General features: G+C 52.6%; 204 protein-coding genes, 4 tRNA genes and 2 pseudogenes (2 of these 210 running past the window's edge). 82 read left to right on the top strand and 128 right to left on the bottom strand.

All coding sequences use genetic code 11. From position 1 onward, the window contains the following. The 5 genes from rng to ACJJIK_RS20065 all read right to left on the bottom strand — a co-directional run. Nucleotides 1–159, bottom strand: the 5' portion of a protein-coding gene (gene rng, locus ACJJIK_RS20085; RefSeq protein ID WP_444929995.1) for a ribonuclease G. 1329 nt of this gene lie to the left of the window's left edge; 159 of the gene's 1488 nt are visible here — the first part of the coding sequence; the start codon lies at nucleotides 157–159; the stop codon falls past the left edge of the window. After that, nucleotides 156–767 (bottom strand): Maf family protein, encoded by a 612-nt coding sequence (locus tag ACJJIK_RS20080; protein ID WP_444929994.1) that lies wholly within the window; start codon nucleotides 765–767, stop codon nucleotides 156–158. The genes rng and ACJJIK_RS20080 overlap by 4 nt, the downstream gene beginning before the upstream one ends. A gap of 97 nt (nucleotides 768–864) precedes the next feature. Beyond that, on the bottom strand, nucleotides 865–1344 hold the full coding sequence (mreD, locus tag ACJJIK_RS20075) for a rod shape-determining protein MreD (protein ID WP_444929993.1): 480 nt from the start codon (nucleotides 1342–1344) through the stop codon (nucleotides 865–867). Then, entirely contained in the window at nucleotides 1331–2173 is an 843-nt protein-coding gene (gene mreC / locus ACJJIK_RS20070) for a rod shape-determining protein MreC (protein WP_444929992.1), read from the bottom strand. The genes mreD and mreC overlap by 14 nt, the downstream gene beginning before the upstream one ends. Nucleotides 2174–2310: 137 nt before the next feature. Further along, complete coding sequence (locus ACJJIK_RS20065; RefSeq protein WP_444929991.1) at nucleotides 2311–3345, bottom strand: rod shape-determining protein; 1035 nt, start codon at nucleotides 3343–3345, stop codon at nucleotides 2311–2313. Between the two features lie 356 nt (nucleotides 3346–3701). On the opposite strand from ACJJIK_RS20065, the gene gatC reads away from it, so the two are divergent. The 5 genes from gatC (at nucleotide 3702) to cysZ (ending at nucleotide 8206) form a co-directional block, all read left to right on the top strand. Continuing rightward, nucleotides 3702–3989 carry an Asp-tRNA(Asn)/Glu-tRNA(Gln) amidotransferase subunit GatC gene (gene gatC / locus ACJJIK_RS20060; protein ID WP_444932386.1) on the top strand — a complete coding sequence of 96 codons (288 nt, stop codon included), beginning with the start codon at nucleotides 3702–3704 and terminating at the stop codon, nucleotides 3987–3989. Between the two features lie 70 nt (nucleotides 3990–4059). After that, nucleotides 4060–5505 (top strand): Asp-tRNA(Asn)/Glu-tRNA(Gln) amidotransferase subunit GatA, encoded by a 1446-nt coding sequence (gatA, locus tag ACJJIK_RS20055; RefSeq protein WP_444929990.1) that lies wholly within the window; start codon nucleotides 4060–4062, stop codon nucleotides 5503–5505. 11 nt (nucleotides 5506–5516) lie between these two features. Further along, nucleotides 5517–6968, top strand: a complete 1452-nt coding sequence (gene gatB / locus ACJJIK_RS20050) for an Asp-tRNA(Asn)/Glu-tRNA(Gln) amidotransferase subunit GatB (protein WP_444943689.1) — start codon at nucleotides 5517–5519, stop codon at nucleotides 6966–6968. A gap of 66 nt (nucleotides 6969–7034) precedes the next feature. After that, on the top strand, nucleotides 7035–7331 hold the full coding sequence (locus tag ACJJIK_RS20045) for a PA4642 family protein (RefSeq protein WP_444929988.1): 297 nt from the start codon (nucleotides 7035–7037) through the stop codon (nucleotides 7329–7331). A 44-nt stretch (nucleotides 7332–7375) separates the two neighbouring features. Then, entirely contained in the window at nucleotides 7376–8206 is an 831-nt protein-coding gene (gene cysZ, locus ACJJIK_RS20040; protein WP_444943688.1) for a sulfate transporter CysZ, read from the top strand. A 51-nt stretch (nucleotides 8207–8257) separates the two neighbouring features. On the opposite strand, the gene ACJJIK_RS20035 is transcribed toward cysZ, so the two are convergent. From ACJJIK_RS20035 to ACJJIK_RS20000, 8 genes are all read right to left on the bottom strand, one after another. Further along, nucleotides 8258–9406, bottom strand: coding sequence for a hypothetical protein (locus ACJJIK_RS20035; RefSeq protein ID WP_444943687.1), 1149 nt, complete (start codon nucleotides 9404–9406; stop codon nucleotides 8258–8260). Nucleotides 9407–9614: 208 nt separating this feature from the next. Further along, the gene (gene rhlB, locus ACJJIK_RS20030; RefSeq protein WP_444929985.1) at nucleotides 9615–11120 is read right to left on the bottom strand and encodes an ATP-dependent RNA helicase RhlB; all 1506 of its coding nucleotides are present in this window, start codon (nucleotides 11118–11120) and stop codon (nucleotides 9615–9617) included. Between the two features lie 47 nt (nucleotides 11121–11167). Then, entirely contained in the window at nucleotides 11168–11797 is a 630-nt protein-coding gene (locus ACJJIK_RS20025; protein WP_444929984.1) for an HvfX family Cu-binding RiPP maturation protein, read from the bottom strand. Nucleotides 11798–11975: 178 nt separating this feature from the next. Continuing rightward, nucleotides 11976–14072, bottom strand: a complete 2097-nt coding sequence (locus tag ACJJIK_RS20020; RefSeq protein WP_444943686.1) for a CapA family protein — start codon at nucleotides 14070–14072, stop codon at nucleotides 11976–11978. A gap of 58 nt (nucleotides 14073–14130) precedes the next feature. After that, complete coding sequence (gene ggt, locus ACJJIK_RS20015) at nucleotides 14131–15882, bottom strand: gamma-glutamyltransferase (protein WP_444943685.1); 1752 nt, start codon at nucleotides 15880–15882, stop codon at nucleotides 14131–14133. A 26-nt stretch (nucleotides 15883–15908) separates the two neighbouring features. Continuing rightward, a complete protein-coding gene (locus tag ACJJIK_RS20010; protein WP_444929981.1) occupies nucleotides 15909–17231 on the bottom strand; it encodes a hypothetical protein in 1323 nt (440 codons plus the stop codon). Between the two features lie 97 nt (nucleotides 17232–17328). Next, nucleotides 17329–19080: a gamma-glutamyltransferase gene (ggt, locus tag ACJJIK_RS20005; protein WP_444943684.1), complete on the bottom strand. Its 1752-nt coding sequence runs from the start codon at nucleotides 19078–19080 to the stop codon at nucleotides 17329–17331. Nucleotides 19081–19243: 163 nt separating this feature from the next. Then, nucleotides 19244–22108 carry a TonB-dependent receptor domain-containing protein gene (locus ACJJIK_RS20000; protein ID WP_444943683.1) on the bottom strand — a complete coding sequence of 955 codons (2865 nt, stop codon included), beginning with the start codon at nucleotides 22106–22108 and terminating at the stop codon, nucleotides 19244–19246. Nucleotides 22109–22350: 242 nt separating this feature from the next. Here ACJJIK_RS20000 and ACJJIK_RS19995 point away from each other — a divergent pair, with 242 nt between their 5' ends. Further along, nucleotides 22351–23244: a LysR family transcriptional regulator gene (locus ACJJIK_RS19995; protein ID WP_444929978.1), complete on the top strand. Its 894-nt coding sequence runs from the start codon at nucleotides 22351–22353 to the stop codon at nucleotides 23242–23244. Nucleotides 23245–23310: 66 nt separating this feature from the next. On the opposite strand, the gene ACJJIK_RS19990 is transcribed toward ACJJIK_RS19995, so the two are convergent. Then, nucleotides 23311–23802: a hypothetical protein gene (locus tag ACJJIK_RS19990; RefSeq protein WP_444943682.1), complete on the bottom strand. Its 492-nt coding sequence runs from the start codon at nucleotides 23800–23802 to the stop codon at nucleotides 23311–23313. A gap of 11 nt (nucleotides 23803–23813) precedes the next feature. Next, nucleotides 23814–25019 carry a sodium/glutamate symporter gene (gltS, locus tag ACJJIK_RS19985; RefSeq protein WP_444943681.1) on the bottom strand — a complete coding sequence of 402 codons (1206 nt, stop codon included), beginning with the start codon at nucleotides 25017–25019 and terminating at the stop codon, nucleotides 23814–23816. Here gltS and ACJJIK_RS19980 point away from each other — a divergent pair. The 3 genes from ACJJIK_RS19980 (at nucleotide 25012) to ACJJIK_RS19970 (ending at nucleotide 28377) form a co-directional block, all read left to right on the top strand. Beyond that, complete coding sequence (locus tag ACJJIK_RS19980) at nucleotides 25012–25221, top strand: hypothetical protein (protein ID WP_444929975.1); 210 nt, start codon at nucleotides 25012–25014, stop codon at nucleotides 25219–25221. The two genes, gltS and ACJJIK_RS19980, sit on opposite strands and share 8 nt — an antisense overlap. 275 nt (nucleotides 25222–25496) lie before the next feature. Further along, nucleotides 25497–26792 (top strand): MATE family efflux transporter, encoded by a 1296-nt coding sequence (locus ACJJIK_RS19975; RefSeq protein WP_444943680.1) that lies wholly within the window; start codon nucleotides 25497–25499, stop codon nucleotides 26790–26792. A gap of 121 nt (nucleotides 26793–26913) precedes the next feature. Beyond that, a complete protein-coding gene (locus ACJJIK_RS19970; protein ID WP_444943679.1) occupies nucleotides 26914–28377 on the top strand; it encodes a succinylglutamate desuccinylase/aspartoacylase family protein in 1464 nt (487 codons plus the stop codon). A 109-nt stretch (nucleotides 28378–28486) separates the two neighbouring features. Here the strand turns inward: ACJJIK_RS19970 and prmC are convergent, their stop codons facing one another. From prmC to hemA, 3 genes are read right to left on the bottom strand one after another with little or no spacing between them, the layout of a single operon-like run. Beyond that, the gene (gene prmC, locus ACJJIK_RS19965) at nucleotides 28487–29314 is read right to left on the bottom strand and encodes a peptide chain release factor N(5)-glutamine methyltransferase (protein ID WP_444943678.1); all 828 of its coding nucleotides are present in this window, start codon (nucleotides 29312–29314) and stop codon (nucleotides 28487–28489) included. A 50-nt stretch (nucleotides 29315–29364) separates the two neighbouring features. Next, on the bottom strand, nucleotides 29365–30447 hold the full coding sequence (prfA, locus tag ACJJIK_RS19960) for a peptide chain release factor 1 (RefSeq protein WP_444943677.1): 1083 nt from the start codon (nucleotides 30445–30447) through the stop codon (nucleotides 29365–29367). Further along, nucleotides 30444–31721: a glutamyl-tRNA reductase gene (hemA, locus tag ACJJIK_RS19955; protein ID WP_444943676.1), complete on the bottom strand. Its 1278-nt coding sequence runs from the start codon at nucleotides 31719–31721 to the stop codon at nucleotides 30444–30446. The genes prfA and hemA overlap by 4 nt, the downstream gene beginning before the upstream one ends. Nucleotides 31722–31950: 229 nt before the next feature. Here hemA and ACJJIK_RS19950 point away from each other — a divergent pair, with 229 nt between their 5' ends. The 11 genes from ACJJIK_RS19950 (at nucleotide 31951) to ACJJIK_RS19900 (ending at nucleotide 40725) form a co-directional block, all read left to right on the top strand. Further along, nucleotides 31951–33765: a tetratricopeptide repeat protein gene (locus ACJJIK_RS19950; protein ID WP_444943675.1), complete on the top strand. Its 1815-nt coding sequence runs from the start codon at nucleotides 31951–31953 to the stop codon at nucleotides 33763–33765. Continuing rightward, the gene (gene lolB, locus ACJJIK_RS19945; RefSeq protein WP_444929968.1) at nucleotides 33749–34390 is read left to right on the top strand and encodes a lipoprotein insertase outer membrane protein LolB; all 642 of its coding nucleotides are present in this window, start codon (nucleotides 33749–33751) and stop codon (nucleotides 34388–34390) included. The genes ACJJIK_RS19950 and lolB overlap by 17 nt, the downstream gene beginning before the upstream one ends. Nucleotides 34391–34453: 63 nt before the next feature. Beyond that, nucleotides 34454–35359 (top strand): 4-(cytidine 5'-diphospho)-2-C-methyl-D-erythritol kinase, encoded by a 906-nt coding sequence (gene ispE / locus ACJJIK_RS19940; protein WP_444929967.1) that lies wholly within the window; start codon nucleotides 34454–34456, stop codon nucleotides 35357–35359. Nucleotides 35360–35370: 11 nt separating this feature from the next. Then, nucleotides 35371–35445, top strand: a tRNA-Gln gene (locus ACJJIK_RS19935). A 356-nt stretch (nucleotides 35446–35801) separates the two neighbouring features. Then, complete coding sequence (locus ACJJIK_RS19930) at nucleotides 35802–36731, top strand: ribose-phosphate pyrophosphokinase (RefSeq protein ID WP_108735320.1); 930 nt, start codon at nucleotides 35802–35804, stop codon at nucleotides 36729–36731. Between the two features lie 188 nt (nucleotides 36732–36919). After that, complete coding sequence (locus ACJJIK_RS19925) at nucleotides 36920–37534, top strand: 50S ribosomal protein L25/general stress protein Ctc (protein WP_444943674.1); 615 nt, start codon at nucleotides 36920–36922, stop codon at nucleotides 37532–37534. A 5-nt stretch (nucleotides 37535–37539) separates the two neighbouring features. After that, entirely contained in the window at nucleotides 37540–38136 is a 597-nt protein-coding gene (gene pth / locus ACJJIK_RS19920) for an aminoacyl-tRNA hydrolase (protein WP_444929965.1), read from the top strand. 202 nt (nucleotides 38137–38338) lie between these two features. Further along, the gene (gene ychF / locus ACJJIK_RS19915) at nucleotides 38339–39430 is read left to right on the top strand and encodes a redox-regulated ATPase YchF (RefSeq protein ID WP_413663075.1); all 1092 of its coding nucleotides are present in this window, start codon (nucleotides 38339–38341) and stop codon (nucleotides 39428–39430) included. Between the two features lie 37 nt (nucleotides 39431–39467). Further along, the gene (locus ACJJIK_RS19910; protein WP_444943673.1) at nucleotides 39468–40418 is read left to right on the top strand and encodes a DMT family transporter; all 951 of its coding nucleotides are present in this window, start codon (nucleotides 39468–39470) and stop codon (nucleotides 40416–40418) included. Nucleotides 40419–40534: 116 nt separating this feature from the next. Continuing rightward, nucleotides 40535–40611: transfer RNA gene (locus tag ACJJIK_RS19905), tRNA-Met, on the top strand. A 39-nt stretch (nucleotides 40612–40650) separates the two neighbouring features. Next, nucleotides 40651–40725: transfer RNA gene (locus ACJJIK_RS19900), tRNA-Gln, on the top strand. A gap of 109 nt (nucleotides 40726–40834) precedes the next feature. Here ACJJIK_RS19900 and ACJJIK_RS19895 read toward each other — a convergent pair. The 5 genes from ACJJIK_RS19895 to ACJJIK_RS19875 form a co-directional block, all read right to left on the bottom strand. Further along, nucleotides 40835–41902: a sulfite exporter TauE/SafE family protein gene (locus tag ACJJIK_RS19895; RefSeq protein WP_444943672.1), complete on the bottom strand. Its 1068-nt coding sequence runs from the start codon at nucleotides 41900–41902 to the stop codon at nucleotides 40835–40837. A gap of 151 nt (nucleotides 41903–42053) precedes the next feature. Continuing rightward, the gene (locus ACJJIK_RS19890) at nucleotides 42054–42761 is read right to left on the bottom strand and encodes a SapC family protein (protein WP_444929962.1); all 708 of its coding nucleotides are present in this window, start codon (nucleotides 42759–42761) and stop codon (nucleotides 42054–42056) included. A gap of 670 nt (nucleotides 42762–43431) precedes the next feature. After that, a tRNA-Cys gene (locus ACJJIK_RS19885) sits at nucleotides 43432–43506 on the bottom strand. 237 nt (nucleotides 43507–43743) lie between these two features. Further along, nucleotides 43744–44568, bottom strand: a complete 825-nt coding sequence (locus ACJJIK_RS19880) for an alpha/beta fold hydrolase (RefSeq protein WP_444945089.1) — start codon at nucleotides 44566–44568, stop codon at nucleotides 43744–43746. 49 nt (nucleotides 44569–44617) lie between these two features. Then, complete coding sequence (locus ACJJIK_RS19875) at nucleotides 44618–45799, bottom strand: MFS transporter (protein WP_444943671.1); 1182 nt, start codon at nucleotides 45797–45799, stop codon at nucleotides 44618–44620. Between the two features lie 463 nt (nucleotides 45800–46262). Between ACJJIK_RS19875 and ACJJIK_RS19870 the strand changes: the two genes are divergently transcribed. Together ACJJIK_RS19870 and ACJJIK_RS19865 are read left to right on the top strand one after the other, a co-directional pair. Further along, nucleotides 46263–47276, top strand: a complete 1014-nt coding sequence (locus ACJJIK_RS19870; protein WP_444943670.1) for a Vgb family protein — start codon at nucleotides 46263–46265, stop codon at nucleotides 47274–47276. Nucleotides 47277–47360: 84 nt separating this feature from the next. Next, nucleotides 47361–47960, top strand: coding sequence for a class I SAM-dependent DNA methyltransferase (locus tag ACJJIK_RS19865; RefSeq protein WP_444929958.1), 600 nt, complete (start codon nucleotides 47361–47363; stop codon nucleotides 47958–47960). Nucleotides 47961–48094: 134 nt separating this feature from the next. Here ACJJIK_RS19865 and ACJJIK_RS19860 read toward each other — a convergent pair whose 3' ends face one another. From ACJJIK_RS19860 to ACJJIK_RS19785, 16 genes and pseudogenes are all read right to left on the bottom strand, one after another. Continuing rightward, a complete protein-coding gene (locus ACJJIK_RS19860) occupies nucleotides 48095–48490 on the bottom strand; it encodes a hypothetical protein (protein ID WP_444943669.1) in 396 nt (131 codons plus the stop codon). A 48-nt stretch (nucleotides 48491–48538) separates the two neighbouring features. Beyond that, nucleotides 48539–49450 (bottom strand): zinc metalloprotease, encoded by a 912-nt coding sequence (locus ACJJIK_RS19855; RefSeq protein ID WP_444943668.1) that lies wholly within the window; start codon nucleotides 49448–49450, stop codon nucleotides 48539–48541. Nucleotides 49451–50312: 862 nt separating this feature from the next. Next, the gene (locus tag ACJJIK_RS19850) at nucleotides 50313–51134 is read right to left on the bottom strand and encodes a hypothetical protein (protein WP_444929955.1); all 822 of its coding nucleotides are present in this window, start codon (nucleotides 51132–51134) and stop codon (nucleotides 50313–50315) included. 519 nt (nucleotides 51135–51653) lie between these two features. Beyond that, nucleotides 51654–51893: a hypothetical protein gene (locus ACJJIK_RS19845; protein WP_444929954.1), complete on the bottom strand. Its 240-nt coding sequence runs from the start codon at nucleotides 51891–51893 to the stop codon at nucleotides 51654–51656. A 374-nt stretch (nucleotides 51894–52267) separates the two neighbouring features. Then, a complete protein-coding gene (locus ACJJIK_RS19840; RefSeq protein ID WP_444943667.1) occupies nucleotides 52268–52558 on the bottom strand; it encodes a hypothetical protein in 291 nt (96 codons plus the stop codon). Between the two features lie 649 nt (nucleotides 52559–53207). After that, entirely contained in the window at nucleotides 53208–54044 is an 837-nt protein-coding gene (locus ACJJIK_RS19835; protein WP_444943666.1) for an IS3 family transposase, read from the bottom strand. A 12-nt stretch (nucleotides 54045–54056) separates the two neighbouring features. Further along, the gene (locus tag ACJJIK_RS19830) at nucleotides 54057–54389 is read right to left on the bottom strand and encodes a hypothetical protein (RefSeq protein WP_444943665.1); all 333 of its coding nucleotides are present in this window, start codon (nucleotides 54387–54389) and stop codon (nucleotides 54057–54059) included. A 730-nt stretch (nucleotides 54390–55119) separates the two neighbouring features. After that, the gene (locus ACJJIK_RS19825) at nucleotides 55120–55356 is read right to left on the bottom strand and encodes a hypothetical protein (RefSeq protein WP_444929952.1); all 237 of its coding nucleotides are present in this window, start codon (nucleotides 55354–55356) and stop codon (nucleotides 55120–55122) included. 390 nt (nucleotides 55357–55746) lie between these two features. Beyond that, complete coding sequence (locus ACJJIK_RS19820) at nucleotides 55747–56052, bottom strand: hypothetical protein (RefSeq protein WP_444929951.1); 306 nt, start codon at nucleotides 56050–56052, stop codon at nucleotides 55747–55749. A 17-nt stretch (nucleotides 56053–56069) separates the two neighbouring features. After that, nucleotides 56070–56336, bottom strand: a pseudogene (locus tag ACJJIK_RS19815) (IS66 family transposase); the annotation flags it as partial. A 269-nt stretch (nucleotides 56337–56605) separates the two neighbouring features. Beyond that, nucleotides 56606–56908 (bottom strand): hypothetical protein, encoded by a 303-nt coding sequence (locus ACJJIK_RS19810; protein WP_444943664.1) that lies wholly within the window; start codon nucleotides 56906–56908, stop codon nucleotides 56606–56608. Nucleotides 56909–57310: 402 nt separating this feature from the next. Continuing rightward, nucleotides 57311–57637 carry a hypothetical protein gene (locus tag ACJJIK_RS19805; protein ID WP_444929949.1) on the bottom strand — a complete coding sequence of 109 codons (327 nt, stop codon included), beginning with the start codon at nucleotides 57635–57637 and terminating at the stop codon, nucleotides 57311–57313. A 696-nt stretch (nucleotides 57638–58333) separates the two neighbouring features. After that, the gene (locus ACJJIK_RS19800) at nucleotides 58334–58636 is read right to left on the bottom strand and encodes a hypothetical protein (protein ID WP_444929948.1); all 303 of its coding nucleotides are present in this window, start codon (nucleotides 58634–58636) and stop codon (nucleotides 58334–58336) included. 571 nt (nucleotides 58637–59207) lie between these two features. Further along, on the bottom strand, nucleotides 59208–59681 hold the full coding sequence (locus ACJJIK_RS19795) for a hypothetical protein (protein ID WP_444929947.1): 474 nt from the start codon (nucleotides 59679–59681) through the stop codon (nucleotides 59208–59210). 5 nt (nucleotides 59682–59686) lie between these two features. After that, nucleotides 59687–61291 (bottom strand): RHS repeat domain-containing protein, encoded by a 1605-nt coding sequence (locus tag ACJJIK_RS19790; RefSeq protein ID WP_444943663.1) that lies wholly within the window; start codon nucleotides 61289–61291, stop codon nucleotides 59687–59689. Nucleotides 61292–61696: 405 nt separating this feature from the next. Then, complete coding sequence (locus ACJJIK_RS19785) at nucleotides 61697–61996, bottom strand: DUF6966 domain-containing protein (protein WP_444943662.1); 300 nt, start codon at nucleotides 61994–61996, stop codon at nucleotides 61697–61699. Nucleotides 61997–62106: 110 nt separating this feature from the next. On the opposite strand from ACJJIK_RS19785, the gene ACJJIK_RS19780 reads away from it, so the two are divergent. Next, complete coding sequence (locus ACJJIK_RS19780) at nucleotides 62107–62448, top strand: hypothetical protein (protein WP_444943661.1); 342 nt, start codon at nucleotides 62107–62109, stop codon at nucleotides 62446–62448. Nucleotides 62449–62631: 183 nt separating this feature from the next. Further along, nucleotides 62632–63129, top strand: a complete 498-nt coding sequence (locus ACJJIK_RS19775) for a hypothetical protein (protein WP_444943660.1) — start codon at nucleotides 62632–62634, stop codon at nucleotides 63127–63129. A 204-nt stretch (nucleotides 63130–63333) separates the two neighbouring features. Here the strand turns inward: ACJJIK_RS19775 and ACJJIK_RS19770 are convergent, their stop codons facing one another. Both ACJJIK_RS19770 and ACJJIK_RS19765 read right to left on the bottom strand, forming a co-directional pair. Then, entirely contained in the window at nucleotides 63334–63726 is a 393-nt protein-coding gene (locus ACJJIK_RS19770) for a hypothetical protein (RefSeq protein WP_444943659.1), read from the bottom strand. Between the two features lie 76 nt (nucleotides 63727–63802). Continuing rightward, complete coding sequence (locus tag ACJJIK_RS19765) at nucleotides 63803–64786, bottom strand: RHS repeat-associated core domain-containing protein (protein WP_444943658.1); 984 nt, start codon at nucleotides 64784–64786, stop codon at nucleotides 63803–63805. 337 nt (nucleotides 64787–65123) lie between these two features. Here ACJJIK_RS19765 and ACJJIK_RS19760 point away from each other — a divergent pair, with 337 nt between their 5' ends. Then, nucleotides 65124–65960: a transposase gene (locus ACJJIK_RS19760; RefSeq protein ID WP_444943657.1), complete on the top strand. Its 837-nt coding sequence runs from the start codon at nucleotides 65124–65126 to the stop codon at nucleotides 65958–65960. 327 nt (nucleotides 65961–66287) lie between these two features. Here ACJJIK_RS19760 and ACJJIK_RS19755 read toward each other — a convergent pair whose 3' ends face one another. From ACJJIK_RS19755 to ACJJIK_RS19745, 3 genes are read right to left on the bottom strand one after another with little or no spacing between them, the layout of a single operon-like run. Further along, nucleotides 66288–66668, bottom strand: a complete 381-nt coding sequence (locus tag ACJJIK_RS19755) for a polymorphic toxin type 46 domain-containing protein (RefSeq protein WP_444943656.1) — start codon at nucleotides 66666–66668, stop codon at nucleotides 66288–66290. A 53-nt stretch (nucleotides 66669–66721) separates the two neighbouring features. Continuing rightward, nucleotides 66722–67012, bottom strand: a complete 291-nt coding sequence (locus tag ACJJIK_RS19750; protein ID WP_444943655.1) for a hypothetical protein — start codon at nucleotides 67010–67012, stop codon at nucleotides 66722–66724. 2 nt (nucleotides 67013–67014) lie between these two features. Beyond that, on the bottom strand, nucleotides 67015–71955 hold the full coding sequence (locus ACJJIK_RS19745) for an RHS repeat-associated core domain-containing protein (protein ID WP_444943654.1): 4941 nt from the start codon (nucleotides 71953–71955) through the stop codon (nucleotides 67015–67017). Nucleotides 71956–72296: 341 nt separating this feature from the next. Between ACJJIK_RS19745 and ACJJIK_RS19740 the strand changes: the two genes are divergently transcribed. Further along, complete coding sequence (locus tag ACJJIK_RS19740) at nucleotides 72297–72587, top strand: hypothetical protein (protein WP_444943653.1); 291 nt, start codon at nucleotides 72297–72299, stop codon at nucleotides 72585–72587. A gap of 208 nt (nucleotides 72588–72795) precedes the next feature. On the opposite strand, the gene pyk is transcribed toward ACJJIK_RS19740, so the two are convergent. The 6 genes from pyk to edd all read right to left on the bottom strand — a co-directional run bounded on the left by pyk (nucleotide 72796) and on the right by edd (nucleotide 80234). Continuing rightward, nucleotides 72796–74232 carry a pyruvate kinase gene (gene pyk / locus ACJJIK_RS19735; protein WP_444943652.1) on the bottom strand — a complete coding sequence of 479 codons (1437 nt, stop codon included), beginning with the start codon at nucleotides 74230–74232 and terminating at the stop codon, nucleotides 72796–72798. 117 nt (nucleotides 74233–74349) lie between these two features. Next, entirely contained in the window at nucleotides 74350–75384 is a 1035-nt protein-coding gene (gene gap / locus ACJJIK_RS19730; RefSeq protein WP_444929939.1) for a type I glyceraldehyde-3-phosphate dehydrogenase, read from the bottom strand. Between the two features lie 78 nt (nucleotides 75385–75462). Further along, complete coding sequence (locus ACJJIK_RS19725) at nucleotides 75463–76101, bottom strand: bifunctional 4-hydroxy-2-oxoglutarate aldolase/2-dehydro-3-deoxy-phosphogluconate aldolase (protein WP_444943651.1); 639 nt, start codon at nucleotides 76099–76101, stop codon at nucleotides 75463–75465. Nucleotides 76102–76122: 21 nt separating this feature from the next. After that, entirely contained in the window at nucleotides 76123–76833 is a 711-nt protein-coding gene (pgl, locus tag ACJJIK_RS19720) for a 6-phosphogluconolactonase (RefSeq protein ID WP_444943650.1), read from the bottom strand. A gap of 69 nt (nucleotides 76834–76902) precedes the next feature. Beyond that, nucleotides 76903–78363, bottom strand: a complete 1461-nt coding sequence (zwf, locus tag ACJJIK_RS19715; protein ID WP_444943649.1) for a glucose-6-phosphate dehydrogenase — start codon at nucleotides 78361–78363, stop codon at nucleotides 76903–76905. A 53-nt stretch (nucleotides 78364–78416) separates the two neighbouring features. Then, nucleotides 78417–80234 (bottom strand): phosphogluconate dehydratase, encoded by a 1818-nt coding sequence (edd, locus tag ACJJIK_RS19710; protein WP_444943648.1) that lies wholly within the window; start codon nucleotides 80232–80234, stop codon nucleotides 78417–78419. A gap of 817 nt (nucleotides 80235–81051) precedes the next feature. Here edd and ACJJIK_RS19705 point away from each other — a divergent pair. Next, entirely contained in the window at nucleotides 81052–82098 is a 1047-nt protein-coding gene (locus tag ACJJIK_RS19705; RefSeq protein WP_444929934.1) for a LacI family DNA-binding transcriptional regulator, read from the top strand. A 21-nt stretch (nucleotides 82099–82119) separates the two neighbouring features. Here ACJJIK_RS19705 and nagA read toward each other — a convergent pair whose 3' ends face one another. Both nagA and nagB-II read right to left on the bottom strand, forming a co-directional pair. After that, nucleotides 82120–83250 (bottom strand): N-acetylglucosamine-6-phosphate deacetylase, encoded by a 1131-nt coding sequence (gene nagA, locus ACJJIK_RS19700; protein ID WP_444943647.1) that lies wholly within the window; start codon nucleotides 83248–83250, stop codon nucleotides 82120–82122. Between the two features lie 81 nt (nucleotides 83251–83331). Then, a complete protein-coding gene (gene nagB-II / locus ACJJIK_RS19695; protein WP_444929932.1) occupies nucleotides 83332–84330 on the bottom strand; it encodes a glucosamine-6-phosphate deaminase NagB-II in 999 nt (332 codons plus the stop codon). Between the two features lie 259 nt (nucleotides 84331–84589). Between nagB-II and ACJJIK_RS19690 the strand changes: the two genes are divergently transcribed. Further along, entirely contained in the window at nucleotides 84590–85456 is an 867-nt protein-coding gene (locus ACJJIK_RS19690; protein ID WP_444943646.1) for a DUF6279 family lipoprotein, read from the top strand. Between the two features lie 165 nt (nucleotides 85457–85621). Further along, on the top strand, nucleotides 85622–86899 hold the full coding sequence (locus ACJJIK_RS19685; protein ID WP_444943645.1) for an aminotransferase class I/II-fold pyridoxal phosphate-dependent enzyme: 1278 nt from the start codon (nucleotides 85622–85624) through the stop codon (nucleotides 86897–86899). Nucleotides 86900–86982: 83 nt separating this feature from the next. Here ACJJIK_RS19685 and ACJJIK_RS19680 read toward each other — a convergent pair whose 3' ends face one another. From ACJJIK_RS19680 to ACJJIK_RS19670, 3 genes are all read right to left on the bottom strand, one after another. Continuing rightward, nucleotides 86983–88656, bottom strand: a complete 1674-nt coding sequence (locus ACJJIK_RS19680) for a lysophospholipid acyltransferase family protein (protein ID WP_444943644.1) — start codon at nucleotides 88654–88656, stop codon at nucleotides 86983–86985. Further along, complete coding sequence (locus ACJJIK_RS19675) at nucleotides 88653–89444, bottom strand: UDP-2,3-diacylglucosamine diphosphatase (RefSeq protein ID WP_444943643.1); 792 nt, start codon at nucleotides 89442–89444, stop codon at nucleotides 88653–88655. The genes ACJJIK_RS19680 and ACJJIK_RS19675 overlap by 4 nt, the downstream gene beginning before the upstream one ends. A gap of 303 nt (nucleotides 89445–89747) precedes the next feature. Continuing rightward, entirely contained in the window at nucleotides 89748–90080 is a 333-nt protein-coding gene (locus ACJJIK_RS19670; protein ID WP_172621124.1) for a DUF1820 family protein, read from the bottom strand. Between the two features lie 186 nt (nucleotides 90081–90266). Here ACJJIK_RS19670 and miaB point away from each other — a divergent pair, with 186 nt between their 5' ends. The 6 genes from miaB (at nucleotide 90267) to ACJJIK_RS19640 (ending at nucleotide 97011) form a co-directional block, all read left to right on the top strand. Then, nucleotides 90267–91634 (top strand): tRNA (N6-isopentenyl adenosine(37)-C2)-methylthiotransferase MiaB, encoded by a 1368-nt coding sequence (gene miaB, locus ACJJIK_RS19665; RefSeq protein ID WP_444943642.1) that lies wholly within the window; start codon nucleotides 90267–90269, stop codon nucleotides 91632–91634. A 205-nt stretch (nucleotides 91635–91839) separates the two neighbouring features. Further along, complete coding sequence (locus ACJJIK_RS19660; protein WP_444943641.1) at nucleotides 91840–92880, top strand: PhoH family protein; 1041 nt, start codon at nucleotides 91840–91842, stop codon at nucleotides 92878–92880. Between the two features lie 16 nt (nucleotides 92881–92896). Next, nucleotides 92897–93367: an rRNA maturation RNase YbeY gene (gene ybeY / locus ACJJIK_RS19655; RefSeq protein WP_444929925.1), complete on the top strand. Its 471-nt coding sequence runs from the start codon at nucleotides 92897–92899 to the stop codon at nucleotides 93365–93367. Nucleotides 93368–93437: 70 nt separating this feature from the next. Further along, nucleotides 93438–94334, top strand: coding sequence for an HlyC/CorC family transporter (locus ACJJIK_RS19650; RefSeq protein WP_444929924.1), 897 nt, complete (start codon nucleotides 93438–93440; stop codon nucleotides 94332–94334). A gap of 71 nt (nucleotides 94335–94405) precedes the next feature. Then, nucleotides 94406–95971: an apolipoprotein N-acyltransferase gene (gene lnt, locus ACJJIK_RS19645; protein ID WP_444943640.1), complete on the top strand. Its 1566-nt coding sequence runs from the start codon at nucleotides 94406–94408 to the stop codon at nucleotides 95969–95971. Between the two features lie 122 nt (nucleotides 95972–96093). Beyond that, nucleotides 96094–97011 carry a TIGR01777 family oxidoreductase gene (locus ACJJIK_RS19640; RefSeq protein ID WP_444943639.1) on the top strand — a complete coding sequence of 306 codons (918 nt, stop codon included), beginning with the start codon at nucleotides 96094–96096 and terminating at the stop codon, nucleotides 97009–97011. A gap of 11 nt (nucleotides 97012–97022) precedes the next feature. On the opposite strand, the gene ACJJIK_RS19635 is transcribed toward ACJJIK_RS19640, so the two are convergent. The 3 genes from ACJJIK_RS19635 to ACJJIK_RS19625 all read right to left on the bottom strand — a co-directional run bounded on the left by ACJJIK_RS19635 (nucleotide 97023) and on the right by ACJJIK_RS19625 (nucleotide 98918). Then, nucleotides 97023–97400, bottom strand: coding sequence for a hypothetical protein (locus ACJJIK_RS19635; protein WP_444929921.1), 378 nt, complete (start codon nucleotides 97398–97400; stop codon nucleotides 97023–97025). 292 nt (nucleotides 97401–97692) lie between these two features. Continuing rightward, a complete protein-coding gene (locus ACJJIK_RS19630) occupies nucleotides 97693–98436 on the bottom strand; it encodes a YdcF family protein (protein WP_444943638.1) in 744 nt (247 codons plus the stop codon). A 32-nt stretch (nucleotides 98437–98468) separates the two neighbouring features. After that, entirely contained in the window at nucleotides 98469–98918 is a 450-nt protein-coding gene (locus ACJJIK_RS19625) for a zinc ribbon-containing protein (protein WP_444929919.1), read from the bottom strand. 160 nt (nucleotides 98919–99078) lie between these two features. Between ACJJIK_RS19625 and leuS the strand changes: the two genes are divergently transcribed. From leuS to holA (ACJJIK_RS19610), 3 genes are all read left to right on the top strand, one after another. Next, entirely contained in the window at nucleotides 99079–101676 is a 2598-nt protein-coding gene (gene leuS / locus ACJJIK_RS19620; RefSeq protein ID WP_444929918.1) for a leucine--tRNA ligase, read from the top strand. An 85-nt stretch (nucleotides 101677–101761) separates the two neighbouring features. Continuing rightward, a complete protein-coding gene (locus ACJJIK_RS19615; protein ID WP_444929917.1) occupies nucleotides 101762–102286 on the top strand; it encodes an LPS-assembly lipoprotein LptE in 525 nt (174 codons plus the stop codon). Between the two features lie 13 nt (nucleotides 102287–102299). Further along, nucleotides 102300–103304: a DNA polymerase III subunit delta gene (holA, locus tag ACJJIK_RS19610; RefSeq protein WP_444929916.1), complete on the top strand. Its 1005-nt coding sequence runs from the start codon at nucleotides 102300–102302 to the stop codon at nucleotides 103302–103304. Nucleotides 103305–103422: 118 nt separating this feature from the next. On the opposite strand, the gene ACJJIK_RS19605 is transcribed toward holA (ACJJIK_RS19610), so the two are convergent. Next, nucleotides 103423–104631: a hypothetical protein gene (locus ACJJIK_RS19605; RefSeq protein WP_444943637.1), complete on the bottom strand. Its 1209-nt coding sequence runs from the start codon at nucleotides 104629–104631 to the stop codon at nucleotides 103423–103425. Between the two features lie 479 nt (nucleotides 104632–105110). Here ACJJIK_RS19605 and ACJJIK_RS19600 point away from each other — a divergent pair, with 479 nt between their 5' ends. Together ACJJIK_RS19600 and holA (ACJJIK_RS19595) are read left to right on the top strand one after the other, a co-directional pair. Then, a complete protein-coding gene (locus tag ACJJIK_RS19600) occupies nucleotides 105111–106208 on the top strand; it encodes an IS630 family transposase (protein ID WP_444943636.1) in 1098 nt (365 codons plus the stop codon). Between the two features lie 26 nt (nucleotides 106209–106234). Continuing rightward, nucleotides 106235–107239 carry a DNA polymerase III subunit delta gene (gene holA / locus ACJJIK_RS19595; RefSeq protein ID WP_444943635.1) on the top strand — a complete coding sequence of 335 codons (1005 nt, stop codon included), beginning with the start codon at nucleotides 106235–106237 and terminating at the stop codon, nucleotides 107237–107239. A gap of 123 nt (nucleotides 107240–107362) precedes the next feature. Here holA (ACJJIK_RS19595) and ACJJIK_RS19590 read toward each other — a convergent pair whose 3' ends face one another. Continuing rightward, the gene (locus ACJJIK_RS19590) at nucleotides 107363–108571 is read right to left on the bottom strand and encodes a hypothetical protein (RefSeq protein ID WP_444929915.1); all 1209 of its coding nucleotides are present in this window, start codon (nucleotides 108569–108571) and stop codon (nucleotides 107363–107365) included. A gap of 214 nt (nucleotides 108572–108785) precedes the next feature. Between ACJJIK_RS19590 and ACJJIK_RS19585 the strand changes: the two genes are divergently transcribed. Next, nucleotides 108786–109094: a hypothetical protein gene (locus tag ACJJIK_RS19585; protein ID WP_444929914.1), complete on the top strand. Its 309-nt coding sequence runs from the start codon at nucleotides 108786–108788 to the stop codon at nucleotides 109092–109094. A gap of 405 nt (nucleotides 109095–109499) precedes the next feature. Here the strand turns inward: ACJJIK_RS19585 and ACJJIK_RS19580 are convergent, their stop codons facing one another. From ACJJIK_RS19580 to ACJJIK_RS19535, 10 genes are all read right to left on the bottom strand, one after another. Next, entirely contained in the window at nucleotides 109500–112472 is a 2973-nt protein-coding gene (locus ACJJIK_RS19580) for a hypothetical protein (RefSeq protein WP_444943634.1), read from the bottom strand. A gap of 250 nt (nucleotides 112473–112722) precedes the next feature. After that, a complete protein-coding gene (locus ACJJIK_RS19575) occupies nucleotides 112723–114522 on the bottom strand; it encodes a hypothetical protein (protein ID WP_444943633.1) in 1800 nt (599 codons plus the stop codon). Beyond that, nucleotides 114509–114844: a hypothetical protein gene (locus ACJJIK_RS19570; protein WP_444943632.1), complete on the bottom strand. Its 336-nt coding sequence runs from the start codon at nucleotides 114842–114844 to the stop codon at nucleotides 114509–114511. Before ACJJIK_RS19570 ends, ACJJIK_RS19575 begins: the two co-directional genes overlap by 14 nt. Nucleotides 114845–115034: 190 nt before the next feature. Then, complete coding sequence (locus tag ACJJIK_RS19565) at nucleotides 115035–116237, bottom strand: hypothetical protein (protein WP_444943631.1); 1203 nt, start codon at nucleotides 116235–116237, stop codon at nucleotides 115035–115037. Between the two features lie 1458 nt (nucleotides 116238–117695). Next, nucleotides 117696–118877 (bottom strand): hypothetical protein, encoded by a 1182-nt coding sequence (locus tag ACJJIK_RS19560; protein ID WP_444943630.1) that lies wholly within the window; start codon nucleotides 118875–118877, stop codon nucleotides 117696–117698. 54 nt (nucleotides 118878–118931) lie between these two features. Beyond that, entirely contained in the window at nucleotides 118932–119417 is a 486-nt protein-coding gene (locus ACJJIK_RS19555; protein ID WP_444929908.1) for a hypothetical protein, read from the bottom strand. Between the two features lie 327 nt (nucleotides 119418–119744). Continuing rightward, nucleotides 119745–120614 carry a CsgG/HfaB family protein gene (locus tag ACJJIK_RS19550; protein ID WP_444943629.1) on the bottom strand — a complete coding sequence of 290 codons (870 nt, stop codon included), beginning with the start codon at nucleotides 120612–120614 and terminating at the stop codon, nucleotides 119745–119747. A 29-nt stretch (nucleotides 120615–120643) separates the two neighbouring features. Then, entirely contained in the window at nucleotides 120644–121051 is a 408-nt protein-coding gene (locus tag ACJJIK_RS19545) for a curli assembly protein CsgF (protein ID WP_444943628.1), read from the bottom strand. Beyond that, nucleotides 121051–121479, bottom strand: a complete 429-nt coding sequence (locus ACJJIK_RS19540) for a CsgE family curli-type amyloid fiber assembly protein (protein WP_444943627.1) — start codon at nucleotides 121477–121479, stop codon at nucleotides 121051–121053. The genes ACJJIK_RS19545 and ACJJIK_RS19540 overlap by 1 nt, the downstream gene beginning before the upstream one ends. A gap of 4 nt (nucleotides 121480–121483) precedes the next feature. After that, the gene (locus ACJJIK_RS19535) at nucleotides 121484–122167 is read right to left on the bottom strand and encodes a response regulator transcription factor (protein WP_444929904.1); all 684 of its coding nucleotides are present in this window, start codon (nucleotides 122165–122167) and stop codon (nucleotides 121484–121486) included. An 860-nt stretch (nucleotides 122168–123027) separates the two neighbouring features. Between ACJJIK_RS19535 and ACJJIK_RS19530 the strand changes: the two genes are divergently transcribed. Beyond that, nucleotides 123028–124686, top strand: a complete 1659-nt coding sequence (locus ACJJIK_RS19530) for an acyl-CoA dehydrogenase family protein (RefSeq protein WP_444929903.1) — start codon at nucleotides 123028–123030, stop codon at nucleotides 124684–124686. Between the two features lie 135 nt (nucleotides 124687–124821). Here the strand turns inward: ACJJIK_RS19530 and ACJJIK_RS19525 are convergent, their stop codons facing one another. The 9 genes from ACJJIK_RS19525 to ACJJIK_RS19485 all read right to left on the bottom strand — a co-directional run bounded on the left by ACJJIK_RS19525 (nucleotide 124822) and on the right by ACJJIK_RS19485 (nucleotide 137463). Beyond that, nucleotides 124822–125562 carry an SDR family NAD(P)-dependent oxidoreductase gene (locus ACJJIK_RS19525; RefSeq protein WP_444943626.1) on the bottom strand — a complete coding sequence of 247 codons (741 nt, stop codon included), beginning with the start codon at nucleotides 125560–125562 and terminating at the stop codon, nucleotides 124822–124824. A gap of 28 nt (nucleotides 125563–125590) precedes the next feature. After that, nucleotides 125591–127642: an aminotransferase class I/II-fold pyridoxal phosphate-dependent enzyme gene (locus tag ACJJIK_RS19520; protein ID WP_444929901.1), complete on the bottom strand. Its 2052-nt coding sequence runs from the start codon at nucleotides 127640–127642 to the stop codon at nucleotides 125591–125593. A 246-nt stretch (nucleotides 127643–127888) separates the two neighbouring features. Further along, nucleotides 127889–128293, bottom strand: coding sequence for an NUDIX hydrolase (locus tag ACJJIK_RS19515; protein WP_444929900.1), 405 nt, complete (start codon nucleotides 128291–128293; stop codon nucleotides 127889–127891). Between the two features lie 78 nt (nucleotides 128294–128371). Beyond that, complete coding sequence (locus tag ACJJIK_RS19510) at nucleotides 128372–129415, bottom strand: phospholipase A (RefSeq protein WP_444943625.1); 1044 nt, start codon at nucleotides 129413–129415, stop codon at nucleotides 128372–128374. Nucleotides 129416–129720: 305 nt separating this feature from the next. Further along, nucleotides 129721–130443: a hypothetical protein gene (locus ACJJIK_RS19505; RefSeq protein WP_444943624.1), complete on the bottom strand. Its 723-nt coding sequence runs from the start codon at nucleotides 130441–130443 to the stop codon at nucleotides 129721–129723. A 973-nt stretch (nucleotides 130444–131416) separates the two neighbouring features. Continuing rightward, complete coding sequence (locus ACJJIK_RS19500; protein WP_444943623.1) at nucleotides 131417–132733, bottom strand: lysine N(6)-hydroxylase/L-ornithine N(5)-oxygenase family protein; 1317 nt, start codon at nucleotides 132731–132733, stop codon at nucleotides 131417–131419. Nucleotides 132734–132735: 2 nt separating this feature from the next. Further along, nucleotides 132736–134556: an IucA/IucC family protein gene (locus tag ACJJIK_RS19495; RefSeq protein ID WP_444943622.1), complete on the bottom strand. Its 1821-nt coding sequence runs from the start codon at nucleotides 134554–134556 to the stop codon at nucleotides 132736–132738. Further along, the gene (locus ACJJIK_RS19490; protein WP_444929895.1) at nucleotides 134553–135536 is read right to left on the bottom strand and encodes a GNAT family N-acetyltransferase; all 984 of its coding nucleotides are present in this window, start codon (nucleotides 135534–135536) and stop codon (nucleotides 134553–134555) included. Before ACJJIK_RS19490 ends, ACJJIK_RS19495 begins: the two co-directional genes overlap by 4 nt. A 10-nt stretch (nucleotides 135537–135546) precedes the next feature. Further along, entirely contained in the window at nucleotides 135547–137463 is a 1917-nt protein-coding gene (locus ACJJIK_RS19485) for an IucA/IucC family protein (RefSeq protein ID WP_444943621.1), read from the bottom strand. A gap of 165 nt (nucleotides 137464–137628) precedes the next feature. On the opposite strand from ACJJIK_RS19485, the gene ACJJIK_RS19480 reads away from it, so the two are divergent. Beyond that, entirely contained in the window at nucleotides 137629–138843 is a 1215-nt protein-coding gene (locus tag ACJJIK_RS19480) for an MFS transporter (RefSeq protein WP_444943620.1), read from the top strand. Between the two features lie 100 nt (nucleotides 138844–138943). On the opposite strand, the gene ACJJIK_RS19475 is transcribed toward ACJJIK_RS19480, so the two are convergent. Beyond that, nucleotides 138944–139453 (bottom strand): GNAT family N-acetyltransferase, encoded by a 510-nt coding sequence (locus tag ACJJIK_RS19475; RefSeq protein ID WP_444943619.1) that lies wholly within the window; start codon nucleotides 139451–139453, stop codon nucleotides 138944–138946. Nucleotides 139454–139557: 104 nt separating this feature from the next. Then, nucleotides 139558–139761, bottom strand: a complete 204-nt coding sequence (locus ACJJIK_RS19470) for a hypothetical protein (protein ID WP_444943618.1) — start codon at nucleotides 139759–139761, stop codon at nucleotides 139558–139560. Nucleotides 139762–139897: 136 nt separating this feature from the next. Here ACJJIK_RS19470 and can point away from each other — a divergent pair, with 136 nt between their 5' ends. The 4 genes from can to ACJJIK_RS19450 all read left to right on the top strand — a co-directional run bounded on the left by can (nucleotide 139898) and on the right by ACJJIK_RS19450 (nucleotide 143734). Continuing rightward, on the top strand, nucleotides 139898–140554 hold the full coding sequence (gene can, locus ACJJIK_RS19465) for a carbonate dehydratase (protein ID WP_444929891.1): 657 nt from the start codon (nucleotides 139898–139900) through the stop codon (nucleotides 140552–140554). Between the two features lie 95 nt (nucleotides 140555–140649). Continuing rightward, nucleotides 140650–142215: an FAD-dependent oxidoreductase gene (locus ACJJIK_RS19460; RefSeq protein ID WP_444943617.1), complete on the top strand. Its 1566-nt coding sequence runs from the start codon at nucleotides 140650–140652 to the stop codon at nucleotides 142213–142215. A 120-nt stretch (nucleotides 142216–142335) separates the two neighbouring features. Then, complete coding sequence (locus tag ACJJIK_RS19455) at nucleotides 142336–142848, top strand: flavin reductase family protein (RefSeq protein ID WP_444929889.1); 513 nt, start codon at nucleotides 142336–142338, stop codon at nucleotides 142846–142848. 154 nt (nucleotides 142849–143002) lie between these two features. Further along, entirely contained in the window at nucleotides 143003–143734 is a 732-nt protein-coding gene (locus ACJJIK_RS19450) for a glycerophosphodiester phosphodiesterase (RefSeq protein WP_444943616.1), read from the top strand. Nucleotides 143735–143794: 60 nt separating this feature from the next. Here ACJJIK_RS19450 and ACJJIK_RS19445 read toward each other — a convergent pair whose 3' ends face one another. Beyond that, nucleotides 143795–146422 (bottom strand): TonB-dependent receptor plug domain-containing protein, encoded by a 2628-nt coding sequence (locus ACJJIK_RS19445; RefSeq protein ID WP_444943615.1) that lies wholly within the window; start codon nucleotides 146420–146422, stop codon nucleotides 143795–143797. Between the two features lie 92 nt (nucleotides 146423–146514). Between ACJJIK_RS19445 and ACJJIK_RS19440 the strand changes: the two genes are divergently transcribed. Then, nucleotides 146515–146709, top strand: coding sequence for a hypothetical protein (locus tag ACJJIK_RS19440; protein ID WP_444929886.1), 195 nt, complete (start codon nucleotides 146515–146517; stop codon nucleotides 146707–146709). Nucleotides 146710–146781: 72 nt separating this feature from the next. Here the strand turns inward: ACJJIK_RS19440 and ACJJIK_RS19435 are convergent, their stop codons facing one another. Beyond that, nucleotides 146782–148341, bottom strand: coding sequence for a M20/M25/M40 family metallo-hydrolase (locus tag ACJJIK_RS19435; RefSeq protein ID WP_444943614.1), 1560 nt, complete (start codon nucleotides 148339–148341; stop codon nucleotides 146782–146784). An 813-nt stretch (nucleotides 148342–149154) separates the two neighbouring features. Between ACJJIK_RS19435 and ACJJIK_RS19430 the strand changes: the two genes are divergently transcribed. Continuing rightward, nucleotides 149155–149781, top strand: coding sequence for a DUF2799 domain-containing protein (locus ACJJIK_RS19430; protein ID WP_444943613.1), 627 nt, complete (start codon nucleotides 149155–149157; stop codon nucleotides 149779–149781). A gap of 221 nt (nucleotides 149782–150002) precedes the next feature. On the opposite strand, the gene arfB is transcribed toward ACJJIK_RS19430, so the two are convergent. Then, complete coding sequence (gene arfB, locus ACJJIK_RS19425) at nucleotides 150003–150422, bottom strand: alternative ribosome rescue aminoacyl-tRNA hydrolase ArfB (protein WP_444943612.1); 420 nt, start codon at nucleotides 150420–150422, stop codon at nucleotides 150003–150005. A gap of 425 nt (nucleotides 150423–150847) precedes the next feature. Between arfB and ACJJIK_RS19420 the strand changes: the two genes are divergently transcribed. Further along, nucleotides 150848–153229, top strand: coding sequence for an autotransporter domain-containing protein (locus ACJJIK_RS19420; RefSeq protein WP_444943611.1), 2382 nt, complete (start codon nucleotides 150848–150850; stop codon nucleotides 153227–153229). 311 nt (nucleotides 153230–153540) lie between these two features. Then, the gene (locus ACJJIK_RS19415) at nucleotides 153541–153831 is read left to right on the top strand and encodes a DUF1540 domain-containing protein (protein ID WP_444929881.1); all 291 of its coding nucleotides are present in this window, start codon (nucleotides 153541–153543) and stop codon (nucleotides 153829–153831) included. A gap of 60 nt (nucleotides 153832–153891) precedes the next feature. Here the strand turns inward: ACJJIK_RS19415 and ACJJIK_RS19410 are convergent, their stop codons facing one another. The 14 genes from ACJJIK_RS19410 to ACJJIK_RS19345 all read right to left on the bottom strand — a co-directional run bounded on the left by ACJJIK_RS19410 (nucleotide 153892) and on the right by ACJJIK_RS19345 (nucleotide 168786). After that, complete coding sequence (locus ACJJIK_RS19410) at nucleotides 153892–155607, bottom strand: AMP-binding protein (protein ID WP_444943610.1); 1716 nt, start codon at nucleotides 155605–155607, stop codon at nucleotides 153892–153894. Between the two features lie 835 nt (nucleotides 155608–156442). After that, nucleotides 156443–157426, bottom strand: a complete 984-nt coding sequence (lipA, locus tag ACJJIK_RS19405) for a lipoyl synthase (RefSeq protein WP_444929879.1) — start codon at nucleotides 157424–157426, stop codon at nucleotides 156443–156445. A 4-nt stretch (nucleotides 157427–157430) separates the two neighbouring features. Then, a complete protein-coding gene (lipB, locus tag ACJJIK_RS19400) occupies nucleotides 157431–158120 on the bottom strand; it encodes a lipoyl(octanoyl) transferase LipB (RefSeq protein WP_444929878.1) in 690 nt (229 codons plus the stop codon). After that, complete coding sequence (locus ACJJIK_RS19395; RefSeq protein ID WP_444929877.1) at nucleotides 158120–158401, bottom strand: HP0495 family protein; 282 nt, start codon at nucleotides 158399–158401, stop codon at nucleotides 158120–158122. Before ACJJIK_RS19395 ends, lipB begins: the two co-directional genes overlap by 1 nt. 168 nt (nucleotides 158402–158569) lie before the next feature. Next, nucleotides 158570–159715, bottom strand: a complete 1146-nt coding sequence (locus ACJJIK_RS19390; protein WP_444932384.1) for a D-alanyl-D-alanine carboxypeptidase family protein — start codon at nucleotides 159713–159715, stop codon at nucleotides 158570–158572. Nucleotides 159716–159970: 255 nt separating this feature from the next. Further along, nucleotides 159971–160843 (bottom strand): septal ring lytic transglycosylase RlpA family protein, encoded by an 873-nt coding sequence (locus tag ACJJIK_RS19385; RefSeq protein ID WP_444943609.1) that lies wholly within the window; start codon nucleotides 160841–160843, stop codon nucleotides 159971–159973. A 141-nt stretch (nucleotides 160844–160984) separates the two neighbouring features. After that, nucleotides 160985–161995 carry a lytic murein transglycosylase B gene (mltB, locus tag ACJJIK_RS19380; RefSeq protein ID WP_444943608.1) on the bottom strand — a complete coding sequence of 337 codons (1011 nt, stop codon included), beginning with the start codon at nucleotides 161993–161995 and terminating at the stop codon, nucleotides 160985–160987. Between the two features lie 41 nt (nucleotides 161996–162036). After that, nucleotides 162037–163182, bottom strand: coding sequence for a rod shape-determining protein RodA (gene rodA / locus ACJJIK_RS19375; RefSeq protein ID WP_444943607.1), 1146 nt, complete (start codon nucleotides 163180–163182; stop codon nucleotides 162037–162039). Then, nucleotides 163175–165016, bottom strand: a complete 1842-nt coding sequence (gene mrdA, locus ACJJIK_RS19370) for a penicillin-binding protein 2 (RefSeq protein WP_444932383.1) — start codon at nucleotides 165014–165016, stop codon at nucleotides 163175–163177. Before mrdA ends, rodA begins: the two co-directional genes overlap by 8 nt. Before the next feature lie 227 nt (nucleotides 165017–165243). Continuing rightward, nucleotides 165244–165720: a 23S rRNA (pseudouridine(1915)-N(3))-methyltransferase RlmH gene (gene rlmH, locus ACJJIK_RS19365; RefSeq protein ID WP_444929873.1), complete on the bottom strand. Its 477-nt coding sequence runs from the start codon at nucleotides 165718–165720 to the stop codon at nucleotides 165244–165246. A gap of 5 nt (nucleotides 165721–165725) precedes the next feature. Then, nucleotides 165726–166103: a ribosome silencing factor gene (rsfS, locus tag ACJJIK_RS19360; RefSeq protein WP_444929872.1), complete on the bottom strand. Its 378-nt coding sequence runs from the start codon at nucleotides 166101–166103 to the stop codon at nucleotides 165726–165728. Then, entirely contained in the window at nucleotides 166100–166783 is a 684-nt protein-coding gene (gene nadD, locus ACJJIK_RS19355; RefSeq protein WP_444943606.1) for a nicotinate-nucleotide adenylyltransferase, read from the bottom strand. The genes rsfS and nadD overlap by 4 nt, the downstream gene beginning before the upstream one ends. Before the next feature lie 38 nt (nucleotides 166784–166821). Continuing rightward, a complete protein-coding gene (locus ACJJIK_RS19350; protein WP_444943605.1) occupies nucleotides 166822–168105 on the bottom strand; it encodes a glutamate-5-semialdehyde dehydrogenase in 1284 nt (427 codons plus the stop codon). A 96-nt stretch (nucleotides 168106–168201) separates the two neighbouring features. Beyond that, nucleotides 168202–168786: an LON peptidase substrate-binding domain-containing protein gene (locus ACJJIK_RS19345; protein ID WP_444929869.1), complete on the bottom strand. Its 585-nt coding sequence runs from the start codon at nucleotides 168784–168786 to the stop codon at nucleotides 168202–168204. A 183-nt stretch (nucleotides 168787–168969) separates the two neighbouring features. Here ACJJIK_RS19345 and ACJJIK_RS19340 point away from each other — a divergent pair, with 183 nt between their 5' ends. Next, nucleotides 168970–169251, top strand: coding sequence for a peptidylprolyl isomerase (locus ACJJIK_RS19340; RefSeq protein WP_108734321.1), 282 nt, complete (start codon nucleotides 168970–168972; stop codon nucleotides 169249–169251). Nucleotides 169252–169322: 71 nt separating this feature from the next. Here the strand turns inward: ACJJIK_RS19340 and ACJJIK_RS19335 are convergent. The 4 genes and pseudogenes from ACJJIK_RS19335 to mpl form a co-directional block, all read right to left on the bottom strand. After that, nucleotides 169323–171906: pseudogene (locus tag ACJJIK_RS19335) on the bottom strand (efflux RND transporter permease subunit). A 118-nt stretch (nucleotides 171907–172024) separates the two neighbouring features. Then, nucleotides 172025–172312 carry a SelT/SelW/SelH family protein gene (locus ACJJIK_RS19330; protein WP_444929867.1) on the bottom strand — a complete coding sequence of 96 codons (288 nt, stop codon included), beginning with the start codon at nucleotides 172310–172312 and terminating at the stop codon, nucleotides 172025–172027. Then, a complete protein-coding gene (locus tag ACJJIK_RS19325) occupies nucleotides 172305–172895 on the bottom strand; it encodes a flavin prenyltransferase UbiX (RefSeq protein ID WP_444945088.1) in 591 nt (196 codons plus the stop codon). The genes ACJJIK_RS19330 and ACJJIK_RS19325 overlap by 8 nt, the downstream gene beginning before the upstream one ends. A 99-nt stretch (nucleotides 172896–172994) precedes the next feature. Next, complete coding sequence (mpl, locus tag ACJJIK_RS19320; RefSeq protein ID WP_444929866.1) at nucleotides 172995–174350, bottom strand: UDP-N-acetylmuramate:L-alanyl-gamma-D-glutamyl-meso-diaminopimelate ligase; 1356 nt, start codon at nucleotides 174348–174350, stop codon at nucleotides 172995–172997. A 283-nt stretch (nucleotides 174351–174633) separates the two neighbouring features. On the opposite strand from mpl, the gene ACJJIK_RS19315 reads away from it, so the two are divergent. Continuing rightward, nucleotides 174634–175896: a 6-phosphofructokinase gene (locus ACJJIK_RS19315; RefSeq protein WP_444929865.1), complete on the top strand. Its 1263-nt coding sequence runs from the start codon at nucleotides 174634–174636 to the stop codon at nucleotides 175894–175896. Between the two features lie 55 nt (nucleotides 175897–175951). Here the strand turns inward: ACJJIK_RS19315 and ACJJIK_RS19310 are convergent, their stop codons facing one another. From ACJJIK_RS19310 to ACJJIK_RS19290, 5 genes are all read right to left on the bottom strand, one after another. Beyond that, complete coding sequence (locus tag ACJJIK_RS19310; RefSeq protein ID WP_444943604.1) at nucleotides 175952–176323, bottom strand: VOC family protein; 372 nt, start codon at nucleotides 176321–176323, stop codon at nucleotides 175952–175954. Nucleotides 176324–176353: 30 nt separating this feature from the next. Continuing rightward, on the bottom strand, nucleotides 176354–176542 hold the full coding sequence (locus ACJJIK_RS19305; protein WP_444943603.1) for a hypothetical protein: 189 nt from the start codon (nucleotides 176540–176542) through the stop codon (nucleotides 176354–176356). A 56-nt stretch (nucleotides 176543–176598) separates the two neighbouring features. Further along, nucleotides 176599–177159, bottom strand: coding sequence for a hypothetical protein (locus ACJJIK_RS19300; protein ID WP_444929862.1), 561 nt, complete (start codon nucleotides 177157–177159; stop codon nucleotides 176599–176601). 380 nt (nucleotides 177160–177539) lie between these two features. Continuing rightward, entirely contained in the window at nucleotides 177540–178031 is a 492-nt protein-coding gene (locus tag ACJJIK_RS19295; RefSeq protein WP_444943602.1) for a hypothetical protein, read from the bottom strand. 321 nt (nucleotides 178032–178352) lie between these two features. Then, a complete protein-coding gene (locus ACJJIK_RS19290) occupies nucleotides 178353–179366 on the bottom strand; it encodes a hypothetical protein (protein ID WP_444943601.1) in 1014 nt (337 codons plus the stop codon). Nucleotides 179367–179640: 274 nt separating this feature from the next. Here ACJJIK_RS19290 and ACJJIK_RS19285 point away from each other — a divergent pair, with 274 nt between their 5' ends. After that, nucleotides 179641–180627, top strand: coding sequence for a transposase (locus tag ACJJIK_RS19285; protein WP_444943600.1), 987 nt, complete (start codon nucleotides 179641–179643; stop codon nucleotides 180625–180627). A 230-nt stretch (nucleotides 180628–180857) separates the two neighbouring features. On the opposite strand, the gene ACJJIK_RS19280 is transcribed toward ACJJIK_RS19285, so the two are convergent. The 3 genes from ACJJIK_RS19280 to ACJJIK_RS19270 all read right to left on the bottom strand — a co-directional run bounded on the left by ACJJIK_RS19280 (nucleotide 180858) and on the right by ACJJIK_RS19270 (nucleotide 182211). Next, nucleotides 180858–181430 (bottom strand): NAD(P)H-dependent oxidoreductase, encoded by a 573-nt coding sequence (locus tag ACJJIK_RS19280; protein ID WP_444943599.1) that lies wholly within the window; start codon nucleotides 181428–181430, stop codon nucleotides 180858–180860. 61 nt (nucleotides 181431–181491) lie between these two features. Next, nucleotides 181492–181845 (bottom strand): MerR family transcriptional regulator, encoded by a 354-nt coding sequence (locus tag ACJJIK_RS19275; protein WP_444943598.1) that lies wholly within the window; start codon nucleotides 181843–181845, stop codon nucleotides 181492–181494. Between the two features lie 99 nt (nucleotides 181846–181944). After that, nucleotides 181945–182211 carry a VF530 family protein gene (locus tag ACJJIK_RS19270; RefSeq protein ID WP_444943597.1) on the bottom strand — a complete coding sequence of 89 codons (267 nt, stop codon included), beginning with the start codon at nucleotides 182209–182211 and terminating at the stop codon, nucleotides 181945–181947. A gap of 400 nt (nucleotides 182212–182611) precedes the next feature. Here ACJJIK_RS19270 and ACJJIK_RS19265 point away from each other — a divergent pair, with 400 nt between their 5' ends. Together ACJJIK_RS19265 and ACJJIK_RS19260 are read left to right on the top strand one after the other, a co-directional pair. Then, nucleotides 182612–183598 (top strand): transposase, encoded by a 987-nt coding sequence (locus tag ACJJIK_RS19265; protein WP_444943596.1) that lies wholly within the window; start codon nucleotides 182612–182614, stop codon nucleotides 183596–183598. Between the two features lie 291 nt (nucleotides 183599–183889). Beyond that, a complete protein-coding gene (locus ACJJIK_RS19260; RefSeq protein WP_444943595.1) occupies nucleotides 183890–184657 on the top strand; it encodes a transposase in 768 nt (255 codons plus the stop codon). Nucleotides 184658–185012: 355 nt separating this feature from the next. Here the strand turns inward: ACJJIK_RS19260 and ACJJIK_RS19255 are convergent, their stop codons facing one another. Both ACJJIK_RS19255 and ACJJIK_RS19250 read right to left on the bottom strand, forming a co-directional pair. Beyond that, the gene (locus ACJJIK_RS19255) at nucleotides 185013–185960 is read right to left on the bottom strand and encodes a hypothetical protein (RefSeq protein WP_444943594.1); all 948 of its coding nucleotides are present in this window, start codon (nucleotides 185958–185960) and stop codon (nucleotides 185013–185015) included. Between the two features lie 267 nt (nucleotides 185961–186227). Then, nucleotides 186228–189062 carry an ExeM/NucH family extracellular endonuclease gene (locus ACJJIK_RS19250; protein ID WP_444943593.1) on the bottom strand — a complete coding sequence of 945 codons (2835 nt, stop codon included), beginning with the start codon at nucleotides 189060–189062 and terminating at the stop codon, nucleotides 186228–186230. Between the two features lie 264 nt (nucleotides 189063–189326). On the opposite strand from ACJJIK_RS19250, the gene ACJJIK_RS19245 reads away from it, so the two are divergent. Continuing rightward, a complete protein-coding gene (locus tag ACJJIK_RS19245; RefSeq protein WP_444929855.1) occupies nucleotides 189327–189794 on the top strand; it encodes a MarR family winged helix-turn-helix transcriptional regulator in 468 nt (155 codons plus the stop codon). Between the two features lie 4 nt (nucleotides 189795–189798). Next, nucleotides 189799–190770: a S41 family peptidase gene (locus ACJJIK_RS19240; RefSeq protein ID WP_444943592.1), complete on the top strand. Its 972-nt coding sequence runs from the start codon at nucleotides 189799–189801 to the stop codon at nucleotides 190768–190770. 22 nt (nucleotides 190771–190792) lie between these two features. Here ACJJIK_RS19240 and ACJJIK_RS19235 read toward each other — a convergent pair whose 3' ends face one another. Next, entirely contained in the window at nucleotides 190793–191392 is a 600-nt protein-coding gene (locus ACJJIK_RS19235; protein ID WP_444929853.1) for a pyridoxamine 5'-phosphate oxidase family protein, read from the bottom strand. Between the two features lie 103 nt (nucleotides 191393–191495). On the opposite strand from ACJJIK_RS19235, the gene pdxR reads away from it, so the two are divergent. From pdxR to ACJJIK_RS19205, 6 genes are all read left to right on the top strand, one after another. Beyond that, entirely contained in the window at nucleotides 191496–192953 is a 1458-nt protein-coding gene (gene pdxR, locus ACJJIK_RS19230) for a MocR-like pyridoxine biosynthesis transcription factor PdxR (RefSeq protein WP_444943591.1), read from the top strand. 593 nt (nucleotides 192954–193546) lie between these two features. After that, nucleotides 193547–194371: a right-handed parallel beta-helix repeat-containing protein gene (locus ACJJIK_RS19225; protein ID WP_444943590.1), complete on the top strand. Its 825-nt coding sequence runs from the start codon at nucleotides 193547–193549 to the stop codon at nucleotides 194369–194371. A 108-nt stretch (nucleotides 194372–194479) separates the two neighbouring features. After that, nucleotides 194480–195268 carry a right-handed parallel beta-helix repeat-containing protein gene (locus ACJJIK_RS19220; protein ID WP_444929850.1) on the top strand — a complete coding sequence of 263 codons (789 nt, stop codon included), beginning with the start codon at nucleotides 194480–194482 and terminating at the stop codon, nucleotides 195266–195268. Between the two features lie 581 nt (nucleotides 195269–195849). Next, nucleotides 195850–196701, top strand: a complete 852-nt coding sequence (locus tag ACJJIK_RS19215; RefSeq protein WP_444943589.1) for a hypothetical protein — start codon at nucleotides 195850–195852, stop codon at nucleotides 196699–196701. A gap of 421 nt (nucleotides 196702–197122) precedes the next feature. Then, nucleotides 197123–197932 carry a right-handed parallel beta-helix repeat-containing protein gene (locus ACJJIK_RS19210; protein WP_444929848.1) on the top strand — a complete coding sequence of 270 codons (810 nt, stop codon included), beginning with the start codon at nucleotides 197123–197125 and terminating at the stop codon, nucleotides 197930–197932. Nucleotides 197933–198281: 349 nt separating this feature from the next. Beyond that, the gene (locus ACJJIK_RS19205; protein ID WP_444929847.1) at nucleotides 198282–199214 is read left to right on the top strand and encodes an ADP-ribosylglycohydrolase family protein; all 933 of its coding nucleotides are present in this window, start codon (nucleotides 198282–198284) and stop codon (nucleotides 199212–199214) included. Nucleotides 199215–199248: 34 nt separating this feature from the next. Here the strand turns inward: ACJJIK_RS19205 and msrA are convergent, their stop codons facing one another. The 4 genes from msrA to ACJJIK_RS19185 all read right to left on the bottom strand — a co-directional run bounded on the left by msrA (nucleotide 199249) and on the right by ACJJIK_RS19185 (nucleotide 204023). Beyond that, entirely contained in the window at nucleotides 199249–199842 is a 594-nt protein-coding gene (gene msrA, locus ACJJIK_RS19200) for a peptide-methionine (S)-S-oxide reductase MsrA (RefSeq protein WP_444929846.1), read from the bottom strand. Nucleotides 199843–199931: 89 nt separating this feature from the next. Next, nucleotides 199932–201119, bottom strand: a complete 1188-nt coding sequence (locus tag ACJJIK_RS19195) for an iron-containing alcohol dehydrogenase (RefSeq protein ID WP_444929845.1) — start codon at nucleotides 201117–201119, stop codon at nucleotides 199932–199934. Nucleotides 201120–201224: 105 nt separating this feature from the next. After that, nucleotides 201225–202631: an aldehyde dehydrogenase family protein gene (locus ACJJIK_RS19190; protein WP_444929844.1), complete on the bottom strand. Its 1407-nt coding sequence runs from the start codon at nucleotides 202629–202631 to the stop codon at nucleotides 201225–201227. A gap of 18 nt (nucleotides 202632–202649) precedes the next feature. Beyond that, the gene (locus ACJJIK_RS19185) at nucleotides 202650–204023 is read right to left on the bottom strand and encodes a glutamine synthetase family protein (protein WP_444943588.1); all 1374 of its coding nucleotides are present in this window, start codon (nucleotides 204021–204023) and stop codon (nucleotides 202650–202652) included. A gap of 185 nt (nucleotides 204024–204208) precedes the next feature. Between ACJJIK_RS19185 and ppa the strand changes: the two genes are divergently transcribed. Beyond that, on the top strand, nucleotides 204209–204745 hold the full coding sequence (ppa, locus tag ACJJIK_RS19180; RefSeq protein WP_444929842.1) for an inorganic diphosphatase: 537 nt from the start codon (nucleotides 204209–204211) through the stop codon (nucleotides 204743–204745). A 72-nt stretch (nucleotides 204746–204817) separates the two neighbouring features. Here the strand turns inward: ppa and ACJJIK_RS19175 are convergent, their stop codons facing one another. The 3 genes from ACJJIK_RS19175 to ACJJIK_RS19165 all read right to left on the bottom strand — a co-directional run bounded on the left by ACJJIK_RS19175 (nucleotide 204818) and on the right by ACJJIK_RS19165 (nucleotide 206990). Continuing rightward, nucleotides 204818–205294, bottom strand: coding sequence for a hypothetical protein (locus ACJJIK_RS19175; protein ID WP_444943587.1), 477 nt, complete (start codon nucleotides 205292–205294; stop codon nucleotides 204818–204820). An 18-nt stretch (nucleotides 205295–205312) separates the two neighbouring features. Further along, nucleotides 205313–206119, bottom strand: coding sequence for a serine O-acetyltransferase (gene cysE, locus ACJJIK_RS19170; RefSeq protein WP_444929840.1), 807 nt, complete (start codon nucleotides 206117–206119; stop codon nucleotides 205313–205315). A 163-nt stretch (nucleotides 206120–206282) separates the two neighbouring features. Continuing rightward, nucleotides 206283–206990, bottom strand: coding sequence for a M15 family metallopeptidase (locus tag ACJJIK_RS19165; protein ID WP_444929839.1), 708 nt, complete (start codon nucleotides 206988–206990; stop codon nucleotides 206283–206285). A 232-nt stretch (nucleotides 206991–207222) separates the two neighbouring features. Here ACJJIK_RS19165 and ACJJIK_RS19160 point away from each other — a divergent pair, with 232 nt between their 5' ends. From ACJJIK_RS19160 to ACJJIK_RS19135, 6 genes are all read left to right on the top strand, one after another. Continuing rightward, complete coding sequence (locus ACJJIK_RS19160) at nucleotides 207223–207507, top strand: TfoX/Sxy family protein (protein WP_444929838.1); 285 nt, start codon at nucleotides 207223–207225, stop codon at nucleotides 207505–207507. A gap of 180 nt (nucleotides 207508–207687) precedes the next feature. Further along, nucleotides 207688–208572: a protease HtpX gene (htpX, locus tag ACJJIK_RS19155; protein WP_444929837.1), complete on the top strand. Its 885-nt coding sequence runs from the start codon at nucleotides 207688–207690 to the stop codon at nucleotides 208570–208572. Nucleotides 208573–208680: 108 nt separating this feature from the next. After that, nucleotides 208681–209037, top strand: coding sequence for a hypothetical protein (locus ACJJIK_RS19150; RefSeq protein WP_444943586.1), 357 nt, complete (start codon nucleotides 208681–208683; stop codon nucleotides 209035–209037). Nucleotides 209038–209046: 9 nt separating this feature from the next. Beyond that, on the top strand, nucleotides 209047–209577 hold the full coding sequence (locus ACJJIK_RS19145; RefSeq protein ID WP_444943585.1) for a hypothetical protein: 531 nt from the start codon (nucleotides 209047–209049) through the stop codon (nucleotides 209575–209577). 189 nt (nucleotides 209578–209766) lie between these two features. Next, on the top strand, nucleotides 209767–210822 hold the full coding sequence (locus tag ACJJIK_RS19140; RefSeq protein ID WP_444929835.1) for a S1C family serine protease: 1056 nt from the start codon (nucleotides 209767–209769) through the stop codon (nucleotides 210820–210822). A 48-nt stretch (nucleotides 210823–210870) separates the two neighbouring features. Then, a complete protein-coding gene (locus ACJJIK_RS19135; RefSeq protein ID WP_108734344.1) occupies nucleotides 210871–211215 on the top strand; it encodes a Rieske (2Fe-2S) protein in 345 nt (114 codons plus the stop codon). A 21-nt stretch (nucleotides 211216–211236) separates the two neighbouring features. Here ACJJIK_RS19135 and sfsA read toward each other — a convergent pair whose 3' ends face one another. Then, a complete protein-coding gene (gene sfsA / locus ACJJIK_RS19130; protein WP_444943584.1) occupies nucleotides 211237–211938 on the bottom strand; it encodes a DNA/RNA nuclease SfsA in 702 nt (233 codons plus the stop codon). A 261-nt stretch (nucleotides 211939–212199) separates the two neighbouring features. On the opposite strand from sfsA, the gene dksA reads away from it, so the two are divergent. The 11 genes from dksA (at nucleotide 212200) to ACJJIK_RS19075 (ending at nucleotide 225101) form a co-directional block, all read left to right on the top strand. Beyond that, entirely contained in the window at nucleotides 212200–212637 is a 438-nt protein-coding gene (dksA, locus tag ACJJIK_RS19125; RefSeq protein WP_444929833.1) for an RNA polymerase-binding protein DksA, read from the top strand. Nucleotides 212638–212732: 95 nt separating this feature from the next. Next, entirely contained in the window at nucleotides 212733–213605 is an 873-nt protein-coding gene (gluQRS, locus tag ACJJIK_RS19120) for a tRNA glutamyl-Q(34) synthetase GluQRS (RefSeq protein WP_444943583.1), read from the top strand. Nucleotides 213606–213748: 143 nt separating this feature from the next. After that, nucleotides 213749–213925 (top strand): hypothetical protein, encoded by a 177-nt coding sequence (locus ACJJIK_RS19115; protein WP_169337099.1) that lies wholly within the window; start codon nucleotides 213749–213751, stop codon nucleotides 213923–213925. Next, the gene (locus ACJJIK_RS19110) at nucleotides 213915–216878 is read left to right on the top strand and encodes an ATP-binding protein (RefSeq protein WP_444943582.1); all 2964 of its coding nucleotides are present in this window, start codon (nucleotides 213915–213917) and stop codon (nucleotides 216876–216878) included. Before ACJJIK_RS19115 ends, ACJJIK_RS19110 begins: the two co-directional genes overlap by 11 nt. A gap of 129 nt (nucleotides 216879–217007) precedes the next feature. Continuing rightward, entirely contained in the window at nucleotides 217008–218399 is a 1392-nt protein-coding gene (locus ACJJIK_RS19105; RefSeq protein ID WP_444929830.1) for a sigma-54-dependent transcriptional regulator, read from the top strand. 813 nt (nucleotides 218400–219212) lie between these two features. Continuing rightward, entirely contained in the window at nucleotides 219213–220595 is a 1383-nt protein-coding gene (gene pcnB / locus ACJJIK_RS19100; protein WP_444929829.1) for a polynucleotide adenylyltransferase PcnB, read from the top strand. Further along, nucleotides 220595–221086 carry a 2-amino-4-hydroxy-6-hydroxymethyldihydropteridine diphosphokinase gene (gene folK, locus ACJJIK_RS19095; protein ID WP_444943581.1) on the top strand — a complete coding sequence of 164 codons (492 nt, stop codon included), beginning with the start codon at nucleotides 220595–220597 and terminating at the stop codon, nucleotides 221084–221086. The genes pcnB and folK overlap by 1 nt, the downstream gene beginning before the upstream one ends. Nucleotides 221087–221307: 221 nt before the next feature. After that, complete coding sequence (locus ACJJIK_RS19090) at nucleotides 221308–221994, top strand: deoxynucleoside kinase (RefSeq protein ID WP_444929827.1); 687 nt, start codon at nucleotides 221308–221310, stop codon at nucleotides 221992–221994. Between the two features lie 5 nt (nucleotides 221995–221999). Next, complete coding sequence (gene panB, locus ACJJIK_RS19085) at nucleotides 222000–222812, top strand: 3-methyl-2-oxobutanoate hydroxymethyltransferase (RefSeq protein ID WP_444929826.1); 813 nt, start codon at nucleotides 222000–222002, stop codon at nucleotides 222810–222812. 63 nt (nucleotides 222813–222875) lie between these two features. Further along, entirely contained in the window at nucleotides 222876–223667 is a 792-nt protein-coding gene (locus ACJJIK_RS19080) for an acyl-CoA thioesterase (protein ID WP_444929825.1), read from the top strand. 396 nt (nucleotides 223668–224063) lie between these two features. Continuing rightward, complete coding sequence (locus ACJJIK_RS19075) at nucleotides 224064–225101, top strand: endonuclease/exonuclease/phosphatase family protein (protein ID WP_444943580.1); 1038 nt, start codon at nucleotides 224064–224066, stop codon at nucleotides 225099–225101. Nucleotides 225102–225171: 70 nt separating this feature from the next. On the opposite strand, the gene ACJJIK_RS19070 is transcribed toward ACJJIK_RS19075, so the two are convergent. The 7 genes from ACJJIK_RS19070 to infB form a co-directional block, all read right to left on the bottom strand. Beyond that, nucleotides 225172–225576, bottom strand: coding sequence for a GFA family protein (locus tag ACJJIK_RS19070; RefSeq protein ID WP_444943579.1), 405 nt, complete (start codon nucleotides 225574–225576; stop codon nucleotides 225172–225174). Beyond that, nucleotides 225569–226219, bottom strand: a complete 651-nt coding sequence (locus tag ACJJIK_RS19065) for a hypothetical protein (protein ID WP_444943578.1) — start codon at nucleotides 226217–226219, stop codon at nucleotides 225569–225571. Before ACJJIK_RS19065 ends, ACJJIK_RS19070 begins: the two co-directional genes overlap by 8 nt. A 117-nt stretch (nucleotides 226220–226336) precedes the next feature. Beyond that, nucleotides 226337–228460 (bottom strand): polyribonucleotide nucleotidyltransferase, encoded by a 2124-nt coding sequence (pnp, locus tag ACJJIK_RS19060; RefSeq protein WP_444929821.1) that lies wholly within the window; start codon nucleotides 228458–228460, stop codon nucleotides 226337–226339. Nucleotides 228461–228720: 260 nt separating this feature from the next. Beyond that, on the bottom strand, nucleotides 228721–228990 hold the full coding sequence (gene rpsO / locus ACJJIK_RS19055; protein ID WP_252083174.1) for a 30S ribosomal protein S15: 270 nt from the start codon (nucleotides 228988–228990) through the stop codon (nucleotides 228721–228723). A gap of 130 nt (nucleotides 228991–229120) precedes the next feature. After that, nucleotides 229121–230062: a tRNA pseudouridine(55) synthase TruB gene (gene truB, locus ACJJIK_RS19050; RefSeq protein WP_444929820.1), complete on the bottom strand. Its 942-nt coding sequence runs from the start codon at nucleotides 230060–230062 to the stop codon at nucleotides 229121–229123. Nucleotides 230063–230065: 3 nt separating this feature from the next. After that, nucleotides 230066–230464 carry a 30S ribosome-binding factor RbfA gene (gene rbfA, locus ACJJIK_RS19045; protein WP_444929819.1) on the bottom strand — a complete coding sequence of 133 codons (399 nt, stop codon included), beginning with the start codon at nucleotides 230462–230464 and terminating at the stop codon, nucleotides 230066–230068. A gap of 91 nt (nucleotides 230465–230555) precedes the next feature. Beyond that, nucleotides 230556–230686 carry the 3' end of a translation initiation factor IF-2 gene (infB, locus tag ACJJIK_RS19040; protein ID WP_444929818.1) on the bottom strand. The gene runs 2764 nt beyond the window's last position, so 131 of the gene's 2895 nt are visible here — the last part of the coding sequence; the start codon falls outside the window, past its right edge — the gene reads right to left on this strand; the stop codon is at nucleotides 230556–230558.

The raw sequence follows: 230686 nt of genomic DNA, 5'->3' as shown, positions 1-230686 counted from the left end.
CATGCCGGGCAGTACACGAATCACTTTTCCCTTATAGATATTACCTACAATCCCGCGCCGCGCGCTGCGCTCCAGGTAGACCTCCTGAAGTACGCCATTTTCTACCAGGGCCACCCGGGTTTCGGTCGGCGCGACATTAATTAACAGCTCTTCGCTCAAGATTGGCCCTCCTGCCAATAGGGAATTCCCGCATGATCCAACATGGGGACCAGAGCTTCCAGCGGGAGCCCTACAACATTGCTATAACTACCACTCACAGCCTCAACCAAAGCGGCACCAAAACCCTGAATACCGTAACCACCAGCTTTGTCGGTGGGCTCTCCGGTATTCCAGTAGGCCTCTATTTGGGATTTGGATAAATGGCGAAATTTGACCCGGGTTTCTACCACCCGGCTAAACTGGCGCTCCTGCGAATGCAGGCATACTGCGGTGAACACCGAGTGCTCCACTCCCGACAGAGTCCGCATCATCGACTCAAAGTCAGGAAAATCTACCGGCTTTTCCAGCAGCGTCTCCCCCGCCACAACCACAGTATCCGCCCCCAGAGACCAGAGACCCTCAGGGCCACCGACAGCCCGAAAGCCCGCTGTGGCCTTGTCGTGGGCCAGGCGTTCTATGTACTCAATAGGGCCTTCTGCGGGCTGCTGCTGTTCTATAACAGCGGGGGATAACCGGGAGAAAGACACCCCAATTTGAGCTAATAGCTCGGCGCGGCGCGGCGAACCCGAAGCCAAAAGAAGCCGATTGTCAGAAGCACTTTTTGTCACTCTAATACATATTCCCTGTGGACCAGCGGCTGATTATAGCGGCACTGTTCGAAAATTAATCAATTTTTTACACTGATTTACAGTGCCGACGAGACGGTCAACGAACGTGTAAACGCCTGGAAAGGCTTCCCAGCCACGGGGTTACCCAGGGCCAGAGCAGGGCTGTGGTCAGGGCTGGCCACAGGAAAGTCAGCCCGGGCACCGATTTGCCTTCGAGGCCGTGTACCCAATTGCCCACGACTTGGTGGATGCCCACCAACACAAATACCCACAGCAGTTGCTGGGCCGGGTTAAAAGCTCGGGTGCGCTGATAGGTGAGCAAGCTGAAATAGGCGAGAACCGATAGAGCCAATGCGTGGGTTCCGAGACTCGCCCCGGTGACTAAATCCTGCAAGATACCGATCATCCAGGCAAATCCCACCCCCAGGCTCTGGGGCATACGCGTAATCCAGAATATCACCAGTAGAGCCGGAAACGCCGGGCGAAACCAGAGCCACTCCTGTGGCAGGGGCATAATGGCGAGCAGCAGTGACAGCAGAATAGTGACCGCAATGAACCAGCGGTTATTCGCTTGCAACAGAGCGCCCTCCATCACCGATAACCGCCAGTACAAAGCGACTGCGATTCATCCGGCCTCTGGGCAGTACCTCCGCCTCGACAAAAGGCTTACCCGGATCTCTCTGCACCGAGACAACCTCACCGACCGGATAACCTGCGGGAAAGCGGCCGCCCAAACCAGAGCTGAGTAATAAATCGCCCTCGCGGATATCGCTGGTATTGGCCAGGTGGCGCAGTTTCAGGCGATAGAGGTCACCGGTGCCCTCGGCGACGGTGCGCATACTGTTGCGCAGGACCTGTACGGGAATGGCGTGGCTCGAGTCCGTAATCAGCAGGATGCGGCTATAGGAATCGCCCGCCTCAATTACCTGGCCCAGCAAACCGCTGGCATCCATTACCGGAGTGCCGATATCAACGCCGTCATCGCGGCCCTTGTCGATCAGCAGCACATGCTCCTGGGGGTCCGGGGTGACGCCGATCACCTGGGCCACCAGTACTCGATCATCGACCATTTCTGCCGAATTCATCAGCTCTTTCAGGCGGGTATTCTCCGCTTTAACTGCGGCCAGCAACTGGCTGCGCTGCTCCAGCAACAGAACCTGGCGCTTGAGGCGGCTGTTCTCTTCTTGCAGCTCCTCGCGCGAGCGAAACTGCTCATCCGCCCAATCACCCACGCGCTCGGGAGTTCCTGTTACCCAGTAAAGTGGAGCAACAACCCCGGATAAGCGCTCGCGCACCGGCTGGAACCAGTTGGTGTAATGGTCGGAGACGATCAGTGCGATGGCGAGTATGACGAGAAAGCCCAGGCGGTATTCGGCAGAGGGACCGCGGGTAAATAGCGGCTTCACAGGCAACCCCCTCTTAGCAGGTCAAATCAAACATGGTGAGAACAGTACAAGCCCCGAAGACGGCTCGCACTGTTTTTATTACAGGGAACTTGCGGACACAGCCACAAGCTCCCCAGCAGGTTACGCAGTACTGTCTACTAGTTAGACATCAGGTAGAGGCGGTTGCTATCCAGCATATCCAGTGCCTTGCCGCCGCCGCGGGCCACACAGGTCAGCGGATCGTCGGCAACGATCACCGGCAGGCCCGACTCCTCCATCAACAGGCGATCGAGGTCGCGCAACAGGGCGCCACCGCCGGTCAGTACCATGCCGCGCTCAGCGATATCGGAGGCCAATTCGGGGGGAGATTGCTCCAACGCGCTTTTGACCGCCTGTACAATCCCGGTCAGCGGCTCTTGCAGGGCCTCGAGGATTTCATCGGAATTCAGGGTGAAACTGCGGGGGACACCTTCGGCCAGGTTGCGGCCGCGCACGTCGATTTCGCGAACCTCACTGCCCGCATAGGCGCAGCCAATTTCTTCTTTAATTCGCTCGGCGGTCGCATCACCGATCACACTGCCGTAGTTGCGACGCACATAGTTGACGATAGCCTCGTCAAAGCGGTCACCGCCGATGCGCACAGAGTCGGAATAAACCACACCATTCAAGGAGATAATGGCGATCTCAGTGGTGCCCCCACCGATATCCACCACCATGGAGCCGCTCGCCTCCTCGACATTCAGGCCGGCACCAATTGCAGCGGACATCGGCTCTACGATCAGTGACACTTCGCGGGCGCCGGCGCCCAGGGCCGACTCGCGAATTGCGCGGCGTTCCACCTCTGTGGATTGACAGGGAACACACACCAGCACTCTCGGGCTCGGGCGCATCCAGCTGTTTTCATGCACCTTCTTGATAAAGTGCTGCAACATTTTTTCAGTCACCTGGAAGTCGGCGATAACACCGTCCTTCAGGGGCCGAATAGCCGTAATATTGCCTGGGGTCCGGCCGAGCATGCGCTTAGCTTCGACTCCGACAGCCTCAACAATTTTCTGACCATTGTAGTGACGTATAGCAACGACAGAGGGCTCGTCGAGTACTACGCCGCGATCGCGAACGTAAATCAGCGTGTTGGCAGTTCCCAGGTCGATGGAGAGATCACTGGAAAACATACCCCGCAAACGTTTAAACATGGAATTCGATTACCTTGTACTAATTGTCAGCCCCCAGGTCGGGCACTGCGGGCGCGGCTTCTTTTATGGATATAAATCCTACTTAGTCCGCATAAATAATTCTGAGTTCCGAGCCGCATTTCGAATCGGATTCTACGCAAAATACCGGAGTCTCTCATCACTCGGCAGGATTCGGCAAACTCTAACAACCGCTAGGCATCAGAGCAAGGCTGAAGGGCGGTCATTTGAGGCCCGCGATTCATTACTGCCCGGGCCGGTGAGAATATTACCCCATTGTGCTAAATTTGCCGGTTCTGCCCGCTGAACTAATCCGGGCAGCTTTCGACTCGCAACTCAAGCTGGAGGAGTCCATCACCATGGCAGTGGATACGCAAACTGTAGAAAAACTCGCGGAGCTGGCCCGTATCGCCATATCCAAAGAAACCATCGAAGAAGTCAGCAGTCGCCTCGGAGAGGTTTTGCAACTGGTCGACCAGTTACAATCCACCAATACCGATGGCATAGCCCCGATGGCGCACCCGCTCGACGAAGTGCAGGAACTGCGCACCGACACAACAACAGAAGCGAATAAGCGCGAAGACTTCCTCGAGCTGGCTCCCCAGACTGAAGAAGGCCTCTACCTGGTTCCCAAAGTAATTGACTAACAGCCCAACACTGACAAAGTCCGCTTTAATACCCAGCCCTCAGCCCGCCTAGAGCCTTTAAGGGAATAACATGCATCAGCTTACTATCGCCGAGATCATCCGTGGATTGCGGAGTAAAGAGTTCTCAAGTACAGAGCTAACCCGCCATTTACTCGGCCGCATCCAGCAACTGGACAGTAACTACAACAGTTTTATTAGCGTCACCGAAGAGAGCGCCCTGGCGCAAGCCGCAGCCGCCGACCAGCGCCTGGCCAGCGGTGAGGCAGCGGCACTGTGCGGCGTGCCCATCGCCCACAAAGATATTATTTGCACCAGGGGCATACGCACCAGCTGCGCCTCCAAGATGCTGGATAATTTTATTCCCCCCTACGATGCCACCGTTGCTGAGAATCTCAACACCGCCGGCGCCGTTACCCTGGGCAAAACCAATATGGATGAGTTCGCCATGGGCTCCTCCAACGAAAGCAGTTTTTACGGCCCGGTAAAAAATCCCTGGAATACCCGCTGTGTTCCCGGCGGCTCCTCCGGCGGCTCGGCTGCGGCAGTTGCTGCACAACTGATACCCGGCGCCACGGCCACCGATACCGGCGGCTCTATTCGCCAACCGGCAGCGCTCACCAACACCACCGGCTTGAAGCCCACCTATGGGCGCATCTCCCGCTATGGCATCGTGGCCTACGCCTCCAGCCTCGATCAGGCCGGCCCCATCGCCCGCAGCGCCGAAGATGTGGCTTACCTGCTGTCCGCCATGGCCAGCCACGACCCGAAAGATTCCACCAGCCTGAAACAGCAGCCCACTGATTTTACCGCCGGGCTGAATAACCCGATTGCCGGACTCCGCATCGGAGTGCCCCGGGAATACTTTGGTGAGGGCCTAAACGCTGAAACCGCAAGCCGGGTTCAGGAGGCTTTGCAAGAGTTCGAGAAACTGGGTGCGCAACTGGTCGATATCAGCCTGCCACATACCCAGTTGGCGATACCCGCTTACTACGTGATTGCCCCCGCCGAAGCCTCTGCCAACCTGTCTCGGTTCGACGGGGTGCGCTATGGCCACCGCTGCGAGGAGCCCAAAGACCTGCGCGATCTCTATATGCGCTCCCGTGGCGAAGGCTTCGGCGAAGAGGTACAGCGCCGCATCCTGGTGGGCACCTACGCACTGTCCGCCGGTTATTACGATGCCTACTACAACAAAGCCCAGCAGGCCCGGCGCCTGATCAAGCAGGACTTTGTCGAGGCATTCGAAAAGGTGGATGTGATTATGGGCCCCACCACCCCCTCCCCCGCTTTCGAACTGGGCGCCAAGAGCGCAGACCCGGTGGCGATGTACCTGGAGGATATCTACACCATCGCCACCAACCTCGCCGGACTACCTGGCATGTCTGTACCCTGTGGCCTGGTAAACAATATGCCGGTGGGCCTACAAATTACCGGCAATTACCTGGATGAGGCGCGCATGCTCAATATCGCCCACCAATACCAACAGGTAACCGACTGGCACAAAGCCAGCGCCGTATAAGGAGATAAATTGTGGAATGGGAAATCGTTATCGGGCTGGAAATACACGTCCAGCTCTCCACCCAGTCAAAACTCTTTTCCGGCGCCAGCACCCGCTTTGGTGCCGAGCCGAACACCCAGGCTTGCGCCGTAGACCTGGCCATGCCGGGCACACTGCCGGTACCCAATGAGGAAGCATTTCGCTATGCGGTAATGTTTGGCCTGGCGATGAACGCGGAAATCGGCAAGCGCTCGGTTTTCGAACGCAAAAACTATTTCTACCCAGACTTGCCCAAGGGCTACCAGACCACCCAATTGGAGCAACCGATAGTCGGCCCCGGCGAAGTGGAAATTCACCTGGAAGATGGCAGCAGTAAAAAAGTGCGCTTGCACCACGCCCACCTGGAGGAAGATGCCGGCAAATCCCTGCATGAGGATTTCCACGGCATGTCCGGTATCGATCTCAATCGCGCCGGTACGCCGCTGATTGAGATTGTCTCTGAACCGGATATGCGCAGCGCTGCCGAAGCGGTGGCCTACCTGAAAAAAATTCACAGTATCGTAACCTACCTGGGCATTTCCGATGGTGATATGTCCCAGGGCTCACTGCGCTGTGATGCCAATGTATCCGTGCGTTTAAAAGGCGAAGAAAAACTCGGCACCCGCACAGAATTAAAAAACATCAATTCTTTCCGTTTTGTCGAGCGCGCAATTAAAGTCGAAGCCGAGCGTCAGATCGACATCCTGGAAGACGGCGGTACCATTACCCAGGAAACCCGCCTCTACGACGCAGACAAAAATGAAACCCGCTCTATGCGCAGCAAAGAAGTGGCCAATGATTACCGCTACTTCCCCTGCCCTGACCTGCTGCCAGTTGTACTCACCGATGAATATGTCGAGCAACTGCGCAGCATTCTGCCAGAACTGCCTGATGCAAAAGCAGCCCGCTTCCAAACGGAATACCAGCTATCCGCTTATGATGCAGATCAGCTGACACAGGAGCGTGCCAGTGCAGACTATTTTGAAACTGTGAGTAAATCCTGTGGCGAATCCAAGCTTGCCGCCAACTGGATTAACGGTGAACTGGCAGCGCTGCTCAACCGTCGTGAACTTACTATTTCACAATCTCCGGTTTCTGCCGACCAGCTAGCTGGACTAATCGCACGGATCAAAGACAACACCATTTCCAGCAAGATCGCCAAACAGGTGTTCGAGGCTATTGCCGACGGCGAGGGCAGTGCCGATGAGGTGATCGAAAAACGCGGTCTGAAACAGGTTTCCGACAGCGGCGCTATCGAACAAATGGTGGATGAGGTGATCGCTGTAAGCGATGCTCAGGTAGAAAACTACCGCAAGGCCGATGAATCAAAGCGCCCCAAAATGATGGGGTATTTCGTCGGGCAAATTATGAAAGCGTCCAAGGGGCAGGCAAACCCGCAGATGATCAATAAAATCCTTAAACAAAAATTAGATGCACTGCTTTAACTCACAATATTTTAACACCTGGGGCGGGCCCTGCCCGCGCCTTATTTATCTAGCAAGGATATCGTTTTGAGCCAGAAAAAAGACAAACAGAAGGTCCTCGGAGAAGTGTTTGATGAGGAGCGCATTGCCGGCTTCCTGGTTGGCGAAGCCCCCACAGGCGTCAATCGGGATTACCACCTGCTCGAACGCGCCTACCGCAGTATGAAAGTAGAGAGCTTTGCCACTTTTGTAACACTGTTTCTCGCTGAGGGCCTCGACCTGAACAGCCCCGGCCCCGACGGCAAAACCCTACTGGCACGCATTGGCGAACACCGCCAGGGCGCTGAGTATCGCGAAATATTAAAAGCCGCTGGCGCCAACTAACAACCCCTGAAAATTCGGGCATTGCACCAGCGAGAGGTGAGTGTATGACTTCAAACCCCGTTCACGGTATCGACGCACTGGTGCGCGGTATCCACTTAATTAGCCGGCGCGAGTTGCGCCCCTTTATCCTGGTGCCACTGCTGATAAATCTGGTACTGTTTATTCTTATCAGCGGCATTATGATTTCACAGCTGGGCGGACTCAGCGATTATATCGGCAGCCTGCTCTCCCACACTCCGGTCAATACAGAAAATATGTCCTGGTGGGAGGCGATGATGGCCAAGGGTGCTGCCTGGGCTGCCAGTGCTTTTCGCTGGCTGGCCTGGATTATTGCACTACTGGTGCTTTTCCTGTTCTTTCTTGCCTACGGCTATTTATTCAGCGTTATCACCAATATCATCGCCGCCCCTTTTAACGGGCTGCTCGCCGAGAAGGTCGAGGAACTGCTCACCGGCAAAGCTCCCCCTGCCGAGCCGATAATGCAAATGGTGTCGCGCACCCTGGGCCGAGAGTTGCGTAAGCTCGGTTACTTCGTGTTTTGGGGGCTAATCGTATTTATTATTGCCATGCTCACTAGCTGGACCATTATTATCCCCATAGTGCTCACCGCCGCCTGGGGCGCCTGGTGTATGGCAATTCAATACGTCGACTATCCACTGGATAATAACCAGCGTCCCTTTGCTGAATTAACCTCAGTACTGCGCCGTCGCAAACTCACCACCCTGGCCTTTGGCGGCAGCGTAATGCTGGCCAAAATGGTGCCCATTTTAAATATCTTTATTATGCCTGCGGCCGTTGCCGGTGGTACCGCTCTGTGGATTGAGAGGCTGCGTATTGAAGGCAACCCAGATTCTCAAACTCCAGTGCTTCAGTAACCCCGCCTAAAAATACACAGTCCTCTCATGCAGAGGGCTGTGTATTTGACATCACCGACCTGAGGTTTTCTTTTTTTTCAGAGCCCGATACCAAGGCTGCTGTCCCCTGGCAATATAAGCCGTTGCCGACAAGCACTTGGCCAAATATTCAAGCTCCCGCGTCAACGCCTCCCCAGAAAGCCCCCTGCCGATCATCTGCTGGAGCTTGTCTGCCAACAGTGCATCGCGCAACCCCTCAGGCCTCTGAATACCCGCAGACAGAATTTCTGGAATCCACTCAGATAGCTCGCGCACGCTAATCCAGTCATTTCCCTGTTCGGGATAGCCAGAAAAATCCGTATCAAATGCCAGGCCTGAATCGTTACTCAAAAAGGTATCGTTCAGCTGTTGATTGGAATCTTTGAAGTGCATAAAGAATTGCCGGGCATCACTCCGCGATGGTATCAGCTGAGTGTCATCCTCTTGCATCATTGGCTTCAGCTTAATCAGCTCGGACTCCGCCACCCCCAATGCCAATAATTTATGGGTGAGTAAAAACTCCTTTCTTGCCACACCCTCATTCACCTGCCGAGCCGACAGTTCTACATCGCCCTCAAGCAAACTGAGGAAGTCGCTCACAATATCGCCACCGTGCAAGGCTTCCCGACTAAAAAGTCCAACCTTGAGGGCATCGGCTCCAAATACCGACGCCCACACCTTTAATTTGGCAAAATAGTCGTAGTAGATCTCAATATCCTTACTGAGGGAGGGAAATGCCCCTTCGTCGTGGCCAAGTAATTTACTTGAGGAGCTCCGCTTGGACGCGGCCCCTCTCGCCCCTTGTTTTTTAAAGGATATCGCCTGTAGATCTTGCCTACGCAGGTAAACAATCACCACAACCTTATCGAAATGCTTGGCACATACTCGCTGAACGCGCTCAATATCATCACGCTGATACAAGTAGCAAAGGTGCTCTGCCGACACTATAGTTCGGTCGCTGCGCCTAGTAGCAAGCAATTTATCGAAGCGTGAATTAACTTGAAAATGGAGCTGCTCTCTCTCCTCGACAACGTCAACACAGCTAGAGGAATTGCCCTTTTTTCCCAGGGAGAGGAATTCGAAGCCGGCCCTATTCAGGGCCTGTTCTTGCTCTTTCATCGCCAACTGAAGGGAGCTGGAGCCGGTTTTATGGAAGCCGATATGTAGATAGAGGGTGCGCATCGGAGTATTAACTGTAATTTTTATTGAGTGGGGGAGTCAGCATGCGAGCCACTCCAGAATTGCAGGAGCAACGCTAAACAGTGGGGCTTGGCCTTATTGCAACAGGCTAAAATACCTAACTTTAGGGCAGGATTGAGAACTCAAAATCCACCAAGGCCATTAATACCGATGCTGCAAGGGTAACAAGCCCTTGCAGCAACAGGGAAAGTCAGTGCCGGCGTGGGCGGCGATGCCCACCAGAGCCTCCGCGACGTCCATCGCGGTCACCGTGACTGCGTTGAACTTTTACTTTGGGAGGTTCCACCAAAAGCTCTTCCGGCGGTACTTCACACTTGAGCTTGCCACCGAGCAGCTGCTCAATGGGCTCCAAACGCATAGCGTCATCTTCACAGGCAAAACTGATAGACGTGCCGGTTTTACCCGCTCGGCCAGTTCGACCGATGCGGTGTACGTAATCTTCAGGTTCTTCGGGCAGGGTAAAATTCACCACATGGCTAATGCCGTCGATATGGATACCGCGCCCGGCGACATCTGTAGCCACCAGCACCTTGGTTTTGCCGGACTTAAAGTCATCGAGGGTGCGAACCCGCTTGTTTTGCGCCACTTCACCGGAGAGCAGACCGGCGGAAATACCGTGGGCGAGAAGCTGCTCGTGCAAGCGGCGACACTGGTCGCGGCGGTTGGCAAACACGATCAGGCTATCCACCTCTTCCCGCTGCACAATGTTATAGAGCAAGGTGTACTTTTCTTCGCTGGCAGACAGATAGACATGCTGCTCCACCGAATCCGTGGCCACGCGCTCCGGCTCAATCTCCACAACTACCGGGTCATCGGTCCACTGCTCCACCAGATCATCAACCTCAGGGGTAAATGTGGCAGAGAAGAACATGGTTTGGCGGTGGGTTTTGCGTGGGGTCTGGCGCACAATGCGGCGCACCTGGGGGATAAAGCCCATATCCAGCATGCGATCCGCTTCATCGATCACCAAAACTTCCACCTGATCCAGGTAGCAATCCCGGTTGCCGACAAAGTCCAGCAGACGACCCGGCGTAGCCACCAGGATATCCACCAGGCGCTCATTCAGGTTTCTCTGCTGCTTGTCGTAATCCATACCGCCAACCAGAGTGTGAATCTCCAGGTCGGTATGTTTACACAGCGCCTTGGCGTCATCGGCAATCTGCATCACCAGCTCGCGGGTCGGAGCGATAATCAGGGAGCGGGCTTCACCGGCATAACGCTCCCCATCAAAGGGATGCTTGAGCAGATCGTCAATTACAGTGATCAGGAAGGCGGCGGTCTTACCGGTACCGGTTTGCGCCTTGCCCACCAAATCGTGGCCATTGAGAGTGTGGGGAAGGGAGCGGCCCTGGATAGGTGAGCAATACTGGAAACCCAGATCGTAAATAGCGTGCATCAACTCATCGGGCAGTCCCAGGTCGTGGAAGCGTACCTTGTCCTCCTGCTCCGCCACCTGGAATTCATCCAGGGACCAGGGTGCCGAAGCCTTCGGCGCCCTGCTGCGCTGGCGCCCTTTTTGAGCACCTCTGCTACTGCCCCTGCGCGACTTCCCCTCCGCCTGTGCGGATTTTGTACGCCCCTTGGCAGCCTTATCAGACGGCTTTTGCCCTTCTTTTCGGCGCTCGGAGCTGTCTTCTCCCCGGCGGGAGCCCTTATCCTCTTTGGAGGAGGAACGGCGGAACAACTTTCCTATCAAGTGAAATACTCGCTCAAATGTTCAAATAATCGGCGAGTATAACATCTCTAGGCACCTCCCTGCCCGCTATAGTGACGGCACAGCCAGTAATCCACACTGAAAAAGCGCCCAGCCCCACTACAAAATAGCGCCAACAGCATAATGAAATAGGTCGCTGCAAACTCAATACCGTTCTTTAGAATAGTTACGCCGCCAGTTTCCATTAGCCATTCGTAGTTACCGTGCTCTTTCAGTAGACCCACAATCTTCTCTTTGCGCACCGAGGCCCCTTCAATCAAATCCTTGCGCCACTCCCAGGGCACACTCAGGGTTTTATCCGGCAGCGCCGACCAGCCGTACTCCCAGTGGACCGTGGCCGCCGCCACCGCCATCACAAACATCAGCGGAATCACCGCCAGCCGGGTCGCGCCTCCCACCAGGATAGCGACACCGCCAACAAGCTCCACCAGTGCAGTCATCCAGGCCATCAACATGGGCGCCGGAAGGCCCAGGCCCCAGTCGGGGTTGCCAAACCAGGCGGCAATATCTTCGATATGGCTCACCTTATTCATACCCGCGAGGATAAAAATCGGCGCCAGATAAATCCGCAACAACAGCGGCCCCAGCCAGTCGATCTTGCGCGCATAGCGCACAAAGCCTGTGTACCCGCAGCTCAGGCGATTCATAACACCACCCATTTAGCTCACTCCATCATCAGCGTCTCTGTTCACTTTAGTCGAGTGATAGCGCCAATTCTTACACGGCACCCAGTTCAATCCGACGAAAAAGACCTATCGCTGCTCGCAGACCTCGAGTCGGACAGCAGCCACAGCGCGAAGTAGAGACCTCAAGAGAGTAAGCCCGAGCACAAGAGACTCAGTGGCGCGGGACCTCCGGCTGCAAATCCACTGCTGCCTCACCCTGGGGCTCCAAGGCCAACGCATCGATATTGGTAACCCCATCGCCCAGTTGTGCACAGGGGGCGGTTTTATCCCAGGCCACCCAGGCCAGGTCATCGAGGGTAATAGCCTCGCCCTCGGCAACAGCTGCCTGCAAGCGCAGGCGATAGCCTTTAACCGCCTGTTTGTCCAGCGGCGGGAAGTCGACTCGAAACGCCTGCCAGTCGTCCCCGCCGATTGCAACAGTGCCGAAACATTCCCGCTCCGCAGACGCCAACGATTGTGAGAAGGCGCGCTTGCGAGGGGCGTATTCCAAACAGACTTGTAGCGACTGTGGCTGCGTCGAGCGGGCGTAGCCGAGCAGCGAGTGAGATGCCTGTGGCGCCGCCTCCACCAACCGGTGAAAGCCACGGGTAACCGCCCCGGCAAGGCCGCCGCTATCTCCGCGCAGTACCATCGAGTGATCTCCCGAACGGGCAGTTCCCGCATCGATACTACTGGCGGGGGACAGGCGCCAGGTGGAAGGCTGCCCAGGCAGCAATCGATCGGATTCAAAATCACCGGTCACCAACAGATCGCGGCCGCTGGTACAGCTCGCCTGTGGGTCAATCCCCTCGAGCGCCGGCAATTGCTGTTGCCAGGTCAGCGACAGCTTGCCCGCCCACAGGCCCGGTGTAGGCGCCAGCGGAGCAGTGCCAGCGCTCGGCGCCTTGCGGGCTCGTTTACCACTATCCGGCAAAATAACCCCGTGTCCGCCACTGGCCGACAGAGACAGTCCATTTAGAAAGGATTGATGCTGTAGGCGGCGGAGAATATGCTGCCGCACAGCCCCAACCGCAGGTGTGGGCTGATAGTGCTGAATATAGAGCGGCGCCACCTCAGCCCGCACAAACTGCTCGCCATCCATCCATACGTACAGCAGCGCAGATCGGTGGGTCTCCTGAAAGTACTGATCAAATAAAAAATTGCCCAGGGAGTAGGCGATAAGCTTGCCCCGATACAACTCAAAGCCGTGCAGCACATGAGGGTGATGGCCAATAACCAGATCGGCCCCCCGGTCAATGGCCAGCTTCATACGGCGCTGGCTGAGTTCAGTGGGCGCGTAACTGTACTCTTCACTGCCGTGATACTGCACCACCACCGGGCGCTGCTCGGCGGCTTCGCGGGCCACTGTGCGGGCTATATTCACTTCACTGCCGAGGGCGGCCCCGGCTTTTTCTCCCTCGGCCACCTGATTGGGGGAGAAGTTACCGCGCCAGCCCACAAAGCCCAATAGGCTGTATTGCTGTGAGCCCCCTTGCAGCAGAGCGCTCTCAAGCGCCTGGGGCTCATTCAGCCCGCCCCCTGAAAATTTCAAGCCGCTCTCCCGCAGGGCGTCGAGCGTGCTTGTTACCCCGGCATCGCCAAAGTCATACAGGTGATTATTGCCCAAAGTGACGTAATCGATGCCCGCCCATTTTAATGCCGCCAGGGTGAGCGGACGGGAATAGAAAGTGACACTTTTCGGCGTTTCCGTGCCGGGCTTATCACCGACCAGAACCGCTTCCAAATTGACTGAAGCGATATCCGCATCGACAAGATATGGTTTGATCGGGGCCAGCAGCTGCTTAAACTGTGCGGCATCACTGCTCTCACGCAGCAGGGGCTTGTCCCCCTTTAGCGGCTTGTAATAACGCCGCCCTGTCATTAAGTCACCCGCAAAAGCCAACATCACCCGGCCGGGTTTTCGGGCCACCAGGGTAACGTCGGGAATTTTTCCATCGCTGAGCGTTAATTCATGGGCGGAAAAAGTATGGGTTAGGGGGTAGTAGCCGGCCGCAGAAAATTTAAGCTGATAGATATTTTCGGCAGCCAGCGTCAGGCGGAAGTTGCCCTTGCGGGTAAAAACCACGCCATCATTATTATTGATCTCAACCCCGGTAATCGCTTTACCCTGCTCATCCACCACTCGCCCAGTAATAACCGTATTATGCGCTGCGGTTTTGGCAGACAGCCCGGTCGAGAAGATTATACCGGCCAGTAGCAGGCTAAAAACCTTGATTAATTGGTGGCCCTTTCGCCCTATCCCGTTCATCTTCCCCCCCCCCCACAGCCGATGGCTTTTTAGCGTTATAAATTTACCCGCGCTGCGCTTATTGCACAGCTACTGTTCCAGCATCGGGACGGCGGGGATCAGAGGCACCATAAAACAATCCCTCTTTCCACATAATGGACTGCACACTGCCCATGGCCCGACCCTGTTTCACCTGCTGCCCTTTTTGCAGCAACAGTTTGATGGTATCCGGACTAAAGCCAGGCTCCAGTTCCAATTGGTCCGGCAGCCATTGATGGTGAATTCTGGGCGCGTGGACCGCATCGGCAATATTCATTTGGTGGTCCATAACATTGACCAATACCTGCAACACCGTAGTGATAATACGACTGCCTCCCGGGCTGCCAGTTACCACGTAGGGTTTGCCCTCGCGAAATATCATGGTCGGTGTCATTGAACTCAAAGGGCGCTTGCGCGCGGCAATGGCATTGGCCTCCCCTCCCACCAGACCAAAGGCGTTGGGCACACCGGGCTTCGCGGAAAAATCATCCATCTCATTATTCATCAGAATACCGGTACCGGGGATCACGATTCCGGAACCGTAGGAAAAATTGAGGGTATAGGTATTGGACACCGCATTGCCCTGCGCATCCATAACAGAAAAATGGGTGGTGTCAGGGCTCTCATAGGGCGCGGGGTTGCCCGCGTGGATTTTTGCCGAGGGAGTCGCGCTTGTCAGCGAAATACCCTCGGCCAATTCCCGCGCATAGGCTTTACTGGTGATGCCGGCAATCGGCACGGCGAAGTGATCCGGATCGCCCAGGTGTTCACTGCGATCCGCGTACGCGCGCTTCATGGCCTCCGCCAGTAGGTGGGTGGCATCGGCACTGCCCGCACCCATTTTGCCGATCGGAAACTGCTCCAGGATGTTGAGCATCTGAATAATATGGACACCGCCGGAGCTGGTGGGCGGCATTGATATCACCTGATAGCCACGGTAATCGGTGGAGACCGGCTCGCGCTCTTGCACCCGGTAGTTGGCTAGGTCATCGCGGGTAATCAGACCACCCCCCGCTTGCATCGCCGCAACAATTTTATCGGCGATTGCGCCCTGGTAAAAAGCCTCCGGACCGTGTTTTGCCAGCTGTTTTAAGCTCCACGCCAGATCCTTTTGCACCAGTACCTCGCCGGGCTCGTAGGGAACACCGCCGCGCTTGTAATAGGCTTTGGCTGTGGCCGTATTGGCCGTGAGCCAGGCCTGGCGACTTTTCAGGTTCTCGGCCAAATCATAGGAGACCACAAAACCTTTTTCTGCCAGTTCTATCGAGGGAGCCACAACCTCTTGCCAACTCATGGTGCCGTATTTTTTCAAGGCATAGGCCAGCCCTGCCACAGTGCCAGGCACCCCCGATGAGAGATAACTGAAGCGGGCTTTTTGGGTATCTACATCGCCCTCGGGATTCAGATACATATCCCGGTGAGCCGCCGCCGGTGCCATCTCGCGATAATCGAGCGCCAGTACCTTGTCTTCTTTGGCCAGGTAGACCAGCATAAAGCCACCACCGCCAAGGTTTCCGGCCCTGGGTAAAGTTACCGCCAGGGCAATGCCCGTAGCCACGGCCGCATCTACCGCGTTGCCGCCCCGGCGAAGAATGTCCGCACCAATTTCACTGGCCAGCTGGCGTTGGCTTGACACCATGCCACCAGTGCCGATTACCGGGTGGTGAATACTGTCATAGCGGATAATCGCTGCGCTTTCATCCACATGACTTGCCGCCTCACTCGTCACAGATACGAGCAGCAGCGTTGTCAGCAGAAATGATGATATCAACTGTTTGCTTTTCTCAACCATCAACATAACTCTTCTCGCTCTTATTTTTAACCCACGACCTGCATCATCTCGCCAAGCGTTTGCGCTGCCCGATATTGTTCAAACTGTACCGAGCCTGCCGCGCTAATTCGATAACCGTAAACCGCCGGTGCCGGTAGGGAGTTATAATAAAATGGATTGGAAAAATAATACGCACCGGTATCGTGGAGCATGACATAATCGCCACTGTCGAGCTTTGGCATTACCCGCCGATTGGCGATGACATCTCCCGAGAAACAGCAGGGGCCGGCAATATCCTGCTCGATAAAATTCTGTGTCTTACTGGCACCGCGACTATCGAAAGAGGATAAGCGCAGAGGCCAGGCCTCCGGCATAAAAATAGTGCGCGCGGCAATCTGGGCACCGGCGTGAGTGGTGACAATATGCCGTCCACCACTGTTTTTGGCGTATTCCACCCGAGATAAAATACAGCCATTTTTCGCCATCACCGCGCGGCCAAACTCGGTTTTCACTTTAAACTCGCCCGTGAATAGCGCGGGAACTTGCTCTTTCAGGAAGTCGGCGTACTGACGGTAGGTGGGTGTCACTTTATCACTGTAAAAATTCACCCGCAGACCTCCGCCAATGTCAATTGAACGGATACGCTGCTCTCCGGCGCGTTTGTTAATCTCCTTGGCCAGCGCCACTACCTTGGCGATCCCCTCCGCCATCAGATTAAAGGGGCAGCCCTGGGAGCCAACATGGGTATGGATCGTATTGAGCCAGGGGTACTTCAAATAGTCATTGATAATACGCTCACGATTACCGTAATCATCAAGGGCCACACCAAACTTGGAGTGTAGCCCTGCGGTACTCATCGCTTTAATCTGACCACTGCCCACTTGAGGGTTAATTCGATAGCCCAACTCGCCGCAAGTTGGGTCATTGCCCAGGATCTCTTGCACCCGCGCCATTTCATCGAAATTATCGATATGTAAAGTGGCACCCAGGGATAATACCCGGCGAATCAACCCGAAGGTTTTTGCCGGCTCATCAAACACAATCTGATCGGCAGTAAAGCCCGCATTCAGTGCCTGCTCCAGCTCACCGGGACTTGCCGTTTCGGCACTCATGCCGAGTTTTTTCAGCAGCTTTAATACCGCCGACATACCATTGGCCTTCACCGCAAAATGATGCGTAAAGTGTTTTGGAAAAGCCTGATGTAAAGACTGTACCGTGTGCTCCACCCCGGCAATATCCACAAAACCGACCAGCGGTTCCTCTGCACTCAACAGCCCCTGCTGAATTGCTGCTTTTGTCAGCAGCTCATTGGCGGGGTTTACGGCAACAGCATCGGTTGCATATTTATCAACAAATTCATAATCATTCATTGCAATCCGCTCCCCCTAATTAACGCTTTATAAAAAAGCAAAAATTATTATTCACTTGATATATTCCCGGGGCTCCACCCCAACAAACTGCTTTTATTTAATCCAACCCAACGGTTTTGGCATTGGGCCGGCGGGGGTCTGAAGCCCCAAAATAATAGCCATCGTGCACCATAATCGATTGGCTGCTGCCCATAGTGCGCGTCTCCTCAACCCTGTGCCCTTTGGCCCGCAACAGCGCCATACTGTCGCGGTTAAAACCCGGTTCAACCTCGAGAATATCCGGCAACCACTGGTGATGAATACGCCGCTCATTGGTGGCCTCGGCTATATTCATTTCATGGTCAATGACATTGCTGATTACCTGTGTCACCACATTGATAATGCGGCTGCCACCAGGACTGCCCACCAACAAAAAGGGCTTGCCCTCTTTCAGCACGATTGTCGGTGACTGTGAACTGACCGGGCGCTTACCCGGCTCCAGCCGATTTGCCTTGCTTGCAGAAAAACCTGTCGCACCCTCAACATCCGCCTGCACAGAAAAGGTATACACCTGGTTATTCATCAATATCCCCGTTCCCTCGACCATATGGCCGGTACCAAACGAGTTAGCCAGGGTGTAGGTATTGGATACCGCATTACCTTCGGCATCGATCACCGAAAAGTGTGTGGTCGAGGGGCTTTCCTCTGGCAAGCTGTGTCCGCCGAGCTGCTCCGACGGCGTTGCGCGGTCGAGTTTGATCGTTGTGGCAAGCTGGCCTGCGCGCTTTTTATCGATCAACCATTGCTGTGGAACCGGGTAAAAATCCGGATCGGCCAAGTGCTGACCGCGATCGGCAAAGCTGCGCTTCATCGCCTCGGCCATTACGTGGAAGGTCTGTGCGGACCGCCCCCATTGCGTCAGAGGGAATTGCTCGAGAATATTCAGTGTCTCAATAATCGCCACACCACCGGAACTGGGCGGCGGCATAGAAACAACCTGGTAGCCACGGTAATCACCCACCACCGGGGTTCTGTACTTCGCGGTATAGCCTGCTAAATCTTCGCGGTCAATATGGCCACCCTGCCGCTGCATAGCAGCAACAATTTTGTCAGCAATGGCCCCCTGATAAAAAGCCTTTGGGCCATGTTTGGCAATTTGCTCTAACGACCAAGCCAGATCAGCCTGAAGCAGGGTTTCTCCAGCCCGATAGCTGCTGCCATCGGCCTTAAAATACGCTTTCGCGGTAGCGGTATCCTGTCGCAGCCACTCGCTTTTGGCCTGCAACAGCTGAGCCAGGTCGTAATTGACCACAAAGCCCTTGGCAGCCAGCGTAATCGCCGGCTGTAACAACTGCGACCAACTGAGCTTACCGCTACCGTGGTCCCGCCACGCCCGATGTAAACCGGCCACAGTGCCGGGAACACCTATAGCGTGCCAGCTGCGGCTGGTCGCTCTATTTTTGCTGCCATCACTGTTGAGAAAATCTGCGGCCGAAACACCACTTGGGGCCGTCTCGCGATAGTCGATTGCAACCGTTTTTTTACCGTCGGCGCGGTGGACCAACATAAAGCCACCGCCACCCAAATTACCCGCTCGCGGCAGTGTCACCGCTAGCGCAAATCCGATGGCAACCGCCGCGTCCACTGCGTTGCCACCGACCTCTAAAATCTGCACACCGACATCGCTGGCCAGTACATTTTGTGTGGCCACCATCGCGCTGCGCCCCACCACCGGATGAAAGACATCCTCATAGCGAACAATCCCATCCCGGCCCATATTGTAAGGACCACTGGCGGCAAAGTTGAGAGGAGACAACACGGCGAGCAGCATCGATATCAAGCTGGCAACTGTATGCTTACGAATGGTCAAAACTACAACCTCTTCTTATGTTGTCGTCGTCACTGATTGTATTTAAGGAGTAGAAGGCTCTATCGGATACACCGTCAAAATCTCGCTGATAATGCCGGCTCAGACAGAGCTTCAAGAAAAAAGGGGGAGTTACTCCCCCGTTAAAGTCCAACAACAAAGCGCATTAAAAGTTCTTTGCCACATCGAGATAAACATAGCGGCCGCGATTGGAATAGAGGCTGCCGAAATAGCCCATTTGCTCATCGGCAATATCTGGCTCTTCATCAAAGATATTATTCATACCCACACGAACCCTTAGGCCATCTCTCATTCCGCCGGTAAAGCGGTAGTCCACATTTGTGTTAACCGTTGTATAGCTATCGATAGGCAGTGCGGTATCAGGTGCCGCAGTATCGCTGTCAGCCAGGGTACTGGTATCTGTCACAGCACTGGTGTACTGGGCAAAAACACCCGCGCCCCACTGACCCTGACGCCAGTTCATCGACATGGTGGAACGCCAACGGGGGCGGCCATCCTCGCCGATCAGACTGCCGGCATTGCTGGCCACCTCTCCGGCATCAATCAGGATTTGCATTTCCTCACTGGGGTCCTGATCAAATTTAATGAGATAAGCACCGTTCCATTTCAGATCAAAATTGCCGATGTCGGTATCGAAGGAATACATCGCACTAACGTCTACACCGCTGATATCGCGCGGGTCCAGATTGAGGTATTCATCCAGGAATAAAATGGGTTCACCCACGGAACCATCGCTGGTTTCTGCGCGAATAACATTGGGGTTGTAAGAACCCTGCTCACGCAGCACCGCATCCAGCGCCAGGCCATTGCTCGCACCGAGAATACCCACCACACCCTCTTGTCTGATATCCCAATAGTCAGCGGTAAAGGTGAAACCATCAAATGGTGTTAAGACAAAACCGTAAGTGTGACTCCAGTTTTCCTCCGGCTGTAGATCGGCATTGCCCAGACGCTGCTCTTCCAAGCCCACCGATTCTCCGGTCACCGGGTCGGTACGGGTATTCACCACCGATACGGCGCCCTGGTGCAACTGCATCAGGTTGGGGGCACGGAAGCCCTCGGAGTAGGCACCGCGAATTTGAAACCAGTCGTTGACGTACCACGATAGGGCCAACTTAGGCTTGGTCACACTGCCCACATCCGAGAAGTTTTCATGGCGTAGCGCCAGCTGCATATCCAGGCTGTCTACCAGAGGTAGGTCGCGCAAGAGTGGCACCAACATTTCGGCATACAGCGACATCACCCGACGCGAGCCGCTGGCATCCGGCGATGCACTGCTGCCCATAATGTCACTGACATTCACCAGCTCACCGGTCACCTCATCGGTAAATTGGATAGTGCCATCGGAACGGTCATCACGATTCTCATCAAAGCTCTCCTCGCGCCATTCAATACCGGCAGCCAGGCCCACATCCCCAGCCTGGAGACTGAACAGATTAGCATTGGAGACTTTGAAATCTGCCAGAGCCAGGGTGGTTTTACTCTGTCTTTTTACATTGATACGGAAGGTATCCAGTACCTCCTCGGAGTTGGGCGTGGGGTCGGTGAGACTGGTTGGGTCATCCACATCGAGACCGCTAAACAGGTTGTAGGCATCTTCGGTATCGAGCATCAGCGACTGCTGAAATAGGCTGTGACTGACGCGGTTATCGGTGCTGTCTATGGTCTCGGCCTCACTGTAAACCAAGCCGGTATCCCAATCCCAATCACCCCAGTTACCGCGCAAGCCACTCACAAAACGATAGCTGGTGTCGACCACATTAATCTTGCGCAACCCAACGTCGTAAGGGGTGAAGGTTGTCAGCGTAAAGCCGAGGCCCTCATCCGGTACATTCTCATCACCGGCAGGCACAATTCGATTGGGGTTGAGGGTACCATCATCAAAATACACGGGACCAAAGGGGTTCCAGTAGTAATCTGCCGGCACTTCAAAGCGGCTGTTGGAGAGCAGACCGGCCGCTTCACGCACCCGATCGACCTCCGCTCGGTAATAGCCCAGCTCGTTATAAAATTCCGAGCCATTCGCCAGCTCATGGGTCAGGAAACTAAATAAATTGATCCGCTCAGAATCTGGTGACAGCATCCGCACAGAGTTTCGGTTGCCGCGCAGTGCGCGGTCGCCACTGCCATCATCCAGACAAATATCAGAATCACTCAGCGAGTAGGAGCAATCACTCGCGTCGACACTCGATCCGTCGTCCTGCACCAAATCGGTTGGGCGCACATGCAGCAGACCCAGGTCATCAAAGTCAAAAGCGCCCCAACCGTGGATGCTTGAGCGGTTATCAAGGCTGGTATCCCCCTCAAACAGAGAGTCGCCAGTAAAAAAGCCGCGCAGGTCGGAATTGGCCGAATAATCGCGCTCGCTCGCATAAAAACCGTTCTTGTTATAGTAGGTTCCAGTCAAGTTCAGCTTGGTGGCACCGTCATTAAACTCAAAACCGTTAGCGCCATTCACTGTGACTTCATCGAGTTCAGTGCCCACTGAAGAACCGTAGCGCACATTGAGCACAGCGCCGTCGTAGTCCTTCTTCATCACATAATTAACCACCCCGGCAACCGCATCCGCCCCGTACAGTGCGGCAGCGCCATCGCGCAATACCTCTACCCGTTCCAGGCCATTGACTGGCAGGGTATTGGAATTCACAGTCACCACTGGAATATAGTTTTCGGTCTGCGTGCCCGGGTGCAATACCATGCGACGGCCGTTTAACAGCACCAGAGTATTGCCGGTGCCGAGGCTGCGCAGGTTAATAGAATTAACATCGCCACGCGCCGCATTTACCCCGGTCGTCACCGACTCGTTAAAACCAACTTGTCCCATCTGCGGAATAGAGCGCAACAACTCATCCCCAGAAGCCGCCCCCATGAGTGCAATATCCTCCTCGCCAATAACCGATACCGGCAGAGTACCTTCGACATCGGCCCCCTTGATTTGGCTACCGACGACAGTAACCTCCTCAAGCGCACTAGACTCAGTATTTTCCTGCGCCACGGCCAAAGGTGCCATTAGCAGAAGTGAGCAACTGGATACTAAATTTTGCCTGAAAAGTGAGCTGAGTTTAGATCGTTTTAAAAATGCCATTTCAATCCCCTCTTATTTTGTCGCTGTTGTGGGAAAGTGTTTTATTCGGCCCTGAACCCGAACCGTAATTATGCTGAAAATATTTTTATCATCTATTGACTTTAATTAACCCACGTATAACCTGTGTCTATTACCCAAAGCTTTTATAACGATAATATGGGTCTGAAATGCGCCTCCGTCATATTGAAGTCTTCCATGCCGTATACAACACAGGCTCCATCTCCGATGCAGCCAAATTACTGAACGTATCTCAGCCATCGGTCAGTAAAGTATTGAGTCATGCAGAGATGCAGCTCGGGTTCAAATTATTCCTGCGGGTAAAGGGGAAACTGGTCTCCACTTCCGAAGCTCACTCGCTTATCGAAGAAGTTCGCAAGATTTACCAGCAAATCAACGCGATCAAGAAAACGGCGGAGAATTTAAAAGAACACACTCACGGCCATATTCGCGTGGTTTGCATGCCTGCATTGGGCCTGAATCTTCTGCCGGATGCGATTAAGCACTACCACAAAAAATTTCCCAATGTGACCTTTGACGTTAAAACAAAACACTACGATCAAGCGATAGAGTCAATCTACGAATACGAAAATGACTTGGCCTTGGTATTTACTGACCGCAACCATCCCAGCATTGAAGCCATAGAAATTGGAACCGGGCAACTGGTGCATATTGCTCCGGCAGACTCGGCCAGCAGCGAGCGAGAGCAGATTAAACTCAGCGATATCGATAAAGAAGGGTTTATCTCAATCTCCAACACCGGACCCCTGGGCGATCTATTGAGCCAGCGCTTTTCTGCTGAAAATATTATGCCTAAAACCTCCATTCAGGCACAGACTTACTACCTGGCCAAAAATTTGGTGGCGCGGGGACTCGGTTTTTCTATTTTTGATGAGTTTACCGCTGCGGCAGATAATCGTGGCGAGGTGGTCAGCACGCCTTTTAGTCCGCCGATAGAATTTAAACTGAAGTGCTTCCATCACGCCAACCAACCCCTGTCAAAAACGGCCGCAGACTTTGTTGAACATATCAAAGAGGCCTTTATCGCTTTGCGCGCCAAGTAACCCCACAATCAAAAAATCACAATAGCTCCCGTATCATGTAACCCGCGAGGGGTCACCGTCCAGGCATCAGTCAGCTGCCGGTACTGGGGCGGTGCTCAGGACCACGGCCGATTCCTCCGCTGGAACCGCAGACCAGCCGTTGTCACCCTGCCGATAGAGCGCAAAACCGTGCACCGAAATACTATCCCCCGGCCGGTTGCCACTGGCCTCCAGCCCCTCAATTCCCCTCTCCGCCGCGTTTAACAACTGGTGCAGGGGGCTGCGCCCCTGGCCATTCCAAGCCGCAAAACGCCACTCGCGGCGCAAGCGCAATTCCGCGTGATAATAAACCACCCATTGATCGCGCTCGCCGGCAGTATTGCCCATCCACGGCTGGGTGCCGTAACGCTTAAAGTGCTGCACCTGCCACAGGCCATCGCCAAAGGCGCTGTCGAGCTGTACCTGCAAATTGTGCTGCAACTCTGACAGAGCCGGCCCTCTGGAGCAGCCGGACAGTAGCACTGGCAACAACAGGATAAATATCCGTGCGCTACAGCGTTTTTTCAAAAGACAAATCACTCGCAACCCCTCTAAAACATCCACGACAAGCCCATAAAGAGCTGAATAACCAGGGCGTTGGTAATATCGATAAAAAATGCTCCCACCAACGGCACGACCAAAAAGGCCTGTGGCGATGGCCCGTGGCGCGACACCAGAGCCTCCATATTGGCAACAGCGGTGGGAGTTGCCCCCATCGCAAAACCACAGTGTCCCCCGGCAATGATGGCGGCATCATAGGTTTTGCCCATCACCCGAAATGTCACAAAATAGCAAAACATCATCACCGCAATCACCTGAACACCGATAATCAGCAACATAGGCCCAGCCAGGCTAAACAGCTCCCACACCCGCAAAGACATCATCGCCATCGCTAGAAAAATCGACAGCGACATAGTGCCCCACAGATCAACACAGGCAGTGCTGACCCGATAGCGACCGCTAAAATCCAGCAAATTGGTAACCAGCACCGCCAGTAGCAGCGGTATTAGAAAAGCCGGAATGACCAGTCCGGCCGCTACCAGCAAACCGTGCAAGCCACTCCCGGCCAACATGCACCCGACGAGTAAAAACAGGGTCTCCATCATTCGCCGTGGAGTGACCGTATCTTTGTCGTCAACATCGTAGGTCACCATATTATCGCTATGGTCTTTGCCTTGACTGGGCTTAAGGTTGTGCTTGCGAATAAGCCGCTCGGTTACCGGTCCGCCAATCAAACCACCCAGCACCAGCCCAAAGGTCGCCGTTGCCATGGCGATTTCCAGCACCCCCTGTAGGTTGTAGATATTGCTGAATAAATCCGCATAGGTAGCGCCATTGCCATGGCCGCCCGACAGGGTGACCGAGCCCATCACCAGACCAAACAGCGGATGCATATCCGCCGACTTGACCATCAACACCCCAATAAGGTTCTGCACTATCAGCATCACTGTGGCCACAGCCAGAAACAGCACGACTTTGGGGCCTCCCTTAATCAATAGTTTGACACTTGCCGCCAGACCAACGGTGGTAAAGAACATCACCATCAGCGGGTTTTTCAGGCTCATATCAAAAGAGAAAGAAATATCAAACAGCGTGTAACCGAGGGCCGCGAGCAGTGAAAAGATCAGCCCGCCCACCACCGGTTCGGGAATACTGTTGCAGTTCAAAAATGGGATAGCGTGCGACAGGTAGTAGCCGACGATCAGGATCAGCATTGCGATCAGCAGGGTGCCGAGAAGAGATACCTCAATGACCATATTTTCATTATCTTTCTTTAATACGACCGAAGTAGTCGAAGTGGCAACAATGACACCATCTTACACAACCTCAATGCCCGGCGATCTTTCCAATTTCGCCCGCCCCATAGCGCCAGGTTATGCCTGCCCCAACCCCGCTTCACGACTCACCGGCCAGCCTCTCAACCCCATCCGCTTTTACCCCAGAGCCGCCAAGTCATAAAAAATTCCGCTATAAACACTGGGCGCCAGTGGGCTTTAGTCTTAGAATGCCCCTCCACCTGAAGTGACTGACCGTTTTGCGGTCACCCCAACAAACCGAAGGTGATCGGATCGGGCCAACCCGTGGCGCAACAACCACACAAACCTCCAGCGGCCCCGGCTGATGCAGCACAATCACATACACAACACCTGTAATTTGGCTTTAATTTGTTCAAACTGTATAAACGTGCCATTTCCACCGAGTTATCCCATCTGACCACCTTGGGAGGCCCCCTGGTGATCAGCAACCTGGCCGTCGTAAGTATGGGGGTTGTCGATACTCTGGTAGCTGGACGCGCCAGTGATGTGAGCCTTGCCGGACTCGCTTTAGGAGCCAGCATTTGGGCGGTTTGCGCAGTGACGTTGATTGGCCTGCTCGCCGCTATCTCCCCTGTCGTGGCACACCTGCGGGGAGGCCGCGACGAAGAGGGTTGCGCCAGGCAATTGCAGCAAGGGATGTGGATCGCACTGATTGGCGGCATCCTGGTTATATCTACCCTGCTCACTGTCCCCATTTGGAGCCACTGGATAGACATAGAAGAACCGGTGCGCCAGGTGCTGGAGGGCTATGTACTGGCGCTGACGGTTGGCACCCTGCCCTTTGCTGTGGGCACCGCCTTGCGCGGCTATTGTGAGGGCATGGGGCAGGTACGCCCAGTCATGCGTATCTATATGGCCGCTGCCATCTTGAATATTCCCCTGGATATTATCCTGGTGTTTGGCGCCGGCCCCATACCGGCAATGGGGGGCGTGGGCTGCGGCTGGGCCACCGCTGCCGTCTGCTGCCTGATCGCTATTGCTCTTTACTGGCACGCCAATACCGACCCTGCTTACCGCACCCTCAAGTTGAAACTACTGCCGCCGCGCCCTCACGGCCCAACACTGCGCCACCTGTTCGCGATCGGCCTGCCCATCTGCATCGGGGCTACCAGCGAGGTGACTTTCTTTGCCAGCCTCACCTTTCTACTGGCCTCCTACGGCAAGGAAATTGTCTCGGCACATCAAATCAGTATGAATGTGGGCTCAATTTTTTACCTGGTAGCTCTGGCCCTGGCCCAGGCCCTGAGTATCCGCATTGCGCAACTGCTCGGACAGGGGCGGCCAAAGCGGGCGCGCTTCTGCGGCAATGTAGGTATCAGCGCGGGACTGATCTATGCACTGGGTACCGGCGTGCTTCTGATCAGTCTGCGCATCCTGTTTGTTAAGGCCTATACCAGCAACGAGGAAATTATTGCGGTAGCCGCCAACCTGCTTTTGTTCTGCGCCGCATTCCAGTTGGTGGATGCCGGCCAGGCAATGACCTGGGGCGCCCTGCGCGGCTACAAAGACACCAGGGCCCCGATGATGATGCAACTCTTCTCCTACTGGCTGGTGGGGCTTGTTAGTGCCTATTGGCTCGGCGAGCTCTTCTGGGGTGTCTACGGCTACTGGGTCGGGATCTGTATTGGTTTGGGAACGGCTGCCATTCTCCTGGGGATTCGCTTCTGGCGAACCAGTCGCAGAGCGGTCGAACAAACCTACGGACACGCGTAATTTGGCGCATATCACATCCCTCGGGAACGTATTGACTATACTGGCGCTCCAAAGTCCCAATCAGTGCCGGACCTAAGGCTCTCCGGCACCCCCAGATATATGAAGTTGACCGGAGTGCCGAATGACCTCGCGCCTAACCCCCAGAATGGCCCGCCAGCTGTTAAGCCTGGCCCTTCTGCTGTCCTCCTCCCAGACCCTAAGTGCCAGTGACGGCAGCGGAACACAAGCCGAAGAGATACCCCAGGCCGCCAATTTACAACTGGATCAGCCGGTTATTACCGAACTGGGACCACCCAGCGAGGCCGATACCACAGCGGCAGATTCCGAACCTGCAGGCGATAACAGCGAAGAGACCTCTCTGCCAAAGGCGGAAAACCTGCAACTGGATCAACCGATACACGAACTGGAGCCCCAGCCCACGGCAGAAACAGCCGCAGATAACCAAACCGCAGAGCAAACTGCGGCGAGCGACACTGAGCTGCCGGAGCCCGGCACGATTTCCCTGGAGCCGGGAGAAGTTGCCAAGCCCCTGCGCCTGCTGGGCTCTGAAGTCCCCCCGGCAACCTCCACGCGCCTGGCCTGGTCCCCCAGCCAACACTTCGAAGGGGTCTATAGTCCCACAGCGGTACTGGTGGTTAATGGCGCCAAACCGGGGCCGGTACTCTGCCTGACCGCAGCGGTGCATGGCGATGAATTGAACGGTGTGGAGACAGTGCGGCGGGTGATGTACGACCTGGATGCCGAGCACTTAAGCGGTGCGGTAATCGGTGTACCTATCGTCAACTTGCAGGGCTTTCACCGCAGCTCCCGCTACCTGACCGACCGGCGCGACCTGAACCGGCACTTCCCCGGCGATCCGGACGGCTCCTCAGCCTCGCGAATTGCCCATTCATTTTTCCACGAGGTGATCAGCCACTGTAACGCCGTGGTGGATTTGCACACGGGTTCTTTTTATCGCACCAACTTGCCACAGTTGCGCGGCGATTTGACCAACCCCAAAGTGGTGAAAATGACCCAGGGCTTTGGCTCCACGGTGGTACTGCACAGCGCCGGAGCCAAGGGCACCCTGCGCCGCGCCGCCGTAGAGGCCGGCATCCCCACCGTCACCCTGGAGGCCGGGGCGCCGATGGTGCTCGATGAACTCTCGGTAAGCCACAGTGTGAAAGGCATCCGCACACTGCTCAATCAATTGGACATGGTGAGCAAATTCCGCCTCTGGGGCGATCCCGAGCCGGTTTACTACACCTCCACCTGGCAGCGGACTTCCACCGGCGGGGTTATCTTCAGTGAGGTGCAGCTGGGGGAGTTTGTGCGCGAAGGGGACCTGCTGGGAACGGTGACCAACCCAATTACCAATGTGCGCACGGAAATTCGCTCCGAGCACAACGGCCGCATTCTCGGTATGGCATTGAACCAAGTCGTGCAGCCGGGATTTGCCGCCTACCATATCGGCCTCCAGGCGCCCCAGGAGCAAATCAGTCCACCCCAGGAAGTGGTCGCGGAAGAGTCGGTCGCTGAAAAATCGGAGAGTAAAGTGCCGGCCACACCAGAGAAACAGCAGTCGCCGACGGAAGGTGAGGAATAACCCCTCTGCGGTCAATCGCAAGGCGCTTGCCCCGGCTTATGGCAAGCGCTGCGCTACACCCGCGAGCCGGCCACCCGCTGCGCATTCAGTGGCCAACTTGCGCGCCCCACTATTTTTGTCCCAGAGTAATTCGCTCCCAACCGGCGTAATCCCTGCGGCTTGAAACCCGCTGCAATCCCACCGCAGAAAAAATTTCCCGCACGCTATCGGCCTGTTGCCAGCCGTGCTCCACCATTAGCCAGCCGCCGTTTTCGAGATAAGCACTCGCTGTTGCAGCGATATGCTCAATATCTGCCAGGCCCTGCCGCTCCGCCACCAGCGCAGAGCGCGGCTCAAAGCGTACATCGCCCTGTACCAAGTGCGGGTCAGCGGCATCGATATAGGGGGGATTGCTGACGATCAGGGAAAACGGCTGTGGCGCCACATTGGAAAACCAATCACTCTGGATAATTTCTACATTGTGCAGCTTGAGGGAGCGCCGGTTCTCCTCTGCCAAACCGACCGCAGCGGGGGATTTTTCCGCTGCAATAATTTCCCAGCCCGGTCGCTCCGACGCCAGAGCCAGGGCAATCGCCCCCGTGCCCGTGCCCAAATCCAGCGCCCGCAACCTGCCCTGGGGGAAAAACTCCAGGGCGGTCTCTACCAGTAATTCAGTGTCCGGGCGGGGGATCAGGGTGGAGGCATCCACCTTCAGAGGCAGAGACCAAAATTCGCGCTCGCCGATAAGGTGCGCCACCGGCTCCCCCGCCTGTCGGCGCTGGAGCAACTGGTCAAAGCGCGCCTGCTCAGCTTCATTTAATTCGTATTCCGGCCAGGTATAGAGCCAGGTGCGCTCGCGCCCCAACACACTGCCGAGCAGAAGTTCTGCATCCAGGCGCGCGCTGTCGCTATCGGTTAACTGGGCGCAGCGCGCAATATTTTCCTTGACGCTGGTCATGGAGAAAAACCTATAAAAACGCCGCTCGAGGCGGCGTAAAAAATCGGGAATTATTGGGCTAAAGCCGCCAGCTGGTCGGCCTGGTACTCCGTGCGCAATGGCCCGATCACCTCCTCCAGAGCCCCCTGCATAATCTCATCGAGCTTGTAAAGGGTGAGACCGATACGGTGATCGGTAACGCGGCCCTGGGGGTAGTTATAGGTGCGGATGCGCTCCGAGCGATCGCCGCTGCCCACCAGGCTGCGGCGGGCATCGGAAATTTCCTGGGCCGCCGCCGTCTCCTGCGCAGTATTGAGCTTGGCTTGCAAGAGTGCCATCGCCTTGGCTTTGTTTTTGTGCTGGGAGCGCTCGTCCTGACACTCCACCACAATCCCGGTGGGAATATGGGTTAAGCGCACAGCGGAATCGGTTTTGTTAACGTGCTGACCACCGGCACCGGAAGCGCGGTAGGTATCCACACGCAAATCCGCTTTATTAATTTCAATCGCGTCGCGCTCATCCGGCTCCGGCATTACCGCCACCGTACAAGCCGAAGTGTGGATGCGCCCCTGGGATTCTGTTTCCGGCACTCGCTGCACCCGGTGCGCACCGGACTCGAATTTTAATTTTGCGTAGACATCTTCACCGGCTACGCGGGTGATAACTTCCTTGTAGCCACCGTGCTCGCCGAAATTTTCACTGACAATCTCTATGCGCCATCCCTGCTTCTCCGCGTAGCGGGAGTACATGCGGAACAGGTCACCGGAGAAAATAGCCGCTTCATCACCACCGGTGCCCGCACGAATTTCCAGGAAGACATTTTTTCTATCGTTGGGGTCCCGGGGCAGCAGCAGAGTCTGCAACTCGCGCTCCAGCGGTTCCACCTGGCCCTCGGCCTCGCGCAGCTCCTCCTGAGCCATTTCGCGCATTTCCGGGTCGTCCTCCCCCAGCATCTCCCGAGCCGCGAGCATATCTTCCTGCAACTGCTTGTAGGCGCCGTAGCATTTCACCACTTCTTCCAGCTCAGAATACTCCCGGGACAGGTCGCGGAATTGATCCTGATCGGCAATGACCTCGGCATCGCCCAGCAGCGCAGACACTTCCTCGTGACGCTCAAGCAGGGTGTCCAATTTATTCAGTAACGATTCTTTCATTGATGCTTTTTCTCTAAATCGATATCGGTGAGATCATCCAACCCAACGACCTCGCGAGCGATACGCAAACGCTCAATATCCCCCTCCGCCGTGGCTTTTTTCAGACTGACGGTGGGCGCATGAATTAGTTTATTGGTGAGGGAGCGGGCGAGCTGCTCCATCAGTCGACGGGGCTCCTCGCCTTTGTCCAGCTGCAACAGCACCCGCTCAAGTTCGGAAGCACTCACTTCCAGGGCCCGCTGCCGGTAGCTGCGAATACTGTCCACAGCCTCCAGGGAGCGGCTCTCCTTGGTAAACTCTGCCGCAGCCGCATCGACAATTTCCTGAGCCGCCTCCGCCGCCTTCTCGCGGGAGCGCTTGCCCTCGTCAATCACCCCGCGCAGATCGTCCACCGTATACAGATAGACATCATCCAGCTCGCCAACTTCTGACTCGATATCCCGGGGGACTGCAATATCCACCATAAACATGGGCCTGTGACGGCGCTTGCGCAGCGCCGATTCAACCGCGCCTTTACCCAGGATCGGCAGCTGACTGGCGGTGGAACTGATAACGATATCCGCGCGTGCCAGATGCTCCGGAATATCCGCCAGCAGGATTGCCTCGGCCCCGAAACTCTCGGCGAGCAGCTGGGCCCGGCTCAGGGTGCGGTTGGCAACGATAACCTGCTTGATGCCCTGATCGAGCAAATGGCGGGCAACCAGTTCCACGGTCTCTCCCGCACCGATCAGCAGTGCGGTCTGCTTTTTCAGGTCGGTAAAAATACGCGAGGCCAAAGAGACAGCGGCATAGGCGACAGAGACCGGGTTTTCGCCAATCGCCGTTTCCGTGCGCACCTTCTTGGCGACGGTAAACACCCGCTGGAAAACCCGGTGCAGCTCGCTGCCAACGCTGCCGGATTCCCGCGCCACGGCATAGGCGGATTTGATCTGGCCGAGGATTTGCGGCTCGCCCAATACCAGGGAGTCGAGACCACAGGCGACGCGCATCATATGGCGAATCGCCTCCTCGCCGCTGTACACATAGGCACAGCTCCTGAGCTGCTCCAGGGGTACCTGGTGGTATTCAGACAGCCACTGCAATAGGGCTTCCGCATCCAGGTTTCCATATATTTCGGTACGATTGCAGGTAGACAGGATGGCCAGCTCGCGGCACCCCAGTGCTTTTCGCGCATCTCCCAGTGCGCCGGGCATCACCTCGGGGGCAAAGGCCACCCGCTCGCGCACTTCGACCGACGCGCTGTCGTGGTTGATACCCAGGGTAAGAATTGGCATAGACTTCCGTTAGCATTAAATCTTAAAAGGCGGAAACCGCACTGGGAGCGCATTTTCATAGGCTGTCGCCTCCCTTGCAAGCACATGAGCCAGTAAAATTGCCCGCCGATTTGGCAAGAGCCCCAGCCCACGACCGTTCTAACCCCGATTCACGACTAGAATTATATGGCGATAATCGCTTAAAACACGCCAATTGCCAGTCTTTAGCGACAACGTATGGACACGATCTATGCTCCCTCCTCGCGCACTACAACGCCCCACCCATATTGACAACCACCTGCTCAAGCTCGCCGCCGTGTTTTTGTCCCTGGCGCTGACCGCCTGCACGCAGAGCCAGACCTCAGCGGCCCCCACCGAAGAGCCGGCGACAACAACGCAGGAACCGCAGAGTCTGAAAGAAAAGACAGCCCCGCAGCCAGCCGCAGCGGAGGTCAAAAGCTTTCCTATCGATACCTTCTACACGCTCTTGGTCGCCGAAGTTGCCGGCATCCGCGAGCACTACGATATCGCACTGGCCAACTACTACCGCCAGGCGGAGATCACTAAAGATGCCGGGGTTGCCGCCCGCGCAACGCGTATCGCCCGCTTCTTAAACGCCCGCCAGGCCGCTTTGGACTCCGCCCAGTTGTGGGTGGAGCTGGAACCGCAAAGTGCCGATGCACAACTGGCCCTCACCGTCGAGCTGGCCCTGGCAGGCAACTTACACCGAGCCCTAATTCACGCCGCCAAGACCCTGCAACTGGGCGGCGATCCGCCCATGCAATCCCTCGCCGCCACGGCCATTGGCCACGAACAGCTGACCGCGCAGGCCAAGCGGGAGTTTGCCCGACTGGCCGAGGACTACCCCCTCAATGACGAGGCCGTACTCGCCTACGCCATGGTGCTGCGCACCGAGCAAAAATTTACCCGCGCCCTCTCCCTGGTACACCGCGTGCAGGAGCGGCACCCGAACCAATTGGATGCCCCGCTGCTGGAGAGCCACCTGCTGGTTGATCTGGGCCGGCGCCAGGAAGCCATTGCCCTGCTCGAACGACTTGTCGGTATTCACCCCTCCGAGAGCCCGCTGCGCCTTCAGTATGCCCGTCTGCTTATTCGCGAGGACCTGGCCCTGGCTCGCCAGCAGTTTGCCGAGCTGGTGCGACAGAGCCCCGAGGATGGCAACCTGATTTTTTCGCTGGCCCTGATTCAATATGAAACCGATCAGGCCGACGAAGCCAAAATGCTCTTTACCCAACTGATCGAGCTACAACAGCACGAATCCGCTGCACATTTTTACCTGGGTGGCATCGCAGAAAAATCTGGAGACTTTTCCAGCGCAGTGAAACATTTCCGCCAAGTGGGCCCCGGCAGCGATTACGTGGAGGCCATTACCCGGGGGACAGAATTACTGGCGAGCCTGGGGCGGCACAACAGCAACCGGGAGTGGTTTGCCACACTGAGGAAAAAGCACCCCAGCCAAGAAGAACATTTTTATCTGATGGAGGTCGAATTACTGCGCAAAAGCGGTGAGGCCGACGCGGCGCTGCAGCGAATAGAAGAAGCGTTAAAAATTAACGGCGGCAGCGGTCGCTTGATCTACACCCGCGCGCTGCTGCACGATGAACTCGGCAATACACAACAATTCGAAGAGGACCTGAGAATCCTGCTGGAAAGGGACCCCAATAACGCCACGGCCCTCAACGCTCTCGGCTATAAACTGATTGATGACAAATCGCGCCACGCGGAAGCCTATCGATTGATCAGCCGCGCCCTGGAACTCGAACCGGAAGACCCGGCAATTATCGACAGCATGGGGTGGATAGAGTACCGTCTGGGTAATTACGCCGCTGCGGAAAAGTACCTGCGGCAGGCGATGGATAAACATCCCGATCACGAAATTGCCGCACACCTCGGCGAAGTACTTTGGGTTCAGGGAGACAGGGAAGCGGCACTGAGAATATGGAGACGAGGCCTTCTGCTCAATCCCCACAGCAAGCTTATTCCGGCCGCCATGCAGCGCCTACAAATCAAAGAGTCACTGGAACAACATGCATCAGATCACTGACCAAATAACCGCGCGAAAATTCTATTTATTCCTGCTGGCCTGCCTGGCAATAATAGTTTCTGCCTGTAGTGGACAAAAACCTCAGCCGGAACCCCAGCCAAACGAGCGCAGTGAAAAGCCAACACCAAAAACGGTAGTGGAATTTACCCAGTGGAATCTCAAAGGCAAACTGGGCGTGCGCTCCCCCAAAGAAAACGGCAGTGCCAACCTGGCCTGGCTCCAGGGCGGCGCTGAGAATTTTCGCCTGCACTTAAGCGGCCCTCTCGGTGCCGGCACCACGGTAATTACCGGCTCCGCCGGTGGCGTCAGTTTGGTGCGCGGCAGTGAAGCACCGGTTTATGCGCGTAACCCCGCGCAGTTGACCCAAGAAGCACTGGGCTGGCCCCTACCCGCCCGGGAAATGTTTTACTGGGTGCGAGGACTGCCCGCCCCCGGCGCCAAAAGTGGTGAAAAACGCAATGCCGAGGGCCAGCTGCAAAGCCTGCAACAATCCGGCTGGGCGCTCAGTTTTAGCGACTACCGCAAGGAGGGCACCTTTGTCCTGCCCACCCGGATAAAAGCGCAAACCAACAGCCCCGCAGGCCCGGTATCTGTCACCCTGGTGATTAAAGACTGGGGGTTATAAATGCCGAAAGCGCAGCATACGGGTATGATGGCGAGCCTGTAATTTACCGATCCACTGTGCCCCATGCTGCTAACCCTGCCCGCCCCTGCAAAACTCAACCTGATTCTGCGTATTCTCGGCCGTCGCCCAGACGGCTATCACGAGTTACAAACTTTATTCCAGCTTCTCGATTACGGCGATTCACTGGAATTCAGTGAGCGCAGCGACGGGATAATCAGCGTGGATGCCGGCACACTGGATGTGGCGGAAAAAGACAACCTGGTATTTCGCGCTGCGCAGCTATTGCGCCAGCACGCGGAGCCTGCGCGACAACATTCACTCGGTGCGCATATTCGCCTGATAAAAAAATTGCCACACGGCGGCGGCATCGGTGGCGGCAGCAGTGATGCGGCAACGGCGCTGCTCGGGCTCAACCATTTGTGGCAGTGCCAATTATCCATCGCTGCACTGGCAGAACTCGGGCGGCAGCTGGGTGCCGATGTCCCGGTTTTTGTGCGCGGGCACACCGCTTGGGCCGAGGGGGTTGGCGAAAAATTAACCCCAGTGGCTACCGAGCAACGCCACTATTTAGTGGTCTCAACTGGTTGCGAAGTGAGCACCGCGAAAATTTTTTGCAATTCAGGTTTGACAAGAGATTCAGTCGCAATTACATTAGCGGCCCTTCGCGAGGAGCAGGCCAACGAGATGCAACTCGACAGCGAAAAACTGGAACAACTTTCCGGTAACGACTGTCAGCAACTAGTTGAAAAGCTCTACCCTGAAATACGCGATGCCAGAGAGTGGCTCGAGCAATTTGCTCCGGCACAACTCACCGGCACCGGGGGTTGCATTTTTGCAGCATTCCCCACGGCAGAGGCAGCCCTTGCGGCACAGGCCAAACTGCCAAAAGCGTGGCAGGGTTTTACAGCGACAGGTGTATTGGTCTCACCGACACACCGAGCGCTAGCGAAAATCTCCTCAACCTACTGAGGAAACATTACTGGGGCGTAGCCAAGCGGTAAGGCAGCGGGTTTTGATCCCGTCATGCGAAGGTTCGAATCCTTCCGCCCCAGCCACTTTCTTTATATGCAATGGCACATTCAAAAAACCGGTTCCGACATGATTCAGTCTACACTGATCCAACCGGCCCAGGCCATTCGCACAGGGCTTCAGCAAGCCACCCCCCAATTTTTACCGAATCCTGAAGGCCGACTTGAGCGCAAGCGCCCGATGGTTGTGCGAGCACGCACCCAGAGCAACCCGTTGAGCGAAGGAAAAAACCGTGGCCAAAACCCTGTTTTTATCCGCGCAGCAGTGCGCCGCCCAACACAAAAGTGTTGCCGCAAAAACTCTGTCTGCTAGCAAATATGCAGACATCTACACTTCAATTCACTTCAAGACAGAATTAAAGGAACTCGCAGTGGCTGACTTAATGGTCTTTACCGGCAACGCAAACCCGGAACTGGCGCAGAAGGTTGTCGACCATATGGCGATCCCCCTGGGTGAAGCCACGGTTAAGCGCTTCTCCGACGGCGAGATTGCAGTAGAAATTACCGATAACGTGCGCGGCCGCGACGTTTTCGTGGTGCAATCCACCTGCCAACCCACCAACCGCAACCTGATGGAGCTGATCCTGCTGGTAGACGCCCTGCGCCGCGCCTCCGCCGGCCGCGTGACCGCAGTAGTTCCCTACTTTGGCTACGCCCGCCAGGATCGCCGCGTAAGATCCCAGCGCGTGCCGATCTCCGCAAAAGTGGTAGCCGATATGATGGTGAGTGTGGGCATCGACCGCGTACTGACCGTCGACCTGCACGCCGAACAGATCCAGGGCTTCTTCGACGTTCCCGTGGATAACGTTTACGGCTCCTCTGTCCTGCTCGACGATATCGAGCGCCAGAAGTACCAGAACCTGGTGGTGGTATCCCCAGACATCGGCGGTGTTGTACGCGCCCGCGCCGTGGCCAAGAGCCTCGACTGCGACCTGGCCATCATCGACAAGCGCCGCCCGGCCGCCAACGTTGCCGAAGTGATGAACATTATCGGTGAAGTCAGCGGCCGCACCTGCCTGCTGGTAGACGATATGGTCGACACCGCCGGCACCCTGTGCAACGCCGCCAACGCCCTGAAAGAGCACGGCGCCGAGAAAGTTGTTGCCTACTGTACCCACCCGGTACTATCCGGCAACGCCATCACCAACCTGAACAACTCCGTTCTGGATGAGCTGGTGGTTACCGACTCCATCCCCCTGGGTGACAAAATGGAGAAGGCACCGAAAATTCGCCAGCTGACCCTGTCCGCCATGCTGGCCGAATCCATGCGCCGTATCAGCAATGAGGAATCCCTGTCCGCCATGTTCCGCTAGGAGCTGGTCGAGCCAGGTATCCCTCGCCCCGCACAGCGGGGCACTTTGCCTTTAGCGCTGATTCCCGTAGAATACGCGCCCGCCCGGCACCGCCGGGCAATTACTTTTGGGCCCAGTGCCCATTTAACATCCATGCCAGAGCGCTCCGGTCGCAGGTCACTCTGGACAGACAACCCGAGGTTTATCCCATGTCTGATATTAAATTGAACGCCATTGCCCGCAGCGATGAAGGGAAAGGTGCGAGCCGCCGCCTGCGTCGCCTGGAAGGCCGTGTACCCGGCATCATCTACGGCGGTGAAGCAGAGCCTGCTTCTATCTCCCTGCTGCACAAAGACCTGACCAAAGCTCTGGAAAACGAAGCTTTCTTCTCCTCCATGCTGACTGTTGACGTAGACGGTAAAGAAGAGAAAGTTATCCTGCGCGACCTGCAGCGTCACCCGGCCAAGGCCCTGCTGCTGCACATCGACTTCCAGCGCGTATCTGCCAACACCAAAGTACACGTTAAAGTACCCCTGCACTTCCTGAACGAAGACAGCAGCAAAGGTGTTAAAGCTGGCGGTATCGTTTCCCACACCCTGACCGAGCTGGAAGTTAACGCTCCTGCCGGCAAGCTGCCCGAGTTCATCGAAGTGGACCTGGCTGACCTGGAAATGGACGGCGTACTGCACATCTCCGACCTGAAACTGCCAGAAGGTGTTGAGTCTGTGGACCTGAGCCACGGCGAAGACCACAACCTGGTTGTAGCTTCTATCCACAAGCCTCGCGGCGCTGTAGAAGCTGAAGCCGAAGCTGGCGAAGAGTAATCGCTTTGGCTGCGGCACCGGATACCCCGATTCAGTTAATTGTCGGCCTGGGAAACCCCGGGGCGGAATACGATCGGACGCGACACAACGCCGGTGCCGACTTTGTTGTCGAGCTGGCCCGCCAACACGGCGCCCAGCTCAGCCTCGACAGCAAGTATCACGGCCTCAGTGGCCGTGTGCGGGTCGGCAGCCAGGATATCCGGCTGCTGATTCCCACCACCTATATGAATCGCAGTGGCCAATCTGTCGGCCCACTGGCGAACTTCTTCAAGATTCCCCCGGAAGCCATTCTGGTCGCTCACGATGAGCTGGACCTGACCCCCGGTATCGCGCGCCTGAAAGCCGGCGGCGGTCACGGTGGACACAACGGCCTGCGGGATATCATCGCCGCACTGGGCAACAACCGAAACTTTATGCGCCTGCGACTCGGCATCGGCCACCCCGGCAGTTCGAGCGAAGTGGCCCGGTTTGTACTCCAGCGAGCCCCCAGGGCGGAACAGGAAACACTGGCTGACGCCATCGATCGTGCGATCGACGTACTGCCCACCGCCGCCTCTGGCGACTGGGGCGCAGCCATGAAAACGCTGCACACCAATAAGTAGATCCCACCCGGCTTGCCTTTTGTCGCGGAGATCTCGGTAGTGTGCTGCGCTAAATTGCCGGTATTCTCCCGGCTGGCCCGGACCCTTTGGTGGCCGAGACACCCCGCCCACCCAAAATCCCGCCAGCACAACCACTACCGGACTTCAAACGCAATAAGCAGAGTGCGCGCTGTGCGCCTCGGGCAAACGGAAAAATATCACCATGGGTTTTACTTGCGGTATTGTCGGCCTGCCTAATGTGGGCAAATCCACCCTATTCAACGCATTGACCAAAGCGGGCATCGATGCGGAAAACTTCCCCTTCTGCACCATCGAGCCCAATGCCGGTGTGGTGCCGGTACCAGACCCCCGCATCGACAAGCTGGCTGAGATCGTCAAGCCGGAAAAGGTCATTCCCACCACCATGGAATTTACCGATATCGCCGGTCTGGTTGCGGGCGCCTCCAAAGGTGAAGGTCTGGGTAACAAGTTTCTCGCCAATATCCGCGAGACCGACGCTATCGCCCACGTTGTGCGCTGCTTCGAAGACGACAACGTTATCCACGTCGCCAACCAGGTACACCCGGTAGCGGATATCGAGGTGATCAACACCGAGCTGGCCCTGGCCGATCTGGACACCGTGGAAAAGGCCCTACAGCGCTTTACCCGCGCCGCCAAGGGACAGGACAAGCACGCGATCAAGATGAAAGCGCTGCTGGAAAAAATCCAGCCACACCTGGATGAAGCCAAGCCGCTGCGCTCTTTCGAGCTTTCAGAAGACGAACTGGCAGACCTGCGCGAGCTGAGCCTGCTCACTATCAAGCCCACCATGTATATCGCCAACGTGGACGAAGATGGCTTCGAGAACAATCCGCATCTGGATGCTGTCGCTGCCATCGCCGCTGAAGAGAACGCGGTACTGGTACCTATCTGCAACAAGCTCGAAGCGGAAATTGCCGAGCTGGACGACGAGGAAAAGCAGGAGTTCCTGGAAGAGCTGGGCATGGAAGAGCCGGGCCTGAACCGCGTGATCCGCGCCGGCTACCAGCTGCTGGGCCTACACACCTACTTCACCGCTGGCGTGAAGGAAGTGCGCGCCTGGACCATCCCCCTGGGTGCCACCGCTCCCAACGCCGCAGGCAAGATTCACACCGACTTTGAGAAAGGCTTTATCCGCGCCGAAGTGATCAGCTACAGCGATTACATCGACAATAACGGTGAAGCCGGCGCCAAAGACGCCGGCAAATGGCGCCTGGAAGGCAAGGACTATATTGTTGCCGACGGCGACGTAATTCACTTCCGCTTCAACGTCTAAGCGCCTCGCCTTTTTTGCCTCCCCACCTCGGGGAGGCATGCCCACCAGTGTAAACACCATGGCTCAATCTAACTGGAAAGTCGGCCTGCCCCTGACGCTGATTACCGTATTTATGTGGGCCGCCCTGCCCATCGCCTTCAAAGGGCTGCTCGAATATATCAGCCCCGGCACCGCCACCTGGTATCGCTTTGCCGGTGCGGCACTGCTGGCGGGCCTCTACTACGGCCAGGCACGCAAGTTACAGCTCAGGCCGCTATTCAGTCGCGATCTGCTGCCTTTTACCGCCCTCGCCATTATCGGCCTTCTGGTGAACTACCTCACCTACGCCAGCGGACTCAAATACATCACCCCCGGCGCCGCCCAGGTTGTCATCCAATTGGCCCCGCTGCTCCTGCTGATCTCCAGCGTGCTGTGGCTAGGGGAGCGCTTCTCCCCGCGACGCTGGGGCGGCGTAGCACTGGTAGTCACGGGCCTATTGCTATTCTTTAACCAGCGCCTGGATGAACTGACCAGCGGTGCCGGCGGCGACTACCTACTGGGACTCGGCTATATCCTTGTCGCTGCCGCCGCCTGGGCGGTATACGGCTTTTTCCAAAAGAAAATATTGAGCCACGCCACACCTCAAGACCTGCTGGTAGTAATCTATATCGCCGGCACCCTGTGCTTCCTGCCGATGGCTGAACCACTGAAGGTTTCCCACCTCGGCTGGCTCGAATGGCTTCTCCTGGCATTTCTCACCGCCAACACGCTGATCGCTTACGGCAGCTTCAGCAAAGCGCTGGCGCACTGGGAGGCATCCAGCGTCAGTGCGACCCTGTCTCTGGTGCCAGTGGTCACCCTTTTGTTCAGCACCCTGATCAGCCGCATCTGGCCCGACTATATTGCAGTGGAGCCGCTCAACTGGATCAGCTGGACTGGCGCCGGCGCCGTTGTGCTCGGTTCCGCCCTCGCCGCAATCCGCTCCCGGCGCCGTTCTGAGCCCCTTTAGACACCAGATGATAAAAAACGCTAACTATCTGAAAAGAATACAAAAAAAGTGTTGACACCCCCGGCCCATCGTTTAATAATGCGCGCCCTCGGGACAGCCGAGACAACAAAAGAAATGGCAAGGTAGCTCAGCCGGTTAGAGCGCAGCACTCATAATGCTGAGGTCGGGAGTTCGAGTCTCCCCCTTGCTACCATTTCAAATCGCAGAGACTATTCTTTGTGAACCTTGAAACTGGGGCGTAGCCAAGCGGTAAGGCAGCGGGTTTTGATCCCGTCATGCGAAGGTTCGAATCCTTCCGCCCCAGCCATCTTCCCGAATTATTCAGCCGGCCCGATTCAGGGCAGCAATCAAAAGCCAAATAGTTTATCTGCACAGCACCCGCCAGAAAACCTCTAGCGAACGCCACTATTGGCCAATTACTCCGGCAGCGCCACCCTATTCGCAACAACCTCAACGCCATCCGCTTTTAGGTCGGAAGTCGCAAGGCTGCGCCCTCGCTCTCGCTCCCTGCGCAACCCCAGGGCTCGCAGCCACTCGAATCCCGCCAGGCAGAGCAGCAGTGCCAGCAGCACCAGTGGGCCGCCATAGCCCCTCAGGGCCTCCCTCTCTGACACACAGGTCCACAGAAGCTGCACAACGCACAGAAAGGCCACTATAAGCAGTGTCGGCTTGCGACCCAGCAGGCTGACCGCAAAGACGCCCAGAGGCGCTCCCAGGGCCACTACCGGTGCCGCCGCCAACCAGTTCCCAAACACCCCCGGCTGCCAATCCCCGGCCAGCGACTTCACCAGCACCCCGAGCACCGAGCAAAACGCCATAATGACCACCGAGGTGGGGATTGCCACCTTGAGGTCGACGCGACTCAGCAACACCAGCGCCGCATACACCATCATATCTACACCCACACCGGTCACCGCCACCACACAAAAGCCGGCAAAAGCTCCCAGCAGCAGGCCGACGCGAAAATCTGTCGGACACTGGGGATCACCGCCGTGCTCGCAGTCGGTAATTTCACTGAGTCGGTACAAATGGAATATCCCAAAGCTGCCCCACAGGACGGCAAAGGAAAGCTTTACCCAGAGCTCGGGGATTAGCGGGGCAAACAGCAGGATACCGGCGGGAGTGGCCAGCAGGGAACCCAGCAGTGCCCCTCGCAACATCGACCAAGCCAACTGCTGGCGCCGACAGAGGATAAACAGGCTGGCGCTCACCATCCCTATCGACTGCACCGCAAAACTAAAATCCCGGCCGAGGCTCGCCGGCATATCAAATAGCAGCACCAGTACGGGAAAGCCAACGGTACCTCCCCCCATAGGCGTAGATCCCGCCGCATAGCTGCCGAGCGCCATCGCCAGGGCCATAGAGCCGTGCTCAAACGCCAGGGCCAGGTTATCCCCCTGCGAGATCAGAAACAGCCACACAGCGTAAAACAGAGCCAGCCAGGCGAACCAATAGCGGAGGGAGAGTCGCACCACGTTTTTCATCTTGTTATTTGTGAGCTTAAGCGTCAGAGGAGGCTAATAGTGGTACGAGTGTAAGATGGGATCAAGACAAGATTTTACAGGCCGCCTCCCCGCTGGCTATTGCCCGCAGGGAGGGATTGCCCGACAGCTGCAACTATCGGGCGAAACGCGATTAGTTCAGGCGCTTCTTGCGAATCAGGTTTTGAACCTGCATGGACGACATCATGGAGGCGTAGATAGCAGGCAGAGCGCCGCGCTTGCGCAGCTCCAGGAAGTCCTCATCGGACAGCTTGTTCAGTTTCTCCTCATCGATCACAAAGAAACCGGTCAGATCGTAAGGCTTGTCGTCTTCGTTCACCCGCAGGGTCAACTTCTTCTGGGTCAGCAAGTCCTTGGATACCAGGAACTCGATAAAGGAATCTGTTACCGCAACACGCTGAGCAGTTTCAACCACCGCCTGGGCGCGATTCTTCAGGAAGTCAGTTTGCTCGCCCTTATCATCGAACAGCGCCTCGCCCTCAGAGTCACCCAACATTTTGGAATCCTCATCAATGCACAGCACCGCCTGATCCGTATTGTCTGGGTTCTTAACCAGGACGAAGGGATAGGTGCGAACCTGCAAAGGAATATAGCTGCCGTTCCAGCCGTCAGCGCCGGAGAACAGGTTTTCGCCGGGGCGCAGGCCGGTGAGCGCCACCACTTTAAACTGCTCAGTATTCTGGTCTTTAACGAACAGGATCGGGTAGCTCTGAGCCGCCTGTACGATTTCCTGAACCACCAGCGGCAGGATGTGGTTGCCGCTTACATGGTCAAACGTAATGTCCTGGGTGAGTTTCAGGTTGGCATGTGCCTTTTTATCTAAAGCTTTGATCTGTGCCATAAGTACAACTCCTAGCTACTTTTATAGTTACTAAATTTTCAGAGATACCCTAACGTACCACTTTTTTACGCATCTACGATGACGAATGCCTCCCGGCAGTCACCGGAAACCAAAGCCCGCATTAAACAGGGAAGAAGCCCAACAGGCAAACAAAGTCCACCGCAACTAGCCTAAAGACAAATTTATTTGATAAAAATCACACTACTTGAGACCATCAAGCCAAGTAGAGTCACCGCCTGCGCCCCTCTCAGCCCCCCTCAAAATCTACAATTGAACACAATTCAACCAGCTTCAACAGGCAGTTCACCGATGCATCCCCGCTGCGCATCAGAAAATTGCTATCGCCATAAGGAGTGAATGTTTAAACGACCAGGAAAGGCTGGCTGCGGGACGGCGCGAACACCACAAAAATCGATGCTGCCGCTGTATTGCCCAGAACCTGGCTACCTGCATCGCAGCTATCGACACACCCCGTCGGGCCACACTGAAGCACGCAAGTTCGCAAGAAAAGAAAAGGGCTTCAGAGCACTATAGCGGAAGAAAATTCGAACGAAATACCACCAGCCGCCCACCGGGGACGCGACATAAAAGCAGTACACAAAGGGGAATTGAAACTATGCGCAGCGCGGAGTTGTTGAAGGCTAACCACACAGCGCCTAGGCAAAAAAAGTGGAGGCCAGGACCGGATTCGAACCGGTGAAAAACGGTGTTGCAGACCGTCGCATTTCCTCTCTGCCACCTGGCCATAAAAAAACCCGGGGTCTTCGCTCCGGGTTTCTTATACATTGCGGAAGCGAAAGCGCCTCCGGACAAATTTACATAAGCGCGCAAGTTGCTTGGCAGCAACTGAAACAAAGGCGTTTTAGCAAATTGTCTCGTCAAGTTGCGGCAAAGGATAATAGAACAAAGGTACTATTTCAACTGTTTCTATGCACTCGTGGTGTACTGCGCAACTCCAAGCTTATGGCCCAATAGGGTTTGGCTAGCGCCTTTCACGAGCCCCCTGATAAGTTCTTGCGTTAAGAGCTAATATCTCTTGGACAACTCTCTCGGGTTCATCATTTTGCGGGAAGTGATAACTTTTATCGGTCAAAACAATCCTCCCTTGAGGGAATTTGTTCGCCCAATTTGCATGCAACTCCCCCCACATCTCGCGCGCCTCGTCAACAAAGAAAAGAAGAGAGGGGTTCTCATACTTCTTAATCGAAGCGATCACAGTGACAGGGATATCTGGAATTTGCGGGTAATCCGGCAGAGGGCGTTTAGACCAGAAATCCAGATATTGATTTGACATGCCGTTTTTCAAGTCGTCCAGCTGTACCTCGGCAATTTGCTCATTCGCCAGTTTCAAATCCAGAGCCCGCATAATATCTACATCGTGCTCCGAAGATGGTTCAATTAGCATCAGTGCAGCCACTTTATTGGGATATTGTGCCGCAAAGGTACGCGCGACATGAGCACCGTAGGAGTGCGCAATATAGGTAACCCTACCCTCAACCCCCAACACATCTAATAAAGCGCTCGCTCCCTGCGCGTAATCCTCAGAGCTAAAATGTCTTTTTATTGGCGTAGAGTTGCCATTGCCAACTCGGGAGTAGCGTATTACCCGCGCATATTTTACCAGCTCCGCATAGATCGGCTCCCAATCATCCATTCCCGCAGAGCCTCCTGCCTCAAGGAATAAGGTGACATCACCGGAACCCATCATCTCGTATTCAATGCGGTACTCACCAACATCAACCATTTCCGGCTTGGCGGCAGCACTGGAGGAAAGAGCAAAAATTATTAGCAGGAAAAATATGCGCATCACAAACCTCAGCTATAAATTGAAATTCTTATCGTACCCCAGAGGGCCGCTAAGTAGCGGCAAGCCTCGGCGTCAAGCGAGCTTCATTACCCGGCCCTGGCCGCTTCGGAACCAGCTGAGCCAACCCCAGTGAAATTAAAGCCATTAATGCCCCAGCAAAAAATACCATGGCTGGAGAGCTCAGCCAGAGCAGACCAAACAGTACGGGAATAACAACTGCGGCAATATGATTAATAGTAAAACTCACCCCGGCAGAAGCGGCGATATCCCGCTCATCAACAATTTTCTGGAAATACGTTTTGAGCGCAATAGCCATAGAGAAAAACAAGTGGTCAATAATGTAAAGTGCCGCCGCAATGGCAGCGCTCTCCGCCAAAGCATAGCCGGAAAAAACCAGTATTAACCCAATATATTCCAACGTGAGAATACGACGCTCACCAAATCGAACAATAAGTTGGCCAACTTTAGGTGCAACATATAAATTAAGAAGATGGTTCACCGTATAGAGTGCAGCTATCTCCCCCACGCTATAGCCAAACTTTTCCACCATCAGGAAGCTGGCAAATACTATAAAGATCTGCCTGCGCGCCCCACTCATCATAGTCAGTGCATAGTAGAGCCAGTAGCGTTTACGCAGGATCAGCTTTTTATGCTGACTGTGAGACTGGGGAAACTGCGGAAAGACAGCCCAGGCGCCCAAAGCAATAACAACTGTTACACCACCGCCGATTAGATAAACCCACGAATAATCGAGCCCTGCAACATTCATCAGCCCCCACACTAAAGCATACGCCAGCAGTGCAGCAAAGGAGCCGGCCGCCGCCATACGCCCCATCCAAATCGCGGAAGTTTGCTTGGGAAACCATTGAAGAGCCAGTGAGGTCTGCAAGGTCTCATAAAAGTGAAATCCCACAGACATTAATAAAGTTGTGAGCAATAGTCCGGTAAGTGATGGGTAAAACCCTGTTAGCATCACCCCAAGCCCTGTCACTACCAGAGAGAGTACCGCCAGGCGCTGCTCCCTAAGCAGCAATAGTACAAAGACTACCAGAAAGGCTAAAAATCCGGGGATTTCCCGCACACTCTGCAACAGACCAATATCCGCCCCAGTAAATGCGGCTTTTTCAATAACAAAGTTATTGAGCAATGTGTTCCAAACAGAGAACGAAATCGGTATCGAAGCAGCTAAAATTAATAGAAGCACTTCAGGCCGGCGAAGACGTTGTAGCATGAGTGAACCCCCGCAAAAGGAGATCGCAATATACGCCCTTATTACATAACTGTAAAACTGTGAAAACAATAACCTGAAAAGATTCAGGTCTGGAATATAGCAGGATAACCGATAGGGACTGTCAAAGTAATAATCAACAATACGCACCGGCTTCCACAATTAAGCGTCACAAAATAGGCGCGCTATTGATATCCCAAGGGAGCGGTTAACCGTCAAAACCAAAATTTAAACCGACTAAACCATAAGAACGCCCCGCCCAGGGCAAAGCATCAGAGACCGATAAAGTTGGCCCCAAGAGCCCTCAGCGCCTTCAGTAGCCTCGCCAAGTGATACGGCACTGAAAAGATGGTACGCCTGCTTTGGACTACAGCGATAGTAAATCCAGTCGACACCTTCCCAACTTGACCTATGCTTTACCTACCACAAGCCCTGACGCCCAATAACATGAAAGCTAAGGAGAGAAATGCATATCGATACCAGGCGGCTTTACTATCTCACTTTCACCCTGCTCTTTATTTCCTGGCACCCCTTATTGGCAAACGCAACTGCACAGGAGGATCACCTTCCCGATCAACTTAACCTCAACGAATGGAGAGTACCCTGGCAGGGACTTCCCAGGGACCCGCATGTAGATAGTAAAGGGGACGTTTGGTTTTGTGGCCAGGCAGGTAACTATATCGGCCAATTTATACCGATCTCAGAAAAATTTAAGCGATATGATATACCTGAAGGCACTTACCCACACAACCTGATTGTCGATGCCAATAATGTTGTCTGGTATGCCGGCAATCGCAACGCTTATATCGGTCGCCTCAACCCCAAAACTGGAGCCGTCAAGCGGTATCCAATGCCCGAGGGGATCGAGGACCCCCACACCCTAATCTTTAATCAAAATGGCAATATCTGGTTCACCGCCCAGCACAGCAACCGCATAGGTCTCTTAAATGTGGATAGCGGCAAAGTGCAAGCTGCCACACCGCCAACGGCCAATGCACGCCCCTACGGGATAAAAATTGATCCTCAAGGGTACCCCTGGGTAGCCTTATTTGGAACCAATAAACTGGCCCGGGTAGACCCGGAAACGATGGCCATTCGCGAGATTAGCCTGCCCCGCCCAGATGCCCGCCCCCGCAGGCTGGAAATAGATCCAAGCGGTAATATTTGGTACCTAGACTACCCCCAAGGCTACCTGGGCCGCTACACCCCAACGGAGAAAGTATTTAAGGAGTGGAAGCTACCAGGCGAAAGTCCCCGCCCCTACGGAACAGCACTGGACAATAGCAAGCAACTCTGGATCGCCGACACAGGCACCATACCAAACACCATCTTGGCATTTAATATAGAGACAGAAAAATTTACAAGTAGGACCCCTGTACCAAGCGGGGGCAGCATAAGATATATGTATTTTAACGATAGGGATGGCAGTTTTTGGTTTGGCGTTGATTCAGGATTTCTGGATCAGGCAATACCAAAATAAAGACCCGTATTCAACACTGAATTGCAGCAGCCTAAAGAGTGATACACTTCAAAGTTAAATTCAGACCCTAAAAAGTAAATCTTAATGGATACTAAGCAGACAGGGGAAGCGTATGACACAATCACTCACCTATGGGAACACAAAGAGTTCAACAGAGAAAACGGCATTATCCAACATAAACGAGCATTTAATTTCAGCAAGAATAGAGAGCTAGCACTGGATGTGGGTTGCGGCTGCACAGGAAGATTTATCAGTCTTTTACAAAATGAAGGCTTCACCCCGGAAGGGGTCGACATTTCAGAAAACATGATAAAAATTGCCAAAAACAAACACCCTAATATAAAGTTCTACCACCAAGATATATGCAAGTGGAAAGCCACAAAAAAATATGATTTTATCAGTGCCTGGGACAGTATTTGGCATATCCCAATTGAAAAACAACAGAAAGTTCTAATAAAATTAGTTTCTCTCCTTAACAAGGACGGCATTCTAATTTTCTCTTTTGGCGGAACCGACAAGGAAGATTGCCATACAAATAGTGCAATGGGTCCAGAGTTATACTACGCCACCCTGGGCACCAATAGATTGGTAGAGCTTATGATTGAACTGGGGTGTATTTGCAGGCACCTTGAATACGATCAACCCCCAGAGCTTCATGCCTACTTGATCGTACAGAAAATATAATCGCCCCTACAACATAAGCCTCCTCCGCTTACTACCGGGGGCAGAAGGAAAGAATACACTGCACTCACGACGCACCCTGTTGATAACGGTGTTAACTGAACGGGTAGCAGGGGCCGTCATAACTCCCATAAAGACTATTCTAGTGGTGGCTGCCAATCAATTACTGGTTTCACCCCTTCTGTATTACACAACCAAATAATAGCCTTAACCCCAGGCTTGATCTTTCCCGCAGTATCAAAGAGGCTCCCCCAATCAGCATCCCGAAAAGTGTTGCCCCGAAGACGGAACTGCCCAAGAGTCCCCTGCCAATCCGGCATGGCAAACTTAAGAAACTCCCTTGTCCCATAGTCAGTAGAAATCCATACTTTAACTTCATCACCGGCTCTTTCAAGCCTCTCCACCGTCCCCTGCCAGGAAGTCAGTTGATTGCGATTACAAGTCACATATTCCGGAACAGCAAGTCTTTGAGCGAGCAGATCAGGACTACTGAGAAATATTAAGACAAACAATAAATATCGAGTGTTATTCATAAGTCGCTATAGAGAATAGGGGGGAGATAGCCTCCCCCCAAGAAATGATTAGAGCCCCCGATAAGTTATGCTTTGCTCGTCTGCACGGGTAGCCTGTCCCTCAGTGAACTCATACATACAGCTATCATCCGTGTAATCCATAAAGTTTGTTACCGGATCTTCCCCAGCAGCATTTCGCCCTCTGGTGCAGGTATCGCGCCCGACCGGACAGCCATATGCGGCCGATCGCTCAGCAGGCGTATCTGAAACATAATCTCCCTGACCCGAACATCCCCCCTGGAAGGTGTGATATAGGCCCAACCAGTGGCCAACCTCATGGGTTAGGGTGTCGCCCTCATTGTAGGGCGATGCGTCTCCACCAGGCACCGAACCCGTTAAAATAATAACGCCATCATCCAGAGGATCGGAGGAATAGCTGCTTGGGAAGGTGGCCCAACCGAGTAAGCCACCTTCGAGCTCAGCGACATAAATATTAAGATCAGAAGCATCACCTTCGCGCAAAGAAGACTTCATCGAACGCTCAGCTGAAGAGTTATAACCAACATTGTACCAAGAGTTATTAGCCGTAACCGAAGTAGAAACCAGGTTGAATGTAAATGGCGTATTTGCATAAGCATCATTTAGCACGGCCATTTGAGCATTGATTTCTCTATTGGAAAGGGCGCCATTATTAGCGGTATCAGTAATCACGTGAAAGTATACATCAACAGTTACTGACCCATTAGGACGCAATGTGTGAGCCACACTGCTGTCACTCGAGATTCCACGCAGTGTAGTAAAGTGCTGCTCTTTCAATACAGCCTCCTGAATGGAAGGGTGATCTGTTCCACAGCGTTTTAGCCCACTATTATTAGCAGCCTCAACAGTGGAAACACTTTGAGCAAAACCAACAGCGGATGACGCAAACACACATAGGGACAAAGCAGCCTTTGCCGAGATACTGGAAATAGCCTTTCTCATAACTTGGACCTTAATTTTATTATTAAATTACACTCCCCATAAGAGCCCGCCAACTTTCCACGCTCAGACAGATATTTGTCAATAGAACTAATTCTTAAACTGATAATAATGTCACCAAACCCTTTAACTCGGCGGAACATTCAACAAAACAATTAAAAAAAACAATCCGCTCAGCAAAAACCTGAAAAACAAAATCATGGTCACAAAAAAAATAGTTACAAATGAAATTTATTTTCAGGACAAGTATAAGCGAACACTCACGCACACCAAAAGCAAAACACCAACCAAAAAAACATCTAAAAAAATCAACCGAGAAAACTTAAAACCTTAACTCAAATCAATATCAATTATTATTTCAACAAGAGAAGTGCCTTACCCAGGGCTACCCCATATAAATCGGTGCAAAAACAAACAAAACAGACCTAAAATAGCTATCCCCTTTGATGGGCAGAATGTTTTTTAACAAAATTTAAAACACCAAAAAAAGTCGGCCATTTCTAGGCTATTTAATCTGTCACTGGGATAGCTCCCCGAAATCCATTAAGAGCCAAGTAATTTAAGGGTAATTTCTAGTCACGGGAAGCAGTATCTGGTTTTTTTTAAAATGTTCGCATAATAAAAGATACCGCATTGAAATATTACCCCCCTATAGTGTACTAACTTAATGCATGCATATAGCAGGCGGACCTTGATTTAAGGAACAGCCACCAGCGCAGTATTTAATGGCTGCCGCCTTATCGAAACAACAGGAACCTTCAAGTATTTTCTAAAACCTCTGCGGTCATTTATCCTGCCGTATTTCTGCTTTGCAAGCTGGTTCACCGTGGAGGTAAGACGACCTTGACAGATCTGTAAATAGCCTTCACTCAAGGGTGTATTCGTAGAACCCCTGGGCACGTAATCGCGCAATATTAAGCGCATACCCTCTACTATTTATCCATGTGTCGATCCATTCTGCACGCCGGTGCGCATCGGTAATATATTTAGAAAATTCTTCTAGCTTCTCCTGTATACAGTCGTCATCTGCATTAAAGTTATTGCTAGTCACTTCAGCAGCGGCAGTATTAATAAATGCACCGATCAGTTCCGGGCTCTGCGCAAATGCCTCCACCAATTCAGAATGATAGCCCTCCACCAGATCCTCGCCGCACTGGCCATTGGCGGTGGTTGCTCGACAGGCCAATATCTTGAGGGTGTCTTTTGTAAAACCGTGCTGCTGAATAATTCTCTCTATCTGATAGGCTTGGTGCACCTCATGATCCAGGTCCGAAAGAAGTAGCAAGTCGGTATATAGAGGGATGTATCTGGCGTTGTGTAGGCATAGGATTGCAGCCCCAGCCTGGGCCAGATGATTTTCATAATCTTGCCATATAACAATGCCGTTATTTCTTGAATAACGAATGATATTCTCAATAAAGACAATGGCTTTTGCAGTCAAGCTCTCGTCCCTACAAAAGTGCTCAAATAGCTCTTCTTCGTCAATGATTTTTTCTGGTATACGAGTTTCCACCGCATAATATAGTTGATTATAACGAGTCAACTTATAATCAACGTTACTATCTATCGAATAGGAGTAATCAACCATTTTGTCGGCGATAAAGTGTAAGTTATCTAAAACATTAATATTGCAGACTTCGATTGTGAGACAGAGCCCATCATTCTTAGCAGATAAATCAGTACGCATAAGCTATTCTTAAGGCCTTTTAGGGGGGGGAACTTCAGAGTATTACATATTACAAGACTTCGGACAGTTTTGGGGAGAAAATTTGGGGTGCCGTGGTGGAGCCCATGGGCTGACACTGAGAGAATAAAATTTTCCAAAGCTAATTAATGCAGTAACCGCCGATGAAAGATACAATTAAAACAGTTTTTGCCCAAATCTCCAATGTTGGTCTTACCCAGCAGAAATTTATACTGACTCTATTGACCTCATCAATGATCTTTCGGGGCAAGGCGACATATCTAAATATGGGCAGATTCAGATCCTCAAGTGAAGGGCGCTATCGACTCTGGTCGCACAGAGACTTTGACTTCACCCAGTTTAACACAAAACTATTATTAGTGAATTCCAGGCTGATCATGAGTGTATTACTGCTATCGATGCCAGTTTCATCAACAAATCTGGCAAAAAAGCTGATGGATTAGAATCGTTTTTACACCAACTTATATGGGACAGACCTGACTACTCATACCATTCGTTTTTTCACCCAGGAAAAACTGACGGGATAACCCTTCTGCCTTTATAAAATTCTTTATTTTGCTGAAATTCCAGCGCTAACTTAGCAGCTTCTTCTTGACCAATTGATACTCTAGTAATTTCTTCTTCCGTTAGCTTCACACAAATATCAACTTCAAATGCCCCTCCAGAAAAAAAAGTTAGGTACCAATCAGTATCATCCTGAACCAATAAGTATGAATAAGGCTCTTTAAAAACTATTTTCATCTTTTCTCTTCGCACTATCAGTTGCATCAGAAACACTCATTTTCTTACAGGCTCCCATCTATGGGTGTCTAGAACTTGCCTGCATTCATTTGTCTAAAAAATACTCTGCAAATCAAAAAAGATGTCTATTTTACTCGTTTTTACATATGGGGCAGCCCTGGAGGGAATCGGAACTTAGCGACACGTGTTGCCTGCTCTTTCATTGCGTGAGCAACTACTAAATCATTTCTTACCTTAAGCCAAAACCTTTAAAGCTTGATCAGTAAGAGATACTCTATGACTATTTACATAGCTTAAAATTTCGGTTCTTTCATTATCAGAATATGAAGCAAATGTACTTTTAGGCCATATGTTAAATTTATTGAGACAGCTCTCTAAATATCTCTTTTTTTCCCATCAGATAATTTCTCTGAAAGCACTCTCGGCAACAGTTCATACAATTTGATATTGTATGAAGAGCTAAGCCAGAAAAAACCAGGCAATAATCTTTCATCAATAACCTTATAGACTTCATAAAATGCCTCTAGAACATCTTTAGTGCTTGAGACAATTACAAACCTCTCTTTAAAGTCATCGTACCCCTTAAATTCTTCAAGTTTTGTATTTTTGACATATTTATAATTCCCCTCTAAAAGGTCCTTTAGGTTTCTTGCAAAATTATCCATAACCACTCCAGAATTGGTCTTATGGGTAGATTAAGTCGAGTGACTCCTTGTACCTTACCCCCTATAGTCACCCAATCTTTCATTGTACGCTGCCGTGCGCCCCCGACAGCCCCAGGATCACTAATATCATTCAAATAAGAAGGGCCTTTCCCAGAAATCTGTAACATACCCTTACTATTAGAAATAGTCTATATCAATTCAATAGCTAGCCACTTTATACACCCTATAATCGTCTCAACCTAGTACAGAATATATTCCTGTAACTTTTCTATCCTCAACTATATTTACACCCTCAACATTTTCGTGGAATACCATATATTTACCAACTAATAGTGATCAATTCTTACTATTAATCCAGCGGGCATATAGTGATGATATAATACAGACATAAAAAAAGAAGATGCACGGTATCTGTCAACGTAGTTGTCGCGTTTAAGGTATCAGCTCTTTAACAATTTTCCGGATTCAGAGTTACCAATTCCGACAAGCTGATGTTTCTGGTTTCTCCTGACCAGCGGCGGGGGTTCTTGGCCTTCGCAGCCTCAAGCACCGCTTTGCGCTGGATCAGTATCTCGTGAGCTTCGCCATTATGGCGCTGCTCAGGTGTCACGTAGTTCAAGCCACTGTGGCGATGTTCGGTGTTGTACCACTAAACAAACGTCAGTACCCAGTTCCGAGCTTCATCGATTGTTTTGAAGCCAGTTACCGGGAAGCCCAGCCGGAACTTCAGCGTCTTGAACAATGACTCAGAGTAAGCATTCTCGTTACTCACCCGGGGACGGCTGTTCGAGGGCGTTATGCCAAGGTCGTACAGTTTCTCCAAGAAGGTCGCCGCCTTCATGGGGCTGCCATTATCGGAGTGCAGTACAAGAGGCTTCTTCTTGGCTGCCAGGTGCTCCCGCCAGTAGGCTTTCTCGATAAACTCACAAGCCAACTCTCCTGTCTCACGCTCATACACTTCATGGCCGACGATTTTCCGGCTGTAAACATCCATGACCAGATACAGGTAGCACCAGGTTCCGCATGCTGGCCCCGGCAGCCACGAGATATCCAAAGACCACAGGTAATTTGGCTCTGAGGCTTTGTGTGTGGTCACTGCTCGCTTTTTCTCTGGTGCCTTCTGCCGGCCTCGGCAGTGAACCTGATCATGCTCTCGTAAAACTCGATAAAGTGTCGATTCAGAAGCGAGGTAATGGCCCTGATCCAGCTGGTCGGCAACAATAAATGCTGGCGGGCAGCTTCGGTATTCAGGTTGGTTACACAGGGCTACCACGGCTTGACGCTCCTTGGCGGTCAGCTTGTTCGATGGCTCCGGCCTGGGCACCACGGGCCTCTGATCTTCTCTGACAACCGCATCAGTGGTCCAGCGTTGATAGGTGCGTAAGCTCACGTTCAGCAAGGCACAAGCCTTAGCCAGCCGGGCTCCGCTGCGATTGGCTTCGGCAATCAGGGCAATGGTTTGCTGGCGATCTGGAAGGCTGGTCATTCGTCCTCATCTTTATGGCCCCAGATCGCCTCGGCTTTTTTTTGACAGTGTGAGCAGCGCAGCGGTTTCTGCGAGCGCCTTCTCCTTGCGTTGCAGCTCTGCCTCAAGCTTTTTAATACGCTTTTTCTCGGCCTTACTGGCTTCCTGGTTGCACTTCGACTGCTCGTCAGATACAGCATTAGCTGACATGCAGGTCGCTTTCCAGGCCTCAATCTGCTCGGCAAAAAGGCCGTTTTTGCAGCAGTATTCACTGAGTTCCGCCTCAGTCATCGGGGCGGTCTCAAGGACGATTCTGAATTTTTCTTCGCTACTCCAGTTTTCGGGAGTGGCAGAGTTGGACGGCAAAACAGCACCTCGTTGTCTAGCGGCTTTGCGCCAATTGTACAGGGTGGCGGTACAGAAAAATTCTGGACCCCCATCAAGTAGAAAATATAAACCGCCAATTCTATTGGCATGATCCCATGCAAGTACTCGACAGCACGATTACCGCCCTTTTATCCAAAAGCAGCGACTTCCAAAATCTAACCAGAAATTCCCAGTATTTCATTTCCTTTACCTGTAAACCAAAGAGAAAGAGCCGCCAGATGGTCAGCTAGCCCTATTGCCGGCACCACCCTTCAGTCTTTGGCTGTCCTAGATCTTCCTAGATCTTCATTTTTGGCTGTCCTAGATATTAAGATCTTGCTTGTCCTAGATCTTGTTGCCTAACTGGCTTCGCCGGACCTAACCCGTGCGGGACACGCACGAATCGCCTACAGGATCTACCGAGTTCCGCGCAAAAGACATCAATACATGCATCAGGTCAACAGACTCCGGAGACCGATGTAGATACTCACAAGAAACGTATCCACCTCTGTTGCCTTCCCCATCACCCAACAAGGTCAGCGATCTCAAATCTTGTTTTCGGAGCTCAATACTGAGCCTGTATCTTCCCCTGTCAACGCTTAACACTGGCCGTTACCGAACAGCGCCCATGACTCGGGGCCCCAGCGGTTTGCTAAACCTTACCGGGTAGAGGGCTTTCACCTCCAATCTTTTGCCGATTTATCTCGGCGCACTGGGTGTCCAGAACTGTTTATTTTAAATCCTTTTTAGACACAAAAATTTTCGTGATACATTCCTTTCCATCAATAATATTTGTTTCAACTTGAATATTCTTAAGGTTGGCTATCTGGTCGTAAACAAAAGGGTTCATACCATCAACTGAATGCTTTGCCTCACATAACAAATAGCGATTCCCATCATCATCGCAAAACACAAATGAAAAAATCTCACCACCTTGAGAGCCAGAAAAACTTACGCGCTTTCTCATAATTATTTAACCTTCTTCGGGTTTGAATAGGAAACTTTACCCGTATTTTCTGGCAACCAGAATTGCGTTAGAATCTGGGTTCCTCCTCCTTTATATAACTTTCCTGAACGCGATGATTGTGGACCAACTTCACCCAAGAGCACTTTGGAACCCTTGCCAATCTGAACATCAACTATATTGTCCATAGTGTTATAAACCGACTTACCATGCTCATCATAAAATGGACTTAACGGATCAGAGACTGGGCCACTGGCTTTGTTTAGACGTAACTTTTGCAGCCGCCCCTGAGGGTCGTAGTCCCGCTGACTCTCCAGGCCATTACCGTGCTGACGCTGACTCTCCCGACCCAGTTCATCGTGACTGATGCTGGTAATCAGCTGATCGGCATCACTACCCGCCGGGCGGCGGAGTTGAAGGCCTCAATCTATGGGTGTCCAGAAATGTTCCTCTCAATCTACCAGGTTTTTGAATCAGCAGATCATCAACTTGTCGACTCCGACACTTATCAACAAATTCCAAAGCATTATTCAAATCCATTTTATATAATTCATATGCATCTTTTGTAATTTCATAGTACTCCTCATAGTCTGCATACTCATTTCTCACCGGTATTGACACATAAAACCTCCTCGAGTCTTCCTCAATACCGATAGAAAATCGTTCTGCCCTATTAACCGCTACATCAGTAAATTTCATTGCTATTCCTAAAGTAACTATCCAGCACTAATTTCAAAAGCTTTGAATTTTTCCAGTAAAAATCCAGGCCACTCTCCATTAAATAGTTGTGTTAATGCTTCTCCAGGGGCAATGTCATTTTTCTGGCAAGTCAAAAGGTAAGAGCGGATAAGACAGAAGGCTCTTGCGCCTTCTTCAGAGCGAAAGCAACCCGAAATCTTTTGCTGTACCTTAGTCATTCGAAGATCTCGCTCCCCCTGATTATTAGTGAACGGTACTTCAGCACGCTCCATAAAACGAAGGACCCTTCAGTCTTCGGCTGTCCTAGATCTTCCTTTACCTACTTCTGCTTAATGTAGCGGCCCCTAAAGAACCTATTTATTTCTTTATTATTTGGAATCAGATTAAGTAGATTAATCATAAAAATCTTCGGATACACTTAGAAGTTGGAATGCGACCACCTGATTCACTTGTGTTATTATTGTGTGCAAACATTCTCTGCGCCCACAAACCAGTTTCACCTTTTGCTTTTCCTCCTGGGCTCCCGTCCCCCTTATATAGTCGGATTTTCAGTCTACGCCCCCAAATCGAACGAACCACAAGCGTTTTTCACCATAACTTCTGATACATGCATTTCATTAAGAAAATTTTGATTGTAATTTGAAGAACACTCTAGATAACTTCGTGCACAGTTAAGCAACGCCAACAGTTTCCGCCTCTGACCCGAAGAACTACCATTTTTGACAACCGACTCCAGTGCTTCCTCATATTTCTGAAGATACTCTCGAACAGTATCTTCATCTGACTCAACAAGTTTAGCGCTAATAGCCTTGATTGTTTTTTCAAGCTGCTCAATAAGTTTTTTATCTTTAGCCAAAGAAACACCTTTGATAGCCACCTCCAAATAGAAAGCCCCCTAATACCTATATGCCATTTCTCCGACCAACCTTCTAGCATTAAGATTTGATCGCCCCACTGCAACATCGCAAAGCCAATTAGCCCTCCATAGAGGGTTTAGCACAGCTATATTTTTATTCGCTCTGATTTTATTTCTTAGCATTACTATTATTAGATACCTTAGACTGCTTATTTAAAGTCAAAAGCCCCCACTTTTTCAGAAACTATTAACATAGTGATCCCCACCGGAGTGCTTGCACATTAAATTTGGCACAAGAGTTCGACAACGGCACTCAAACTTAAATTGGATTTGGTTATTTTTTCTATATAGCGAAAAAATGACACAAAACTCTGGATACTACAGCCTGGGGAGCCTTAACTTTTACAACTTGGACTTTACAGACAAAACTATCCACTCAAAAAACTCTAAAGAATCTTTATAATCCCCCAGATAAGGAGCTATAGCACAGCTATAATTAATACATAGCAGCAATTCTTCAATGCTAGAGCTAGATGCCTTACCTTCTTTAAACTCTGAGTTGATAAACTTCCACAAGCTTCTAGCCTTGCCAGCATATTCATCCCCCCATAGCTCTTGGAAAAGGCTAGTAGGATCAAAAGATCTGGCAAAGCAGTCATAATCAGCCACACCCGCATTCATCAAAGGTAACTCTTCAAGGGTTGGCCGCATTTTTAACTCATTATTCATAATAATTAAACCAAGTGTGTTAAAAAAAGAATAGACGCACCTCTAGCCTGATCTCTGCCAACTATCGGGACAACCATCAAAATCAGCTAAAATATCGCTTTCAGCAATCAAGCCATAAAGGTACTCGGCAGAAAAACTATCAATCCTGATGATATATTTTTCCTTTAAAATAGACTTCGTAGGAACACTCTGAATCTACAACTTTACCCCAAGCCATAAGATTATCAAACATATTCAATCTTCACCTCATATTTCCTATTTCAGCTTACATAAACCTGTCTTGATGACCCTATAATTTACCCGCATGTTCCCGCACCATCCAAATCGATGCTTTACCTTAGACACACTAACAAGCTGGCAACACTCAATACCACCGAATACACTTTAGATAAGCCGAAAGCGAATTGAGGTAAAAACTATTCAACAACCTGCATTCAAATATGTGCGGCCGCCTACATGGGGGCCGACAGGGCCTTCTCAATAAACGCTGGGTACACGGGCCTACACTTCCTCTCAGCCACTCCGAAGCACTCGATAGCACGATTGACGCTCTTTTACTTTTACAATAAAGAGGAAGAAAGGCCAGAAAGGAGATAACGCTACCCTCCCGCCTCTGGATGTCCCAGCTCCCAAACCTATGGACACCCAAAACAAGCGTTTACTATGAGTGTTTAGAACTGCTTACTTATATATTTCTTAGGTCAACGGGGCGCCAGGGAGTTGCTTCGACACTTCCCGAAAAACACCCAAAATTTTTTTCAAAAAAAATATAATATCTTCATCCTTTTGCCTAAGATTCGGCAGAATCTCTTCAAAATTTAAATTTGGCTCATTAAGAAGCCAAACCGCTGCCTTTTTGCAGCGCTCCATCTCACTGAAGTTATAGTTTTTGCAAATATACTTATTTAACGCTTCATATTTTTTCTCATCATGAACATCTGGTATATAATATAAGAAATATAGTACAGCACCGATGCCTTCTGGCTTCCTATTTTTCATTAAAAATCCACCCAATCTTCGGGTATGTCATCGCCCAGTTTCCACTCATCTGCATCTCTAAACCTTTTATGTGGTGTTGGCTCCAGAGCCGAGCCATCATCTTTCCAACCAGATCTCATGACCTGGTTCAAGTGATTATGATCAACACTCCTATCTTCTAGCTATTTGCCAGAGAGGGGATAGCGCTATCCTCCCATTTCTGGATGCCCTAGGCTCCCCAATCTATGGACGTCCAGAACCAGGGGTATGATCTATGGGTGTCCAGAAATGTTCTTTCCTGGGTACACGGCATAAGCGACTGCCGACGTCTCCTCTCAGCTACGCCCTGCTAATCTACTCCTGCCTCAAGTACTAAACAGCACGATTACCGCCCTTTTATCCAAAAGCAGCGACTTCCAAAACCTAACCAGAAATTCCCAGAATTTAATTTCCTTTACCTGTAAACCAAAGAGAAAGAGCCGCCAGATGGTCAGCTAGCCCTATTACCGGCACCACCCTTCAGTCTTTGGCTGTCCTAGATCTTCACTGGTGGACAGGATTAAATACATAGGTAGATATTGTACCCAACGTGCTACCCCTTCTCAGCTCCTTCTAGAATTTTTTTTAAAATTTTGTTTCCTTTGCGATAGGCAAAATCAGCATGTGTGTTTAATTTATCCTTATACTGGCTTAAATCACCCGCTTTCTTAACCCCTAACAAGTAATCTTTTACAAGAGTAGACTCCAAAGAATCTAGTTCTAAAAATAAATTTGACCCTGGCAATTTATTGGCATTTTTCTGAGCCACATATGATGAAAAATTTGCAAGAAAGTGAAACAAATCTGATTCTGTAGGAGATAAGCCCTTTATAAAATCAATAAAAGCATCGTCGAACTTCTTACCATTCTCTGGGGATGCTTTCAAAAATGTATTCACATGACCACTTATATTCGCCCCATGTAAATGCCCTTCGTAATCAGGACTTGGGACAAAGTAGACGCCACGCCCCCTAAAGAAGCAATTTGTTTCTTTGTTATTTAGAGCCACTTCAAATAGATTAACCATAAAACTCACCGAATACGCTTAGAATTTGAAAAATGATTCATTAGTTCATCTACACTATTATCGTGTACGATATTCTCAGCCCCTATTAAAGCAGCCTCACTAGTCCCACCTTTAGTTTTTCCTCCAGGTATCCACTCTCCCTCATATGCACCGTCTTCACGACCATCAGGAATGTCATAATCAAACCTTGTATCCCCAGGCTCTACTACCACATAAACTATCTTCTCATCACTCAAATCCACATTACCTAAGCTCAGCTCATCCCTTAAAACAGTCCAATCACGACCAGATGACTCGTATTTTTCAATGACAGCATCCATTTCAGATCGCAAACCTACAAATTTACGTGGAGGAAGATTTGTAAATTCTGGGTTTTCCATCCAACCTTGAACAGCAATAAATCCAGCCCCTTCATTCTGAAAACTATCTAAATGAGCATTAATGTAGGACTGCGGCAAGTAAGTTGATGGATCTGGTCGTTTAAGCTTTTCAGTGCGGCTACCCATCGCAGCGACTTCTTTCATTTTTTGATATGACTTAGCCGCTTCTGAACTATTTGCAAAGTACCCTTTAGTGTTTCTCTGAAACTCATTCCAAGAATTCACTGGAGGACAATCTTTACTAGTTAGTCCGTAGGGATCTATCCAAGTTACTGGATTCGGTACATACCTATAATTATTCGCCCCACCCAGCAACCCAATCGGGTCCTGCTGAGTAAACCCCCTAACTTCTGGATCATAATACCTAAACCGATTGTAGTGTAGCCCGGTCTCTTCATCGAAGTACCGTCCCTGGAAGCGAATCGGTTGCTCTATCCGATGTTCATGGGCTAAAGCAATATTGCCATAGCTCTTATAGGCAACACTCCAAACTACTTTACCTTCCTGATTGGTAAGGGTGTCAGGCGTTCCCAGATGATCCAGGTGGTAGTGGTAAACCTGCCCTTTCTCTTGCTTGCCTTCCTTTAACGCAACCGGCTTGAAAGTACCCGGTTCAAAGTAGTAGGTCCGAGTATTCAGGTCCTGCCGAGTTTGGATATCAGCTTTATTTTCATGAAGTAGGACATCCCCATCCCAGAGGAAGCTGGTTTGTTCACTGTTAGTTGCCTTGCCAATACGACGGCCGAGCGGGTCGTACTGATAGTGAGTCTCCTGCTGAAGCTGTTCTGCCCCTTCTTCCAGTTTGAGCTTTTCTACCCGCACCAACTGTTGACGAGTATTGTAGTGATAGCGGGTTTGCAGCTTCTGCCCTTTGCCACGCAGTTCGGCAATGCGGTTGCCATGAATATCGTAGCGGTAGTGGGTATCACCACGGAAAGCTAAGCGATTGCCTTTGATCTGAGTGGCATTGGCCTGTTGTTTCGCTTCATCTTTTGAGTTGGCGGCGGCGAGAATATTGTGTGTGGGATCGTGCACAAAATATTCGGGGTTAGGGCCATCAACTTGAGTAAGGCGGTCTAGGGCGTCGTAGTGGTAGCTGCGAGTGCCGCGCAGGCTGTCCTCGATCTTGGCAATCTGACCGGCTTTGTTGTATTGATAGCCGCGCTCCAATATGGAATTTGTATTTTGGGTTGGATCAGAGACTGGGCCACTGGCTTTGTTTAGACGCAACTTTTGCAGCCGCTCCTGAGGGTCGTAGTCCCGCTGACTCTCCAGGCCATTACCGTGCTAACGCTGACTCTCCCGACCCAGTTCATCGTGACTGATGCTGGTAATCAGCTGATCGGCATCACTACCCGCCGGGCGGCGGAATTGAAGGCCTCAATCTATGGGGGCCTCAATCTATGGGTGTCCAGAAATGTTAATGGGTGTCCAGAAATGTTAACACCCTACAATTGGGGGGGGGGCAGGGGCACGCGTTCCTAGTGGTCCATGCGGTAAGTAATATTACTTAAGGAATTGTATTTTCTTTCTTTATGCGTGATTTTTATGTTTAATTTTTTACAGCTAGAAAGTCATTAGTTACACAATTAACCGCATGGACCACTAACCCTCTAAAACTTGAGTAAAAAAACATCACGGGTGGAAAATACTCCAAACTTCATCTATCAAACCCTCAAAATACTGATTAGATTTTTTACGTTCTTGAAAATCATCTCGCCAAATCATAAAGTCTGAAAAACTCCCATTGCCAGCATACATAGACTCAAAAGTTTCACTTACTTTCTTTATTTTCTCGGCACAATCCCCATCCTGAGAGTCTATTTTCCTAATGATCAAGTCAATTCCGTTTATCCAGTTTGATTCGCCTTCAGCAACCAAAACATCTCTTATTTCTGAGAAGAGAGCTCTCAATCTCTGTAACTTTTTATTCAAGGTTATTTCCCTCCAATTGGAGATTCAGATACAACTTCAACTCCTTCAATATCCCAAGGAGTCTGCACAAAAATTTTTGATTTATTCTGGCCTCCTAAGTAAAATGTTCCATGGGTATCCAGAAATGTTCCCCACTGGTGGGCGGGGAGCGCCGGGATATGCCTAAAGGCTTGCCTTTTCAGCTGGATCACTATTTAGAGCTGGTAGACTGGAGTGGCCGGCAGCTTCATCCTAAAAAGCGCGGCGCTATTTCCGAGAACATCCCACCTATTTTAAATCGGCTGGGTATTTCGCCAAAACACTGGCTCTATCTAAACCGCAATTTTGAAAGCCGCTTTAAACGCTTGGTGGGCTCGGCGGAAGCGGTACGCCAGGTCTGTGCGCAGCAAAATAAACGCTGGGTACACGGGCTGCGCGATTGTCAACGCTTTCTTAGCCCCACCCCCTGCTAAATTACAAAAATCCGCTTCTCAGCTGCCCCTAGATTCCATCGCTCCCGACTCTACTCTCCCCTAATTCCTTACGAGCGCCCCAAAAGATCTTTTAACGCCAAACTACCATCTATTTTGAGAAAGATATACCAGCCACCAAGTAGTGGCGCAAAAATTTTTTCCTAGATTCCGATTCTCCATTCTTTGGATGTCCAGGAATGTTTTGTTCTGGATGAAAGTGCCCTCGCCGCCTGTATGGCTTATGTAGACCTCAATCCGATCCGTGCCAATATTGCCAAGACACCTGAAAAGTCTGATTACACTTCGATTCAACAGCGTATTCGTGCGGCAGTCTCAGGTAAGCAGCCCAAAAATCTACTTCCGTTTGTCGGCGGTGAGCGTTTGAATATGCCGAAAGGGCTACCTTTCCAGTTGGATCACTATTTGGAGCTAGTGGACTGGAGCGGCCGGCATTTAGACCCCAGAAAGCGAGGTTGTATTGCCGAAAACACGCCGCCTATTCTGGAGCGGCTCGGTATTTCACCCAAGCACTGGCTCTATCTCAGCCGGAACTTTGAAAGCCGCTTTAAAGGCTTGGTGGGATCGGTAGAGGTTGTACAAAAAGTTTGTGCTCAACTCGATAAACGCTGGGTACACGGTATAAGCGACTGTCGGCGCCTCCTCTCAGCTACGCCCTGCTAACCTACCCCGGCCTCAAGTACTCAACAGCACGATTACCGCCCTTTTATCCAAAAGCAGCGATTCCCAAATCCTAACTAGCAATTCCCAGCATTTCAGCTCCTTTACCTGTAAACCAAAGAGAAAGAGCCGCCAGAGAGGGGGCTAGCTCTATTGCCGGCACCACCCTTCAGTCTTTGGCTGTCCTAGATCTTGCTGTCATTCTCTTTAAGCTCCTTCAATCTCCTTAATCAAAGAATCAGCCATTTGGTGCCCAGAGTTTAAGGCTTTTTTAGCCCAAATTAAAGCTTCGACTTTTTCACCCCCCCCCATTAATTTTATAGCGTAATTATACTGAGAATTCACATCACCCAATTCGGCACACTTCTCTAGCCAATACGCTTCTTTATTTTCATCCCACCGTGAGAATGAATAATAATTTAACATCTTTAATGCAGCCTCTAAATTACCGCTTTCTGCGCGGTCAAGCGTCTCTTCCAGCTCACCTTTCTTAATTGAACATATTGAACCGGTAGAAACTGGCTGACCATTAGATTTGTCTGAATTCACCAAGAAATGTGGGACATCAATTGGTTTAGGATCTGGTGGATCTATAGGCATAATCACCCCCTTCAATTAGTAGGTTTATATAAATAAAACTGACCTGGCTGATTGTAATCAATATTATCGTCAGGAGTTATCCCCCAGGCTTCTGTCCGGCCATCAGGCCAATACCAAAGCAAAGCAAAGTATCGGGTGCAGCAACATCTGTATTGAGCTCATTCGCTAACTGCTGAGCATAGCAGTTCCTATTAGCCTTATAGTTACCAGTATTACAAGAATATAAATAAACCTGCATATTTGGCTTATACTTAGAGCTTGACTGAATAATTTTAGCCAATTGTGATGGGCTCAACCTATCCCCATCCTGATTCACAATCGTGTTAGGATTACCATGCCCACCAACAATAAAGACACTTTCATTGTTAGGCACATTTTTTGCCGAAAAATGTATTTGTTCATTCGTAGAAAATAAATTCAGATCAACACCTTTGAATGTATCTGTCAATGGATCATAGTTTTCAGGGGGACAATCCTTACTAGTTAGTCCAAATGGATCTACCCAACTTACTGGATTAGGGGCATACCGATAATTATTCGATCCCCCCAACAACCCAATCGGGTCCTGCTGAGTAAACTCCCCTACCTGCGGATCATAGTACCTAAACCGATTGTAGTGTAGCCCTGTCTCCTCATCGAAGTACTGCCCCTGAAAGCGAACTGGCTGCTCTATCTGGTTTTCATGGGCTAAGGCAATATTGCCATAGCTCTTATAGGCAACACTCCAAACTACTTTACCTTCCTGATTGGTAAGGGTGTCAGGCGTTCCCAGATGATCCAGATGGTAGTGGTAAACCTGCTCTTTCTCTTGTTTGCCTTCCTTTAGCGCAACCGGCTTGAAGGTACCCGGTTCAAAGTAGTAGGTCCGAGTATTCAGGTCCTGCCGAGTTTGGACATCGGCTTTCTTTTCGCGAAGCAGGACATCGCCATCCCAGAGAAAATTAGTGTATTCACTGTTGGTGCTCTTACCAATACGGCGGCCGAGCGGGTCGTACTGGTAGTGAATCTCCTGCTGAAACTGCTCTACCCCTTCTTCCAGTTTGAGCTTTTCTACCCGCACCAACTGCTGCCGACAGTTGTAGTGATAGCGGGTTTGCAGCTTCTGCCCTTTACCGCGCAATTCTGGTAATTCTGCGGTAATTCTGGACACCCACCAAACAGAAAGTATAAACCGCCAACCCTATTGACAAAAGATTGAAACCCCACAGAATACTGGATATTTATACACACAAATGCGCGTGTAACCGATGACTCTACCGCGAAGCACCCAGATATCTCTTGATGCAACACCGTACTATCACTGTGTCTCCCGCTGTGTACGGCGTGCATTTCTCTGTGGCAGAGATACTGAATCCGGAAAAGATTACGAGCATCGGCGCGAATGGATTGAAAGCCGTATGCATAAATTAGCCGAGGTGTTTGCGCTAGATATTGCCGCCTATGCAGTAATGAGTAATCACTACCATATTGTGCTCTATATCGACACAAAATCGGCTAACAAGTGGTCTCTTACAGAGGTAATTACTCGCTGGAAAAAACTCTTCAAAGCCTCTAGCTTGGCCCAACGCTATCTTCAGGGTGATACCCTCGATCACGCTGAGGAAGACAGGCTAAAAGAAGTCGTTTTCCTATGGCGGGAGCGTCTAATGGATATCAGCTGGTTTATGCGCTGTTTAAATGAATCTATCGCCCGTCGGGCCAATGCTGAAGACAACTGTACCGGCCGCTTTTGGGAAGGCCGGTTTAAGTCTCAGGCTTTACTGGATGAAAGTGCCCTCGCCGCCTGTATGGCTTATGTAGACCTCAATCCGATCCGTGCCAATATTGCCAAGACACCTGAAAAGTCTGATTACACTTCGATTCAACAACGTATTCGTACGGCTGTCTCAGGTAAGCAGCCCAAAAATCTACTTCCGTTTGTCGGCGGTGAGCGTTTGAATATGCCGAAAGGGCTACCTTTCCAGTTGGATCACTATTTGGAGCTAGTGGACTGGAGCGGCCGGCATTTAGACCCCAGAAAACGAGGTTGTATTGCCGAAAACACGCCGCCTATTCTGGAGCGGCTCGGTATTTCACCCAAGCACTGGCTCTATCTCAGCCGGAACTTTGAAAGCCGCTTTAAAGGCTTGGTGGGATCGGTAGAGGTTGTACAAAAAGTTTGTGCTCAACTCGATAAACGCTGGGTACACGGTATAAGCGACTGCCGACGTCTCCTCTCAGCTACGCCCTGCTAATCTACCCCTGCCTCAAGTACTAAACAGCACGATTACCGCCCTTTTATCCAAAAGCAGCGATTTCCAAAACCTAACCAGCAATTCCCAGCATTTCATCTCCTTTACCTGCAAACCAAAGAGAAAGAGCCGCCAGATGGTCAGCTAGCCCTATTGCCGGCACCACCCTTCAGTCTTTGGCTGCCCTAGATCTTCTCACTCCAGGCCATTACCGTGCTGACGCTGACTCTCCCGACCCAGTTCATCGTGACTGATGCTGGTAATCAGCTGATCGGCATCGCTACCCGCCGGGCGGCGGAATTGAAGGCCTCAATCTATGGGGGCCTCAATCTATGGGTGTCCAGAAATGTTAATCTTAAGTACATCAACTTTTTGAGTAGTTCGATATGGGGTCTGTATCTTTGGTTCAACAACCTGTAGAGCACGGTTAAATCCATCTGGATTTATCCCTAACTCTGTAGGCAAGGTATCTGCACTCAAGGAATAATAATTACCCTGAGGTGCACCTCTCGTCTGGAATTGGAACAGCTGCTTACCACTATTAATAGTTACGATATCCACTGGCTGTGTGAAATCGATCCCTGACAAGTGAGATGGAATATCTACTTCATCAAAGCCCTGTGACTTGTAGAAGTTGAAAGCAGTTTCCTGTCTTCCCCTAACATTAATACCGGTATGCAGATCGCCAGTCCGGCCGGCCATACTTCTCATTCAAATATGCACGACGAGCCGCCGTAGCATCAACACTGCTGTTTGGAACAACACTACTTGGCTTCTATGAACGCTTTTTCCGCTTTTACAATTTCCTCAGCTAGTTTTGAATCAAATGGCCAGCTATCTGCCACCGCACGCGAAAGACCTAAATTTCGCTGACTCTTTTCTGGTAAAGAATCCGAACTCAAAGTGTCATAAATTTTCTGAAGCTTTTGTCTAAAAGCTTCCTTCTGTACCTTGGGTACATTAACCAGTTTAGGATCTGGAGAGCTAGATAGCTCTCCGTCCAAGGCTTCAATGGCAGATTTGACTAGCTTTACTGCATGCTCCACTGAACTCATCTCTATGGCTCCAATAAATCGTTTAGGTCTAATATATATTTCTGAACTTGACTACCTTCAACACCTACACCCATTGAAGATGCACGCCCTTCAAGAATTGTTGTCTTAGGCTTAATTTGAAATTGCTTCATGTAAGTCATTTGATTCCATTCAGGTTTCAATGCCAGATTTTGTCTTGAAGCTGGAAAAGTCTCAAATAGATAACGGCCTTTTTCCCACGCATTCACATTGTCGAAATACCTGATACCGAATTCACTATCCGTAGCCTGCCTCACATTGAGAGTCTTAATATCAAAGCTCTCTAAAACTTGCTTTCTGAATTCTCGTGGAACTCCAGCATCTTTTAAGACCTGAGATGCCTCCCTAACCCCTGAATACCTTTGTCCTAAAACACTCTCTAATTCAGGCGTAGATATATTGTCAATCTTGTTTGGAACAAAACCCTTCTGTACTTGCGGCCCAGCAATAGCATTAATTTGCCTATACGAGTCTTCCTTCGCTGCCGTTAACCCCGACGGGTCTACCCATTCAACCGGATTAGGCACATACTGATAGCTATTCGATCCACCCAACAACCCAATCGGGTCCTGCTGAGTAAACTCCCCTACCTGCGGATCATAGTACCTAAACCGATTGTAGTGCAGGCCAGTTTCTTGATCGAAGTACTGCCCCTGAAAACGAATCGGCTGCTCTATCTGGTTTTTATGGGCTAAAGCGATATTGCCATAGCTCTTATAGGCGACACTCCATACTACTTCACCTTCCTGATTGGTAAGGGTATCCGGCGTTCCCAGATGATCCAGGTGGTAGTGGTAAACCTGTTCCTTCTCTTGCTTGCCTTCCTTTAGTGCAACCGGCTTGAAGGTACCCGGTTCAAAGTAGTAAGTCCGAGTATTCAGGTCTTGCTGGGTGTGGATATCAGCTTTATTTTCACGAAGCAGGACATCCCCATCCCAGAGGAAATTGGTGTATTCACTATTGCTGCTCTTACCAATACGGCGGCCGAGCGGGTCGTACTGGTAGTGAATTTCCTGCTGAAGCTGCTCAACGCCTTCTTCCAGCTTGAGCTTTTCTACCCGCACCAACTGTTGGCGACAGTTGTAGTGGTAGCGGGTTTGCAGCTTCTGCCCTTTGCCGCGCAATTCGGCGATGCGGTTGCCATGAATATCGTAGCGGTAGTGGGTATCACCACGGAAGGCTAAGCGATTGCCTTTGACTTGAGTGGCATTGGCCTGCTGTTTGGCTTCATCCTTTGAATTGGCGGCGGCGAGAATATTGTGTGCAGGATCGTGCACAAAATACTCGGGGTTGGGGCCATCTACCTGGGTGAGGCGATCTAGGGCGTCGTAGTGGTAGCTACGCGTGCCACGCAGACTGTCCTCAATTTTAGAAATCTGGCCAGCTTTGTTGTATTGATAGCCGCGCTCCAATATGGAGTTTGTAATGGAGTTTGTACTTTGGGTTGGATCAGAGACTGGGCCGCTGGCTTTGTTTAGACGTAACTTTTGCAGCCGTCCCTGAGGATCATAATCTCGCTGGCTTTCCAGCCCATTGCCGTGCTGGCGCTGGCTCTCCCGGCCCAGTTCATCGTGACTGATATGGGTAATCAGCTGATCAATATCAGTGCCTGCGGGGCGGCGGTGCAGGCTTTGGAATTGGCCGGCGGGGTTGAAGGCGAAGTTGAGGACTTCGCCATCGGGCAAGGTTGTGGCGATACGGTTACCAGTGGCATCGTATTGATGGGTAAGCTTCTCTTTGCCCTGCCAATCCGCAGTGACGCGGCCGTTGGCATCGTATTCCCAGCGCAGTTTGCGCTGGCTATTTTCCGCTTCGATTAGCTGACCGCTGCGGTTGTAACGGAAATTGGTAATCCCATCTGGAGTCACTTCTTCCAACATACGCCCGAAGGGGTCGCGTTCAAAGATGGTATCGATACCCTTGCCGGTATCAGGATCAGTTACCGCTCTTGAAGCGATCAGATGGCCGGCGCGGTTATAGGCATAGCGGGTTACGCGGCCGTCGAAGCCCACTTCTTCAATCAGACGTTCGTTGAGGTCATATTTAAGCTGGTAGCGCTCGCCATTTTCATTGGTGAGGCCAACCAAGTTGCGCTCGCCATCGTAGTGGTATTCCAGGCGGCTGCCATCTGGATTGGTGCGCACCTTAACCTGGCTGAGGCCGTCATAGGCGTAGCAGGTAGTGCGGCCTTCGGAGTCAGTAATTTCGGCAAGCAATCCTTGGGCGTTGTAGCTGTACTGGGTGCGGGCACCATCTGGGGTAATAACCGCATGGATACGATCCTGAGAGTCGTATTCGTAGCGGGTGACTTGGCCGGGGGCGTGTTGTACTTCTTGCAGGCGGCGAGCCATATCATAGCGATAGTGCTGGCTGCGGCCCATGGGGTCTTGGATTGCTGCCAGCCTGCCTTCCGGGTTCCACAGGTAGCGGGTGGCATTGCCGAGGGGATCGGTAACGCTGCCGATCAGACCGACCGGGTTATAGCTGTAGCGGGTGCTGTTGCCGAGGGCATCGGTGGTGGCAACGATCTGGCCGTTTTTGTTGTATTCGCGCTGCCAGGTATTGCCAGATGGGTCGGTGACTTTGCCTGGCAAACCTTCGCTGTTGTATTCAATGCGGTGGCTATTGCCGGCGGCATCGGTCTTTTGTACTAGGCGCCCCTGATCATCGTACTGATAGATCTCTTCGCGCAGGCTGCCATCATCGCTGGGCAGCTGGACCTTGGTTACCTGACCCAGCTCGTTGTAGCTGTAGAGCATCTCTGCACCTTCGGGGTCGCGGTGATAAATCGGTAGGGCGCGCTCATTAAAGCGGAATCGCTCCTCGCCACCACGGGTATCCGTCACCGTAACTCCGTGGCCATCCTCGTCCCAAGCAAATGCGTAGTTGTAGGTGGCCTGGCCATCGATGGGGTCGCCCCATTGGCGTATGCAGCGAGCGGAGGGGCCCTCTCTATCCCATTCAAAGTAAAAGCGGTAGCCGGTTTTTAAGGTGCGCTTAGAGATGACATGTTGCTGGTATTCATAGTGCTCACTGTAGCCATCCGCATCGGTGGCTTTTATCAGGTCGCCTTCGTCACTGTATTCGTACTGAGCCAGTATTTTAATATGGCCATCGCGAGTTTCTTTTTTTAGCTCACCCATGCGTAGGCTGTTGCGCTGCCCTTCCGGTGGGCTGATATGCAGGGCTTCGCCGAGACTGCTCTCAATACAAATCAGGCGTTTGCCAATATAGTGGAACAGGTAGTAGTTGCCGTAGCCATCGCGAATTTCAGAAAGCTTTAGAGTGCCACTCTCGCCTATTGCCTTGAAATGTTTTTGTACGCCATTTAAGGCGCCGTAGGGACTGATCACCCAGTGCTCATCGCTTACTTGGGTGAGGGAAAGCTTTTCCACCACATTGTGGCTGCGCCCGCTATTGCCCGGTGCCGGTAAACTAATTACCCGACCTTCGGCATCGTAAAACTTTACGGTTTTATTACCTGGAACCAGGCGCTCGTTTAAGGTGTGTGCCCAGCCGTGGCCCAGACCAAAATCCTCGCTATTACTACTGCGATAAGATCGAGTCAGAGTTAATGGTAGCGGGCCATCCAGCACCGCATCCACCAGGGATAAAAACTCCTCCCCGGTTTTCAAGTTGATTGGATCACCGCTGTGACAGGAGTCATCTGCACAGGGGACAACCTCACCTTCAGGTGTCTGCCCCACTGTAGCAGTTGCGTTGTCAGGCTCGTTGCTATCGTTCGCTTGACTATTCTGAGTACTATTTGAATTACTGCTGGCGCTACTGTCGGAATTGCTATTGCTTTGATTACTGCTGGAACCACTAGAGCTTCCAGAGCTGGAACTACTGGAAGAGGGGCCGCCAGAACTCTCGGGCACGGCAGCCTCAGTGGAGCTAAAGTCAGAAAAGCTGGCGCTGCCGCCCTTGGCCCCTTTTTCCTTGGAGTCCAGCAGTCGCTGTTTTTTCAGCTTGGCTAAATCCAACATTAGCTCGCCAACCTTTTCAAACGACTTCAGCAGGCGCGCATTTTTAACCATCGCCGCAGCGGCACCGACACCGCCGGCAAGAACAATCGTGAGAATAATCTCAAAGGCACCACCACCGGCCATTTCGGTCATTTCCAGGCTGTGCTGGGCTTTTACATAATCTTGGGCAAAGCGGAAAATAATATCGCGCAGGGCTGGGTCATCGTAAATAAGCTGGGTAACATCCAGAGCCAGTTCCAGCTGCTGCCGGGTGATCGAGGAGGGATCAAAGCCGAGAACATCGACGATTTCCCGTTGCAAGGCAGTGACATTCTCCCGGTGAGACTCTTCAAAGCTCTTGTCATGTAGGAAGTAGTCCGCTGTGGCAACTCCCAGCTTATGGGATTGGCGTATGGGATTGAGCATCAGCGCTACTTCAAGCACATCTTTGGTCCACACCGCCAGGCCCCAGGCGGCATTGCCCAAACCTGTGGCCCCGCTTTCAATATAGGCGCCCACTTTTTCCAGAGTGGAGCGCTGTTCGTGTTGCCGCTGGATCTGGGCCGCTTCGGCGCGCTCTTGGGCGATAATTTGCTGTAACCCCAGACGGATTTTAACGATTAAGTCCGTTTGCTGGTTTTCCTGTGCCGCAATAGCAGCGGGCGCCTGTTCGATAATTAGGCGATTCTGTACCAGAGCATGGTAAATTTCCCGCGCATGGATAGATAAATAGCTCGGGGGCTCGGATGCCGGCTCTGAAAACGGCGTGCCGAAGGTGCTGGCTTGGAGGCCGTTATTGAGAGGGAAGAAATGAGTGTAAATCTTCTCAATAACGGCATCGTCGAACATAGAAAGTAAATGGCTGGCATCCACCTGCATCGGGAGTGCAACTGAATCACCCCCCACTGTCCTGACTTCGTACTGGATACCCTGCTTATTTTCAACACGTAGCTGCATAATAATTCTTTAAATACTCACGTCTAGGAAAGAGTAAATTCAGTTCATAGTGACCTAAGGGCCAGCGAGGCACCCCTGGGCGATGGAACAATCGAATTTATTCATTAGACTCAACTCCAGGAATTGGAGCCCAGCGGTCACAAATAGGTGACTACTTCAAACAAAGCCGGTGTCGATTAAATTCGAAACGTTAAGACCTGCCAACAACACACCATTACAAGAGGAGCCCACTGAAGAAAATATTCTTAGGAAAATAAGCACTATTAAGTACTATCGCCCTATAAAAATATTAACTATTAGATTTTTCATTCTCCCCTATTGGGGGCAAATGAAAAACCTTTGTGGCGCCAAATAAAACACGGGGCGGAGATCTATTTTGCGAGATTACCGCAAATTATATGAAGGTGGTAGATAATAAAGCGGTAAGACAGGAGCAAGAATATCTTGGGGGAGGAGGGGTAAAACTCAACTATAAAATTAATCTAAGCTTATTTTCGATAATTTTTTACTATATAGAAACAAATAGCACCGCCGTATTAGAAAATCATCCTTTAAATCGACTTTGCAATGCAAGTATTATTCATTTACTGAATTGTTTTTTATTAGGAGAATTAACAGCCAAGGATCGATAAAAATATTTAATTGAAGAATATTGAAGGCACAGCAGTATTGGGCTTTAAAATTTGTGATGGCTATCACAGTGGATTTTCCACGGCAAGGTGAAGAACGGCGAGAAAAATAGCAGGCGACAGGTGATTAGTCGCAAATAATTGAGAGCCGGCTAACTGGAATAGGCCCATCGCACCCAACCAGCAGGTGCGTGGACCCTTAGTCGAAGCCCTATTCGATCTCTTTAATACGCATAGAGTTGGTATGTCCACCCATATTCAGGCGTTCACCCTGGGTAATCAGTACCCGCTGGCCTTTCTGCAAATCGATACGTGAATTTAAGACCTCGATAACGGCTTCAGTCAGGTGTCCGAGGGGGACAGAAGCCGGGTCAAAGCTCACCGTCTCTACACCGCGTAGCAATACCAATTGACGGGCAATACGGGGATGCCGGGTCAGCGCGTAGATAGGCAAACGGGTATTGGCCCGGGACATCATCCTAGGGGTGCGGCCGGACTCGGTAAGCGCCGCAACAGCACACAGGTTTTCAACCCTGGTTGCAACATCGATTGCCGCCTGGGCAATAACCGTATCAATAAGCGCAGAAGAGCCGTGATCGTCAGCGGTATAAGGAACGCTGCCCAGGTACTGTTCAGCACCAATAATTACGTCGCTCATGGATTCCACAGCAGCGACTGGATATTCACCCGCTGCGGTTTCCGCAGACAACATCACTGCGTCGGTACCATCCAGTACCGCATTGGCCACATCCATTACCTCGGCGCGAGTGGGAGTCGGGCTGGTGATCATCGACTCCATCATCTGGGTCGCGGTAATCACGCCGCGATTAAGGGCATTGGCGCGGTTGATTAGCTTTTTCTGCACGCCCACCAGGGCCGGATCACCAATCTCTACTCCCAAGTCACCCCGGGCTACCATAATAGCGTCGGAGGCCAGGATCAGGCTGTTCATTTGCGCATCGTCGGCAACCGCTTCAGCCCGCTCCACCTTGGCGACAATGGCCGCTTGACTGCCGGCCTCTGCCATGGCTCTGCGCGCGGTTTCCAGGTCTTCTGCACAGCGGGGGAAGCTGACTGCGAGAAAGTCTACTTCGAGTTCTGCTGCCAGCTTAATATCCCGGTAGTCTTTTTCTGTCAGTGCCGGTGCGGACAAGCCGCCGCCCAACAGGTTGATGCCCTTATTGTTTGACAACTTACCGCCCTGTAGTACACGGCAGTAAAGCTTGCTCGGCGTAGTACCCGTCACTTCCAGGCGAATCTTGCCATCATCCAGCAGCAGGATATTGCCAGACTGGCAGTCACTGATCAGACTGGGATAGTCCACACCGACACGGTGCTCATCCCCCCCTTCAACTGGGCAGTCCAGATCGAGGGTAAACTCATCATTGTTTTCCAGCTGCACACTGCCCTTGGCAAAACGGGCAATCCGAATCTTCGGTCCCTGCAAATCCCCCAAAACCGCAACAATTTTTCCCTGCGCTTCGGCGGCATTGCGTACCTCTGTAACCCGGCGGCGGTGATCCTCTGCCGAGCCGTGGGAAAAATTCAGGCGCACAACGTTTACCCCCGCGCGAATCATTTCGTCGATTACGCGGGGTTTATCAGTACCGGGGCCCAGGGTTGCTACGATTTTTGTATGGCGAATCATAAGATCCCGTCATCTAGTCGATTTAAAAGAAGGTTTAGAGAGCTATCAAACAGAAATCTTATCTCCATCTAATAGCCCTCAGTAGTGAAATTACCGCTATGTAATGCACTGAGAGGATCAGGCAGACTCGGCAATCGGCTGGTTCAGTTGCAGTGTCTCGGCCATCGCCAGACTGGTGTCGAGCATGCGGTGAGAGAAGCCCCACTCGTTGTCATACCAGGCCATTACTTTCACCAGGTTACCATTCACGCGGGTATGGTTGGCATCAAAGTGACTGGACGCACTGGTATGGTTAAAGTCGACCGATACCAGGGGCTGATCGCAGTAGGTCAACACACCGCCACTGGCCTCGGCAGCTTCCTGCATAATTTGGTTTACTTCCTCAGCGGTAGTATCGCGGCTGGCGATAAACTGGCAGTCCACCAGGGAGACATTACTTACCGGCACTCGAACCGCCATACCATCGAGACGACCTTTCAATTCAGGCAATACCAAACCTACCGCCGCAGCCGCACCCGTTTTGGTGGGGATCATATTGTCCGCCGCCGCACGGGCCCGATAAATATCTGCGTGTACCGCATCCTGGGTGTTCTGATCGTTGGTATAAGCGTGCACGGTGGTCATAAAGCCCCGCTCAATACCCAATTCGCGGTGCAGTGCTTGAGCTACTGGCGCCAGACAGTTAGTGGTGCAGGACGCATTGGAAACCACGCGGTGCTCAGCGCTGAGGTTGCTGTCATTCACACCGTAAACAACCGTGAGGTCCGCATCTTTTGACGGCGCAGAAATCAGTACCGCAGCGGCACCGGCTTCAATATGAGCCGAGGCAGACGCGCGATCGGTAAAGCGGCCGGTACACTCGAGAACTAAATCTACACCCAATTGCTTCCAGGGCAGCTTGGATGGGTCGCGCTCCTGACAAACTTTAACTCGATCACCGCCAATAACCAGTGTTTCGCCATCGACTTTAACCTCTGTGGCAAAGCGACCGTGGATAGTATCGAAGCGGGTCAGGTGAGCATTAGATGCTACCGGAGCGAGATCATTAATTGCGACTAGCTGAATCTGATCACTGTAGCCGGATTCATAAATAGCCCGGGTGACATTCCTGCCGATACGACCGTAACCATTAATGGCAATTTTAATTTTCATCTCGCTTTACCCTCTTTATATACTTGTGCTTATTCAGATGCACCCACCCTGGGTGCAGCATACCGAGTGTGTCAGTTGTTATGGGGATTTAGGTTTCAGTGCCGCAGCCTGTTGTGCCAGTCGAGTAATCTCTGCCCAATTTTGTTCGCGAACCAGCGCGCTGCTGGCCATCCAGGAACCGCCCACACAAACCACATTGTCCAGCGCCAGAAAATCCGAGGCATTTTTTGGACCTATGCCACCGGTGGGGCAAAAGCGAACCTCCTGTAGCGGGCCGCCAATGGATTTCAGCATTGGCACTCCACCGGCTGCCTGCGCGGGGAAAAATTTTTGGTAGCGATAACCGCGCTCATACAGGCGCATAACCTCTGAAACACTGGCGGCACCGGGCAATAGCGGTACTTCGCTGCCTTCAGCGGCCTCCAGTAATTGGTCGGTTGCGCCGGGGCTCACCATAAAGCGAGCTCCGGCATCGATAGAGCGATGCAGATCATCACCATTGAGCACAGTGCCGGTGCCCACGTGGGCTTCTGGCAGGTGTTTTGCAATTTGCTCAACCACTTCCAGGGCAGCTTCAGTGCGCAGGGTTACCTCAAGTACTTTCAGGCCACCTTCAATTAAGGCGCCAGCGAGAGGGAGGGCATCCTCGGCTTTATCAACAACCAGTACTGGGACAACGCCAGCTACCTGCAAAATCTCGGCGATATTTTTCTGCATCAGTTAATTCCAAATCGTTCGTTAAGGCGCCCAGTAAACAGTGACGGGTTTTAGTCCCTGCTTGAGAATACTGCGCACCGGCATTTCCATCTCGTCGCTGCCGAGCAATGCCTCTCGATAAACTTTTAGTTTCTCTTCGCCAGTGATCAACAACTTGATATTGCGCGCCTGTAAAATTGCACTCAACGTTAAAGTCATACGCTCGGTATTGGAGCCGGTAACTTCACTTTGATTGGCAATAATGGCACTGCATAATTTTTCCGATTCAGGATTTAGTGCATCCTGTAATCCCTGCGCATGGGGGAACAGTGATGCGGTGTGGCCATCACTCCCCATACCCAACAGGCAGACGTCAAACGGTTTTTGCAACTCGCTGTAAGCCTGCTCACACTCGTTTTCGCCTTCAGCAGCCGTTGGCTGTGTATTTTTCATGCCCAAAAAATTGGCTTCAGCACCAAAGTTCTGTAACAGCGATTTTTCAATAAAGGCAGCGTTACTACCGCTTTCATGCTTTTCCACCCAGCGCTCGTCGACAAGAGCCGCTGTAATTTTCGACCAGGGCAGCGGGCGCCGGGATAATTCACGATAAACCGGTTCCGGCGTGCTGCCGCCAGACACTAGAAAGCTGGCGTGACCGCTTTCTTTGATACCTTTTTGCAGCTCGCTGGCGCAGTCGTGGGCTAGAGCCTGTACCAGGCGCTCGCGATCTTGAAAAAATTTTTCTTCAGCCATGGATTCTTCCATTTATCTTTGTAGAGGCGGGCACTACATCAAGAATATCGGCGCCCGCCTCCCAGGTTATTACTGCGCGTTAAACCAGTGGCGGTCACTGCGTGACAACAGGTCGTGCGCCCCTTCTGGGCCCCAGCTGCCTGCTGGATAGGCCTGCGGCTGGCTGTCAGTTTCGCGCCAGTGCTCAATAATCGGGTCCACCCATGCCCAAGCAGCGGCAACTTCATCGCGATGGATAAAAAGTGCGGGGTTATTTGCTGCGGCATCCAGCATCAGACGCTTATAGGCGTCGCTGCGGAAGCTGTCATAAGTATCCGAGAGGGTTAAATTCAATTCAGCCGGTTGCAGCTCAGTGGTGAGGCTGTCCATTTTTTTCGCCATCAATACCAGCTTGATACTCTCCTCAGGCTGTAGGCGAATAACCAGGCGATTGGGGACAATCTTTCCGGCAGACTCGTCGTAAACACGGTGAGAAACGCTTTTGTACTGCACCACAATTTCGGCACAACGCTTTTCCATACGCTTGCCGGTACGCAGGTAAAATGGCACTCCGGCCCAGCGCCAGCTATCGATATGTGCGCGAATAGCGACAAAGGTTTCGGTTGAGCTGGTTCCACCGTCGAGTTCATCGAGGTAACCGGGCACATCGCTGCCATTAATCTCACCGGCCACGTATTGACCGCGCACAACGTTTTCATCGACCAAATTGCCGGTGAGCGGGCGCAACGCCTCCAACACCTTAATTTTTTCCGCTCGGATATTCTTCGCCGACATACTGTTGGGCGATTCCATGGCGATAAGGCAGAGCAGTTGCAGCAGATGGTTTTGCACCATATCCCGCATAGCACCAGTTTCATCATAAAACCCGGCACGCCCTTCCAGGCCTACGGTTTCTGAAATACTGATCTGGATATGATCAATGCTTTTTGCATCCCAAAGATGCTCAAACAATACATTGCTAAAACGCAGGGCGAGAAGGTTTTGTACCGTTTCTTTACCGAGGTAATGATCGATACGGAAAATACTATCTTCCGCAAAGTAGCTGGCAATTTTACTGTTAATTTCATCCGAGGTTTGAGCGTTATAGCCCAGTGGCTTTTCCACCACAACTCTGGAATTTTCAGTAATCAGGCCTTTTAACGAGAGGTTTTCACAACAGGGACCAAATACTGCCGGCGGAATCGCCAGATAGAAGATGCGAACCCGCTCTGGGTCGGCACCGAGAATTTCTGTCAGGTGATCCCACTGAGCATCGGGTACGGCAATATCCAATGCAAGTGGAGACAGTAATTGGCTAAACTGGTCCCAACTCGAAGCACAGTATTCACCTTCGCGAAGGTACTTTTGCAGTGCTTGATGGGCTGTTTCGATATACTGATCAACATCTGATTGACGGCGGCACACCGGAAGGATGCGGCAACCCTCAGTCAAGCTGCCCTCTCTAAATGCTCGGTAAAGTGCCGGCAACAACTTGCGCAGTGCAAGGTCTCCGCCTCCACCAAATAACACCATATCAAAAGGGTTAATCATAAATTTTGCTCTGAGATCGTTCTTGTCCCGGAGCCTTTGGGGCTCCGCAATAGTCAATAAAGTATGCTTGCCCCGGTCTCTGCACCGCTGGCAAGGCCGCGCATATTAGCGAATAGTTCACGGCCGGTACCACGGGCATTTTCAGAGAGGTCGCACTGGGCCGGTTCGCGAGCATCGAATTCAGCCTGATCGACCAGCACGCGCAGAACACCGACCTCAGAGTCAAGTTCAATCATGTCGCCCTCTTGCACCTTGGCAATCGCACCGCCTTCCACGGCTTCCGGCGACATGTGAATAGCTGCCGGGACTTTTCCGGAGGCACCAGACATGCGCCCATCGGTAACCAGCGCCACTTTAAAACCGCGATCCTGTAGCACCCCCAGAGTTGGGGTCAGCTTGTGTAGCTCCGGCATACCATTGGCACGGGGGCCCTGGAACCTCACCACCGCCACAAAGTCGCGCTCCAGCTCGCCCGCTTTAAAGCGCTTCAACAGATCATCCTGGTTATCCAGAACAATAGCGGGCGCCTTCACTTTGAGGTGCTCGGATTTCACCGCAGAAACTTTGATCACACTGCGACCGAGATTGCCTTCGAGGAGCTGTAAACCACCGTGCTGGGAGAAGGGGTCAGTGGCCGAACGAATTACCGTCGTATCACCACTCTCCTCTGGGGTTGGCTTCCAAACCACGCCGCTAGCATCGCTGTTCAGGAAGGGATCTTCGCAGTAGGGCTCAAGGCCGGAATTGCCGAGCACCGTATGCACATCATCGTGTAACAGTCCGGCGGAGCGGAGTTCGCGAATCAGAAACTGCATCCCGCCGGCTGCGGCAAAATGGTTGATATCCGCAGTGCCGTTCGGGTACACATGGCACAGCAGCGGCACCACCTCAGAGAGGTCGGCCATATCCTGCCAGGTCAGCTGGATACCTGCCGCACGGGCCATCGCGATTAGATGCAGCGTGTGGTTGGTCGACCCACCGGTAGCCAGCAGCCCTACAACCCCATTGACGAACGCCTTTTCGCTGAGAATTTTAGCTACCGAGGTATGCTGGCTGGGCTCAGTAATTTTCACCAGCTGGGCCACTGCCGCCTCGTTTAATGCCGCACGCAAATCGGTACCGGGATTGACAAAGGAGCTGCCGGGCAGTTGCAGTCCCATAATTTCTACCAGCATCTGGTTGCTGTTGGCCGTGCCGTAAAAAGTGCAGGTGCCGGCACTGTGGTAGGAAGCGCTTTCCGCTTCCAATAGTTCGGCGCGCCCGACTTTGCCCTCGGCATACAGCTGGCGAACGCGAACTTTTTCCGCATTGGACAAGCCTGTGGGCATTGGCCCTGCGGGTACAAAAATTGAGGGCAGATGACCAAAGGATAGGGCGCCGATCACCAGACCGGGAACAATTTTGTCGCAGATCCCCAGGAATATGGCCCCTTCAAAAACATCGTGGGAGAGGGCGATGGCGGTAGACATGGCAATCACATCCCGCGAAAACAGGCTGAGCTCCATACCGGCGCGCCCCTGAGTCACCCCGTCACACATCGCCGGTACGCCACCGGCAACCTGGGCCGTAGCACCATTGCGCACAGCCGCCGCCTTCAAATGAGCGGGGTAGGCACCGTAGGGCTGGTGCGCGGACAACATGTCGTTGTAGGCGTTGACGATTCCCAGATTCGGCCCTCGACCGGAGGCTATCAACTGTTTTTCGCTTTCCGGGGACGCAGCTATCGCGTGGGCCAGGTTGCCACAGGACACATGAGCCGTTGCCCGATCTTCAATATGCGCTTTCTTTACCTGCGCCAGATACTCAGCACGAGTCTCTTCGCTGCGCTTAATGATGCGTTCGGTAACGGCCTGAACCTTGCTGTGAACCATGACTATCCCGTATTAACTCTGTTGAGGTGGTCTCGTGAACCAAAACCACCGAGGTCACCTATCAGTGGCTCGGGCCACCTGTGATTATCTTTCCGTGAAGGGCCTCGCGGCCGCAGAGCTCCCATTGCAACTCTTTGGTTGTAGTGCCACTGGTGGCCTATTACCCAATAGAAAATTTGAAACCTGGGGAACAAACTTGCTTTAACAAGCTATTGGCAGCCAGGAGCCTTTGAACCTGCGGCTACAGTGCCTCTGCTACCTGATAGAGAATTCTGGGGTCGAGCAAAATCCATATTCCGGACTTCCCCTCGCCATAGAGGCGCATGTTAGTGCCCCTCCAACACCGCAGCCTCCTCCCCTCTAAGGTGGTAGAGGCTTCCGACGCCCAACTTGGGTCCTCACCCAATTTGTAGTCCCCGATCTTATTGACGCGCATTATGTAGTAAAACTACAAAAACTTTCAAGGGCCCCTGGGCGAACAACACGGGCAGCCTGTAGGGCAAAACAAAATATTGGGGTTATTTGACGTGAAAATTGTCATATAGACCGATAAATAGAACTAAAAAGCAGCAAGCAGTCATCGCCTGGAGGTTTTAGCAACCCTTCAATGTAGAATTTTTACAGCTGGACGACAGGACCCGCGCTTGCGCAAGAGCATAAGATCAAAAACTACAAAACAGGCCCGAAAGAGGAATTGAAATACCCGCAATAGCGCCTATTACGAGTCCATAACTGTTAAAATCCCAGCGCCCGGCGATACTCTTTTGTGGACACCCTGTCGCCCCCGAGTCACGGCTCACGTAAAACTGATAGATATATGAAAGTCACAATTAACGATGTTGCGGAGCGCGCGGGCGTATCTATCAAAACCGTGTCCAGGGTGATCAATAATGAGCCCTCTGTGCGCGCAGCCACCCGGCAAAAAGTGCTCGACGCGGTAAAAGGCCTGAACTACACCCCCAACCTCGCCGCACGCAACCTGGCCGGGACACACGCCTACTCCATCGCATTTATTTATGACAACCCTAACGCCTATTACATTATCGATATGCAAAACGGCCTACTGGAGGCCTGTAGAGCGCAAGGGTATGAATTACTTATCCACCCCTGTCACGCACAGGCCCCCACCACTCCCAGCGATCTGCATAAATTGGTCGAACACGGCAAGGTCGCAGGGCTGGTCTTAACCCCGCCCTTTTCCGAGTCGCCCGCCTTTATTGCGGGGCTTCGATCCATGGATGTGGAGTTTGTGCGGATTGTTTCCTCTTCCTGCAAGGAAGATGGCGAAGAGCGCGCTATACAGATTGACGATCGCCAGGCCGCTTACAATATCACCCGGCACCTGCTCTCTCTCGGCCACAAGCGCATTGCTTATTTGAGCGGGGGGACAGAGCACCTCTCCACTCTGGGGCGCCAACAGGGGTACTGCCGGGCTATCGAAGAGGCCGGGTTAGCCGTAGAGCAACCATTGATTATTCAGGGCGAGTATTCATTTGAATCCGGAGAAATTAACGCGGCCAAAATTTTGGGGGGCGACAACCCGCCCACAGCAATATTTGCCGCAAACGATGAAATTGCAGCGGGGGCATTATTTGCTGCGCGCATGTTGGATATTGATGTGCCCGGGCAGGTCTCTATCGCCGGCTTTGAAGACAGCCCCTTTTCCCGGCAAACCTGGCCCAAATTGACCACCGCCTACCAACCCAACCGGGAAATCGCGCGCTCAGCGGCTGAGCTAATACTTGCGCAAATTCAAAATAAAGGGGCAAGAGAAGATAGCGACGCGGAGACAGAAGCGGAGCCCCCACGCCGCTTCACCCCCGAATTAATTGTTCGGCAATCCACCGGCCCCGCACCCGAGTAATCGCTTGAAGTGGGATTAAGGCTAAGCCCTTCGATAAGTCTCGCGGCCCCGGCACCAGGTCCTGCTCACCCGCAGGGTCTCATCCAGTAACACCATATCCGCCCGGGCGCCCTCGGTAATAACACCTCCTCCCAGGCCGAGAAATTGTGCGGGGTACAAGCTCGCCATACGCAATGCCTCCGGCAATTCAACCCCGCACCAATCGCGGATATTTCGCACCGCACCGATCATATTCAGGTGCGAGCCCGCCAGCTCCCCGGTGCTGGAAGTCAGCTTGTCCCCCTCTCGTGTAACCACCCGGTCAAACAAGGGGAAATGGGTTGCCTCGCTCCCCACCAGTGACATCGCATCGGTAACCAAAAGCAACTTGCCCTGTGGCTTCGCCTTCAAAGCCAGTGTGATAGCCCCGGGGCTAACGTGGTGGCCATCGGCAATTAATCCACACCAGGCGTCGTCCCGAATCAGTGCCGTGCCCACCATACCGGGCTCGCGGGAATGCAGTGGAGACATTGCGTTGTACAAATGGGTAAACCCCGTTGCCCCCGCATCCAGCGCCGCCTCAACCAGGTCGGCACTCGCATTGGAGTGACCGAGGCAGACATGGACCCCGAGAGCCACCAACTTGCGGATATCGGATACAGCAACACACTCCGGTGCCAAAGTCAGCAAGCGAATCCCCAGATCTTCCCTGGCGTAGAGAGAGAGCTCCTCATCACTCAAAGAGCGGATAAATCCCTGCTCGTGAGTCCCCTTTTTGGCCTCACTTAAATGCGGCCCCTCAAAGTGCACGCCGATCACCCCCGGAACACCCGCAGACAGCGCCTCGCTCACCGCATCGGCAGCTTGCTGCATCACCGGCAACTTATCGGTAATCAGCGTTGGCAGGAACGCACTGGTACCAAACTGGCTGTGGGCCTCGCCAATTCTCTCAAGCGCAGCAACCGTGGGGTCTTGATTAAACAGCACGCCGCCACCGCCATTGACCTGAATATCAATAAGGCCCGGCACCAATAAACCCGGCAGGCATTCCACGGTGGAACTCACACCACCGCCCACCGTAGAAATGGTGCCATCCTCCCCGATAGTGACAGCGACATCCGCCAGGATGCGCTCACCATCAAAAAGCTTTTCTGCAATTAGGGTAACCCCCACTGTCCCCTCCAAATCTTATTTTCTCTAGGCGGCCTCTGAATAATTCTGTGGTATCTCTTTAGCGAATTATTCAGCGGCTCCTTAGATTGTCTGAGTGATTTTTTTTAAGCCCGCCGGCTTGTCGGGATCAATTCCCCGGCTAACCGCTACATGGGCCACATCAATATAAAAGCGCTGTAACAGTGCCAGCGGTGCCACTCTGGGGTGTACGCCTTTACTGGGCACATGCAAATTAATCAGTGTCGCCCCACGCCGCCGGATTTCATCAATCTGTTGGCTGTGGGCGGGAAATGACTCATCCTCAATGGAAACATTCACCACTGTCAACTGCCCCTCCACCAGGGTGACAGGGCCGTGTAAAAATTCGGCACTGGAATAAGATTCCGCGTGGATATTGCACACCTCTTTTAACTTGAGGGCCAACTCCCGCGCAATGGCATAGCCCGGCCCCCGCCCCAGAACCACCAGGTTTTTCACCAGCGCCAGACTTTCCGGGCGCAGCTGAATCTCTGCCCGCACCGCAGCCCTGAGAGCCTGCGGCAAGTTTTGCAAGGCATTGTTCAGAGCGGCACCCTGAGTCCAGCTCGCCACCACCTGCAATATGGCAGACAGGGTGGCCAGGTAACTCTTGGTCGCCGCGACCGCTTTCTCCGGGTTTGCCTTTAAGGGAATAACCAAGTCGACCAAATCCGTGATCGGAGCCTGTTCATCGTTCAATAAAGCGATGGTATAGGCCCCCTCCTCCCGCGCCATGCGCGCCTGGGCCAGAATATCCGGGCTTCTGCCAGACTGGGAAATAACCATAACCAGGGCGCCGTCGAGCTTTAACCTACGCCCATAGACGCTGGAGACAGACAGCGCGGCAGCGCAGGTTGGCGTGCCGGTTTCAATTTCTATCAGGTACTTGGCAAAGACGCCTGCGTGATCGGAAGAACCCCGCCCGATCATCATGACAAAACGGGGGGGCACTTGACGCAAGCGCTCTCCCAGGCGAGACATTATTGTGGCATTGGAGCGCAGTTGCTCGGCAATCCTTTCCGGCGCCTCGCGAGCTTCAGCTTCCATAATCGTACTAATCATATAATACGCCCCGCTTGATTTACTCAAAAAGGGCCCACCCCCAATCAACACTGGGCTCCACTTTTCAGTCTACGCCTTAGCGCTATCGCACCTCCGCTTTTTGGGTCCCAATAACTGCCATTACCTGAGGATATTTTATGCGGCGCCAACGCTATCGACACCTCTATTTCTGCGGGAAATGGATATTCACTATTCCTTTTTCATCTATGCTTAAGGCATCCTTATCAGCCGCCGCCAGCGCAACCCACAGGACAAATCAATGCCCCAACCCCAGGGCAAGTACACAGTACAAAAACGTTATTTTGTTGTACTGCTTTTAGCCGCCTGTCTACTCAGCAGCTGCTCCAGCATTCAATTTGCCTATAACAATATCGACTACTGGATACGCTGGAAACTGCGTGACTATATCGACTTAAATTCCCAGCAGACACTGGAGTTTCAGGGGGCCCTCAATAGTTTTTTTCAGTGGCACCGACAAACACAATTGCCAAAATATGCCGATTTTCTACTTCAGCTGGCCGATAAAGTGGATCAAGGCCAGTTGGAAAACCCGCAATTGGCCCCCGTTGAACAGGAGGTCTACCACTTTATCAACAGCGCCAGTCGCAATGCCTACGACCTGATACTGCCTATTGCAGCACAGCTGACACCGCAGCAAGTTGACCAGCTGCAATACAACCTGACAAAGAAACAGCAAAAAGTACTAGAAAAATGGCAGCGCTCCCCGGAGAAAATCAAACGTCACCGCGACCGGCAAATTCGCCGGGAGAGCAAGCGCTGGCTCGGCAGTTTGACCGAGCAGCAAAAACAGCTAATTGCAGCTTGGGTAGAGCGAATAGGATACAACCCGGTTTTGCGCAATGAGCAGCAGCTGATTTGGCAAACTAATGCCATCGACTTACTCCGTCAGAAACCTGAAGGCTATCTGGAAAAATTGCGCGACCTACTGGAAAACCCAGAACAACTTTGGTCTGAGCAATATCGCGAGGCGCAGAAACAGCGCAAAACCCAGGCGCGTGAATTGGGAGAACAGATTTTATCCAGCACCAGCCCCGCCCAGCGCCGCCATTTGAGCAAAACTCTACGCGACTACGCCCAGGATTTTCGCGTACTGGCCAGTGAATAGTCACTCCAATCGACGCCCCACTGTGAACTGCCTCTCAAAGAGTACCCTATAACTCCGTTAAAAAAGATTCAACAGAAACCAATTATCATATGTGATTTCCTACTGACGAAACCGACCTTAGACTGATAAGCTCGCCCTCTCAATTTACCAGCTAGGGGAATTCAAGTGCATATCGAATCCGCCACACAAGAACAATTGATCGAGTGGGAAAAAGAATTGAGTGCCCACTACGACAAGATCTGTCGACACGAGCTAAGCCTGGATATCACTCGTGGCAAACCCTCGGCGGAACAATTGAAACTTTCCGATAAACTGGACGGCATCCTCTCTGCGGATTACCGCACAGCGGACGGCACTGACACCCGCAACTATGGCGGGCTGATCGGTCTGAGCTGTGCGAGAGAGCTTGGCGCCGAAATGCTCCAGGTGCCGGTCAATGAAGTGATTGCCGGGGGCAACAGCTCCCTCACCTTGATGTATCACGCAGTTGTCACCGGATACCTGTTTGGCTTTGCCGGCAACAAGCCCTGGCGTGAATTAACCGCGCCTAAATTTCTCTGCCCGGTTCCCGGTTATGATCGCCACTTTAGCATCTGCGAGCAGCTGGGCATCGAAATGATCAACGTGCCCATGGGCGAAGACGGCCCCGATATGGACCTTGTCGAAAAGCTGCTTGGCCAAGACCCGGAAATTGTCGGAATCTGGTGCGTCCCCAAATTCTCAAACCCCACAGGGGTAACCTACAGCCGGGAAACCGTAGAGAGATTGGCACAACTGGGGCAAATTGCCGGTGCGGGTTTCCGCATATTCTGGGACAACGCCTACTCTATTCACGACCTTGGCAACCGTGTAAGCCTGGCGAATATCCGCTCTGCAACCCTGGAAAATGGCACCGTAGACTCCGTTTTACAGTTTGCCTCAACCTCAAAAGTCACCCATGCGGGCGCAGGTGTCGCGTTTGTCAGCGCCAGCCAGGCAAACCTGGATTCCCTCAAGGCCCAAATGCAGGCAATGACTATTGGCCCGGACAAGGTCAACCAACTGCGGCACTCGCGTTTTTTCACTGAGCACACCAGCCTGGCAGAACACATGCACAAGCATGCCGATATTCTTCGCCCCAAGTTCGAGTGTGTTCTGGAGCATTTGCACAATGCCTTTTCCGATGCGGATATGGGCAGCTGGGAAAAACCCGAGGGCGGCTATTTTGTGTCTTTTAATACACTTCCCGGCTGCGCCAAAGCTGTGGTAAAAATGGCGGCGGATGCCGGGGTAAAATTAACCCCCGCCGGCGCTACCTTCCCCTATGGACAAGATCCCAAGGACTGCAATATTCGTATTGCACCGAGTTTCCCACCACTGGAAGAGCTGGATACGGCCATGTCTATTTTTGTCCTCTGTGTAAAACTGGTGAGCTTGCGTAAAAAACTTGCAACCATTTCGTAGAAAAATAAACCTCAAATAAACTTTTCTACACCACCGAAAAAGGCAGCTTAACGCTGCCTTTTTTATAATAAGCCTCTTCCCCCTCAGGCGTGCAAATAGCGTTTGGCAAACTTTTTATCCACTTTGGACAAATCGACCACTACCAAACCATCCACAGCATCACAAAAATCCGGGTCAATATTAAAGGCGTGGAAACTGGTCCCACCGGGCACGGTAACAGAGGCATACTTTTTAAATAGAGGGGGCAGCTTTACCCCCTCCTCGCCCAGAACTTGCTTTAATTGACGCATATCGGATAGCGTATCCCCGAGTAATTCAGGCAGTCCTGATTGCGCCTGCATAAATGGCAGGCGGGCATCGCCGAGGGGATTTTCAGGGGAAAAGTAGTGGGAAAAATAGCGCACAATGGCCGACTTGGCCCTCACCGAGAAGGTCCCGGGCATTGAGACTGGGCCAAATAGATAGCGCACCTGTCGCCGCAGAACCCACTGCCCAATAGCACACCAGAGCAAGTCCAGGCCGCGTCCTCCCCAATAGTCCGGCAAGAGAAAACTACGCCCCAATTCCGCAGAATCCGGCAGGCATTGGCGCGGCGGCTGCGGGTAGTTAAACAGAGTACTGCTGTATATCTCATCTGCCGCGAGAGCCCCGGTCGCCGCTATGCGATAGGCCCCGGCTATCTGGTGACTATCCGCATCCCACAACAGCAGATGGTCATAGTGTGCATCAAACGCATCCCAGTCCCGACTCTGCCCACTCCCCTCACCGACCGCGCGAAAAGCGATCTCCCGCACCCGGGCCAACTCCCGCATAACCGGACAATCTGCTTTCTGCCGATACAGGCGCACAGAGAGGGCGCCCGCCGCAGAGAGCGATGCACAGGACTCCACCACCTGCGCCACCTCAGTCTTCGGCTCGGCTTCGGCAATTAACTCCGGCCCCAGGGCGGCAGGCGCTCGATGTAAACGGTAGACATGCTCGCGCCACAACGCGGCTTTGGCCCGAGAAGTCAGGGGCCAGCGGCGAAAGTGCTCCGCCTCCAGAGGGCGGCCAATGCGAATATCGATACTGCGGCTGGCCTGTTTAAACATCTCCCGGATCAGCCATAAAGTAGAGAGGGGCTTATTCAGCATGGAGAGAGCATAAAACCAGCAGGAGTTCCGCCCAAGTACTTGCACCGGCAGAATGGGTGCAGCTTTTTTTTCCGCAAAACGGACAAAACCCGAATTCCAGCGCCCGTCCCGCACGCCCTTAGGGGTGAGCCTGGAGACCTCCCCGGCCGGAAAAATAATAGTGACTCCCCCCGCCCCCAGGTGATTGTAGATCCGCTCAATATCTCCCCTGCACGTGCGGCCATTAAAATTATCTACCGGCAATAAATACGAGCGCAGCGGGGTGATATTCCACAGCAACTGGCTGGCTAGCGCGCGCACATCTTTGCGCACACGGGCAACCATATCAATCAGCGCCAGGCCATCGAGGCTTCCCAGCGGGTGATTAGAGACAATGACCAGTGGCCCACGGCGGGGTATTCGCTCCAGTTCGGAGGGGTTGAGTTCATAGCGAAAATTTAGATCGGCAAAAACCTGGCGAATAAAATCCAGGCCACCGAGGTGGGGATAGCGGCGAGTAAACTGTTGCAACTGCTCTTCGCAACAAATTTTTTTTAGCGTAGCCGAGGCCAGTTTGCGCGTGGTTTTTTGCGGGGCTGCGCTGTACCAGGCATTTTTTTGCAAAAGACTCTCAAGCTGAATCATGCCGCAACCACCTCCTTCATAATGCTGGCGATCTTTGGGCTGCGATGCCAGTTTAAGAGTTTCAAACTGCCGTTTTGCTGCTCGACCACCGCACTCATAGAGTCGACCCAATCACCACAATTTGCATAGATCACCGCACTGCCAGACACGCTTTTATGCCTCAGTGCCGGCCGGTGAATATGGCCACAGATAACGCCGTCAAATCCCCGCAAGATCGCCTCGCGGGTGGCCACCGCCTCAAAGTCGCTCATCATCTGCCGGGCGGCGCTCACCCGATTTTTTATCTGGCTGGCCAGGGACCACCAGGGTTTATTAAAACGATTGCGCCAGTAATTAATCCAGCGATTAAAGCGCAGCATCAGGTAATAACTGCGGTCACCAATGTGATAGCTGATCGGGTTAATTTTGATGCGGTGTTCAAATTGATCGCCGTGGGTCACCCAGAGGCGGCGCCCCTCTGAGGTTGTGTGAATACAGTCTTTTTCGATGCGGATATTACCGAGACGCTTGCCCACCCAGCTGCGCATAGGGGCGTCGTGATTTCCGGGGATATAAATCACCTCGGGGGTCAAACTGCTCAATTCAGACAGCATTCCCAGCAGCAGTGAAGAGGCCTGGCACCACGCACCCCGCCCCTGAGCGAGCGCCTGCATATCAAAAATATCCCCCACCAGATAGACCGTATCCGCGCGATTCTGAACCAGAAAATCTGCGAGCCGGTGAGGTTCACTGTCCCTGCTGCCCAAATGGACATCGGAAATCCACAGTGCGCGATAGCGATTGCTCATAGCAAGGTTCCCGTCTATAGCGATTATCGGCCCACAGATACTGAGGCGGATACGCGGCAAAAATATCGGTCGTCGCTTGAGCTAAGGCGCCTCTGAATAATTCCGTATCTGTTCTGTTGTTAGCACATGGAGGTCAGCTCAACGGACCGCGCTGATCTTCAGCCCAACCACTTTGCAGCGATTTGATGACAGACGGGAGGATTTTTATAGAAGGTTCTATTACAGGGGGGAAGGGTATAGCGGGGGCTTGGGGACTAAAAACCGGGCCTAAAGCCCGGTCTCGCAGCGAGTAAAAGGGAAATCCTACTCGGTGTCTTGGGGATGGCGGATCGGCGGGGCAAAGGGGAATTTAGCCACCTTGTCACCCTTAACCTCAACGATCTTGCCGGTGCCCTCTTTTTCAACCTCATCGATGCGTACAATACTGTGCATCGGTATGTATGAACGGGTTACCGAGGCAAATTCATTTTTCAGCTTTTCTTCACTGGGATCGACCACCAACTGAGCCTTTTCCCCAAAAACAAACTCCTCCACCTCGATAAAGCCGTACATATCGCTCTGATAGATGGCCCGGGCGTAGAGTTCATACACTTGGTTTTGGTTGTGAAAAATCACTTTATAAATCGGGTTGGCCATAAGTCTCTCAGGATGGGGTAGACCCCGAATTTGATCAAAGGACGGGCAAAGGGAGCCTCTAAGCCCGAAAAAGCGCGCAAGAATAGCACAGGTTCGCAACAGCTAATATAGCCATCTATGCAGTGCCGGGTCGTATCGCTATAATGCCCAACCCCAATTGTTGACCAGTTTTTAACCAGGCGCGATATGTCCGAAACATCGGTGAAAAAGCTATACATTAAGACCCACGGCTGCCAAATGAATGAGTACGATTCCGCGAGGATGCGCGATCTACTCGGCGAGTCCCACGACATGGTACCTACCGACGACCCCAATGAGGCCGATGTCCTATTGGTCAACACCTGCTCTATCCGCGAGAAGGCCCAGGAAAAGCTGTTCCACCAGCTGGGCCGCTGGAAGAACCTCAAGGAGAAGAACCCCGAGCTGGTGATTGGTGTTGGCGGCTGCGTAGCCAGTCAGGAAGGCGAGGCGATTGCCAAACGCGCGCCCCATGTAGACCTGATCTTTGGCCCCCAAACCCTGCATCGCCTGCCGGAGATGATGGAGACCAAAGAGCAGAAAAGCGGCGCTGTCATCGTCGACGTGAGCTTCCCGGAAATCGAGAAGTTCGATCGCCTGCCACAGCCTGAGGCCGACGGTGCGACTGCATTTGTCTCCATTATGGAAGGCTGTTCCAAGTACTGCACTTTCTGCGTCGTCCCCTACACCCGTGGCGAGGAAGTCAGCCGCCCAGTGGCCGATGTACTCGAAGAGGTCGCCCACCTAGCCGACCAGGGCGTGCGCGAAGTCAATCTGCTGGGACAGAATGTGAACGCCTACCGAGCCACCGGCGAAGACGGCCACGAAGTGGATTTTGCCGAGCTGATCACCTACGTGGCGGCGATCGATGGTATCGACCGCATTCGCTACACCACCTCGCACCCGGTCGAGTTTTCCGATGCGCTGATCGATGTCTACGCCCAGGTGCCGGAACTGGTTAGCCACCTGCACCTGCCGGTACAGAGCGGCTCCGACCGCATACTGATGGCGATGAAGCGCGGCCACACCGCGTTAGAGTACAAGTCCAAAATCCGCCGCCTGAAGAAAATCCGCCCGGATATCTGCCTGTCTTCGGACTTTATTATCGGCTTCCCCGGCGAGACCGACAGGGACTTTGAGGCCACCATGAACCTGATTCAGGATGTGGGCTTCGACATCTCCTTCAGCTTTATCTACTCCCCTCGCCCGGGCACTCCCGCTGCCGACCTGGCAGATGACACCCCGGAAGAGGTGAAGAAACAGCGCCTGCAACTCCTGCAAGCCCGTATCAACCAGCAGGCCGCAGCGATTGCTCGCCGCATGGTGGGGAATACTGAGCGGGTTCTGGTGACCGGGGTATCGAAAAAAGACCCGGGGCAACTACAGGGCCGCACCGAGAATAACCGCGTAGTCAACTTCCGCGCTGACGACCTCGCCCTGATCGGCAAGTTTGCCGATGTTGTGATCGAGGAGGCGCTGCCAAACTCCCTGCGCGGCACCCTAATTACATCCGAGCTGGAAGAAGACCTATTCTAACGGCAATTACCCCAAATGCCGGCAGGATATACCGCTAAAGTACATCCTGCCGCCAAAATAAGCTCAATTGCCCCCTTAAATTACAAGCAGTAATTAGAATTAAGTAGAGTTAGAACCTATTTGTAGGAATCACCTCTTTCCTCCAAAGGGAAAATGGGTATACCCTAGGAATATAACCCCTGGACTAAAGGTGCCGGAAACCAATTTGGAAACACAAACCCTCGCTCACAGCATCACACTCGAGCCCAATGACGCACGCCGTCTTGCCAATCTCTGCGGTCAATTCGACCAACACCTACGCCAAATAGAACAGCGCCTGGATATCGAAATTCGAAATCGCGGCAACCAGTTTTCATTTTATGGTGACGCCAAATCCGCACGCGCCGCTGGCGAGCTACTCAGTCAGCTCTATCGGGAAACCGACGGCAAGGACTACCTCACACCGGATGAAATTCATTTGGCCCTGCAACAGGCGGGAGTTGAGGAACTGGCCAATAAAGCGGGTGACGGCGGCACCAGTGAAACCGACCAAGTGGTACTAATTCGTACCAAAAAATGCTCGGTGCGGCCTCGGGGACTCAACCAGCGCAAATACGTTCGCGCGGTGCAAACTAACGATATCAATTTTGGCATCGGCCCTGCGGGCACGGGCAAAACCTACCTGGCGGTAGCCTGTGCGGTCGAGGCACTGCTCAAAGATGAGGTTGAGCGAATTCTTCTGGTGCGCCCCGCCGTTGAGGCCGGCGAGAAGCTGGGGTTTCTCCCCGGTGACCTGAGCCAGAAAGTAGACCCCTATCTTCGCCCCCTCTACGACGCGCTCTACGAGATGCTCGGTTTTGAGACGGTCGGCAAGTTGATCGAGCGCAACGTTATCGAAGTCGCGCCACTGGCTTATATGCGCGGGCGCACACTGAACAACGCCTTCGTTATCCTCGATGAGAGCCAAAATACCACCCGCGAGCAGATGAAAATGTTCCTCACGCGGATTGGCTTTGGCTCCACCGCTGTTATTACCGGGGACCCCAGCCAGGTCGACCTGCCGCGCGGGCAAGCTTCCGGGCTGCGCCATGCCGTGGGTGTACTGGAGCGGGTCAATGGCATCAGCTTTACCCACTTTAGGGCCAAGGATGTGGTGCGCCACCCCTTGGTACAGCGTATTGTGGAGGCTTACGATATTCATGAGGACGAGCAGGAGAGAGGTACGCTCGATCGGGTTGCCAATAAAGCCGATGAGAATGCCGCATAGAGTCCACAGCTGAGTTATGACTGATTTAACACTCGATGTGCAGCGGGCCAGCCGCTGCGACCAACTCCCCACCGATGAGGCTATCAGCACCTGGGTGTCCAAAGCTTTGGCCGGTCACCGCAATGAAGCGGAACTGTCGGTACGAATCGTGGACGAAGATGAAAGCCAGGCACTCAATCACCAGTACCGGGGCAAGGATAAACCCACGAATGTTTTGTCCTTCCCCACGGATTTCCCCGCAGAGCTGGACCTCCCGATGCTGGGAGATCTTGTGATCTGTGCCCCGGTAGTGGAGCGGGAAGCGCAACAGCAGAACAAATCCCTATCGGCGCACTGGGCACATATGGTGGTCCATGGCACACTGCACCTTCTAGGTTACGACCATATCGAAGATGCAGATGCTCAAATTATGGAAAGTCTGGAAACCGGGTTGCTCGCCAACCTCGGTATTGCAGACCCCTATGCCCCGCTGGATGCAGCGGGATAATAGCTGCTGTACCAACGAGTAAATGGCAAGCCGCTACTGAATTTATTTACAAACGAGAGAGCCCCGGAGCATGGCCACTTCCATGACCACAGACGAACCCCCAAGTAGTCACTCAGCGAGTAAATCCCGCGCGAGTGAAAAAAGCTGGCTGGAAAAACTATTCAGTGCCTTTTCAGCCGAACCCAAGTCTCGCGACGAATTGTTGGACATCATTAAGGACGCTGCGGAAAACCAGCTGGTAGATGCTGAAGCCCTCTCTATTATCGAGGGTGCCCTGGACGTTTCCAGTCAGCAAGTCCGCGAAATTATGATTCCGCGCTCGCAAATGGTTGTGGTGGGTCTGCACGATAAACCGGAAGAGTTCCTACCCAAAATTATTGATTCGGGCCACTCCCGATTCCCTGTCGTCGGCGAAAGTGTCGATGATATTCGCGGGATATTGCTCGCCAAAGACCTGCTCCCACTCCTGTTGAAAGGTTTCGACGGCTTCCAGCTGGAAGACCTGATTCGCCCCGCCAATATTATCCCCGAGAGCAAGCGCCTGAATATTCTGCTGCGTGAGTTCCGCGAAAATCGCTACCATATGGCGGTGGTCATCGACGAGTACGGCGGTGTATCCGGCGTTGTGACGATCGAAGATATCCTCGAAGAAATTGTCGGCGAAATTGAAGACGAGACCGATGAGGAAGAGGCGGATAGCTATATCCGCAAAGTGGGGGAAAACGATTTTATCGTAAAAGCCCTCACCCCCATCGAGGAGTTCAACGAATTTTTCGAGAGCGCCTTTAGTGACGAGGAGTTCGACACTGTCGGCGGCCTGATTATGCAGTCATTTGGCCATTTGCCCGGCCGCGACGAAGCCACCCAGCTGGGCGACTTTATGTTCCGGGTGCTCTACGCAGACAGCCGCCAGATACACCTTTTGCGGGTTGCCCATATGCGCAAGCCGCCGGAGGAAGGCAGCTGAACCGCGCCCAACACTGCACGCTTTAACACACCGATACCCCGCCCCAGGCGGGGTATTCTGACAACGATTTTATGCGCAGATTTTTTTCTCCTCTCGCCAATGCTGCCGCTGGCGGGTTGATGACACTTTCTCTGGCCCCGTTTAACTACTGGGTTTGCGGCCTGCTGTCTCTGGCCATCTTTGCCTGGGTTATGCTCTCTGCGGGCAGAGGGCGCACACTGCCGGGGCGCAAAACCTTTGCCCTCGCCTTCTGCTACGGCCTGGGCCTCTTCGCCAGCGGCGCATCCTGGGTCTATGTTTCAATTACCAATTTTGGCAACTCGTCGGTTCCATTAGGGCTGGCCCTGACCGGGAGCTTTGTCGCCATTATGGCGCTGCTACTGGCCGCCCCCTTCTATTTTCTCGGCCGCTTTACCGATAACAAATTCAGCTTTGCCCTGGCCTTTGCCGCACTCTGGTTTATCAGCGAGTGGTTGCGCAGCTGGGCCTTCACCGGCTTCCCGTGGCTCTTCGCCGGCTATGGCCACACCGAGACCTGGCTGGCGGGCTGGGCGCCGGTACTGAGTGTCTACGGCATAGGCCTGCTCCTGGCATTCACCGGTGCCGTACTGGCCCTGGCCGTCAGCGGCCGCCTGTCACCGCTTAAACGGCGCGGCCCTATTGTTCTGCTCGCAGCGGCACTGGCCCCCTGGCCAATAGGCGCCGCGCTCTCCCAGGTAGAGTGGACCACAGCCCAGGGCCCACTGATCAGCGTTGGACTGGTTCAGGCCAATATTCCGCAGGAAAAAAAGTGGTTGCCGGAGTTTCGCGGAGAAACGATCAGCCGCTATCAGGAGGGCACTCGCGCCCTTAGCGATCGAGATGTCGACGTGATTATCTGGCCCGAGGCCGCCCTGCCAATGCTCTACAGACAGGCCCCCAACCTGATGCAGGCACTGCAACGCAATGCCGAGAGTACCGATATCGACCTGATCACCGGCATCCTCTATGACACGCGAGATCCAGCGCGGGGGAGCGTCAGCATTCACAACTCTGCAGCGGTGTTTGGCCAGAACCCCAGCGTTTACCACAAGCGCCACCTGGTGCCCTTCGGTGAGTATGTGCCGCTGGAGGATTTTATTCGCGGCACTATCGAATTTTTTAACCTCCCCACCTCTTTTATCCGCTCGGGCCCCGACGAACAATCCCCACTGCGCGCTGCCGGCGCCAGCTGGGCGCCGCTTATCTGCTATGAAATCGTCTACCCGCAACTGGTTGCCGACTCGGCGCAGTCATCGCAGATACTCCTGACCATTAGCAACGATGCCTGGTTCGGAGCCTCTATCGGCCCGCTGCAACATATGCAGATGGCGCAAATGCGCGCGCTGGAAACCGGCCGCTATCTGGTGAGAGGAACCAATACCGGGGTAACCGCTATCGTGGACCCCAAAGGACATATTGTTAAACAGCTGCCTCAATTTGAGCGCGCCACTATGAGCGGCGATATCAGAGCCATGCGCGGCGCAACGCCGTTTATGCTCGGTGGTATTTCCCTGGTATTTGCCCTGGCCCTGCCCATGTTGGCCCTGGCCCTGTTTTTACGCCGCAGGGTGGAACCCCAACCCAACGCCCCGATAAACGGCGAACTATCCGATTAAGACTCCCCAGCGGCCACCCTCCCATTTAATCCCGGCGGGTGGCCCGGACAAATCACCACCGCTTTATATCACTGCTATGCTGCATTCAATTTTGTAGCGAAGATAAGGCAGGGCAATTCCCCATGCATTGCTTGATTAGCGGTGGTACCGGGCTTATCGGCAGGCTCTTTTGCCAGCACTGGCTGGATCGGGGCAATACCATTACCGTATTGAGCCGACACCCGGAGCGGGTGCGAAGCCTGTGCGGAGAGTCCGCCAGTGCCTGTCGCGACCCCGCCGAGGTGAGCCAGCCCGTAGACATAGTGGTGAATCTTGCCGGAGCCCCCATCTCCCGTCGCTGGACAGAAAAATACCGCTCTACGATTCGCAGTTCACGCCTGGGGACAACAGAGCAGCTGGTGCGCTGGACTCTGCGGCAGAGACAGAAACCGAGTTACTTTTTATCCGGTTCCGCAATCGGCTATTACGGCAATCGCGGTGGGGAGCTATTAAAAGAGGGCAGCGCCCCGGGAGGCGGTTTTGCCGCGCAACTGTGCCGGGACTGGGAAGCGGCCACCGCCCCCCTACAGCAGTGCGGCGTCAAGGTGGGCATTATCCGCACCGCCATAGTACTGTCGATGCGCGGTGGCGCCCTGCCGCAAATGCTGCCCGCCTTTCGTCTCGGGCTTGGGGGGCCGATGGGTTCCGGCGAACACTGGATGAGCTGGATTCACGAGGAGGACCAAGTCGGCCTGATGTTACACGCCATCGACAACCACCTGTGCCAGCCCTTTAACGGAAGTGCACCGGAGCCTGTGACCAATAACAGCTTTGCCCGGATTCTGGCCAAAGAGTTACATCGACCGGCGATTTTTCGCACACCCGCCTGGGTGCTAAAAATGATTTTTGGAGAGATGGCCGATGAGTTGTTACTGACCAGCGATCGGGTTGAGCCCTGTACCGCAGTGGAAACCGGCTATAGCTTTCAATTTCCAACACTTGAGCAGGCACTTGCAGACCTGCTCAAAGGGGACGGCGCTATCACTAAGGCCAGCGCCTGACGGGGGATTTGTTAGGCGGCGACCATATCACTCGCGAGCGCCTGGGCCAGATAACGGCGGCTGGATTCACTGGTCACCAGATCGGCGTGGCAGTCCATTGGCGCCGAGCCCACCCACTGAGCGTGCCAGCGATACCAATTGGACTCCTCGGCTTTTACCCGGAGTTCTATAAACTCCACCTCCGCCGGTGACAAGTCGAACTCGCGGACTATCTGCCCGGCAAAGGTTTCAAAATTCTTGCTGAGTTGAGCGCCGCTATCATCGCCGGCACACAGGAACACCAGTGTGCGGCCATCTTGCTCAACCCGTTTGAAGCCGATCCAAACAGCCCGATTCAAGCGGTTGTGTAGCTGTATCGGAGAGAAAGAAAGTGGGATGCCCTTTATCATAAGGTTATCTCAATTATTGTTATGCTTCTTACCCACAAAAGCCAATTCCCACAAAAAGAGTATCACCAGGGAGGCCTTGTGGCGCCAGTCATCCTAATCCCGGTACAACTAGCAATCAAGGAAGTTTATAAAGAATTGTCAGCTCTTCCAGCGTGAAACCCCATCTCTCTACCCTTCCTCAAGCCTATGAGATTACATTTTTCAAAAAGTTCCTTGGGGAGTCTCTAAATCACTCCCCCCTATCGCTGCGGGCCTTGGGTGCCCACTTTTCGAGACGCTCGCTCTGAGAGCCTCAACAATCTCTAACCGGCGGCAGGGGTCTCCAGCGGTACCAAACCCGCGCCAGTATCTCCCGCCAATAGACCTGAGTTCTCAGCAGGGAAACCGCACTGGGCAACCAGCGCCCCAGACCGCTTTGTACGCGAGGCATCAGCTCAGCGGCACTCCCCACCGGCAGGGGCTGCACCCGCAGGCCCGCGCGGGTAAAAGTCTCCGCTGCGCGGGGCATATGCCACCAGTGCGTGGCCAGTAAAATCGACCTCACCTGAGCGCGATGCAAAATATCCGCGCTATTGACCGCATTCTCCGCTGTCGTACGGCTGCAATTATCCTGCCAGGTAACCGGCAGCGAGAATTCCGCCACTAGCCTCGCCATCAACTCGGACTCCGCCAGTTGCTCCCCCGCATGCACCCTACCACCGGATGCCAATATCGGTATTCCCGCCGGGGCTCCCTCCAGAGCCCCGATCACTCGCTCAAGGCTCGCCGCAGAGAGTCTTTCTCTCTGCGAAAAACGCTCCCGGTAGCGCCCAGCACCCAGTATCACGAGCGCCTCGGGGTGGAAGTTGGGTTGCTCTGGCACCTTGCCCAGCCGGTTTCCCAGCCAGGAGGTAAAGGCCGGAGTTGCACTCACCCAGAGTACACTAAAAGAAATAACAGCCAGTGGCAGGGAGGACTTCTCCAACAGCGAGCCGGAAGGGGAGAAGCGCAGCATAAAGGCCAGCAACAACCCCAGTAGTGGCAGCAGCGGCGGCATTAGAAGGCTCCCTACCACTGAATAGGCCCCCGTCAATCTTCCAAACCACCCTCAATCTGTCGGAAGCAGCCGTAGCCGCACCGGTGGCAGGGGGTAATCTGGGTATTGAGTGGGGGCATTGCCCGATAGCCACAACCGAGACACTGCAACTCCTCATCGGCGCCAACGAATTCACCCGCCAGGGCCCAGGGTTTGCCCTCTTTGATACAGCGCATTAAGTTTGGCCAAGCGGTTTCGGTCGGGTCCGCCGCATTCAACAGCCACTCTCCACTGCGCTCCTCCAAAGTTTTTAGCTCCCCGCCCAACCCGCGGATATAACCCGCCGCGCGGTGCAGATCATCTTTTAGCCAAGCGCGCAAAAATGTCATTTTATTGGCGGTAAGATTCTCGATAGCCAGCTCACCCTCGACCAAATCCTCAAAGTCTTCGCGAAACTCGTTGATCAGATCATCCTTCGGCGGCAACTTTGGTTCCTTCGTCACGGCATCCCTCCTATAATCTCGCGTTTAGGCATCGTAAAAGATGCACCGGGAGCGGAACTTGATCGCGATCAATCTCTAACTATTGTCACGCGCTCACCGCCCCAATAAACACTGAATAGTTTCCCGCAAATTTTGATCACAGAGTATAGGTCCCGAATCGATGGAAGAGCAGTACACCCCCTCCGCAGTCGAAGCTTCCGCCCAGGAGTTCTGGGAGGCCGAGAAGAGCTTTGAAGTAAAGGAAGACGCCGGCAGGGAAAAATTCTACTGCCTATCCATGTTCCCCTACCCCAGCGGCAAGCTGCATATGGGGCATGTGCGCAATTACACCATTACCGATGTAATTACTCGCTATCAGCGCATGCAAGGTAAAAACGTATTGCACCCCATGGGCTGGGACGCGTTCGGTCTGCCCGCAGAGAACGCCGCGATCCAAAATAAGACCGCGCCGGCCAAGTGGACCTATGCCAATATCGAGTACATGAAGGGCCAGTTGAAGGCCCTCGGCTTTGGTTTTGACTGGTCCCGCGAGCTGGCCACCTGCCAGCCCTCCTACTATCGCTGGGAGCAGTGGTTCTTCACCCGCCTCTACGAAAAAGGCCTGGTCTACAAGAAGAACTCTGCGGTGAACTGGTGCCCCCACGACCAGACCGTACTGGCCAATGAACAGGTAGAAGATGGCGCCTGCTGGCGCTGTGGCACCACCGTTGAGCGCCGCGAGCTGGCCCAGTGGTTTATCAAGATCACCGATTATGCCGAAGAGCTGCTCGAAGACCTGGACAAACTACCCGAGTGGCCCGAGCAAGTGCGCACCATGCAGCGCAACTGGATCGGCAAGAGCCGGGGAGTAGAGCTGAGCTTTGCCCTGCCCAAATCTATTGCGGGCATGGACCACTTCGATGTGTACACCACCCGCCCGGATACGCTGATGGGTGTCACCTATGTCTCCCTGGCTGCCGAGCATCCTATCGCCCTGGAGCTTGCCGAGTCCAACCCCGAACTCAAAGCCTTTATCGCCGAGTGCAAAAAGCAGTCCCTGTCCGAAGCCGATATGGCCACGATGGACAAGAAAGGCATGGATACCGGGCTCAAGGCAATTCACCCCATCAGCGGTGAAGAGGTCTCCGTATGGGTGGCCAACTATGTACTGATGGATTACGGCTCCGGCGCGGTGATGGCAGTACCGGCCCACGACCAGCGCGACTGGGAATTTGCGCAAAAATACCAGCTGCCGGTGATACAGGTTATCGCGGCTGCCGAAGGCGAGTCTGTCGACCTGGAGCAAGAGGCCTATACCGAGAAAGGCAAACTGGTAAATTCCGGCAATTTTGACGGCCTGGATTTTGATGGCGCCTTTACGGCGATCTCCGAAGCACTGATTGCCGCAGGTAAAGGCCGGGTTAAGACCAACTACCGCCTGCGCGACTGGGGTGTATCCCGCCAGCGCTACTGGGGTGCGCCCATCCCCATGTTCAACCTGGCCGACGGCGGCGAGATCCCAGTACCCGCAGACAAACTGCCGATCCTGTTGCCGGAAGATGTCGAACTCGACGGCGTTCAATCGCCCATCAAAGCCGATTCCGAATGGCGCAAGGACGAACTCAACGGTACACCCGTAGAGCGTGAAACCGATACCTTTGACACCTTTATGGAGTCGAGCTGGTACTACGCCCGCTACACCTGCCCCGATTTTGAGGAGGGCATGCTGGACCCGGACCGCGCCAACTACTGGCTGCCGGTCGACCAGTATGTCGGCGGTATTGAGCACGCCATTTTGCACCTTCTCTACGCGCGCTTCTTCCACAAGCTGATGCGCGACGAGGGCCTGGTCAATAGCGATGAACCCTTCAAGAAGCTGCTGTGCCAGGGCATGGTGTTAGCCGAATCCTTCTACAAAGAAGAGCACGGCCACAAGACCTGGATCAACCCCGCCGATGTGGATGTTGAGCGCGATGACAAGGGCAAGCCCACCAAAGCGATTGAGCGAGCCAGCGGCGAACAGATCACTGCCGGCGGCGTGGTGAAGATGTCCAAGTCCAAAAACAACGGCATAGACCCCCACGCTGCGGTTGAGGAGTACGGTGCCGATACCGTGCGCCTGTTCACCATGTTTGCCGCGCCCCCGGAGCAGACTCTGGAGTGGCACGATGCCGGTGTGGAAGGTGCCAGCCGCTTCCTGCGCAAACTCTGGAAAACCGTTCACGCGCATATCGCTGCGGGTTCCAGTGCAGCGCAGATCGACCAGCAGTCCCTCAATGACAAGCAACAGCAGCTGCGCCGCAAAACCCACGAGACCATCCAAAAAGTGGGCGACGACTACGGCCGCCGCCAAACCTTTAATACCGCTATCGCTGCGGTTATGGAACTGCTCAATGAGGTTGGCAAGCTGGCGGATCGCAGTAGCGAACAGGGGCTGGCCGTAGAGAGAGAAGCCCTGCAAGCAGCGGTCCTGCTGCTGGCTCCGGTAACGCCGCATATCTGCCACCAGCTGTGGCAGGTGCTCGGCAATAGCAACGCCCTGATCGATGCCCCCTGGCCGCTAGTCGACGAACAAGCTCTGGTGCGCACCTCGATCACCTTGATCGTTCAGGTCAATGGCAAGGTGCGTGCAAAACTGGACGCGCCGGCTGATGCGGACAAAGAGAGTCTGGAAAAGCTCGCCCTTGCCGATGAAAACGTCCAGAAATTTATCGGTGAAGCTACGGTGCGCAAAGTGATCGTGGTACCCGGCAAACTGGTAAATATTGTCGCCAAATAAAGATCCGCAACAAGATCGCCGGGAGTCTCACTCCCGGCCCGCTTTAGTCTGCTTCCTATAGCCGACAAGACCAAGGCAAGTCGTTATGAAAACCATCGCAAGTCGAGCCGCCACTCTCCTTCTCGCTATCACTATTGCCGGTTGCGGGTGGCATCTAAGAGGCGCACCTAAAAATTTCCCGCCCGGAAGCACACTCTATATCTCCACAGAAAATCCGCGCAGTGATACCGCAGAGCAATTAACCCGGCTGTTAAGAAATGCGGGAGTATCCATGGCAGAGTCTCCTGCGGACTCCGACTATTCACTGGTAATTCACCAGGAAACGGACAGGAAACTGACCGTCGCCGTAGACTCTGAAGGGCGAGCATCGGAATACGAACTGATCAGCAGTGCTATTTATAGCGTGCGCACCGGTACCGGCCAGGTTCTCCTCAGTAAAGCCAAGGCCGATGTTTACCGCACCTTAGAGTGGGATGTCGATGAAATTGTCAGTAAGAGTGAAGAGGAAAATACCCTGCGTGCAGAGATGCAGCGGGAGCTTATTGGACGAATTATTGACCGCTTGCGACGCATTGATGTCAACGCACCTCTAGAAGATAAAAGTTACTAGGTTAGTCCTGCCAATGCGCATCAATCCCCAGCAACTACAGCAAAACCTAAAAAAAGGTCTCGCGCCAATTTATATTATCTCTGGTGACGAGCCCTTAATAGTCCAGGAGTGCTGTGATTTAGTCCGCTCTACGGCCAGGAAACACAACGTCACCGAGCGCGAACTGATTCATGCAGAGCACAACTTCGACTGGGGCACGCTGCTTGCCTCAGCCGGCAATATGTCTCTATTCGCCGAAAAAAAGCTGATAGAAGTGCGTGTACCCGGGGGAAAACCCGGCGATAAGGGCAGTAAAGCCCTGCAGGAATTTGCCGCCCTGGCCAATCAGGATCTGCTCCTGTTACTGGTACTGCCCAAACTGGACAGGTCACAGCTCAACAGCAAGTGGGTAAAAGTCCTGGAGCAATCTGGAGTACTGGTCCAGGTATGGCCGGTAACCGCCCAGGAAATGCCCCGCTGGATAAACCAGCGCCTTGCGGCAGCCAAGCTTTCCGCAGAGCCCGAGGCAGTGCAAATACTGGCCGAGCGGGTCGAGGGAAATCTACTTGCTGCCAGTCAGGAAGTCGAAAAACTCAAGCTCGCAAACCCCGGCGAACAAATTACCGTAGAAATGATGGAGCACAGTGTTACCAGCTCCGCGCGATACAGTGTTTTTGATCTGATTGATACCATACTCTCGGGAAATGCTGCCAAGGCCGTTAAGACATTAGATGGACTGCGTGTTGAAGGTATTGAGCCCCCGATCGTCCTCTGGGCTATTACCCGGGAAATTCGCACACTGCTCGATATTATGGAAAAGCTCGACCAGGGCCAGCCCCTGGCCCGCTTAGTGAGACTGCAAAAAAGACAACCACTGGTGCAAGAGGCCTTACAGCGGCTCAAGCAGAAGCAACTTGAAAGCCTACTCGTTCGCGCACGCGCTATAGATACGGCAATTAAGGGCGGCAGCGGGCAACAATCCCCCTGGACCGGCCTATTGGCACTAACCCTTAATTTTTGCGGCCAGCGAATACTCTGAGTAACTTCCCAATAACTCAGCTTACCAGGCCTCTACCCGCTTAAAAAAGATAATGCCAGTCAGGTTAACTGACTGGCATTCTTCAACAAGCTAGCTTTTTTCACTTCTACTAACAGGATCAGTTCTGAGTGATACTGGCAAAGTTACCCGTGCCACCTGAGACGGTATGCCCCCCCTGAATAATATTGGCCGTATTCAGTGTGCTGGTCTGATTTATCATTGCAATATTCTCGTAGCCGTCCTGACTAACATAAGCAGAGAGCTCAAGGCCCGACTGAACGACAGTAACCAGGCTATCAAAAGTAACCACCTGCTCAATTTCCGCCAGGTTTAAGTCGCCAAACTGGTCGATATCAGCAATATCGGAAAAACCATAAGAGCGACCCAAAGCCTGATTACCGTTACCAATTTGGTCGACATCCAGCAGATTGGAAACTCCAACCTGTGCAAAGTCTATAGTATTGTTATTACCAGCCTGTACCAGATTCACGATACCAATTGCACCGCCTTGATTTACATTAGCCAGATTATTCGTTCCATTCTGGTTAATATTAGTAATAAGAGGACTGCCCCCCCTCTGATAACCAAGAGCAACATTTGAATAACCCAACTGCAAGACAGTAAACGTATTGCCAGAACCATATTGTTCAAGATCAAACGAGTTAAAATCACCACTCTGCAATAGATTTAGGGTGTGTTCATCCCCCTCCTGGTAAACCGTCGCCGAGTTAGAGTTGCCCACTTGACCACCGACAAAACCATCGGGCGAAGACGGCCAAGTACTGGCCCAAATAGCATTGCCATTACCCAACTGCGCGCTGGAAAAATAGTTACCATACACCTCCTGCCGCAGGCCCACGATATTGTCACTCCCCTCTTGGTACATTTCTGCGCTATTGTGGCTAGAATCGTTAATCGCAGTGCCCTGGGTTAAGTAGATCATATTCTCACTGCCAAACTGCTCAGTATAAGCCGCATTACTGGAACCGACCATTTGCTGAACCGTTGCGAAATGCCCTTCCCCCTCCTGATAAGTCTGCGCTGTACTATCTATTTGTAGCGTCTGCTCACCGGAGGTCAGGTTTCGATCACCAACCTGAGTTTGATCGGTATGATTACTGTCATCTGAATTCTGCTCGGCAAAAGCCCGGTTATTATTACCGTCCTGCCATTGAAGAATCACATTATTAGTTGCAGCAACCCCTTGAAAAGCTTCTGCATAGTTATCCTCACCAAACTGCACCTGTTCACTGTGATTACCATCGGCCTGAGCCTGACCTACACCAACGAGCAAAGCAATAGCCGCAACAAGTTTAATCCTCTTCATTTATCAATCTCCCCCAAGTTAAAATTTTAAATACGGGCAAAAAGTGTAATACCTTAACCACACCGACCAGATCACTTGGCCATCGCCGAATTGCGCGACAAACCAAAACTTCACCATCAAACTCGATAATTTTTTCGGGAAATATTTAGCCAACCCAGCCAATTGATATCACATACAACAGACGTTTATTTCATTTTTTTAGGAGAGATAAAGGATTGGCGCCATTACAGGCAGCATATCTTAAAAAGATTACCGCCCCAATAAATAAACCGACCAACAACCCCACAACATCCCCAAATTACAGAGAAATCACGCAGTTATTCGGAAACGCCTTAACTAAAGGTTATAAAAATATAGGCTTTGCGCCATATTACTATAAAGCCAATATCAGACCCCTTGTCTGCCTGGTACTAGTGCAGCGTATTAAATAGATTGCCGATATATAATGTGAGCTTCATTTGGCGATTAAGTGAAGACCAATGCCAGCTCAAGTTGAAATCAATTTATCACCGGAAGAAAAAAAGCAGTTAGAAAAGAATATAAAAAGTCGAAAAATATCGGTGAGATTGGCTGAGCGGTCAAAGATTATTTTGCTCGCTGCCAAGCAGGTTCCCAACTACCAAATTGCGAAAAAGTTAAGCGTTGATGTCAATACGGTGGGCCGATGGCGCAATCGTTTTGCAGAAAAGCGTCTGGCAGGTATAGAGAAGGATTTGCCCAGGGGGGCTAATCATGGCGGTAAGAATTCAGAAGAGCAGGCAAAAATCCGCTCGAAAATTATCAAGATGACGACAGGAAGTAAGCCAAAGGATGGGACACACCGGACAACGCGAGGCATGGCGAAAGTCTTAGGAATTAACCACTCTTTTGTCAGCAGGGTATGGCAGGAAGTGGGCCTTAAGCCTCATCTAACCGAAAAGTTCAAGGTGAGTAACGATCCTGCTTTTGAAGAAAAATTACGCGATGTTGTTGGCTTGTATATGTCACCGCCAGAAAATGCTATTGTCTTTTGTGTGGATGAAAAAAGCTCGATTCAGGCCCTGGATCGGACACAGCCTAGACTACCCATGAAACCGGGGCGGTGTGGCACCATGACCCATGATTATAAACGTCACGGGACAAGCACTCTTTTTGCCGCCCTTAATACGCTGACTGGTGAGGTCATAGGTGAGTGTAGAAAGCGCCATCGTCATCAGGAGTTCTTAGGCTTTTTAAAGACCGTAGAAAAGCAAACACCCAAAGAACAGGATCTTCATCTTATCGTCGATAATTACGCGACTCACAAGCATGAAAATGTAAAGCGCTGGCTCAAGAGAAACAAACGAGTTCATCTTCATTTTATTCCGACCAGTTCATCCTGGCTAAATCTGGTGGAAAGATTTTTTGGATTACTCACAGAGAAGCAGTTGCGCCGAGGGGTATTCACCTCAGTCAAGGAGTTGGAAACGGCTATCGTGAAATTTATTGAAACACATAATGAAGCCAAGAAAGCTTTTGTGTGGACGAAATCTGCTGAGGAAATTTTATTGAAAGTGGAGCGTGCACGCCAAGCACTCTCAAATCAGCAATCTATTTAATACAGTGCGCTAGGTTAGTCCTGCCAATGCGCATCAATCCCCAGCAACTACAGCAAAACCTAAAAAAAGGCCTCGCGCCAATTTATATTATCTCTGGTAACGAGCCCTTAATAGTCCAGGAGTGCTGTGATTTAGTCCGCTCTACGGCCAGGAAACACAACGTCACCGAGCGCGAACTGATTCATGCAGAGCACAACTTCGACTGGGGCACGCTGCTTGCCTCAGCCGGCAATATGTCTCTATTCGCCGAAAAAAAGCTGATAGAAGTGCGTGTACCCGGGGGAAAACCCGGCGATAAGGGCAGTAAAGCCCTGCAGGAATTTGCCGCCCTGGCCAATCAGGATCTGCTCTTGTTACTGGTACTGCCCAAACTGGACAGGTCACAGCTCAACAGCAAGTGGGTAAAAGTCCTGGAGCAATCTGGAGTACTGGTCCAGGTATGGCCGGTAACCGCCCAGGAAATGCCCCGCTGGATAAACCAGCGCCTTGCGGCAGCCAAGCTTTCCGCAGAGCCCGAGGCAGTGCAAATACTGGCCGAGCGGGTCGAGGGAAATCTACTTGCTGCCAGTCAGGAAGTCGAAAAACTCAAGCTCGCAAACCCCGGCGAACAAATTACCGTAGAAATGATGGAGCACAGTGTTACCAGCTCCGCGCGATACAGTGTTTTTGATCTGATTGATACCATACTCTCGGGAAATGCTGCCAAGGCCGTTAAGACATTAGATGGACTGCGTGTTGAAGGTATTGAGCCCCCGATCGTCCTCTGGGCTATTACCCGGGAAATTCGCACACTGCTCGATATTATGGAAAAGCTCGACCAGGGCCAGCCCCTGGCCCGCTTAGTGAGATTGCAAAAAAGACAACCACTGGTGCAAGAGGCCTTACAGCGGCTCAAGCAGAAGCAACTTGAAAGCCTACTCGTTCGCGCACGCGCTATAGATACGGCAATTAAGGGCGGCAGCGGGCAACAGTCCCCCTGGACCGGCCTATTGGCACTAACCCTTAATTTTTGCGGCCAGCGAATACTCTGAGTAACTTCCCAATAACTCAGCTTACCAGGCCTCTACCCGCTTAAAAAAGATAATGCCAGTCAGCTTAACTGACTGGCATTATTCAACAAGCTAGCTTTCTGCACCCCTACTAGCTTCTCAGAATCAGTTCTGAGTGATACTGGCAAAGTTACCCGTGCCACCTAAGAAGGTATGCCCCCCCTGAATAATATTGGCCGTGTTCAATGTGCTGGTCTGATTTATGGTTGCAATATTATCGCGGCCTTCCTGACTAACATAAGCAGAGAGCTCAAGGCCCGACTGAACGACAGTAACCAGGCTATCAAAAGTAACCCCCTGCTCAATTTCCGCCAGGTTTAAGTCGCCAAACTGATCAATATCAGTAATATCGGAACTACCAGCAGATTCACCAAAAGCCTGATTGCCGATACCAATTTGGTCGACATCCAGCAGATTGGAAGATCCAATCTGCGTAAAGCCTATAGTATTGTTATTGCCAGTCTGTACCAGATTCACGATACCGCTTGCACCGCCTTGACTTACATTAGCCAGATTATTCGCTCCATTCTGGTTAATATTAGTAATAAGAGGACTGCCCCCCCTCTGATAACCAAGAGCAACGTTTGAATAACCCAACTGCAAGACAGTAAACGTATTGCCAGAACCATATTGTGCAAGATCAAGCGAGTTAAAATCACCACTCTGCAATAGATTTAGGGTGTGTTCATCCCCCTCCTGATAAACCGTCGCCGAGTTAGAGTTGCCCACTTGGCCACCGACAAAACCATCGGGCGAAGACGGCCAAGTACTGGCCCAAATAGCATTACCATTACCCAACTGCGCGCTGGAAAAATAGTTACCATACACCTCCTGCCGCAGGCCCACGATATTGTCACTCCCCTCTTGGTACATTTCTGCGCTATTGTGGCTAGAATCGTTAATCGCAGTGCCCTGGGTTAAGTAGATCATATTCTCACTGCCAAACTGCGCAGTATAAGCCGCATTACTGGAACCGACCATTTGCTGAACCGTTGCGAAATGCCCTTCCCCCTCCTGATAAGTCTGCGCTGTACTATCTATTTGTAGCGTCTGCTCAACGGAGGTCAGGTTTCGATCACCAACCTGAGTTTGATCGGTATGATTACTGTCATCTGAATTCTGCTCGGCAAAAGCCCGGTTATTATTACCGTCCTGCCATTGAAGAATCACATTATTAGTTGCAGCAACCCCTTGAAAAGCTTCTGCATAGTTATCCTCACCAAACTGCACCTGTTCACTGTGATTACCATCGGCCTGAGCCTGACCTACACCAACGAGCAAAGCAATAGTCGCAACAAGTTTAATCCTCTTCATTTATCAATCTCCCCCAAGTTAAAATTTTAAATACGGGCAAAAAGTGTAATACCTTAACCACACCGACCAGATCACTTGGCCATCGCCGAATTGCGCGACAAACCAAAACTTCACCATCAAACTCGATAATTTTTCCAGGAAATATTTAGCCAACCCAGCCAATCAATATCATACACAGTAGACATTTATTTCATTTTTGAGGAGAGGCGAAGGATTGGCGTTATTACAGGCAGCATATCTTAAAAAGATTACCACCCCAATAAAAAACAAACTAAAAGGACGCCAACCTCTGCACTACTATTGTGATGATATCACAATAAAGAAACCGACCGACAACCCCATAACCCCCCTAGCTTACAGAGAAATCACGCAGTTATTCAGAAGTGCTTTAACTAAAAGTTATAAAAATGAAAGCCTTGCGCCATATTACTATAAAGCCAATATCAGACCGCTTGTCTGCCTGGTACTAGCCCAGCAAAAAACATCCCTGAAAGCACTGATCGCATTCAATATACTGGACTAACTTATAGTTACAATATTATTCCAACTCTATTGGACAATATAAACAGATTGCTCAACACCAAACTGGAGCACAGCAGCCAGGCTGAAGAATTCTTGCCCGGTTTAAATTTTCAATGCTCTGAACAGCTTTACACATAAAAACCAAGTCCCGTATAAGTCGGCGCTAATGGATAAGTTTAAATTCTCCTAATATCTACGGACATTCCCCAGGAAAGACTGAGAAGCAAAAGGCTTATAACAACTCTGCGGATAGATTGTGAGATAAACTAAAAAGCAGCGATAGAAGTCACAGACAGCGAGTAAGACAATAAGATTTGCGCTATTTTTAGTAAAGCGGGCTTTAAGTATCACCATTAAAAACCAGTGCCAGTTAGCTTAACTGCCTGGCACTGGTTAAGGAAACTACTTAGAAAGCTGCAGATGTCCCACTACCGCCTTGTGAGACGGTGGCGTAATTGCTGTTGCCAGTCTGCATGATACTGGCCGTGTTTAGTGCGCTAAACTGACTAACCATAGCAATATTATCGGAACCGGTCTGAGAAATATAAGCCGAGTGCTCAGAGCCATTCTGATACACGGTGATCATATTGCCAGTACCAACTTGATAGGCCTCTGCCAAATTTAACTCACCAACTTGATCAATATCTACATTATTGGCAGTACCATCACTGTAACCAAAGCTATAGTTACTATCGCCGTTTTGATCAATATTTACCAGATTAGCATCTCCATACTGAGCAAATTCAGTAGCATTATCCGCTCCAGATTGCTCCAAATAAGCGGTATGGTTAGTCTCATTCTGGCTAATATTGGCAATATTATTATTTCCTGACTGATACCCCCAAGAAGTGTTTGAAGAACCCAACTGTATGATGGTAGATATATTGTCGGCACCATACTGTGTGAGATTTAAAAAATTAGCATCACCTTCCTGCAATAGCTTAGCGCCATTCTCAAAACCATCCTGGTAACTATAGGCAGCATTATAATTACCTAATTGACCACCCGTAAAAGGGATAGGTTTGTACCAGGGGCTACTCCAAATGGTGTTGTTTTCACCATACTGAGTACTAACAAAGTCATTATTTTCGCCTTTTTGTTGATGCAGAAAAGCTCTGTTACCACTACCTTCTTGGTACCCCTCTACATGGTTGAAATCAGAACCATAGTGTTGAGCTAAACGGAGGATATTCTCACTGCCGAATTGCACAGCATAAGCGCTGTTGTAGGAGCCAAAACTGTTTTTAATCTCGCTTTCGTTGCCCTCCCCTTCCTGGTAACTCCCACCTTCACTATCTACCTGATAATGCTGATTAGCATAGGAAAAATTACGATCGCCGATCTGGGTTTGGTTAATATAACTATTATTTCCTGACTGCAGGATTGCATCAGCATAATTGTTATTACCTTCCTGCCACTGATGGACATCGTTATTAGCTGAACCCTCATTCTGAATAACCTCTGCGTAGTTAGTCTCTCCGAGCTGCGACACGGTGGCGTAATTACTGTTTCCAGTCTGCATAATACTGGCCGCATTTAGTGCGCCAACCTGGCTAGCGATAGCAATATTATCGGAACCATTCTGAGTAACATAAGCCGAGAGTTCAGAACCAGACTGATACACTGTGATCATATTGCCAATACCAACCTGATAAGCCTCGGCCAAATTTAACTCACCAACTTGATCAATATCTACAGTATTGCCAGTACCATCACTGTAACCAAGGCTATAGTTGCTATCACCTTCCTGGTTGATATCTACAAAGTTAGCATTTACAAGCTGAGAAAATTCCGCAGTATTAGCTTCACCCACTTGCACCAGGTTTGCAATGTTATCGACTTCAAATTGCTCCAAATAAGCAATATTCTCAGTCCCATTCTGGGTAACATTGGCAGTGTTATTATTACTTGTCGAATATTCCAACTGTGTGATGGTAGCTATATTACTAACACCATACTGTGCAAGTTCCACAGAATTATTATCACCTTCCTGCAATAGATTCGCGATACTCTCAAAACCCTCCTGGTAAATATAAGCAGCGTTAAAATCACCTCTTTGCCTACCGCTAAAACCATCGGAATCCCTGCTGGCCCTGATAGCATTACTATCACCATATTGAATTCCTACAAAGTAGTTACCCTTACTCGACTGTTCCAGACCTGCCACATTTTCATTACCCTCTTGGTAAATACTTGCGTAGTTGTAGGAGTTGTAACCAGATTTTTGGGTTAAAGAGAGTGAGTTATTATTACCAAGCTGTGTGGCATAAGCACTGACGTGGGAGGTGAACCACTGTTCGATAAAGATTATATTACCCTCCCCCTCCTGATAGCCTGTCAATTCACTATCTCCACCCTCTTGAATGACCTCGACTAAGTTTGATATGCCGACCTGATCGATAGTTCCCAGATTAAAATCTCCAGACTGCTCAAAGTCCACCGTATTAGAGTCACCCATTTGCGCTAGATTTACAATGTTATCATCGGAATAATGAGTTTGATAACTTCTAATATAATTATCAACCCCGCTCTGGGAAATATTAGCAATATGATTATTGGCATAATTAGATTGAGAACTTCTAATATAATTACCAATCCCGTTCTGGGAAATATTAGCAATATGATTATTGCCTGACTGATAAACCCATGAATAATGTTCAGAACCCAACTGCAAGATAGTCGATATACTGCCAACACCATCGTGCAGGCTGGCGGACAGATAATGATCATAACCGGTTTGCAATAGGTTTACGGTATCCTCAAAACCTCTCTGCGAGATATAAGCATAGTGGTCATCGCCGAATTGGCCACCCAAAAAACCATCCGGAGAAGGGTGCCAGGCGCTACCCCAAACAGCGCCGTTATCGCCATATTGATAGATCATAAACCCATTATTATCCCCCTGCTGGTACATGGCAGTCGTGTTACTTCTACCCACTTGCCACACATCCCCCGAGCTAAAGTCAGAATTAGAATCTTGAATTAAATGGGCTATATTGTTAGTGCCATACTGAGCGAGATAAGCATCGTTATAGGAGCCTGACTTCTGAAGGAGGATACCTGAATTACCTTCTATCCACTGATAGCTTCTCGCTGTACTGCCTATCTGCTCGTATTGCCAGATCTCAGCCTCATTACGATCGCCGAGCTGATCTTGCTCAATAGAGTTACCATCCGCATAACTCTGCTCTACATAAGCCTGATTGTTATTGCCTTCCTGCCACTGATAGGCGGTATTATTAATTGCCTCCGTTACCTGAGTAACCTCTGCGTAGTTAGCTTCTCCGATCTGAGTTTGATCGGAAACGTTATTGTCGGCCAAAGTCTGACTTGAACCAACAAGCAGAGCAATAGCAGCCGCGAGCTTAATTTTCTTCATCTATTAACTCCCCTAAAAATAAACTTTAAATAACAGCAGAGTAGTGCAATACGTTAATCATACTGCACCCGTTACATCTCATAATCGCCAAGTAAACTGCGCGACACAACTAAACACCCACAACCACTTTGAATAATATTTGCCGGACTTCCGGGACTAACTATACGTACTTTCTCGATAAAATCTGCGGGCTTGTTTTTAAATCAGCACCAATTAGCTTAACTAACCGACATTTATTTAAGGGAATTACTTAGAAAACTGTAGATGGCCCACTACCACCCTGCGAGACGGTGGCGTAATTACTGTTTCCAGTCTGCATAATATTGGCCGCATTTAGTGCGCCAGCCTGACTGACGAGCGCAATATTATCGAAACCGGTCTGAGAAATATAAGCCGAGTGCTCAGAGCCATTCTGATACACGGTGATCATATTGCCAGTACCAACTTGATAGGCCTCTGCCAAATTTAACTCACCAACTTGATCAATATCTACATTATTGGCAGTACCATCACTGTAACCAAGGCTGTAGTTACTATAGCCTTCCTGGTTGATATCTACCAAGTTAGCATTTAAAATCTGAGAAAATTCCGCAGTATTAGCTTCGCCCATTTGCACCAGGTTTGCAATGTTATCAACTTCAAACTGCTCCAAATAAGCAACATGCTCAGTCCCATTCTGGGTAACATTGGCAGTGTTATTATCACCTGACCATAAATCAAACTCCAACTGTAGGATGGTAGCTATATTACCAACACCGTACTGTGCAAGATCCACAGAATTATTATCACCGTCTTGCAATAGATTTGCGATATTCTCAAAACCCTCCTGGTAAATATAAGCAGTAGTAAAATCACCTTCTTGCCTACCGCTAAAACCATCGGAATCCCCACTGGCCCTGATAGCATTCCTGTCACCATATTGAGCACCTACAAAGTAGCTATTCTTATCCGACTGCTCCAGATCAGCCACGTTTTCATTACCCTCTTGGTAAATCTCTGCGTAGTTGTAGGAATAGTTGAAACCATATTCTTGGTTTAAATTGAGTAAGTTATTATTACCAAGCTGTGTAGCATAAGCACTGGCCTGAGAGGTGGCCGACTGTTCGCTAAAGATTATATTACCCTCCCCCATTTGCACTAGATTTACAATGTTGTCATCGGAATAATCATCAGGTTGGTAACTATGAATATAATTATCAATCCCGCTCTGGGAAAAATTAGCAATCATATTATCTCCTGCTTGATAACTTCTAATATAATTATCAATCCCGTTCTGGGAAGCATTAGCAATATGATTATTACCTGACTGCGAAACCCTTGAGTTATTTTCAGAACCCAACTGCAAGATAGTCGATATACTGCCAGCACCATAGTGCTGGTAGACGGTCAGAGAATGATCATAACCAGTTTGCAATAGGTTTACGGTAGCCTCAAAACCACTATGCGAGATATAAGCATAGTGGTCATCGCCGAATTGGCCACCCAAAAAACCATCTGGAGAAGGGTGCCAGGCGCTGCCCCAAACAGCGCCGTTATCGCCATCTTGATAGATCATAAACCCATTATTATCCCCCTGCTGGTACATAGCAATCGTGTTGCTTCTACCCGTTTGATGCATACTCCCCGAGCTAAAGTCAGAATTAGAATCTTGAACTAAATGGGCTATATTGTTACTGCCATACTGAGCGAGATAAGCATAGTTATAGGAGCCTGACTTCTGAAGGAGGATACCTGAATTGCCTTCTATCCACTGATTGCTTCTCGCCGTACTGCCTATCTGCTCGTATTGCCAGATCTCACTCTCATTACGATCGCCGGTCTGATCTTGCTCAATAGAGTTACCATCCGCGTAACTCTGCTCTACATAAGCCTGATTGTTATCGCCCTCCTGCGACTGATAGGCAGTGTTATTAATTGCCTCCGTTACCTGAGTAACCTCTGCGTAGTTAGTCTCTCCGGTCTGCACTTGATCAGAAAAATTGTTATCCGCCAAAGCCTGACTTGAACCAGCGAGCAAAGTAATAGCGGCAGCGAGCTTAATCTTCATCATCTATCGACCTCCCTAGAAATAAAATTTTTAAAACAGCAGAGTAGTGCAATACTTTAATCGTACTGCATTCGTTGTACCTTATGGTCGCCAAGCAAACTACGCGACATAATCCAACAACCCAACAACCCAATAACCCAATAACCCAATAACCCAATAACCCAATAACCCAATAACCCAATAATCCAACAATCCAATAATCCAATAATCCAATAATCCAATAACCCAATAACCCAATAACCCAATAATCCAATAATCCAATAATCCAATAATCCAATAATCCAATAATCCAATAATCCAATAATCCAATAATCCAATAATCCAATAATCCAATAATCCAATAGCACTTTGGATATTTACAAAATTTTCGCAACTGTATATCGCACAGTGTGACTGTAAGTCATGAAACTTCCGGGACTCTTAAACTATACACACCTTTCCAAAAAAGTTGGCGAGCTCCCTTTTGAATTAGAGTCAGTCAGCTTATCTGACTGACTCTGATTTAAGAGGACTGCTTAGAAAGCAGCAGATGACCCATCACCGCCGCCCTGAGAGACTGTGGCGTAATTACTGCTGCCAGCCTGCATAATATTGGCCGTATTCAGTGCGCTAGCCTGGCTGACAATAGCAATATTTTCGGAACCGTTCTGGGCAACATAAGCTGAATGCTCATAGCCAGACTGGTCCACGGTCATCATATTGCCAACACCAACTTGAGAGACCTCCGCTAAATTTAATTCTCCAACCTGATCAATATCTACATTATTGGCAGTGCCATCAGTGTAGCCAAGGCTATAGTTACTATCGCCATCCTGATTGATACCTACCAGATTAATATCTCCAAACTGAGCAAAGTCCGCAGTATTATTGTCACCCGTTTGCACTAGATTTGTAATATTGCCAGATCCAGATTGCGCTAGATATGCGAAATGATTAGTCTCATTCTGGGTAACATTAGTGACATTATTATCACCTGACTGATAACCAAAAGAATAACTGGAAGAACCCAACTGTAAGATGGTAGATATATTGCCAACACCATACTGCGAGAGTTCCAGAAAGTGAGTGTCACCGCTTTGCAAGAGATTGGCGGTATTCTCAAAACCATCTTGGTAAATAGAAGCAGTGTTATAATAGCCTACTTGGCCACCCACAAAGCCATCGGGAGAGGAGTACCAGGTGCTGTTCCAAATAGCATTGCTATCGCCATGTTGAGTACTGAAAAATTCGTTACCTTCCCCCTGCTGCTGTAGAACACCCATATTGTCACTACCATTTTGGTACATCTCTGCATAGTTGAGATCGGAATAATAGTATTGATCTAAATGCAGCATATTCTCACTGCCAGACTGCGCGGTATAAGCACTGTTGTAGAACCCTGCCCACTGATGGATAGTACTTAAATTACCCTCTCCCTCCTGATAGCTACTCGCCTCACTGCCTATCTGGTTGTCTTGCCAGGTGTAGGTCCAATTGCGGTCGCCGATCTGAGTTTGAGCAATATAATTGTTATCCGCATAACTCTGGTCTGCATAAGCCTGATTGTTATCACCCTCCTGCCACTGATAGGCAGCGTTATTAGTTGCATCTGTTACCTGAGTAACTTCTGCGTAATTGGCCTCTCCGATCTGCGTTTGATCGGCAGTGTTATTATCCGCCAAAGCCTGAGTTGAAACAGCGAGCAAAGCAATAGCGGCAGCGAGCTTAATCTTCGTCATCTATCGATCTCCCTAGAGATAAAATTTTAAATAACAGCAGAGTAGTGCAATACTTTAATGGTACTGCACCCGTTGCACCTCATGGTCGCCAAGCAAACTACGCGACACAACCAAACAATCCACCAGCACTTTGAATACTATTGACAGAATTTCCGCAACCAACCTGACTAATTAATGCCACATTATTTACGCCACTGCATATCGCTATATGCATGGTTATAGACCCAGCCTGAGATATCACCACACAATAGGAATCGATGAGCCACGGTATACAAATACTATTATTACTGCCCTCCTATATCAGGTTGAACTGATCGTAAAAGATCGAACTGGGAAGCTTTAGTAGACTGTAATTACCCAACGGTGAAATCCGAACCAAGCTACCCATAACTGAATCTTTCCTCAATAAAGGAAGATCCCGACCCCCTTACCCTGCAGACAATTAATCGATTTCACCTAAACCAGAAGCCCCACATGCCGAAAGCGGAAAACAGCGAAAAGAAATAAAATCACCGCCCTCTACTTAGCTGCATCGCCGTAAATAAAAATCAGCAACAACATAGAGAAAATATAGACAACTATAGATAACGATCAACAAACCTTAAATCAGAAGAAAGAATATATTTAGCAAAAAATAAACTAGAAAGCGTAGAACTTTTGCATGAAACACGAGAACCAAAATACAAAAACATAAAGCACGACAAATCAAACAACCCCACAAAGAAAAAACTTATACCACCCCCCACAACCCAACAAATAAAGATAAAATTCTAAACTACCATCAACACAGCCTTGCGTGGCATTACAGGCCAAACAAAACACCTCAAATAAAACTTAATTAAAATAAAAACTGAGACATTCACAACTTAAAAACCACTTCAAACAGCATCAATGGCGCAGCTATCATTGCCAACTTAGTCGACACTTATCGAACTGGTATTTTATGTTTAGCCAGCACAGGCATTATCGATCAGAATTTGTCATACCCACGCTACCAAAATGATAAAGCAGTGGATTTAGCTTTTCATGATCAAACATCCTAAACTTGTAAATAGTAGAAAAAGTGTGGGGAATCTCAATAAGTCTACACCAATAGAGCTTGGCAGAAAATTTTTAACTGAGGAGTTACAACCGGGTTAAAGACGCCTACCTTCTGCACTGAGGATTCTGACTCAGCTACAAAAGAATAGAAAACGCTCTACTATCAGCCTGCGTAAGGCCAATCGTATTCAATGGGCTGACGAGGTATTGAGCGGAGAAAAAACATCCTTCTATTAGCCACAACCCCCTAGAAAAGTCCCTATAAAGCAAAGGAGTCAACTGGGGTCAAAAGGATGATACACTTCAGAGTTGAATGCAGGAGGGAATATATAGAGGTGACTGTTACAATAGCAATTAAAGAACTAATGCCAGCCAGCTTAACTGACTGACATTAGCTAAGATAGAGCTAGCTAAAAATTAGTTTTGAGAGATAGTAGCAAGGTTATTGCTGCCAACCTGCTCAACACTCGCCATATTTAATGCGCTAGTCTGATTGATATAGGCAGCATTATCGTAACCACCCTGTCCAACGTGAGCAGAATGCTCAAAACCAGACTGGGCTATGGTGATCAGGTTTCCACTGCCATAATCTTGATGTACTTCGGCCAAGTTCAGTTCGCCAGACTGATCAATATCCACAGTGTTGGCAACACCATCACTATAGCCAAAGGTATAGTTACTGCTGCCAGTTTGGTCGATATTTACCAGATTAGCCTCTCCATACTGAGCAAAGTCAGTAGTATTGAAGTCACCAGTTTGCACTAGATTTGTGAGGTTATCAGTTCCAACTTGCGCTATAGAAGCGAAATTATTAGTCTCATTTTGGGTAACATTGGTAACGTTATTGTCACCTGACTGATAACCAAAAGAAGCATTGGAAGAACCTAGCTGTAGGACAGTAGTGGTATTGGCAATACCGTACTGTACGAGATCCAACAAGTTAGAATCACCGCTTTGCAATAGGTTAGCTGTATTTTCAGCGCCGTCCTGATAGGTATAAGCAACGTTAAAATCACCTACTTGGCCGCCCAGAAAACCATCAGGAGAGGGGTACCAGGTGCTGTTCCAGATACCATTGTTATCACCATACTGAGTGCTGTAGAAGTAGTTACCCTCACCCTCTTGCTGAAGGACACCCATGTTATCAGTACCATCCTGGTACATATCTGCATAATTAAAGTTGGAGCCAGAGTACTGATCTATATGGAGCATATTCTCACTGCCAAACTGTACGGCATAAGCACTGTTGTAGGAGCCATAATTCCACTGATGAATAGCGCTTGAGTTACCTTCCCCATCCTGGTAACTCATAGCTTCACTGCCCACCTGGGTACTTTGTGAGGTGTCAGAGAAATTGCGATCACCCAGCTGGGTTTGATCTATATAATTGCCATCGGCGTAACGCTGATCTGCATAAGCATAATTGTTATTGCCCTCCTGCCACTGGTAGGAAGCGTTATTAGTTGCCTCAGTTACCTGGGAAACCGTTGCATAGTTAGCCTCCCCGAGCTGTACTTGATCAGCGAAGTTATTATCGGCCAAAGCCTGACCGGAACCAGCGAGCAAAGCAATAGCAGCCGCAAGCTTAATTTTTTTCATTTACCAATCCCCTTAAAACTAAAATTTCAAATAACAGTAAAATAGTGCAATTCATTAATCGTACTGCACCAGTTGCACCGTATGGTCATCGCCAAACTGCGCGACAAAACCAAACAATCCATCGCCATTTTGAATAATGTTTGCAGAATTTCCGTAACCAATCTGACTAATTAATGCCACATTATTTATCCCACCCTGTATTGCTGTAGCTTGGTTGTAGGCTCCAGACTGGGATATCGCAGCATAATTAGAATCGCCAAGTTGTTGCACTAAAGCTGTATTGGCATTGCCCTCCTGCATCAGGATGGCCTGATTGTAAAGCCCGGACTGAGTAACTTCTGCCTGATTGAAATCACCCACCTGTGAGACCCGAGCCAAATTACCCAACACTGAATCCTCTCTCAACAAAAGAAGATCCAAGGCTCCCTGCCCCACAGACAACTCATCAAGACCGTCTAAATCAGAAGCTCCACACACCGAAAGCGGCAAAACCAGAAACAGAAATAAAATTACCGTTACTCGCTTAGCTGTATTTATCACTAACCACCTCGCTGTAAAGAACGATTAACAACTATAAGAAACAACATGAACAACTATAAATAAAAAATAATAAACCTTAAATCAGAAGAAAGGATACATTTAACAACAAATAACCAGAGGAACTTAAAACTTTTGTATGACGACAATAATTAAATATGGAAAACACAAAGCCTGCAAAAAATCTATCACAACAAATTACACAAAAATACAAAAAAATGGGGCCGCCTCACTCTGCAACTCCAGAACTCTAAGGCAACCCCAGCGTATTAAAGCAAGATTTTTAGACTTAAAAACTACAAGCGCAGCAAAGGCAAATATAAAAAATTATTATAATATTTTTACTGGCGCCGCCGCATATTCACTAAGCACGGACACAGGGTACTGACTATTATCTTTCAGGGCCCACAAATTAGAATTAACACCTTGAGAGATAAGGTGAATTACCGCCGATTCTATTGCCGACAGAACGCACAATTGTGCGGGATCATTAGTTGTTGAGCCCGCCTCAATCTCAAGTAGACGCTTATACTCAACAAAATTGTAAACATCCCCCTGAACCTGCTTGGATAAAATTTTCTTACTGGTTAAAACACTACTGAGCACTCGCCCACTACGCACATCTATAGCACGTAAATTAACGGTAACCTCATCGACACGATACTGTTCAGAAATACCAATACCAAAATAGCGAGCACCAGCTCCACCTGTTTCAATATTGGTATCATATCCAACAATACCACCTTCAAGCATAATATTGGCCGACATTAGCGAAGGTAATTCAAATACGGGGCTTGTAGAGTTATCCTGCTCCTTCAATGCTGCCCTGATGATCTTCCTCTCAGTTAGCAGATTTTGTAGCCCCTCCCGCTCAAGGGTTACAAACCAGCCTGATTCGTTCAGCACCTGAACCAGCATAGCGGCAGCGCCCTGAGTCACTGCGGTCGAAAATGAACTGGAGGGTGAGGGCTTATATTGGCCAGTTTGATCGCTAAAACCATACACTGCGGTTACGATTTTTCCTCTGGGAGCCGGCAAACTCACCAGGTCCGTATAGGTACTCATTCGATCGGTCAAGGTTGCTTTTTGTTGGCCGGAACCAAACAGTGACTCCTTAAGCGAATTAACCGAACTACAGCCACCAACAGCAAGAAAAAAAGTAAGAACAAATATTCTTGATAACATTTCACCCCTCCCCACGAAAATCTAAGATCACCAATGCTATTTAACTAGTTGCTCGGGTTTAGACCCACTACGACAATTTCAGATATCTCACCTGTTACAACATCAGTAATCGTGATTGTCAGTTCACCATCAATATCAAGAATGTTGACAATATAGTCATCAGTTACCAAGGTACCATCATTGCCATTCCCTACATCTGTCAGCAACTGTGAGAGCAGACGGGACTCCAGTGTGTCAGTAAAGCGATCCAGAGAGGAGGTCTCAGAATATGGAGAACTTGCAGAATCCGGGTCCTTTTTATCATTCTGCGCGCTGGCATTATTTAATAAATAGGTACCATTGAGAGGGTTACCCCCAAATGATGGGTTAACCGGTGTATACACCAACTCAGTTGCACTCACCACCCCAGAAAAAGACAACAAAAAAATAACTGTTGCAATCTGCTTTTTCATTATATTTCATCTCCCGCTAAATCAACATTTTGAGACAAAAGACTCTGTAATCTTTGCTGCCGAACATTATTATTTATCTGTGCCGCAGCTTGCCCAACGATTTCATCAAACTTCCTGCGCCCGGGATAAATCACTGTTTTGAAAACTTGTTTACTTTCAAAAGTCACCCAGACAACACTTCCCCACCTCGCCGACGGTCTCTCGTGTACAGTAAGGTTATAATCAAAACCCACCATATTAGTCGAAATATAAATAGAAAGAGATCTGGCAAACTCATGCCCAATACCACTTACGGTATTATCGATGATCAACCCTGTTAACAGGGACTCCTCGGCGCTTTGATCTTCTGTATCCTGGGCGAAGCTAGTGCAAACAATACATGAAAACACGATAGCAGATACAAGTGAACGTAAAAAAAGTAATTTCATAGTATTACAAATTTTGACTGGCCCAACTGCTGGCTTCCAGGCGATTCCTACAGCCTATTTTTCTATAAATTTTATACAGATGGCTCTTAACGGTATGTTCACTGACGCATAGAGCTTCAGCGATATTGGCATTGGTATTACAGTCACAGATTAACTGTAAGATTTGCCGCTCTCTCTGCGTCAAGTTAGAAGCTTTGTCACACCACTTTTTAGGCTTTCTATGCTGCCTGAGGAAGTTATGGAGTACATTTCTCGGGAACCAGTATTCCCCTGAGAATATCCTGCCTAACCTCTCCATGATGACTTTTGCATCGCACTCGGCGGGCATCAACCCCAGAACTTTCTCCCAGTGCAGGACAAAATCAATATCGGCATTTTCATCAACATTGATTAGTACAAGATTAGGGGGACTCGCTAAAGCGTGTATCTCCCTCAGCAGCAGTTCAAGATCAGACTGGGAAATATCAGCACAATCAAGCAGAAGATATTCAGCCTTAATATCACTTAGAGAGGAAAGTGTCGAACGCTGTAGGATAGCGCAACTGGTTTTAAACTCATCTTCAATCCGCCCAGCAAATATCGACGACTGGAGATTGACGCATGCGGTCAAGAAAGCAACCGCAACCCCCGTTTTTTCTGACTTAGGGCTAACGACCTTTAGTGGTGCATATTCCTTATGCAAATTCATCTGGGTTCCCCCAATGTGGAGTCCTTTTATATTTCAGCCTGTTTCCAACTTAACTATTTTTAATCAGCTTCCACGATCACCTTACGCTGTGAGCTAAATCTATTCGATCAACCCCCTCACTGCAACCAATAGTGATCTAGATAGCAAAAATTCAATCTTAAGTGTGCCAAGCGTACTCTTTTACGACGTTTGGTAATACAAAAGTATCATATAGAGGCAAATAAAAATGTAATTTAACATGCTTTGGTATAGATTTTTTGGCCAAATCAAAACCTGCGAAATATCATTTTTTTTGTACTGGTCCACACTATTATCAGATTAAAATCGACCAATAAACAGCTTTTTAAAACAACCCTCGGCAACAAGGCGACAAACATAAGGCATTCGAGCTTTAGTAGAGATATACCCGCAAATGGTATTCGATAGCAATAAAATATAAATTTCAGCAAATTACTTTTAAACCATATTTGATCGAATAATTATTGCGCTAGCTGCATAAAATCGGGCTTTGAGAATAAAAGCAGCAAAGTTCCTGCTCACAAGCCAGCAGATTAAATAGTGATCAAAAAGTGCCTGATTTGCGCTTATATACAGCGGTTTTCTGGAGGATTTCCCTGGATAAACCACTGGGATCGTACCAGTTAAAGAGCCATATGAAATATGCTTGTATAATTTCCTAATCTCTCTATAGATGCAGGGAATTTCTGCATAAGAGACTTTCAGAACGATACGAACGTTTTAAAAAATATAGACATTCCTGTAAGGCAGCGCCTTAATTATGAATTGTTCTACATGCCGGTATCAAAAAATGCTTGAGAAGTTCTCCCAATCAAATAGCCCCACACTCTTAGGGTAAATCTATGAACAGTAAAACTGCCGGATCGGATTACAAATCCATATACCCAGTTGTCAATCAAGTCCCTCCCCTATCTGGCCACAACCTTTATATGGGCGACTGCGCATTACAGGAGGCCATACATCTCAATGGGGCACATTGGGCCGAGGCCGAACTGGAGCGCTATGGGGAGGTCTGTGGCAGGCCAGAAATGATAGAGAGAGGGTATATTGCCAATGAATTTACCCCCATCTTTGAAAGTCACGATCGCTCAGGCCAGCGTATCGACCTAGTTCGATACCACCCCGCATACCATCAATTAATGCAACTGGCACTCTCCGAGGGTTTACACAGCGCCCCCTGGACCGATCCCGGTCCTGGCGCCAATGTAGCCAGGGCGGCGAAAAACTATCTGCACTCCCAACTCGAAGCCGGCCACGGTTGTCCGGTCACTATGACCTTCGCTTCAATCCCCTCTCTTGAGTTAAACCCTGAAATTGCCCGGGAGTGGATACCCAAGATCACCAACCGCACCTATGACGGCAGTAACCGCCCCTATTTTGAGAAAAGTTCACTGACGATTGGCATGGGCATGACAGAAAAACAAGGAGGGTCAGACGTCAGGGCAAATACGACCACCGCAATCCCTCTCGACGATGGCACCTACGAATTACTGGGGCATAAGTGGTTTATGTCTGCCCCCATGTGCGACGCTTTTCTAATTCTCGCCCAGACGCCCGCTGGCCTATCCTGCTTTCTGGTCCCTCGCTGGCGCCCAGATGGCACGAAAAACCCCTTAGAAATTCAACGCCTGAAAACAAAGTGTGGCAATGTCTCCAACGCTTCGTCAGAAGTTGAGATACGCGGCGCACTGGGCTGGTTGATTGGCGAGGAAGGACGCGGGGTCAGCGCCATCATCAAGATGGTGGCACTTACCCGATTTGACTGTATGGTGGGCTCATCTGCGGGGCAGCGGCAAGCCGTTATCCAGGCAATATACAACGCCAGTAAGCGCAAGGCTTTTGGAAAGAAGCTGATTGAGCAACCTCTGATGCAGAATGTGCTGGCCGATCTTCATTTGGAAGTTGAGGGCTCCCTTGCCCTTACCATGCGTATGGCCAGAGCTATGGACCAGGAGGACAAGGAGCACGAAAAAATGCTCCTCAGACTTGGCGCCGCAGTGGGAAAATACTGGATATGTAAACGCAGTCCCCACCACGCCTATGAGGCAATGGAGTGCCTGGGGGGCAATGGCGCCATCGAGAACTTTATAACCGCACGGCTGTACCGAGATGCGCCAATTAATGCCATTTGGGAGGGTTCAGGCAATATCCAGGCACTGGATGTTTTGCGCGCGATTACTAAAACACCGGCCGTTATTAGCCACTGGTTTGATGAGCTGGATATTAGCCGGGGGGTAAATACACTCTTTGATACTGCGGTTGATAAGTTGCGCAGAGAGCTTTTCGACCTAAACCAGTTTGAATATCGCGCCCGCCATATTGTTGATCAAATGGCCCTCACCATGCAGGCGCACCTGCTGCTACAGGGGAACAGTGCCTGTGTTACTGACGCCTTTATTAAATCCAGGCTTGGGGCCAGTGGTACACACAATACTGGGAGCCTGCCGACCGGTATCGATATCGCCACAATTCTGGAGCGCGGCAACCCTCTGGTGAGCTAACCCCTCCAATATAAAAGGAAAGAATACCCTGCACGGTGATATACCCCTGTAAGCTCACAAGCGACACCCATGCCTTATGCGGCCCGAGTGCAGGGTATTCTTTCCCGCCGTCTTTTAAATCTGTCAGCGCAAGCGCTACCAGGGTATCTCACTGCCATCCCAGGATAGGAATTTTCCGCTATCTGACGCGACCAACTGGCCAAGGATATTCACAATGCGGTTGGCGCTCACTGCCGGGCTAGAGAGTTTATCTGGCGGCACATTAGCCTGAAAAGGCTTGGACAGTGAGGTGTCTGTGGTGCCCGGATGAATCGCAACGACACAGCTCTCCTCCAGCTTGCGCGCCCACTCAATAGACAGATTCTTAATCAGCATATTTAATGCCGCCTTGCTGGCACGGTAGCTATACCAGCCACCGAGCTGGTTATCCGTAATACTTCCCACCTTTGCCGATAGCGAGGCCCACAGCAGAGGCGACCTGCGCGGTAAGATTCCGTCCACAGCTTGGGCCAAATGCAAATGCGAAAGCACATTGACCCGCATAGACTGCAATAACCAGCGATCCTCACACTGCGACAGAGACTTCTCCGGCCGCTGAAATTCATCGTGCAAAATACCGCAGCAACTGATAATCCAGTGCGGGGGGGATGGCTGCTCAGCCAAAAAGCTTCCAACGGCATCAACCGACTCAGGCCCATCCAGAGCAACGGATAGATGGTGGCGCTCGCCGGCGTGGCCGGGAATCCTGTCAACGCTCGTTCGGCTTAGAGTCAGCAGCCGGGTCTGGGGATAGCGCCGAATAATTTCGGCGCCAATAGCCTGTGCAATACCGCCGGAAGCACCGGCAATAAGTACAGAGTGTGGGCTTTCAAGCATACCGGCCTCCATGCCGGATTCCAGGGCTTTACGATTTCCCTGCCTTTTTCGCGACAGAGGATCGCGCTTTGCCGGACTTGGCTTGGGAAGATTCCTTAACGACCCTCAGCATCGGTTCATCAGAGCGGAAAATCAGGCCGTGGATTTCCGTTGTATTCTGCCCCTGAAGCAGTTGCTGTAAAAACTGTACTATTTGCGCCGAGATTTCCTGGCCAGGTACAAGAACGGGGATACCTGGAGGATAGGGAACAATTTCATCGGCACTGGTGCGGCCAACCAGATTCTCGATGGCCTCTGTGCCATTATCCATTAGCGGCAGTTCTTCCGCTGCCGAAAAGTAGGCATCCGCCGGCAAACAGGTGAAACGGGTAAATTCCGGCAGACGTCTCGGCGATCCAATATGAATACGCTTGTGAGTATTGCCAGCCAATTGCTTAAGCGCATGAATCAAGCGAAGCAGCTTGCTCTCAGTGCTGCCGAGGGTTACAAGCACAGTGATGGTATTGTAGGTGGTCTTTTCCACCTGGATACCATACTGGTCGAATAGTTTAATCTGCATTTCATTGCCAGAATAACCACTCTTGGAAATATCAATCGTCACCTTGGTGGGATCGAGGCGAATATTATCAGCGGCAAGGGGGGCAGCAATCAGATCATCGCGGGTGAGCGCGCGGAATACACCGGTCTCATTGACGGCGTTGCGCAAGGTTTCCACCATTTGTAGACACTGCTTCAAACGGCCGTATCCCTCCATGGCCATTTGCTTGCGGGCCACATCGAGACTGGCAATCATCGCGTACTGGGGGCTGGTGGAGGCGTGCATATTCAGGTTTTCGCGAAAGCGGAATTCATCGAAGTCCGGGTCCTGCACATGGATCATACTGGCCTGGGAGAAGGCGGACAGCATCTTGTGGGTACTCTGGGTTACATAATCTGCGCCACACTCCAGCGCCGTGGGGCGCAGCTCCGGGTGGAAGAAACCGTGAGCAAACCAGGCTTCGTCCACCAGTACTTTCACTCCGCGCTCATGGGCATAATCAATAATTGGCTTGAGATCATAGCGCAAGCCATCATAGGTACAGGAGGTGATCACCAGTAAGCGCGCATCACTGTGCTGATCCAGGGCCGCCTCAATATCTGAGCGCTTAACCGGCCCGTAAATACCAAACTCGGGGTGCAGTACAGACTTCAGGTAAACCGGCTCACAGCGATTCATAACAATCGCGTGGTGAACCGATTTATGACAGGCCTGGTCAACAATAATTTTTCCGCCACCGCCTAGGATTTGCTGGATAACCACTTTATTTGCGGTAGAGGTGCCATTGGTCAGAAAGAAAGTGTGGCGGGCCCCAAAAGCCTGAGCTGCCAGATCCTGAGCCTCCTGAATCACCGAGTGGGGCTCGAGTAAACTATCCAAGACCTGGACGGATACGGACAGGTCCGTATTGAAGATATGCTCGCCCATAAAGCGATAGAAGTCCCCCACCCAGGGGCTGTTGCGCAAGCTATCGCCACCGGAATGGCCGGGGGTGTGCCAGGCATCCCGGGCCGAGAAAACGTATTCTTTTAGTGTGTCGGCAAAAGGCGTCGATGCTCTTCGAGCAATAAATGCCTGCACCAAGCGGAACATATGATTGAAGTTGCCTTCGCGGCGGTCGAACAGCTCATCAAAGCGGCGGCGCAAGTTGGCTAGAGATTTGGAACCGGTTTTGCCCGGCTTGGAAGTGGTACCGGCAAAGCCGCTGTGGGCAACCAAAAAGATATTGAGTTGGGAACGCAATGCGTGTATCCGGTCAGCAAGCTCATCGGCACTATCCAGCCCCTGGCCATCACTGCCTCCGTCAATAATAACCGCCTGTAGGCAGTCCTCTTCCCTTGCCAGCCTTTCAGCTTCAGCCGGCGCTACGGCGGTAAAGTGGAGACCAAAAGGATTGTCGTGTACCGCAGCTGTATTGTTGAGCGCCGTAATCCAGTCATTGGCTAATTTGCTATCAGAGCTGACCAAAGCGACCCGGCACTCCAACTTAAAACTGCTTTCACTGAGATTGCCCAATTCAGGCATATTCAATTCCAAACCCATAATTCTTATCCATCAGCATAGCCTGCCACTGTGTGCCGCTTACTGTATCTATTATTTAACTATTTGATTTTATTTACTTTTATAAAGCCCCGCCGATGGCGACGGCTCTGGAATTCCAGGGCAATAAACACCAGAGGGCAAATACTAATGTAGGCGGGAGGGGAATTCTGCGACTGTTATACATTTGGCGATTTTCGCCAAATGTCTGCAGGCAAACCAGAACTATTGCCAAGGAAGATAATAAAGTTAGAACTTTGCGCTACGCACAATCCCATCAAAGGTCAGGCAATCTTCAACCCTGTGGCGCTGCACAGCAGAGAGTTTATGCAGGGGAAAGTAGGCCCACTGGGAGTGTTCATCGGAGAGGATACAGTCACCCTCGTTAATAAAATGAGTTCGAAAAATAAAAACGTGGGAATTGTAAAAATTGTGGTAATAAACGCCACTGAGGTACTCAATTCGCACCTCGCGGCCAAGCTCTTCATGACACTCCCGTACCAAAGCCTCATGGGCAGTTTCACCCGGATCCAGTGCGCCGCCGGGCAAACCCCAGCGGCGCTCGGCGTAAGTGGCTTTCAGCTGTAATACTTCTCCAGCACTATTGGTAATGACTGCGTGAGCACTGAGGCGGTAACTATCATCAAAGGCCATGAACAAACCCTTGTAATGAGTCAGCTTAACAGAAAAAAAGCGAGAGCCTATTGATCAAAAATACACTCTCGCCATTGATTAAAACCCCTGGGCTAAAATAAATCCGAAGCCCAAAGTCTGCACCGATTCATCGTAATCGAGGAGGCTCTCACCATAGCCATTGAAATAGCGAACATAACCATCGACGCGCTTGCCGAGGGGGAAGCCCCAGGTGAGTTCTACAGCACCGCGATTATCTGAGCGCAAATTATTGCGCAGCATCAGTGAAACGGTGTGGTCTCCATCCCGGTAGCGCCCACCCAGTTCGAAATGTCCCAGGTAGTGCTCGATATCCGGGTTGTCATCGTCATCCTTATCTTCTGGAACTCTATACCAAGGTTTGAAGCTAAGGGAATAGTTATCCCGCTCAAAAATAAAGTTTGCATATATCCTATTCCAACTGCGCGAATAGGGCTCACTGCGCCCGTTGGACTGGTGATTGATCGCCACCTGATTGGCAACATTGTGCCAACCAAACACACTCCAGTCATTGAGCCAGCTTAAAATCAATTCCGGTTCGTGATTCGTCTCGCGGAACGGAGATGAGTCATCGGAATTATACGCCTGCCAAAAACTGCGATTGGTATAGGCCACACTCAGTACAGAAGCCTGTCCCAAAAACCCCCGCCAAACAGGCACCTGGACAGAGAGCTGAAACTGCACTTCGACATTGTCCAGCTCCTCGGCCTCAGCAATGCCTTCAATATCTGCCAGTCCCCCCTCTTCCGGGGCCGGGTTGTAGGTCAAAGGCAACACATAGTTGGCTTTATGGGATGCCAAAGTAAACGGGTTATTGGCCGCATCCCTGATCGCCTGGGCCCGGCCGCCTAACAAGATCTTGTCGGTAGGCAGTTCCTCTTCATACTCATCGACAATAACATCCGCTATCACCGGGCCCTCTTCCAGGGTGAGCTCGGCTCTGACCCTTTCTGCACAGATATTCCGAATCTCTCTTATTGTGACATCGGCATCTGAAATCAGAATTTGCTCGTTCAGGCAGCGCTCATGCAGAGTTTGCGGGCTGTCCTCAACACCGAGAGAGAAAGTTGATTCAGGCGCCTCTTCGGCATAAGCAGGTGGCAATGGTGCTGCTAGTACAGCGGAAGAAAGTAATGCGAGCCCGACATAAACTCCCCTTCGATAGTAGGACAAAACGCTTCCCCCTAGTCATTTCTTGCAAATAGGGTGCAAGCTTACACTGGAGAGGGTGATAAGTCCCATTACGCAATATTGCGATTATAGTGACAGTATGACCAATAGAACTAAAAGGGCTGCTATTGCCCCCCAAAACAGCACAAAAAAACTGAAAAGCCTACCCGGGCAATAAGATTGGCCCCATATCGACACATCCTTATGACCAATAGCGGATATTTAGTCTATTTTGGCGACTAAAATAGGCCTCCCAGGCTCGACGACCACTCCAAATCTCTAAGCCGAACCTGCCACAGGCGCCCGGTACTAGACGGCCAGTCATAGCCCACCAGCAAGCTGCGGCTATCGACATAGCAGTGGGCATCTCTCTCAGCTTCATCGCCCTGATAAATATATGCGCAGATATCGGCACCCAATTCCTGGGCCTTCTGCCCCGAAACATCCCCAACCATAGGTTTTGCGGTGCGATGGCTGACCCTGGGGGAGAGCAACTTGCCCCGCTGGGATGGATCGACAATATCAGGGGAAACGACTTCCAACCCTCTTTCGTGCTGTACCAGCCTCGATAGTACCGGCCCCATAAATACCCGCATCAATGGAAACAAAAGCCGCTGTTCGCCCTCCAGATTGAGGTGCTGAGGACCATTGGGGCCCGTCCAACAGACTTCAATATCATCCCCCAATGCCGGCCTCTTGCCGTCCTCATGTATCAATTTATAGTGGGCGCTCACTTCGTCAACTTCATCCCGCCAGTACACCTCACATTCACTCACCAGGCCACCATCTAGAGAGGCGAACACTTCGATACCAAACCCCTGCTCTCCCACTAAACGCCGACTGATCAATGAGCGCCGCCCCTGCTCATCATCCCCCAGCTGCCAACTATCCTGTACGGGCATTTCCCTGCCATCACAACTGTAGTGATACCGTCCCTGTGCCAAAGTTGAATTTAAACGCATCGCAGGCTCCCTCCTTGCTCACCGCACACCAGACCGGCGGTCCAGTACCCAAAAAGTATTGCACATGGAGGGAAACTAACCCCGCATTTTGCGCCACCTTTAAACCAAAATTTTATCCGGGGAAGTCATGGTTAACCCCTCTGCGGGAAAGTACATGGGTGTAATGAAATCAATAAAATGCTTCCGGAGAACCCCCTGAAGAGTTTTTTAAGTGAAAGTAGCCCTGTATGAAAACCTCACCTATTCGTTAGGCAAAAACAGTTTAGGGCTACTACAAAATAAGCTCGCACAAAAATAGGCAGATTCAAGTCAGTGTTCGATAACTGGAAAATCTATATCTATGCAAGTGTTTATAACTTTCCATTTTATGTTTATTTATCTAAATTTAGGTTCCCCTAGAAAGCTTCCAGAGCAGTGGCACTCAACACCCAACTCAAGGGAGCGATTCTTAGGTTCCGACTTCCGCCTGCCAACCTATTAACTTTAAGGCTGGCAGCAATTGCAGAATTGACCAGTCCATATTTGCCCCGTATAGCGATTACCTTCAAGCGGAATCACTGGCGCTCAGTTATACCTGCCGCAGATAGATAAGATCCCAAGTTACACCCCACTATTCAATCCAACCAGTAACCCTGGCATCTCTGGGGCTTATTAGTAAAGATCAGCACCGCAATACCCATTTCTGAATATGCTTGAGGGGAAGACTCGCCCAAGCACCTCAACTACTCGCTTGGCCGAACTTGCAATTTATAAGTAGACCGCAAAATACCGGGGAGTGATCAACGGAGAGTGTATAAAGATAATGGCCGTATCGATTTTGTGGAATGCAAGGTCCACTGGAGAAATGCTCGCGTTACCGCCGGCATATAAAATTTTATTAGGCGTCACCGAGTAGTGATTACTTTTGCCGGACTGCCAAAAGGATAGAAAGATCAGTGGTCGAATTAAGCATTCGACCACTGATTAGCATAAATTAGGCTACCGCAGCCTCTTTAGCCTTTTTAGGGGTAATCCAGTTCATATAATGGTTTGGCTGTTGGTTGTTGTACACCGTTTCACGGTGTAAATCATTAACCACCCGTGCAGCTCTCCAGGCGGAAAGGCTGAGTTGTGGCTCGGCAATACCGTGGCTAAATCGTCCAGTTCCCAGGAAATAAAGCCGGCGATCACTGTCATCACCTTTTAATTGGGCGGAAAACGCATCATTCAGGAGTAGGCGTCCCTCCTCATCCCGAACGATACGGTCCTGTAGCGGTGCAATACAAGGCGGCAGCGCTTCACTAAGCCCCGTACATAAAATAACAATATCCGCATCCAGCCACTCTTGCCCATCAGCGCCACCGAGCAGATGGTTTTGCAACTGGATTCGATAAGCACCGTAATTAGAAATATCCACCATCTCACGATTAGGCATCAGCACCATCCGATCCCTATCGCCCTCCAGGTGTACCAAGCGATAAAACAGCTGGTACAACTCTTTTAGGGTATCCGGTGAAATACCATCCGAGGCCAGCTTTTGCTCTGCCACAACCTGCTCCTTGCGCGGCTGCGACAGCTGACGGAATACATCGACATATGCCGGTGTAAACCAGTCATTGGTAAACGGTGTTTCATCCAGGGGGAGATAATTACTGCGACGGGAAACCCAGGTAACCTGCTCCGGTTTTCCCCACTGCTTATTCAGTAAATTAATAACTACCTCAGCCCCGGTTTGGCCGCCGCCTATAACAGCAACCCGCTTGCCATGAACATCGGGATTGCGCAGTGCAATCTCCAACGCATGGAAACAAGATCCAGATAATTGAGGGCGGCAAAACTCCGGGATATGGGGCTTCTTACCACCGGCAACACAGATATTTTTGGCCTTGACCAGCTCCTGCCCCTTGGGGCCATGGATATCCAGCTCAAAATAGCTGCCTTTATCTACAACGCTTTGTACCCGGCTCCCCATCTCTACAGAGTCCAGGCGCTTGGCAGCCCAGCCCAAATAATCCGCAAACTCGCGACGGCTAACTGTGCGCTGCTCAGCGTTCAGAAAGTCGTAAAAGCGTTGTTTCTCAACCAAATAAGCAAGAAAACTGCATGGATTGGTCGGGTCGACAGGTGTGACTAGGTCCTTTAAATAGGAGGTCTGCATCATAGCGCCAGGCAACATCAACCCCGGATGCCAGGAGAACTCTGCTTTCGCCTCAAAAAATCGGTGTGTTAGAGATTTATCCCACATTAGGGCAGCGACAGCCAGGTTAAAGGGACCGGCGCCGATACCAGCTAAATCTAATATATTGCTCATAATTATACCTCTGTGGGAGAAACTGTATTAATTTTAGATATTTCGTTCTCTGGCTTCTGCTCTGATAGCCAAAGGGGATTTTCCAAGTCACCTCCAACTATAGGTACCGGTCTTTCCGCACTATCATCATAACCTTGCGATAAACGCACCCGGTTAATACAAACCCGCTCTATATGGGCACGAAAAACATCAAAACACTGGAACCGCTCAGCCATTAGCGGATTTTTTGCTACTGCCATTTTTTGATAAGCACGCAGTACTTGAGCCAATACGCTATAAAACTTAAGCTCGGGAAAATTCAGTTCTAGCATCAACTGGGAGGAAAGATAACGCAAGACCGTAACAAAGTGCCCGGTAAAAAGGTCATGGATAATATAATTTGGAGGCAGCTGATCCAGAACCTGTAAAGCTGATGATGGAATATCACTCCGCTCTGGAAAATCTCCTTGGGCAAGGCGTAGATCTCCCTGAAAATCTTTTAACAGAACCCGCGCTACGCGATCTTCCGTTAATACCAAGGTCAAATTTTGCGAGTGTGCAACTAAACCGATCCCGTAGCGGCTGAGCAAGTGATACAGCGGCACAACAGTGGCATCAAAGAGATATTCCAACCACTTTTCCACAGAGAGCCCTGAGCGCTCAATAAGTGTTGCCACAATAGATTTCCCGCTGGAATCCTTTTGCAACAGTGCTGCCATCAACAAGTGGCGCTCCCCCGCCGCACAATGGCTCGCTGGACTTTGACGCCAAGTTGCTCCCAACATCTCTCGATAGCGGTAAGGCGTTCCCTGCACTTGCTCGTGATAGGGATGGGGAACATGCAAACCGGCAACTTCCTGCAAAATACCAGTACCACGTGTAGACAAATCTTCATCTCTATCGCAGAGATTTTGCACCCACTGTGATAACGCCGGCCCACACTGCATATATTTTCCGGGAATACCGCGATAGCACGAAGTATTTAGCACCGTCAAAGGCAATTTAACATGCAGTGCTTGCGGGCGAGATAGGTTAGAGAATGTGCGCAACGAAACCTGCGGCAGATACTCATCACCAAACTCGCCCAGAAGAACGATATCCCCACGAGTTAATTGCAAGGCGTAATGCTGACAAATATGATGCTGCCACTGCCACGGATGTACCGGGAGGGGAATAAAATCCTGCCAGCTTATCTCTTTTTCCCGACAGACCTCTTCCATCAACTGTACTTGCTCAGCAGTGAGGCTCTCCTCTAATAGCTGCTGCCAGGGCCAGTGCTCGCTATGCCCATTAACGGTCAGCTCGCGCCGCACGGCCAACCATAAAAAGCGAACACTTGCCGCAGACTCTGTGCCATAGGCGCGAAATTCTTGCGCGCCCCAACCAATGCGCCCCTTATTGACCATCGCCTTTGGATGCCCATCCAAAAAGCACTGTAACTGCTCATCGGCAAGCTTGGCCATATCGTCCGCCGTACAACCTTCACGCTTCTCAAGCAAGGTCATATCGGCAGCTAAGGTATTCGACAGTTCGTGTAATAAATTGCCCAGTGTGCTGGCAGTTATTTTCAGATCCTCAGCAGCATCAATAAAAAACTGAGACGCATCATCCGCAGTGCGCTTCTCGCCATCCTGATGCATCTGAATAGTCTCCTCATCAATTAGGAGCCAATCCCAGATAGTTAGGACAGCGTTAAACTGATAGCTCACCCCAGACTTGAGTCTAACCCTATAGGATTGATCAGACTCTTGCTGAGCACTTAAAGCTTGCTCGTAGCAGAGCTCTGCTAAAGATTTAGCCAGGACTTTTTGATTGACCTGTTTCCAGTAACTGTGTTGTTTCATATCTCCCCCATACTCTCAAAGAACTCAGCTCTATCGCAGGTAACTAGTGCGGCTCGCTTGTGGGGAAAATCAAACTCTTTTACTTTTTTCCAGCCAAAAGTGCCATTGATATACTTTAATAGGGGACCGTTATCGGCTCTTGGCTCACCAACCAGTGTCTGAGTTCGGCAATCATCCAGGAACATAAAATGCGAGACCGCGTTAAACCAGGCTAGTGCATAGCGCCGTCCCAGAAAACGATTGTTGCCCACCAACATGTGAGCGCCGCGGTCAAATGGCTGGCAGTCGTAGTAAGGTGCTATGCGGTCCTCGAATGCCCAATAAATCTCAAAATAAGCAAAGGGCACATCGTCAAAGCAGGCAATTAACGGGTACTTATGCGGATCCTGAATAACCTCCTGGATAAACTTTCGCTGTTTGTCTATTCCTCCTTCCTCTTCCCAAAATTTGGCCACACGATCCATGTTCATCCAGCTAGTGAAGAGTTCAAGATCACTATCCAGATCCAAATGACGAAAACTGAAATCCATTCCAAGAGAATAGAAATGACGGCGATACACCTCGCCCTTTACAGGCTCCGCTCTGAGCGGATGCTTTGTACCCTGGGCATTTTCAACCCATCGCAGGGGAAAGGTTCCCGCATTATTGCCGCGATACCAAATGTCGGTGCGCTGGTAAAAATCAGATTTAAAAACTTCTTTGAGTTTTTCCCCGCTTAAAGATAAAAGTTCAATCCGCTTAATAGTGCTGTGAACACCAAACAGCCAATCCAGCCAGGCATCCAGTTCTGATGACTCAGCCTTATCCGGGGAAATATGTATCTGCGCCCGATTACTATTCTCTGCGTGCAGTACTGTAAACAAACTACTCGCATCTAATTGACATTGATAACCCTCACCCTCCACTGTCCAGTATCTTCCATCGGGTAGTGTGCCGGTCCTGAGATCCTGCTTTGCAGTGCCAGCCGTTACATCGTTCATCATACAATCCTTATTGCTCTGCAAGGTCTGTACTACCAGGCTCTGTGGCAGATACACTTTCAGTTGCTTTCAACGGGTTATCCATGGAATGGTAGATCGAGAGAGGGTTTTCACTCGTAGTTTCGTTCATACCAATCACCGCACACTGGAAATTCCCCTTTGCCCAAATTTGCGCGGATTGAAGCAAATAGGCGAGGCAGCTGCGATCGCGTCGCTGGCCGTCATACAGAAATTGCAGACGATCGCGAAATTGATTTAATAGGACCCTTTCGCTTACAAGTCCGGCAGCGGCGATCGCTGAAATTACTCCAAAACAACTATTAACGATGAGATAGTAAACGAACAGACGATTAGCCATTTCCTCATCAAATACGTTTACACTATTTTCGGCGAGATTTGGTAAATAGGGCTTCAACAATTCTTCACCGAGGCGGCTGTAACCGCTACCTTGGCAATCGCGGAAATAACCCGCCACTGGCAGGGCCCCCTCAAAACGCATAATTAAGTTCTGCTGATGAGCGCCAAACAAAATCCCAAAATCTGCCTGGGCTATTAACAGGGGTTCTATCACTGCATCGAGAAAAGCATCAAACCAGCGTTTGCTCGCCGCGATAGAAGATATATTTTGCTCTTGTGCCAGCTGGCCGATAAGTTGAGCCGCGCGGCAATCATCTGTCCCCGGGTGATCTTGGGTCAAAGTGGCCAGCAGGCAGGTATTCTCTGCCGCCTCGCCAACAAACGGGTTTTCACGGAACATCACCAGACTTTCGATCATCGGGCTTCCGCTTTCATCCGTTAACATCAGATAGGCGGGTTCGGCCAAAACTTGGAAATTGGGATAACGGCGCGCAAATTCCTGGCCGACGGGCGTATCTCGCACCTTTAAGACTTCCAGCCCCCTGACCATTTCCTTCGGTTGCAGAGTGCGCACCGAATTCGTCAGGCGCAGGCTGAGAGAGAACTTCAACATATAGGGGCTGTCAGCGCTGTAAACTGCGCGGAGTGATGAAGTCGCCCGCCAGTCCCCCGAGCCCGCACCCAGTTCAACGATTCTGCCGCTCTCCAATAACTGGACGATTCGCTGGTCGCTCTGCAATTGCTGCCACTGCCAGGGGTGAGCGGGCACTGCGACAAAGCCCTCCGGCGGCTGTGGCGCACCATCAGTTTCACCAAGCAAAGCCGCCAACTGCTCCTCCGACACTTGGGCTCCGCTAGCACCGGATAAAAACTGAGGATCGACCCCCAACCACATCAGTGCAAAGCTATTGCCGAATTCCGGCGCAAAGCGCTCGGCGTCTCGATCGGTGAAGGGCTCCCTGCTCTTCGGGGTCGGGTGGATAGAATGGCCGCAGAGCAGGGCTTGCTCAGACTCAGCAAAAGACAGCACACCCTCAAACAAGTGGGCCATCTCTTCATCGCGCGCCTGCAAGGCTTGGGTCATATTGCACACACTCGCCTGCACACGCTCGACAAACACCTTGCGCGACTGCTCACTTGCACCGGGGAAAAATGCCGGTTCAGCGGCGATCAACTGAGCACAATCCGCCATCGAGACCGTTTGACTCTGTGCAGGGTTTTGTTGCCAAACTATCGGCAAATCGAACTGATGCCTGCCACACTCGCTGCGGTAGGTCACATTGAGCCACAGCTCAGAATTCGTTGCCGGCAGGGGCACAGAAACTGCGGGAAGCCTGACCCCCTGAGGGAGCAAGGCGCCGCTCTGCTCGTGCCATTGGCCACAATCCGTTTCACGCAGTAGCGCATTAAAGAAACAGTTAGCCGACAATTTTTCACCAGCAAATTTGACCTTTCGGTCTTCCGCAGTCATATTGGCCCGCTGCTCAGAAGTAGTCGAGCTCATTTTTTGAGCATTAGAAGCCCCTACAGCGACGCCCGGCGTGGCCTCGTTGAGATCTGGATTGTTCATGAGTAAGGTTCTTTTACAGAATTGTAATGCGAATGATTTGTATTTTTATTATCATCTCGCTAAATTTGGTACACATCAAGCCTTTTGATAGGGAAATTATTCGGCTAAGCACTTTTGTGTAGGACAAATTTGATGTCTGGTTAAAATTTATCCTCTGGAGCCCGAATGAAACGCCCCCTCCACCTTCAACAAATAAACTGGATTGTTGCCAGTCAGGGTGCAGCCCAGGTCATCCTGCTGACCCAGATCCCACTGATCATCGAGTACTGCGGACTGGATTTGGCCACGCTCGGCGCACTGGTTGCGGTTAGCACTTTCTGCCTGATGATTGCAGGTCCAGTTTGGGGGGAGTTGGGGGATAAAATTGGGCGAAAGCCGATACTGTTATTCGGCCTCAGTGGGGCACTGCTGGCGCAGGTGTTATTCGTAGCCCTATTGGTTGCCCTGGCCCAAGGGTACCTGGACACTGACACCGCACTGGTGGCCCTGGTTGCCAGCAGGATTCTGTACGGGTTGAACGCTGCCGCAATTTTCCCCTGCTGTCAGGCCTGGGCTATTGAGCTGGGAGAGGAGCAGCAGCGCCTGTCTATTCTGTCGAAAATCAGTGCTGCCGCTAACTTAGGCCGTGGCTTGGGCCCATTACTTGCACTGCCGGCCCTTGTCGCAGGCAGCTTATGGCCGCTGTTATGGCTGGTACTCCTGCCCCTTTCCGCTCTGACCCTGGCACTATTTTTACCCCAGGCCTCCAGTAAAAAAACGGCGAAGCAGAAAACTGAAACCACTCACTGGCCCACTGCAACCATGGGCTTTTTCGCAATAGCACTGCTGGGCACGGTGAGTATCGGGCAACTGCAAGTTGTTATGGGACCGGTGCTGCAAGATTTATACGGTTTAAGTGCACTGGGAGCATCATCGACAACGGCTATTCTGCTTGCCGCTGTCGCAATTTGCGGATTTCTTGTCCAGGTGGGATTAGTAAGAAAAATAAAGCACCCGCAAATCAGCCTGATGATAGGCGTGCTGTGCATGGGTCTGGGCACCGCGACTCTGTCACTCGCCCTGGGCAGTACTTTTGCCGCGCCAGGCTTACTACTATTTGTTATCGGTATTGCCTTTCTGGTTCCCGGCTACAGCGCTCTGTTAAGTCGAGGGCAACAGCGCAACGGCCGCTTGTTTGGCCTTTTATCACTGATGCATACCGGGGGCTACACCATAGGCTTTGCAGTGGGGGGCTGGCTCTATGAACAAAACCCTGTGCAACCCCTAACAGGAATGCTATTTAGTGTCAGCTTAATTGGTATTCTCACGGTGATCAGCCTCGCCAGTTTCTGGAAAAAAGCGCCCGAGGCACCGGAAACATCCGAGGCAAAGGCGATATAGCGCCGGCAAAACTACCCCAGCAGTTACCGACAACAGTAAGTCATTGCTGGGGGAAGCACTAAAAGCCCCGCCGAGATATTGCGGGGTTATGCCGAGGCCTCTAAAGATAGCGCTGCCAAAACTCCGCTTGACCAAACTCCTCATCCAAAGCGTAGGGCTTAAACCCCGTCTTGCGATAGGCCGCCTGTGCCGTGTAATTTTTTTGTAAAACTTCCAGGGTAAGTTTACAGCAACCCTTGGCTTTCGCTTCTTTGGCCAAAAAATCTAACATAGCCGTACACACCCCCAGCCCCCGAGCAGACTCACTGACAATCACGTCGTGGATATTAATCAGCGGCTTACATAAAAAGGTGGAAAATCCGCTAAAACAATTGACGAGACCAACAGCGCGCTCTCCCCGATAGGCAAGGATACTAAAAGCCCCGGGAAACGCTCTCAATGCGGGCACCAATTCCGACCGACAGCGGTCCGCAAGAGGCTCGCCCCCGCCAAATGGATGGAGCGCATACTCCTCCATTAAAGCGATGATCGCTTTCCCATGCTCTAACTCATCATAATTAGCCAGGCAAATTTTTAAATCCGTAGCGATATCACAACCCGATAACATCATACAGCGCTCTGCTCTACTCCTTGAGTAAAATTCAGGGGCTTATTGAGCCCCACCAGTAGTTTAACGACGATAATAAAAAAATCCTGCAAAATACGTTATCGGTATTATTCCACAATCTCCGAGTCTATCTTCTCCGCTATTTTTTCGCCCTCCGACTTATCATCTGCCAAAAAATACTGCAAATAACTGCGCAGGCGTATCCGTCTCGCCAACAACTGGCGCACCCTCAGACGGCGCCGCCCCACAGGATTTGCGTGTCTGGAAACCCTGTGCCTCCTCCCTGAGATGGCGCTTTTCTTTCTTCCCATGATCTGTCATTCCTTTTTAGACCAGGTATTAATCAATAGTCACTTTTTCAGATTAGACCAGATACACTTGGCCTGCACAAACAAAGCCGCTATCCTGCTGCGTAAATGTCCCAGTGGTCACTTCAGGATAAATTCATTGCACCCGCTTAATCATTTATTAAAAAATAACCAGCACTGGTCTGAGGCAACCCGCGAAGACGAGCCCGACTTTTTCCTTAAATTATCTGAACAGCAAAGCCCAGAATATCTCTGGATTGGTTGCGCCGATAGCCGCGTGCCCGCCAATGAAATTGTCGGCCTATTGCCCGGTGAACTTTTTGTTCACCGGAATGTTGCCAATGTCGTCGTTCACACAGACCTGAACTGCCTGTCTGTACTCCAATACGCTGTAGAAATCCTAAAGGTAAAACATATTATCGTCTGTGGTCATTACGGCTGTGGCGGTGTTCAGGCGGCACTGCATAATGAGCAGTTGGGCCTGATCGATAACTGGCTGCGACATATCCAGGACGTGAGAGACAAACACCACACCTTGATCGACCTGTTTCAACAGCAGCAGCGCACAGACCTACTGTGTGAGCTCAATGTTCTGGAGCAGGTGATACACGTCTGCCAGACCACCATCGTTCGCGATGCCTGGCGCGCGGGCCAGGCACTCACCGTCAATGGCTGGGTATACGGTCTCAAGGATGGCCTGGTACACGATTTAGGTATTTCAATTAATCACCCCGGGGAAATTGCAAATATTTATCAGAGTGCCCTAAGCAAAATTGCCCAGCGCGGCGCGGAATAACACAACCCTCCCGCAACTCCCCACCCTTTTACCACTATAAATGGGAAGACCCCGGTTACCTTGGCTACCGGGGCCAACCCGCTTGGTGGAAAAATATGTCGATATACAAACAGTGGCAGTGCCAGAACTGCGGTTGGATATACGATGAGGCCAAAGGTTGGCCGGAGGATGGTATCGCCCCCGGCACTCGCTGGGAGGACATTCCCGACGACTGGTGTTGCCCGGAGTGCGGTGCGGCCAAGTGCGAATTCTCTATGCTGCAGATCGGCACAAGTCTCCCTACAGAGCCGCGCAACTGGGAGTGTATGGTTTGCAACTGGATATACCGTGAGGCCGAGGGAGATCCGCAAAATGGCATTGCCCCCGCTACCCGCTGGGAGGATCTTCCCGCCAACTGGAGCTGTCCCCAGTGCGGTGTCAGCAAGCGGGGATTCAATCGGGCTTCCGCCGGTAAAACCACCCCCACAGAGCCCGAGCAACCCAACAGCGCCATCACAACAGCGGTGGTCATCATTGGAACGGGGCTGGCCGGATATAATTTGGCGCGAGAATTCCGCAAACGGGCTCCCCTATCCCCGCTCCTGTTGATAACTGCCGATGACGGCGCCTTTTACTCCAAACCCCTGTTATCGGCCTCTTTCTCCCCGGGCAAAACAGCACAACAGCTCAGTTCTGCCAGCGCCGAGGAAATGGCTCGGAAACTCGATGCAGAGATACTCGTGCACACACGGGTAATACAGATAGATCGCGCCAATAAAGCGCTGACCCTCCAACAGGAGGGGGCAGAGCGAGTCTGCAGGGTTCACTACGGGAAACTGGTCCTGGCCACTGGCGCCAAGTGCCGCAAACTGCCTCACTACCAAGGGGATGCCCTGGCGCCTATCTTCCGCATTAACAACCTCAGAGACTATCACCGCTTTCGCACCGCCGCAGTCGGGCGCAAGCGCATATTACTCTTGGGGGCGGGGTTGATCGGCTGCGAATTTGCCAATGACCTGATACAGGCCGGCTTCGAGGTGGATCTGGTCGACCTCGAACAGTGGCCACTGGCTGCATTGATCCCCAGAGTGGTTGGCCTCGATCTACAGAATTCACTGGAAAGTCATGGTGTGCGCTTTCACGGGGGCACATCACTGTCTCGAATCGAGGACTCCGGCGCCGGTATACGGGCGCACCTGGACAGCGGAGAGGTGCTTGAAGCAGATATTGCTCTCGCCGCATTAGGGCTCGAAGCCAATACCCACCTAGCCAGTATGGCCGGCCTATCAATCCAAAGGGGGATCGCCGTTAACAGGTATCTACAGTCGAGCGACCCCTGTATCTATGCCCTGGGGGATTGCGCAGAAATCGATAAGCAGCAGCGGTTCTTTGTCGCGCCACTTATCGCCGAGGCAAAGTGCCTGGCGCAAACCCTATCTGGCCACCCCAGCCCAGTCTGTTTCGGTGTAATCCCTATCGCCGTGAAAACCACCCTGCACCCCACTGTCATCTTCCCTCCCCACCCCGGCGCCCAGGGCACCTGGCAAATCCAGCGGGAAAACGGTGGAGTTTGTGCCGAATTTCGCAATAGCAGCGGAGAACTGCTCGGCTTCGCCCTGACAGGCAGCGCTGTTGCCCACCGCAGCAGGCTCAGCCAGGAGTGTCAGGCCATAGTGAACTAGCAGTCAAAAAAGACCAGTAACCATTTTTATTTTGATATGGGTTCGGGGTAAAGCGCGCAAATCATTTACTTTTGCCTTAAAATGGCCGCCCTTCACAGTTTCGGTACAAGTAGCCTTAGTATGACGACAGAGAAAAGCGGTACGACTCCCCCATCACCCGAGCAAAGCCGGCTGTTGCGGGACACCCTCGGCCACTTTGCTACAGGTGTCACTGTCATAACCACTCAGGATACCAGCGGCCAACCAGCCGGCATGACAGCCAACAGTTTTAACTCCGTCTCCCTGGATCCCGCCCTGATTTTATGGAGTATTGATAAGCAATCTATGGGCTACAAGGCGTTTACTACGCAAGAGCACTTTGCTGTTCATATTCTGCGGGCAGACCAGCAGCATGTTTCCAACCTGTTTGCCGGTCGGGGCGCAGACAAGTTTGGCCAGGTCAATTGGCATGAAGGCCCCAATGGCATACCCCGCCTTGAGGAGTGCGCCGCCTATTTCCACTGCCGTCGCGCCCAGTGTATCGACGGTGGTGATCACACGATACTTTTAGGCGAAGTTCTGGAATTTGCAGCCTTTGGCGGCGAACCTTTGATTTTCCATCAGGGTTGTTACCGCGCCCTGGCCGGAGACTAGCCGCGCGCCCCACTGTTCTACTCCCACAGGCTATAAAAAATAACTTTTTATAGCCTATTAGCCCACAACTGGCAGAAACTTTGGTGCTGCCTTAGCAATCCCGTAATACTTCAAAGGCAGTCTGTAACAGACCACGAAAATGGACTGATAAACCATGACTTCAGCTACGCTCTTCTGTTTCGCCCACCGGGGCTATCAGCAGCGAGCCAGTGAAAATACGCTCGAGGCCATCCAACACGCGCTGGAACTGAACGCGGAGGGGATCGAAATTGACGTGTGGAATATCGGCGGGCAACTTCTGGTCAAGCACGACCGGCGACTGGGGCGCCTGCTTGCGGGCTCAGAGCTAATCACGGAAGTACACCCGGAAATTCTGAAAGAAAGGCCCCTCCCCTGTGGCAATAAAGTGCCCACATTGCGACAGGTGCTGGAACTTGTGGGGAGCCGTGCCCAGCTCAATATCGAGCTTAAAGGGCCTGACTGTGCCGACCTGTTCGCAGAGGAGATTCGCGCTTTTACACAGGATACCGGCGCGAGCTGCGAACAGTACATCGTCTCCTCTTTTGATCACCGCCAGCTTTATCGGTGTCTGCAATTGATCCCCGAAGTCCGCCGGGGAGTACTGATTGTCGGCGTACCTCTCGACCTTGCCGCCTGCTCAGTTCCACTTAAAGCCTACTCTCTTCACACCTGTGTCGATTTTGTCAATGCGGATCTGATCGGCGATGCCAAAATGCGCGGGCTTAAAAATTATGTCTTTACTGTCAACGACCCCAACGACCTGATCCTACTGGCGGCCCAGGGCATCGATGGCGTATTCACCGATGAGCCCCAGATCGTGTTGGATTTTAATGCCCGCGCCGGGCTGACAAAAACCGCCCGATAAAAAACCTGACAATATTCAGAGGCTCCTCAACCAGGGAGCCTCTGCCCTATAGGCAAGCCTCTAAAAATCTGCACTCGCGCGCAAATACCAATAGCCGCCATTAAACCCAAACGGCGATGTCAGGGCATGGCGCACACCGAGAAATCGCAGTGTTGGGTCCTGCTCATCATCGGGCATTTCATCAAAAATATTTTCGCCCCCCAGGGATAGTTTGTAATTTTCATAAAGCGTAAAAGTCGCTTCGATATCTACCAGAATCTCACTGCCATAGCTGTAAGTATCGCTGGCATTTCCGTCACCAAACAAACCACTGGTGGACTCCCAGCCGGCATATCGGTTAAAGCGCAAATAGCCCTCGAAGAAGCTGCCGGTATCGAGATCAAAAGTTAACGTCGTCCGGTTGTTGGGGACCTGGTTTTCAAGATCAAACACCCGCGAGGCATTAATCGTATTTTCCGCGACATTGGTGACTTCCTGGCGGTTGTAATTGTGGCGTAGATCCACCACCAACAGGCTATCAAGTACGGCAAAATCGCTGGTAATCGCCAGGTCCACCCCGGACACTTCCGAGTCATAAGCATTGACGAAATAATTGGCATTACTGCCATTGAGCAGTGCCGCATTTTCTATACCGGCATTTTGCAGCAGGATAACTTCATCCTCTCCAATAGCGTTGTTGCGCAGAGCCAGGCGATCCTCGATATCGATACTGTAATAATCGATTGTCACACTGGTATTATCCATTGGGTTAAACACCGCACCCAGAGTAAAACTGCTGGACTCTTCCGGCTCCAACTCAGCAGCCCCCAGCGCTATCGCTACCGGGTGACTAACCGGGTAGGTACCATTGGGGATCAGGTTGCCGCTGGAATCCGATGTCGTGGTGACATTTAAGGTATTAACCTGACCCGGGGTGGGCGCCCGGAAGCCGGTATTTACCGTGGCCCGCAAGGCCAGCCGTTCATTGACATCGTAGCGGGCTGACAACTTCCAGTCCGAGGTTGAGCCAAATTCATCATACTCCTCCAGGCGCAGGGCCGCCCCCAAGGTCAGAGCGTCTGTCACATCCGCTTCGAGATCAATATAAGCCGCGATACTCTCGCTGCTGAAACTGCCCACCGCCTCGACCGGGAAACCCTGAAAACCATCGGAGCCCACGCCAAAGTAGGCCGCCGTCGGCCCCACCGCGATAGACGCCGCATCGCCCCGGCCAATTGAGTAGGTTTCTTCGCGCCACTCAGCACCAAATGCCAGGTTCAGTGGGGAGGCGAAGGCCATAACCTCGATGGGGTAGACAAAATCTGCATTGAAGCTGGACTCTTCCTGTGTGAGCGTGCCCGGCTTGAACGACGTGGGAGACAAAATCCCCAAACTTGGGTTAATAGAATTTTTAAGGACATAGTCCACTTCATTTTCTGCCAAGCGCCCGCGTATATCCCAGGACAGGCCATTAACCAACTCCCCACGGGCACCCACTACTGCGGCAATATCGTAAATGTCTGCCCCAAACTGCGGGTTATAGCCCCCGGGAAACTGGGTATAAATCGGGTTGCGCAAGACGTAGCCACTGGGGCTCGATGAGTCAGCCACCAGGTAATTCGATGGGTCCAGCCCCTGCGCCAACAGAGCGGATATTAACGACTGGGGCGCGGGATCGGGCATGTAATCGATACTGCTCGGGTCCAGCGGATCATTCGGGCTATCGACTTGCAGAGTCCCCCTGGCGGTGAATTGGTATTCCGGGTCCAGTACCGGGCCGCGATAGAAGAAGTCTGACATCGTCTCATTCTCGGAGTATCCCAGATTTCCATATAACTCAACCGAGTCAGAAATTTCCAAGCCACTATTAATAAACAACTTCATAGACTCGATATCGGGGTCTCCCCACCTCTGTCCCAGGCCATCCAGGGGTACCAGATTGCTACCGACAACGGTCCCCACCAGCTGCGCGTCCGGGCGCGCCTCACTGCGCCAGGTTTTGTCTGCACGGGAAAATTCGACAGTGCCATTTACAAACCCAGACTCCGTCAATGCAAAACCCGCATTTGCCGCAAGGCTCATCCGGGTGCCATCCCCTTCATAATATTCCCCGGTCTGCGCAGACAGGCTAAAACCCTCTGCGTCATCCTTCAGGATAATATTAACCACCCCGGCAATCGCATCGGAACCGTACTGCGCCGATGCCCCATCCCGCAAAACCTCAACCCGCTCGATAGCCATAGCCGGCAGTGCGGCAAAGTCCACGGCTTGAGCGCCTTGATTCACAGTGCCCAGGGGGGCGAGCTGTAAGTTGACCAGTGCGGAGCGGTGGCGACGGGTTCCATTGACCAGCACCAGAGTTTGGTCTGGAGATAAATTTCGCAGCGTCACCGGACGAATAAAAGCGGTACCATCGGCAATGGGAAATCTCTGCGTGTTAAATGAGGGGGCAATTTTTGCCAGGGATTCCGTCAGATCAAAGCTGGCCTGATTGGCAACATCCGCTCCAGCAACCACATCGACCGGCGAGAGGGTTTCAGTGGGGGATACCCCCTCTTTGCGTGTACCCGTGGTTATCACTTCCTCCATTGCCCGGTCAGCAGAATTGGAGGCCTCCTCTTCCCTCTCTTCAGCGACAACATAGCCACCAATATTTAAAACCGTAACAGCCACTGCAAGAGACAAAGGCTTTAACACATAACGCTTCATATTCACCACCCTCTTTTCTCATTATTAATTTCAAGAAGAATAGCACCGGATAAAATTCGGGAGCCGCTGAGCAATACACACGGGTGTTAGGCTTGATTCAGGATTTAATCCATAAAAACCAACAAAACCAAATTCAATTAATTAGTGAGCACACCCAAAGTGAGCGCTGGTTAGGTTTTTACGCGAATAAATGCCAACTTCCAACCAATCAAAAAATTAATGACGTGCTTTTTCTTAAAAAAGAGGTAAGTTCACGTTCAGCAAAAACTCAAAACTGCCAAACGTGACTTTCTGGAGAGGTGAAAAATAACTAACTACAATAAATCAGCAAGAAATACCGCAGCTACATGTAATATTGGCTATTCAGGCGTATAGGTAACATCCACCTCATAATCTGATCCCAGGCGACTATAGCCCCGCACCATAAAGTAGGCTTCGCTCTCACCACTTGGCACGGTTAAAGAACAAGTCTCATCGCTATCCCCCTCATAGGGGCGGCAATCGTATTGGCGCAAAGTCGGTGCCGCACCAAAACGCACATACAAGTCCGCATCATTAGTACCGCTCATCTCTGCAGTAAAATCAGTACCGGGTGTCACACTGAGGGGGCCATAGTCATCCTCCGAGCTGCGGCCGACATAGCCACTGAAGGTTTCTGTTTGTTCCTCACCTGGGTCCGGATCGGGATCGGGGTCTGGATCGGGACCTGGATCATCCCCGATATAGCCCTTGGCCAACTCGGCGACATAAGCCGCTGCGAGCTTGCCAAATTTCACAGCATGACTGGCATCCCCGCCACTGTTAGCGAGGGTATCACTTGAGGTGTGGATATATGGGTTTGAACCGTTAAAAGTCGCCTCAAAAGGGAAGGAAACCGGGTAGCCCTCGTTGTACCAGGAGGCGTGATCGGAGCAGGCGTAACCACAGTAAGCGGTTGCAACCGTGAGATCGCTCAGGTAGGTCTCAGCCAGGTCCTCAAGGAAGCTATTCTGAGCACTATTGGTGTAATCTCCTATAAGGTAGATATCACTATTTGAGCCATGGTAATTTGTCATATCCAGCTGTAAAGCACCGATCACATTCTTGTTCTGTGAGCGGTAATCTTCCGCAATATCACCGGAGCCCCGCAGCCCCACTTCCTCAGCAGCGTAGCCCATAAAAGCCAGGGTTTTATCCGGCTTGTAGTCGGTGGCAACAATTGCATTAATAACATCTGTCAGTGTTGCGATACCCGAGGCATCATCATCGGCCCCCGGTGCCCGCGTACCCTCACCGGTACCAAAACCCACGGTAGAATCCAGATGAGCTCCCAGTACAATAATTTCATCAGGATCTGTTTGCCCCTGAATCGTCAAAATAACAGAGGGCTGTGCCCAGCTATGGCTATAGAGCTCCACAGAGGCATCACTGCGTGAACTCGTCAGCGCCTGCCATTTATCCCTTATCCACTCGGCACCATCCACACCGGTAGAAGTACTGTAATAGCGATTGGTAAAGTTCGACAAAGTTTGAATAGTTGATCGTATATTGGACTCTGAAATCTCTGCCTGTAGGGCATTCACCGCATCGGCATTGTCAATAGAGTAGGCGATCAAGTTATTAAAAGTTGTCGTCAGTGATGAGACCTGTGCGGCCTCGGCCTCCTCCAGTGAGTCATGCACCATAAAACCGCCGCAGCGATTATGGTTAATATGCATTAATGTCGATATATCGGAGAGATTCTCCTCATCAACCTTTAAAATAGTAACGCCATTACGCTCCTCACCCTGGATTGTGAGTGACTGTTTGGCAACCAGGCTATTATTTTTCTTTAACGTTTGATAGCCGTCACTACCGATCGTTATCCACAGCTCTTGAGCCATAACAACACTGGGGATTGCAAGCACCCCCAGCAAAGACCTTCTAATCATTTTTTTCATTATCTTCTCCACATTGAATTAACCCCCTGCACACTCCTTACACATCCAAAACACAGGCGGGCAATAAACACACATGCAAGAAGCCTGCACAAACAGCAATTTTGAATTTCAACAGCATTCAAATAGCGGAAAAATATCAAGAGTGGAACTACAGACCTTACCAACAAACAATCACGGACAATCCAAGCCATTTATTATTATTTATTTTTTGAAAAACGCAGAGGGAACAAACAAAAACAGGTTGACCAACCTGACCTGGGAAAGCTAGCACAGCACAAAAAAATACTAAAACCACTTGGCGCCATTCAACCTAGGAGCCACAATAAACTATAAGTGGATCACAAATAGGCAAAAAAACATAGAATATAAAAAACCTATTAATAACAAATAGAACTAGAAACAGTTCAAAAACCCAAGGGCTTTCTTCCCCTTTACTTTAATTAGATCTACAACTGCCCCATCACAGGAAAGGTCCACACCATCCCACCCAAGCCCCCTTAATCCCTGCTTGCCCTGTAATATCCCAATCGGCAAAATCGCGGATATCTACAGGTCATACTGCAAAATTGACACGCGCCCGATAGCGTTATAGCCCCACCTCAGTGCAGCGAAGCCCCGGTAAAGCTATTTGGCTTACCCGCCCGGCAGGGCTGCAAAGGCTAACTGGAACCCACTGCCATCGGCTCCCACGGCCAAGGGGCACCTCTACACCTCATAGTTTGATAAAATAATGTCCAACTAAGAAGCCTCTTCAGCTTCCAGTCAGGATCGACTGGGTAAGCTGCAATAAAACCAATGATATGGAAAGCCGTCGTGAAATTTGCTCCCGGAATCACCCTCCTCTTTCTTTTTGCGCTATTAATCTCAGGCTGTGCCACCATGAGTGAAGATGAGTGCTATGTCGCTGACTGGCAGGCAATCGGCTATGAAGATGGCGCAGCGGGTCGAGACCTGTCCTACTTGGGCGGGCGCCGCGAGGCCTGTGCAAAGTATGGCGTATCGCTCAATACCAAAGCTTATCGCAGTGGGCGCAGCGAAGGGCTGGAGTTATTTTGTACCGAGCTGCGCGGATTTGACCAGGGGCGCTCCGGCAACAACTACAACGGCGTCTGCCCCGCCGACCTCGAGGGCCTGTTTCTGCGGGGATACCATTCCGGGCAAGATATTTTTCATGCCAAAACAGCTGTAGACGCACTGGTAACGACCATTCACGATCTCGAACTGGAGAGGGAGCAGACCCTCGATAATATGACAGAGATCGGTGCTCTATTAGTGGATGAAACCGTCAGCAACTCTGAGCGGGTGACGTTCATCGCTGATATCGCCCGCCTGAAGGTTCGCCATTCAGAGCTGGGGATGGAGATCGAAAATTTACAATTCGAATTGGTACAACGCGAGGCCGAGTACCAGGAAATCCTCGCCCGCTCTCCCTACCTCTAGCGACTCCTCTCTGGTCAACAAGCATCAAGGAACCTCTGTGGAGATTAGAATCTGCGGAGGTTCAAGGGAAAATCTATCCAATCCAGCTTGGCACCACATGACAAATGGCAAAGCCGTTTATCAATAGCGAAATTGCACGGATGGCCACATTCTGGCAACAGCCCAAATTGGCACCAAGGGACCAAGTAAAGCTTCGAAAAATAAACACCCCTGCCCCCGGATCAGTGCTGATCTTTAACTCGCCCCCTCATTGCCTTTACCTGGGAGCGACGATTTTTTGTTTGCAGGCGGCGCTCCTTCGCACCGCGACTGGGCTTGGTTGCCACGCGAAACTTCGGTTTGAAAGCGGCTTTATCGACCAGCTCCTGCAAGCGCTCCAGGGCATCTATACGGTTTTTTTCCTGGGTGCGAAACCGCTGAGCCTTGATCACCACCACGCCATCAGAGGAGATGCGCCGATCTTTTAATTTCAACAGGCCGTCCTTAATCGGTGCTGGAAGTGAGGAGGCCCGGATATCGAAACGCAGATGAATCGCGCTGGAGACTTTATTTACATTTTGGCCGCCGGCGCCTTGCGCGCGTATCGCACTCATTTCGATCTCATCTTGAGAAATCGACACCTTACCTTTTCCATAAACCATAAAATCCAAAACCCGAGCTACATCGTTTTACTAAAAATACAAAACCCAGTGACTATTCTGCCCAAATAGCCCAGCGGCTAGCCAGTCCTGTCACACAGATACAATTCGCCATTGACAGAAATCAAATGACAAAAAAATGCTTTCTATAAAGTGGCAGTATTGAGGGATAAACATCATTTACCGAGCAACCCTCATTAAGTAATATTGCGCCAGCCCAATAAAAGCTATTAAAGCGGCCTCACAGGCCGACAAAATACCCGAAATGATTTGTGACTTATTTTAAAGTTATAGTCAAATTTGATAATATCGCCCAGCTACCTTGAGGTACTGGAGCAAAGAACAATAAAGACTCGCGCCCTGTAGTTTCCTCTGGACTGCTCCCGATGTCTCCGCGGGTGTGAGATTACCGCGACAAGGAGAAAACCATGCACAACGCCAAGCGTAGCCTCGCTGCGGCCATTGCACTCGCAACAATGACAAGCCCTGCGGCCTTTGCCAAAGACACCGCTTTTTCCCAAGTTATCGCCTTTGGTGACAGCCTGACCGATGTCGGCAACTACGATGTATTCACCAATGGTGGCGACGACCGCGAAGTTGCAATCAGCATCCTGTCACAAAATTTAGGCCTGGGAGCCATTACTCCCTCCTGCGCAGATCTAACACTGTGCCTGCCGGATGTCGACCTGTCTGATACCAGCATGACTACAGAGGAGCTGCTGGCGGAAGCTCAAGCTCAAGTATCGGAAGCCTTTACCAACTCCGGCAATGGCTGGGCTGTTGGCGGCCACAAGGCAGCGGATGTCCTGGTCAATATTATCGGTAGCGAAAACTACTACGCGTACCTGGAAGCCAGTGGCATCACCTATGACTCCAGCATGCACAGCTTTGCCAGCGCACTCCTGCCCGACCGTACACGGGACACAGAAACAGGTCTTTACCCCGACCTGACTCAACTCGCCTACGTACTGGCAGCGCAAGAGGACCCGACCCTATCCTCTCAAATGCGTGCAGCTGGCGACCTGTATACCGCAGCAGGCGACACTGATACCGCAAGCTACTACTACAGCCTGGCAGATGCGATTGATGAGGCCCCGGCCACTATCATTGCTGACAGCGGCACGACTGGCAGTCCGTTCCCTCTCGGCATGGGCTACCTGGAAACCACTCTCGGCAGCGTTGACCACAATGCCCTTTACTGGGTCAATGGCGGCGGCAACGATCTCCTCAGCGGTTTCTCCAGTGTCGCCGCTGGCACTGCCACCACCGAAGAAGTCACTGCGGATCTGGAAATTGCATCGACAATGCTGGCGAGCGCTGCCGGCGCGCTGTCCGATGCCGGAGCCAATTACATCCTGCTGTCCAACGTACCGGATATCAGCAAGACCCCCGGTGTTTACGCCGCAGCCTATGAGGCGGTCTACTCCAGTGATGACGCCGCCACTCTACAGGCAGCCGTTGACGCCGGCCTAATAACCCAGGACGAGGCTGACGCCGAGCTGGCCGACGCCATTGACGGAGTGCTGTCAGAGGCCAGCGCGGCTGCTGCAAGCTTCAACGCCGACCTGCTCAGCAAAGCCAAAGATATCGACGGCGTGTTGATGGTCGACCAATCGGGGATTCTTCAGGTCGCCCTCAATAACCCCAGCCTGCTGGGACTACCCTCCGACCTTGATCAGAGCCAGTACTGCTACGACGATAGCGGTAATGACTGTATTGAGCATCCAGTTTACGGTATCGACGGCAGCAATCCCGATGCGGACCAGCTGATCTTTAACGACAGCGTACACCCCACCCAAATTGGCCAGGAAATTCTGGCTGACTACTACACCGCCGTCGTCAATGCCGCTCAGGTGGCCGGCCAGTTGCCGGATATCGCTATCCAGGCTGCCCGCACCCACACCAACAGCCTCGACGAGAGCCTGGCAAGTGTGCGCTACCGCCCCGCGCAAACCGGCGTATTCGCCGGCAGCTCCCTGGGTAATATTGACTACGATACCGACTACACCGCAAACGTCAGAGGGGACGGTTACTCCAACGTTCTCGGCCTGACCTACGCCCTGCGCGACAACGCTGAAATCGGTTTTGCGGTAAGCCGCTCCAATATCGATGTGGATAACTCCCAGCTCGCTATCGACTCCACCTCAACCAACTACAGCTTCTTTGGCCGCATGCACTACGACATTTTCTTTGTCGAAAGTAACGCGACCCTGACCGATGTAGATTACGACGAAGTTAGCCGAGCCGTCTCTCTCGCCGACGCTTATAGCGGCGACCTGACCGGTAACACCTCCGGCCAAAACCTGTCTCTGGGCATTACTGCCGGTGCCAATCTGCTCGACAGCGGCACCTTCCAGTTCGGCCCCTTTGTCAGCTTCACCAGGGTCACTACCGATGTAGATGGCTATACCGAAGATGCGATTGAAGGCTTCACCTACATCGATGCCAATGGCAATGAGCAAGATCCCCTGGGTATGAACTACGGGGATCAAGAGCGCCGCCTGAGAAATATGCGTTTCGGTGCTTTTGCCAGCAAGAGCTGGGAGACCGTTAACACCTATGCGGAAATCTGGTATGAAGACACCAATGGCACCGAGGAAGACACCATTGAGGTCGGTGTTAAGTCCATGGAAGGCAATATGAATGCTATGCCGAGCTACGCCAGTGTTGACGAAGGCATCTTCAACGGCGGCATGGGTATGATTGCCGGTATTCGCTGGCAGGCCGCTGACGCTATCGCAGTGAATGCCACTGTCGCGTCCCGCCCGACCACTGAATCGGCTTCCGTCAATGTAACCTACCGCTTCTAAGTGGTAACTGTGCCCCCGGCCGGGGGCACAGCCTCTCCCCTCTGCTACCTCTTTTTATCCTCACTCAAACCTCTCAGCCCCCAATAAAAATTGCAGGGTATCGGGCTCGTCAAATATTCGGGGTAGATACTATCGGCCAGGTGAAGCTGGGCCCCTAAAAGGTCTATAAACGATTCACTGAAAAACTTTTTGCGATAAAAAAATAAACCTATACAACAAAAATAAAAATTCCCCCACGGACTCTATGGTTTTTTATTGATTTGCCTCCAGGCTGAACTAGTCTCCAACTGACGATTAAGGAGAGGCCTGCCATGATTATCGCAACCGATATGCCAGAAGTCAGTCGCTGTGCCGCCAGCCAGTGCGCATATAACGCCAATGATGCCTGCCACGCCAGAGCGATTACTATTGGCGATGGTGCAGATCCCGACTGTGACACCTTTTTCACCAATTCCCGCCACACAAGCAGCTCCCGCACCGCCGGCGTCGGCGCCTGCAAGATGGAAAACTGCAAATTTAATGATGACTTTGAGTGCTCAGCGGAAAGCATCCAAATTGAATTGAGGGGAAGATCCCAGCACTGTCAAAGCTACACTCACTGACTGGGCACGCAAAAAAAGCCCGGCGCAATAGGCCGGGCTTTTTATTATGGCTGGCTGGTTTTAACTCGCCACCTCCAACGAAGCCTCCTGGGAAACCTCGGCAACTGGAGCGCGGGGCTCCCAAACAATCCCTTTAGCATCCGAATACTGCTTAAATAGCGGCTGATAGTGGGCTTCCAATACCTTGCGCTTGATCTTCAAGGTCGGCGTCAGAAACTCATTGAGGGGGGTCCACTCTTCTCTGGTAATAAAGATGGTGTTAATCCGCTCATATGGCGGTAACTTCTCATTCACAGATGCCAGCAACTTCTGCAACTGCCCATCGACCTCCTCCCGCGCCAGCTTTTCAGCAGACTCGGAGAGTGTCACCAGCATCACCGGCTGATCCATTCCATGCCCGAGTACACAGAGCTGGGCCAGTAATGTCTCATTGCCAAAATAACTTTCGAGACGGCTGGGCTGAATAAATTTTCCTTTACTGGTCTTAAAGGTCTCAGAAATACGTCCGGTAATATGCACAAGGCCATCTTTATCAATAAAACCGGAATCGCCGGTATAATAGTAACCGTCCCGTAACACCTCCGCCGTTTTTGCCGGCTCCAGGTAGTAGCCCTTCATCAGGGAGCCGCTTTTAAATAGTATCTCCCCCTCCTTGGAAATCTTAACTTCACAGCCATGGTAAGGCTTACCCACGGTTCCAGGAACAGGGTCTTCCCCCGGCGGGGCAAAGCAGCCATAAATAAAGTTCTCGGTCATACCGTAACCATCGGCCACCTTCATACCCATACGCTCATACCAGCGAAGCAGCTCAATAGAAATGGGCGAGGCGCCACTGATCAATACCTCAGCCTCATCCAACCCCAGCCCATAGCGAACTTTTTTTCTCAGCCAAGTATTGATTCCGGGAATACGCAGCAACACCTGTTGCAGTGACGGCGGAATTTTTTCATCAATTCCCTCTTTGAACTTGGTCCAGAGCCGGGGAACCGAGAAAAACATCGTCGGGCGCGTGCGCTTTAAATCTTCCAGGAAAGTGTCCAGGGACTCGGGGAAGTGAATTCGGGTGCCCGAATACAGACAGTGGAATTCAACCAGTATCCGCTCTGCGGCATGGGCCAGGGGCAGGTAGGAGAGTACCCGGTCGTTTTCATCCATGCCGTAACCGCGAATCATATTTGGCGAGACAAAGACCACCGAAGACCAGCTGTGCATAACCCCTTTTGGATTACCGGTAGTTCCAGAGGTGTACATAATCGTGAAAATATCATCCAAATCGAAGACCGGCTTCCCCTCAAAGCGCTCACAGCCTTTAATTAGGGACTCCAGGTCCTGGTCACAGCGGATCTCACAGCGCTGGATAGCGACGGAGGGCAACATATCGGCAACCTCCTGAAGCGCCGCATTATCATCTGTGGCACCGCAAAAAAGCATCTTCGATTCAGAGTGCTTCAATACATAGGTCATGGAGGAGACCGACTGACCCGGGTAGAGTGGCACGCTAATCATACCCGCCAGCATGATACCCACGTCTACAATAATCCAGTCCGCGCAGTTCTTGCCGTGAATAGCGATGCGATCACCGGGCTCAAATCGACTGCGTAAATAGCCCGCGATCCTGCGCGCCCGATCCATCACCTCGCCCCAGGTGTAGTCTCTCCACTGCCGCTGCTGCATCTGGCGAAGAAAAATGGCATCGGCCTGCTGCACTTCTCTCTGGTACAGAAGTTCCAGAGGCTGTAGGTCCTTCACCTTTTCGTACTTTTCTTCTGGGGTCATCGCTAGTCCTCTCTCATTATTGTGCTTTTTAATTATGGATAACGTCGATCGCCTGGGCAGATTGCACCAATATGCGGCATATCAAGACAAAGTTACCGAAATCACTTAGTACTAAGAAGCCTGTAAATAACTCCGTCATACTTCTACGGGGCTTTCAGAGTGACTCAGAGGCTCCATAAAGTAATTAAATAACGACTTTTGCCCAGTTTGATTAGATCCGTCTTTTGAATATGGCAGATGAGACACCCGGGTAGGGTAGTATCTCTGACAGTTATTGTTTTCTGTAAAGTTACTGAAGATCTGCTATTAGTGCAATTCCTGTTATCCCCCGGCAGAAAGCGGCTGAATAGTCACATAGGGGCAATCCCCTAAATAAGCCTTCAGGGGACAAGCCTAGACTACGCTCGTTAAGTTGAAATCAGCGACATTCAGGCATAACTTAAAGCAATGCCGCAGAGAGGTTGTACTGTAAGTACGCTATTCGAAGATATTCAAAACTGGGGATCAGCCAGGCAGCTCTCCAGCAAAAACCAATTGCCCTCCATTTTACGGCCACTCTCACTAAGCAACCTCTATTAGAGCGCCGAAATTTTCGATTATCTTATTCAGATCAGAATTGAGAGAGACAGAATATTTAATTAATACTGAACAAACAGATACTATTATTTCAACTTATAGTGATAACCTGCACAACTGTAGAAAAACAACTCGTTGAACTCTGCGCTGGTCAACCCCCTAAAAAACCCAGCGCTAATAAAAAACTGAAGATTAGTAACCCAAAAATAAAAAAGGGTGCATAAAAGCACCCTTAAAAAAATCAAATTAAAAGCCCGAATCAGCCCACCTTCTCTCCGTGGGCCTGCTTGTCAGCGTGGTAAGAAGAGCGCACCAATGGGCCGCAAGCCGCGTGTTTAAAGCCGATTTTCTCGGCGTAACGGCGATACTCTTCAAACTCGTCCGGGTGAACGTAGCGCTGTACCGGCAAGTGCTCCTTACTGGGCTGCAAGTACTGGCCGATAGTGAGCATATCGATATCGTGCTCGCGCATATCGTCCATTACCTGGAAAATTTCCTCTTTCTCTTCACCCAGGCCAACCATCAAGCCAGACTTGGTCAGCACATCAGGGCGGCGCTTCTTAAATTCCTGCAACAGCTTTAGAGACCACTTGTAATTGGCGCCGGGGCGGGACTCTTTATACAGGCGAGGTACCGTTTCCAAATTGTGGTTAAACACATCCGGAGCTTCCTTCTCCAGGATATCCAGGGCCACATCCATACGACCGCGAAAATCCGGGGTAAGAATTTCCACCTGTAAATTGGGCGACTGCGCTCTGGATTCACGAATACAGTGGGCAAAGTGCTCGGCACCGCCATCGCGCAAGTCATCGCGATCCACTGAGGTAATCACCACATAGCGCAAGCTCATCGCCGCAATGGCATCCGCCAGGTTCTTTGGCTCTTCCGGGTCCAGCGGGTTGGGCTTACCGTGGCCCACATCGCAGAAGGGGCAACGACGGGTACAAATTTCCCCCATGATCATAAAGGTCGCGGTGCCGTTACTAAAACACTCGCCCAAGTTGGGGCAGCTCGCCTCTTCACAAACCGTGGAGAGCTTCTGTGAGCGGAGGATACTCTTGATGCGATCCACTTCTTTTGACGCCGGCACCTTTACGCGAATCCAGTCGGGTTTGCGCAGCAGGTTATCACTGGCGATTACTTTCACCGGGATACGCTCTACCTTATCGCCATCGCGGAGTTTCTCCCCCTGCTGGAGGCGGCGAGTGCGCTTTACAGGCACCAGATCGGGTTTATCAGCCATTAATTTATTCCTGCGGTTCTGCGCTCAGTTGCGCAAATTCTTTTTCATCGATGGGTTGCCACTGGGCGTCAGACAACCGAAGCGCGCGGAGTAACTCGCGCACAAAAATCTCAGCAACCTGTCCCCACTCGGGGGTAGGCTCCAATATCTCCGCCATCTGCACCATCTGCATTCCGGCATAACCACAGGGGTTAATCCGCAGGAAGGGGGCCAGATCCATATCGATATTGATCGCAATACCGTGGAAGCTACACCCCCGCCTTACGCGCAGACCGATAGAGGCAATTTTATTGCCCGCGCGGGGCCCTTCGGTGAGATAAACCCCCGGTGCATCGGCCCTGGGGGCTGCGGCGATCGCAAAATTTGCCAGCATCGCCACAGTGGCGGTTTCCAGTGCCGAGACCAGCTCGCGCACACCAATTTTGGCCCTGCGCAAATCCAGCAGTGGATACACCACCAGCTGGCCGGGGCCGTGATATGTCACCTGCCCGCCCCGGTCCACCTGGACCACGGGAATATCACCGGTATTCAACAGGTGCTCAGCCTTGCCGGCCTGGCCCTGAGTGAAAACCGGCTCGTGTTCTACGCACCAGATCTCGTCGGCACTCTCACTATCGCGACTATCGGTATAGTGCGACATGGCCTGCCAGACGCTCTTGTAATCTCGCCGCGCCAGATTGCGAACAATGGTCATCAGAGCACCATATGTACAGCGGGGTGCTGCTTCAACTCTTCAAACAATGCTTTGAGTTGCTCCTCACCGGTGGCGAGGATAAAGAAGGTCATAGAAGTAAATTTACCGGTGCTGCTATCGCGCAGGGTAATACGCTCTTCATCCAAGCCGGGGGCATGGCGGCGCATCACTTCCAGTACAAACTCGTGCGCGTCATTATTGGCATCGCGCACCACCTTGATCATATAGTCTTCACAAGGGAATTCGATTTTTGGGGCTTTTTGATTGGGATCTTGACTCATACCACTCTCCGGGAACGGGCTGCTAGATATTGAGAAAAGCTTGAGCACAGCCGGGCGGCGATTATACAGCGGCTAAACAGCAGTGGACAGTAAGCAGAAGGGGAAGTGGACAGAGGTGTAGGGAGGGATGGACAGGGATGGGAATCATTCCCATCCCCGAGGCCGAAATCAGCTGAAAAAGCCCATCATAAAGCGCTTGATGGAGTCCCACATACGCTTAAAGAAACCGGCGCGCTCCACATCTTCGGCGGCAACCGCCTTAACGTCGGCAACGGTTTCGCCGTCCAGGGTCACAACCACTTTACCTACCGGCTGACCCTTCTGCACAGGCGCTTCCAGCTCACCGGCCACAATCAGGTCCGCTTTAATGCTGTCCTCACCACCACGGGGGATAGTGACAAACACGTCTTTGGCTACGGCAATGCCCACGCTGGGCTCTTCCCCGCCCCAGACACGCTCGGTTTGCAGCTCTTCACCCTGGCCGTAGACCTTGTGGGTCTGGTAGTAGCGGAAGCCGTAAGCCAGCAGTTTTTGGGTCTCGGAAGCGCGTTTTTCATCGCTATCGGTGCCCACCACGATCGCGATCAGGCGCATACCGCGCTTCATCGCCGAAGCTACCAGGCAGTAGCCGGCCTCTTCTGTATGACCGGTCTTGATACCGTCGACAGAGGAGTCGCGCCACAACAGGCGGTTGCGGTTGGGCTGGTTAATACCGGAATAGCTGAAGTATTTCTCGGAGTAAATGTCGTAGTGTTCCGGGTGATCCATCACCAGTGCGCGGGCCAAAATGCCCAGGTCGCGGGCAGTGGTCAAATGCCCCTCAGCTGGCCAGCCGGTCGCATTGACGAAGTGGGTATGCTCCATGCCCAGCAGTTCGGCCTGCTGGTTCATCACCTCGGCGAAGACTTCTTCGCTACCGGACACATGCTCGGCCAGGGCGATACTGGCATCATTGCCGGACTGGATAATGACACCGCGCATCAAGTCGATCACCGGCACCTGGTCACCCACTTTGACGAACATCTTCGAGCCGCCCTTGCGCCAGGCCTTCTCGGAAATGCGCACCATATCGTTCTCTTTGATACTCCCTTTCAGGATTTCCTCAGAGACGATATAAGCCGTCATCATTTTGGTAAGGCTCGCCGGGGGGAGCTGGGTATCCGCCTCGTGCTCAACCAATACTTGGCCGGTATTGGCATCCAGCAGCAGGTAAGACTTGGCCGCCAGCTGGGGCGGTGCCGGGATAAGAGATTGCGCCTGGGCCAGGCCCGCACAGAACAACAGGAAAGAACAGGCGATAATCCGTGTCATCATAGGTATATGTCTCGTCATTCCTCGTTTTCGTTGGCTATGGACTAACCTGCAACGAAGACTACAGGGTTAATCAGCGGCGCTACAGCTTGTCACCAAACGCCGCCCATCATTACAAGATTACAAAATACAAGAAAAAAGGCGCCAGTGCGCAGTATTTTGTGAATGGGTATTCAAATGACTATCGCCCGCCGGAATAGTCATAGAGCATCTGGGGAGATTTACCCCACCGCATTGATGCCCATAAGCCCAAAAACATTATTCATAAACAACCTGTGGCTGGCCAAGCTGTTTTTGCTCAACCGTTTCCCGCGCAGTTGCCAGGGCTCGCTGTTGGGTTAGCGGGCCTATTCGCACCCGATAAAAAGTCTTGCCGCCGCGCTGAACAGAACTAACCGCAACAGGATAGTCAATGGCAGCGGCCAACTGGGCGCGAATCTCCCGGGCCTGTGTTGCGTTGCTATAGGCGCCGACCTGCAAATAGGTATTATCGGGCAGTTTAATAGTCGTATCTTCTGCCAAGCCCGCAGTGCCATCGCTGTTGGCCAGCACTTCATTGGCAGCGGGCAGTGAGGCCGGGTCCAGCGCTTCCACCTCAACCCGGGCAACGCCTTGATCCAGATAGCCGAGCTTCTGTGCAGCGGTATAACTCAGGTCGATAATTCGCCCGTGCACAAAGGGGCCCCGATCGTTTACCCGCACAATAATACTGCGGCCATTGTCGAGATTGGTCACCTTGGCGTAACTGGGCAGCGGCAGCGTTTTGTGGGCGGCAGACATGGCGTACATATTGTAGATCTCGCCATTTGCGGTGCGCCGGCCGTGGAATTTTGTCCCGTACCAGGAGGCGTGCCCCACCTCTTTGTAACCTTTGACATCATTGCGCACACGATAGGTGACGCCGTTGACCTTGTAGGGGGATTTATTGCCCGCATCACCGATAGGCTCGCGCACAGGGATAGGCTCTGGGGCGGCTTGCATATTCACCGGTGTGGAAGGGCCGCTATCTTTAAGACTATTAAAATCCGGCGTGGTATTTTGGCTTTTCTGCGGTTTTGGCTGCGGGCTACTACAGGCCGCCAATATCAGGACCGCCAGGGCCACTCCCCAACGCGCTTTGCACTGAAACATAATCCCCCCGGCGCGCGATTGCTGCCGTCTCCAAACCGTTATTATCTGGTACTGCGAAATAAGATAGAAAGAGTCAGAACGTCAAAAGTCCAAATGGTTCCCTCCATTTGGACCGAATTTAGCAGCGCAACTAAGGCCGCCTTAAGACTTGCCACCTCTCGCTTTGACGATCTCCTGAGCCAGGTCGTTGACGGCCATGGCATAGAGACGACTGCGATTATAGCGGGTGATAGTGGCAAAGTTGTTGAGGCCCAGCCAGTACTGTTTGCCCTGCTCCGTTTGCAGAGAAAATACATTGGCGGGCATTTCCGGGGCCACCTGGCTGGTGGCGCTAAAGCCTTTATCCGCCAGCTCGCCCACCGTCCACTGCGGCCGCAGGGTATCGTTGACGATGGTCATATCCGCATTGGGGCGCGGGCTCGCCAGTACGGCAACCGGCTCGCCGGGCTTCCACCCGTGCTTTACAAAATAGTTGGCCACACTGCCGATGGCATCGGTGGGATCGTTCCAGATATCCGCCTTGCCGTCTTCGCTAAAGTCCACCGCATAAGAGCGATAGCTGGAAGGCATAAACTGGCCGTAGCCCATAGCGCCGGCATAGGAGCCCTTAAGAGCCAGCGGGTCCATATCCTGCTCGCGGGTCAGCAGCAGGTAATTCTCCAGCTCTTTGGTAAAAAACGCCGAGCGGCGGGGGTAGTTGAACGCCAGGGTGGAGAGCGCATCCAGCACCCGGTAGCCGCCCATATTGCCACCGTAGCGGGTCTCAATACCGATAATGGCAACGATCATCTCGGCGGGTACGCCATATTTTTTTTCAGCCTCAGCCAGGGCCTCGGCATTCTGATCCCAAAAGTCCACGCCACCGGCAATACTCCTCGGAGTGATGAACATTTTGCGGTATTCATACCAGGGCTTGGCCTTCTCGGCGGGGCGTTTAATCGCCTTGAGAATGGCATCCTTGCGCTTTGCCTCGCGCATCAGCTGCTGCATTTCTTCGCGGTTAAAATCGTGCTCCTGCACCATATAATCGACGAATTCCTGCGCCTGCTGGTTGTCACCGTGACCAGGCTCCTTTGCACAGGCGGCGAGGGCCAGGCCCATCCCGATCAATAATCCCGAGGTCCACTTCAAAACGACCACTCCTGTCTTCATCTCGCGTCTCTAAAATCCGATTAATTTCCTTAAAGCGCCTATTAAAAATGTACTCGGCGCCGCTCAGTCGCAACAGCCATCAGCAGGCCAAACCCGGCCATCAACGTAATTAGGGATGTCCCGCCATAACTGATCACGGGCAAAGGTACACCGACCACCGGCAATAATCCTGTAACCATACCAATGTTTACAAAGACATAGACAAAAAAAGTGAGAGTTATACTCCCAGCCAGCAGCCGGCCAAATACGTGTTGGGCCATAAAGCTAATATAAATACCACGGGAGATAATTAGTACATATAGCAAAAGCAGTAACAAGGCGCCGCGCATCCCCCATTCCTCCGACAGTACCGCGATAATAAAATCGGTGTGGCTCTCCGGCAGGAAGTCCAGCTGCGACTGGGTGCCCTGAAGGTAGCCCTTGCCGTAGACACCACCTGAGCCGATAGCTGCCTTGGAGTTAAATATATTCCAACCCGCGCCAAAACGATCATCGTCTGGATTGAGCAGAGTCAAAATTCGCTGTCGCTGGTAATCGTGGAGCCCCCAGTGCCAGATAGGATAGGCGGCAACCAACAAAGTCATTGCCGCTGCTCCGATCATCGCCCAGCTCAACCCCGCCAGGTACAGGGCAAAAAGCCCAGATGCGGCAATCAGGATTGAGGTGCCCAAATCCGGTTGGCGCACAATCAGCGCTGCCGGAATCGCTACAATCGCCAGTGCGCCCATCACTGTCGGCAGCGAGGGCGGCAGGCGGCGCCGATGCAGGTAAGCCGCCACCGCCATAGGCACACCGAGCTTCATCACCTCCGATGGCTGGAAGCGAAATCCGCCGATCTCCAGCCAGCGCTGTGCGCCCATCGCCTTGGTGCCAATAAACAACACCCCGACCAGGAGCACACAGCCGCCCAAATAGGCCCAGGGAGACCAGCGCCTGTAGAAGTCGAGGGGAATTTGCGCCACGATAAACATGCCGACAAAAGCCGCGCACATAAAGATCGACTGGCGACGCACATAGTTCATATCGCCGCCGGAGGCGCTGTACAGCACCCCGAGCCCCACCGCAGCCAGCACCAACAACAGCACCAGCAGCGGTATATCAATGTGCAGACGACGGGAGAGACTGACCGGTTTGCGCAGACTGCCGTGGACCTCTGACAAACGGTGGGAAAAGTCGCGACTAGCCATTATTGCCCGCACCCTCACTCAAACTCATCGTATCTGCCGTTTTCTGCGACTCTTGTTGCTGCCGTGGCACCCACTCGGCAAATAGCTCCCGCGCTATAGGTGCCGCCACCTTTCCCCCGCCCTCACCGTTTTCAACCAGCACAGAGACGGCAATACGGGGATTATCCAGCGGGGCAAAGGCCACAAACAGAGCGTGATCGCGGTGGCGTTCCTGTAGGGCTTCTGAGTCATAACGCGCCCCCTGGGCAATACCGACCACCTGGGCAGTACCGGATTTACCCGCCACGCGGAAATCCAAGTCTCTGCCGGCCCGCTTGCCGGTGCCGGTGCGATGGTTGACCACGGCCTCCATCCCCTCAAACACCAGGTCCCAGTGATCCGGGCGGGCCTCAAAGTTGTGCAGTATCTCTGCGGGCTGCGCCACCCCATTGATCGACTTGACCATCTGCGGGCGGTAGTGGGTACCGCGATTGGCAATCGTTGCCGTCATCACTGCCAATTGCAGTGGTGTCGCCAAGACAAAGCCCTGCCCCAGTACCGCATTTAAACTGTCGCCGGGAAACCAGGGCATACCCCGGGCACCGCGCTTCCAATCCCGCGACGGAAACAACCCTGAACTCTCTATCGGCAGATCGATCCCAGTCTTGGCGCCCAGGCCAAAATGAGTGGCAATGCTGTGCATCTCATCGATATCCCAGCGGTGCGCCATATCCCAGAAGTAGACATCACAGCTCTGCGCCGTGGCCTGTATCAGATCCACCTTGTCGCCGTGGCCCCAGCGCACGTGGTCGCGGTAGATGCGGGGATCGTTGGGCAGCTTGTAGAAGCCCGGGTCCTTGACGGTAGTTTCCCGAGTGATAATACCCGCCTGAAGCCCCCCCAATCCCATCAGTGGCTTTATCGTAGAACCGGGCGGATAGCGCCCCTGCACCGCGCGATTAAACAGGGGGACATCAAGGGAATCACTGAGGGCGCGGTAGTCGGCAAAGCTGATACCGGTCACAAATAAGTTGGGGTCGAAGGACGGCTTACTGACAAACGCCAGCACGCCACCGCTGTTCACATCGATCGCGACCACCGCACCGCGGCGGTCACCGAGGGCATCCGAAGCCACCTGTTGCAGGCGCGCATCCAAGTTGAGAACCAGGTCCGCACCGGGCTTGGGGTCCTCGCGCTCAAGTACCCGCAATACCCGCTCATGGGCATTGACCTCAACATTCTCATAACCGACCTCCCCCAGTAGCAGGTCCTCGTAGGAGCGCTCCAGCCCGACCTTGCCAATGCTGCGAGTACCGCTATAGCGGCGCACATCACCCTCAGTAAAATTACTCAGATCGCGGTCACTGATTCGCCCCATATAGCCCACACTGTGGGCAAAGAGGTCTCCAAGGGGGTAGTAGCGCACCAACTCCGCCCCCACCGACACCCCCGGCATACGGAATTGATTGACGCTGATACGGGCGATTTCATCGTCGGTCAGTCGAAAACGGAGGGGGACTGGCGCATATGAGGCGCGCGGGCGTTTGAGGCGCTTGCGGAATTTGGCGATATCGTTTTCATCGAGCCGCACCAGGTTGCCGATCAGCTCCAGGGTGGCGTCCATCTCGCGAACCCGCTCGCTCACAATCAACAAGCTGTAACTGGGGCGGTTATCCGCCAATAAGAGGCCATTGCGGTCGTAGATCAAGCCCCGGGTCGGCGCGACCGGGCGTACCTGAATGCGGTTAATATCAGAGGCGGTGCGGTAGTCTTCGTAATTCACTACCTGCAAGTTGTAAAAGCGCGCAACTAAAACCCCCAGCAGAGCGATCACCCCCACAAGCGCCACCAGCATTCGGTTGCGAAACAGCCGCTGTTCGGTAAGGGGATCCTTGAGCGGGTCCTTGGGCGAAGGCTGAAAAGAGGCCTTGAAGGGGACCTTGAAGCGGTAATCGTGCGGCATCAGAATCTAGTCGATGGTTTTTGACTGGCGTGCAAAAAATCTAAATCCTACATTAACACAGGGCGAGCCGGGAGAGAGAACCGAGTCGGCAAATCTCTCCACGACTTATCGCAAACCCATTATTTGTGATAGGGGTGCCCGGCCAATAGAGTCCAGGCGCGATAAATTTGTTCCGCCAAAACCACTCTCACCAGCGGGTGGGGCAAGGTGAGTGGGGACAGGGACCAGCGCTGGCGCGCGCGGGCGAGGCAGTCTTCAGATAAGCCGTCGGGCCCACCGATAAACAGACTGACATTTTCCCCCAGTAGCTGCCAATCCCTCAGCTGGGTCGACAGCTGCTCGGTGCTCCAGGGCTTGCCTTTCACATCGAGCGCCACCACGTGATCCCGAGGGCCCACAGCGGCGAGCATTGCCTCACCCTCTTTTTTACGCGCTTTTTCAATCAGGGCCGCAGAGCTTTTTTGGCCCCGCTGCCCCAGGGGGATTTCCACCATTTCCAGGGCGATTTCCCGGGGCAGGCGCTTGGCGTACTCAGCGTAGCCCTCCTGCACCCAAGCCGGCATTTTTCCACCGGCGGCCAGAATGCGGATTTTCACAGCGATTAATCCCGGTGTGGATCGCTGCCATCGGCATCGTCGCGGGTGTTCGGCGTCATGGACCAGAGTTTCTCCAGGTCGTAGAAGCCGCGAACATCGGCGAGCATGACATGAACGACTAGATCGCCATAGTCAACTAACACCCACTCGCCCTGCTCGACGCCTTCAACGCCAATAGGGCGGATACCTTCTTTCTTCAGGTCGTCCACAACGTTCTCTGCCAGAGATTTTACCTGGCGGCTGGAAGTACCGGTGCAGATCAGCAGGCTATCCATTACATCTGAAAGTCCGGAGACATCCAGATCAACGATATCCTTACCTTTCAAATCCTCCAGCGCGTTGAGAGCGATATCTTTAATATTTGTCATAACACCTTGATTCATTGCGGGTCGCCGGAGGCGACCTCTGTATAAAGTCGATGGTTTTCTATGTACTGCAACACTGTGGCCGGCAGTAAATAGCGTGGCGATTGGCCACTTTTAATTAATTCGCGAATTTGTGTCGCGGAAATTGGCAGCAGGCTCTGCTCCCGCAACAGTAGGCAGCCATAGGCCCGGGTATGCAAGTCTGTAGCAGTGCCCCGGTGGCGCTCCAACAACTCGACAAGGGGCCCCTGCCCTTCAATATCCCGATCCGGCAAATGCCAACCGGGCCGGGTCACCACTACTAAGTGCGCCAGTTCCAAGAGGCGCTCCCAGCGGTGCCAGCGATGCAAACTCAACAGGGAGTCCAGTCCCATACAGAAACTGATGGAGACTTCGTCTCCCAGCTCACTGCGCAGCTCCTCCAGAGTATCCACCGTATAGGTTGAGCCGCCGCGAACAAGTTCCCGCTCATCCAGAGTTAATTCCTCACAGCCCTCCAGCGCCAGGGCCAGCATTTCGCTGCGCTGGCGGGAGGAGACCCCGGGGCTCTGCCGGTGGGCGGGCTGGTGGCTCGGCAGCAGGCGCATCTCATCAAATTCGAGCAGCTGGCGCAGCTCCAGCGCCATGCGCAGATGACCGAAATGGATCGGATCAAAGGTGCCGCCAAACAGGGCCAGTGTATGCCTTTTGCTCGCCACTATTACCTCTCGTGCTCGCAGCGCCTGCGGGAAAATATCTATTGGCGGATATGGCCATCCCCGAACACAATCCATTTCTGCGAGGTCAGTCCCTCCAGACCAACCGGGCCACGGGCATGGATTTTATCAGTACTGATACCAATTTCCGCCCCCAGTCCGTATTCGAAACCATCCGCAAAGCGGGTGGAAGCGTTAATCATCACCGAACTGGCATCCACAGCACTCATAAAGCGACGGCTGCGACTGTAGTCCTGGGTGACAATGGCCTCGGTATGACCGGAACCGTAACGGGCGACATGCGCCATGGCCGCCGCCATATCCGCGACAACCCGCACGGCGAGAACCGGGGCCAGGTACTCCTCGCTCCAATCCTCCTCTGTCGCCGCAACACAGTCGGGAAGGATTTCACGGGTGCGGTCACAACCGCGCAGCTCCACCCCTTTCTCCCCGTAGGCACTGGCCAAGCGCGGCAGTATATCCGCCGCAACCGTCTCGGCAACTAAAAGTGTCTCCATGGCGTTGCAAACACCGTAGCGGTGAGTCTTGGCATTGAGGGCGATATCAAATGCCTTTTGCAGGTCGGCACGGTCATCAATATAGACATGGCAGACACCGTGCAGGTGTTTGATCACCGGTACCCGCGCCTCGCGGCTGATCCTTTCAATCAGGCCCGTACCGCCGCGGGGAACAATCACATCCACATATTCCGGCATGGTAATCAGGGCACCCACCGCCGCGCGATCGGTGGTATCCACAACCTGCACCGTCGTTTCCGGCAAACCCGCTTCGCGCAGACCGGCCACAATACAGCTGGCAATTGCCTTGTTGGAGTGCAGCGCTTCACTGCCCCCACGCAAAATGGTGGCATTGCCGGATTTCAGGCACAGGCTGGCCGCATCGATGGTCACATTGGGTCTGGACTCATAAATAATGCCCACCACCCCCAGGGGCACACGCATTTTGCCCACTTGGATACCGCTGGGGCGGTAGCGCAAGTCTGCAACTTCCCCCACCGGGTCGGGCAGTTCTGCAACCTGGGTCAGCCCCTCGATCATAGCGTCGATACGGGCATCGTTAAGTTCCAGGCGGTCGAGCAGAGCCGCGTCCAAGCCGCGTTCGCGCCCCGCCTGCATATCCAGTGCATTGGCCTCTAATAAAGACGGTCGCTGGGCCTCCAGTTGGGCGGCGATGGCTTTGAGGGCGCGATTTTTGGTGGCGGTATCGGCGCCAGCTATCTGTCTGGCTGCGGCGCGGGCGGCGCGCCCCATATGTTCGAGCTTGGCGCGGGTGGATTGCTGATCAGCGGTGTCTGTGGCGGTCACTTGGCTCTCCGTGCAAAATCCGGTCGGCCGCGCAGTATAACCCAGCGCGATCCGCTTGAAAGTGCCGATTGCCGCGCCCCAGGGTTTTATAGCGCCCTATTCCCGGGCCCAGCGGTCCAGGTTCTCCGCGATGGTCGCAAGCCGCATAAGCGGATCTCGCACCGCCAACAGGTCTGTGCGCACCTTGTCTTCCAGCGGCAAAAGTTGTGCCAGCTGCCAGGAGAGCGCGTCGGCCGAATCCACCGGTTCAAATTTGAGCGACAGCGTGTGCGCCCGCTCCTTGAGTTCCTCCAACACCGACAGGAGGCCGTCGCAATCCACCGGAACCGGCTTTTCCTCGTCTTCGGGCAGCCACTCCACCTCCCCCAGAAGCAAGTCATCTTCTGCGCGACTGGTTCTGACGATGCGAAAGCGGCGCCGGCCTTTCACCTCTACGTTCAGCAGCCCCCCCTCGCCCTGCCCCCAGTCGACAATCTCGACATACACGCCGAGAGGCCATACAGAGGCCCGCCCCACTTCGCCCCCGGAGCGAATCAATACAATGCCAAAACCGCTATTGGTTTTCATGGACTCACTGACAAGGTGAATATAGCGCTGCTCAAAAATCCGCAGGGGCAAAGTTACACCGGGATACAGGGGGACACTGAGGGGAAAAAGGGGAATCTGTTGCAAGGTGGTCACTCATTATTTTGCTGTGCCCTAAAGATACCACCGCCCGGGGATAGCCTGTGGCGGGGCACCAGACTTTTTACCGCCAATCCGCCGAATTGGGGTAAGTTTTTCCAATTTGGGACAATTGTCTCTGGCAAGCCCAACACCCAGCCTTTAAGCTGCTGCGGTAAATTGACCAAACGGAGATTTTTCATGCCTACAGCAACCGCTCGTCACATCCTGGTTGAAAGTGAGCAGCAGTGCCAGGACCTGAAACAGCAAATTGAGAACGGCGCTGACTTCGGCAAAATTGCCGAGCAGTACTCCCAGTGCCCCTCTAGCCGTTCCGGCGGTGACCTGGGCTCCTTCAGCAAGGGAATGATGGTTCCCGAATTCGACAAGGTCGTATTTTCCGAGGAGCTGCACAAGGTGCACGGCCCGGTCAAAACCCAGTTTGGCTACCACCTGCTGGAAATCACCAGCCGCCAGGACTGAGTCCGCGCTGTTTAGCAGACACAAAAAAGCCGGGATTATCCCGGCTTTTTTGTACTCCAAATTCCTTCTCTTCAGGCGCTCGGCGCCTCCTGTAGCGATACCTCGGGCTCGACCTCATCGGCCTGTCTCTGGCGACCGAGGGGCTTGAACATCACCAGCAACAGCGGCAGCAGGGTCAGGGAACCCAGCAGTGCGGCAGACATCGCCAGCGCGGTGAGCAGGCCGAAGTAAATCGACGGCACAAACTTCGACAGCGCCAGAATTGAGAAACCGGCAATAATCGTAATCGCGGTATAGAACATGGCGCGGCCGATGGTGGCATGGCTGCGGTGCATGGTCGCCAGGTAATTGCCGTCTTTGGCAAACTCGGCGCGGAAGCGATACAGATAGTGAATCGCGTGATCCACACCGATGCCCACGGTAATCGCGGCGATAGTAATCGTCATCATATCCAGCGGAATACCCGCGAGCCCCATACCACCGAGTACCACGCAGGCAGCCAACATATTCGGCACCAGCGCGATCAGCGCTATCCACAGGGAGCGGAACAGCACCAGGAACATCAGCAGGATGCCGACAAAGACCGCACCCAAAGTCAGAATCTGGGACTTGAACAGACTCTGCAACATATTGTTATACAGAACCAGCAGGCCGGTCTGGTGGATATTTTCCGGGGCTACACCCATCTCATTGTGGGCGTAGTTGTAGATACGCTGGATCAATTCATCCCGGCGCAGCGTCGGGTCTGTCTCCATCACCCGCAGGGTAATGCGGGCCTGGTTGTTCTCCGCCGACAGGTAGGGATTTACCAGCACCGAGCGGATTTCTGCCGGCAGGCTGGTATTGGCCACTGCCAGCTCAAAGTCATTGAGGGGGCCGCCTTTCAGATCTTTGGCGACCTTGTACAGGGTTGCCAGTGATTGCACCTTGCCAATCTCCGGCTGCTGCTCCAGGTAATCGTGCAACTGCTCCAGTTTGCTCAAGCCGGCCACGGTAAACCAGTAGCTCTGCTCCGGGGATGCCTCTTCACTGCCGAAAGGATCATCGCTGGCAAAAGGGTCCTCCTCCACGGCGAAGGGGTCTTCCTCGGCTTCCATCGCGAAGGGGTCCTCCTCGCCCTCGAAGGCCGCGTCCTGCTCCTCGGGCTGATCCAGAATAATATCCAGGGTCACGGTGCCGCCCAGGCGGCGGTCGATCACCAGCATGCCCTGGTAAATCTCAGTGGAATCGTCGAAGTAATCGATAAAACGGTTTTCCACTTTCAACTGCGCAATCCCCACCACGCTCACCACCGCTGCGACCAGGGAGATACCCAGCACTACAAACTTGTGGCGCTCGGCAAAGCGGGAAAATTGCAGGGTAAATGCGTGGCGAGTTATCCGCACTCACACTGCCCACGCGCTTCGGCAGCAGCATCAGGAAGCTGGGAATAATCAGGAACGACAGCAGCAGGGCCACGGTCACCCCCATTGTCATCATCCAGCCAAAGTCGATTACCGGGCGGATGCCGCTCACCACCAGAGAGGCAAAAGCCACAATGGTGGTCAGCGCGGTATACAGACAGGGCTTGGCCATAAAGCGCACCGTCTGCAACACCAGCGTTTCAAGATCCCAGTCCGGGTTCTGGGCGATATATTCCCGGTAGCGCACGGCCAGATGAATGGTGATCGCCAGGGTGATAATCAGCAGCAGCGCGACAAAGTTGGCCGAGATCACCGTGAGTCGCCAGTCCAGCCAGCTGAGCAGCCCCAGCATCACAATCGCAGTGGTGACACAGGTCAGCAGCGGCAGCAGTACCCAGCGCGGCTGGCGGAAAATCAGCAGCAGGGTGATCACGATAAAAGCGAGAATACCGATACCGAAAACCAGCAGGTCGCTTTTAATAAACGAAATCATATCGGCGGTAATCATGGTTACACCACCGAGGAACAGCTCCGCCTCACCGCTGTAGCCGGCCAGGATAGCGCGCACCGTATCGACCCGCTGGTGAGCCACTTTCTCCTGTTCAGTGCGGTGGGCCAGGTAGACCGCGCTTATCTCTTCCAGGCGAGCGGCCTCTTGCGGGGTCAGGCCCTCGCTATTGCGCTTGCTGCGCAGGGCATCCCGCTCGCGCACCATCTCAATACCCCGGCTATCCAGGGTTAAGTTCGCCAGCAGTGCGGTTGTCTGCCCGTCCGGGCTCAGGATCAGCTCCCGATAAATTGGGCTGGAGAGGAACTCTTGCCGGGCCATATCCCGGTCCACATCGGGCCTGGAGAGGGTGCGCACCTCATCGCTGATATCGGTGAGCGCCAGTTTGGGGCTGTACAACAGGGGCACATCGAGAATGCTCTGCACACTGGACACACCGTCGACCCTGGCCAGTTGATCCCGCAACTTGCCCAGGGTGTGCAGGGACTCATCGCTGAACAGGTCCCCGGTCTTGGAGCGGTAGGTAACGACGAGGAAGTCGCCACTGGCATAGCGCTCGGAAATCTCGCGGAAGTAATCCAGGGATTGATCGGCCTCCAATGTCAGGGAATCGGCGGAGGCGTCGATCTTCAGCCGGGGCAGGCCCAGGGCCGCCAGCAGGGTTAACAAGCCGATCACCACCAACACCGCAGCGGGTCGCTTGGTCACCAGGTATTCATAGGACTTCTGTAAAGCTGGTAGCATAAAATTCCGCTTCTTATCCAAACTAAAAACTGACCGCATTGCGGCACAAACATTGTTCGCCCCGGCAATGATTTCGCAAACCTGAATTTGCCATAGCGCTGTTTTATTGAAACTTTTTTCAGGGTTTATCGATATGTCCCAGGTCACGGCCGGGAAACAGGGTGTCCCTGACCCGCCGCTTAAGCTCCTTGGCTTCGGGGAAACCGCCGTCGCGCTTGCGCTCCCAGATTAAATTTTCACCAATCCGAATTTCGAATACTCCCCCACTACCGGGCTGCAACGCAACCTGATTTAAATCACTGGCAAATGTGTACAGCAACTCCTGGGCCATCCAGGTAGCGCGCAACATCCAGTTACACTGCACACAAAAGTGAATGGTGATACTCGGCTTTACCGTCTCAACCATTTTGATCTCCCCAACTGGGCAGGAGTTTCTGCTCTATCCCCAATTGGTCGAGAAGCCGCGCCACCACGAAGTCCACAATATCTTCGACCGAGCTGGGCTTCTGGTAAAAGCCCGGGCTGGCCGGCAGGATCATCGCTCCCATACGGGTGAGCTTGAGCATATTTTCCAGGTGAATCTCGGAGTAAGGCGCCTCGCGGGGGACCAGGATTAACTGGCGGCGCTCTTTCAGGGCCACATCGGCGGCCCGCTCAATCAGGTTGTTCGAGGCCCCGCAGGCCACCGCCGACAAGGTGCCGCCACTGGCCGGGCAGATCACCATACTGGCCGGAGCTCCGGTTCCCGAGGCCACCGGGGAAAACCAGTCCCGCTTGCTAAACAGAGTCAGCTGTCCCGCCTGCGCGGCAAAGCGCTCGGCAAGAAACGCCTGTAACTCACGCTCATCGCCCTCGGGCAGCTGCATATCGGTTTCGGTGTTGATCACCACCTGGGCCGCCTCGGACAGCAGTAGCCATACGCGAACGTTCGCCGCCAACAGGCATTGCAGCAGGCGCAAACCGTACTGGGCACCGGAAGCCCCGGTCATGGCCAGGGTCACGGTTTTTTCGAAAGAGGATTGGTGCAAGGTCGATCCCTTATTCGGCCCCGCGCACACTGGGCGGCGCAAGGGCAGTGATTGTCTGACTTACAGATCGTATTTCTGTTCCAGGGCGCCGATCAAGCGCTGGTGGATACCGCCAAAGCCGCCGTTGCTCATCACCACGATATGGCTGCCCTCAGCGGCGAGCTCCACCGCCAGTGCCACCCCACTTTCGACGGAGTCAAACACTTTTGCCGGTACCGGGCTGTCGTGGATAACCTGATCCAGCGACCAGTTCATCCCCTGGGGCTGATACCACAGCACCATATCAGCCCCGGAGCAGGCCTGGGCCAGGGCCTCCCGGTGTATCCCCATGCGCATGGTGTTGGAGCGCGGCTCAATCAGGGCAATAATTTTGTCCTGCCCCACTTTTGCGCGCAGGCCGTTCAGAGTGGATTCTATCGCCGTGGGGTGGTGAGCAAAATCATCGTAGACACGGATGCCGGCAACCTCACCCAGGCACTCCATACGGCGCTTAACCCCCTGGAAGCGCCCCAGGGCCGCCGCACTCAATTCCGGGGTAACCCCCACATGGCGCGCCGCCGCTATCGCAGCGAGGCCATTTTGTACATTGTGTTGCCCGGTCAGGTCCCACTCGACCCGCGCCACGGTCTCACCGGCAAACTGGACGCTAAAACGGCTGCCATCGGCGGCGACATCCACCGCGCACCAATCGTCGCCGACCCGCTGCACTTCACTCCAGCAGCCTTTCTCCAGCACCTGCTCTACATTCTGCTCCGCAGAGGCCACAATCAGGCCGCTGGCGGGCACCGTGCGCACCAGGTGGTGGAACTGTTTCTGGATCGCCGCCAGATCCTCAAAGATATCCGCGTGGTCAAATTCGAGATTGTTGATAATCACGGTGCGCGGGCGGTAGTGTACAAATTTGGAGCGCTTGTCGAAAAAGGCGGTGTCATATTCATCCGCTTCGACAATAAAGAAGGGGGACTCTCCCAAGCGGGCGGAAACGCCAAAATTACCCGGCACCCCGCCGATCAGGAAGCCCGGCTGCATATCTGCCGCTTCCAGAATCCAGGCCAGCATACTGGCGGTGGTGGTTTTACCGTGGGTACCGGACACCGCCAATACCCAGCGGTTGCCCAAGAAGTGATCGCACAACCACTGGGCGCCGGAGGTATAGGGCAGCCCCTTCTCCAGTACCGCCTCCACCGCCGGATTCCCCCGGGACATAGCGTTGCCGATAATCACCAGGTCCGGGGCCGGCTCCAGCTGCGCGGCATCATAGCCCTCAGTAATCTGGATACCCGCCAGTTGCAACTGGGTGCTCATGGGCGGATAGACATTGGCATCACTACCGGTAACGCGGTGGCCTTCCGCCACTGCCAACTGGGCCAAGCTGCCCATAAATGTGCCGCAAATACCTAATATATGAATATGCATAGCGGAAAAGTGTACTCCTACGGGTTGCGGCGCAAGCTTAACATGGCAAATCGGGGCAGTAATTGCCAAATACCGCAGTTACCATGCAATTTTATCGCTATTCCATTAGACTCCACCCCCGCACTGGCTGGCCTCATCCCCTCAGCGGGAGTAGGATTTTCCCAGTAGTGCCAACCCCGATACGAGCTCCCGGTTATCCCCACTGGCACAGGCCTTAAAACGAGATGCGAGGCGGATTACCGGATCGGAACACTTTCCTATATCTCTAAAACACAGGATAACCATGTCGAAAAAGAACGCCTTCTATGCGCAGTCCGGTGGTGTGACCGCCGTGATCAACGCATCCGCCTGCGGCGTAATCGAAGCTGCGCGTGAAAACCAGGACAAAATTGGCAATGTCTATGCGGGCCTCAACGGTATTCTCGGCGCACTGCGCGAGGAACTGATCGACGTGAGCCAGGAGAGTCCAGAAGATATCGCCGCACTGCGCCACACCCCCTCCGGCGCCTTTGGTTCCTGCCGTTATAAACTGAAGAGCCTGGAAGAGAATCGCGCCGAGTACGAGCGACTGATCGAAGTTTTCAAAGCGCACAATATTGGCTACTTTTTTTACAACGGTGGCGGCGACTCCGCAGATACCTGCCTGAAAGTATCCCAGCTGTCCGAGACCATGGGCTACCCCATTCAGGCCATCCATATCCCCAAAACTGTGGATAACGACCTGCCGCTGACCGACAACTGTCCGGGCTTTGGCTCCGTTGCCAAATATGTTGCCGTCTCCACCCGCGAAGCGGCGATGGATGTCGCCTCTATGTGCGCCACCTCCACCAAGGTATTTATCCTCGAAGTGATGGGTCGCCACGCGGGCTGGATCGCCGCCGCCGGCGCCCTGGCCCAGGAGCAGGAGGGCGATGCCCCCCATATCATCCTGTTCCCGGAAATCGCTTTCGATAAAGAGAAATTCCTCGCCAAAGTTCAGAAGACTGTGGACGAGAAAGGTTACTGCGTGATTGTCGCCTCCGAGGGCGCCCAGTACGCAGACGGCACCTTCCTCGCAGATGCCGGCACCACCGACGCCTTTGGCCACAAGCAGCTGGGTGGTGTTGCCCCGACCCTGGCCAATATGGTCAAAAGCGAACTCGGCCTGAAGTACCACTGGGCCCTGGCAGATTACCTCCAGCGCGCCGCGCGCCATATCGCCTCCGCCACCGATGTCGAGCAGGCCTACGCCGTGGGCCGCGCCGCTGTAGAAATGGCAGCAGCAGGCAAAAACGCCATTATGCCGGCTATTATTCGCGCAGAAGGTGAAGAGTACAGCTGGTCCATCGCAGAGGCACCGCTGTCTGAAGTTGCCAACGTGGAAAAGTTTATGCCGCGCGACTACATCAGCGAAGATGGCTTCGGCATTACTGAAGCGGGGCGCAACTACCTGCTGCCCTTAATCCAGGGCGAGGACTACCCTCCCTATAAAAACGGTATTCCCCAGTACACCACTCTGAAGAAGCAATTGGTAGATAAAAAGCTGGATACCGATTTCGAAGCTTAATCGAAGCGGCAAGCGCTAATAAAAAGCCCCCCGGTAACAGCGGGGGCTTTTTATATTAATCTGGCCGCGCAGCCTCCATATCCGACCAAACCGCAAACTCATTGCCGCAGGGCTCCCTAAAATGAAAGCGCCTGCCACCGGGAAAGGAAAAAATCGGCTTGGCAATTTCAGCGCCATAGCGCACAACTTTTTCCAAGGTACCCTCCAGGTCGCGACTGTATAGCACCACCAGCGCAGATCCACTTTCTGGTGTACTTTTCCGCTCCGACTTAAAAAAGCCGCCATCCAATCCCGCATTGGAAAAAGTACTATACTCCGCACCGTAATCGGTAAAGGTCCAGGCAAAAGCTTCGCGGAAAAATGCCTTGGTTTTATTCAAATCTGTGGAGGGCAATTCAATATAATTTATTTTTTCATACTCTCGCATAAGCTCGTCACTTAATCCTTTTTTCACCGCTTAAACTGTCGGGCGCACCGGGGAGTTCAGCCGCTGAAGACTGATATTTGCCACTGCCAGTGGCACCTCCGGCAGAGAGTAATGGGGGGCGCTTTCAGAGATTAGCGTGCGGGTAGAGAGGCTCTCTTTTAAAGAGTGAGTGCCGGTCCATTCCAGGCTCAAGTCTTTCAATATCTCAACTACCTGCACACCTTTCTCCCCCGCAGCGCTGTAACAAGGCCGCCAACTATCCCTAAATAATTCACTCAACCGATAAACTGCGTCGCTTTGGCCCCATAGGTATAACCGAAATCCCGGCTTTCCGTACCTTCGGCCTGATCCCTCGCCTGTCCTTCATCGCGGCGATTCCAGGGATAATTAAAATGGCTTAACCTGACCATAGATTCAAATTGGTCCGGCTCCCGCAGGGGAATACAGGTAAAGAACAGCCCGTCTAACGGGAAGCGCAATGCCTTTGGGATCTGATTCTGCTTGGCCTCCAAGTCAGGCAAGTAGTTGTTATAGAAATTTTTAATCGATTGGCTGGCCTTCGATCCCCTTCTATTTCTTCCGACAGAATTGGTACCGATAAAGTGCTCTCCCAGGCGCTTTCGCAGGGAACGCCTGTGCTTGCCAACATACATTGGGTAAAAACCCGTCGGATAACCAACCGCATGCAAGCCAAAAGCCGTATTTTGCAAGGCCATATACTTATCCTTTCTAAAACCGATCTCGTAGACACCGGCAGTGTCTGGAGCATCCAGATAGTGGCTCAACGGGCGCAATGGTTCCCACGAAGGCAGATCTTTCCAATATACCTCTATCATTTTTCAAATCCCTTTGGCTAATGGCGCTTAAAATCCCCAGATATTACCCAGCGGACACTTCACAAGCCAAACGGAATCAACCCGCCCAGCAACAAAACTCTAGCCGCTGCCAGGCAATTAAACGGGATATTCACCTGCAACGCTATAGGTCGATAGTTTAATCGCAGCCAATAAAACAACAGAAGAAACAATAAGGCGCCAACAATAGAGAGAGGAGAAAGCGGCCGGCCACCTCCCCCGCCAATCCAGGCTATAAAGGCACTTAATATACCGCGTCATTTATTTTGAAAAACCACCAGACCTAAACACCAATAAAACAACCCCTAATCTATGGAGACATCATTTTTCTCACCCATTTCGCACCCTTAGCTTTTCAAAATTCACCCATCAAAAAATTTTTGATACGAAAATTTCACCAGAGAATCATCACCTCTAAACAATTCAGTTGGCCGCAAGCCAAAAGATTTAAACCTGAAATCAAGCATGGGCTTATAAGAACCCTCATGATAAACCCCTCCATCGCCCCCGAAGCCAGTCAACTCTATGGTCACTATACCCTCGGGCTTCAACAATCTGGCGAGATTACTAAACGCATTATTACTATTCAGAAAGCATTCACCCGCATCACTATAAACATCTATGGTCTCAAAGTGTTCCTCCGTCAAATCGTGACTACTCCACTCTGAACAAATGTCATATTCCAGATCAGGTCGCACATCAAGACTCTCTCGGCTGTCCACTATCAAATAGGGTTTAACCTCATCAAAATAGTATTTAAGAAGCCGCAAATTTCTAACCACCTCAAACTTCCATCTATGCAAAATAAGCCCGTATGTCTTCCCGGGCATTAACCACATGGGTAAAAAAGGCATCTATAGACTCCACTGATAATTATCTACAATTAAAAATTCCGCAAATATAAATATCGAGACACATGTCAGACTGCAACTCTTGAGAGATATAAGGATTTCCGCAAAGTGGCAAATAGATCATCTGCCAGCTTAAAAGTCAGCGCTATCACAGGATAGTGCAGCGACTCCCCAAACATCTCTATAGAGCATTTCCCCTTAACTCAAAGGTAGATCACAGGGATATTGAGTTAAATTGAAATTTCGTAATTTACTGGAGCAGCCTGTGGCCCCTCTAAATATAAGCGGACCTTACCAGAGCGTTTTCTCTCCACAACCTTCATATTATTTTTTGGTTAACTCTGATTTCGTTCTCATTTTAGCCATTTTATTTTTTTGGACAGTTAATTTTGACCCCACTCTCATTTTGGCCATTTCGACTCTTGGCACCGTTAGTTTTGGCTCCGCCTTCATTTTGGCCACCTCGACCTTTGCTGCACTTAACTTCGCTCCGGCTCTCATTTTGGCTACTTTTTTTCTTGGGCTAACTACTTTTTGCTGCACTCCCATTTTGGCAGCAAATCCTTCTAGCTCAGCCTTAAACTGATTCACTTGTGATACCAAGCTGGCAACTGCCCCGGATATAAGGTCGGCAGTTATAGGTGCACCCGTCAAATAACTTCCAGTGAGCCGGGGTGGTGCAGATACACCACCATGGTTTTCTCCAAAAAAATTGACAGGGAGCTCAGAAGGACAACGATTAGGATATAGCATCCACGTATCCCCTTGATAAACCTCCTTAACGGTGGAGAAAAAATCTTCACTTCCATTCAAATCCTCAGCCATCAAAGCCTCCCTCCTAACCCTTTGCTCGTCAAAATCATTCCAGGGATAATAGAACATCCCCAACCTCTTTAGAGCCTCAAAGTGTGCTGGATTTTTCAGAGGAATATAAGTAAAGTACAGGCCATATTTTAAAAAACCATACCCTGCTAACCCAAAATAACCACCAGCAATATCCCTATACACCTCCAGGTAATCTCTAATATTTTCATTACAATTGCTATTCGCTGGGTAATAACAATCTGCTATACCGCAACACCCTCTACCTTGATCCTTCCCGACAAACATTGGGATAAACGCTTTTGGGTACTCACGGCCATGTATCTCCTCCGGAGCAAAACTTTGCTGAACCACAGCCCCGCTCACGATAAAACCTATCTCGTAGACATAAAACTTATCCTTTAGACCTAAAAAATTCTCAGGTTCCAGCCTGCGCGGAACACTCCATTTAGGGGTTTTAAGCTTATTTATATTATCATTCCAGTCCTTAGCTTTTCCTAAGTTTACTCTCGCCATTTCTCCATCTCTTTAATTAACAGAATTTAATCCATCAATATCATCCGAATCCCCAACCCAAACATTCACACACAGTGCCACATCCCCAACCCCAGCCACAAGCCATTCCCTCTCTAAAAAACAGCAAGCCGCCAAAACGGCTGACGAGCCTCAATTTGACCGAGAGAAGCTTTCTTAGGTAGCCATCAAAGTCGTAGCTATAAACGCCATCCATATTGACACGACAGAATTCAAAGAATTAAATACTGTATATAAATACAGACAACAGAGACCAATGCCCTTACCCCGCAGCGCCCAAGTTTCCCTAGAGGCAACCCCCTACTACCACTGCGTATCTCGATGTGTACGCCGAGCATTTCTGTGCGGTAGGAATAGGCAATCCGGCATTGACTATGAGCATCGCCGTGAGTGGATTGAGTCAAGAATGCACAAGCTGGCTCGAGTATTTGCACTAGATATCGCAGCCTATGCCGTAATGAGCAATCACTACCATATCGTGCTCTATATTGACAAAGAAGCCGCGCAGGACTGGTCGGATACTGAAGTGATTCTCCGCTGGCAAGAGCTATTCAAAGTTTCCCACCTGGCCCAGCGCTTCATACGAGGGGCCTCGCTAGATCGCGGCGAAAAGGGAAAACTCAAAGAGTTGATAGATCTATGGCGGGAACGCTTAATGGATATTAGCTGGTTTATGCGCTGCTTAAATGAATCCATCGCCCGCCAGGCTAACGCAGAAGACAATTGTACCGGCCGCTTTTGGGAGGGTCGTTTTAAATCTCAGGCCCTGCTCGATGAAAAAGCCCTTGCCGCCTGCATGGCCTATGTCGACCTTAATCCTATCCGTGCCAACATCGCTAAAACGCCAGAGGATTCTAATCACACTTCGATACAGCAACGTATTCGTGCAGCAACCTCAGGGGACCAACCCAAAGATCTGCTACCCCTTGTGGGCGGCGAGCGTCTGAATATGCCCAAGGGGCTGCCCTTTCAGCTAGATCACTATTTGGAACTGGTAGACTGGAGTGGCCGACACTTAGACCCCAAAAAGCGTGGCGCGATTTCTGAAGACACGCCCCCAATTCTCAATCGGCTGGGTATCTCAGCAAAACATTGGCTCTATCTCAATCGAAACTTTGAAAGCCGCTTTAAAGGCCTGGTGGGATCGGTAGAGGCTGTACGACAAGCCTGTATTCAACTCGATAAACGCTGGGCACACGGAGTCAGTGACTGCCGGCGCTTCCTATCTGCTCCATCAAGCTAACCCCTATAAATCCCCAACATCACTCTTCCTGACTTTTTATCCAAACCCACTATTTCACCCTCAAAATAGAACCCCAATCTACTTGCTCTATTTCATAGGGTTTAATTCAAAATTAGAAAGAAATATCTGCCAAAACCGACTTCTGGAGGAGATTCCAGCACCGCCCTGAGCACCGCCCTCCAATCTATGAGCTCAAGCTCAACTGATAACGTGTAGTTAGTTACCGTACATTATTTACAGCTAGCGCCCAGCTCCTTTACGGTTTCCAGCCAAGTTTCCTGTTGATCTTTATCAGACATAATAACTGACCCAAAGAGATTAACAGCCGCTTTAAATACACCACAGTATTGCAGTGTATATCGGTCTAGCTGCTCTATTATAGGTTTTGCCTGCTCCATTAAAAATTCATCGGGTGCATCCATTGTTAAAATTATCCTTGATGTTTTACCCTTTAGTAACTGTACTGGCTCAGAGTTATCTCCCTCAAATTTAAAGGTAAATCCAGGGAGAAACGTTCTATCAATCAACCCTTTGAGCTTACTTGGCAAACCACCCCACCAAATGGGTGATATTATTACAATGTGCTCAGCCCAAAGAAGTGCTTGTTGGAAGTCAGACAGGCAGCCTTCCAAGGATTGGCTATCATCGTAACCAAACTCCAAATTTGAATTGAAATCCATCTCTGAAAGATTATAGCGGCGGATCTGAGCCCGCTGCACAGCCTCAGCTCCATAAACATCACTCAGTCTTTTCGAAAGGCTATTCTTTTTCGGGTTACCATTTAATATCAAGATATTTTTCATCGCTTCACTCTCTTGGTTAATGAATCGATGTAAATTCTACGGTCTCCCCCTAAGGGGAGAGTCAAGGTGTTTTATGGCAAGAATCAATTGAAGCGATACATTGCTCTACTTTTTTAGCCTTAATGGAAAGCGATTCCAAATCAGACTCAATCTTACTTTTCACGTCCTTCAAAAAGACACTGATACGAGTCCAGTCAACTTCCCCATTGTCATATCTAATCACATCTTTTAGCTCAGCCAAAGTGACCCCAAGAGCCTTTGCCTCTGAGATCAAGTTGAGCACTTCAATATCTTCTTCTGTATAGATTCGATACCTACCTTGCCTTTTAGGAGGTGCGATTAACCCTTTTTCTTCATAGAATCTAATGGCTTTTATAGTGAGATTCGTTTTTTTTGACACCTCACCTATAAACATAAAAGTATCCTACCTATAATTAGGAGAAGAATGATTTTCATTACACTCCTCTACTCCACCACCGACGATGCAAGCCCCACACAACTATGTTTCATACTATTATTTCTCTTTACTCTGCCAAATGCTAGACTCTTCCCTCGGAGACTGTCTTTCAAATGTTGATATATACAAGTCTTCAACCTTGTCTCTAGCCCATCGTGTCTTACGTAAAAACTTCAGCGATGATTTTATTGACGGATCATTTTTAAAGCAATTAACATCAATTCTTTGAACTAAACCATTCCACCCGTAGTGCTCAACCAATCTAGTAACAATCTTCTCCAGAGTGACACCATGCAATGGATTATTCGGTTGCTCTTTGCCCATGTTAACAATACTCCAGAATTAAACTTAGAATTTTCAGAATATAGTGCCTTTATTTTAAGCCTTAAGCGAGCATTATTTAGATATTTTCATGATGCCTGCATTCAACTCTGAAGCACATCGCTCTTTAGGCTGCTGCGGCAGCCGTATATTCTCCCATGACTTGTTTTGGGGTTTTATAGCCCAACATCTTTCTCGGACAATTGATCCTACCCATCAACGACAAACACCCTCTTAAGCGATAAACTACGCAGCAGAGGTGCTCTATGACAAGACCAAGTAAAAGTCGTCTGGACAGCCATAAAAGTCGGCCATCAAAGTCGTAGCTATAAACGCCATCCATATTGACACGACAGAATTCAAAGAATTAAATACTGTATATAAACACAGATAACAGAGACCGATGCCCTTACCCCGCAGCGCCCAGATTTCCCTAGAGTCAACCCCCTACTACCACTGCGTATCTCGATGTGTACGCCGAGCATTTCTGTGCGGTAGGGATAGGCAATCCGGCATTGACTATGAGCATCGTCGTGAGTGGATTGAGTCAAGAATGCACAAGTTGGCTGGAGTATTTGCGCTAGATATCGCAGCCTATGCCGTGATGAGCAATCACTACCATATCGTGCTCTATATTGACAAAGAAGCCGCGCAGGACTGGTCGGATACTGAAGTGATTCTCCGCTGGCAAGAGCTATTCAAAGTTTCCCACCTGGCCCAGCGCTTCATACGAGGGGCCTCGCTAGATCGCGGCGAAAAGGGAAAACTCAAAGAGTTGATAGATCTATGGCGGGAACGCTTAATGGATATTAGCTGGTTTATGCGCTGCTTAAATGAATCCATCGCCCGCCAGGCTAACGCAGAAGACAATTGTACCGGCCGCTTTTGGGAGGGTCGTTTTAAATCTCAGGCCCTGCTCGATGAAAAAGCCCTTGCCGCCTGCATGGCCTATGTCGACCTTAATCCTATCCGTGCCAACATCGCTAAAACGCCAGAGGATTCTAATCACACTTCGATACAGCAACGTATTCGTGCAGCAACCTCAGGGGACCAACCCAAAGATCTGCTACCCCTTGTGGGCGGCGAGCGTCTGAATATGCCCAAGGGGCTGCCCTTTCAGCTAGATCACTATTTGGAACTGGTAGACTGGAGTGGCCGACACTTAGACCCCAAAAAGCGTGGCGCGATTTCTGAAGACACGCCCCCAATTCTCAATCGGCTGGGTATCTCAGCAAAACATTGGCTCTATCTCAATCGAAACTTTGAAAGCCGCTTTAAAGGCCTGGTGGGATCGGTAGAGGCTGTACGACAAGCCTGTATTCAACTCGATAAACGCTGGGCACACGGAGTCAGTGACTGCCAGCGCTTCCTATCTGCTCCATCAAGCTAACCCCTATAAATCCCCAACATCACTCTTACTGACTTTTTATCCAAACCCACTATTTCACCCTCAAAACAGAACCCCAATCTACTTGCTCTATTTCATAGGGTTTAATTCAAAACTAAAAAGAAATAGCCGGCATAACTGGCACCCAAAGACACTGCCAGCGCCATTCTCCAATCTATGGGTGTCTTATTTTGTTTTTATGTGTTTTTATGGGTGTCTTATTTTGTTTGTTTTTATGGGTGTCTTATTTTGTTTTTTATTTTGTTTTTATGTTAGGTGTCTTATTTTGTTTTTATGTTATTTTGTTTTTACAAAGAAGCCGCGCAGGACTGGTCGGATACTGAAGTGATTCTCCGCTGGCAAGAGCTATTCAAAGCTTCCCACCTGGCCCAGCGCTTCATACGAGGGGCCTCGCTAGATCGCGGCGAAAAGGGAAAACTCAAAGAGTTGATAGATCTATGGCGGGAACGCTTAATGGATATTAGCTGGTTTATGCGCTGCTTAAATGAATCCATCGCCCGCCAGGCTAACGCAGAAGACAATTGTACCGGCCGCTTTTGGGAGGGTCGTTTTAAATCTCAGGCCCTGCTCGATGAAAAAGCCCTTGCCGCCTGTATGGCCTATGTCGACCTTAATCCTATCTGCGCCAGTATCGCTAAAACTCCAGAGGATTCTGATCACACTTCGATACAGCAACGTATTCGTGCAGCAACCTCAGGGGGCCAACCCAAAGATCTGCTACCTCTTGTGGGCGGCGAGCGTCTGAATATGCCTAAGGGGCTGCCCTTTCAGCTAGATCACTATTTGGAACTGGTAGACTGGAGTGGCCGACACTTAGACCCCAAAAAGCGTGGCGCTATCTCAGAAGACACGCCCCCAATTCTCAATCGGCTGGGTATCTCAGCAAAACACTGGCTCTATCTCAATCGAAACTTTGAAAGCCGCTTTAAAGGCCTGGTGGGATCGGTAGAGGCTGTGCGACAAGCCTGTATTCAACTCGATAAACACTGGGCACACGGAGTCAGTGACTGCCGGCGCTTCCTGTCTGCTCCATCAAGCTAATCCCTTTAAATCCCCAACACCACTCTTCCTGACTTTTTATCCTAATCTACTATTTCACCCTCAAAATAGAATCCCAATCTACTTGCTCTATTTCATAGGGTTTAATTCAAAATTAGAAAGAAATATCTGCCAAAACCGACTTCTGGAGGAGATTCCAGCACCGTCCTGAGCACCGCCCTCCAATCTATGGGTGTCTTATTTTGAACCCACTATTTCACCCTCAAAATAGAACCCCAATCTACTTGCTCTATTTCATAGGGTTTAATTCAAAATTAGAAAGAAATATCTGCCAAAACCGACTTCTGGAGGAGATTCCAGCACCGCCCTAAGCACCGCCCTCCAATCTATGGGTGTCTTATTTTGTTTTTATTTTGTTTCTTCTTTCAGCCATCTCTCTATAAATCTTTTCCCTCTTTAACTTATCCTCCAACTTACGACTAAACACACTCGCCGACACCTTCTCGCCCCCACCAATATTTACACTGGATTTTTTCTTCCTATCATCAATAGGATCCTGAAAAAGCCTCTCCTTAAATTCCTTCCTCTCTGCATTCGCCTTAACTCTTCTCGAATTTTCATCACGTTGAACTTTTGAGAGATCCGCAATCAATAAGTTGAAATCATCATGCACATCAGAGGGATCCAGCATCATCTTCTTCCCTGAAACAATATCCCTGCACCCCTTACACTGTAGCATATCTTCTTCAGCGGTTTTAGCCTCATACAAAACCTTTAAATCTAGACTCCCCTCAGATAACAGCAGCTCTCTATTTTTAGGTTGATCTACTTCATTCCAAGGATACCTAAAAAGCCCCAACCTGAGAGCTTCAAATTTATCTGGCTCTTGCAAAGGGATATAAGTAAAATACAACTCCGAAAATAAATACGTATAATCACGCAAGACCCCACCATTTAATTTAGTCAAGGCTTTCTCAACCTCACACACTCCAAGTTCCCTAATAAATTTCTCCATATTATAGTATGTCGATATACATTTATTAACTTTACTTTTAATGTCATTGTTCTTATGATAAGACTCCTCACAATGATGCCTCAAACGTTCTCGTATAGAAATCTTATGCTTACCAACATACATTGGCATAAAGCCTGACGGATAGTTATAACCCGATATCCACGGGGGGGCATCCTTCTGATAAGAGTGACGCCCTGGTAGACGAAAGCCTATTTCGTAGACCCCCCCCGTGCAGGGAGCTTCATCAAACTCATCTAGAAAATTAGGCCCAGTCCATCGAGGCAAAGGCCTTTCATTAGCGTCAGAGATTTTTTCTTCGTTTGATTTCAAAGTTAGCGTCACCGTTTAGCGCCTCTTTAATTAATAGAATTTATCCCATCACCCACCAATAAAAACCACCACCCAAATCACCAAACAGAATATCCACCCACACACTGCCACACCCAACCCCCACCCACAAGCCACTCCCCCTCCTAAAAAAACAATAACCCGCCAAAAATAAAAACAGACAAAAGAAAACGGCCGGACACCTCCAAAAGGTATCCGGCCGCCCAATAAAAAATCGAATTATTTATGCTTAACGATGCTCAATCCGCGCTAAAACAGCGGGCGAATCTCAACTTGGCGATAGGCTTTATCTTCACTGCCCAAATCATCTTTCACTGTCAGGGCTATTTCATAACTGCCTGCGCTAGCATAGCGATGCAGGGCCCAGGGACCGGCGTGGCTGTTGCCATCGCCGAAATCCCACTCGTAGCTCAGACTGCCATCGCCGGCGTAACTGCTGCGGTCTTCCACCCATACCCAGCGCAGGAAACTGTGTATTTTAAAATCCGCCTGGATATCAGCAAGCGCTGCCACCCGCACAGTTTGTTCAGCCGTAGAGACCGCACCGCGATCGTCTTCGACTTGCAAAGTAACTACATAGGTCCCCGCAGCGGCGTAACTGTGGCTGGGGTTTTGCTCAGTGCTGCCGCTGCCATCGCCAAAATCCCAGGCCCAGCGCACGATATTGCCATCGCTGTCGATACTGCTGTCGGAGTAGCTCACGGTAAAACCCTCAACACCCCAAGCAAATCCGGCCTGCGGCTGCAGATTGTCGGCGCGCAAATCCAGCTCAAGCACCAGCGGATCATGGTCTGATGCGCGGAATGCATCGGCAGAGTAAAGCGTTTGCACCTGCTCATCGGTTTTATTTTCGGTGTTGTAATCCAGCACGCGGGGCTCGTCGGCATTGATATGCCAGTCGACCGCGCCGGTTACCAAAGGCGCCAGGGCGGCACTGGCGAGGGCGTGATCCAGATAGCCGGACTCACCGCTATAAACATAGGAATAGGCCTCAGCCCCGCCAAACTCCGCCAGCAAGTCGGTATAACCCGCATCCTTTAATGTGGTGATGGGATTTTCCCGCGCGTAGCTATTGAGGTCGCCGAGTATCAGCACGCGCTCGGTGCCGCTGTTGCTGGGATCGGTATCGATCCAGCTAAGCAGGGCGTCCGCCGCTGCCGTGCGCAGGGTATTCCAGCAGCCCTGGCCATCGCCCTGGTCATCGTTCAGACTGCCGTCACCGGGGCAGCTGCCTTTCGATTTAAAGTGATTGACCACCACCGCCAGCATCTCACCGCTGGACAGCTCGCTAAAGGTCTGCAACAGGGGCTGGCGGTTGGCATCATCGAAGGGGTAGCTATCGGTTGTCGCGGCGGCCCCTACGGGCACCACCCGGTCGCTGCGATAAATCAGTCCCACCGCAATTTCATCGCTGCCCAGTTGCGCAAGGTCCGGATGAATAAATTGATAGTGCTCGCTGCCTATGGCGGCGTTGAGACCGTCAATCAAATCCCGGATTGCACTGTCGGAACCGTAACCGTCGTTTTCAATTTCCATCAGGCCGATCACGTCGGCATCCAGGCCGAGAATAGCGGAGATAATTTTATCTCTCTGGCGCAGGAATTCCGCTTCGCTGTCGGCGCCCCGGGCAGTCGGGAAGCCCGCGCCGTTGCCGTCGCCATTGAAATAATTCAGCACATTGAAGCTGGCAATTTTCAAACTGCCCACACCGGGTAGTTGCGGAGCGCTTTCGCGCGGGTTGGCCGCAACAAAATCCGGCGCTGTTACCGGGTGGATACGATAATTCCCGTAGCTATACCCGATAACACCGCGCAGCCCCGCGACGGTATCGCCATTGCGCAAGGTATTGCTGGCACTGAGACCGGATACCGGGTAGGGCACCCGCTCTGGGTTTTGCACATTGGAGCCGTCATCCAGTATGAGCTTGTTCAGTTCGTTAGCGCTGTCTTGGGCTGCGGCCGCCGCGCCGGGCTCATTGTTGTGAGTGGGGATATAGCGGCGGCCATTGGCCAGGGTCACTTCGCCGTAGCGGCCCAGGTTGTAGTGATCGTTCACCGTCAGCGCCTGCGGGAACTCCACCAGCATGCCCTCGTATTGCTCTGGCACTTCGGCAGCGCTAAACGGCAGGGACAGCTGCTCGGCCGTCACTTGGTAACCACTGCCACACACGGCAACAGCATCGACCTCATCCAATTCGGTAAAGTCGTAGTACTCGGTGACCACCCCGGCAACCCGCACCAGATCGCCCACTTGCACCGCTACGCCAAAGCCTTCATCGTGTACAAACAGGCCCTCAGACGTATTGAGCTGGCCATCCTGATCACCGTCTTCCTCTTGCAAAAAGAAGCCGCCGAGGCCGCTATTGGTATCTTGAAAAGCGCCGACAACCACCGCTTCAATTTCGTGGCGCTCGCCTTGCAAGGCGCTGGCAAAACCGTTCCCCTGCACCTGGCTGATCAGCGTGGAGGTGTCGCCACATTCGCCGAATACAACATCGCCATCGTCGTCACCACCGTCCTCTTCGCCGTGCCAGCCGAGGTGGGAAAAATCGTCCAGGCCCGCACTGGACCACTGCGCTGCGGGATCAAAAGCCGCGCTGCCATTGGTGCGTCCCGCAGTCACACTGAGGTCGCGAATCAATGTTTGATTCTGGGTGCCCAGGCTGCTGTCGCCCCACTGGCTGCCGGGATCAAAGCCGATTTGGCCGATAATATCCACAGCCCCGCCGGGGCCATGCAGGGCCACCGCATCGTCGCCGTTAAACAGGCCACTGGTATAAATTTGATCGGCGAGCGACAGGATTGAAGGGTCGGCACTGCCGTGGGCCAATACGTACACATCGCCATCGGCCAAGCTGCCACTCAGGGCAATTGCCGCAGACGCACTGGTGGCACCATTAAAATAAATTTCAATACTGTAATCACTCAGGTCCACCGCCGCACCGGTGCCATTGTAAATTTCCAGGGCCTTATTGTTGCTGCTGCCCTCGATATATTCAGAAATAATGAGGTCGCTGGCTTGGACCTCTTCAGCCAAAAGTGGTAACGCCAAAGCCGCAATGGCAGCCAAGCCAAATTCTTTCATAATTTTTCCTTTAGGTTGTACCCGGTACTGATCGAGTGGCGCAAAGAGTGGCGATTAATTTCTAAAATTCGATGAATGAAATATGAAATTTAAATTTCAGATCTGTGACAGAAAATCTATATCGCCACGGGTGCAGTGGGCTCAAGGCAAAAAGAAAAAGGCATCACATTATTCTCACCCAAAGAAAAATCGCCGGGCCGGCAGTTGCAATGCACAGATAAAATAATACACTGATTTATATAAGCGCTTATGGATAGGCCGCCGATGAAATACAGCCAACTGGGAACCCAGCTGCGCCATTTAGTCGAATTGCTGGATGGCGATGTTGCGGAAAGTTATAGCGCCTGCGGTTTGGCAAACTACAAACCGCGCTACACCCCGGTGATGCGCGCGCTGATGCAGCAACAGGCGGTCACAATTGGCGAACTGGTAGCGGCTAGCCATATCTCCCAGCCGGCGGTGAGCCAGACTGTCAAAGCGATGCTGCAACAGGGCTTGGTAAAAGTATCCGCCGGGGCAGACGCCCGCGAGCGCAACATCAGCCTGACCCGCCAGGGCCGCGCTTTAATCCCCAAACTAAAACAGCAGTGGCTGGCGACCCTGGGGGCCGAGCACAGCCTCAATGGCGAACTGTCGGCACCGCTAACCAAATTGCTCGACGAGGCAATTGCAGCTCTGGAGAAGCAGTCCTATTTAGCGCGTATACAAAAAAATCTCGCTGCGGAGCATTGAAGCCATGAAGCGTCAACTCAAGCTGAGTTTAGCGGTATTTATCGGTTTTTTTACCCCCCCACTCAGCGCCAGTGACAGCACCACGGCCTGCCAATTTGAGCGCGCGGCCGTTATTCGAGCGGCCGCAGCGGCAATTCGACAACACTATGTGCTAAAGGAAAAAGGCTACACGCTCTCCGCCCAGCTGCAGCAACTGGCCGCATCTGAGCCCTTATCGCAACAGTGTCGCGATCAGGCGTTATTCGCCGACAGCCTCAGCGAAAAAATTCACTCCCTGTCCGGGGATCAACATTTCTATGTAACCTATATCGACCCACAGCGCGATGCCACTGACTGGATTTCCCAGTGGCGCGCCGAGGCCCCGCGCAATAATTACGGGGTTCAAAAAATTGAAATTCTGCCGGGCAATACCGCCTACCTCTCCCTCTCCGCCTTTCACACCCTGGAAAATGCCCAGCCGACGCTCGCCGCCGCTTTCACCCTGCTTCGACACAGCGAGGGGTTAATTCTGGATTTACGCAGCAATGGCGGCGGGGATGAGGACACCGCCAATGCGATCATGCAGTCGTTTATTGATCCCCAGGCCCCCCTGCCGTTTGTGATTGAAAGCCGCACGGCGCGCGAAATACCCCAGCGGATTTCCCCTCTGCCCTGGCCCGCCTACGGCACTGAGAGGCCCCTGGTTGTGCTGATTGATGGCAGATCCTTTTCCGCCGCAGAGAGCACCGCCTTTGCACTACAGCAACTGGGGCGGGCCACCGTGATCGGCACGGCCAGTGCCGGCGGCGCACATATGCTGGGGGAGCCGCAGCCGCTGCCCTACGGCTTTACCATCGGCATCCCCCACAAGCGTCCGCTGAGCACAATTGCCGGCGCTCGCCGCAACTGGGAGGGACAGGGCGTAATTCCCGATATCCAGGCCGGCGCCGGAGAGATTATTCCGCTCGCGTTAAAAGTCATAGCGCAGCAACGCTGAACTCTTAATAACTTATTCCCGCTTAAGCCAGCGGGCACAGCGGTTTGACACCGCTCCACACCGGCAGGGCCGAATCCGCAGAATTATCGACTGGCGCGCCGCTGCGGCGCTTGAATGCGCCCTCCTCTATGGTCAGGCGCATCAGCGCGGTGCCCTTGCGCTCCTGCAAGCTGGGCGGGCGCACCTGATCCCAGCGGCCCGGCTCGATATCGTTAATTATCGCCTTAAACACCGCGTCAAACTCCTGCGGGTCCTGCACCCGCTGCCCCCGGCAAAACACTACCGCAGAGCGATAATTAGCGCTGTGGCGAAAGGCCGACTTGGCCAGCACCCACTCATCGCAGCGGGCAAAAGAAATACACACCTGTTCGCCGGCCTCCAACAGTTTGTGCAGGCGGCTTTTATTCGCCAGGTGAAAGTATAAAAACTCTCCCAGGCGCCAAATGGTTAAGGGGATAATGATAACTTCGCCGCCCTCCACAAAGCCCACATGGCCGAGTTTTAATTCATCCACAAGCTGAAAAACATCCTCGCGGCGATAACTGGCGCGCTGTGGGGCGCGGCGCACACGACTTTTTGCCGACCTGGGCAACTCGGTGGAAATGGCTGTATCTCGCTCCATGGGACCTCTCTCAGATGCACTCGCAATAAAATGAATATCGCCAATGTAGGGGCTTGCTGGTACGCTGATAAGAGCCAGTTTTAACTATTTTATGGTGCCAGTTTTGAGTGCCCCCGAGTTTGCAGATCTCACCCTCGACCCACATCAGCCCCTACAGGGGCAGCTGTACCGGCAGCTGGTGCGCTGGATCTGCGCCGGCCGGCTGCCGGCGGGCACCCAGCTGCCCTCGTCGCGCCGCCTGGCAGAATCCCTCGCCATTAGCCGCAACACCGTCACCCAGGTTCTGGACCAACTGAAGGCGGAAGGCTTCCTCAGCAGCCACCCGGGCAAAGGCGTATTCGTATCCAGAGAAGTCCCGGCCCAGCTGCAAAAACCGCAGGGGCGAAATTGGCGGGAGCCGGCCAATCGACCGCTGCCGCCACTGTCGAGCTACGGCAATCTGCTCCAGACTTTGCCGGCGGGCAGGGGCAGCGCGGATCTGGGGCTGCCCTTCAGCCCCGGCTTACCGGATCTCAAAGCCTTTCCGCATTCAATTTGGAACAAGCTGTACCGCCGCCACCAATCGAGAGTGGCCCTGGCCGGTTACGGCCAGGCGCAGGGCTACCTGCCCCTGCGCCTGGCACTGAGCAACTACCTGCGCAACTCCCGCGGCGTGCGCTGCACTGCCGAACAAATTATTATCACCAACGGCGCCCAGGAGGCGCTGAATTTGTGTGCGCTGACGGCGCTAAACCCGGGAGACCGGGTATACAGTGAAAACCCCGGCTATCGCCGCGCGCGCTCCGCCTTTCAGGCGGTCGGGGCGGAACTCCTGCCGGCGCAGCTGAACAACAAGCACCTGGATGTGGAGCGGCTGATAAAAAGCGCAACGGGGGCCAAATTACTTTTTACCACACCAACCCACCAATACCCGATGGGCGGAGTTATGCCTGCCAGTGCGCGGATTAAACTGCTGGACTGGGCCACGCGGGCAAACTGCTGGATTATTGAAGATGATTACGACAGCGAATTTGCCTTTCAACACAAGCCCGTCGCCGCACTTCAGGGAATGGGAGAAAATACCCCCGTGCTCTATATGGGCAGTTTTAGCAAAACACTGTTACCCAGCCTGAGACTCGGTTACCTGGTGGTTCCCAGAGCTAGCGCAGCCGCATTTATTCACGCCAAGGAAATGCTCTCCGGCCACTCGCCACTTATCACCCAGGCGGTGGCGGCAGACTTTCTCAGTGAGGGACACTTTGTGCGGCATCTGCGCAAAATGCGCGTTCTCTATCGGGAAAAGTGGCAGCATTTTTGCCAGCTTATTCGGCAAAATATACCGGCACCGGCAAAATTAATCGCCACTAGCGCCGGCATGCACCTGGTTATCTCAACACCACAGCGCGATGATATCACCCTGAGCAAAAAACTCCGTGAGCACGGCTTTGGCAGCACGCCACTATCGCTGTTTTACCCACCGCAAAAAGCGGAAAATAGCGGGTTGGTACTGGGTTTTGCCAACACCGATGCCGAGCAGCGGGCAGCCTGTGTAAATATTCTGAGCACGCTATTACAAACCTAACCCACAAGCCAATAAATAGCCGTTAGCGCCAAAATAACAGCGTGCAGCTTTGCCGGAATAGCCAGACCTTGCCAAAAGTCACAGCGCGGAGTGTAAATTGCTTTAAACGACGTGCAGCGATATTACAAAATTATTCAGGCGCACCTTAATAGGCAATCCCACCTATCGATAGAGATATCGCCCTCATTTTCCATACACAAAATACTCAATATCAGTGCTTTTCCGGCACTTCAAAGCAAGTATTCTGTATACCTGTGACAATATTACCTGGAAACTTGACTCTGCCAACCCCTCATATACTTTCCTAATAGCAATCGCCAACCTGTGAGAACCCCTACTCTTTCCCCCGCGCCAAAAATCGGCAGGGAGAGAATAATCCTATTGGGCACGAATGCCGATTAGCAGCTTAGCGGGGTGTGTTCACAGCGCATATCGAGTGCAGTGCATTCTTTCTCTCTGACCCAGTAGTAACTGAACAGCTCAATCCCAACGCCCCAACCAGCAGAGGTGCTGGCTTACCCAGGTATTACTTAACATTATTGCGGGTGTGCACACCTCTTTTTTAATGATGTAAATACTCAGGGAAATGCTATATGAAAAATGAAAATCTAAAGCCGACAAAAGTATTAATACTCACTGCTGTCGGCACCGCCAGTCTATTGCTATCCGCCGTGTCCCCAGCGGTGAGCTGCGGCGATGTTATTAGAGACGCCCAAGTACTCGCCAGCGATATTCTTAACTGCTCCTCTCATCCGGCCATCACACTGGATGATAACGGCTCACTTGATCTGAATGGCTATTCCGTGAGCTGTACTGGAGGTGACACAGGCATCGGTATTCTCTTACAGGGTAGCAATAACATCCTGGAAGACAGCGCCGGGGGAAGTTTGATCAGCAACTGTAGCACGGGAGTATCCATCGAGGGAGATGGCTTCCACCATGTTAGCGGTATCTCTGCCAGCGCAAACTCAACGGCGGGAATCAGCTTTACGAGCTCGTATAACGTTGTAGAAAGCTCCTATGCCAACAACAACACGGCCATCGGTATTCGCATCCTATCTGACGCCGATCACAATAGCGTATTTTTCTCCGAGGCGAACGGCAATGGTGCCGTGGGATTTAGAATTATAGGGGAAAGCACTTTCGTGAGCTTAAGTGAGGCCAATGACAATTCAGGCAGCGGTATTTTTATTGCAACAAAGGCCAATTATTCTCTGCTCATTCGCAATACTGCCAACAATAACGGTGGAAATGGTATTTTAAGACAATCGGGATATTCCTATGACACGGTTGTTGTTGGCAATACCGCAATGGGCAATTCACAACCTGATCTCGTCGACCAGCAGAATGACTGCGATGGCGATGCCATCTGGGCAGAAAATATTTTTATCGAGAGAAACCAAGATTGTATCCAATAAAGCAGCTATCCCCGCCGATTACGCGATGCTGTGACAGGCTAGCAGCCCTCCAGTTAAATCGCACAAATAATTAGGAAACTTGACATGAAAATTGAATATAGAACTTCAATGAAAATATTACTATGCGGCCTTGCCGGCTCTGCCAGCCTGTCGCTACCTATTGCGGCCGCAGCGGTAAGCTGCGGCGATGCGATCAGGGACGAGCAAAGACTCAACCAGGATCTCACCTGCTCCTCCTATCCAGCCCTCAAAATTGAGGATCAAGGTTCACTGGATTTAAATGGCCACACAATAAGTTGTTCTAACTCGGCATATGGCGTACAACTACTTGGCAGCCACAATGTTATTCAAGATACGGTCGGTGACGGCGGCATCGAAAATTGCAGGGTTGGAATATCGGCCGAAGGTAATGGCTTCCACCATATTGTGGATATAAATATCACCTCAACCTCAGAAAAAGGCATTTCTTTAAAGAGCTCGTATAACGTTATAGAAACCTCCAGCGTCAGCAACAATACGGGTTACGGTATTTACATAAACAGCAACAGTAGCTACAACCGGGTATTAAACACAGAGGTCATAGGCAACGGCGAGCAGGGAATTAAAATTAACGGAGAAAGCAATTTGGTTAGATTCAGTGAGGTCAGCTCCGGAGAGACCATCGGAATTGCCATTAACTACCACGGGGATTATTCAGTTGTCGCGCAAAATATAGCGAACGACAATGGTATTAATGGTATTTCCCGCAAAGGAAGCGCTTACTACAATGTGATTGTCGGCAATACGGCACGGTACAATACAGGTAACGATCTGACCGACCACACCAACAACTGCAATTATGATGCGATATGGACCAATAATCGTTTCACCGATAGAAACCAGGACTGTATTGACTAAAGATATTCACCCGTACAGGCATCGCACTCAAAAGCACAAATCCTCGGCCTTTTAAGCCACGGGGACAAAGTTCGCCGCTCGCCCCCAGAAATGGGGGCTGTCCCTTCCCGCAAGCGATAGTTTGTGCGTCCCGGCAAAATGCGCGCTGTATCTGTGGCGAAGTGGCAGCATTTTTATCCGTTTATTCGGCACTCAAACGATTCGCCAACAACACAGGAGCGCCACCAGTGAAAACTTACAGCGCCCCATTTGAGGACACGGACTGCTACAGGGGTTTTTCTACACCGATGGCCCATAGGCCCCATAAAAAATCTTCACCCGAGCAGCACAAAAATAGCTAGCCTCCCCCAGTAGCGCCCTGTCCTTTAATCACACTATACTGCCCGCCAAAACTAAAGCCGTTAACCGAGCGCAAAGCGGCCACACTTTTAAAAATACGCCGCTCCCAAAGCAGTGACACGGTTAAAATCACTGCTTTAAGAGTAATTTCCCATACCCCTTCCCCACAACTTAATTAAAATAATTTTGTTATTGGATATTTACCCCCGTTTCAATCCTTCAGACAATGAGGTAAATTTGACATGAAGAATGGAAATATAAATCCGATAAAAGCATCCCTGCTGACTCTCGCGGGTACCGCCTGCTTATCACTATCCACTACTGCGATCTCAGCCGTTGTATGCGGCCAGGTTATTAGAGATATTCAAACTATGGATAGCGACCTCTACTGCACTCAAAGTCCGGCGATTATTGTTGGCCACGGTGGCGTTCTCAACATGGACAGCCACACACTGGAGTGTGATGGAGACGGCATCGGCGTTCAATTAGTAGAAAGCCACGCCATGGTGGTCGGTGAATACATTAGCCTCGGTGGCGGCATCGGCACCATCCAAAATTGCAATATTGGCGTCGCTATGACAGAGGTGGGTCACCACCAGGCCTCAGACCTCATATTGACCGGACACAATACTGTCGGATTAAGTTTTGAAGCTGCGTTCAGCAGTGCGTATGACATCGTATCCGAAAATAATCCCGGCATGGGGGTTCGCTTTATCACGGGCCACTATTATTACCCTGAAGGGCACTACAATATATTGGCCAACGCTGAGGTAAATAATAATAACCTACAGGGGGTTAGAATGATTTCGAGCTACAATATGGTGAGAAACATCGTAGTCAATAACAATCTCGGGATAGGAATCTCTATTGAAGATGGCGGTGATGGCAATATGATCCTTAACTCCTCTCTCGACAGCAATGGCGCCAATGGCATTTCGAGAAGGCGTGAGGATCAGGTGGACAATGTCATCGCGTTCAATAGTGTATCTAACAGTGAGGGACCTGATATAACCGATTTCACCGCCTATTGCGCTGGCGCCCTCTATGGTGCTAACAGTTTTTTAAATTCCAATCAGTATTGGTGCATCCATTAAAGCAGATTTTGGCGAATGCCCGCTAAAAATTGGCTGCCCCCCTCTTTTACCTCCCGCTGCATAGAGCAAAGGGGATTTATATCAGCGCAGGTCTATACAGCGATTCTCAAGTGGGGGAATACAGCTGAATAGGCCTGCTTTTAACGCTGACTAAAAAGGAGGTCAGGCATACACTGCACCCGGCCATTAAGCTCTTAGCAGGCTCTTCAGCACGCCTTGAGTGCGGGGGCGCTGGCGAGCACAAAGAAGATATCCGCATCTCAGCGGCAGCCGCTGTGCAACCCCGCAGTCCACTCTAATTCAGCCCGGGTTATTAATTAAGAAAACTTTCCTATGGTCCTTTCGCAAAGCTCAGTCAAAATCTCTTTAGTCTTGGGGGTTCTCTTTTGTTTAACCACTCAGATTCTTAGGGAAACTTGACATGAAAAATGGAAATATGAATCCACTCAAAATACTACTTATCACTGCTGCGGGCACTACCGGTCTTTCTTTGGCCGCCGCTGCCTCAGCTGTCAGTTGTGGCGATGTCATTACGACTGCGGAAACCCTGACTGGCGATATCCTGCACTGCGATATTCACCCGGCACTGTTAATAAAGGACAACGGCTCACTCGACTTGAATGGCCATACCGTCAGCTGCGATGGCGACAGCACCGGCATCCGATTATCGGGTTTCAATAGAGTTCTACACGACAGTACAGGGCTGGGCAGTGTTGAAAACTGCAACAATGGTGTATCTGCCGAAGGCGAGGGCGGCCACCAAATTGTGGATATCAATACCACCGGAAACTTTATTTCCGGCATTACCCTTTCGAGTTCCAACAACAGCCTGAAAACCTCCATCGCTAACGCCAACCTTGGTATCGGTATACGGGTTATCGGCGACGGCAATCACGTCAGGAGTTCGGAGGCGACAGGCAACAGCTTACAGGGGATAAAAGTTACGGGGGCCAGTAACTATATTCGCCTGAATACCGCCAGCAACAATACACAGAGCGGCATTGCCATTAGTGGCGGCACTGGAAGCCTTATTTCTGAAAATCTGGCAGAAGACAATCATACTCACGGTATTATTTTGCTGGGAGACGGCGAAGTCGGCAATATGGTGGCCGACAATGTCGCTAGCAACAATACCTATACGGACCTGAGCGATCGCAGTACCCTGCCCTGCTTTGAAAATATATGGAGCAACAACGATTACACTACGTCAAATGAAACTTGTATCGAATAGTGCAGACGGCTATCGCCAGCACAGGCCTACGGGAGTTTTCCCATAGGCCTGTGAACTGACAACAAAAGAGGGAGCAAGCACGCCGATAAACAGCACCTCAGCAGCGCCGACCGCGCATAAAAAAACCCCACAAACTTGCCGCCGCCTGAGCCTTTATTTCCGAACAAAAAACCGCACAATCCCGGCAAAACAAACCCAATACACTGCGCAGGCGCTATAACTAAATTGAGATTTCAGTTTGCCCCACCCCGCGATCTCTCGACTGGCCTTGCCGAAGCTCTCCAGACAACCCTAGCAGCGGCCAAATCAGGCACTGGCACTGCGGTGATTTAACTATCGATAACGGTTAATGATTAAACTCGACAAATATAAAGGCTGTTTTAGCGGTCTCGCCATCGGCGATTCATTTGGCGCACCTTATGAGGGCGGCCTTTTGGAGAGGCAACTGTGGAAACTTATCGGCAAAACCCGCCAGGGCAAGCGGCGCTACACCGATGATACCCAGATGTCGATGGATATCGCCACATCCTTTCTCGAACACAATGGCTTTGACCAGGACCATATGGCAAAACAATTTGCACAGAGCTATCAGTGGAGCAGAAGTTATGGCCCCAGTGCGGCACAGCTACTCAAAGGGGTTAAAAAGGGCAAGCACTGGCAGGATTTAAACCGAAAAAAATTTAAGCAGGGCTTCGCTGGCAACGGCGCCGCCATGCGCGCGCCTATTATCGCTCTCTGCTACCCGCAAAATGATCCGCAACTGAAACAGTACGTACAGGGAGTATCCGAAATCACCCACGCCCACCCCGCTGCGATTGAGGGGGCCTACCTGATCGCCATCACCATCTGTGAGGCCCTGCAAGAACGCTCGAACAGGCAGATAGTGGACAAACTGCTGGCGAGCTGCACAGTGGACATATACCGCAGAAAACTTAAAAAGTGCTCCACGCTACTGTTCCACCGGCACCTCCCCCACCCACAACAGATCAGGCAGTGGCTGGGGAATGGTATTACCGCGCCGGAGTCCTGTATTACCGCTATCTACTTTGGCCTGAAGTATCGCAGCTCGCCGTTAAACTCCCTGCTGGCCGCTATATTTTACCTGGGCGGTGATACCGACACCCTGGCGGCCATGGCCGCCAGTATTTGGGGAACACTCAACGGTGCAGAGTCGATGAAAAACCTGGCCGCTGAAGTTGAAAATATCGATTTTATTAGCCGGCTCTCCGAGAAATTATATATCCATCAGCAAGCCCAAGAACGGCTGCTCCAGCAGGCATAATAAACCCGGCGCTGACTGCGGAGCAAAGCGCCGATTAATCCGCAGCCTTGCCCCACACTTCAGCCAGCCGTTGATCGCGACCACAGCGATAGCGATAGTATTTATAGCGCAGGGGATTGCGCTGGTAATAGTCCTGGTGGTAGGCCTCCGCAGGGTAGAAAGTTGCGGCGGGCTCTATCTGTACCGCGACCTTTTTGTCCAGTTTGGCCTGAATTTTTTCCCGGCTCTCCTGTGCCAATTTCTTTTGTTGGTCATCGGCATAGAATATTTCAGGGCGATATTGGTCGCCGCGATCGCAAAACTGGCCGCCGCCGTCAAAGGGGTCGACATTGTGCCAAAAAATCGTCAGCAGCTCAGAATAGCTGACTTTGTCCGCATCGTACTTGACCTGCACCACCTCAGCGTGGCCGGTATTGCCAGCAGATACCTGCCCATAACTCGGGTTTTTAACCCGGCCACCACTGTAGCCGGAAGTGGTGGAGATAACGCCATCAACCCGGTCAAATGGCGGTTCCATACACCAAAAACAGCCGCCGGCAAAAATCGCCGTGCGAATATTCGCTGAGTCCTGCGCCAGTGCAGTGCTGGCGAGCAACAGCAGTAACAGGGTCATAGTATTGCGCATCATTCAGCCCTCTAGTGATGATCGCTGGAGTCTATAGGTGTCTGTCGTTTGTCGCTGGCAATTTATTACCGCTCAATTTATTTTTGAGTCATTTATTGCTGAGTTATCGCGCCCTCGCACGCGCGCAGGAAAATATCCCGATACTCAATGGCGTTAAAGTGCATGGGGTTGGTGCCGGCGGAGGCCTCCAGCGAAGCCATTGTCCCAATTCGATCGGCGTCGCTATCGTCGATGCCAATATCCGCCAGACGCGGGGGAATTCCGAGCTGCCTGCGCAAGCCGAGCACCCAATCCAGCACCCGGGCAAATCCACTGTCGCCGCTATCACTAGCTGGCAACTGCAAGTAGAGCGCCAGGTGTTCCATCGACGGTTGAACCGCCGGGCGATTGGCCGCGAGGACATAGGGCATCAAAATAGCGTTTAACAAACCGTGGTGTTTGTCATACAGGGCTCCGAGTGGGTGCGCCAGAGCGTGCATAGCCCCCAGGCCGCGCTGAAACGCGGTCGCCCCCATGCAGGATGCAACCAGCATCTGCTGGCGCGCCTCAAGCTCTGCACCCGCAGCGTAGGCGCGGGGCAAATACGCCTTGATCAGGCGCATCCCTTCAACGGCAATACCCTCGGCCATGGGGTGGTATTGGGGGGAGCAAAAAGACTCCAGGTTGTGCGACAGCGCATCCATGCCCGTCGCGGCGGTGAGAGCCGGCGGCAGCCCCAGCGTCAGCTGGGCATCCAGAATAACAATGTCCGGCATCATACGCGGGTGGAAAATCAGCCGCTTAATCTGGGCGACCTCGTCGGTGATCACCGCGACCCGCCCCACCTCAGAGCCGGTACCGGCAGTGGTGGGGATGGCAACCAGCGGCAATATCGCCGCCGCGTCCACACGCCTGTAGTTATCGCCAATATCTTCAAAATCCCAAATGCGGCGACGCTGTCCCGCCATCAGGGCGATAGCTTTGCCCGCATCCAGGGCCGAGCCCCCTCCCAGGGCAATCACCCCATCGCACTGCTGTTCGCGCAGCTCGGCCACCCCAGCGCTAATATTGGCCTCGTTGGGGTTGCCTTTAATACGGTAAAAAATACGCACATCCAGCCCCGCTTGCCGGCACGGGTTGGCCGCGCTCTGCAGCAGTGGCAGCGCCGCGATGGCGGGGTCGGTAACCAACAGGGGTTTGCGTATATTCAGCGTCCGGCAAGCTTCAGCCAGCTCGGCAACGCGGCCGGGCCCCACCCAAACCGTTGTGGGATAATTCCAATTGACAGGGTATTTATCCACATTGTCCTCTCTGACGCTCTGTCATCTTTATCGATTCCAAGTGGACCGCAGCCTCTCCGCACACAGACAGATAATTGCACTCTCTGCGCCCGCGAAAAATATCCGCTAAGCACCGCACTTAAAGTGAAAAGATTTGGGGCGGGTTAAATACTCAAAGCCGAGTTTAGATAGCGTGCAGCCGCGCCCGGATTGCTTGACCCCGGTCCAGGCCAGTTCCGGGTCCAGATAATCACAGCGATTTAAAAAAACCGTGCCCACCTCCAGGCTGTCACCAATTTCCAGTGCCGCGTCTTCATCCCGGGAAAAAATAGCCGCGCTCAGGCCAAATACGCTGTTGTTCATCAAGTTCAGCGCTTCGCAATCGTCATAGACTTTTTGCACCCCCAATACGGGTCCAAAAGTTTCTTCGCGCATCACCTGCATATGATCGCGCACCCGGGTTAACAGCTGCGGCGCCATATATTGGGTGCCGCGCTTATCCTGCGGAAACTCGCTCACATCCAAATGCACTCTGGCGCCCTCTGCGACCGCTTCGTCCACTTGCGCGCGAACCCGGTCGGCAGCTTCGGCGCACACCAGCGGCCCCAGGGTGGTCTCCATTTGATCCGGGCGCCCGAGTCGGTAGTCGCGCAGTAAGTCGACGGCGCGGGCGACAAATTCGCTAAAAATATCCGCATGCACATAAGCCCGCTCAATAGCGCAACAGGACTGCCCGGAGTTAAAATAAGCGCCGTCGACAACCGCCGCTACCGCCTGGGTAAGATCCGCATCGGCGCGAACATAGGCCGGGTCCTTGCCGCCCAGCTCCAGGCCCAGCGGAATAAATCGGCCGGCCACCGTGCGCTCCAAATTTACCCCCGCGCCAACCGAACCGGTAAAGGCGACCTGCTGCACCTCGCCGGCACACGCCAAGCGCTGGGTATACGCATGGTTTAAGTGGAGGAACTGAAATACACCGCCGGGCAGCCCCGCCTCATGAAATACTTCGACCATGCGCTCGGCGCACAGCGGCGTTTGCGCCGAGTGCTTTAAAATAACCGCATTGCCCGCCAGCAGTGACGGCACCACCGCATTAACTGCCGTCAAATAGGGATAATTCCACGGGGCAATAACCAGGGAAACTCCCAGGGGCTCGTGGCGTATAAAGCGCTTAAACCCCGGCTTCTGCGCCAGGTGAATATCGGCCAGGGCTTCTGGGGCGAGCTGCGCCATGGTTTGCGCACGCTCGATCAACCCGCTGATCTCCCCACCCGCGTAGCGAATCGGGCGGCCCATCATCCAGCAGAGTTCAGCGGCCAAACACGCTTTTTTCTTTGAAAATATTTCTACCGCCCGCTCGACAATGGCAATTCGCTCGCCGAGTGGCGTTCGCCGCCAGACTTGCTGTGCCGCGCTGGCCCGATCCAGCACCTCGCGGATTTCTATCTCCCCGGCCAGGGCGCGCTCTATATAGATACTGTTATCGATAGGGGAGATGCACTGTAGATGGTGCATGATTTTTGTGGTCTCCATCGGCGTCGATACTCCCGATTAAATAATTTCGAAGTACCGCTCCAACTCCCAGTCGCTCACATGGCGGCGATATTCCCGCTCCTCCCACTCGCGCCCCGCAGCAAAATGCGCTACAAAATCGCTGCCAAATAATTCCCGCGCCGCATCGGACTGTTTAAATTGCTGTGTGGATTCCCACAGGGTCCCCGGCAGGGTCTGCCCCTGATCCAGTTTCAGCGCGTAGGCATTGCCGCTAATCGGCTCGCTGGGCGACCACTGCTGGGTGATTCCGTAGAGCCCCGACCCCAGGGCCGCCGCCAGGGCCAAATAGGGGTTGGCATCTGCGGCCCCCAGGCGGTATTCGATGCGCTGGGACTGATCCCCGCCGGGAATCGCGCGCAGCGCAGTGGTGCGATTTTCCACCCCCCAGTTGGCCCCGGTGGGCGCCCAAAAACCCGGCACCAAACGGCGATAGCTATTGACCGTGGGGGCTATCAAGGCCAGAAATTGCGGCATCAACCGCTGCTGCCCGGCGATAAACTGGCGCATGGTGCGGCTGATGCCATCGGGCTGGTCGGCATCGAAAAATGCCGAATCGCCGCTGTCGCGATTGCGCAGTGACAAATGGATATGTCCACTCTGCCCCGGGTATTCGCCGGACCAGCGCGACATAAATGTCGCCATCAGGCCCATGCGCTGGGCCAGCACTTTGATAAAGGTTTTAAACAGCGCGGCCTTATCCCCGGCGGCCTCGGCGTCGTCCACCGCAATAGCCGCCTCCAGTACGCCCGGGCCCGTTTCCGTGTGCAGCCCCTCCAGGGGGAAATCCATGCCCTCGCCCAGATCCAGTATCTCCCGGTACAGCTCGCCGTGTACTGAGTTGCGCAGCATCGAATAGCCAAACACATCCGGGGTAAAGGGCTTTAAATGGCGAAACCCCTTTTTGCGCACGGATTCGGGGGATTCATCAAACAGAAAGAACTCATATTCCAGTGCCGCATAGGGGTCAAAACCCAGGGTGCGACAGCGCTCTACCACCCGCCGCAACACTGCGCGCGGGCACAGGGCTTGGGCGCGTCCAGCGAACTCCGCGATAAACAGCAGCATGTCATCTTCAAAAGGAATATCCCGGCAGCTCTGCGGAACAATACGCACCGGGGCATCTGGGTATCCCGTATGCCACCCGGTGTAGCGGCTATTGTCATAGAGCTGATCTTTGACATCCCAGCCCAGGACCACATCGCAAAAGGAGAAGCCTTTCTCCAGGGATGACAGAAATTTGGCGCGGCTCATATATTTGCCGCGCATAACCCCATCGATATCGAATAGCCCCACTTTGACATGACTGAGGCCTCGCTCCTCGACAATTGCGCGGGCCTCCCGAGCGCTGGTTACCTCCCGTGCCTTTACCATGACTGCTCCTGCCCCATTATTGTTGTCTGCGAGTTACAGGATAGACCCGCCAGCCCCTCTGCGACGCGATTTACCCAGCGCGGGCGTGTAACCCGGCGCAGGCGTGACTTTCAGCCGGGCCCCGCAACCTATATAATTCGCCCTCCAAATTTTCAGTTAACCATTCATTTCATTCAGGACCCGCAATGAGCTTCGAAAAGATCCCCGCAGGTAAAGAGCTGCCCAACGATATCAATGTAATCATCGAGATCCCTGCCAACCACGACCCGATCAAATACGAAGTAGACAAGGACTCCGACGCAGTATTTGTGGATCGCTTCGTTGCCACTCCGATGTTCTACCCGGCCAACTACGGCTACGTACCCCAGACTCTGTCCGAAGACGGTGACCCCCTGGACGTGCTGGTTGTAGCGCCCTACCCGGTAATGGTGGGTTCTGTGATCCGCTCTCGCGTTGTCGGCGTTCTGAACATGACCGACGAATCCGGTGTTGACGCCAAGCTGCTGGCGGTACCGCACACCAAGCTGACCAAGCTGTACGATCACGTTGAAGAAATCGGCGATCTGCCCGAGCTGCTGATCAAACAGATAGAACACTACTTCGAAAACTACAAAGCTCTGGAAGCGGGCAAGTGGGTAAAAGTAGAAGGCTGGGCTGACGCCGAAGCAGCGCGCAAAGAAGTGATGGCTTCCCGCGAGCGCTACCTGAAAGAAGAAGGTTAATTCCCCCTTCTTCAGCGCATAAAAAAACCGGCCAAATGCCGGTTTTTTTATGCCTGCGCAGGAGGAGTCCCGTCAGTTGAGCTCCCAATTGGGAACAGAGACGGGAGCGGGCTCCTCCCCTTTGCGCTCACTCTCATCCAGAAGTTGGCCTTCCGCTGCACGCAGACTGAGGTGCTCTACCTCAACGCTGACCGCTTCCACGGACTTGCGTTCATGCTCCTTGACGAGGTTCCCCTCCATCGGCGCCAGGGTCCACTGCGCGCCAGCTGCGGTTTCCGTCTTGGGCTCAGCCCGCTCAGTGGCGACAGCTCCACCGCTCTCATCCCTGATACTGACCTGGGCGCCTATTTTGGCCAAACTCGCCCGGAACTGCTGCGCCTGGGGCAGAGACACTCCCTTCTTTAATACCAGCGGGCGCCCGCTGAACAGCTTCTCTATCGCCTGGGGATTGCTCTTAAATAAGCGCGCCATACTGGCTTTCACATCAGCGGCGGTAAATCCCGCCACCAGGTCACCGCGAAAAACCAAGCTGTAGGTGGATTGCGACATAGCTACTATTTCCCCGCGTTACTCTGGCGAATCCAGGGTCTGATCCATGGTATAGGCCGGCGCACTGTCGACCCGCCCCCCCACTTGGCGGGCGGGAACACCAGCCACCGTCGTGTGATCGGGCACATCCTGCAACACCAGGCTGCCGGCAGCAATTTTCACATCCGCCCCCACCCTGACCGGCCCCAACACTTTAGCCCCGGCACCGATCATAACCCCGTGACCAATTTTGGGGTGACGATCGCCACTGCCGCAGCCACTGCCCCCCAGGGTCACCGAGTGGAGAATAGACACATTGTCCTCTACCACACAGGTCTCCCCCACCACTAGTCCGGTGGCGTGGTCGATCATAATACCGCAGCCAAATCGCGCGGCCGGGTGGATGTCCACAGAGAACTGCTCCGACACCTGGCTCTGAAAGTAGAGCGCCAGGGTGTGGCGCCCCTGGTTCCACAACCAGTGCGCTATCCGGTGGGATTGCAAGGCGTGAAAGCCCTTAAAATAAAGGAAAGGCATCAGGTACTGGTCACAGGCCGGGTCCCGGTCATACCAAGCGCAAATATCCTCGCTCATACAGCGGGAAATACTCGGGTCACTGGCCAGGGCCGTGGCAATCACCTCCTGAAGCGCGGTGGCCGTAAGGGCGTTGTGCTCCAACACCGAGGCCAGGTGATCCGCGATGGCATTGTCCAGAGACTGGTGGCGCAAAATAGTATTGTGGAAATAGCTTGCCAGAATAGGCTCACCGGCTGCGGCCTCAGCGGCTTCCGCGCGCATCGCCTGCCAGATATCCCGCTGGCCGCCGACGGCCACGTCCTCACCCATAATTGATCTCCCTCATATTACCCCGGGCACACTCTGCCGCGCAGCTTGGCAGGATCAACCGCCCCTTTCAAGGAAAAAGCCCGCGAACAGCGCCTATCTGGCCGCTATTGTGCCGCCTTATAGCGGTGCAAAAATGCACCCTTCTAACCCCAATTAAAGGCGCCTAAAAAGGCGGATAACAGTGATCCGGCACCCAAATAAAGCGCGTATATATTTCCTGAAGGTGCTCGCACACAGTCTCCCCCAGGGATAGCTCGGTTGCCTGCAGCCGCTCCGACAGCCGCTCCACACTGAGGAGTTCCTGAAGCTCGCGGGCTCTGGGGGCATAGCTCAGGTGCCAGCGCTCCGGTGCAACGCCGCCGCGATCCTCGGCATAGGGCCGGAACAGGCCATAGCTGTTACCGGCGCTAATTTGCCGGTCCAGCCAGAGGTGGAAGGCGCCGAATACACCGTCATCGGCCACCTCCTGCGGGGTCAACTGAACCGAGTAATCGTCGGGTAGCGCCGCCGCGTCAATAATGTCGAAGTCCGTACCCCAGTGGTGGCGCGAGGCCCCCGGCAGCGCAGACCAGCGCAGAATGGCAAATACCCGTTCCGCAGCGCTGAGCCGGGCGATATCCAGCGGCTTGCCAGCGCTATCGAGCACTGGGCGCGCACCGCCGGCCTTGGCATTCCAGATCAGGCACTGGCGCTCAAAGGCGCGAAACCCGGAGACAATTTTGGGGGCGAAGCCCTCTTCGCGGGCATCCCGGCACAACTGCTGAAAAGCGACCAGCGCCTCGGGGTGCAAAAGTTGGTTGGAAGCCGGGTCGACGATGACATGCTCATCGCCGAGCCCAAACAGCATCCGTTGCAGCGGTATCGATAACATGGGCCTCTCATTATTGGGCAAATTTCGAACGGTTTTAAAATGCGGTGGCTACTTTAACAGAGGGGCTACAGCGACGGCTTGCCCCTGTGAATTGATAGCACCAAAAGTAGGCGCCGCGCACAATAATCTGGCGGTAATGTTTGTTAGCGCACTGTTAATTTATGTTAAGTTCAAATTTGCAATCGGAGACTGATTGCGTGAATGGACGCTCAAACTGGCGGGGGAACACCGAATGCACCCGAGTCAATCAGAACTACTAAAACTAAAAAACCTGGGCCTGGCCTCGGTCAATATTCTCCACTCTATTGGCATTCGCTCTCTGGAAGATCTGCGCAGGGTGGGACCGGTGGAGGCCTTTATCAGTATTCGCAACCGGGGCATCAACGCCTCCAAAGTGATGCTCTACGCACTGCAAGGCGCACTGATGGACGTGCACTGGAACGACCTGGACCCGGAGCTAAAGCAGCAGTTGACCAACGAGGTCGAACGCCTGCTCGCCACACAGAATTCTGACTAGCCGCTGTGGCGCAGTGCGGGTGGAGACCCGAGACGTTATCTTCCCCATCTCGGCACAGCCATAGCGCTGGGCCCGAACTCGCCGTGCCGGCTCCCAGTAATACCCGTTACGCCATCCGTATCTAAACTTACCCTGACCCTTAAATAACTCTGTTAAATATTCACGAGAAGGAGAGATCCGATGTTGCGCATTGGGCTATTCCTGCTGACCAACTTGGCGGTCCTGATTTTGGTTGGCATTATTTTTAACCTCTTGGGGATAGGGGGCATTCTTCAGAGTAACGGCGTTGATCTCAACCTCGGCGCCCTGTTATTGATGTGTGCCATTTTTGGTTTTGGCGGCTCTTTTATTTCCCTGCTATTGTCGAAGACTATTGCCCGGGTCAGTACCCGCACACAAATTATCCAACAGCCGCGCAGCGCCGATGAGCAGTGGCTGGTGGAAACTGTGCGGGACTTATCGCGCAAAGCGGGCATCGGTATGCCGGAGGTGGGGATATTTCCCATGCCCCAGGCCAATGCCTTCGCCACCGGCTGGAATCGCAACAATGCCCTGGTCTCTGTCAGTGCCGGTCTGTTGCAGCGCTTTAGTCGGGAGGAAGCCCGCGCCGTTATCGGTCACGAAATAGGCCATGTGGCCAATGGCGATATGGTGACGCTGACTCTAATTCAGGGCGTGGTAAATACCTTTGTGATGTTCTTCGCCCGCCTGGTGGGGTTCTTTGTGGACCGGGTTATCCTGCGCAATGAAGAGGGATTGGGCATCGGCTACTTTATTACCTCCATTGTTATGGATATCGTATTTGGCATCTTCGCCATGATGATTGTCGCCTGGTTCAGCCGCCGCCGCGAATACCGGGCCGACCACGCCGGCGCCACTCTGGCCAGCCCCCAGTCCATGATTGCCGCACTGCAACGGCTCAAGGTGGAGTCCGATCGCGGCCACGAGGAACCCCTGCCCGGCAATATGAAAGCCTTTGGTATTTTTGGCAATATGGGCGCTCTTATGGCCACGCACCCACCACTGGATGATCGAATCCTCGCCCTGCAAAATTTCCGTAATTAGTGTCTAATTGAATAGATAAGTGATTAAAGCTGTAGGTTCAATTCCTCACAAAGCTGCCACTTAAACGTGGTCACTTTCTATGTGGACAGATGCAAAGTAAAAGCTTTTATGAAAAGAAGTGTCGTGAAGTACATCCCACTACTCTTTGCCATATTTTTAATTGGCTGTTCTCCCTCATGGAGTGACGGCCCTTACAAGATTTATTGGATAGATGGCGAAAAAGCCCTTGGTTTTGATTTGGGGGACGATGCCTATATACGCCGTATCGATGAACCACATCATATCAGTGCAAACGAGATGTTCATCTCAGTCTACGCTTGCCCTAAAGGTGCCTGTGCTTACTATTACATAGATCGACTTCAAGACCACAAGTTCGCAGATTCTTCTGAGTTTGTTTTTGGCCCCTATACAGAAAAAACCTTTGTCAAATTACAACAAGAGCTACGACTACCAAAACTGGAGTAACGATAAAATATGCGAACAGCATCAAGATTTATGCCTAAATACAAAGCCGAAAGGGCCAGTAAATTTACATCATTTGCTTTCTTGACCGCAGTTTTAGCTCTCTTTATTTACCAACCAATCTATTTTTTAGCTTTAGCTGGCTTAGGATTGTTAGCCATAATTTGCGGCCACATCGAACAACCGAAAATTGACAGGCACTTCCAACAACTATGTGAAAAGCGCAAAGATTTATCTATTGGTGAATTTGCCCGGGAGTTTGAGCGCAAAACTGTAGATACATGGATTATTCGAGCGGTATATGAGCAACTGCAAGCGGCACTTCCCACTAAACAACAGGTCCCAATTCAGGCATCAGATAAACTCTTTAATACTCTAAAACTGGATGAAGATGACCTCGATCTGGACTTAATTGAGCAAATCGCACAAAGAACTGGGCGAAGCCTTGCGGGCTGTGGAAATAACCCCTATTACGGCAAGGTAACCACGGTACGCAATCTGGTGCTGTTTTTTAATCGGCAACCCCGCACCGGGGCAACCTGAACCTGTTTATCTCCAGCGCGATTGGTCAAAACGAGTTCCCGCTTTAAATCTCGCCAACAGGCCCCAATAAGCAGCCAGTACCGCACCAATATTGCGAACAAGGTACACTTTTCAACACAGTGAGCAAAAGACGGAAGACGACAGCGACACTCGGCTTCCGGCCCCGAGTTCATAGGGAGGATAGTATTAATGACTCTGCTTAAGACGCAGCTCTGCCGCTTTATTGCCGTATTTTTACTGCTCGCCCCTGTGCTGTCTGCACAGGCGGAAATCTTCGCCACCGACGACGAGCGCAACACCATGCAGGTGTTCAACTTTGCCAGCCCCTCGGTGGTCTATGTCACCAATGAAACCCTGGTGCGGGATCGCAGAACCCTGCGCCTGCACTCGGTGCCCAAAGGGGCCGGCAGTGGCTTTATCTGGGATAGCGAGGGCCATATTGTCACGAACTTTCACGTTATTGAGGGGGCGCGCCAGGTCACTATCACTTTGCAGGACCGCAGTGAGTGGCCGGCCGAGCTGGTGGGATCGGCGCCGGAAAAGGATCTGGCCGTACTGAGAATTGACGCGCCGCCAGAGCTGTTAAAACCGCTGGTGGTCGGCACCTCCAGCAATCTCGCGGTGGGCCGCAAGGTACTGGCTATCGGCAACCCGTTCGGCCTGGATACCACCCTCACCACCGGGGTGGTCAGCGCCCTGGGGCGGGAAATTGAAGCCGCCAACAACCGCACCATTCGCAATGTTATCCAAACCGATGCGGCCATTAACCCGGGCAATTCCGGCGGCCCACTGCTGGACTCCCGGGCCCGCTTAATCGGGGTCAACACCGCAATTTACAGTCCCAGTGGCGCCAGTGTCGGTATTGGCTTTGCGATTCCGGTAGATACGGTCAAGAAAATTGTGCCGGAATTGATTGTGCATGGCCGCCTGGTGCGGCCGATTATCGGTATCGAATCCGCCCCGGACCAGTGGAGCAGCCGCTACGGTTTTGAGGGGGTGGCCGTGTTGCGCACGGCACCCGGACTCCCCGCCGAGAGAGCCGGTCTGCGCGGTATCCACCGCAGCCGAAGTGGCGGCTGGCAGCTGGGCGATGTGATTGTCGAAGTGGAACAGCAGCCGATTCGCAGCTATGACGACCTGCTCAACGCCCTGGAAAAACACCGTGCCGGCGATGAAATCACCCTCGGTATACTGCGCGACGGGACAATCCGCTATACGTCTATTAGACTCGCGGCACCCGAATAAAGCGGCGCTTGCGCCCTGAACACCCACTAGGCCGGGAGCCGATAATCTATGCAGAAGTACTTCCTGTGTCGCTATGACGAATTGAGCGAAGGGCAATCCAAGGGGTTTTCCCTCGGCGACACCGCCGCCGGCACTGACAATGTGTTTGCAGTGATGAAAGACGGCGAGGTCTACGCCTACAAGAACACCTGTCCGCACCGGGGCATCAATCTGGATTGGCAGGAAGATCAGTTCCTCGATCCCGATGGCGCACTGATCCAGTGCGCCTCTCACGGTGCGCTATTTCTTATCGAGTCCGGGGAGTGTATTGCCGGGCCCTGCACCGGCGATGCCCTGACGCCGGTACCGGTGGAATATGCCCAGGATGGTCTCTACGCACTGCTGGCCGACTGACAACTCCGCACCGCTTCTCCCTCATGGGAGAAAAGGCAGGGCCTCGGTTAACTCGACACCGGCGGCAGCGAGCTGCGCGCGGTAGGCGAGCACTTGCACACCGGCAGCGACAGCGGCGTCGAGGGCTTCGGCATAAGCGGGGTCAATTTCCCGCGCCGCCTGCACCGTCTCGATAGCGCTGTGTTGCACACAGTAAAACAGCACCGCGCGCACGCCGCTCTCGGCCAGCTTTTGCAATTCGCGCAGGTGCTTGGCGCCCCGGGTGCTGACCGCATCGGGGAAGTAACCCCGGGCTCCGTCTGCCAGGGTGACATTTTTTACCTCTACGTAGCAGTCCCCCGCAGCGCCGGACAGCAGCAGGTCGATACGGCTGTTCTCCTCGCCGTAGCGCACCTCCCTGCGCAGGGAGGTATAGCCCTGTAATTCGCTGACCACGCCGGACAGAATCGCCTCTTCCACCAGGGCGTTGGCGCGGCCGGTATTGACTCCCGCCAGGGCGCCCTCCGGGGTGGTGCAGATTTCCAAACTGTGACGGTATTTGCGTTTTGGATTGCCGGAATCGGAGTACCAGCAATCGCCCCCTTCCACCCAGCAATTTTTCATAGAGCCCGTGTTCGGGCAGTGAATGGTAAACTCCTCGCCACTGGCTGATTTCACATCGGCGAGAAAGCGCTTGTAACGGCGTAAAAGCGTTGCTTTTTGCAACGGAGGGGTAAATTTCACGGGCTGAACCACTTGGCTGTAATTTCAGGCGCCACAAAATAGCAGACAACTATTGGTAGCGCGAATCGCACAGATTTGATAGCTTCCTCGCTCTCGGTCACCGGGGGTATTGGTACCGAGAACAGGATTAGCCTGCCAGCGCAGCGAGTCACATAGGTGAAAAAAAATGCATCACTTAGAAAGATTCCAGGCTAGGCTAGATTGAATTTGGTGGTATCGCCCCCATAAAGGGGGGCCCGTATAGAAAGAGAGGCAACGACTATGCCCAAAACTGCTGCGAGCACCGAATCTCTGCACGGCTTTGAGCCCTACAAGGAGACCCAGGGCGAAGAGTACATGAATGAGAAGCAGCAGGAGCATTTCCGCAACTTGCTGTTGGCCTGGAAGGCCGAGCTAATGGCGGAAGTGGACCGCACCGTTTCCCACATGAAAGACGAGGCCGCAAACTTCCCCGATCCCGCAGATCGCGCCAGCCAGGAAGAAGAGTTTAGCCTGGAACTGCGCACTCGCGATCGCGAGCGCAAGCTGATCAAGAAGATCGACTCCACCCTGGAGCTTATCGACCAGGATGACTACGGTTTCTGTGAAGCCTGTGGCGTGGATATTGGCATTCGCCGCCTGGAAGCCCGTCCCACCGCCACTCTGTGCGTGGACTGCAAAACCCTCGCGGAAATTAAGGAACGGCAGATCTCCGGCTGATCCGCGATCGCCCAATCCATAACCAAAGTGGCACGGCGTTCGCTTGTGATCGCCCTGCTTTAAAAGGGGCGATCATCGTATCGCCCTTTTTTATTTTGAACAGTACGATTTCCTATATTGGCCGCTTCGCACCCTCCCCCAGTGGACCGCTCCACTTCGGCTCCCTGGTGTGCGCCGTCGGCAGCTACCTCGACGCCCTCGCCCACGGCGGGCACTGGCTTGTGCGCATGGAAGACCTCGACCCGCCCCGTGAGGAGCCCGGCGCGGCAACCCGTATTCTCAAATCCCTGGAAGCCCACGGCCTGCACTGGCACGGCCCCATCCAGTGGCAGAGCAAGCGCTATGCACTCTACGAGGACACCCTGTCCACACTGCGCCAACAGGGACTGCTCTACCCCTGCGACTGCTCCCGCAGCCAGATTAAAAAAAATGGCGGCCATGCCAACGACTTCTGCCGCCTTAAATCCGAGGTGAGCGAACCCTCGGCACTGCGACTAGAGTGCGCCGGCGGCGAGGAGCGCTTTGTGGATATTTGGCACGGTGAACAGCGCCAGCAGATACGCGAGGACACTATCCTCAAGCGCCGCGACGGCTTCTACGCCTACCAGCTGGCCGTGGTGGTCGACGATATCGATCAACGCATCAACCAGGTGGTGCGCGGCTCAGACCTGCTGGAGACCACCGGCGTACAACAGCGCCTATTTAAAATCCTCGGCGCCACTGCGCCCCAGTTCGGCCACCTGCCGCTGGTGATGGGTCCCGACGACAAGCAAAAACTCAGCAAACAAAATCACGCGCCGGCTATCGACGACCGTACGCCCGCCGAGAACCTGTGCGAAGCTTTGCACTTCCTCGGCTTCAAATTACCGAGCAGCGCCGCAGCGGAATCCCCCGAGGCGATTCTCAAGTGGGCCACCGCCCACTGGCGCCGTCACCAGGTAGATAGGCGCAACCGCCAATTGCACTGACCCCGAGCTGCACTTACCATTTCCGCGCCAGCCGCCCCTGCGGGGCCGGCTGATAACCCGCGCCATCGATTGCTCAGGGATGACTTCTCACCGGCACAGGGCGCGGGCAACACACTTTCTCTAGCGGGTTTTCAAGGCGATCTATGAGTAACCGCACACTATTAATTTTGCTGGTGCTGGTGGGCTATGTATTCTCCCCCACGATTTTCACCTGGATGATCAATCCCGTCGGCGCCTGGTATCGGCCCTTTATCCTCTGGTTCGTGCTGATCCTACTGGCGATTTTTATCCAGTGGAGGCGCAAATCAAATGAGCTTTGATATCGCCCATATTGCCCTGGTGGGAGTGGCCTATATCGCCACCCTGTTTTTTGTCGCCTTCGCCACTTCGAAGGGCTGGCTGCCCTCCCGCTGGGTGCGCCACCCGCTGGTGTATGTGCTCTCCCTCGGCGTTTCGCTATCGGCCTGGACCTTCTACGGTATTGTCGACCTGGCCTGGCAGTACGGCTACGGGGTGCTCGCCTACTATTTGGGCACCGGCGCTATGTTCCTGTTTGCACCGGTGGCCCTGGAGCCACTGGCGCGGCTGGCGCAGCGCTACCAACTTTACTCCCCGGCGGATCTGCTGGTGTTCCGCTATCACAGCCGCCAGGCGGGCACTCTCGCCACCCTGTTTATGCTACTGGCGCTGCTGCCGCTGATCGCCCTGCAAATCCAGGCGGTATCCGAGACCCTGGCGCTGCTGTCGCGGGATAGTGTGGCCGCCCTGGCACTGCCGGACAGCGGCGTGTCGAGCAAAAACTTAATCGCCTTTTTCTACTGTGTGCTGCTAGCCGTGTTTACCAGTATGTACGGCGCCACCCGCGAGCGCGGCGAGGGCCTGGCCAGCGCCATGGCGCTGGAGTCCCTGGTAAAACTGGTGGCACTGACCGCAGTGGGCGGCTATGCCATCTACGGTGTCTTCGGCGGTTTTTCCGGCCTGGATGAGTGGCTGCGGGACAATCCCGATATGCACCAGCTACTCTACACCCCCATCAAGCAGGGCTCATCCCACACCCTGCTGCTGGTGTTTATCGCCACGGCCGTGGCCATGCCGCATATTTTTTACCTGAGTGTGGCCGAGCGCCCCACCGGGCAGGCAATGCGCACCGCCAGCTGGGGCTTCCCCCTGTTCCTGCTGCTGATGGCCCTGCCGATCTTTCCCATTATGTGGGCGGGCTTTGCCCTGGATGTGGCCGGCCCGGTGCAGTACTTCTCCCTGGCGGTGCCCCGCGCCAGCGGCTCGGCCCTGCTCACCACCCTGGCCTTTATCGGCGGCCTGTCGGCGGCGACCGGCGCACTGATTATGATCACCCTGGCCCTCGCCACTATGGTGATGAACCACTGGTTGCTGCCCGGCACCCGCTGGCATTCCGAAGACAATATGTACCGGCAGCTGGTGTGGCTGCGCCGCGCCCTGATCGCCACTCTGTTTATCGCCGGCTTTGCCTTTTACCTGCTGCTCAACAACCGCCTCTCCCTGTCGGACCTGGCCCTACTGGCATTTATCGGCTCACTGCAATTCCTGCCGGGGATTTTTGCCGTTATCCACTGGCCCCGGGGCAATCGGCGCGGCTTTGTCGGCGGCCTGCTGGCGGGCATGCTGCTGTGGGGCTGCGGCCTGTTAATCCCGTCAGTCTTTGGGATTACCGGCATCACCCTGCCCGGCACCGCCCTCGAAATTCCCCTGGGCATGTCGATCTGGACTCAGATCACCACCCTGTCACTGGGGCTCAACGTCCTGTTATTTGTCGGGCTGTCGCTTCTCACCCGCGCCAGCAACCTGGAGCAGTACGCCGCCGACCTGTGCAGCGACGACACCATCGCCCAGGCTCTGCGCCTGGGACTGGATGTGGAATCCGCAGCGGATTTTCGCCTGCGCCTGGCTGAGAGCCTCGGCACCGCCACCGCTCACAAAGAAGTTCAGCGCGCCCTCGCCGCCCTCAACCTGCCGGATGACGAGCGCCGCCCCTACGCCCTACGCCAGCTGCGCAACAAGCTGGAGTCCAACCTGTCCGGCCTGTTGGGGCGGGTGCTGGCGGTGCAGATTATCGACCGCCACTTCCCGTTCCAAAACAGCGACCAACCGGCCAACAAGGATATCCACCTGATCGAGACCCGCTTGGGCCGCTACAAGCACCAGCTCACCGGCCTGGCCGCAGAACTCAACAACCTGCGCCTGTACCACCGCCAAATGCTGGAGGAACTGCCGATGGCCGCCTGCTCTCTGGGGCGCGATGGCGAAATCCTGCTGTGGAACTACGCCATGCAGGACCTCACCGGTATCAGTGCCGGCGAGGTTATCGGCTCGAAACTGGAGTACCTGGCCGAGCCCTGGCGCAGCCTGTTGGGAGAGTTTGCCCTGTCCACCGACGCCAGCCGCTTTAAGCAGCAGGTGAGTCTCGATGGCAACAGCCACTGGCTCAACCTGCACAAGGCGCGGCAAAAACGCAGCCGCAGCGACCGCTCCCGCAACGAGCGCGGCGATGCACAGATGCTGCTGCTGGAGGACATCACCGAAACCCAGGTACTGGAGCAGGAACTTATCCACAGCGAGCGCCTGGCCTCTGTGGGCCGCCTCGCCGCCGGTGTCGCCCACGAGGTGGGCAACCCGGTAACGGGAATCGCCTGCCTGGCGCAAAACCTCCAGTACGACTGCGACAACCCCGAAGTCCTGGAAACCGCCGACCAGATCCTGAGCCAGACCCAGCGCATCAGCCGCATTGTCCACTCACTGGTCAACTTCTCCCACAGCGGCAACCAGGACGACAGCGAGCGGGCGCCGGTGGACCTCTACGCCTGTGTGCAGGAGGCGGTCAATCTGCTGTCCCTACAGCGGGACAAGACCGAGGTCCAGTTTGAAAATCAGGTGCCGGCAGACCTGATCGCCCCGGGGGACAACCAGCGCCTGATCCAGGTGTTTATCAACCTGCTCAGCAACGCCCGCGACGCCAGCCCCGATGGCGGCCAGATCGCAATCGAGGGCTATCGCAAGCGCGGCAGCGCCTGTGTTTCGGTAACCGATAGCGGACCGGGGATTTCTGCGCAGCACCGGGAGCGAATTCTGGAGCCCTTTTTCACCACCAAGGAGCCCGGCGAAGGCACGGGGCTGGGGCTGGCGATGGTTTACAGCATTGTGGAGGAACACGGCGGCCAGCTGGAGCTGGTGAGCCCAGCCAACCGGGAAAGCGGAACTGGCGCCCGCTTTATTGTGCAGCTGCCCCTGGATCTCTGAGCTGACTGAACATTCTAATAGATCGTTATTTGAGCAAAAACAACTCGATTAACAGTTTTTGAGTTGCATCGAAACGGCGCCCGGGTAAAACTAGGCGCTTACTGAGCATTTTGTAACCAGGCGTAACATATGAGCCACATCCTCATCGTCGAAGATGAAGCCATTATCCGAACGGCGCTGCGCAAGCTGTTAGAGCGGCACCGCTACAAAATCAGTGAAGCGGGGTCGGTAAAGGAGGCGCTCAGCAAGTATCGCCTCAATGAAGTTGACCTGGTTATCTCCGACCTGCGCCTGCCCGGCGCACCGGGTACCGACCTGCTCAAGCACGCCGGCGATGTACCAGTGCTGATTATGACCAGTTACGCCAGCCTCCGCTCTGCGGTGGATTCCATGCGTATGGGTGCCGCAGACTATATCGCCAAACCCTTTGATCACGACGAAATGCTCGCCACCGTGCGCCGGGTTATTGGCAAGGCCGAGCAGAATCGCGCCCAGCCCATCGCCGAAAAGGAAAACACCGGCACCATCGCCGGTATGATCGGCAGCAGTCCGGTGATGCGGGAACTCTACGCCCGTATCCACAAGGTGGCGCCCACCGATGCCACCGTCCTGGTACACGGTGAAACCGGTACCGGTAAAGAACTGGTGGCCCGCGCTATCCACGAGGAGAGCCGCCGGGCCAGCAAGCCCCTGATCTCAGTTAACTGCGCCGCGATTCCCGACACCCTGATCGAATCGGAGCTGTTCGGCTACGAGAAGGGCGCGTTTACCGGCGCCCAGAGTTCCCGCGAGGGACTGGTCGCGGCCGCCGATGGCGGCACCCTGTTCCTCGATGAGATCGGCGAGCTGCCCCTGGAGGCCCAGGCCCGCCTGCTGCGCGTTCTACAGGAGGGCGAGGTGCGGCCGATCGGCTCGATCGAATCCCACAAAGTGGATGTGCGCCTGGTAACGGCGACCCACCGCAACCTGCGCCAGCTATCGGCGGAGCGCAAATTCCGCGAAGACCTCTACTACCGCATCAATGTGGTGCAAATGACGCTTGCGCCCCTGCGAGAGCGCGGCAGGGACGTCCTCGCACTGGCAGAGCACCTATTGGAGAAGTTCTGCACCAAAATTGAGCGCCCTTTATTGCGCCTGTCCCCGGAAGCCGTCCAGGCGGTGACCACCTATACCTGGCCCGGTAACGTGCGCGAACTCGAAAACGCCATTCAGCGTGCGGTTATCCTGACAGACAGCAACAGCCGCGAGATCGACCACAAAACCCTGGATATCGACCTGGACCTGGTGCCGATCGAAGAGGCCGACGGCATCCCGCGCCCGCGCAGCCTGCACACAGACCCCCGCGAGGACCTGTCCCTGGAGGACTACTTCGCCCGCTTCGTGATCGAGCACCAGGACACCATGAGCGAGACCGACCTGGCCAAGAAGCTCGGCGTCAGCCGCAAGTGCCTGTGGGAGCGCCGCCAAAAGCTCGGCATCCCGCGCAAGAAGAGCCGCCGCAGCGCCACCGCAGAGGCATAAAACACGCCTTTCCCCAGGGGGCTCCAGCCCCCTGTTTCCCCCTTTGTCCTCCAATACCACACGACCCCGAGCGCTCTGTTACCCCACCCCCACAGGGGTTACTGCAGAGAGTGTTACCCACCCCCACCCAGAAGTAACAACTACCGCTCCTTCCGTAACGCAATGGCGCTAAGAAAAGTTCCGTCAAATTTCGTAAAGATCGTAAGTTATTGATTTATAAGGATTTTTAAAAGTTGGCATACTAAGTGCTTTACTCTTAGTACAAAAATTGAAAACAGCCAACAATAAAAATAAATGACTGTTACAAGCCCTAGAACAACTCACAATAAGCGGGGCGAAACATAATAAAAATAATGGGGCGGCCGACAATAAAAGCAATGAGAGGCCAAAACCAGCAGAACAACAATAAACAATAACAATAAATCTCAAGAAGAATAAGAATAACAACAAGCGCGTTGCAAACTGACTGAACTGTACCTGGGAGAGGGTGTTTGCTTGACAGCAAATTGAGAGCGCAAGGAAGCCGCTGCCTTCATACTGGTAATAATAATTCCCATATTTCTTTTCCCCGAACTTACCGGCACCCGCATATTGCGGGCGCATTCCTTTGCGTGTGTTAGAATCGCGCCCGCGAGTCCCGATCTCTGAGGATAGATAGCCGCTGAGGCTCCCTTTCCGGGCTCGCTCCTGGGGCAGCCCAGGTACAGAGGCCCAGCAGTGCCACCGCGAACCTCCCCCTGAGGGACCGCCACTTTTAGCGGCCGCCAGTCGATGTGCGGCCGTGCACAGCGGGGCTTTCCCGGCCATCCCTAAATGGCAGCAGTCAACATAGACAGCCGTATGCTCAACAACCTGATTAGTAGTATCAAACGCTGGCGCAAGCCGGCCAGTAAAGGCCCCAGGGTTATCGCCCGCAACGACCACAACATCTCGCGCCGGGAGATCAGCCGCGCGGCCTTGACGGTTATGAAACGCCTACAGGATGCCGGCTACCAGGCGTATATCGTCGGCGGGGGCGTACGCGACCTGATGCTCGGCGGCCACCCCAAGGATTTTGATGTCGCTACCGATGCCACCCCGGAGCAAGCCAAGGTGCTGTTTCGCGGCGCCCGCATCGTCGGCCGTCGCTTTCGCATCCTGCACGCCCGCATCGGCCGCGAAGTTATTGAGGTAACGACCTTCCGCGGCCACCACAGCGACGGCGAGGCCCACGAGGCCAAGCAGTCCGAACACGGCATGCTGCTGCGCGACAACGTCTACGGCGATCTGGAGAGTGATGCCGTGCGCCGGGATTTCACCGTGAACGCGCTTTACTACACTACCAAAGGGTTTGAAATCCACGACTACACCGGCGGTGTCGAGGATATCGAGAAGCGCCTGATTCGCATGATCGGCTGCCCGGAGGTCCGCTATAAAGAGGACCCGGTGCGCATGCTGCGCGCGGTGCGCTTCGCCGCCAAACTGGACTTCACCATCGAGGGCGAGACCGAGGCGCCCCTGCACGAACTGGCGCCCCTGCTGCGCAATATTGCCCCGGCGCGCCTGTTCGATGAGATTCTCAAGCTGCTGATGAGCGGCCACGGCGAGCGCACCTTTGAACTGCTGCGCCAATACCAGCTCTGGCAGCACCTGTTCCCGGACAATGCGGCCTATATTGAGCGCGACAGCGCGGCACTGGCCCTATCCCAACAGGCCCTGCGCAATACCGACCAGCGTATTCGCGCCGATATGCGCGTGACCCCGGCCTTCCTCTATGCCGCCCTGCTGTGGCCTGCGGTCAACGCCGAGCAGCAGAAGCTGATCGGCAAGGGCACCCCAGCGGCACCGGCGCTGGCCCAGGCGGCACAAAAAATCACCAGTTCACAGCTGGCCCACACCGCGATCCCCAAGCGCTTCTCAATTCCCATGCGCGAAATCTGGGATCTACAGCAGCGCCTGCCCCAACGCGGTGGCAGCCGCGCCCAGCGCCTGTTGGAACACCCCCGTTTCCGCGCCGCCTACGACTTCCTGCTGCTGCGGGAGGAGAGCGGTGAAATTGAAGCGGGTCTGGGCCAGTGGTGGACCGACTTCCAGCAAGCTGACGACGAACAGCGCCAGCAGATGGTGCGCAAGCTACAGCGCAGCGGCAGCAGCAGCGGTGGCCGTCGCAACCGCAACTCTCGCGGCCGCCGCCGCAAACCGAGAGCAGAGCAGTAATGGAAACGGTCTATATCGGCCTCGGCAGCAATCTGGCGGAGCCCGGCAAACAACTGCGCAGCGCGCTGTCCGCGATGGAGCAAATCCCCAGTACAGAGCTATTGGAGTGTTCGAGCTTTTACCGCAGCGCCCCCATCGGCCCCGGCGAGCAACCGGACTACATCAATGCCGTCGCCGCCTTGAAAACGGCACTGGCCCCTCTGGCGCTACTGGAGCAGCTCCAGTCTATCGAGCAATCCCACGGGCGCGAGCGCTCCATCCGCTGGGGCGCCCGCACCCTGGACCTGGATATCCTGCTGTTTGGGCAAACTCAAATTGACGAGCCGCGCCTGCAAGTCCCGCACCCACGCATGGCCGAGCGCAATTTTGTATTGCTGCCCCTGGCGGAGCTGGCTCCCGAGGTGACACTGCCCGGCGCTGACACACTGCCCGCGCTGCTACAACGCTGCCCGGAAAACCGCCTGGAAAAGGTTGGCTCGACTGAGGCCTAGAGGGCCCCTGAATAACTTCGCAATGCCCCTGGCTATCAGGGCGCGGCTGCGCAGTAGACCTCGCGCGGCGGCCTGCGCCCAATATCTGTAGCCCTCAAGGCCCGCAGAGAGGTAACGGAATTATTCAGAGGCTCCCCAGTTACTCGACGGGCGGCTCTCTCAATAGTACTTTTGCGTTTGCAACTCACCAGGGAAGCCCCCAACGAAAAGGAGTCGCTCAAGTGGTTATCGAAAAATCCGAGACCAGCACGACTGAGTTCAACCTGCCCGAGCAAACACCGCCCAAATTTATTGCGGTGGAAGGCAATATTGGTGTGGGCAAAACCACACTGGCAAAAAAGCTGGCCGCCACCTTCAATTACGACACCCTGCTGGAATTACCCGAGGAGAACCCTTTTTTAGAGCGCTTCTACCGGGACCCCAACAATGCCGCGCTATCCACCCAGCTGCACTTCCTCCTACAGCGATCACAGCAGATCCAGGCGCTGCGGCAGGACGATATTTTTAAGCCGGTGCGGGTGTCGGACTTTTTGATCGAAAAGGACCAGCTGTTTGCCGAGGTCACCCTGGATAAGGACGAGCTGCACCTGTACCAGCAGGTCTACAAGCACCTCACCCTGGAGGCCCCCAAGCCGGACCTGGTGATCTATTTGCAGGCACCGCTGAATGTACTGCAAGCCCGAATCCGCAGTCGCGGCGTCAGCGCAGAACAGAGCATAAGCGATGAGTATCTGGCCAGCCTCAATAACGCCTACGCCCGCTTTTTCCATTTTTACGATGAGGCGCCTCTACTCATCGTCAATACCGAGGAGATCGACATTGTCGATAGCCCAGAGGACTACCAACAGCTGGTCGAATATCTGTTCACGATTTCCAGCGGCCGGCATTATTACAACCCAGGAAGTTAATCGTTATGTATGCACCCTCTAAATTAGAAAAGCTCGTAACTGTGCAAACCCTGCGAAAAATGAAAGCCAGCGGTGAGAAGTTTATTACCGTTGCTCTCTACGATGCCCCAATGGCTGCGATGGCGCAAAAGTCCGGGGTTGAGACACTGCTCGTCGGAGATTCCCTGGGCATGACTGTGCTGGGTTACGACAGCACCGTGCCAGTGACCATGGAGCAGATGATCTACCACGTCGAGGCAGTCGCGCGCGGCAATAAAAAGTCCCTGATTATGGGGGATATGCCGTTTATGACTTACGCCACCCCAGAGCAGGCACTGACCAATGCCACCCGGATCATGCAGGCCGGCGCCCATATGGTGAAGATCGAAGGCGGCGCCTGGCTCGCTGACACGGTAAAAATCCTTACCGATCGCGGTATTCCCGTCTGTGCCCACCTGGGCCTCACCCCTCAATCCGTGCACAAGCTGGGGGGCTATCGGGTCCAGGGGCGCGATGAGGAGCACGCCAAGCAAATCCTCGAAGACGCCCTGCTACTCGACGAAGCCGGAGCCGATCTGCTGGTACTGGAATGTGTGCCCGCCGACCTGGCAAAGCGGATTACCGAATCCGTATCCATGCCCACCATCGGCATCGGCGCGGGCCGCGACTGCGATGCCCAGGTACTGGTAATCAATGACATTCTGGGCCTCACCGAACAGCCGCCCAAGTTTTCCAAAAACTTCCTGGTGGAGGCCGAAGATATTCCCGGAGCCCTGCGCAAGTACGCCGAGGACGTCAAGCAAGGCGTTTTCCCCGGCGAGGAACACATCTTTAAATAATACCCCTCTCACCCGGTATTTTTCTGCGGCAGGTCCCACCTGCCGCTCTCAAGCGGTAACTCTATGACTTTCGATCAATTACTTCGGGATTGGCAATCCGCACAAGGTGCCACCTCTGTGCCCGAGGGCTGGACCCAGGGGCGCGCGACATTTGGCGGCTTGGTAGCCGCAATGCTGTACGAGCAGATGGCTTCAAAACTGCCCGCCGACAGCAGCTTGCGCTCTTTTACCACCTCATTCGTAGGCCCGGTTGCCCCGGGCGCGATCGGCACCCGCGCCGAAGTACTGCGCGCCGGGCGCTCTGTCACCCAGGTGCAGGGACACCTCGACCAGGAGGGTGCGGTTATGCTGGCGGGTCTCGCCAGTTTTGGCCGGGGCAGAGAGTCATCGGTTCTCGCCGAAGGCCCCTCAGCACCGGAGTACCCCTCCCCGGAAAAATGCCTAACCCTGCCCTATATCGAAGGCCTGGTGCCGGAGTTCACGCAGAAGTTTGACTACCGCATCGCTTGCGGCGGCCTGCCTTTTAGCGCCGCGAAAGAGCGGGTTTTGGGGGGCTGGGTGCGCTTTAAGGACGGCAGTGAGGGCCGCACCGGTATCGGCCACCTGCTCGCACTGATCGATGCCTGGCCACCGGCGACACTCCCAATGATGAAAGAGCCGGCGCCCGCCAGCTCATTAACCTGGACCGTGGAGTTTATGGAGCCACTGCCAGAGCGCAGCGCTTCTGACTGGTGGCAATACCAGGCCGAAGTGGAGCAGGCTGAGGATGGCTACGCCGTAATCCAGGCGCGCCTGTGGGATGCCGATGGGCGTTTAACCGCCCTCTCCCGCCAAATGGTCACTATCTTTGGCTAATCCGCACTCGTCGAGCAAAGCGCCATTGACCGCCCCCCAATAAATACCCCGGTTCCACGGATGGAACCCTTTAAGCGGCCCTAAAGAATTTGGCAATTTTGCTGCGCTCTTTAGGCCACGCTGAGTAATATTTCCCCAGCCCACTTAACCCGACTAAAAAACCATTTATTGCTCACCGGGAAATATACAATTTTTGTGTTTTTTATTATGTTTTGGTGAAGAAAAATAATCTGCGGCTTTTTTACAAATAAATAAAATAAAATAAACCTGCCTTACTCCGATTTGTAACCTACGCTATCCATCATCCCCACCGGCGAAACAAAGAGGTCCCGCGAATAAAAAATCGTTTTTCGCCCACCACAAAATAATCAGCGATAACAAGTCTGGAGAATAACAGTGATAAAAAGACTATTAATTTCCCTCACCCTACTATTTAGCCACTCTGCTGCCGCAGTAGATTTTGAGGACATATGGGATGCTATAACCTCGTGTAACTGGTTTGAATTTATTGGCGACGTCGATGACACCGGCTCAAAGGATCTCGATGGCTACGACTACGGTGACAGCGAATTTCCCGATGCCAACTCCGGCAACTTTGACATGATCGTCTACAACATGGATGGCTTTTTAGAGTGTATTGGCGGCAATAGCACATCTGATTTTAAACAGATCATTGACACATTTGACAACAACCCCAAAGACCTCTGGCTGATGCAGGAGGTGTGGAATAAAACCAAAGCCAATTATTTGGACGACGACGACAAGCTCGATAACGATACCGTTCCCTATCGCTCCAAGCACTGGAAGGGCGGCAGCACCAGTTTTGGTAACGGCCTGCTGACTTTCTCCAAGTTTCCATTCGACCGGGAAGACCGCGACAACAACGATTACTCCTTTGCCACCTATGAGGAGGAAACTTTTAATAATTGTGCCGGCAACGATTGCGATACGGAAAAAGGCTTTACCGTGGCAAAAATCGAAGTCACGAAAAACTTCCACGTGCATGTCTACAACACCCATATGGATGCGGGGCGCGAGGACGATGACCTGAATGCCAAGGCCAAACAGTTGGATCAAATAGCCGATATGATTGCCGCCCACTCGAACGATGCCACGGTTATTTTGGCCGGCGATTTCAATATGGCATTTGACGAAAATGACAATGACTGGCGCGGTGCCAATTACCAGGCCTGGAAGGCCTTTTTTGCCCGGGTCGGCGGCCAGCACGCCTGCCAGTATATGCTGTCTGGCAGCGATACCAGCCTGGAGGCCTGCGCCGATGAACTTCAGGACACTACCGATCATGTCGTTGTTATTAACAACAACCCCAATTACACACTGGATGTCAGCAATTACTATATCAGCTCTTCAGCCTACAGCGGGTTGAGCGACCACGATCCAGTATTTGTAGACTTCTCCTGGGTTAAGCACTAAGCGAGCGACGCCGCCTCTTTCGCCGGGGATCGAAAGGGGCAGCCTTCTCCAAGCGCCGCAGCTGTGCAGCTTACTTGCTCAGATGGGCCAGCTCAGCGGCATTCTGCTCCCAGTTTTGACCGTCGAAAGGTTCTACCTGTAAGTCCCCCGGTCTCTCGTCAAAACAGCGCGCATTCAGACTGTAGCCATCCGGGTTGGAGCGCGGCACATAAAATGATTTCACCCCGCAGTGGCGACAAAACAAGTGCTTGGCCACCCCGCTATTAAAGGTGTAACACTCCAGCTCGCCCTCCCCCGACTCCAGCGTAAAGTTAGCTGCGGGAATAATAACGTGCAGGAAACCCACTTTCTCACACATGGAGCAGTTGCACGCGTGGGCGATCAGTTTCTGCCCCGCTTTGCGCTCATGCCGCGCCCGGTAGCGAACGGCACCGCAGTGGCAGCCCCCGCGCAGTTCAGTAATTACGTTACTCATGTAAACACTTATCCCGTTCGAACAGTGGCCGGGCCGCTAACAGCGAAAATAGCGAAAGTCCCAGCAGCAGGTGAAACCAATTTGTGCGCGCCAACCCCAATACCCGGGGAGCGCCGGTACCCACAAACAAACCATCCATCGCAATAACAACAGCGCCGGCCCCCAGCAACAGGGGCCCCGGTGGCGACAGGCGTCGCGGCGACATCAGCTCCATCATGGCGACCCCCAGCCACAGCAGAAGCCCCAGGGCAGAAAATACCTCTGTCACCTCTTGCGGCGACAAGCTGCCACTTTCCGAGATGCCAATAGACGAAGCCAATACCAGCACCAGGACTGCATAGGCGGGTCCCCGGGTACTCTGTCCAAGACCTATCCCGAAACGCGCCCAAACCAATCCTATTCCAATTAGCAGCAGCGAGCTAAACCCGGACAATTGCAGCAGGGCTCGGTGCAGCTGGGTTACGCCGGGATCGATACCGTAGCGATAGGCGCCGACCAACGCACAGACAGCGATCAATAAAAGCCCCGCCATCACCAGTAGTGCGGCAGATAAGTAGCGGGTATTGCCAAGGCGCCAGTACTGATTGGCGATCAGCAGTGCGGCGAGGGAGAGGAGAATATCGATCGGCCACAAGCTATCCACTGTTTTGTCCCTTTTTTTGCAGAATTCTAATCGAAAACTGGCAACAAGCGACCATGCCATAGTGGTGCGGGCATAAAAAAACCCGGCTTAAAAGCCGGGTTTTTTCAGTTCGGCGACTTAAGCTTCGCCGGAACCTTGCTTGGCTTCTTCCGCAGCAGCGGCATCGGCCTTGGCTTCCTTGATAGAAAGCTTGATACGTCCACGCTGGTCAACGTCGAGCACCTTGACCTTAACCTTCTCACCTTCGCTCAGGTAGTCGGTTACCGCATTGACGCGCTCTTCAGCGATCTGCGAGATATGCACCAGACCGTCTTTGCCCGGCAGGAAGTTAACAAACGCACCGAAGTCCACGATACGCACCACGGTGCCCTCGTAGATAGCGCCGATCTCAGCTTCCGCAGTGATCTCCTCGATGCGGGTTACCGCCGCTTCCAGGCTCTCACCGTCTTCACCGAAGACTTTGATGCTGCCGTCATCTTCGATATCGATGGAAGCACCGGTCTCTTCAGTGATAGAACGAATAGTCGCGCCACCCTTGCCGATCACATCGCGAATCTTGTCCGGATGGATCTTCAGGGTTGCGAAACGCGGTGCGTTTTCATTCACGCTGGTACGCGATTCACCGATCAGCTTGTTCATTTCCACGAGGATATGAAGACGCGCTTGCAGAGCCTGCTCCAGAGCAGTTTCCATGATCTCTTCGGTAATACCTTCGATCTTGATGTCCATCTGCAGCGCGGTCACACCGGAGGCGGTACCCGCTACTTTGAAGTCCATATCGCCGAGGTGGTCTTCGTCGCCGAGGATATCGGTCAGAACCGCATAGCCTTCGTCTTCCTTCACCAGACCCATAGCGATACCAGCTACCGGTGCCTTCAGCGGAACACCCGCATCCATCAGCGCCAGGCTGGAACCACACACGGAGGCCATAGAGCTGGAACCGTTGGATTCAGTAATCTCGGAAACCACACGCACTGTGTAGGGGAAGCTCTCGGGGTCTGGCAGAACGGCAGCAATACCACGACGGGCGAGGCGGCCATGGCCAATTTCACGACGACCGGTAGCACCGACACGACCTGCTTCACCTACAGAGTAGGGAGGGAAGTTGTAGTGCAGCATAAAGTAGTCTTTACGTTCACCTTCCAGGGCATCAATGATCTGTGCATCGCGGGTAGCACCCAGAGTAGCAACGACCAGAGCCTGGGTTTCACCACGGGTGAACAGCGCAGAACCGTGGCCTTTTGGCAAGACACCAGCTTCTACATTGATCGGGCGCACAGTCTTGGTATCGCGACCATCGATGCGCGGCTCGCCACGCACTACGGCGCCACGAACGGTTTTCTTTTCCAGCTTACCGAAATAGCTATTTACATCGCCAGCTTCAACTTCCTCAGAAGCCAGGGCTTCGACCGCTTCGCTGCGCAGCTCGCTCAGGCGAGCAGTACGCTGCTGCTTGTCGGTGATGCGGTATGCTTCGGCAACCTTGCCACCAAACTGGCCTTCCAGCGCAGATTTTAGCTCGGTCTTTTCGGCTTCCGGCTGCCAGTCCCAAGTAGGCTTACCAGCTTCTGCTTTCAGTTCTTCACAGACTTTAACAACAGCCTGCATTTCCTGGTGGGCAAACAGTACCGCACCCAACATGATATCTTCCGGCAGCTCTTTCGCTTCGGATTCAACCATCAGCACCGCATCTTTAGTACCCGCAACCACCATGTCCAGCTCTGAGCCGGCCAGCACGCTGTAGTTCGGGTTCAACAGGTAGCCGTCCTGCTGGGTATAGCCCACACGAGCAGCGCCGATCGGGCCACCAAATGGGATACCGGATACAGACAATGCTGCGGAAGTACCGATCATACCGGCAATATCCGGATCCACGTCCTTCTCTGCGGACAGCACCGTAATCATTACCTGAACTTCATTCATGAAGCCTTTAGGGAACAATGGACGGATCGGGCGATCGATCAGACGGGAAGTCAGGGTTTCTTTTTCAGACGGGCGGCCTTCGCGCTTGAAGAAGCCACCGGGAATTTTGCCAGCCGCGTAGGCTTTTTCTTGATAGTGCACGGACAGCGGGAAGAAGTCCTGATCTGGCTTGGCTTCTTTGGCGCCGACAACAGTACACAGAACAACGGTCTCACCCATGGTAACCAGGGCGGCACCAGTGGCTTGACGCGCGATGCGGCCAGTCTCGATGGTGACTTGGTGTTGTCCGTATTGGAAAGTTTTGCTTACTGGATTCACTAGTTTTTTTCCTATTTCCTTACGGTTACTGGCCCATTCCAGTAACCCCTACAGTGGTTGCCTGGGCAGAGGTTCCAAACCTTCAACCCAGAGCGATACGGGGATGTACCGCTACCGACCCGGGTGGCCGGTGCAGACGCAACACAGCCGCCGGGTGTTTGCCCTGGGCTGTGCTGCGAAACTGCGGAAAAGTGACAACAGCGCCACTTTTCCACAAGCATTAAAAAAGAATGCCCGCCAGAGGCGGGCATTCCAGGGTCTTAGCGACGCAGGCCGAGCTTAGCGATCAGCTGTGCGTAACGGTTCAGATCCTTGCGCTTCAGGTAGTCCAGCAGCTTGCGACGCTGGTTTACCATGCGGATCAGACCACGGCGAGAGTGGTGATCCTGCTTGTGCGCAGAGAAGTGACCCTGCAGTTTGTTGATGTTGGCGGTCAGCAGGGCTACCTGGACTTCCGGGGAACCGGTGTCGCCTTCAGATTGGCCGTGCTCTTTCAGGATTGCTGCTTTTTCTACTGCAGACAGTGCCATAACGAATAACCTCGTCGTAATATGCTTTAAAAGATTCGGCTGGCCCGTGCATATTTACAGACCAGCTACTCACTATTGCGATACTCTCACATCAAGCGCCAGCGGCTCTCACCAATATAGCGTTTTCTGCTTAAGTACCACTTACCAGACGCCGAGGTGCTACGCACCCGTCGTCAGTAATTTCTCCTACGCCCAGAAAATCGCCATTTTCCAGGAAGAGGCGCACCATATCACCTTCTGCACCGATACGGTAGACCTGCAAATCCATTACCGGCTGCCCCTGGCGCACATAGTAACCGGAGTCATCCGGGAGGGTGAGCTTGGGCAGTGAGGACGCGGGGGAGTCCACCGATAGCAGGTGGTGGTCCAGCGCTTCCGCCATTCCCTCACCGCGCTCTTCGGTAAGCTCGTCCAGGGTCACTGAGTCGGCCTCGTTGTAGGGGCCGGCGGCGCTGCGATGCAGCTCTTCCACATAGGCGCCGACACCCAGGGCCTGGCCCAGGTCTTCGGCAATGCTGCGGATATAAGTGCCCTTGGAGCAGTGAACCTCAACTTCTGCACGGGGCTGGGCGCCCGGGGTAAAGCTCAGTAGCTCGAATTCAAAAATCTCTACTTCCCGCGCCTCGCGCTCCACTTCCAAGCCCTGGCGCGCCAGCTTATACAGCGGCTGCCCCTTGTGCTTGAGGGCCGAGTACATGGACGGCACCTGTTTGATGCGACCGCGAAAGGCTTCCATCGCTTTCAGCACGGCTTCTTCGCTCAAAGCGGAAGCGTCTTTGGTTTCCAGCACATCGCCGTCGGCGTCGCCGCTGGCTGTGGTCATGCCGAAAACAAAAGTACTGCGGTAGCGCTTGTCCGCATCGAGCAGGTACTGGGAGAACTTGGTCGCCTCACCGAAACAGATCGGCAGTACACCGGTTGCCAGGGGGTCCAGCGCTCCGGTATGACCGGCGCGATTGGCGAAAAAGAGTCGTTTGGCTTTTTGCAGGGCGTCGTTGGCGGTAATCCCGGCGGGCTTGTTCAATAACAGCACGCCGTGAACCGGCCGGCCCCATTTTGGTCTGCGGCCCATGGATTAATCTTCGTTGGAGTCGCTATCGTCGTCCTGGTGCTTACGATCAGAACTTATCGCCTTATCAATCAGCGCGGAAAGTGCCTGTCCGCGTACGGAGGTTTCATCGTAGCGAAAGTGTAAGCGCGGAATACTGCGCATTTGTATGGAGCGTGCCAACTGGGTACGCAGGAAGCCTGCGGCCTTATTCAGCACAGACATAGAAGCATCAATTTTTTCGCGGTCGTCTTCACCGACCAGGGTGACAAACACCTTGGCGGTGGCCAGATCACGACTGACCTCTACATCATTGACATTAATCATGCCCAGACGAGGGTCGCGTACTTCTTTCTGAATAAGCTGGGCCAACTCGCGGCGCATGGCGTCGGCGACGCGGTCTGCGCGGTGGAATTCTCTTGCCATTGTTTACCTATTGAGAATGGCGGTTTAAAGACAGGAAAACCCGCACGGCGATCGCCGCGCGGGTTTGTCCCTGGCTCCGCTGCAAAACTCCTTAGAGTTCGCGAGCAACCTTAACGATATCGTAAACTTCGATCTGGTCGCCGGACTTGACGTCGTTGTAGTCCTTAACCCCGATACCACACTCCATGCCGTTGCGCACATCCTGCACATCGTCTTTGAAGC

The sequence above is a fragment of the Microbulbifer regidiadema (SeqCode) genome (assembly GCF_052466995.1).
The sequence above is the reverse complement of the archived record's forward strand: the minus strand, read 5'-3'. Positions and strand labels throughout refer to the sequence as shown.

Bases quoted from the DNA above. Each gene is read 5' to 3' on its own strand.
- ACJJIK_RS20065 (WP_444929991.1), bottom strand. From the start codon at position 3,345: ATGTTTAAACGTTTGCGGGGTATGTTTTCCAGTGATCTCTCCATCGAC.
- gatC (WP_444932386.1), top strand. From the start codon at position 3,702: ATGGCAGTGGATACGCAAACTGTAGAAAAACTCGCGGAGCTGGCCCGT.
- gatA (WP_444929990.1), top strand. From the start codon at position 4,060: ATGCATCAGCTTACTATCGCCGAGATCATCCGTGGATTGCGGAGTAAA.
- cysZ (WP_444943688.1), top strand. From the start codon at position 7,376: ATGACTTCAAACCCCGTTCACGGTATCGACGCACTGGTGCGCGGTATC.
- ACJJIK_RS20035 (WP_444943687.1), bottom strand. From the start codon at position 9,406: ATGCGCACCCTCTATCTACATATCGGCTTCCATAAAACCGGCTCCAGC.
- ACJJIK_RS20025 (WP_444929984.1), bottom strand. From the start codon at position 11,797: ATGGGTGGTGTTATGAATCGCCTGAGCTGCGGGTACACAGGCTTTGTG.
- ACJJIK_RS20020 (WP_444943686.1), bottom strand. From the start codon at position 14,072: ATGAACGGGATAGGGCGAAAGGGCCACCAATTAATCAAGGTTTTTAGC.
- ggt (WP_444943685.1), bottom strand. From the start codon at position 15,882: ATGGTTGAGAAAAGCAAACAGTTGATATCATCATTTCTGCTGACAACG.
- ACJJIK_RS20010 (WP_444929981.1), bottom strand. From the start codon at position 17,231: ATGAATGATTATGAATTTGTTGATAAATATGCAACCGATGCTGTTGCC.
- ACJJIK_RS20000 (WP_444943683.1), bottom strand. From the start codon at position 22,108: ATGGCACCTTTGGCCGTGGCGCAGGAAAATACTGAGTCTAGTGCGCTT.
- ACJJIK_RS19995 (WP_444929978.1), top strand. From the start codon at position 22,351: ATGCGCCTCCGTCATATTGAAGTCTTCCATGCCGTATACAACACAGGC.
- ACJJIK_RS19980 (WP_444929975.1), top strand. From the start codon at position 25,012: ATGACCATATTTTCATTATCTTTCTTTAATACGACCGAAGTAGTCGAA.
- gltS (WP_444943681.1), bottom strand. From the start codon at position 25,019: ATGGTCATTGAGGTATCTCTTCTCGGCACCCTGCTGATCGCAATGCTG.
- ACJJIK_RS19970 (WP_444943679.1), top strand. From the start codon at position 26,914: ATGACCTCGCGCCTAACCCCCAGAATGGCCCGCCAGCTGTTAAGCCTG.
- prmC (WP_444943678.1), bottom strand. From the start codon at position 29,314: ATGACCAGCGTCAAGGAAAATATTGCGCGCTGCGCCCAGTTAACCGAT.
- prfA (WP_444943677.1), bottom strand. From the start codon at position 30,447: ATGAAAGAATCGTTACTGAATAAATTGGACACCCTGCTTGAGCGTCAC.
- hemA (WP_444943676.1), bottom strand. From the start codon at position 31,721: ATGCCAATTCTTACCCTGGGTATCAACCACGACAGCGCGTCGGTCGAA.
- ACJJIK_RS19950 (WP_444943675.1), top strand. From the start codon at position 31,951: ATGCTCCCTCCTCGCGCACTACAACGCCCCACCCATATTGACAACCAC.
- lolB (WP_444929968.1), top strand. From the start codon at position 33,749: ATGCATCAGATCACTGACCAAATAACCGCGCGAAAATTCTATTTATTC.
- ispE (WP_444929967.1), top strand. From the start codon at position 34,454: ATGCTGCTAACCCTGCCCGCCCCTGCAAAACTCAACCTGATTCTGCGT.
- ACJJIK_RS19930 (WP_108735320.1), top strand. From the start codon at position 35,802: ATGGTCTTTACCGGCAACGCAAACCCGGAACTGGCGCAGAAGGTTGTC.
- ACJJIK_RS19925 (WP_444943674.1), top strand. From the start codon at position 36,920: ATGTCTGATATTAAATTGAACGCCATTGCCCGCAGCGATGAAGGGAAA.
- ychF (WP_413663075.1), top strand. From the start codon at position 38,339: ATGGGTTTTACTTGCGGTATTGTCGGCCTGCCTAATGTGGGCAAATCC.
- ACJJIK_RS19910 (WP_444943673.1), top strand. From the start codon at position 39,468: ATGCCCACCAGTGTAAACACCATGGCTCAATCTAACTGGAAAGTCGGC.
- ACJJIK_RS19895 (WP_444943672.1), bottom strand. From the start codon at position 41,902: ATGAAAAACGTGGTGCGACTCTCCCTCCGCTATTGGTTCGCCTGGCTG.
- ACJJIK_RS19890 (WP_444929962.1), bottom strand. From the start codon at position 42,761: ATGGCACAGATCAAAGCTTTAGATAAAAAGGCACATGCCAACCTGAAA.
- ACJJIK_RS19880 (WP_444945089.1), bottom strand. From the start codon at position 44,568: ATGCGCATATTTTTCCTGCTAATAATTTTTGCTCTTTCCTCCAGTGCT.
- ACJJIK_RS19875 (WP_444943671.1), bottom strand. From the start codon at position 45,799: ATGCTACAACGTCTTCGCCGGCCTGAAGTGCTTCTATTAATTTTAGCT.
- ACJJIK_RS19870 (WP_444943670.1), top strand. From the start codon at position 46,263: ATGCATATCGATACCAGGCGGCTTTACTATCTCACTTTCACCCTGCTC.
- ACJJIK_RS19865 (WP_444929958.1), top strand. From the start codon at position 47,361: ATGGATACTAAGCAGACAGGGGAAGCGTATGACACAATCACTCACCTA.
- ACJJIK_RS19860 (WP_444943669.1), bottom strand. From the start codon at position 48,490: ATGAATAACACTCGATATTTATTGTTTGTCTTAATATTTCTCAGTAGT.
- ACJJIK_RS19855 (WP_444943668.1), bottom strand. From the start codon at position 49,450: ATGAGAAAGGCTATTTCCAGTATCTCGGCAAAGGCTGCTTTGTCCCTA.
- ACJJIK_RS19850 (WP_444929955.1), bottom strand. From the start codon at position 51,134: ATGCGTACTGATTTATCTGCTAAGAATGATGGGCTCTGTCTCACAATC.
- ACJJIK_RS19845 (WP_444929954.1), bottom strand. From the start codon at position 51,893: ATGAAAATAGTTTTTAAAGAGCCTTATTCATACTTATTGGTTCAGGAT.
- ACJJIK_RS19840 (WP_444943667.1), bottom strand. From the start codon at position 52,558: ATGGATAATTTTGCAAGAAACCTAAAGGACCTTTTAGAGGGGAATTAT.
- ACJJIK_RS19835 (WP_444943666.1), bottom strand. From the start codon at position 54,044: ATGACCAGCCTTCCAGATCGCCAGCAAACCATTGCCCTGATTGCCGAA.
- ACJJIK_RS19825 (WP_444929952.1), bottom strand. From the start codon at position 55,356: ATGAGAAAGCGCGTAAGTTTTTCTGGCTCTCAAGGTGGTGAGATTTTT.
- ACJJIK_RS19820 (WP_444929951.1), bottom strand. From the start codon at position 56,052: ATGAAATTTACTGATGTAGCGGTTAATAGGGCAGAACGATTTTCTATC.
- ACJJIK_RS19805 (WP_444929949.1), bottom strand. From the start codon at position 57,637: ATGAATAATGAGTTAAAAATGCGGCCAACCCTTGAAGAGTTACCTTTG.
- ACJJIK_RS19800 (WP_444929948.1), bottom strand. From the start codon at position 58,636: ATGAAAAATAGGAAGCCAGAAGGCATCGGTGCTGTACTATATTTCTTA.
- ACJJIK_RS19795 (WP_444929947.1), bottom strand. From the start codon at position 59,681: ATGGTTAATCTATTTGAAGTGGCTCTAAATAACAAAGAAACAAATTGC.
- ACJJIK_RS19780 (WP_444943661.1), top strand. From the start codon at position 62,107: ATGGGTATCCAGAAATGTTCCCCACTGGTGGGCGGGGAGCGCCGGGAT.
- ACJJIK_RS19770 (WP_444943659.1), bottom strand. From the start codon at position 63,726: ATGCCTATAGATCCACCAGATCCTAAACCAATTGATGTCCCACATTTC.
- ACJJIK_RS19760 (WP_444943657.1), top strand. From the start codon at position 65,124: ATGCATAAATTAGCCGAGGTGTTTGCGCTAGATATTGCCGCCTATGCA.
- ACJJIK_RS19755 (WP_444943656.1), bottom strand. From the start codon at position 66,668: ATGAGAAGTATGGCCGGCCGGACTGGCGATCTGCATACCGGTATTAAT.
- ACJJIK_RS19750 (WP_444943655.1), bottom strand. From the start codon at position 67,012: ATGAGTTCAGTGGAGCATGCAGTAAAGCTAGTCAAATCTGCCATTGAA.
- ACJJIK_RS19745 (WP_444943654.1), bottom strand. From the start codon at position 71,955: ATGCAGCTACGTGTTGAAAATAAGCAGGGTATCCAGTACGAAGTCAGG.
- pyk (WP_444943652.1), bottom strand. From the start codon at position 74,232: ATGATTCGCCATACAAAAATCGTAGCAACCCTGGGCCCCGGTACTGAT.
- gap (WP_444929939.1), bottom strand. From the start codon at position 75,384: ATGAAAATTAAAATTGCCATTAATGGTTACGGTCGTATCGGCAGGAAT.
- ACJJIK_RS19725 (WP_444943651.1), bottom strand. From the start codon at position 76,101: ATGCAGAAAAATATCGCCGAGATTTTGCAGGTAGCTGGCGTTGTCCCA.
- pgl (WP_444943650.1), bottom strand. From the start codon at position 76,833: ATGGCTGAAGAAAAATTTTTTCAAGATCGCGAGCGCCTGGTACAGGCT.
- zwf (WP_444943649.1), bottom strand. From the start codon at position 78,363: ATGATTAACCCTTTTGATATGGTGTTATTTGGTGGAGGCGGAGACCTT.
- edd (WP_444943648.1), bottom strand. From the start codon at position 80,234: ATGGTTCACAGCAAGGTTCAGGCCGTTACCGAACGCATCATTAAGCGC.
- ACJJIK_RS19705 (WP_444929934.1), top strand. From the start codon at position 81,052: ATGAAAGTCACAATTAACGATGTTGCGGAGCGCGCGGGCGTATCTATC.
- nagB-II (WP_444929932.1), bottom strand. From the start codon at position 84,330: ATGATTAGTACGATTATGGAAGCTGAAGCTCGCGAGGCGCCGGAAAGG.
- ACJJIK_RS19690 (WP_444943646.1), top strand. From the start codon at position 84,590: ATGCCCCAACCCCAGGGCAAGTACACAGTACAAAAACGTTATTTTGTT.
- ACJJIK_RS19680 (WP_444943644.1), bottom strand. From the start codon at position 88,656: ATGATTCAGCTTGAGAGTCTTTTGCAAAAAAATGCCTGGTACAGCGCA.
- ACJJIK_RS19675 (WP_444943643.1), bottom strand. From the start codon at position 89,444: ATGAGCAATCGCTATCGCGCACTGTGGATTTCCGATGTCCATTTGGGC.
- ACJJIK_RS19670 (WP_172621124.1), bottom strand. From the start codon at position 90,080: ATGGCCAACCCGATTTATAAAGTGATTTTTCACAACCAAAACCAAGTG.
- miaB (WP_444943642.1), top strand. From the start codon at position 90,267: ATGTCCGAAACATCGGTGAAAAAGCTATACATTAAGACCCACGGCTGC.
- ybeY (WP_444929925.1), top strand. From the start codon at position 92,897: ATGACTGATTTAACACTCGATGTGCAGCGGGCCAGCCGCTGCGACCAA.
- ACJJIK_RS19650 (WP_444929924.1), top strand. From the start codon at position 93,438: ATGGCCACTTCCATGACCACAGACGAACCCCCAAGTAGTCACTCAGCG.
- lnt (WP_444943640.1), top strand. From the start codon at position 94,406: ATGCGCAGATTTTTTTCTCCTCTCGCCAATGCTGCCGCTGGCGGGTTG.
- ACJJIK_RS19640 (WP_444943639.1), top strand. From the start codon at position 96,094: ATGCATTGCTTGATTAGCGGTGGTACCGGGCTTATCGGCAGGCTCTTT.
- ACJJIK_RS19635 (WP_444929921.1), bottom strand. From the start codon at position 97,400: ATGATAAAGGGCATCCCACTTTCTTTCTCTCCGATACAGCTACACAAC.
- ACJJIK_RS19630 (WP_444943638.1), bottom strand. From the start codon at position 98,436: ATGCCGCCGCTGCTGCCACTACTGGGGTTGTTGCTGGCCTTTATGCTG.
- leuS (WP_444929918.1), top strand. From the start codon at position 99,079: ATGGAAGAGCAGTACACCCCCTCCGCAGTCGAAGCTTCCGCCCAGGAG.
- ACJJIK_RS19615 (WP_444929917.1), top strand. From the start codon at position 101,762: ATGAAAACCATCGCAAGTCGAGCCGCCACTCTCCTTCTCGCTATCACT.
- holA (WP_444929916.1), top strand. From the start codon at position 102,300: ATGCGCATCAATCCCCAGCAACTACAGCAAAACCTAAAAAAAGGTCTC.
- ACJJIK_RS19605 (WP_444943637.1), bottom strand. From the start codon at position 104,631: ATGAAGAGGATTAAACTTGTTGCGGCTATTGCTTTGCTCGTTGGTGTA.
- ACJJIK_RS19600 (WP_444943636.1), top strand. From the start codon at position 105,111: ATGCCAGCTCAAGTTGAAATCAATTTATCACCGGAAGAAAAAAAGCAG.
- holA (WP_444943635.1), top strand. From the start codon at position 106,235: ATGCGCATCAATCCCCAGCAACTACAGCAAAACCTAAAAAAAGGCCTC.
- ACJJIK_RS19590 (WP_444929915.1), bottom strand. From the start codon at position 108,571: ATGAAGAGGATTAAACTTGTTGCGACTATTGCTTTGCTCGTTGGTGTA.
- ACJJIK_RS19580 (WP_444943634.1), bottom strand. From the start codon at position 112,472: ATGAAGAAAATTAAGCTCGCGGCTGCTATTGCTCTGCTTGTTGGTTCA.
- ACJJIK_RS19575 (WP_444943633.1), bottom strand. From the start codon at position 114,522: ATGATGAAGATTAAGCTCGCTGCCGCTATTACTTTGCTCGCTGGTTCA.
- ACJJIK_RS19565 (WP_444943631.1), bottom strand. From the start codon at position 116,237: ATGACGAAGATTAAGCTCGCTGCCGCTATTGCTTTGCTCGCTGTTTCA.
- ACJJIK_RS19560 (WP_444943630.1), bottom strand. From the start codon at position 118,877: ATGAAAAAAATTAAGCTTGCGGCTGCTATTGCTTTGCTCGCTGGTTCC.
- ACJJIK_RS19545 (WP_444943628.1), bottom strand. From the start codon at position 121,051: ATGAAAAAGCAGATTGCAACAGTTATTTTTTTGTTGTCTTTTTCTGGG.
- ACJJIK_RS19540 (WP_444943627.1), bottom strand. From the start codon at position 121,479: ATGAAATTACTTTTTTTACGTTCACTTGTATCTGCTATCGTGTTTTCA.
- ACJJIK_RS19535 (WP_444929904.1), bottom strand. From the start codon at position 122,167: ATGAATTTGCATAAGGAATATGCACCACTAAAGGTCGTTAGCCCTAAG.
- ACJJIK_RS19530 (WP_444929903.1), top strand. From the start codon at position 123,028: ATGAACAGTAAAACTGCCGGATCGGATTACAAATCCATATACCCAGTT.
- ACJJIK_RS19525 (WP_444943626.1), bottom strand. From the start codon at position 125,562: ATGCTTGAAAGCCCACACTCTGTACTTATTGCCGGTGCTTCCGGCGGT.
- ACJJIK_RS19520 (WP_444929901.1), bottom strand. From the start codon at position 127,642: ATGGGTTTGGAATTGAATATGCCTGAATTGGGCAATCTCAGTGAAAGC.
- ACJJIK_RS19515 (WP_444929900.1), bottom strand. From the start codon at position 128,293: ATGGCCTTTGATGATAGTTACCGCCTCAGTGCTCACGCAGTCATTACC.
- ACJJIK_RS19505 (WP_444943624.1), bottom strand. From the start codon at position 130,443: ATGCGTTTAAATTCAACTTTGGCACAGGGACGGTATCACTACAGTTGT.
- ACJJIK_RS19500 (WP_444943623.1), bottom strand. From the start codon at position 132,733: ATGAGCAATATATTAGATTTAGCTGGTATCGGCGCCGGTCCCTTTAAC.
- ACJJIK_RS19495 (WP_444943622.1), bottom strand. From the start codon at position 134,556: ATGAAACAACACAGTTACTGGAAACAGGTCAATCAAAAAGTCCTGGCT.
- ACJJIK_RS19490 (WP_444929895.1), bottom strand. From the start codon at position 135,536: ATGAACGATGTAACGGCTGGCACTGCAAAGCAGGATCTCAGGACCGGC.
- ACJJIK_RS19485 (WP_444943621.1), bottom strand. From the start codon at position 137,463: ATGAACAATCCAGATCTCAACGAGGCCACGCCGGGCGTCGCTGTAGGG.
- ACJJIK_RS19480 (WP_444943620.1), top strand. From the start codon at position 137,629: ATGAAACGCCCCCTCCACCTTCAACAAATAAACTGGATTGTTGCCAGT.
- ACJJIK_RS19475 (WP_444943619.1), bottom strand. From the start codon at position 139,453: ATGATGTTATCGGGTTGTGATATCGCTACGGATTTAAAAATTTGCCTG.
- ACJJIK_RS19470 (WP_444943618.1), bottom strand. From the start codon at position 139,761: ATGGGAAGAAAGAAAAGCGCCATCTCAGGGAGGAGGCACAGGGTTTCC.
- ACJJIK_RS19460 (WP_444943617.1), top strand. From the start codon at position 140,650: ATGTCGATATACAAACAGTGGCAGTGCCAGAACTGCGGTTGGATATAC.
- ACJJIK_RS19455 (WP_444929889.1), top strand. From the start codon at position 142,336: ATGACGACAGAGAAAAGCGGTACGACTCCCCCATCACCCGAGCAAAGC.
- ACJJIK_RS19450 (WP_444943616.1), top strand. From the start codon at position 143,003: ATGACTTCAGCTACGCTCTTCTGTTTCGCCCACCGGGGCTATCAGCAG.
- ACJJIK_RS19445 (WP_444943615.1), bottom strand. From the start codon at position 146,422: ATGAAGCGTTATGTGTTAAAGCCTTTGTCTCTTGCAGTGGCTGTTACG.
- ACJJIK_RS19435 (WP_444943614.1), bottom strand. From the start codon at position 148,341: ATGAAAAAAATGATTAGAAGGTCTTTGCTGGGGGTGCTTGCAATCCCC.
- arfB (WP_444943612.1), bottom strand. From the start codon at position 150,422: ATGGTTTATGGAAAAGGTAAGGTGTCGATTTCTCAAGATGAGATCGAA.
- ACJJIK_RS19420 (WP_444943611.1), top strand. From the start codon at position 150,848: ATGCACAACGCCAAGCGTAGCCTCGCTGCGGCCATTGCACTCGCAACA.
- ACJJIK_RS19415 (WP_444929881.1), top strand. From the start codon at position 153,541: ATGATTATCGCAACCGATATGCCAGAAGTCAGTCGCTGTGCCGCCAGC.
- ACJJIK_RS19410 (WP_444943610.1), bottom strand. From the start codon at position 155,607: ATGACCCCAGAAGAAAAGTACGAAAAGGTGAAGGACCTACAGCCTCTG.
- lipA (WP_444929879.1), bottom strand. From the start codon at position 157,426: ATGGCTGATAAACCCGATCTGGTGCCTGTAAAGCGCACTCGCCGCCTC.
- lipB (WP_444929878.1), bottom strand. From the start codon at position 158,120: ATGACCATTGTTCGCAATCTGGCGCGGCGAGATTACAAGAGCGTCTGG.
- ACJJIK_RS19395 (WP_444929877.1), bottom strand. From the start codon at position 158,401: ATGAGTCAAGATCCCAATCAAAAAGCCCCAAAAATCGAATTCCCTTGT.
- ACJJIK_RS19390 (WP_444932384.1), bottom strand. From the start codon at position 159,715: ATGATGACACGGATTATCGCCTGTTCTTTCCTGTTGTTCTGTGCGGGC.
- ACJJIK_RS19385 (WP_444943609.1), bottom strand. From the start codon at position 160,843: ATGTTTCAGTGCAAAGCGCGTTGGGGAGTGGCCCTGGCGGTCCTGATA.
- mltB (WP_444943608.1), bottom strand. From the start codon at position 161,995: ATGAAGACAGGAGTGGTCGTTTTGAAGTGGACCTCGGGATTATTGATC.
- rodA (WP_444943607.1), bottom strand. From the start codon at position 163,182: ATGGCTAGTCGCGACTTTTCCCACCGTTTGTCAGAGGTCCACGGCAGT.
- mrdA (WP_444932383.1), bottom strand. From the start codon at position 165,016: ATGCTGGTGGCGCTTGTGGGGGTGATCGCTCTGCTGGGGGTTTTAGTT.
- rsfS (WP_444929872.1), bottom strand. From the start codon at position 166,103: ATGAATCAAGGTGTTATGACAAATATTAAAGATATCGCTCTCAACGCG.
- ACJJIK_RS19340 (WP_108734321.1), top strand. From the start codon at position 168,970: ATGCCTACAGCAACCGCTCGTCACATCCTGGTTGAAAGTGAGCAGCAG.
- ACJJIK_RS19330 (WP_444929867.1), bottom strand. From the start codon at position 172,312: ATGGTTGAGACGGTAAAGCCGAGTATCACCATTCACTTTTGTGTGCAG.
- ACJJIK_RS19325 (WP_444945088.1), bottom strand. From the start codon at position 172,895: ATGACCGGGGCTTCCGGTGCCCAGTACGGTTTGCGCCTGCTGCAATGC.
- mpl (WP_444929866.1), bottom strand. From the start codon at position 174,350: ATGCATATTCATATATTAGGTATTTGCGGCACATTTATGGGCAGCTTG.
- ACJJIK_RS19315 (WP_444929865.1), top strand. From the start codon at position 174,634: ATGTCGAAAAAGAACGCCTTCTATGCGCAGTCCGGTGGTGTGACCGCC.
- ACJJIK_RS19310 (WP_444943604.1), bottom strand. From the start codon at position 176,323: ATGCGAGAGTATGAAAAAATAAATTATATTGAATTGCCCTCCACAGAT.
- ACJJIK_RS19300 (WP_444929862.1), bottom strand. From the start codon at position 177,159: ATGATAGAGGTATATTGGAAAGATCTGCCTTCGTGGGAACCATTGCGC.
- ACJJIK_RS19295 (WP_444943602.1), bottom strand. From the start codon at position 178,031: ATGCCTTTTTTACCCATGTGGTTAATGCCCGGGAAGACATACGGGCTT.
- ACJJIK_RS19290 (WP_444943601.1), bottom strand. From the start codon at position 179,366: ATGGCGAGAGTAAACTTAGGAAAAGCTAAGGACTGGAATGATAATATA.
- ACJJIK_RS19285 (WP_444943600.1), top strand. From the start codon at position 179,641: ATGCCCTTACCCCGCAGCGCCCAAGTTTCCCTAGAGGCAACCCCCTAC.
- ACJJIK_RS19280 (WP_444943599.1), bottom strand. From the start codon at position 181,430: ATGAAAAATATCTTGATATTAAATGGTAACCCGAAAAAGAATAGCCTT.
- ACJJIK_RS19275 (WP_444943598.1), bottom strand. From the start codon at position 181,845: ATGTTTATAGGTGAGGTGTCAAAAAAAACGAATCTCACTATAAAAGCC.
- ACJJIK_RS19270 (WP_444943597.1), bottom strand. From the start codon at position 182,211: ATGGGCAAAGAGCAACCGAATAATCCATTGCATGGTGTCACTCTGGAG.
- ACJJIK_RS19265 (WP_444943596.1), top strand. From the start codon at position 182,612: ATGCCCTTACCCCGCAGCGCCCAGATTTCCCTAGAGTCAACCCCCTAC.
- ACJJIK_RS19260 (WP_444943595.1), top strand. From the start codon at position 183,890: ATGTTATTTTGTTTTTACAAAGAAGCCGCGCAGGACTGGTCGGATACT.
- ACJJIK_RS19250 (WP_444943593.1), bottom strand. From the start codon at position 189,062: ATGAAAGAATTTGGCTTGGCTGCCATTGCGGCTTTGGCGTTACCACTT.
- ACJJIK_RS19245 (WP_444929855.1), top strand. From the start codon at position 189,327: ATGAAATACAGCCAACTGGGAACCCAGCTGCGCCATTTAGTCGAATTG.
- ACJJIK_RS19240 (WP_444943592.1), top strand. From the start codon at position 189,799: ATGAAGCGTCAACTCAAGCTGAGTTTAGCGGTATTTATCGGTTTTTTT.
- ACJJIK_RS19235 (WP_444929853.1), bottom strand. From the start codon at position 191,392: ATGGAGCGAGATACAGCCATTTCCACCGAGTTGCCCAGGTCGGCAAAA.
- ACJJIK_RS19225 (WP_444943590.1), top strand. From the start codon at position 193,547: ATGAAAAATGAAAATCTAAAGCCGACAAAAGTATTAATACTCACTGCT.
- ACJJIK_RS19220 (WP_444929850.1), top strand. From the start codon at position 194,480: ATGAAAATATTACTATGCGGCCTTGCCGGCTCTGCCAGCCTGTCGCTA.
- ACJJIK_RS19215 (WP_444943589.1), top strand. From the start codon at position 195,850: ATGAAGAATGGAAATATAAATCCGATAAAAGCATCCCTGCTGACTCTC.
- ACJJIK_RS19210 (WP_444929848.1), top strand. From the start codon at position 197,123: ATGAAAAATGGAAATATGAATCCACTCAAAATACTACTTATCACTGCT.
- ACJJIK_RS19205 (WP_444929847.1), top strand. From the start codon at position 198,282: ATGATTAAACTCGACAAATATAAAGGCTGTTTTAGCGGTCTCGCCATC.
- msrA (WP_444929846.1), bottom strand. From the start codon at position 199,842: ATGATGCGCAATACTATGACCCTGTTACTGCTGTTGCTCGCCAGCACT.
- ACJJIK_RS19190 (WP_444929844.1), bottom strand. From the start codon at position 202,631: ATGGAGACCACAAAAATCATGCACCATCTACAGTGCATCTCCCCTATC.
- ACJJIK_RS19185 (WP_444943588.1), bottom strand. From the start codon at position 204,023: ATGGTAAAGGCACGGGAGGTAACCAGCGCTCGGGAGGCCCGCGCAATT.
- ppa (WP_444929842.1), top strand. From the start codon at position 204,209: ATGAGCTTCGAAAAGATCCCCGCAGGTAAAGAGCTGCCCAACGATATC.
- ACJJIK_RS19175 (WP_444943587.1), bottom strand. From the start codon at position 205,294: ATGTCGCAATCCACCTACAGCTTGGTTTTTCGCGGTGACCTGGTGGCG.
- cysE (WP_444929840.1), bottom strand. From the start codon at position 206,119: ATGGGTGAGGACGTGGCCGTCGGCGGCCAGCGGGATATCTGGCAGGCG.
- ACJJIK_RS19165 (WP_444929839.1), bottom strand. From the start codon at position 206,990: ATGTTATCGATACCGCTGCAACGGATGCTGTTTGGGCTCGGCGATGAG.
- ACJJIK_RS19160 (WP_444929838.1), top strand. From the start codon at position 207,223: ATGCACCCGAGTCAATCAGAACTACTAAAACTAAAAAACCTGGGCCTG.
- htpX (WP_444929837.1), top strand. From the start codon at position 207,688: ATGTTGCGCATTGGGCTATTCCTGCTGACCAACTTGGCGGTCCTGATT.
- ACJJIK_RS19150 (WP_444943586.1), top strand. From the start codon at position 208,681: ATGAAAAGAAGTGTCGTGAAGTACATCCCACTACTCTTTGCCATATTT.
- ACJJIK_RS19145 (WP_444943585.1), top strand. From the start codon at position 209,047: ATGCGAACAGCATCAAGATTTATGCCTAAATACAAAGCCGAAAGGGCC.
- ACJJIK_RS19140 (WP_444929835.1), top strand. From the start codon at position 209,767: ATGACTCTGCTTAAGACGCAGCTCTGCCGCTTTATTGCCGTATTTTTA.
- ACJJIK_RS19135 (WP_108734344.1), top strand. From the start codon at position 210,871: ATGCAGAAGTACTTCCTGTGTCGCTATGACGAATTGAGCGAAGGGCAA.
- dksA (WP_444929833.1), top strand. From the start codon at position 212,200: ATGCCCAAAACTGCTGCGAGCACCGAATCTCTGCACGGCTTTGAGCCC.
- ACJJIK_RS19115 (WP_169337099.1), top strand. From the start codon at position 213,749: ATGAGTAACCGCACACTATTAATTTTGCTGGTGCTGGTGGGCTATGTA.
- ACJJIK_RS19110 (WP_444943582.1), top strand. From the start codon at position 213,915: ATGAGCTTTGATATCGCCCATATTGCCCTGGTGGGAGTGGCCTATATC.
- ACJJIK_RS19105 (WP_444929830.1), top strand. From the start codon at position 217,008: ATGAGCCACATCCTCATCGTCGAAGATGAAGCCATTATCCGAACGGCG.
- pcnB (WP_444929829.1), top strand. From the start codon at position 219,213: ATGGCAGCAGTCAACATAGACAGCCGTATGCTCAACAACCTGATTAGT.
- folK (WP_444943581.1), top strand. From the start codon at position 220,595: ATGGAAACGGTCTATATCGGCCTCGGCAGCAATCTGGCGGAGCCCGGC.
- panB (WP_444929826.1), top strand. From the start codon at position 222,000: ATGTATGCACCCTCTAAATTAGAAAAGCTCGTAACTGTGCAAACCCTG.
- ACJJIK_RS19080 (WP_444929825.1), top strand. From the start codon at position 222,876: ATGACTTTCGATCAATTACTTCGGGATTGGCAATCCGCACAAGGTGCC.
- ACJJIK_RS19070 (WP_444943579.1), bottom strand. From the start codon at position 225,576: ATGAGTAACGTAATTACTGAACTGCGCGGGGGCTGCCACTGCGGTGCC.
- rpsO (WP_252083174.1), bottom strand. From the start codon at position 228,990: ATGGCACTGTCTGCAGTAGAAAAAGCAGCAATCCTGAAAGAGCACGGC.
- truB (WP_444929820.1), bottom strand. From the start codon at position 230,062: ATGGGCCGCAGACCAAAATGGGGCCGGCCGGTTCACGGCGTGCTGTTA.
- rbfA (WP_444929819.1), bottom strand. From the start codon at position 230,464: ATGGCAAGAGAATTCCACCGCGCAGACCGCGTCGCCGACGCCATGCGC.